The organism is Pseudomonas sp. OST1909 (assembly GCF_015277575.1).
Lineage (GTDB): Bacteria > Pseudomonadota > Gammaproteobacteria > Pseudomonadales > Pseudomonadaceae > Aquipseudomonas > Aquipseudomonas synxantha_A.
Genome location: NZ_CP063780.1, coordinates 230,005 through 460,690 on the forward strand (window position 1 = coordinate 230,005; position 230,686 = coordinate 460,690).

Sequence of the window (230,686 nt, forward strand, 5' to 3'; positions counted from 1 at the left end):
ATCTGAATGAGGCTTTGTGTCAGGTGGTTATCAGGGTCTGGCCAGGTCAATGTGGTCCAGATGGCGTCCAGCACTTGAGGGCTGAAAGGGCCCTTCTGGTAGGCCGATTTATAGCGCCCACGCTGGTTGTCCCCCGAACCGTTCAATGTCTGTTGGCACACCAGCCAGTCCAAGCGTTGAGAGGCTGCTCGGGCGGATGACACTGAGTCGATGGTGCGCCCGTTGGTAGTGCTGCGCGGCAGATGGATGACGTGAAATGGGACCAGGGACTCTGTAGCGGGCAGGCCAATGGCTGTGAGCATCTTGTCGACGAAGTCATCGAAGGGCGCCCGATCGTTCAGCTCGCCATCCTTGTCCACATAGTGAATACCCAGGGTCACATTGCCTGTGTGCTGGTGGCGCATCTCCAGCTTGGTCGCCAGGCCCCAAGTGTCCGTGTTGCTTTGATTGCTGGCGAACCATGACTGATAGGCCACCAGCAGGTTATCGAGTGCAGGCTTGGTCAGTACCGACCAGTCCCATTCCAGCACCAGCCACAGTACCTCTTTCGGTGCCGGTGGCAGGTCTTTGAAGTAATAGCTGGTGATGATGCCGAACTGTCCGCCACCGGCACCGCAACACGCGGCGAACAGGTCCAGTTCGTCCTGATTGGTGCTGTTGCGAGAAACGTGGCGCGGTTCGAGGCCTTTGCCAAGGCTGTCGGGCACCAGGATATCCACACCGCTGAGCCAGTCACATACCAGTCCATACTTGCGCGACAGCAGCCCATAGCCGCCTCCGCAAATATGCCCGCCCAAACCCACTGAATAACACGAGCCACCGGGCAGGGTTTTGTTGGCCAGCTTGTATAACGCGACATAGGCATCCCAGTTTTGTCCGCCGGCTTCCAGGCGAAAGCTGTGGCGTTCAGCAGCGCTGGGGTCCAGCTCGGAGCCGATTTGCCCATTGGCGTCGTAGACCACCTGGTTCAACGCACTGATATCCAGAATCGACAGTACCTCAAGTGGACTGTCGGGCATCTTGTTGGCGACAAAGCCTTCGTAGCAATGACCACCACTGCGTACGGTGATGCGTCCCTCGGGAAGGGCCAATGCCTGCGCGGCGGCGTCAATGATGTCTTGTGGGCTGCGGCAGAGGTAGATCAGGTTGGCGCCATTTTGCGAAGACTGACCCTGCACATTGCCCAACGGCCAGCGTAGGTTGAAGCCCTTTTGCAAGGTTGAGTGACGGGAGTCTGAAGAGGTAATGAGATCAAAGGCCATGATGTACTCCTGAGAGCCAGGGATGACTTCTGATGCAACTAACTTAACGACCGGGAAGCAAGAAATGCGGGGGGCTTGCGAGGGTGGTTAGACGGCAATAGGCATGGAAGTGCGTTGGGGTGACGTGGTGTCACCCCTCAGCGTAGCGCAAGTATCAAAACGCAGGTGCTTACTTGCGTGCGTTGCGCACACCTGCCGACAGCGCCGCGCAATGACTCAGCACGCCATCGATCGCTTGCTGGTCGCTGCCGGCATTGGCGATGTGATCGATCAGTGCCGAACCCACCACCACACCGTCGGCCAGGCGCGCAATGGCCGCAGCTTGTTCCGGTGTACGAATACCGAAACCGATGCTGATCGGCAGGTCGGTGTGGCGACGCAGACGCGTGACCGCTTCTTCGACGTGTTCCAGCGTGGCGGCGCCGGCACCGGTCACGCCTGCTACCGACACGTAATACACAAACCCGGAACTGCCGTTGAGCACCGTCGGCAGGCGCACGTCATCGGTGGTCGGCGTGGTCAGGCGGATAAAGTCGATGCCCGCGGCCTGAGCCGGGTCGCACAACTCGCCGTTGTGTTCAGGTGGCATGTCGACCACGATCAGGCCGTCGACGCCGGCTGCCTTCGCATCGGCAATAAACTGCGGCACACCGTATTTGTGAATTGGGTTGAAGTAGCCCATCAACACCAGGGGGGTGTCGCTGTCGTCGGTGCGGAACTCGCGGACCATTTGCAGGGTTTTCGCCAGGTTTTGCTTGGCGTCCAGCGCACGGATATTAGCCAGTTGAATCGCCGGGCCGTCTGCCATCGGATCGGTGAAGGGCATGCCCAGCTCGATCACGTCGGCGCCGGCGGCCGGCAAGCCCTTGAGGATCGCCAGCGAGGCGTCATAACCCGGGTCGCCAGCGGTGACGAAGGTCACCAGGGCGGCGCGGTTTTGTTCCTTGAGTTGCGCAAAGCGGGTTTGCAGGCGGCTCATTTAGTGTTTCTCCTGCTTGGACTGTTCCATGTGATGCATCACGGTCTGCATATCTTTGTCGCCACGGCCCGAGAGATTGACCACCATCAGATGATCCTTGGGCAGGGTCGGCGCGCGCTTGAACACCTCAGCCAGGGCGTGGGCGCTTTCCAGCGCAGGAATTATCCCTTCCAGGCGGCAGCATTTGTGGAATGCATCCAGGGCTTCGTCATCAGTTACCGAGGTGTACTGGACGCGGCCGATGTCATGCAACCAGGCGTGCTCAGGGCCGATGCCGGGGTAGTCGAGGCCGGCGGAAATCGAATGAGCGTCGATGATCTGGCCGTCGTCGTCCTGCAGCAGGAAGGTGCGGTTGCCGTGCAGCACGCCGGGTACGCCGCCGTTGAGGCTGGCGGCGTGCTTGCCGGTTTCGATGCCATGGCCCGCTGCTTCGACGCCGATGATTTCGACGCTGGTGTCATCCAGGAACGGGTGGAACAAGCCCATGGCGTTGGAGCCACCGCCGATGCACGCCACTAGGCTGTCCGGCAGGCGGCCTTCCTGGGCTTGCAGTTGGGTGCGGGTTTCCTTGCCGATCACGGCCTGGAAGTCGCGCACCATGGCCGGGTAAGGATGTGGGCCGGCCACGGTGCCGATCAGGTAGAAGGTGCTGTCGACGTTGGTCACCCAGTCACGCAGGGCTTCGTTCATGGCGTCTTTGAGGGTGCCGGTGCCGGCGACCACCGGGATCACTTCGGCACCCAGCAGCTTCATGCGAAACACGTTGGCCTGCTGGCGCTCGATATCGGTGGTGCCCATGTAGATCACGCATTGCAGGCCGAAGCGCGCGGCAACGGTAGCGGTGGCTACGCCGTGCATACCGGCACCGGTCTCGGCGATGATGCGCTTCTTGCCCATGCGTCGCGCCAGCAGGATCTGGCCGATGCAATTGTTGATCTTGTGCGCGCCGGTGTGGTTCAGCTCTTCGCGCTTGAGATAGATCTTGGCGCCGCCACAGAACTCGGTCAGGCGTTCGGCGAAGTACAGCGGGCTTGGGCGTCCGACGTAATCGCGCTGGAAGTAGGCCAATTCTTCATTGAACGCTGGATCCACCTTGGCCGCTTCGTATTCACGGGCCAGGTCGAGGATCAACGGCATCAGCGTTTCAGCCACGTAGCGGCCGCCGAACGCACCAAACAGGCCGTTGGCGTCAGGGCCGTTGCGTAGATCGGTCTGGGACTGGGTCATGGGACGCTCCAGGAAGAGATGTGTTTAAAGGCAATGACGGTCACTCTACTCGTGACGCCTTGGCCTGAAAACCGATAAGATCGCCATAACCTGTCAGGAAAACTCACAGATGAGCCGCGACCTTCCACCCCTCAATGCCCTGCGCGCGTTTGAAGCCACCGCCCGCCTCAGTAGCGTCAGCCAAGCCGCCGAGCAACTGCACGTGACCCACGGTGCGGTCAGCCGGCAGTTGAAAGTACTGGAAGAACATTTGGGTGTGAGCCTGTTCGTCAAGGATGGACGTGGCCTTAAACTCACAGATGCAGGCGTTCGGCTTCGGGATGCCAGCGTGGAGGCTTTCGAGCGGTTGCGGGACGCGTGCGCCGAACTTACCCAAAGCAGCGCCGACGCACCCTTTGTGCTCGGTTGTTCGGGTAGCTTGCTGGCGCGCTGGTTTATCCCCCGGCTGGGGCGCTTGAATGCCGACTTGCCCGATTTGCGCCTGCACCTGTCGGCGGGCGAAGGCGATCTGGACCCCCGGCGGCCTGGCCTGGACGCCTTACTGGTATTCGCCGAGCCGCCGTGGCCGGCCGATATGCAGGTGTATGAGCTGGCCAGCGAGCGAATCGGCCCGGTGTTGAGCCCTCGTTTCGCAGGTTTTGAACAGTTGCGTCAGGCTCCAGCAACGGCATTGCTAAGCGAAGCGTTGTTGCACACCACCTCACGACCCCAAGCCTGGCCCAGCTGGGCGCGGCAACACGGCATCGAGCCCGGCGCGTTGAAACTCGGCCAGGGGTTTGAGCACTTGTATTATTTGCTGGAAGCGGCAGTAGCAGGATTGGGAGTGGCGATTGCGCCAGAACCACTGGTGGCAGAGGACCTGCGAGCGGGTCGCCTGGTGGCGCCGTGGGGCTTCAGCGAAACCCCGGCGCACCTGGCTTTGTGGCTACCCAAGCGCGCCGCAGACGGGCGCGCCGGGCAGTTGGCGCAATGGCTCAAGGCTGAGCTGTTGCGTCAACCGGTGTAACCGGTCAATCAGTCACCGCGCTTGCACAGCAGGTAAGCCGCCAGCAGGCCCAGCGCGCCCACGGCGACGCCCGCGGTCGTCCATGGGTGCTCTTGTGCGTAGTCACGGGTGGCAGCGCTGGTTTCGCGGATTTTGACTTTGCTTTCTTCATAGGCGTCGCTGATCAGGTGGCGAGAGTGCTTGAGGGCGTTCTCGGCATTGCTTTTCAGGGCCTTCAGCGTTTTGCGCGACTCATCGGACGCGTCGTCCTTGAGGCTCTCCAGAGATTTGAGCAGGCTCGAAATCTCGGCTTCCATGCTTTCCAGCGACGCTTTGCGTAAAGAAGTGTTGGCCATGTGGACATCTCCTGAAGTGATTGAGTGGCGTGTGTAGATACCGACTGCGCCGGTTTCAGAAAGTGCAGTAATTCTGAACTTTCACCTCCAAGCGGTCGCCAGAAGCAGTAAGCACATTCGCTGCTAGTCTTGATTGACGACCTACAGGAGAAACGCCATGAGTGATCATCACACCTACAAGAAAGTCGAATTGGTGGGCTCTTCCACCACCAGCATCGAAGACGCAATCAACAATGCTCTGGCTGAAGCCAACAAAAGCATCAAGCACCTGGAGTGGTTCGAGGTGACTGAAACCCGTGGTCACATCAAGGATGGCAAGGCTGCGCACTTCCAGGTCACCCTTAAAGTGGGATTCCGAATTGCCAGTAGTTGACCGGGTGAATTGAACTTTGCCCGCTGGCCGATTGCCATAACCTGCGCTACAAACAACGGGTGCCGATGCGATGAGCGTCGGCACGCTCTTTTTTGATCAGCGCAAGGAAGGTAACGGATGAAGAAGTTTCTGTTGGCGGTGGGTTTGTTGAGCATTGCGGGTACGGCTCTGGCGGCCGGTAAGCCTTGTGAAGAGCTGAAAAGCGAAATTGCAGCGAAAATCGACGCCAAGGGCGCTTCGGGTTATTCGCTGGAAGTCGTGGATAAAGGCGCTTCGACCGACGCTAAAGTGGTCGGCACCTGCGAAGGTGGCACCAAGGAAATCGTCTACAAACGCGGTTAATCTCGTGTTGCAGACATAAAAACGACGCACAGGTGCGTCGTTTTTTTCGCCTGGGATTTAGCCCTTCATCACCTGTGCCAGCAGCTCGTAGGAATGAATCCGGTCGGCGTGCTCATAAAGGTCACTGGTAAAAATCAGCTCATCGGCGCCGGTCTGCTCGATCAACACCTCCAGCTTGGCGCGAATCTTCGCCGGGCTACCCACCATGGCCAGGCCAAGGAAGCTACCCACTGCGTCTTTTTCATGGGGCAGCCACAAGCCGTCCATGGTGTTTACCGGTGGGCGCTGCACCAGGCTCTGGCCGCGCATCAGCGCGAGGATGCGTTGGTACATCGAGGTGGCCAGGTAATCGGCCTGTTCATCGGTATCGGCTGCCACCAGTGGAATGCCGAGCATCACGTAGGGCTTGTCCAGTACCGCCGAAGGCTTGAAGTGATTGCGGTACACACGAATCGCCTCATGCATCAGGCGCGGTGCGAAGTGGGAGGCGAAGGCGTAGGGCAAGCCACGCTCACCGGCCAATTGCGCGCTGAACAGGCTCGAACCCAACAGCCACACTGGCACATTGGTGCCCGTGCCCGGTACAGCGATCACCCGTTGGTCGGGCGTACGCGGGCCCAGGTAGGCCATGAGTTCGGCTACGTCTTCGGGGAAGTCATCGGCACTGCCGGAGCGTTCACGGCGCAGGGCGCGAGCGGTCATCTGGTCAGAACCGGGCGCGCGGCCCAGGCCCAGGTCGATACGGCCTGGGTAGAGGCTTTCCAGAGTGCCGAACTGTTCGGCAATCACCAATGGCGCGTGGTTAGGCAGCATGACGCCGCCGGAACCGACACGAATGGTCGAGGTGCCGCCAGCCAGATAGCCGAGCAATACTGAAGTGGCCGAACTGGCGATGCCATCCATATTGTGGTGCTCAGCCACCCAGAAGCGGTTGTAGCCGAACTTTTCCACGTGTTGGGCCAAGTCCAGGGAATTGCGCAGCGATTGCGCCGGGCTGCCATTGGCACGCACGGGCACCAGGTCGAGGGTCGAAAACTTTACGTCGGACAGCGATTTCATCAGCCTGCTTCTCCAATAGGGCGTACAGGCTTTTTTAAACCAGCTAAAACCTGCCGCTGCATGTGCATACTTCATGCAATGAGGGCATATACCCGAGATTCAATAGGTGGCTCCGAAATTTCCTACTGTATCGATAGGTTTCTCCGACAAGGTGAACTTTGCCCACGGGTCTATCCTCAGAACCCTTACTGACGCAAAACCACCGTTCGAGGAGAAAGCTATGAGTATCGTTAAAAAGGCATCCGCGCATTGGGAAGGTGATCTGAAGACAGGCCTGGGCTCCATTTCCACTGAAACCGGCGTGCTGCGCGAAGCGCCCTACGGCTTCAAGGCCCGTTTCGAGGGCGGCAAGGGCACCAACCCTGAAGAGCTTATCGGCGCAGCTCACGCCGGCTGTTTCTCCATGGCGTTTTCCATGATTCTCGGCGATGCCGGGCTCAAGGCTGACAGCATTGATACCCAGGCCGAAGTGACCCTGGACCAGGTCGAGGGCGGATTCGCGATCACTGCCGTGCACCTGATCCTCAAAGCCAAGATCCCGGGCGCGAGCCAGGCGCAGTTCGATGAATTGAGCAAAAAGGCCAAGGAAGGGTGCCCGGTGTCCAAAGTGCTGAATGCAACCATCACCTTGGATGCCACGCTGGTCAACTGACACAGCAGTACTCATGTGTGGGAGCGAGCAAGCCCGCTCCCACATTTTCAGTTGTGCGTTAAATCAGAACTCGTGTTTGTAAAATGTGGTCGAATAGCCCATGCAGCCTAGGCGCACACTCGTGCGCAGCGCATTCAGGGAGCTACACACATGAAACGTTTTGCCTTGGCAATCATCTGCGGTGTATTGGCCACTTCGGCCGTGGCCGCGCCAAAAGATTGTGAAGAGCTCAGGAAAGAAATCGAAGTGAAGATCCAGGCCAAGGCGATTCCGTCCTACACCCTGGAAATAATCACTGCCGAAGAAGCCGAGAACCATGACAGCGCCATGATCGTCGGTTCGTGCGAAAACGGTACCAAGCGCATCATCTATCAGAAAAACAATGACTGACTCAGATGCAGTTGACGCTGCGTTCTTCGGCCAGCAACTGGCGCGCTGAGTCATACAGCCGGATGTTGGGCGTGAACGCCAGCGAGCGACCTTCGAGCACATAGCGTTGGCCGGCCTGGAAATGGTCGTACTGCAGGGTCATGAAACAGGTGCGATACATCATCTGGCTAAGGCCCCCCAAACCGCCGCCGGCGGGCACTTCAAAGTCAAAGCGCACCATCAGCTCGTGAGGGCCGGGAGGCATTTGGAAGAAGCGCCCGTCGTTGAGGTTTTTCCCGTCCAGGCGCTGAGCCATGACCAATTTGGAGCCCGGCGTCGGCGTGGTGAAATCCACCCAGGCCTGTTGCGGGTCGACAGGCGGGATGGGGGCCGAAGTGCAAGCGCTGAGCAGGAGGGCGGCAACGGGCAATGGAAACTGACGCATGGCAGGTACTCAACGCGAGAAGAGCCTTGAGTATAAACATGCCGCGCCATGGAAAAATTCCGTTCAAGCGCGATAGTCTGGCGAATAAATCACCCAGGAGCAGTCGGGGCATGATCAGGTGTTTTCTTCCAGGGTTGATGGTTGTGCTACTCAGCGGTTGTTCCAGCGTCAGTTATTACAGCCAGTTGGCGAGCGGTCAGTGGCAGTTATTGCGGGCCCGGGAGCCGGTTGCCGAAGTCATCGCCGACCAGACTCGCCCTCAACTATTGCGCGAGCATCTCGTGCAATCGCAAAAAGCTCGCACCTTTGCCAGTGAGCACTTGCATCTGCCTGATAATCAAAGCTACCGGTTATACGCCGATATCGGCCGGCCCTATGTGGTCTGGAATGTCTTCGCCACGCAGGAATTTTCTCTGGCTCCTGAAAACCACTGCTTTCCTATCGCCGGTTGCGTTGCCTATCGCGGCTACTACAACCAAGGCGCGGCGCGTGGCGAGGCGGCGCTGTTGCGGCAACAAGGCATGGACGTGTCGATCGGTGGCGTCGAAGCCTATTCCACCCTGGGGTGGTTCAACGACCCGATCATGAGTTCGATGATGAGTTGGGGTGATGAGCGCCTCGCGACTCTGATCTTCCACGAACTGGCCCACCAGCGTTTCTACGTGAAGGATGACACCGAGTTCAACGAGTCATTCGCCACGTTCGTCGAGCAGGAAGGCACCCGTCAGTGGCGGGCGGCACGGGGCCTGGCGCCTGTCAGCGATGCGGCGTTGAAGCAACGTGATCAATTCATCCGGCTGATTCTCGATACCCGCAAACGCCTGGAGGCATTGTATGCGCAGCCGTTGGCAGCGCAGGTGATGCGGCAGGCCAAGGCCGTGCAGTTCGAGCGCTTGCGCACTGAATACCGGCAGATGCGTGATAGCCAATGGGGTGGCGACAAGCGCTATGACGCTTGGATCAACCAGCCGATGAACAATGCGCGACTGCTGCCATTCGGGCTGTATGACCGGTGGGTGCCGGCGTTTGCGGCGTTGTTTGCGCAGGAGGGTGGGGATTGGGTGAGGTTTTATAAGGCGGTGGAAAGGTTGGGCGGGTTGCCGGTTGCGCAGCGTAAAGCAGCGTTGAGGCAGTTGGAGAGTGTTGGCCCTTAGGGCCTCATCGGGGGCAAGCCCCCTCCCACATTTTGATATGTGAACACATTCAAGTGTGGGAGCGGGCTTGCTCGCGAAAGCGGTTTCAAGAGCGCTGCAAAAATGCCTGGTGCATCTGTGCCAACGTCTCGAAGTGCCAGGTCGGCGCCTCGGCACTCAACTCTTCGAAACTGCCGAACCCATACCCTACTGCCGCCGAATCCAACCCATTGCTGCGTGCGCCGATCAGGTCATGCTTGCGATCACCGATCATCAAGGTAGTGGCCGGGTCCAGCCCTTCCTCACGGATCAAGTGGGCGATCAACTCGACCTTGTTGGTACGCGTGCCGTCCAGTTCGCTGCCGTAAATCACCTTGAAGTGCTTGGCAAAGTCGAAATGCCGCGCAATCTCGCGGGCAAATTCCCACGGTTTGGAGGTGGCCACGTACAGCCGGCGCCCTTGGCTGTTCAGGTCTTCCAGCAGCGGCAGGACGCCGTCGAATACGCGGTTTTCATACAGCCCGGTGACCTTGAAGCGCTCGCGGTAGAAATTCACCGCTTCCCAGGCCCTGGCCTCGTCGAAACTGTAGAACTGCATGAACGCTTGCAGCAGCGGCGGGCCGATGAAGTGTTCAAGCTTGGTCAGGTCAGGTTCGTCGATACCCAATTTGCCAAGGGCGTACTGGATCGAACGAGTGATGCCCTCACGCGGATCGGTGAGCGTGCCGTCCAGGTCGAAGAGGACCGTTGGGTGGTTGAGGGTCATTGATCGAATCCTTCTGCCAGGTGCAGGTCTTTGAGCTTCACGTAGTTCGCAGCGCTGTAGGTGAAAAAGGCGCGCTCCTTGTCAGTCAGCGCGCGGACCTGTTTAACCGGGCTGCCCACATACAAAAACCCACTGTCGAGTTTCTTGCCGGGTGGCACCAGGCTGCCGGCGCCGATGATCACGTCGTCCTCGACCACGGCACCGTCCATCACGATGCTGCTCATGCCGATCAAGACGCGGTTGCCCACCGTGCAACCATGCAGCATGACTTTGTGGGCGATGGTCACGTCGTCGCCGATCAGCAGCGGGAAACCATCAGGATTGAACGGCCCTGCATGGGTAATGTGCAACACGCAGCCGTCCTGCACACTGGTGCGTGCGCCGATGCGGATGCGGTGCATGTCGCCGCGAATCACCGTCAGCGGCCAAACCGAGCTGTCGGGGCCGATTTCGACATCGCCGATCACCACCGCCGAAATATCGACAAAAGCCCCGGCGCCCAGGGTTGGCGTGTGGTTCTGATAGGTGCGAAGGGTCACGATAGCCTCTCTCTCTTCTGCTGATAGCTGCGGTGGGTGTTGATTGTAATTAAGATGGCCCCATCTTTGTTCTTACATGTTTCTTCAGCCAAGGTGCCAACCGTGAGCGCGAACAACCCTCTTTTGCAGTCCTACGACCTGCCGCCGTTCTCGGCGATCCGTGCCGAGCACGTCCAGCCGGCCATCGAACAGATCCTCGCCGACAACCGTGTGGCTATCGCAGACATCCTGCAAAGCCAGGGCAAAAATCCGACATGGGCCGGTCTGGTCCTGGCCATGGATGAACTGAACGACCGCCTTGGCGCTGCCTGGAGCCCGGTCAGCCACCTCAATGCAGTGTGCAACAGCGCCGAGTTGCGTGAAGCCTACGAGGCTTGCCTGCCCGCCTTGAGCGCCTACTCCACCGAGATGGGCCAGAACCGTGAACTGTTCCAGGCTTTTGAAGCCCTGGCCAACAGCCCAGAGGCCGCTGGTTTCGACGTGGCGCAAAAAACCATTCTGGAACATTCCCTGCGCGATTTCCGCCTGTCGGGCATCGACCTGCCGCCGGAGCAGCAAAAGCGCTACGCCGAAGTGCAAAGCAAGCTGTCCGAGCTGGGCAGCAAATTCTCCAACCAGTTGCTGGACGCTACCCAGGCCTGGACCAAACACGTCACCGATGAAGCCACCCTCGCCGGCCTGACCGACTCGGCCAAGGCGCAAATGGCTGCCGCCGCCCAGGCCAAGGGCCTCGACGGCTGGCTGATCACCCTGGAATTCCCCAGCTATTACGCCGTGATGACCTATGCCCAGGACCGCGCCCTGCGTGAAGAGGTCTACGCGGCCTACTGCACCCGTGCGTCGGACCAGGGCCCGAATGCCGGTCAGAACGATAACGGCCCGGTGATGGAACAGATTCTCGACCTGCGTCAGGAACTGGCCCAATTGTTGGGTTACGCGTCCTTCGCCGAGCTGAGCCTGGCTACCAAGATGGCCGACTCCAGCGACCAGGTGCTGAGCTTCCTGCGGGATCTGGCCAAACGCAGCAAGCCGTTCGCCACCCAGGATCTGCAACAGCTCAAGGCTTACGCCGCCGAACAAGGCTGCGCCGACCTGCAAAGCTGGGACAGCGGTTTCTATGGCGAAAAATTGCGTGAGCAGCGTTACAGCGTGTCCCAGGAAGCCCTGCGTGCTTACTTCCCGATCGACAAAGTGCTGGGCGGCCTGTTTGCCATTGTGCAACGCCTGTACGGCATCGAGATTGCCGAACAGAAGGGCTTCGACACCTGGCACCCGGACGTTCGCCTGTTTGAAATCAAAGAAAATGGCGAGCATGTCGGGCGCTTCTTCTTCGACCTGTATGCCCGCGCCAACAAGCGTGGCGGTGCCTGGATGGACGGTGCCCGCGATCGTCGTCGCACCGTCGATGGTGTGCTGCAAAGCCCGGTCGCCAACCTGGTGTGCAACTTCACGCCAGCCGACAGCGGCAAGCCTGCGCTGCTGACCCACGATGAAGTCACCACCCTGTTCCACGAATTCGGCCACGGCCTGCATCACCTGCTGACTCGCGTCGAGCACGCCGGTGTATCCGGGATCAACGGCGTGGCGTGGGACGCGGTGGAATTGCCGAGCCAATTCATGGAGAACTGGTGCTGGGAGCCCGAGGGTCTGGCGCTGATCTCCGGCCACTACGAAACGGGCGAGCCATTGCCCCAGGACCTGCTGGAAAAAATGCTCGCGGCGAAGAATTTCCAGTCCGGCCTGATGATGGTGCGTCAGCTCGAGTTCTCGTTGTTCGACTTTGAGCTGCACGCCACTCATGGCGATGGCCGCAGCGTGGCGCAGGTGCTTGAAGGTGTACGCGATGAAGTCTCGGTGATGCGTCCGCCGGCCTACAACCGCTTCCCCAACAGCTTCGCGCACATCTTCGCCGGTGGTTATGCGGCGGGTTACTACAGCTACAAATGGGCCGAAGTGCTCTCGGCCGACGCCTTCTCCAAGTTCGAAGAAGACGGTGTGCTCAATGCCCAGACCGGGCGTGCGTTTCGCGAAGCGATCCTGGCGCGTGGCGGTTCCCAGGCGCCGATGGTGCTGTTCGTCGACTTCCGCGGACGGGCGCCGTCGATTGACGCACTCTTGCGCCACAGCGGCCTGAGTGAGGACGCGGCAGCATGAGTGAAGCGCCTGTGATTACCAAAAAGCAATTTATCGCCGGGGCTGTCTGCCCGGCGTGCAGTGAGCCGGACAAATTGAAGATGTGGACCGAAGACAACGTGCCGCACCGCGAATGCGTGGCCTGCGGGTATACCGATACGCTGAATGATCAAGGCTTGTCGGTGCCCAAGGAGCTGGGCACGCGGGTCAATACGTCTGCGTTGAAAGCGCCGGCGGATCCGAAAGTGCAGGCGGTGCAATTCTTTCCTAACCCGAAGCTCAAAAAAGACTAAAACCTGACTCACTGTAGGAGCAAGCTCGCTCCTACAGTTTTTTCTCTTCCTTACCCGTCGTGGTGACCCAGTCTTTCATTGAGCACAACGCGAACGCACTGGTGCTGCAATCGCCATTCGCCAAAGCTGTACGCAACTTGTCGACATCGGCTTTCATCATGTAGCGAACCACGTCCTTGAAGCCATTGCTGCTGCCGAAACCACCCAAGGTCATCTCGTTCAGCGCGTCCTCCTTGCTCCATCCCTGAACCACCACTCGATACATCGCTGCCATCAGGCCGGTCCGGTCGGCGCCGTGCTTGCAGTGCATCAACACCGGGCCATCTGCTTCTGCTGTCTGAATCGCTCTGATCGCCGCCAACACGTCGGAATCGTCGACATGGTTGGTGCGATAGCTCAACTGCACCTGTTTGATATCAGATGATTTAAGCCACTGCGCATCAGATTCCGGCAAAAAGTTGATGACGGTAGCGATTTTGAGTTTTTCCAAAATGGGCAGCGCATCACCGTCTGGCAATGCACTGCGATAGAGCGTGGGTGTCATTTGATGCAGGTTGTATTGGTCACCCACTGGTTGGGCCCATTCCGGTGAGCGGATCGAGACCGCGTCATCGGCCTGGGCTTGAAGTGTGTTGAACAGGGCCATGACCGCCAAGCCGAGGATAGGCAGTAATCGTGTGTTGAACATGGACAGTGTGACCGAATAAGGAAGTGGCTGATGGGCCGCAGAGTCACTTAAGGGCGGTCAATGTCGCGTGAGGTCTTCGTCAAAGAATTGTGATTCATCCGATCTGATCCGGTGTTTTTCTCGCTGAATCGACTCTTCTCAATTCTTAGCCTGCTATCATTTGTAACTATTGTTTGCCAATGTGTTCTATGTTTTTGGATCCCATTGCTTGGCAAGCCTTCACGCTGCTCCCAGAAGCGGCGGATAAACCCGTGACCACATGATGAGGTGTACCCATGTCTGATCAAGATCAAGACAACCCCCGGCGTGACTTTCTACGCAAATCCTTGACCTTGATCCCGGTGGTCACGGTTGCCAGCACCGGCCTGGGTGGTTCGATGCTGATGGCCACGCCGGAGCCTGCCCAAGCGGCGCCGGCCAAACCTGCGACGAGCGATAAAGCCTATGAGCCGAGCTATTTCACGGCCGAGGAATGGGCGTTCATCAACGCCGCCGTCGAGCGCTTGATTCCGGCTGATGCCCAAGGCCCTGGCGCACTGGAAGCTGGCGCGCCGGAATACATCGACCGTCAGATGAGCACGCCCTACGCCAGCGGCGCCCTGTGGTTCATGCAAGGTCCCTTCAACGCCGATGCGCCGCCGGAAATGGGCTGGCAGAGCAAATTGGTACCCAAGGAAATCTATCGCCTGGGTATCGCTGCAACGGACGCTTGGTCGAAAGCGTTCAACGGCAAGGCTTTTGCTGCGCAAGACAGCGCTACCCGAGACGATATGTTGCGCCGTCTGGAGGCTGGCGGCAGCGAAGTTGCCGCGCATTTCGACGCCGTGCCGCCAAAGATGTTCTTTAACCTGTTGCTGCAAAACACCAAGGAAGGTTTCTTCTGCGACCCGATCCATGGCGGCAATAAAGGCATGGTCGGCTGGACCATGATCGGCTTCCCCGGCGCCCGCGCCGACTTCATGGATTGGGTGGAACGCAACGAGCAATACCCCTTCCCGGCTGTTTCCATTCGCGGCGAGAGGGCATAAACGTGGCGACCATCATGAAGAAAGTGGATGCAGTGATTGTAGGCTTCGGCTGGACCGGCGCGATCATGGCCAAGGAGCTGACGGAAGCAGGCCTCAACGTGGTAGCGCTGGAGCGCGGCCCGATGCAGGACACTTATCCGGACGGCAACTATCCCCAGGTCATCGACGAATTGACCTACAGCGTGCGTAAGAAGCTGTTCCAGGACATTTCCAAAGAGACGGTAACCATTCGCCATAGCGTGAATGATGTGGCCTTGCCCAACCGTCAGCTCGGTGCATTCCTGCCCGGTAATGGCGTGGGCGGCGCGGGGCTGCACTGGTCGGGCGTGCATTTTCGTGTCGATCCGATCGAGTTGCGTATGCGCAGCCATTACGAGGAACGCTACGGGAAGAACTTCATTCCCAAGGACATGACCATCCAGGATTTCGGCGTCAGCTATGAAGAGCTGGAGCCGTTTTTCGACTATGCGGAAAAAGTCTTCGGTACCTCCGGGCAGGCCTGGACGGTCAAGGGCCAGTTGGTAGGCGAAGGCCGTGGGGGCAACCCTTACGCGCCGGATCGCTCCAACCCGTTCCCGTTGGAGGCGCAGAAGAATACGGTCTCCGCACAACTGTTTCAGAAAGCAGCGACGGAGGTGGGTTACAAGCCTTACAACCTGCCTTCGGCCAATACGTCGGGGCCATACACCAACCCCTACGGCGCGCAGATGGGGCCGTGCAATTTCTGCGGCTTTTGCAGTGGCTACGTGTGCTACATGTATTCCAAAGCGTCGCCGAACGTGAACATCCTGCCGGCCCTGCGCCAGGTACCCAACTTCGAGTTGCGGCCCAATTCCCACGTACTCAAGGTCAATCTCGACAGCACCAAGAAAAAAGCCACCGGCGTGACCTATATCGATGCCCAGGGCCGCGAATGCGAACAGCCGGCAGACCTGGTGATTCTCGGCGCGTTCCAGTTCCACAACGTGCGTCTGATGTTGTTGTCGGGCATCGGCAAACCCTACGACCCGATTACCAATGAGGGCGTGGTGGGCCGCAACTTCGCCTACCAGAACATGGGCACCATCAAGGCGTTCTTTGATAAGGACACCCACACCAACAACTTCATTGGCGCGGGCGGCAATGGCGTGGCCATCGACGACTTCAACGCCGACAACTTCGACCACGGCCCCCACGGCTTCGTGGGGGGCTCGCCGATGTGGGTCAACCAGGCGGGCAGCCGGCCGATTGCCGGTACTTCCAACCCGCCGGGCACGCCGGCCTGGGGCAGCGCCTGGAAGCGTGCCACCGCCGATTACTACACCCACCAGGTGTCGATGGATGCCCACGGTGCCCATCAATCCTACCGGAGTAACTACCTGGATCTGGATCCGGTTTACCGCGATGCCTACGGCCTGCCGCTGCTGCGCATGACGTTCGACTGGCAGGAAAACGACATCAAGATGAACCGCTTCATGGTCGAGAAAATGGGCAAGGTCGCACAGGCGATGAACCCCAAGGCCATCGCCGTGTTGGGTAAAAAAGTCGGTGATCACTTCAATACCGCCTCTTACCAGACCACCCACCTCAACGGTGGCGCCATCATGGGCACCGACCCGAAAACCAGTGCGTTGAACCGCTACCTGCAGTGTTGGGATGTGCACAACGTGTTCGTCCCGGGCGCGTCTGCTTTCCCACAGGGCTTGGGCTATAACCCTACCGGCCTGGTGGCAGCTTTGACCTATTGGTCAGCTCGAGCAATCCGCGAGCAGTACCTGAAAAACCCCGGCCCACTGGTTCAGGCATAAGGAGCGATGACCATGAAAGCACTCGTTATCGCCTCCCTGGCGCTCTTCAGCAGCTGCTCGGTGAGCGCTGCGGAATCTGACTTGATCAAGCAGGGTGAATACCTGGCACGTGCCGGCGACTGCGTGGCTTGCCACACCGCCAAAGGCGGCAAACCCTTCGCCGGTGGCCTGCCGATGGAAACGCCCATCGGCGTGATCTATTCCACCAACATCACCCCAGACAAGACCGGCCTGGGCGACTACAGCTTCGAAGACTTCGACAAGGCTGTGCGCCATGGCGTCGCCAAGAACGGCAGTACGCTTTACCCGGCGATGCCCTATCCGTCCTACGCGCGTGTCAGCGATAGCGATATGCAAGCGCTGTATGCGTACTTCATGAAGGGCGTCGAGCCGGTCGTCCAAGAGAACAAGGACAGCGATATCCCCTGGCCTTTGAGTATGCGTTGGCCGTTGGCCGCGTGGCGCTGGATGTTTGCGCCGGCGGTCGAGGCGCAACCGTCACCAGCCGCAGCGGATCCGGTGATCAGCCGTGGCGCGTATTTGGTGGAAGGCCTGGGACACTGCGGCGCCTGCCATACGCCGCGTGCCCTGACCATGCAGGAAAAAGCCCTGAGCGCCACTGACGGCAACGACTTCCTGTCCGGCAGCGCGCCGTTGGAGGGCTGGATTGCGAAAAGCCTGCGTGGCGACCACAAGGACGGCCTCGGCAGCTGGAGCGAAGAGCAACTGGTGCAGTTTCTCAAGACCGGTCGCAGTGACCGCAGTGCGGTGTTCGGTGGTATGAGCGATGTTGTCGTCCACAGCATGCAGTACATGTCAGAAGATGACTTGACCGCTATCGCCCGTTACCTCAAGAGCCTGCCGGCGGTGGACCCCAAGGATCAGCCGCACCAGTACGACAAGCAGGTGGCCGAGGCGCTTTGGAAAGGTGATGACAGCAAACCGGGCGCCTCGGTGTATATCGACAACTGCGCGGCCTGCCACCGCACCGATGGTCATGGCTATACGCGGGTGTTCCCGGCGCTGGCGGGTAACCCTGTAGTGCAGACGGCGGACGCCACGTCGTTGATCAACATTGTGTTGAACGGCGGTACCTTGCCGGCGACGCATACCGCGCCGTCCACCTTCACCATGCCGGCGTTCGCCTGGCGCCTGTCGGACCAGGAAGTAGCCGATGTGGTCAGTTTTATCCGTGGCAGCTGGGGTAACCAAGGTGCGCCGGTAAACGCCAGCGATGTGGCAGGCCTGCGCAAAAGCGATATGCGCACTACGTCGGGTGATGATCTGGGGCAGGTGACGCAAAAGCACTGATCCCACTCTAGCCGCCCAACGGCACTGGTCAGCAACCCCGCGCCTCGATACTGTATATAAAAACAGTATCGAGGCGTTTTCATGACTACTGCGCTGCCGCCCCGGGGTCGGGGTACGGCCACCAACCTGCACAACCGGTTTGCACCTACGCTCAGCGTGGCCGAGGACGATGGCTGGTACAAGGAAGTGCCGCCCACTCAAGGCACCGAAGTGCGTATCGAAACGGCCAAGACCATCATCACCCGCAACAACTCGCCGGACTTGCCGTTTGATCGCTCGATCAACCCTTACCGTGGTTGTGAGCATGGGTGCATCTATTGTTACGCGCGGCCCAGCCATGCCTATTGGGACATGTCCCCGGGGCTCGACTTCGAGACCCGGCTGATTGCCAAGAGCAATGCGGCCGATGTGCTGGAGCAGCAGCTGTCCAAGCCTGGCTATGTGTGCGCGCCGATCAACCTGGGCTCTAACACCGATCCGTACCAGCCTATCGAACGCGAATACAGGATCACGCGGCAAACCCTTGAAGTGCTGCTACGCTACCGTCACCCGGTGACGATCATCACCAAGGGCTCGCTGATCCTGCGTGATCTGGACCTGCTCACCGAGTTGGCCCGTCAGCGCCTGGTGGCGGTGATGATCAGCCTCACCAGCCTGGATGACGAGCTCAAACGCATCCTGGAGCCACGCGCGGCGGCGCCCAAGGCGCGGTTGCGGGCCATTCGGGTGATGCGCGACGCGGGTATTGCGGTGGGTGTGCTGTGCTCACCGATGATTCCGATGATCAACGACAGTGAGCTGGAAAACCTGCTGACCGAGGCTCATGCGGCTGGTGCGCAAAGCGCGGCGTACATGATGCTGCGCCTGCCGCTGGAAGTGGCGCCGCTGTTCGAGGAGTGGCTGGCGGCACACTACCCGCAGCGTGCGGCTCATGTGATGAGCCTGGTGCGTCAGGTACGCGGCGGTGAGGTGTATGACAGCCGCTTCGGTGTGCGCATGCCGGGTGAAGGGCCCTTTGCCGATTTGCTGGCTCAACGCTTCAGCAAGGCGATCAAGCGTTTGGGGCTGAATCGACGCGAAGGATTCAACCTGGATTGCACCGCATTCTGCCCACCGGGCAGACAGATGGCATTGTTGTAAACTGAAGAAGATGGCGGTGAATTTACCGTAGGAATAGTCGCCTTTTGACATCACTGAAACCCGCGATCTAGAGCGTTTCATTCAGTTTGAGTTAAGTTTCAGCGGTTACCTTGTTCAGCGAGTGACTGACGAGTCGGTGCCCTGGTCTGCGGTGGTTTTACAACTATTTCACTGCCCCGGCGTCGAACTGACCTGAACCCTCCCCTGCATTGATCAAGAGGATGAATCATGAGTGACAAGGATAAACAGCCGTTGGCTGCGTCGGCTTCAGCCCCTGTGGCGGAGTCCGCCGATGCAGCGCTGCAACACATCGTTGACGGTTTTTTGCATTTCCATCACGACGTCTTCCCCCAGCAGGAAGAACTCTTCAAGAAACTTGCCACGGCCCAAAGCCCGCGCGCAATGTTCATTACCTGCGCCGACTCGCGCATCGTGCCCGAGCTGATTACCCAAAGCTCCCCGGGCGACCTGTTCGTGACCCGTAACGTCGGTAACGTGGTGCCTCCCTACGGCCAAATGAACGGTGGTGTCTCCACGGCCATCGAGTATGCGGTGCTTGCCCTTGGCGTACAGCACATCATTGTGTGCGGGCACTCCGACTGCGGCGCGATGCGCGCGGTACTCAACCCAGACAGCCTGGAAAAGATGCCGACGGTCAAGGCATGGCTGCGTCACGCCGAGGTCGCCAAGACCATGGTCCATGACAACTGCGACTGCGCCAACGAAGGCGAGAGCATGGCGGTGCTGACCGAAGAAAACGTTATTGCCCAACTGCAACATTTGCGCACCCACCCTTCCGTGGCTTCGCGCATGGCCAATGGTCATTTGTTTATCCATGGCTGGATCTACAACATCGAGACCAGCGAAATTCGGGCCTACGATGCGGATAAAGCGGCGTTCAGACCGCTGAACGGCACCGAGCCGATCCCTTCAGCGACGCCTAAAGCGCGCTTCTAAAACACTTCCCTGCCGGGTAACGCGGTGGCTGCCATGGACGCAGCCAGGCTTTACCGCGCCCGGCGAATGCCTCGGGAGAGTCATCATGCGTGCTGCTCAATTGAAAGCTGTTTTGCCACGAGAGCTGCTCGCCTCGGTGGTTGTTTTTCTGGTTGCCCTGCCGCTGTGCATGGGCATTGCGATCGCATCCGGTATGCCGCCCGCCAAGGGGCTGATCACCGGGATCATCGGTGGCCTGGTGGTGGGCTGGTTGGCTGGGTCGCCGCTGCAAGTCAGCGGCCCGGCGGCTGGTTTGGCGGTACTGGTGTTCGAACTGGTGCGCCAACACGGCATGATGATGCTGGGGCCGATCCTGCTGCTGGCCGGCTTCCTGCAGCTGGTGGCCGGGCGCTTGCGCCTGGGTTGCTGGTTTCGTGTCACCGCGCCGGCGGTTGTCTACGGCATGTTGGCGGGGATCGGCGTGTTGATTGTGCTTTCGCAGATCCATGTGATGCTCGATGGGGCGCCCAAGCCATCCGGGCTGGATAACCTGGCAGGCTTCCCGGCGGCGGTGGCTGAAGCGCTTCCGACCCTGGGTGGCGGGCTCGGGTGGCAGGCCGGCCTGCTCGGTCTGTCGACCATGTTGGTCATGTACCTGTGGGACAAATTCCGCCCGCGGCAATTGCGTTTTGTGCCGGGCGCCCTGCTGGGGGTGGGGCTGGCGACCGTCACCAGCCTGGTACTGGCCCTGCAGGTCAAGCGCGTGGAGGTCCCGGAAAATCTCGCGGATGCCATTGACTGGCTGCGCCCCAGCGATCTGCTCAACCTAGCCGACCCACAGCTATTGATCGCAGCTTTCGCCGTAGCGTTTATCGCCAGCGCCGAAACCCTGCTGTCTGCCGCAGCGGTGGATCGTATGCACAGCGGCCAGCGTTCCGATTTCGATAAGGAATTGTCTGCCCAAGGTGTCGGCAACATGCTCTGCGGCCTGGTGGGTGCCCTGCCGATGACCGGCGTGATCGTGCGCAGCTCGGCCAACGTCCAGGCCGGGGCCACCACTCGGTTGTCGGCGATGTTCCATGGCCTGTGGTTGCTCGGTTTCGTGCTCTTGCTGTCGAGCGTGCTGCAAAGCATTCCGGTCGCGAGCCTGGCGGGTGTGCTGGTGTACACCGGGATCAAGCTGGTGGACGTCAAGGCGTTCAAGGCGCTGGGGCGTTACGGGCGGATGCCGATGTTCACCTATGCGGCCACGGCACTGGCGATCATCTTCACCGACTTGCTGACCGGTGTGCTGGTGGGCTTCGGACTTACGCTGCTCAAACTGGCCTTCAAGGCTTCGCGGCTGAAAGTCAGCTTGATCGACCTGCCTCAAGAGGGGGAGATGGAGCTGCGCTTGACGGGTGCGGCGACCTTTCTGAAAGTGCCGGCGCTGACTCAGGTGCTGTCGGCGGTGCCTGCGGGGACCACGTTGCATGTGCCGCTGAGTAACTTGAGTTACATCGACCACTCTTGTCTGGAATTGCTGGAGGAGTGGGGACGGGCCAATGCGGCCAAGGGCTCGACGCTGGTGATCGAGGCACGGGGATTGAAGCGCCGGCTGGAAGGCCGGGTGCGTACGACGGTGGGGATAGGATCAGCGCCTGTCTGAGCGCCAAAAAATTGTGGGAGCCGGGCTTGCCCGCGATGGCGTAGTGTCAGCCAACAAATTAGCTGACTGACCCACCACCATCGCGGGCAAGCCCGGCTCCCACATTGGATCTTTATCGGATCTGAAATTTACGCCATCTGATCCAGCGTCAGCTCAACCCCAAGCTGGCGCGACAGGCACGGCCAGCGTTTCCATGCCGCTTCTGTTTCCGGGCTTTTGAGCTGTTCGCGGTAGGCCTCGACTGACTCCAGCGCAAAACTGTCTTCGTTGAGCATTTCATCCACTGCGTGGTGTACGGCTTCATCCAATTGGTTGGCGAATGTTTCGCCGATCAATTGATGGGCAATCACGTTGGCCACGGTGGTATCCGCCGGAATCAACGGCTGGCCGAAATGCTTGATATACAGATCGTTGACCTCCTCCACCAAGCGATGGGCCAGGTAAGCTTCGTCCAGCAGGCCGTCCAGGCCTTCGTGGCCGGCCAGGATCGCGGGGGGTTGCAGGAAGAAGTGTTCGGCGATTTTCAGCACCGGCTTGATCTGGCTTTCAATTCCGGCCTCGCGGGCCACGTCATTGGCAGCGTCCAGCAAATCGGGAACCAGGTCGATGTAAGCGGTGACAAAGCGCGTCATAACGATGTTGCGATCACCGTCAGCCAGGGAAATGGCTGAGTGCAGGTGCGGCAATTGTTGTCCCAACTGAGTGGCAAGTTGGCCGGTGCTGGCTTCGTGTTGATGGGCACGGGAAATCTGCTCGCGCAATGCGGCGGTGTTCATGAAGGCTCCAGTGAAACAGGCGTAGGAAAAGGGAGAGGATAAGGTAGTTCGTTTATACGAACGCCTAAGACGCATTTGTCATAATTATTTCATGGTTATACGCAGGCGTTATATCGAAATGCCATCGTTCGTCGGATAAACGATTCCGCCGCCCATTTTACGGGGTCCGTCTGTCTGTTTCTATTCATTTGCCCCCACACATTGCGGGGTTGCTAGGGCTGTCTATACTCGATTTTGTACGCAATTAGCTGATGACGCCCAACTGCATGGCGCAGGCAAGGCTTGGCGGTTGTAAGCAGTATGGAAGCCGCTCCCTTGGCCGCAGGTGCAAACCGGCGGGATAACAAGAAACATAAAGGGGAACCCGCAATGACGCGACATCCACACGTATGGATGGGCCTCCTGTTGTGGTCGGTATTCGGCCAGGCGCACGCCGCCTGGACAACGAATATGGCGCCAGGGGCTACTGAAGTCAGTCACGCCGTGTTTGACCTGCACATGACCATTTTCTGGATCTGTGTGGTGATCGGCATCGTCGTGTTTGGCGCGATGTTCTGGTCGATGATTTTGCACCGGCGATCCACGGGCCAGGTCGCAGCCAAGTTCCACGAGAGCACCACGGTGGAAATTCTCTGGACGGTCGTGCCCCTGCTGATCCTGGTGGCCATGGCGATTCCGGCGACCAAGACCCTGATCAACATCTACGACAGCAGTGAGTCGGATATCGATATCCAGGTCACCGGCTACCAGTGGAAGTGGCACTACAAATACCTGGGCCAGGATGTGGAGTTCTTCAGCAACCTGGCCACGCCCGCCGAGCAGATTCATAACCAGGCCACCAAGGGCGAACATTACCTGTTGGAAGTCGACCAGCCGCTGGTGTTGCCGGTGGGTGCCAAGGTGCGCTTTCTGGTGACCGCCGCCGACGTGATCCACTCCTGGTGGGTGCCGGCCTTTGCGGTCAAGCGCGATGCCATCCCGGGCTTCGTCAACGAGGCCTGGACCCGTGTCGAGAAACCCGGCATCTACCGCGGCCAGTGCGCCGAGCTTTGCGGCAAGGACCACGGCTTCATGCCCATCGTGGTCGAGGTCAAGTCCAGGGCCGACTACGACACCTGGCTCGGCGAGCGCAAGGAAGAAGCGGCCAAGCTCAAGGAGTTGACCTCCAAAGAGTGGACGCTGGACGAACTGGTGGCCCGTGGCGACAAGGTCTATCACACCACCTGTGTTGCCTGTCACCAGGCTGAGGGCCAAGGTTTGCCGCCGATGTTCCCGGCGCTCAAGGGCTCGAAAATCGCTACCGGCCCCGCCGCCGATCACCTGGGCATCGTCTTCCACGGTAAGCCCGGCACCGCGATGGCAGCCTTCGGCAAACAACTCTCGGAAGTGGATATCGCCGCCGTGGTGACTTACGAGCGTAACGCCTGGGGCAATAACAAAGGCGACATGGTCACGCCCAAAGACGTGCTGGCTTTGAAACAGGCCGAAAGCAAATGACTACTTTCAACGCCAATACCCTGAATCGCCCCGCTCACTCGCTTGCAGGAGAACGGCCATGAGCACTGTGATTGACCACGGTCATGCCGACCATGCCCACGGCCCCGCCAAAGGCTTGATGCGCTGGGTGCTGACCACCAACCACAAAGACATCGGCACGATGTACCTGTGGTTTGCCTTCACCATGTTCCTGCTCGGTGGCTCGTTTGCCATGGTGATCCGCGCCGAGCTGTTTCAGCCGGGTCTGCAGATCGTGCAACCGGCGTTTTTCAACCAGATGACCACCATGCACGGCTTGATCATGGTGTTCGGCGCGGTGATGCCGGCCTTCGTCGGGCTGGCCAACTGGATGATCCCGCTGATGATCGGCGCGCCGGACATGGCCCTGCCGCGCATGAACAATTTCAGCTTCTGGCTGCTGCCGGCGGCGTTCCTGCTGCTGGTTTCCACCTTGTTCAGCCCCGGTGGCGGGCCGAACTTCGGTTGGACTTTCTATGCGCCGCTTTCCACCACCTATGCGCCGGAAAGCGTGACGTTCTTTATCTTTGCCATCCACCTGATGGGCATCAGTTCGATCATGGGCGCGATCAACGTGGTCGCCACCATCCTCAATCTGCGTGCCCCCGGCATGACCTTGATGAAAATGCCCTTGTTCGTGTGGACCTGGCTGATCACCGCGTTCCTGCTGATCGCGGTGATGCCGGTGCTGGCGGGCTGCGTGACCATGATGCTGATGGATATCCACTTCGGTACCAGCTTCTTCAGCGCGGCCGGTGGCGGTGATCCGGTGCTGTTCCAGCATGTGTTCTGGTTCTTTGGCCATCCCGAGGTGTACATCATGATTCTGCCGGCGTTTGGCGCCGTCAGCTCGATCATCCCGACCTTCTCGCGCAAGCCGCTGTTTGGCTACACCTCGATGGTCTACGCCACGGCGAGCATCGCGTTCCTGTCGTTCATCGTGTGGGCGCACCACATGTTTGTGGTGGGCATTCCGCTGGTGGGGGAATTGTTCTTCATGTACGCCACCCTGCTGATCGCCGTGCCTACGGGGGTGAAGGTATTCAACTGGGTCAGCACCATGTGGCAAGGCTCGCTGACGTTCGAGACACCGATGCTGTTTGCGGTGGCCTTCGTGATCCTGTTCACCATTGGCGGCTTCTCCGGGCTGATGCTGGCGATTGCCCCGGCGGACTTCCAGTACCACGACACCTACTTCGTGGTGGCGCACTTCCATTACGTACTGGTGCCCGGCGCGATCTTCGGGATCTTCGCTTCGGCCTACTACTGGCTGCCGAAATGGACTGGCCACATGTACGACGAAACCCTGGGCAAGTTGCATTTCTGGCTGTCTTTCGTGGGCATGAACATGGCGTTCTTCCCCATGCACTTTGTAGGGCTGGCGGGTATGCCGCGGCGGGTGCCGGACTACAACCTGCAATTCGCCGACTTCAACATGGTTTCGTCCATTGGTGCCTTTATGTTCGGCGCCACACAGATCTTCTTCCTGTTCATTGTCATCAAGTGCATCCGTGGGGGCACGCCGGCACCGGCCAAGCCCTGGGATGGCGCCGAGGGCCTGGAATGGAGCGTGCCCTCGCCTGCGCCGTATCACACCTTCACCACCCCGCCGGAGGTCAAATGAATACCTCTGTGTGTTGCGAACGCGCCCCTCCCACATTGACCGCGCCAGCCTTGGGTGGGTGTCATGTCTGACTCCGTGCCGATCAAACGCCTGGTCACCCGCCTGCTGATCCTGGTGCTGGCGATGTTCGCCTTCGGCTTCGCGCTGGTGCCGATCTACGACGTGATGTGCAAGGCCTTCGGCATCAACGGCAAGACCGCCGGGCAGTACGAGGGCGAGCAAATGGTCGACCCCTCACGTCAGGTTCGGGTGCAGTTTTTGTCCACCAACGCCATCGACATGGTCTGGGAATTTCATTCCAAGGCCGATGAGATTGTGGTCAACCCGGGGGCGGTCAACGAGATGCTGTTCGTGGCCTACAACCCCACCAATAAGCCGATGACCGCCCAGGCGATCCCGAGTATTTCCCCGGCCGAAGCGGCCATGTATTTCCACAAGACCGAATGCTTTTGCTTCACCCAGCAAGTGCTTCAGCCGGGTGAGCGTATCGAGATGCCGGTGCGTTTTATCGTCGACCGCGCGATGCCCAAGGATGTGAAGCATTTGACCCTGGCGTACACGCTGTTCGATATCACTGCGCGCCAACCGCCGGTGGCCGCGAGGACCGGGGGCTAGCTACTGTTTGCCCCCTCAATCAGGAGAGCGAATACATGTCGACTCATGATACGTACTACGTACCAGCGCAAAGCAAATGGCCGATAATTGCCACGATTGGCCTGCTGGTCACCGTGTACGGCCTGGCGGTGTGGTTCAACGACTTGAAGGCTGCGCGCCCCGAATCCCACGGGCCGTGGATCTTTTTCGTGGGCGGCCTGTTGTTGGCCTACATGCTGTTTGGCTGGTTCGGTGCGGTGATCAAGGAAAGTCGCGCCGGGCTGTACAGCGCGCAAATGGACCGCTCGTTTCGCTGGGGCATGACCTGGTTCATCTTTTCGGAGGTGATGTTCTTTATCGCGTTCTTCGGTGCACTGTTTTATGTGCGGCACATGTCGGCGCCGTGGCTGGCAGGTGAGGGCTCTAAAGGCGTTGCGCATATGCTGTGGCCGAACTTCGAGTTCGCCTGGCCCTTGCTCAATAACCCTGACCCCAAGCTCTATCCTGCGCCTGAAGGCACCATCAGCCCGTGGGGCCTGCCGTTGGTGAATACCATCCTGCTGGTGAGTTCCAGCGTGACCATCACCATCGCCCACCATGCCCTGCGTAAAGGCCATCGGGGTGCGCTGAAGATCTGGCTGGCGATCACCGTGCTGCTGGGCCTGGCGTTTCTCGGGTTCCAGGCCGAGGAGTACATCCACGCCTATAAAGAACTGGGCCTGACTCTGGGTTCAGGGGTATACGGCGCCACGTTCTTCATGCTGACGGGCTTTCACGGCGCCCACGTAACCATCGGCACCATCATTTTATTCGTGATGCTGATGCGCATCCTGCGTGGGCATTTCAACGCCGAGCACCAGTTCGGCTTCGAGGCGGCCAGTTGGTATTGGCACTTTGTGGACGTGGTGTGGATCGGGTTGTTTTTCTTTGTTTATGTGCTGTGAGGCGGATTACCAAGGCGCATGAGAGACCAGTTGGCCGCTGAAAAAGCCCCAGGCGATCAAGCCCACGGTGATCACGGCCAGTACCACACGCACGGTCAAGGCAGTGACGAGGCGGTTGGAGTTGCCCTCGTCCTTGACCAGGAAGAACAGGCCACTGAACAGGCTCACGACAGTCGCGATCAGCATCATGGCAATGGCTGCTTTGAGCATGGTCTGGCTCCAGGGCTACAGAGGGAGGGGCGATGAGATCCAGTATAGCCAGTGCCATGCAGCGCTTTCGTCCAGGTATCGCGCCGACGCTGGTGGTGCTGGTGTTGCTGCCGCTCATGGTGAGCCTGGGGTTCTGGCAACTGTCCCGTGGGCATGAAAAACAGCTGCTGGTGGAGCGTTATGCCGAGCGCCGCGCTGCCGAGCCGATCAGCAGCGCGCAGCTCAATGATATGGCCGACCCTGCCTTTCGCCGCGTCCATCTTCGCGGGCAATTAGACGCTGCGCACAGCGTATTGCTGGATAACCGTATGCGTGACGGCAAGGCGGGTGTCGAGCTGCTGCAACCCTTTCAGGACCAGGCTAGCGGCCTGTGGCTGTTGCTTAATCGCGGCTGGTTGCCGTGGCCGGACCGGCGCACGCCGCCGGCCTTCTCCACGCCTGAACAGGCATTGAATCTTGACGCCTGGGTGTACGTCGCCCCCGGCGAGACCTTCCAACTGCATGCCGACCCTGCCAGCGCGCAATGGCCACGTTTGCTCACCGCACTGCATCCCGCCGCGCTGTGGGACGAGCTGGGGCGCGGCGGCTTTGCCTACGAACTACGTGCCGAAGCGGGCCCCGGTACGTACGAAACCACCTGGCCAATCGTTGCCATGGGCCCGGAAAAACACTTGGCCTACGCCGTGCAGTGGTTCGCCATGGCACTGGCGTTGCTGGTGCTTTACCTCTACCTCGGATGGCACAACAAAAAGGAGAAGCCCCATGGGAGCGGCCATGAATCCACCCAGCACGTCTGAAACGCCGGACCGGCGCAAAGGGCGCTGGCAGCTGATTTTGATCCTCATGATGGTGATCGGTCCGATGGCGCTGGCCACCTTCATGTACAAGTTGCAGTTCTGGGTGCCGGACAGCCGCAGCTATCACGGTGAACTGATCGGCAACGGCCAGACCCGTGCCGATATCGGCGTGCAGGCCGCTGAAGGTCGTTGGCAACTGTTGGTCACCGCACCTACCGCCTGCGCCGGCGATTGCCAACAACTGGTGTACCTGGCGCGCCAACTGCAAATCAGCCTTGGCCGTGATGCGTCCCGCGCCAATCATGCCCTGGCGGCTGCGCAACCGCTGAGCACCGACTACGAGGCCAAGCTCAAGGCTGAATACCCACAACTGCAGCGCTACCCGCTGGATGTGTCGACCTTTGCCAGGAACGCCGCGGCGCCCGGCGAGGCTCAACTGTGGATCGTCGACCCCCACGGCAACCTGGTGCTGCGCTACGACGCCAAGGTCAAGGGCAAGGACTTGCTCAACGACCTGCGCCTGCTGCTGAAACTGTCGAACATCGGATAGGGGCACCGTCATGGCCAAGCCTGGATTTCGCCTCGCGCTGTTTGCCACCTTGCTGGCGCTGATCGTCGTGCTGCTCGGCGCCTATACCCGGCTGACCCACGCGGGGCTCGGCTGCCCGGACTGGCCCGGTTGCTACGGCTTTATCAGCGTGCCGCAAAGCGCAGCCCAGTTGGCCCACGCCGAACTGCATTTTCCGGATACGCCGGTAGAGGCCGATAAGGGCTGGGCAGAAATGACCCATCGCTACTTCGCCGGCACCCTGGGTCTGCTGATCGCGCTGCTGGCGGCGCGTGCGTGGAGCCATCGACGCGACCCGGGCCATCCGGTGAAGCTGCCATTGTTTGTATTGGTGGTGGTGTTCGCCCAGGCGGCCTTTGGCATGTGGACGGTGACCTTGAAGCTGTGGCCACAAGTCGTCACCGGGCACCTGTTGGGTGGTTTTGCGACCTTGAGCTTGCTGTTTTTGCTGACCCTGCGTTTATCCGGCGTGCTGCCGGCGCTGATCGTGCCCAGGCGCCTGCAATATTGGGCAACGGCGGGGCTGGTACTGGTAATCGGGCAGATCGCGCTGGGCGGTTGGGTCAGTTCCAACTACGCGGCCGTGGCCTGTGTCGACCTGCCGACCTGCCACGGCCAGTGGTGGCCGGCGGCGGATTTTGCCAATGGCTTTCACCTGACCCAGCATATCGGCCCCAATTACCTGGGCGGCCAACTTGATAGCGAGGCGCGCACGGCGATCCACCTGACCCATCGCATCGGCGCGGTACTGGTCACCTTGGTGCTATTGGGGTTGGCCTGGCAACTGCGTGCAGTGGGCATGACGCGGTTGGCGGGCTTGCTGCTGATCGCCCTGTCTGCGCAAATCTGCCTGGGTGTGAGCAATGTGGCGTTCGGCCTGCCGCTGCCGGTGGCGGTGGGTCACAACGCGGGTGGAGCGGCCTTGTTGCTGAGCCTGGTGCTGGTCAATTACCACGCCCGCACGAGCCTGGTCCGGGTTCGCGACCCACTGCCGCTGGGTTGGCGGTTTGTCCCGCGCAAACAGGTATCAGGCCTGATCACCCTTAAAGGAGAGATGCCATGGCGACCCTGATCGGCGCAGGTCACGATCGGGCAATCTGGCGTGACTATCTGGAGCTGACCAAGCCCAAAGTGGTGGTGCTGATGCTGATCACCTCGCTGGTGGGCATGTTCCTGGCCACTCGCGCTGGCGTGCCGTGGACGGTGCTGGTGTTCGGTAACCTGGGCATTGCCCTGTGTGCAGGCGGCGCGGCGGCGGTTAACCATGTGGTCGATCGGCGGATTGATGCGCTGATGGCGCGCACCCATAAGCGGCCACTGGCTGAGGGCCGTGTATCGCCCGCTGCAGCATTGGCCTTTGCGTTGTTGCTGGCGGTGGCGGGCCTGGCGCTGCTGCTGGCGTTCACCAACCCTCTGGCGGCCTGGCTGACATTGGCGTCGCTGCTCGGGTACGCGGTGATCTATACCGGCTTTCTCAAGCGAGCGACCCCGCAAAATATCGTCATCGGTGGCCTCGCCGGGGCAGCACCGCCGCTGCTGGGTTGGGTGGCCGTCACCGGGCATGTGAGTGCCGAGCCGCTGCTGTTGGTGCTGATTATCTTCGCCTGGACCCCGCCGCACTTCTGGGCCCTGGCCATTCACCGCAAAGAGGAATACGCCAAGGCCGACATCCCCATGTTGCCGGTCACCCATGGCGAGCACTACACCAAGGTGCATATCCTGCTATATACCTTCGCTTTGCTGGCGGTGAGCCTGATGCCCTATGTCATCCATATGAGTGGCGTGCTCTACCTGGCCTGCGCCCTGGTTTTGGGCGCACGCTTTCTGCAATGGGCCTGGGTGCTGTACCGTGGCACCCAGCCGCACGCGGCGATCAACACGTTCAAGTACTCTATCTGGTACTTGCTGTTGCTGTTTATCGCCCTGCTCGTAGACCACTACTTACTGTTGAACCTATGACTCGAACTCAAAAAACCGTCTTCATCCTCGTGGCCCTGGTGGCGTTGATCATGGGCCTGACCGTCAACAAAGTGCTCTCGGGCAAAGGCCAGGGTGACCCCACCGCGCTGATCGACGCCGGCATCATCCTGCTGCCGCAAAGCCGCCAGTTGCCCGCAGTGAGCATGACCAACCAGGACGGCCAGCCGGTGCTGGCCAATGAATTGAAAGGCAAGTGGAGCCTGTTGTTCTTCGGCTACACCTTCTGCCCGGATATCTGCCCGACCACCCTCGCCCAGCTGCGCCAGATCAAGAGCGAGCTGCCCAAAGAGGCTGTGGATAAGTTGCAGGTGATTTTGGTCAGCGTCGATCCGAACCGCGATACTCCGGCCCAGCTCAAGCAGTACCTGGGTTACTTCGACCCGCAATTCCAGGGCCTGACCGGCGCGAATGTTGAGGATGTGCAGAAGGTTTCGAATGCCGTGAGCATCCCCTTCATTCCGGCAGATACCAGCAAGCCGAACTACACCGTGGACCACAGCGGCAACCTGGCGCTGATCGGCCCGGACGGTACCCAGCGTGGGTTTATCCGTGCGCCGTTGAACAACCAGAAGCTGGTAGCGCAGTTACCAGGCTTGCTACAGCGCAAGTAGCAGGCAACACAAAGCAAATGTGGGAGGGGGCAAGCCCCCTCCCACATTTTGATCTCCGGTGTGTTGGAGATCGGGGCATCAGAACGCCGGCTTGATCGCGCCTTTGTACTTCTCTTCGATGAATTTTTTCACTTCAGGCGTGTGCAAAGCTGCAACCAGCTTCTTCACTGCGTCCGAATCCTTGTTGTCTTCGCGGGTCACCAGAATGTTCACATAAGGCGAGTCGCTGCCTTCGATGACCAGGGCGTCCTTGGATGGGTCCAGCTTGGCTTCCAGGGCGTAGTTGGTGTTGATCAGCGCCAGGTCGACCTGGGTCAGCACGCGTGGCAGGGTGGCGGCTTCCAGTTCGCGGAACTTAAGTTTTTTATCGTTGCCGGTGATGTCCTTGATGGTCGACAGGATGTTGGTCGGGTCCTTCAGGGTGATCAGACCGTTCTTGGCCAGCAGCAACAGCGCACGACCGCCGTTGGTGGCGTCGTTAGGGATCACCACGTTGGCGCCGTCAGGCAGGTCGGCCAGTTTCTTGTACTTGCTGGAGTAGGCACCCAGGGGTTCCAGGTGCACGCCGCCAACGCTCACCAGGTGAGTGCCCTTGGCCTTGTTGAACTCATCCAGGTACGGCTGGTGCTGGAAGAAGTTGGCGTCCAGGCGTTTTTCAGCCACTTGCACGTTTGGCTGCACGTAATCGGTGAAAACTTTGACCTGCAAATCCACACCTTCTTTGGCAAGGGCAGGCTTCACGAATTCGAGGATTTCCGCATGAGGCACCGGCGAGGCAGCGATCTTGATCGTCTCGGCATGGGCGGAAAACGCGGCAACGGCAGCGAAGGCAACCAGTAGTTTTTTCATCCAGCAAGCTCCTTGTTCGGGCATCTGCCGGCTGTTAGCCGGCAATGGCCGTTATTTTCGAGAAAAATGCACCACCAGCCTGTCGCCGACGGTTTGCAGAATTTGCACCAGGATCAACAGCATTACCACGGTGACTACCATCACATCGGTCTGGAAGCGCTGGTAACCAAAACGGATTGCCAGGTCACCCAGGCCACCAGCTCCGACTACACCGGCCATGGCCGTGTAGGAAACCAGTGTAATCGCCGTCACCGTAATCGCCGCGAAAATGCCGGGGCGCGCCTCGGGCAACAAGGCGTTGGTGATGATCTGGCGAGTGCTTGCACCCATGGATTGGGTGGCTTCGATGATGCCGCGGTCGACTTCGCGCAGGGCCGTTTCTACCAGCCGCGCAAAGAATGGCGTAGCACCTACGACCAGCGGCGGGATCGCGCCGGCAACGCCCAGCGATGTACCGGTGATCAGGACGGTGAACGGAATCATCACGATCAACAGGATGATGAACGGCAGCGAGCGCAGGATATTCACGATCAGCGACAGCAGCGCGTACAGGCCTTTTTGTTCGAACAGCTGGCGCGGGCTGGTCAGGAACAGCAGCACACCCAGAGGCAGGCCCAACAGCACGGTGAAGAACAGCGAGCCGAACAGCATGGTCATGGTGTCGCCGGTGGCGAGCCAGATTTCGGACCAGTCGATATTGGCAAAGAAGCTCAGGAAAACGTCCATCAGCGCAGGACCTCCATGTGAACGTCGGCGGCGGTGAAGCGCGCAAACGCGGCGTCCATGTCACCGCCGGTGACGGCGAGGGTCAGTTGCCCGTAAGGGATGTCTTTGATGCGGTCGATACGACCGGCCAGGATGCTGTAGTCCACGCCTGTTTCGCGAGCGACGGTACCTAGCAATGGCGCGTAGGTCGCATCGCCCTGGAACGTCAGGCGTACGATACGGCCCGGCACGTGGGCGAAGTCGTCGCGCTGCTCGCCTTCGTCAACCTGTTCGGCTTCCTGAACGAAACGCTTGGTGGTCGGATGCTTTGGGTGCAGGAACACATCGGCGACCGAACCTTGCTCGACGATCACGCCAGCGTCCATCACTGCAACTTGGTCACACACGCGGCGGATCACATCCATTTCATGGGTGATCAGCACGATGGTCAGGTTCAGTTCGCGGTTGATCTCGGCCAACAGTTGCAGGACTGACGCGGTGGTCTGTGGGTCGAGGGCGCTGGTGGCTTCGTCGCACAGCAGGATCTTTGGCTTGGTCGCCAGGGCGCGGGCAATACCGACGCGCTGTTTCTGACCGCCGGACAACTGCGCCGGGTACTTCCTGGCGTGGTCCGACAGGCCGACGCGAGCAAGCAGCTCAGCCACGCGCTGGTCGATCTCCTTGCGCGACAATTCACCGGCAAGCGTCAGTGGCAGAGCGACGTTGTCGGCCACGGTCTTGGACGCCAGCAGGTTGAAGTGCTGGAAGATCATCCCGACTTGCTGGCGCAAGCGGCGCAGGCCGTTGGCATCCAGGGCGGTGACTTCTTCACCGTCGACCGTGATCTGCCCACCGCTGGGTACTTCCAGGCGGTTGATCAGGCGCAGCAGTGTGCTTTTACCCGCACCCGAGTGGCCAATCAGGCCAAACACCTGGCCATTGGCGACGCGCAGGCTGGTGGGGTGCAGTGCGGGGATATCCTTACCGGCGACGCGGTAGGTTTTATGGACGTTTTGAAACTCGATCACGTAGCGAACCTTGTGGGGCGCATTGAAAAGGGATCAGCGGTTAGCCGGGCGCGCATTTTAGCCTGTCCATCTAGTGTTTCTTAGCATTTATTTCGTATCCATCCAGCGATTTGGCAATAACGAGACCAAAGGTCATAAAAAAGGAACGGCGCAAAACCCTGTCAGTCACTACTTAAGCAATTCGATCTCCCGGGTGCCGTGCCTGGGGTTTCGCTCAAACGAGCCGGGGACCGCTCTGGCCACTTTGACTAAGGAGTTTTGACTGATGAGTACCAAGAAGCCAGCCACCCCGCCCAAGAGTGAAGTCGCGGGCACTGATACCCTGGACCGAGGCAATACCAACGCCAAATTGCAGGCGTTGGAAGAATTCCGTTCCGATGCGACCGGCCAGGCCCTGCGCACCAACCAGGGCGTGAAGATTTCCGACAACCAGAACAGCCTGAAAGTCGGCGCCCGTGGCCCTTCGCTGCTGGAAGACTTCATCATGCGTGAAAAGATCACGCACTTTGACCATGAGCGTATCCCTGAGCGCATCGTGCATGCCCGTGGTACCGGCGCCCATGGTTATTTCCAGAGCTATGGTGACCATTCGGCGCTGACCAAGGCCGGTTTCCTGCGTACGCCCGAGCATAAAACGCCGGTATTCGCGCGTTTTTCCACGGTGCAGGGCCCGCGCGGTTCCGGCGACACCGTGCGCGATGTGCGCGGTTTTGCCGTGAAGTTCTTCACCGACGAAGGCAACTTCGACCTGGTGGGCAACAACATGCCGGTGTTTTTCATTCAGGATGCGATCAAGTTTCCTGACTTCGTACACGCGGTAAAACCTGAGCCGCACAACGAGATTCCTACCGGCGGCTCGGCACACGACACCTTCTGGGATTTCGTGTCGTTGCAGCCGGAGTCGGCGCACATGGTGATCTGGGCCATGTCTGACCGGGCGATTCCAAAAAGCCTGCGCGCCATGCAGGGTTTTGGTGTGCACACCTTCCGCTTGATCAACACCGAAGGTAAATCCAGCTTCGTGAAATTTCACTGGCGCCCAAAAGTAGGCACGTGCTCCCTGGTATGGGACGAGGCGCAAAAGCTGGCCGGTAAGGACACCGACTATCACCGCCGTGACCTGTGGGAATCGATTGAGAGCGGCGATTACCCCGAGTGGGAACTGGGTGTGCAGATCGTGGCGGAAGAAGACGAACACAAGTTCGATTTCGACTTGCTCGACCCGACCAAAATTATCCCTGAAGAGCTGGTGCCGATCACGCCGCTGGGCAAGATGGTGCTCAACCGTAACCCGGATAACTTCTTCGCTGAAGTCGAGCAGGTCGCGTTTTGCCCTGGCCATATTGTGCCGGGCATCGACTTTACCAACGACCCGCTGCTGCAAGGCCGCTTGTTTTCCTACACGGATACGCAGATCAGTCGATTGGGCGGCCCCAACTTCCATGAGATTCCGATCAACCGCCCGGTGGTGCCTTTCCATAACGGCCAGCGCGACGCTCAACATCGCACCGTGATCGATAAAGGGCGGGCCTCGTACGAGCCGAACTCGATTGATGGTGGCTGGCCGAAAGAAACGCCTGCCGGTCCTGCCGATGGAGGTTTCGAGTCCTACTACGAGCGCGTCGATGCCAATAAGGTGCGCGAGCGCAGCGAGTCGTTCGGCGACCATTTCTCCCAGGCCACGTTGTTCTACAACAGCATGAGCCACCACGAGAAAGAGCACATCATCGCGGCCTACAGCTTCGAGTTGGGCAAGGTTGAGCGCGAGTTTATCCGGGCGCGCCAAGTCAACGAGATCCTGGCCAACATTGACCTGGAACTGGCCAAGCGCGTGGCGCAGAACCTGGGCTTGCCGGCGCCGACCAAGGGCACAGTGCCTGCACGTGAAACATCGCTGAAGGAATCACCGGCATTGAGCCAGGTGAATTTGCTGTCTGGCGATATCAAGACGCGCAAAGTGGCGATTCTGGCGGCTAACGGCGTTGATGGTGCGGCAATTGATGCGCTAAAGGCAGCGCTGGAAGCTGAAGGCGCGCATGCCAAGTTGCTGGGGCCTACTTCGGCGCCTGTGACCACCGCGCAGGGCAAGACGCTGCCGGTCGACGCCTCGATGGAAGGTATGCCGTCCATTGCGTTCGACGCGGTGTTTATTCCGGGCGGCAAAGAGTCGGTGAAGGCGCTGAGCGGCGATGGCGTGGCGTTGCATTACGTACTGGAGGCGTACAAGCACCTCAAGGCGATTGCGGTGGCCAGTGATGTGAAACCGTTGCTGGACTTGTTGAAGCTGGAAGCGGATGCGGGGTTGATCGTGGGCGCGGATGCCAAGGCGTTCAAGGCCTTCTTTGCGGCGATTGCACAGCATCGGGTTTGGGAGCGGGAGCCGAAATCCAAGGCGATTCCGGCTTAAATTATCGGTTGTTTGTTAGATCGTCATCGCAGGCAAGCCAGCTCCCACACTTGAATGTGTTCACCCTTCAAATGTGGGAGCTGGTTTGCCTGCGATGCTTTTAGTCCGCCTTGCGCGGTATCAGCACAACCTGCGCCGGAATGTGTTTCAGAATCTGCCGGTGAATCTTCAGGTCATACCCCGAATCAATTCGCTTCACCCGTTTGGTCAGCAATGTGGCCAGCCACGGGTAATCCTGGGTGCGTGGCACCTGGATGCTGACATCGCACTGGTAATTCACCACGTCGGTGGCGATGGCATCCAACTGATGACGCATGTCTTCGACATCCGCGAGGTTCAGCGCCACGGTGGTGCTCGGCGCTGCGGGGTCGATGACCTTGGCCGCAGGCTTGGCTTCGGCGGCTTTCAACGCGGCTTCTGCCTGATCCAGCTCGGCCTTGCGCGCATGGCTGATAGCGCTGTTGACGCCACCGGTCAGTGCCGGGGCTTTTGGCATCAGTGCGCGGGCCCGGCTCAGGGCGGTGGCGGCGGCGTTGACATCGCCTTTTTGCAGCACGATCTGGCTGCGCTGCAGGTAGGCTTCGGCCAGTTGACGCTGATAGGCCTCAAGTGCGGGATCGTTGGGGGACTGGGCCTGCAACGCCGCAAGTTGGTCTTCGGCGGTTGCCAGCTCGCTGCTGGCCAGGTTTTGCTCCAGCTGCGCGATGGCCACAGCGCGTGCGTCCGGGGCCTCGGGGGCAGCGGGCGGCGTGCTTTGACAGGCACCCAGCAGCAGGGAAAATGCGGCAAGGAGCAGATAACGGGAGGTGAACGGCTTCATTCCTGCGACTCTCTATTTGCGCAAAAAGCGAGCAAGTCTACACCCCTCGACGGGGCAGGACAAAACTCAGCAGAAACAGGGCGGCCGCCGTAACCACAATCGACGGCCCGGCTGGCGTGTCCTTGAACCAGGACAGCGCCAGGCCCCCGCACACTGCACACATTCCCAAGAGGCTGGCGCCGATTGCCATCTGCTCCGGTGAGCGGGCATGACGCTGTGCGGCGGCGGCGGGAATGATCAGCAGCGACGTGATCAACAATACGCCGACTATCTTCATCGCGACAGCGATCACCACGGCGATGAGCAACATCAGAGCCATGCGCAGCCCCGCGACGGGCAAGCCTTCAACCCGGGCGAGTTCTTCATGCACGGTGATCGCCAGCATCGGGCGCCACAGGGCCACCAACAACACCAGTACGCCAGCGCTGCCGCCGAGGATCCAGGCCAGATCAGTCGGGCTGATCGCCAGCAGGTCGCCGAACAGGTAGGCCATCAGGTCGATGCGCACTTCATGCATGAAGCTCAATACCACCAGGCCCAGGGACAGGGTGCTTGGCGCGAGGATGCCCAGCAGGGTGTCGGAGGCCAGCGGCTGGCGTTGTTGCAAGGTCACCAGCAGTACCGCCAGCAGCAGGCAGCCCACGGTCACGGCGATGGTCGGGCTCACGTCCAGCAGAAAGCCCATGGCCACGCCCAGCAACGCTGCATGGGACAAGGTGTCACCGAAATAGGCCATGCGCCGCCAGACCACAAACGAGCCCAGCGGGCCCGCCACCAGTGCCAGAGCCAAGCCTGCCAGCAGGGCGTAGAGCAGAAAATCAGCCATGCTTGCAGCTATCTCCATGAACGTGGGGAGTATCGACAACGGCACCATGCAGGTCATGGGCGTGGTCGTGATGATGGTGGTAGATCGCCAGGCTCTGGGCGTTTTTGCCGAACAGTTCCACGAACGCCGGGTCGCCACTGACCTGTTCCGGGTGGCCGGAGCAGCACACGTGGCGGTTGAGGCAGACCACCTGGTCGGTGGTGCTCATCACCAGGTGCAGATCATGGGAGACCATCAGCACGCCGCAGCCATGGCGGTCGCGCAGGCGGGTGATCAGGCTGTACAACTCGGCCTGGCCGGCGACGTCGACACCTTGTACGGGCTCATCGAGCACCAGCAACTCTGGCTCGCGCAACAAGGCGCGGGCCAGCAGCACGCGCTGCATTTCGCCGCCGGAGATGCTTTGCACCGGGCTGTCGATCACCTGCTCGGCGCCGACTTCCTTGAGTGCGGCCTGTGCACGGGCGCGGTCGACACCGGGCACCAGGCGCAGGAAGCGCAATACGGACAGCGGCAGGGTCGGGTCCACATGCAGTTTTTGCGGCATATAGCCCACGCGCAGTTTGGGCTTGCGCCATACACTGCCGCTGTCGGGCTTGAGCAGGCCAAGCACGGCGCGCACCAGGGTGGTCTTGCCTGCGCCATTGGGGCCGATCAACGTGACGATTTGCCCCGGCTCCACGCTCAGCGCGATGTTTTCCAGCACGTTCTGCCCGGCGAACGTGACGCCGACCTGCTCCAGACGGATCAACGCGTTGCTCATCAAGCCCCCTGGCAGCCCGCGCACAGGCCGACCACTTCAACCGTTTGCCCCTCGACCTTGAAGCCGACGTCGGCAGAGCTTTGGATAATGGCGTCACTGATGCTTTTTTGTTCAAGCTCGATGGCCGCGTGGCACTCGCGACAGATCAGGAACTGGCCCTGATGCGCGTGCTCCGGGTGGTTGCAACCGACAAACGCGTTGAGCGAGGCGATACGGTGAACCAAGCCATTTTCCAGCAGGAAATCCAGTGCGCGGTACACGGTAGGTGGTGCAGCGCGGCGGCCGTCCTGTTCGCTGAGTACGCCAAGAATGTCGTACGCGCCCAGCGGTTTGTGGCTCTGCCACACCAACTCCAGCACCCGGCGACGCAAGGCGGTCAGGCGCAAGCCTTTTTGTGCGCACAGGGTATCGGCCTCTGACAATGCGGTGTGCACGCAGTGAGAGTGGTCGTGGGGACGGCTGGCAAGCGGTGTTTTAGGCATGAGCGGCGACAGATATTTGATAGAGACGTTATTATGTTACCCGTTCCTACGCCATTGAGTGGTCATCGTGTCCCGACTTTTTCCCGTTTTTGTCGTATTTGTCACCAGTTTGTTCGTTGCGGGCGCCGCTCAGGCCGATGTGAAGGTGCTGACCAGCATCAAGCCGTTGCAACTGATTGCCGCGGCGGTGCAGGACGGTGTGGCGGTTCCGGAGGTATTGCTGCCGCCGGGGGCGTCGCCGCATAACTTCGCATTGCGCCCATCCGACGTACGGCGCGTGCAGTCGGTGGACCTGTTGTATTGGATCGGACCGGACATGGAAACCTTTTTGCCGCGCGTGTTGAAAGGCCGTACGGCCAATACCGTGGCGGTGCAGGACCTGCCGGGCATGAAACTGCGCATTTTCGGCGAAGATAGCCACTCTCACGCTGACGAAGCCAGCGACCATGATCACGATCATCGCCCAGGCAGCGTCGATGCACACTTGTGGCTGTCGACAGTCAATGCACGAGTAATTGCCACGCGCATGGCTGCGGACCTCAGTGCGGCTGATCCAGTGAACGCCGAGCGTTATCAGAGCAACGCCAAAGCTTTTGGTGAGCGCCTGGACGCGCTGGATGCACGCTTGAAAAAGCGTTTGGCGGGTGTCGAAGGCAAGCCTTACTTCGTGTTCCACGAAGCCTTCGATTACTTCGAAGAGGCTTACGGCCTCAAGCACGCCGGCGTGTTCAGCGTGGCCGCCGAGGTGCAGCCAGGCGCCCAGCATGTGGCGGCGATGCGTACGCGCTTGCAGGAGGTGGGTAAGACCTGTGTGTTCAGCGAGCCGCCGCTGCGCCCGCGTTTGGCCGAGACATTGGTTGCTGGGTTGCCGGTGAAGCTGGCGGAGCTGGATGCGCTGGGTGGCTATACCCCGGCTACGGCGCAGGGCTATGAGCAGGTGCTGGAAAAGTTGGGCAATGACCTGGCCGGTTGCCTGGAATCGCTATAGCGCCGTACTGCCTCGCTCCTACAGGGGCAGGTTACAGGGCGAACGGCAGATGCACAGTGACCTGCTGGCGTTGCAGCAGGCGGTGCTCGAACTCAGCGGGATCGTGAATAAGAACATCCTGCCCGGCAAACGACTCCGCCGCGATCAACCGTGACAACCAGAACCGTACGCACGCCACGCGCAGCATGGTCGGCCATAGCTCGGCTTCCTTCGCAGTAAACGGTCGCAGCCCTGCATAAGCCCCCAGCAGCGCCCGGGCGCGTTGCCCGTCGATCGCGCCATCGGCGTCCGAACACCAGTCATTCAAGGCAATCGCCACGTCGTAGAGCATCGGCCCCGAGCAGGCGTTGTAGAAGTCGATCAAGCCCGTCAAGTGCGTGCCTTCGAACATCGCATTGTCGCGAAACAGATCGGCGTGAACGTTGGCCCGTGGCAGGCCGAGGATGTCAGCCTTGTGGGTTTCGATCTCGCTCAACGCGTCCTGCAACAGGCGCTGCTGCGCGTCGTTGAGGTGTGAAATCAGCTGCGCGCCCTCACTGAGCATCCAGTCCAGCCCGCGGTCGGTCTTGCGCTCCAGCACTTTTTCGCCCTGAGTCGCCAAGTGCAGGTGGCCGAGCAGGCCGCCGACCTGGGCGCAATGTTGGGCGTTGGCGTCCTTGATGTGCTTGCCGGCCAGGCGCGGTTGCAGCAAGGCGGGTTTGCCCTTGAGTTCGCGCAAAGCGATGCCGTCGGTGGTACGCAAGGCGTACGGCACCGGCAGGTCGGCGTCGTGGAGCACGTCGAGCAGTTCGATGAAGAACGGCATTTCTGCCACGGGGCCGCGCTCAACCAGGGTCAGGACAAACTCACCCTGCTCCAGGCTGATAAAGAAATTGGTGTTTTCGCTGCCAGCGGCAATCCCCTGGAAATCAAGCAGGCGGCCGAGCCCATAAGGGGCGAGAAAGGTTTCCAGCTCGGGCCGAGCCAGGGGGGTGAACACAGACATGGTTAAAACTGCCGTTACGGGCGCTGGCTTAGCAGCGCCGGTTAAAATTAAGAAATCATTTCCATTCGAAGATCTTCCATGACGGGATCAGCATATCCGGCTGGTCAGAGCGGATGAAGTTCGCATCGGTTCCGTCAGCGCGCACCAGGAAATAAGGTGGAGCGCCCTTCGGGGTAACCTTGATGGCGTACAGGAAGCCGTTCTGGCGATACTCCTGGATAGTCTTGTCGCCTTCCGTGCGAATGGTAACTTCCGGGTCTGCCGAAGGGGCATCGTCTGCCGCCATGGCAGCCATCGGAGCGAGTGCAATCAAACCGGTCAACAGCAGGCGATTGAATGTACGCATGATAACCTTGTCCCTTTGTTTTCATTGGTCCGGCTATTCTAGCGCCTGACCCGCCGAAAAGGTTGATCCTGCTCATGAGCCAAGCGCCCCTCGTCCTGGTGGACGGTTCTTCTTATCTGTACCGCGCCTTCCACGCGCTGCCACCGTTGACCACCTCCAAAGGCCTGCCGACCGGTGCGGTCAAGGGCGTGTTGAACATGCTCAAAAGCCTGCGCAAGCAGTACCCGGACAGCCCGTTCGCGGTGGTGTTCGACGCCAAGGGTGGGACCTTTCGCGATGAGATGTACGCCGAGTACAAGGCCAACCGCCCGAGTATGCCCGATGACATGCGCCTGCAAATCGAGCCGCTCCATCAAAGCGTGATCGCCCTGGGCTTCCCGTTGCTGTGCGTCGAAGGCGTCGAGGCTGACGACGTGATCGGCACCCTGGCCCGCAGCAGCGCGGCCGCCAGCCGCCCGGTGGTGATTTCGACCGGCGATAAAGACATGGCACAGCTGGTGGACGGGCACATTACCTTGGTCAACACCATGACCGGTAGCTCGATGGACGTTGAGGGCGTAAAGGAGAAATTCGGCGTCGCTCCCGAGCAGATCATCGACTATCTGGCGTTGATGGGCGATTCGTCCGACAACATCCCAGGCGTCCCGGGTATTGGGCCGAAGACCGCCTCGGGCTTGTTGGTGGGAGTGAATGGCGGCCTCAAAGAGCTTTATGAGCAGCTGGATATTGTGCCGACGCTGCCTATCCGCGGGGCCAAAACCCTGCCAGCCAAGCTTGAAGAGCACAAGGAGATGGCATTCCTGTCCTATCAGTTGGCGACGATCAAGATCGATGTGCCACTGGACGTGGGCCTGGATGACCTGCACCTGATCGAGCCGGATCGCGAAAAGCTGCTGGAGCTGTACACGCTGCTTGAGTTCAAGAGCTGGTACGACGAGATCCAGCGCGATGCCAAGCGTGTGGAGCTCAAGTCGGCGAGCGAGGTTGCACCTGCCGCCGAAACGCCGGTCGAGGCCGTTATATCGGTACCGGTAGAGGCGGTTTACACCACCGTCCTGGACCAGGCCACCTTCGACGTGTGGCTGAAAAAACTCAACGATGCGCCGTTGTTTGCCTTTGATACCGAAACCACCGGCATTGACGCTCAACAGGCGCAATTGGTTGGGGTCTCGTTTGCTGTGCAGCCCCATGAAGCCGCCTACATCCCGCTGACCCATTCCTATATCGGCGCGCCGGATCAATTGGATCGGGACACCGTGCTGCTGGCCTTGAAACCGCTGCTGGAAGACCCGACCAAACTCAAGGTTGGCCAGCACGCCAAGTTCGATATGAACATCCTCGCCAACTGCGCCATCGGTGGCGACCCTGCACAGGGCATCACTGTGCGTGGCATCGCCTTCGACACCATGCTCGAATCCTACGTGCTGAACTCCACGGCGACCCGCCATGACATGGACAGCCTGGCGAAAAAGTATCTGGACCACGACACGGTCAGCTTCCAGGACATTGCCGGCAAGGGCGCCAAGCAGCTGACATTCGACCAGATTGCCCTTGAACAGGCTGGCCCTTACGCGGCCGAAGATGCCGATGTGACCTTGCGCCTGCATCAGGAGCTGCACGCAAAGCTGGCCGCGATCCCGAGCCTGGCCAGTGTGCTGACGGATATCGAGATGCCGTTGGTGCCGGTACTGGCACGCATCGAGCGCCAGGGCGCATTGGTGGACAAGGAGCTGCTGGGCATCCAGAGCATCGAGCTGGGTAACAAGATGGTCGAGCTGGAGCGCCAGGCCTTCGAGATCGCCGGTGAAGAATTCAACCTTGGCTCACCCAAGCAGCTTGGGGCGATTCTCTACGAGAAGCTGGGGATGCCGGTGTTGAAAAAGACCGGCAAGGGGCAGGCTTCCACCGCCGAAGAAGTGCTGGCCAAACTGGCCGAAGATGATTTTCCGTTGCCCAAGGTGCTGATGCAGTACCGCAGCATGAGCAAGCTCAAAAGTACCTACACCGACCGCCTTCCGGAGCAGATCAACCCTCGCACCGGGCGCATTCATACGTCTTACCATCAGGCGGTAGCGGCAACCGGGCGCTTGTCCTCCAGCGACCCGAACCTGCAGAACATCCCGGTGCGCACCGCCGAAGGGCGGCGGATTCGCCAGGCGTTTGTCGCGCCCAAGGGCTACAAGCTGCTGGCGGCGGACTATTCCCAGATCGAGCTGCGGATCATGGCGCACCTGTCCAAGGACGAAGGGCTGATGAACGCCTTTCGAAACGATCTGGACGTGCACACCGCCACGGCTGCCGAGGTATTCAAGGTTGAGCTGGCTGAAGTCACGTCCAACCAGCGCCGCAGTGCCAAGGCGATCAACTTCGGCCTGATCTACGGCATGGGTGCCCAGAAGCTCGGCAAGGACATCGGCGTCGATACCAAGACCGCCAAGGCTTACATCGATGTGTACTTCGCCCGCTATCCAGGTGTTCGCGAATACATGGAGCGCACGCGTGCCCAGGCAGCGGACCAAGGCTATGTGGAAACCTTCTTCGGGCGGCGCCTGTACTTGCCGGATATCAACTCCAACAAGCCTCAGGAGCGCGCTGCGGCAGAGCGCACAGCCATTAACGCGCCCATGCAGGGCACGGCGGCGGACATCATCAAGAAAGCCATGGTGCAGGTGGATAACTGGCTGACCGAGTCGGGCCTGGATGCCAAGGTAATCCTGCAAGTGCACGATGAATTGGTGCTGGAGGTGCGTGAGGACCTGGTCCCACAAGTCAGCGAGAAGATTCGCGAACATATGAGTGCTGCAGCCCAACTGGACGTACCGTTGGTGGTGGATGTGGGCGTGGGCGATAACTGGGACGAAGCGCACTGATTGCAGAGCTGCGCCAACACCGAGGGTGCTGGCGCAGTGCTTTAGAGCGCAAATCGCCGTCAGTTATTTCCAATAGTTTTTTGGAGCTGCCGGAACTTAACCTGTGAACTGCCACTCAGAGTTACTGAATGGGTGGTGAAGCCCTTCAATGCTCCTATGTTGTGTTAAGTGTTGGCAGATATCTGGACCCCGCCCTAGCGGTCCGGAACTTGGACCCCGAACTTCCCTCCCCATACGAAGTCCGGGGTTTTTTTTGCCCGCAGAAAAGTTACTCGGTAGCTTCTGCGCCTTTGTCCGCCAATTCCATCCAGCCGGCCAGCACGGTGTAAGCCTCTTCCAGGCCCATGCGCTTCGGCGCCGAGAACAGCTGGATAGTGATCGTATCGCCCCAGCCCTTACGGATGTCGGACTGCACTTTGAGCAGCGTGTTCTTGGCTGCGCCGTAGGTGAGCTTGTCGGCCTTGGTCAGCAGGATGTGCATCGGCATGCCGCTGGCGACGGCCCAGTCGAGCATCAGCAGGTCGAAGTCAGTCATCGGATGGCGGATGTCCATCATCAGAATCAGACCCTTCAAACTCTCCCGGCCACCCAGGTAAGCCTCAAGGTGACGCTGCCAGTGCAGCTTCAGCGGGATAGGTACTTTTGCATAACCGTAGCCCGGCAGGTCGACCAGACGCCGATCATCGTCTAGCTTGAAGAAATTGAGCAGTTGCGTGCGACCCGGGGTTTTCGAGGTGCGCGCCAGGCTGGCGTGGGTCAAGGTGTTCAGTGCGCTGGATTTGCCAGCGTTGGAGCGGCCGGCAAAGGCGACTTCAAAGCCCTCGTCATCGGGGCATTGGTCCACTTTGGCGGCGCTGAGCATGAACGTGGACTGTTGGCACAGGCCGAGGATGGGATTCTTGAGTTGCATGAGATTTCCGATGTGGGCGGTGCCGAAAAAGGGTGCGGCAAGCGGTGTCGTTTCCGTTTCAGTAGCGCCAGTATATAATGCCGCAGATTTTGTGTGTGCTTTGTCCCAGCGAAGGATGAAGCTCACGGGAGCGAAAGACCTTTATTGCGCATTAGAACGCAAAACGCTCTCAAACCCTGAAAAGGTCGATGTATGGCCTCAATGGTTGCCGCTTTTGGTGTCCTGAACCCGCTTTATGGCGCTCAGGCTACACAGGATCCACAAGCGCTGTACAACCGTGTTTGTGTGGTCACGCTGATGCAGCGCGTGACCCAGGGTTTCAAGGCAATGCCGCCGCGTGGTTTGTGCATGGACTGCAGTACTGAGGATTACCAGGCCGTCATTGAGTTGGCGGTGAGTAAACCCGGTAGATAACTCTTAAACCCTTAGCCGTAGTTGGATTAGCTGATGAACAAACTGATCGTGAGTCTGCTGTTGACCTTGGGCATCACAGGCGCTGCCGTCGCTGCAGAGGGCCCCGTCAAAGGTGATGCCACTGCCGGTCAAGCGAAAGCCGCCGTATGTGGTGCCTGCCACGGGCCGGATGGCAACAGCCCGGCGCCGAACTTCCCCAAACTGGCCGGCCAGGGTGAACGTTACCTGAGCAAGCAGATGCACGACATCAAGGACGGCAAGCGCACAGTGCTGGAAATGACCGGCATGCTGACCAATCTCAACGATCAGGACCTGGCGGACCTCGCGGCGTATTTTGCCAGCCAGAAAGGCAGTGTGGGAGCTGCTGATCCTAAATTGGTCGCTCGCGGAGAAAAGCTGTTCCGTGGCGGTGACCTGGAAAAAGGCTTGCCAGCCTGCACCGGTTGCCACTCGCCAAATGGCGCAGGCAACGCCGCCGCTGGCTTCCCGCACCTGAGCGGCCAGCACGCCACCTACATCGCCAAGCAGTTGACTGACTTCCGTAAAGAAGAAGCCGGCCGGGCCAATGATGGCGATGCAATGACCATGCGCACCATCGCTCGCAAGCTGAGCGACGAAGACATCGCAGCCCTCTCCAGTTATATCCAGGGCCTGCACTGACCGGGCTCGACGTTAACGCTCGATTAATCCCGCGATGCAAGCATAAAAAGGGTGGCTCAGGCCGCCCTTTTTTGTGGCCGCTGCCGTTACACTAACGAACTCATGCCCGCGTAGACCTGTCACAACAAAGGTCGCGTGAGGCGACTTTATTTGTCCAGGAGTAAAGCATGCGTAATCTGATCCTCAGCGCCGCTCTCGTCACTGCCAGCCTCTTCGGCATGACCGCGCAAGCAGCCGATGTGCCGCTTGAAGCCGGTAAAACCTACGTTGAATTGGCTAACCCTGTACCGGTGTCGGTACCCGGCAAAATCGAAGTGGTGGAGCTGTTCTGGTATGGCTGCCCGCATTGCTACGCTTTTGAGCCGACCATCAACCCATGGGTTGAAAAACTGCCCAAGGACGTTAACTTCCGTCGCCTTCCCGCCATGTTCGGTGGCCCATGGGATGCCCACGGCCAACTGTTCCTGACCCTCGAAGCCATGGGCGTGGAACACAAAGTACACAACGCTGTTTTCGAAGCGATCCAGAAACAGGGCAAGCGCCTGACCAAGCCGGACGAAATGGCTGACTTCGTCGCCACCCAGGGCGTGGACAAGGACAAGTTCCTGGCAACGTTCAACTCCTTCGCCATCCAGGGCCAGATCAAGCAGGCCAAGGAACTCGCGCAGAAGTACGGTGTGCAAGGCGTTCCAACCCTGATCGTCAACGGCAAGTACCGTTTCGACCTGGGCACTGCCGGTGGTCCTGAAGCGGTCCTCAATGTTGCCGACCAACTGATCGCCAAAGAACGCGCAGCCAAGTAAGGGGCCCGCCATGCGCCGCTGGGGTACCGAACGCGTCGTTGGCTTGCACGAGCCGCAGGTCAACGAACACCACCTGCAAGCCACGGGCCTGCCGGCAGACAGCCGCTTGCGCCTGCTCAGCTTCAACATTCAGGTGGGCAACAGTACCGAGAAATACCGGCACTACCTCACCCGTGGCTGGCAGCACGTTCTACCGCACAAGGGGCGTACCGGTAACCTGCAAAAGATCGGCGACCTGCTCAGCGACTTCGACCTGGTCGCCTTGCAGGAGGCTGACGGCGGTAGCCTGCGCTCGGGCTACATCAATCAGGTGGAGCATCTTGCCCAGCTCGGCGCGTTCCCGTATTGGTATCAGCAGCTCAACCGCAACCTGGGGCGCCTGGCACAGCACAGTAATGGTGTGCTCAGCCGCTTGAAGCCGACCGCCATCGAGGATCACCCGTTGCCGGGGCCGAAAGGCCGCGGTGCGATCCTCGTGCGTTTCGGTGAAGGTCCTGAAGCCTTGGTGGTGGTGATGATGCACCTGGCACTCGGTGGGCGTACCCGCAACCTGCAGCTTGCCTATGTGCGTGACCTGATTGGTAACTACAAGCACCAGGTGTTGATGGGGGACATGAACACCCATGCCAACGACCTGTTGCAGAATTCCCCGCTGCGCGACCTGGGCCTGTTGGCCCCGCAAGTCGAAGCCACATTTCCCAGCTGGCGCCCGCAGCGCTGCCTTGACCACATCCTGCTCAGCCCGAGCCTTACACTGGAAAGTGTGCGAGTGCTGGCGCAGCCCATTTCCGATCACCTGCCCGTCGCGGTAGAGATTCGTCTGCCGGGTTCGCTTACCGCTGATGCATTACCCGCGTTGAGCCCAGGCCCTCGCGGACCTCTTGCATGAGCGACGACGCCCAGCGCTGGAAAGAGAAATACCTCAAGAGCATAGAGCAACAAGACAAGCTCGAACGCCGCTGGGCCGCCCGCCTCGACCTGCTGCGCCGCGGCCTGGTACGCAGCACGCTGGCGGCTGAAGGAACTGACCGCGCCGTTGATCAATGCATGAAAGAAATGCGTGATGTGGTGCGTACGGACGACATGGACGCAGCCCTCGCCGCGCTGTTGCCGCGCCTGGAAAAGGCTGTGCTGGATTCCGAGCAGCGCCGCGAAACCCGGGTTGACCAGATCAGCACCGCACTCACGGCCCTGGTTGCCCAGCTGCAAAAGCTTGCGTTGCCCCGCGAGGTGGCCCGCCCGCTGAAAGCCTTTGCCAAACAGCTCGATAGCCGCGTCGGCCAAGCGCGGGAGATACCGCTGTTGCTCAGTGAGCTAAGCAGCCTGCAAGGGCAAGCGCTGAATAATCTGGAGCCTGAAAGCGAAGCCTCGCGCGCAGGTCCTGGGCTGCTGCAGCGCCTGTTTGGCAGTAAGGAGGCATCAAGTGATGCGCCGCAGGTTGACGCTGCGCCACTGCCCACCGCACAGGTGGCGCCGTCAAAGCCCGCTGCGCCGCCACCTTCGCCCGAGCCGCAGGAGCCCGTACAGTCCGAAGAGTTGACCCAGGCCTTGCGTGCCTTTGCACCGCAACCACAAACGGCCATCGCTCCCGCATCGGAACCGGTAGCGCCGGCCCTGGTGGAAGCGGCCCGCGACACCTTCGCATTCGAGGCACCGCCTCCAGCGGCCCCGATTGTTTCACCTGCGCAGGCCCCTGAGCCGCCGTTAGAAGAGCCGGCCCCTGAAAGCGCGCTCGCCGCCTTTATTGAAGCGCCGCAGGTTGAAGTCGACGCGCCGGATCAAACCAGCATAGGTAGCCTGTCTCTCCCGCCGGTGCTGGAAATTCCCGAGCCCGACGAACTGCAGTCCGATGGGATATACGCCCTGCCCGACTCGCCTGAGCCGTCCTACAGCTCGGTGGCCAAGCACATTGAAGATACGTTACTGGGCTTGTTGGAAGACCTGTCCCTGCCTGAACGTCACCGGCCCCAGGCCGAAGCCATGCGCGAACGGCTTGCCCACGGCTTGAATTGGTACGAACTGATCCCGATCCTGGATGACCTGGCGGTGCTGATGCTGGCGATCACCGACAGTGGCCAGCATGAGTTCGAGGCTTATCTCAAGCAACTCAACGAGCGCCTTGAGGCATTTCAGGGCCACCTGCAGGTTGCCAGCGAGGGCCATGCCGATAGCAGCCTGGCCGCGCGAGAGCTGGATACGCAGATTCGTGAACAGGTCGACGGGTTGCAAAGCAGCGTGCAGGAAGCCGCCGATCTGAACAGCCTCAAGCAGGTACTCGAAAGCCATCTCGAAGGCTTGCTCGGTACCATGGACGAGCATCAGCAGCAGCGTGACCAACGTGAGCAGGAAGTGGCGGCGCGCCTCAAAACCCTGGCTGAGCGAGTGGCCAACATGGAGCAGGAAGCCCAGGGCTACCGTGAGCACCTGGAAGTACAGCGCCAGAAGGCCTTGCTCGATCCGCTGACCGGTCTGCCCAACCGGGCAGCGTGGAGCGAACGCCTTGATCACGAGGTCAACGCCTGGCATCAACGCGGCAACAGCTTGTCGCTGGCGATGCTCGACCTGGATCATTTCAAACGCATCAATGATGGCTACGGTCATCTGGCGGGCGACAAGGTGCTCAAGATCATCGCCAACGTGCTGAGCAAGCGCCTGCGGCCCACCGACTTCATCGCGCGTTTCGGCGGTGAGGAGTTTGTGCTGCTGATGCCCGACTCAGCCTTGGCGGATGCTTTGGCTGTCGCTCAAGGATTGCGCGCGGCCATCGAGGCATGCCCGTTCCACTTCAAGGGCGAGCCGGTGACGATCACGGTGTCCATGGGCGTAGCACAGTTTCAACCTGGCGAGCGCAGCGACTTGGCCCTAAAGCGAGCCGATGAAGCGCTTTACAGGGCCAAGGCAGCGGGACGCAATCAAGTGCAGGTGGCATAAAAGATGTTCCATTTTGTAATTTGACCGCCGGGCTAATTACGTTACGTTACACTGTTGCATTATCGTCTCTCAGTGTACTGCTCCTGCCATGAAATCCTTGTCTATCGCTTTTGTGTTTCTCCTGCTCGCCGGTTGCGCCAGCGGCCCGCGGCTGAATACCAGCCACCCTTCGGTGAACCACGACAACCGCGTGCAGTTCGTTGTCGTGCATTACACCTCTACCAACCTTGAGCGCTCGCTGGCGTTGCTGACCCATGGCCAGGTGAGCAGCCATTACCTGATCGGCGACGACGCCTCAGGCACCATCTACAAGCTGGTGGATGAAAGCCAGCGTGCCTGGCACGCGGGGGAAAGCGAGTGGATGGGGCGCACCTGGCTCAATTCCAGCTCCATCGGCATCGAAATCGTCAACCCTGGGTTCCGTGATACGCCCACAGGGCGTGTGTGGTACCCGTATTCCGAAGCGCAGGTGCAGTCGCTGATCGTGCTGCTCAAGGACATCAGCAAGCGTAACGGTATCGAACCCAAGAACATCATCGGGCATAGCGACATTGCCCCACTGCGCAAGCTGGACCCGGGGCCGCTGTTTCCCTGGAAGCGTCTGGCCGCAGAAGGTCTGGCCGTCTGGCCGGATGCACAGGCCGTGGCCCGGTTCCAGGTGCAGTACAGCGCTCAGCTGCCGAGCATCACCTGGTTCCAGGAAGAACTCGCTCGCCTGGGCTATCAGACGCCGCAGACCGGGGAGCTGGATGTGGCCACGCGGCACGTGATCGCCGCCTTCCAGATGCGCTTCCGCCCTTCATTGTTTGATGGCACTCCGGATGCTGAAAGTGCTGCGATCCTGCGGGCCTTGAACCAGCGCTGATTGTGTAGATGTAGGGGCGAGCAAGCTCGCTCCTACAACGGTAATGCCATATAGAACTGCGTACCCTGCCCCGGCCGTGAATACACGCCCATGCGGCCGCCGTGCAACTGCACGATCTCCTTGCACAGGGCCAGCCCCAGGCCCGCGCCGCCTTTCTTGCGACCCACCTGCACAAAGGGTTCGAAGATTCGCCCTTGCTGGCCATAGGCGATACCTTCGCCGTTGTCTTCAACACTGATAATCACCCGTTCGCCATGACGCCGTGCCTGCAGGCGAATCTGCCCGCCTTCGGCGGTGTGGCGCAACGCGTTGCCGAGCAAATTGTCGAGCACGCGCTCCAGTTGCACCTGGTCGGCATACAGTCGCGGCAACTCCGGCTGGGCTTCCACCAGCAACTCAATGTGCTGCGCATTGGCGGGTTCGGCAAATCGCGCCCGTGCGTGTTCCAGAAGGTCGGTGACATCGCAGGCCCCCAGGGTGAGTTTTTGCAGGCCGTTCTGGTAGCGCGAGAAGTTGAGCAAGTCGTTGATCAACTGCATCAGGCGCTGCATTTCTTCGTTGACCGTATCCAGCAGGTCCGCTTCACGGGAGTCTGCCGGGAACTTCGCGCGCTCGCGAAACAGGCCGAAGGCCATATGCATGCCGGTCACCGGCGTGCGCAGTTCATGAGAGGCGCGTAACACGAACTCGCTACGCACTCGTTCGAAGGCGCGCTGTTCGGTAACGTCATGCAGCACCATCACAGCCCCCAGAATATGACCCTGTGTATGGCTCACAGGGGTCAGGCTGTAGGTCAGCAGGCGCAGTTCGCCCTCGACTTCCACTTCCAGATCATCCGGCGCCCGCTCCAGGTTGCCGCCGCGCAGCACCAGTTGCAGTTGTTCATCCATCTCTGCACGACCCAGAGCTTCGCCCAGGCCCTGACCGAGGCGCTCTTCGTCCCAGCCCAGTTGGCGCTGTGCAACCGGGTTGAGGTGCTCCAGGCAGCCCTGCCGATCAATCATAAGCAGGCCGTCATCAATACTGTCGAGCACGGCTTGCAGACGCTGTTGGCCGGCCAGCAGTTCATCGACATTGGTGGCCTGATGCTGGCGCAATGCTTCGGCCATGATGCCGAAACGGCGGGTCAGCTGATTCATTTCCGCTGCTGAGGAGATAGGCAGCGTCACTTCAAAATCGCCCTGTCCGATCTTGTCGGCGGCTTTGGCCAGTGCCTCGATCGGTCCGCCAAAACGCCGCGCGATGCCATGGGCCGTGACAAAGCCAATGATCAACACTGCCAGTCCCACCAACCCGAGCAGCCCTGCAATCAATAACGCGCGCTCACGGGACTTGTGCTCGCTGGCGCTAATGTTCTCCAGTGCCTGCTTGTGATCGGCAATCAGTCCGTTGCGCAGTATGTTGAAGGTTTCAGTGATTTTTTCCTTGCTGCCCGGCGGCGGTGTTTCCTGCTGGGATTGGTCGAACGCTTCGAGCAGGTTCTGATAGTCGGAGCGGGCCTGGCCAAAGCCATGGCTTTTACCGATCGACTGCTCATGGGCGACGCCTTGGTCCAGCAGGTCGAAATAATGCTGCTTGGAGGCCCTCAGGGCCTCAGGGTCGGGTCGTTTCTCCAGCATCATGATCAGCTGGTCGCCCAGGCTCTGACGCAATTTGAGTCCCAGGTCCAGGGTGATGAAGTTACTGCGAATCAGCGATTCCTGGGTCTTGGCCATTTGCATGACGCTGACCAAGCCCAGGATCAATCCCAGCAAGGCCACGGTGATCAGCGCTGAAATGCTCAGAAATAATCGAGTGCGCAGTTTCATCGCGAGCTTCATAAGGTCCTGCTCACAGGTTGTACTGTTTGCGTTTGCGGTACAGGGTCGACGCGTCGATTCCGAGGGTGCGAGCTGCTTGATCCAGCGTGTCACTGGTGGCGAGGACGGCGCCGATATGGGCTTTTTCGAGCTCGTCCAGGCTCAACGCCGCGCCGATACGGGGCGCGTTGTTGGTCGGTTGCTCGGCCATCCCCAAATGGCTGATCTCTACCTTCTCCTGAGGGCAGATGATGCTGGCGCGCTCCACTACGTTACGCAGCTCGCGAATGTTGCCGGGCCAGCGATAGTTGAGCAGCGCTTCACGGGCCTGATCACTGAAGCCGCGCGCGGGGCGGGCGTATTCCTTGACGAAGCGTGCCAGGAAGCGGTCAGCCAGCGTAAGGATGTCTTCACTGCGTTCGCGCAGCGGCGGCAGGTGCAGGGTGATGACATTGAGGCGGTACAGCAAGTCTTCCCGGAAGCGGCCGTCGCGCACCATGTCTTCCAGGTTCAGGTTGGTGGCGGCGAGGATGCGCACGTCGGCGCGGCGGGTGACTGGGTCGCCCACACGCTCATATTCCTTATCCTGAATGAAGCGCAGCAGCTTTGGTTGTAACGTGAGGGGAAAATCGCCGATCTCGTCGAGAAACAACGTGCCGCCGTCAGCCTGGTTAACGCGTCCCAAGGTGCTTTCACTGGCGCCGGTGAACGCGCCGCGACTATGGCCGAACAGTTCGCTCTCCATCAGCTCGGCGGTCAGTGACGGGCAGTTGATGGTCACGCAAGACTTCTTGGCGCGTTTGCTCCAGCCGTGAATGGCACGGGCCAGCTCACCTTTACCGGTGCCGGACTCGCCAAGGATCAAGATGTTTGCATCGGTCCCGGCCACCTGGCGCGCAGTTTCCAGTACCACCATCATCGATGGGCTGTGAGAGTCGAGGCCATCCTTGGGCTGGCGCACTGCGCCTTCCAGGGCCTCCAGTCGCGCAGAGAGCTGGCGCACTTCCAGTTGCTTGGCGGTGGCCAGGCGCAATTGGTCCGGACTGCAGGGTTTGACCAGGTAGTCGGCGGCACCGGCCTGGATTGCGTCCACGGCGGTATCCACGGCGGAGTGGGCCGTGACGATCACCACACGCATCCACGGAGCCTGGATACGCATCTGCGCGAGTACATCCAGGCCGTTGTCCTCGCCCAGGCGCAAGTCCAGAAAGCACAGGTCGAACACCTGGCGCTGCATCAGGGCATCGGCCTGGGCGGCGCTGTTGGCGGTGGCAACGGTGTAGCCCTCGTCTTCCAGGCAATAACGGAACGTGCGGAGGATTGCGGATTCGTCATCCACTAAAAGAATGCGGCCTTGAAGCTCCTTGGCTGAATCCATCTGTCCCGCGCTCCTTAACTATTAAATAAGATGGTGTTTAGTCCCGGAATAATCGGGCAAGTTGCATGGTTTATTCTGATTCATAAAAGGCATCTTCGTGTAGGTATCTACACGCCTTCCTACAAAGCGCCGGCTGATGGCCTTCTTGTGCGTTATCGCGACTTAGGCAACTGAGCGTGCGCTTTCGATCCTCTGACCCGACCACTGGCCATCGTGCATTTCGCACGGCATCTAAAGAGGCATCGTGCAGGATGCTGGGTGCTACATCCTTGCGCGCCACATAACATATTGATTTTATTGTGTTTTATTTTGCAATAAAGCTGGCACGCAGTCTGCAATATCCCTCCCAAGAGTGTCATGAACGAATAATCAGAATGCGGGAGAACAGCAGCATGACTCGCCAAAGCCTCAGCCAATTGCGTGTATCGCCGCTGCGTATGCAGCAGGGCCTGTTTGCCAGCCTGGCCTTGATGGTCACGTTGATTGCCGGCCAGCAGATGCAGCACTGGCAGCAGAGTGAGCAGCCAGCCCCGCAATTTGAGCGTCCGGTGATGACCCAGAACCATTTCCGTTCCATTGGCAGCGCCAGCGCTAATGTAACTGCCCCGCAATTGAGCTTGGTCGATCAGGATTCCACTCTGGACGAACTGCCTGCTCAAGAGCGCTGGGTGTTCTAGGCAAGAACAAGTCGCTTGTGTTGAGCGACTGCACGGCACTACCGCTGTTACCCCTATAGAAGCATAAGGAGAATCACCATGTTGAGTTGGGCAATCACATTTCTGATCATCGCCATTGTCGCTGCAGTCCTGGGCTTCGGTGGTATCGCTGGCACCGCCACCGGCATCGCCAAGATCCTGTTTGTCGTCTTCCTGGTGATGTTCATTGCTTCGTTCTTCTTTGGTCGTAAAGGCCGAGGTTGAATATGACCACTCTGCCCTTTAAAGCCATTGCTGCCGCCCTGCTCTTGGGCGGCAGCAGCCTGGCGTCGGCCGCCAATGACGGTCAGTCCCGGGCTAACGAATTGCTCAGCGCGGACCCGCAGTACCGTGAGACTTGGCAAGACGTGGTGAAGAAAGAACAGCGCCTGCCGGAATGGGTCATGAACCTGTCGGGTACGGCCGAACAAATGAATGCTGTTGAAGAGGACGGTGACAAGTATCTGGTGGGCCCGCTTTGCGAAACTGCGGATACCTGCTTGAACAAGCGCCTCATTGTGGCCTTCAGTTTCGATAAGGAAGATGCCTACGCGATGTTGGTGGAAGTCCCAGCCGGTTTGCCGGCCGACAAGTCCCCGACACGGCATGCTGATTACCGTTTCCTCGGTAAGCCGGATGAAGGCATGCAAAAGCTGTTGATGGAACAACTGAAGAAAGATCCGAATTGGTACTAGGTTCCGTCTGAGACGGAGCCAGCGTCCATAGAAAGAAGCCCCTGCGCTTCTTTCTGTTTGCATCACTCGCCAAGGGTGGTGCATGACCAGGGGGCCGGGTTGCTCTGATCGATCAAGATCGGCGTGACCTACGGGTACAGGGAGTGCCTGCGAAAGGGCCGGGTCAGGCGAAAAGCTGCGACGCAAGTTCACAAGTCCTCAAGCTTGCTGAACTTGCGGCGGGCTTACGACTCTCATGCCCGCGCTTGGCTCTCGCTTCATGGCTCTCGCTTTATGCCTCTCATAGTCGCAATTTTGCTTTTTGCCTCTCGCCAACCATTACCGGGTATGTCGAGGCGACCATCTATCGAGAAATTTTCATACGCGCCATAGGACATTTCCGGTGCTAGGTGGTGGATTTCTCACGCATTTCTGCCAAACGTTGCAAGTCGTTCAGCATCACTGAGCGAGCCTGATTTGGCCGCCTCACGGCATATTCACCCGCCTGAATGGCGTATTCGAACTGACCGTTTGGACAATTATTTTCAAAAAAAGCCATGCCGATTCGGCATAGGGTAGGCGTTTACGGCATTAGACGTCGCTCCCTTGCATGGGAATAGTTGCGCCTTTTTTCGCCTACCAGTAAGCCATTTCGGCCACGCTGCGGTGACCTTCCATGGAGGCTGATGCACACACTTTTTCGCTTTCGAGCGTTGCAGCTGGCGCATTTGCCATAAGTCCACTTGAAGTAAGGGTAATGACATGAAGAAGGCAAAGCTAAGCCTCGCCTGGCAGATCCTCATCGGTTTGGTACTGGGGATCGCAATCGGTGCAGTGCTCAACCATTTCAGTGCTGAAAAGGCCTGGTGGATCAGCAATGTATTGCAGCCGGCAGGCGATATCTTTATCCGCCTGATCAAGATGATCGTGATCCCGATTGTGATTTCCTCGCTGATCGTCGGCATTGCCGGTGTGGGTGACGCGAAAAAGCTCGGTCGCATCGGCGTCAAAACCATCCTTTACTTCGAAGTGGTCACTACCATCGCCATCGTGGTTGGCCTGCTGCTGGCCAACCTGTTCCACCCGGGCGCCGGCATCGACATGAGTACCCTGGGTACCGTCGACATCTCCAAGTACCAGGCGACCGCCGCCGAGGTGCAGCACGAACATGCGTTCATCGAAACCATCCTCAACCTGATCCCGTCGAACATCTTCGCGGCGGTTGCCCGTGGTGAAATGCTGCCGATCATCTTCTTCTCGGTGCTGTTCGGCCTGGGCTTGTCGAGCCTCAAGCCTGAGCTGCGCGAGCCGCTGGTGACGATGTTCCAGGGCGTGTCCGAGAGCATGTTCAAAGTCACTCACATGATCATGAAGTACGCCCCTATCGGCGTGTTTGCCCTGATCGCGGTGACCGTCGCCAACTTCGGCTTTGCCTCCTTGCTGCCGCTGGCCAAGCTGGTGATCCTGGTTTATGTGGCCATCCTGTTCTTTGCCTTTGCGGTACTGGGTCTGATCGCCCGTCTGTTTGGCTTCTCGATCCTGAAAGTGATGCGCATCTTCAAGGATGAGCTGGTACTGGCTTACTCCACCGCCAGTTCCGAAACCGTGCTGCCCCGGGTGATCGAGAAGATGGAAGCCTACGGCGCGCCGAAGGCGATCTGCAGCTTCGTGGTGCCGACCGGTTATTCGTTCAACCTCGACGGTTCGACCCTGTACCAGAGCATCGCGGCAATCTTTATTGCCCAGCTGTATGGCATCGACCTGTCGATCGGCCAGCAACTGATGCTGGTCCTGACCCTGATGGTGACCTCCAAAGGTATCGCCGGCGTGCCGGGTGTGTCCTTTGTAGTGTTGCTGGCTACCCTGGGCAGCGTGGGCATCCCGCTGGAAGGCTTGGCATTTATCGCCGGTGTCGACCGTGTGATGGACATGGCGCGTACCGCACTGAACGTGATCGGCAATGCCTTGGCCGTATTGGTCATCTCCCGTTGGGAAGGCATGTACGACGACGCCAAGGGCGAGCGCTACTGGAACTCCCTGCCGCACTGGCGCAGCAAGGAAGCGTTGCCGGCCGGCGAGACCACTCGCGGCTGATAGCACGATTGCGCTGACACGAACCCCGGATAATTCCGGGGTTTGTCGTTTCTGTCAGCCCCGCTATCATTCGCCCCATCTTTCGGGGGATTCAACTGATGCTAAATGGCCTGTGGCTTGGCTTCTTTGTCGTGGCAATGGTGTCAGCACTGGCGCAATGGCTGGTGGGCGGTAACGCCGGGATTTTTGCGGCAATGGTCGAAAGCATTTTCGCCATGGCCAAATTGTCGGTGGAAGTCATGGTGCTGCTGTTCGGCACCCTGACCTTGTGGCTGGGCTTTTTGCGCATCGCTGAAAAAGCCGGGATCGTCGATTGGCTGGCCAAGGCGCTCGGCCCGCTGTTTCGAAGGCTGATGCCGGAAGTGCCTGCCGGTCACCCGGCCATCGGCCTGATCACCCTCAACTTCGCCGCCAACGGTTTGGGCCTGGACAACGCCGCCACGCCCATCGGCCTGAAAGCCATGAAGGCCTTGCAGGAACTCAACCCCATCCCCAACACGGCGAGCAACGCGCAGATCCTGTTCCTGGTGCTCAATGCGTCCTCGCTGACCCTGTTACCGGTGACCATCTTCATGTACCGCGCCCAGCAAGGCGCCGCCGACCCGACGCTGGTGTTCCTGCCGATCCTGCTGGCCACCAGCGCATCGACCCTGGTGGGCCTGCTGTCGGTGGCGGTGATGCAACGCCTGCGGTTGTGGGACCCGGTGGTGCTGGCTTATCTGATTCCTGGCGCGTTGGTGCTGGGCGGCTTCATGGCGCTGCTGGCGACACTCTCGGCCACGGCGCTGGCCGGTTTATCCTCGATCCTGGGCAACCTCACGTTGTTTGGCCTGATCATGCTGTTTCTGGTGATCGGCGCGTTGCGCAAGGTCAAGGTATACGAGGCCTTCGTCGAAGGGGCCAAGGAAGGCTTCGACGTGGCCAAGAACCTGTTGCCCTACCTTGTGGCGATGCTGTGTGCGGTGGGCGTGTTGCGGGCCTCGGGCGCGTTGGACTTCGGCCTGGAAGGGATTCGCCATGTGGTGGCCTGGACGGGCATGGATACACGGTTTGTCGACGCGCTGCCGACTGCGATGGTCAAGCCGTTCTCCGGCAGTGCGGCGCGGGCGATGCTGATCGAGACCATGCAGACCCAGGGCGTGGACAGCTTCCCGGCCTTGGTGGCGGCGACAATACAGGGCAGTACTGAGACCACCTTCTATGTGTTGGCGGTGTACTTTGGTTCGGTGGGCATCCAGCGCGCGCGACATGCGGTGGGCTGTGCGTTGCTGGCGGAGTTTGCCGGTGTCGTGGCGGCTATTGCGGTGTGCTACTGGTTCTTCGGTTAAGCCTTAGATTGCTATCGGGGGCAAGCCCCCTCCCACATTTTGATTTGTGAATACATTCAAAAGTGGGAGCTGGCTTGCCTGCGATGAGGCCCTCAGCGTCTAGGTGCTGTATTGCCCTGCGCCACTACCCAATCCACCACCTGCTTATTCAACTGATCCCCGGCCTGGCCAAAAGCAGCCACCACCGCTGGCACCTTGGCGTCACTCACCGGCTGCCTCACTTCAAACCGCCGGCTGGCAATAATCCGCTGATCGCTGCCGCGCACCAAACGCGCATCCAGGCGAATCACCACCTCCACCGCGTCACCCCGGTATTCACTTTGAAACGCTTGCAACTGCCCGCCCAACTCATAGTCGGCTTGCAGGTTGGTCTCGTCCGTACTCAGCAGCGTTACCCGTCCATCGCGTTGGAAGCCGTCCAGCAGGCGGTTGCGTAAGAGTACCGGCGCCGGGTCGCTCCAGCGTGAGTTCGCATAGCTGCTGATCAGGTTGCCGTCAGGCACCACGGCAATGCGTGGACTGTCGAGAAACTCGCTGGTCTGGGGTTTGGCTACGCGCAGCGACCAACTCACCGGCGTGCCTTGGGTCGTTGGTTGAGTGGAGGCCAGGCGGTACACGTCTGACGGGTCAGGCTTGGGCAGAATCGAGCAGGCGCTGAGCAATGCGAGGGCCACAGGGGCGATCATCAGGTAAGCACGCTTCATGGCGTGAACTCCTTGTTCTTGTCACTGCCCAGCAGGTAACCGCTGGGGTTGGCTTCCAGGCGACGGGAGATGGCGCGCAGCGAACCGAGGGTTTCACGCAGCTCACGCACCGCTGGCGCCAGTTCGTTGAGGCCCTGCATACCGCTGTTCACCGAGTCCTGGTTGTTGGTCAGCAAGCTGTTGATGGTGGCGGTGCTTTGTTCCAGGGATTTCATCGCCTGCTCGGCGCTGCCAAAGGCTTGCTTGCCTTGCTCGTTGAGCAGGCCATTGGCGCTGCGCATCAACACGGTGGTTTGCTCCAGCGCGGCACCCGCCTGTTTGCTCACCTGCATCAATTGCTGCATCACCACCTTGATGTCGCCGCGTTGCTCGGCGATGGCACCGGTGGTTTGTTGCAGGTTATCCAGGGTGTTGCTCAAGCGTTCGACGTTTTCCCGGGAGAACATGTGGTTGGCGTTGTGCAGCAGCAGGTTGACGCTGGTCATCAGGTCGTTGCTGTTATTGAGCAGGCGCGCGATGGGCGATGGGGACGCGATGATTTCCGGCAGGTTGCCGTTCTTGCCCTTGAGTTCCGGGCTCTGCGGGGTGCCGCCGCTGAGCTGGATGATCGAGGTGCCGGTGATGCCGGTCAGCGCCAGCTTGGCCTGGGTGTCTTCCTTGATCGGCGTCTGCCCGGCCAGGCGGATGCGGGCGAGGACGCGACGCGGGTCTTTGGGGTCCAGGCGCAGGCTGGTGACGTCGCCTACCTTGATCCCGCTGTACTGCACCGCACTGCCTTGGGACAGGCCGCTGACCGCTTCGTTGAAGATCACTTCGTAATCCTGGAAGGCGCTGTCGACGCTGGATTTGGCCAGCCACAGGCCGAAGAGCATAGCGCCGACCACCACAATTACGCTGAACAGTCCGATCATCACATGATGGGCTCGGGTTTCCATGTCATACCTCGTTGAACGATTGAGCGGCATCCAATGCCGCGCGGCCCCGGGGGCCGTGGAAATATTCGTGAATCCAGGCGTCGTCCGTTTCCGAGACAACATCGATGGCGTCGGCCACCAGCACTTTCTTCTGCGCCAGCACCGCCACGCGGTCGGTGATGGTGTACAGCGTGTCGAGGTCGTGGGTGACCAGGAACACGCTCAAGCCCAACGCATCGCGCAGGGTCAGGATCAGTTGGTCGAACTGCGCTGCGCCAATCGGATCGAGGCCAGCGGTGGGTTCATCGAGAAACAGGATGTCCGGGTCCAGTGCCAGCGCACGGGCCAGGGCCGCGCGCTTGATCATGCCGCCGGACAAGGAAGCCGGGTATTTGTCGGCCGCTGACAGGGGTAGCCCGGCCAGGGCCAGCTTGACTGCCGCCAAGTGCTCGGCGTCGGCGCGGCTGAGGCCGGCATGTTCGATCAATGGCAGGGCAACGTTCTCGGTAACGGTCAGCGAGGAAAACAGCGCGCCCTTCTGAAATAGCACGCCAAAGCGCCGCTCCACCAGCGAGCGTTCGTGCTCAGACAGGCTCGGCAGGTTCTTGCCGAACACCCGCACCTCACCTTCGCTGGGCCGACGCAGGCCGACGATGCTGCGCAGCAGCACCGACTTGCCGCTGCCGGAGCCGCCGACCACTGCCAGAATCTCGCCTTTGTATAAATCCAGGTCGAGGTTTTCATGCACGCTCTGGCTACCAAAGCGGTTGCACAGGCCGCGTACCTCAATAACCGCCTCAGTGGGCGTACGGTGTAGACGACTCACCAGCCCATCTCCATGAAGAACATCGCGGCGACCGCATCCAGCACGATCACCACAAAAATCGACTGCACCACACTGGATGTGGTGTGCGCGCCGACTGATTCGGCGCTGCCGCTGACCTTGAAGCCTTCCAGGCAACCAATGGCCGCGATCAGGAAAGCGAAGATCGGCGCCTTCACCATGCCCACCAAAAAGTGCTGCACGCCAATGTCCGATTGCAACAGCGAGAGGAACATCGCCGGTGAAATATCCAGGGCCACCGCACACACCACGCCACCGCCGACAATCCCCGAGAGCATCGCCAGGAAAGTCAGCATCGGCAGCGCCACCAGCAGCGCCAGAACCCGCGGCAATACCAGCAGCTCCATCGGGTCCAGGCCCAGGGTGCGGATGGCGTCGATTTCTTCGTTGGCCTTCATTGAGCCGATTTGCGCGGTGAACGCACTGGCGGTACGGCCGGCGATCAGGATCGCGGTGAGCAGCACGCCGAATTCGCGCAGGAAAGAGAACGCCACCAGGTCCACGGTAAATATCGTCGCGCCAAAACTCTTGAGCACGGTGGCGCCAAGAAACGCCACCACCGCGCCCACCAGAAAGGTCAGGAGGGCCACGATAGGTGCGGCATCGAGACCGGTCTGTTCGATATGGGCGACCATCGGCGTAAGGCGCCAGCGCTTGGGTCGAAACATCCCGCGGACGAAGGTCTCAAGGATCAGGCCAATAAAACCCAGGAGTTTCTTGGCGTCTTGCCAGACGGTGTCCACCGCGCGGCCGATACGGGCCAGCACCTGGATGCCGGCGCTTTCTTCCGGCTCTTTGAGCGGGACGCAAAAATCATTGAGGGAGCGGTAGACCGTCTTGAGCAGCGCCCGGTCGGCGGCCGACAGGCTGCAATCGGTCTGCTCGGCGCAGTGCTGGATGCGGTCGGGGCCCAGCAGCTCGACCAGCAGTGACGCGCCGGCGGTATCCAGCGCACCGAGGCCGTTAAGGTCGATGCGGGCGCCGCCGTCGTACTGGCCATCGAGTGTGTCCGACAGCTTTTTCAGGTTGGCGTAGTGGGCAAGCGTCCAGTCGCCAGTAATCCGCAGTGAGGGCGGGGTGCTGGACGTATCAAGATGGGCTGCGCCGGCGGTCGTGCGAGTGGTCATAAGCTCCGAGCTTGTTTGGCTATCCACAATGGCTACGTAATAGCACGATCTGACCTACTTTGGGTTGTCCGCTTGTGCTGTGTCGATCACCTTGAAGCGCAAGACGCCGATCACCTGGCCGTCCTCGGTGAGGACCTGCACTTGCCAGCGCCCCGCTGCGTCGCCCGGGAAATTCTGCTTGTGCGTCCAGGCGCGATAGCCCTCCTTGCGCCCACCGTGGATATCCAGAGCAATGCGGTCGACTTCCTTGCCGTTGAATTTCCACACATGGTAGATCCGCTCATCCAGCCCGCGTGGGGCGTTGATTGCGGTATAGGCGTAGAGGCCACCGCTGCGCAACTGGTCGGCGGTGACCTCCTTGAGGTCATCGCCCGGGGTGCGATCCTGCAGTTGGGTGCTGATGGCGACTTCGGTCATCCACAGGGTGGCCGGCGGCACCCAGCTACGCAGGAACCAGCCGGCGCAACCGATCGCCGCCGTGACCCCCAGCAGCATCGCCCAGCCTTTGAGGCTGCGCAGCGGCAGGCTGACCGCCAGGCTCGGGATCGACAGCGCCATGGCCACACCGAGTGCCAGCTTGTAACTCTGGGCAGTGGTCAGGTGCATGATGATGGGCAGCGCGGTGAGCAATGCGGCGAACAAGGTCAGGGTGTGCAGGGCCAGGAACAGCGAGCGCTTGGGCGCCAGCCACTTGTAGTACAACGGGTCGATGATCGACACCAGTGCCGCCGCGCCGAGCAGGCCGGTGAACAACGACTGGCCGCTGTTCCAGGCGGTGGTGACGAAAAAGAAGGGCAGGACAAAGAACAGGCTTTCCTGGTGGATCATCTGCGTGGCATAGCGCAGCAGCGGTTCCGGGATCTCGCGCTTGAAGAGCTTGGCAAACAGTTGGGTGAAGCTGTTTTCCAGCATCAGCCACAACCAACTGACCAGCATGATGACGGCGATCCAGCTGGCCATGCCTTGCTGGCGGTCCACCAGGATAAAGCTGCCCACACCCGAGATAAAACCGCCGAGTGCAATTACCCCTGGGTAGCGCTTGATCAGTTCGAGGATGCGCTGGATTAGATGGGTCAGGTTTGGCATTCGGCGGTTCGCAGTCTTTGTAGGAAAAAATCCCAGACAGAATAACGTCTTAGCGCTGGGCTCGGTGCTTCATTCCATGATCCGTTGGCGATAACGCCGAACGCCAATCAACACTATGGCGATGAGCCCAAGAACGCCCGCACCTATCCAGGTCAGGGCGTCATAGCTCAACAACGGCTTTTCGATGCGCCAGTAGCCCGGTTGCTTGAAGACCTCGCGCATCGCCTGGTTGGTTTGCGAAAGGCTCACTGCCTTGATGCGCTTGACCGGGTCGCTGAAGCGGCCGTCAGCGTAGTCGCCGGCGGCACTCCAGTAATAATCGGCCAGCGCACTGTTGCCCTGTACCGCCCAGGCTTGGCGAGCAATGGCAGCCTGCTGCAGGCGAGTGAACACCTTCGGGTCGATTCCGTCCTTGAGCAGTTGTGCCTTGAGGTCTTGCAAGACTTGCTCGGCTTCAGGGAGATTTTCCCGTTCGAGGTCGGCGTTCAGGCTCAGGAAGCCTACGCCGCCGAGCACTTCGCGTTCGCTCCAAGGGCCGTAGGACAAACCGTGCTTCAGACGCAGCTGTCGATACAGCGCCCAATCGAGATAATCCTTGAGCAGGTCGTAGGTTTCGTCATGCTGGTCGTCCAGCACCGGCTCGGGGAACAGCCAGTGCAGTTTGGCGCCATCGCCGACCCAGCCATGGACCAGGTCGCGCTGGGTGGCGGCGGTGTGCTGGATCTGCGGCAGCGGGCGATGCTCGCTTGGGTCTACCGGGTCGAGCTGGCCGTAGGTGCGTTCCAGGTAGGCTGGCAGCAGCTTGTCCAGATCGCCGACGACGATCAGGGTCATGTTGTTGGGCGCGTACCAGGCTTTGCGCAGTTTCTCCAACTGATCGCGGGTCAGGTGGCCGACCTGCGCGCGTTCGGCGCATTTGAGCCCCAACTCGACGGCCAATTGGTTGCTGGCGCTGTGGCCCAGGTCCTGGCGATCCAGCAAACGTTGCAGGTGCGAATAATGGCCGCCGTCTTCGCGCTCGACCACCTGCTTGGCGGCGTTGATATTGGCATCGGTCAACTGCGTGCGGGTCAGGATTGCCAGCAGCAGGTCCAGCACCTTGCGCTGGTTGTGCGCGGGGGCCTCGATGACGAATGTAGTGTCGGCGTTGCTGGTGTAGGCGTTCCATTCGCCGCCCAACGCTTGCATGCGGTCTTCGAGGTCGCCTTCGCCACCGCCGTCGATGCCGCTGAACAGCAGGTGTTCGAACAGGTGGGGAAGCTCTTTGTCTTCGCAACCGAAGTCATCCAGGCCCACGCCGACCACCAGGCGGATGGCCACGTGCCCGCGTTCGGTGCCCGGTTTGAGCAGCAGCTGCAGGCCGTTGGGCAAGGTGTAGCCCTCGACTTGCTGACGGTCGAAGGCAAAGGTGTGTGCCGATCCTAGAAGCAGGCAGGCGAGTAACAGGCGACGCATAACAAGCTTCCTGGCGAGTGAGGTCCATTGTTAACTGACTTCACTGGCCGTCGTACGTTCAGGGCGAATGGGTGATGTCGGCAATATCTTCGGTGGAGAGTGCGCCAGTGTCGGACGTTTCCAAGACTACATAAGCGCTGCTGCAAAACAACGAGTTCAAGCGTTTCATGTCGGCGATCAGCTCCAGGTGCAGGGAGCTGGTTTCCAGGCTCTGTACGATCTTGCGCTGCAGGCGGCTGACATGGGCGTGAGCCAGGCGACGTTCCTGGGCGCGGAAGCGGCGTTTTTCACGCAGCAATTGGCGAGCGCTCTCCGGGTCGCCGCTGAGAAACACCGACAGACCCAGGCGCAGGTTGGCGATCAACTGGCTGTGCAGACCGCTGAGTTCTTCCAGGCCCACTTCGGAAAACTGCCGTCGCTGCGAGGTTTTCTGCTGCTGGACCTTGCGCAACATGCGTTCGATCAAGTCACCTGCCAGTTTCAGGTTGATCGACAACTCGATGATCTCCGCCCAGCGGCGGTTGTCTTGTTCGCTCAGGTCTTCACGGGGCATTTGCGCCAGATAGAGCTTGATCGCGCTGTAGAGCGCCTCGACGTCATCGCTGAGGCTGCGCATTTGCTGGGTGATTGCGGTTTGATTACCGCGCAGCACCTCCTGCATGGAGGTGAGCATATTGTCGATCAGGTCACCCAGACGCAGGGTTTCTCGCGCGGCGTTGGCTAAGGCCAGGCTCGGCGTGGTGAGCGCGGCCAGGTCGAGGTGGCGTGGTTTGACCTTGCCATTGGTTTCTTCGCGCTCGGGCAACAGCCAGGCGCACAGCCGCGCCATAGGGCCAATGGTGGGCAGCAGAATCAAGCAGCGCGTGACGTTATAGAGCAGGTGAAAGGTGATGACCATGCCTTGGGCGCTGTAGTCCAGGCCGTCCATCCAGCCCACGAGCGGGTCAAGTACAGGAATGATCAGCAACAGGCCGATCAGTTTGTACAACAGGCTGCCCAGGGCCACTTGGCGGCCGGCGGTGTTTTGCATGCTGGTGCTTAGAAATGCCAGCACACCGCTGCCGATATTGGCGCCGATCACCAGGCCGATGGCCACGTGCAAACCGATCACGCCGGCGCCGGCCAGGGTGGCCGTAAGCAGCACGGCGGCGAGGCTGGAGTAGGAAATCATTGCGAACAGCGCGCCGACTAGGGCGTCGAGCAAGATATCGCCGGTCAGCGAGGCGAAGATCACCTTGACGCCCTGGGCATGGGTGATGGGTCCGGCGGCCTCGACGATCAATTGCAGCGCGAGGATGATCAGCCCAAGGCCGATCCCCACCCGGCCCAACTGCCCTGCCCGCGTCTGTTTGCGCGACAGGAAGAAAATCACCCCAAGGAAGATCAGCAGCGGCGACAGCCAGGACAAGTCGAAAGTCAGTACCCGCGCCATCAGCGCGGTACCGACGTCGGCACCAAGCATGGTGGCCAAGGCCGGTGTAAGGCTCATCAACCCCTGGCCGACAAAGGAAGTGACCAGCATCGCCGTGGCGTTGCTGCTTTGCACCATGGCGGTCACCAGGATCCCGGCGATAAAGGCCAGCCAGCGCTTGGACATGTTCTGCCCGATGACTTGGCGCAAGTTGGAGCCGTAGACCCGCAGGATGCCGGTACGGACGATGTGCGTGCCCCAGATAAGCAGGGTCACGGCGGAAAGCAGATTGAGCAGGGTCAGCATGCTCGGCCCCCCGTGTAGGTGCGCTCCAGGAGGAGCGAAGGAAAGTTACCGCGTGCCGTTCTACGTCTTGTACTTAAGCTGTAGTTGGCTAATGGGCTCTGCGCCAGCATCGCATAGCTAAACTCCGGATTGAAACAAAACTGTCATGAAATCAACTTTTTGGCAGACGAAAAAATGGGGCGCAAGCGCCCCATTTCAGCAGCGGGTCAGGTTTATTGACCCGGAATGTCTTTACGCAGTTTCACTGGATCCTGCTGCTTCTTCTTTTTGGCGATGGCGGTGCGCATCTTGATGTTCACCGCTTCCACTGCCAGCGAGAACGCCATGGCGAAGTAGACATAGCCTTTTGGCACATGCACGTCGAAGGATTCGGCGATCAGCACAGTACCCACCACCAGCAGGAACGACAGCGCCAGCATTTTCAGCGACGGGTGCTTGTCGATGAACTCGCTGATAGTGCCGGCAGCCAGCATCATCACCAGTACGGCCACGACGATTGCAGCCACCATCACCGGCACATGGGAAACCATGCCGACGGCGGTGATTACCGAGTCCAGGGAGAACACGATGTCGATGATGGCGATCTGGATGATGGTGTAGATGAACTTGCCACCGGCGCCTTTGGGCTCGTCGTTGGTTTCGTCTTCCCCTTCCAGGGCGTGGTACATCTCCTGGGAGCTTTTCCACAGCAGGAACAGGCCGCCGAAGAACAGGATCAGGTCACGGCCGGAAATGCCCTGGCCAAACACCACGAACAGGTCGGCGGTCAGTTGCATGACCCAGGTGATCGACAGCAGCAACAGGATGCGCGTGACCATGGCCAGTGCCAGGCCGAAGATCCGGGTACGCGCCTGCATATGCTTGGGCATGCGGCTGACCAGGATCGAAATCATGATGATGTTATCGATGCCCAGGACGATCTCGAGAGCCGTCAGGGTGAAGAAGGCAATCCAGATTTCCGGATTGGTCAGCCATTCCATGTGTATTCCTTTGAGCAAGTGTTAAACCGCGCAAGCTGTAGCGCCGCGCGGTGAGTCAGTACGATTATAGAGTGCTGAACAGCGGAAAAATCCCCATCAGCAATGCGGCGAACATTATGCACAGGCATACCAGCACTGCCCACTTCAAGGTGAAGCGTTGGTGGTCGCCGAACTCAATACCCGCCAGCGCCACCAGCAAGTAAGTCGAGGGTACCAGCGGGCTGAGCAGGTGCACGGGTTGCCCGACGATCGACGCACGGGCCATTTCGACCGCGGTGATGCCGTAGTGGCTGGCCGCTTCGGCCAATACTGGCAGTACGCCGTAATAGAACGCATCGTTGGACATGAAGAAGGTGAACGGCATGCTCACCAGCGCAGTGATCACTGCCAGGTACGGGCCCATGGCTTCCGGGATGACCGCCAGCAGGCTTTTTGACATGGCGTCGACCATGCCGGTACCCGACAGGATGCCTGTGAAGATCCCGGCGGCGAAGATCAGTCCGACGACCGCCAAGACGCTGCCGGCGTGGGCTGCGACGCGGTCTTTCTGCTGTTGCAGGCACGGGTAGTTGACGATCATCGCGATACTGAACGCCACCATGAACAGCACCGGCAGCGGCAACAGGCCGGCAATCAGGGTGCACATCAGGGCCAGGGTGAGGGCGCCGTTGAACCAGATCAGTTTCGGGCGGCGGGCGTCGGGGAATTGCGACACGCTGATTTCGCTGTGGTCGATCTCGTCGCCCTGCAGGTGCAGTTCACCCAGGCGTGCGCGCTCACGCTTGCCGTACATGTAGGCAATTACCAGGATCGCCACGACGCCAGCGGCCATGGCCGGAATCATCGGTACGAAGATGTCGGACGGATCCACATGCAACGCACTGGCCGCACGAGCCGTCGGGCCACCCCAGGGTGTCATGTTCATTACACCGCCGGCGAGAATGATCAGACCGGCCATGATCCGCGGGCTCATGCCGATGCGCTGGTACAGCGGCAGCATGGCGGCCACGCAGATCATGTAGGTGGTGGCGCCATCACCGTCCAGGGATACCACCAAAGCCAGCACGGCAGTGCCGACCGAGACTTTCAGCGGGTCGCCCTTGACCATCTTGAGGATCTTGCGCACGGCCGGGTCGAACAGGCCGGAGTCGATCATCAAGGCAAAGTAGAGGATGGCGAACATCAGCATCACGCCAGTTGGCGCGAGCTTGGTGATGCCTTCGAGCATCATCGGGCCGATCTTCGGCGCGAAACCGCCGAACAGTGCAAACAGGATGGGCACGATGATCAAGGCGATCAGCGCAGACAGGCGCTTGGTCATGATCAGGAACATGAACGTGATGACCATGGCAAAGCCAAGGAAAGTCAGCATAGGAATACTCCAGGCGTAGCGCGGCTAGGGAATGGCGAACCGGGTGAGGGTCAGCGCAGAACGAAAGGCACGAGGCGTACGGGGGGAGTGGGTGCGAACAGGCGGGTACGAGCGGACATCGGGAATCACCATTGTTGTTGTTTACAGCCGGTCTGTTGCCGGCAGTTGGGGCGATCCTAGACGGGTAAGCTTTCAGCCAGCTTTCGCCACTAAAACTGTTGATGAAGGGGCGACATCTGGTCTTGAGGCTCATGCAGAACAAAATGTGGGAGCTGGCTTGCCTGCGATGAGGGTGTATCAGCCGACATTTCCTATGGCTGTGACATCGTCATCGCAGGCAAGCCAGCTCCCACATTAGAACAGTGGTTGCTACGAAAATATCAGGGCAGTTCGAGGCCGCCGGCCGCTTTATGCAGCGCACGCAAATGCTCACCCAGCTGCTTGAGGTTGGCCTCACACGCCGCAATCTCGGCAGCACGGGCCGGATCGAGCAGCGCCCTTACCTCTTTATCCAGCTCGCCGGTCAATGATTGCAACTGCTTCTGACGTTCGGCGCTCTCCGACTCCAGGCGCTTGGCTTCCGAAGGTTGCGGCAGGCCATAGCCGCCACTGTCGAGCAACTCGGCCGGGCGACTGAGAAAGCCACTGTTGGCGAGGATCTGTTGCAGCGTGTTGTTGGCTTTCTCCATGCCGCCATTTTTCAGCTCGCGGGCATTGAGATAGCGCTGTTTGACTTCGTCCTGGGCGAGCATCAGTTGCTTGCGATAGCTGGCTTGTTCAAGCAACAACAACGCAGCGCTGGTACGCAGGTCGGCCTGGCTGAACCACTGGCGGCGCGCTTGCGCATCCAGGGCCAGCCAGTCTTCGACCTGGGTCTGCTTGATCGGCAGGCGCTTGCGCAGCACATCGAACATCGCCTGGTAACGCTCACGGAACGAGTCGAAGTGATACCCCAGGCGCAGTGCCTCGCGCTTGTCATTCAATACGCTGGTGTCGGCCAGGCCGCGCGCGCTGAGGACTTCGAGCAAACCGTTGGGGGTGATGTTGTCCAGGCCGGTCAATTGCGGGTTGGCACTGCCACTGCGTAACAGTTTCAGGCTTTCAACCGCACAGTTGTTGGAGATAAAGAAATAGTTGCCGTCATAGCTCCAGTGCATTTCAGCCGCATGCTCGACGGTGTCGTTGATTTCCTGGCGGTTGAGCTTCAGCGGTACCGACGCCAGGCCTCGCAATTCGGTCTTGGTGTATTCATCGATGACCTGGGCCAGCGGCAATACGAACAGTCGCGACGGGTACTTGCCCACCAGCCCATCCCAGCTCGACAGCTGTACGTCACCGACGAAGGCGCGGTAGGACAGCACCAGGTGGCGGTCCAGATCCAGCCGGCAATCGGGGCCACGCGGGCGACCTGGCGCGCAGATCACCAGGCGCAACATGCTATGGCCCCAGCGGCTCACCAGATTCTGGTTGGCTTCGGCGAGCAGGTAATCGATTTCATACACCCGTTCCGGGTCTATTTGCCCCAGTGGCGTCTTGGCGAAGTCATTGCCGGCGTTCAGGAAGGGGTATGTCTTGGCACAGGGTTGCTGTTCGGGCGGCGCCCAGCCGAAATGTTCCTTGTAATAGCGGAACAGCGCAGGGCGTCGGCAGGCGTAGCTGGGGTCGAGGAGGAAGTACTCCATGTTGACCGCCACGAACTCCAACGGGCTGGTGGTTTCGTAGATGTCCGGGCTGCGCACCACCTGATTGTTGTGCTGTTCACGTTCGCCGCGGCGGCCGACATATTGTGGCCAGCCGGCGAGGTCCAGCAGGCGTGGATCATCACTGAGAGTGAAGCGCCGGTCGTTCTGGCCACGGCATTGATCGGGCAGGCCGATCAAGCCGGTGATGTTGTTCTGGCGACTGCAACGCTGGATCAGTGCGCGCTCGTCTTTGGGCCACAGGCGTGCGCGGTCGTAGATGTGGGTCAGTTCATGCAGCACCGTGGCGAGCAATTCCTTGCGCACTGTGCCGTGGGGGCGATTGGTTTTGAGGGCGGCGGCGCTGCCGTCGGTCAGGCTGGCGAGCAGGTTTTGATTCAGGTCCAGCTCCGACACCAGGGACGCCTGGCCATAGGCATTTTCAGGCATCTTGTCGGTCCAGCCGACATCAATCCGCCGATCCAGTTGCTCGACAAAACGTGGCGGTAAGGCGTTCAGCGCTTCATCGAGCAATGCCTGGCTGGCCCGCTGTTCGGCCGCGCTCAAACCATCGGTTTTGAGCCGCAGTTGCAGGCTGGCCTGGGCTGTACTTGCACACAGCAGCACGGCCCCGGCCAGGAGCCAGGTTTTGATGCGCCTCACAGAGCGAGGATAGCTTCGGCGAGGGTCTGGTCGCTGGCATCACGGGCTTCTGGCACGCGGGTGCGAAGGGTATCGAACGCGGCTTCAAGCTGGGCGCCGCGGATCTCGCCATTCGTGGCGACGAAGCTGGCGGCGTCGTCGTGGGCTTCGCGCACGATTTTGGAGTCGCGGATGGACGTGGTGGTGTCCGAGGTGAAATCAATGGTGCGCGCCGATGCACGCACGATGATGTTGCTGGTGGCCTTCAAGGTTTGCGCCTGGGCGACATCGACCAAAAACAGCAGGCCGAGGGCGGCGACGATCAACGGGCTACGCATCGAGTGACTCCGAAATACAAAGATAACTATTGGACGAGAATTGCTTGCGCCAGTTCAAGGTCGCTCGCATGAAGTTTTGGCCGACTGTGGCGCAGATAATCCAGCGCGGACTCCAGGCGTGCGCCCCGCCATTGGCCGTCAGTGGCAATGAAAGCGGCAGCATCATCCTGAGCGGCCATCACCAACTTGTTGTCGAACGGAGCAGAGGTCACCTTGCCGCTGGCATACACGCTGACAACGGTGCTCTGGGTGGACACATCCATGGCCAAAGCCAAGGGTGACCAGCAGGCGCAAAACAGTACGGGAACAATCAACAGGCGGTATGAAAAAACCATGGGACTCGACAACTGAAAACGAGCGCCAAGGCTAGCGCAATGACCAGGCGAGGGCCAGCGCCGAGGCATTCGGGAGCGGCAGGCGCTCCCGTCTGTTGCCGCAGATCAGATCGCCAGGATTGCCTGTGCCAGCTGTGCATCGGTAGCGATGGCCAGTTGCGGCGCTTGCTGGCGGATGTGGGCCAGGGCGCTTTCCAGTTTCACGCCACGGATAGCGCCTTCGCTGGCGACGAAGCTGGCTGCGTCATCACGGGCGGCCTGTACGACCTTATTGTCGCGCAGGGAGGAGGTCGCATCGGAGGTGGCGTCGGAAGTGGCTTTCAGGGCGCCAACGATCGAGTCAGTGGTCATGATGAAGCTGCTCGCGTTAGCGTTGGCGGCCAGGGTGAGCACGGCGGCGGTGCACAGCAGGCGAAGGCGGGGCATGGGGTAACTCCTGTAGACGAAATAAGGTGGCGCGACGCGGCCACAGTGAGACGGACTGGGACTGTTGAGCATCAGACGCTCGCTCTACAGGGTTCGCCACGTGGTGAGTGGATATTAGGCTTGGACCGGTGCAACAGGAAGCCTGTAATTTAACTGTACTGGTTAATAATTATTTTATTAAAACTGTACCTGTAGGTGGAAATCCTACCGATTCAATGCCCTTTCGCAGAAACAACAAAGCCCGCCTCCGGTTACCCGGGGCGGGCTTTGCTTTAACAAATCAGAGTGCTGGCGGTGGACCCGGTGGGTCAGGGCCAGCGGGCGCTGCTTAGCGCCAGAACGGCTTGCTCAGCTCTTCGTAGCGTTGAGCTTCGCTGATACCGGCGTCAGCCAGCAGACGCGAATCCAGGCGAGCCAATTGGTGGCGGCTGGAGATGCGGCGCTGCCACAACATCAGGTTGGCGAGAACGCGCAAAGGCAGGGAAGCGTTGGTGTTTACAGCTTTCTCTTCGAAGAACAGTTCGGAACTGAGTGTACGTTCCATGATGACATCCTTCCGCTTGTGGCGGGATTAGGTAGTGGTTTAACTGATGCCAATGATCCTCCTCCGGCGCAAGACTCTCTAGATACAGTTCACCTGTATTGTGAGGGGCCAGTTAACTGTTTAATACGGCTGTACGGTACGGAAATGGGGCAACTGTACCTGTGCGCACCTAAAAGGTGCGAAATTGGTGTTTTCAAGATGAGTTGTGGGATATTTAAGTAGGAAATGAGCGGTACAGTAGTACAGTTTATTGCATAGACACTGGCTAGGCTGCCGAGCTGATGAAACTGTAGTTGCATCAGCTCGGATCTGTATTCATCAAGCCTTGAGCATATGCCCGGTTTCTTCCAGGTTGATGTGCCAACTCAGTGCCTGGCGCAGGATATGCGGCGTGTGCCCACCGATGGCACAGGCGGCTTCGAAGTAAGTATTGAGCGCGTCGCGGTAGGCCGGATGCACACAGTTGTCGATGATCACCCGCGCACGCTCCCGCGGTGCCAGGCCGCGCAGATCGGCCAAGCCCACTTCGGTGACGAGGATGTCCACGTCATGTTCGGTGTGGTCCACATGGCTGACCATCGGCACCACGCTGGAAATCGCGCCCCCCTTGGCAATCGATTTGGTGACAAAGATTGCCAGGTGCGCGTTGCGCGCGAAGTCCCCGGAGCCGCCAATGCCATTCATCATCCGCGTGCCGCAGACGTGGGTGGAGTTGACGTTGCCGTAGATATCGAACTCCAGCGCGGTGTTGATACCGATGATGCCCAGGCGGCGCACCACTTCAGGATGGTTGGAGATTTCCTGTGGGCGCAATATCAGCTTGTCCTTGTAGTGCTCCAGGTTGCCGAAAACGTCGGCATTGCGGCGCTCCGACAAGGTAATCGAGCTGCCGGAGGCGAAGCTCAGCTTCCCGGCGTCGATCAGGTCGAAGGTCGAATCCTGCAGCACTTCCGAGTACATCGTCAGATCTTCGAAGGGCGAATCGATCAAGCCACACATCACCGCGTTGGCAATGTTGCCGATCCCGGCTTGCAGCGGGCCGAGTTTGTTGGTCATGCGTCCGGCGTCAACTTCCTGCTTGAGGAAGTTGATCAGGTGGTTGGCGATGCCTTGAGTGTCATCGTCAGGCGGCGTCACGGTTGAGGCAGAGTCGGCCTGGTTAGTGACCACGATAGCGACGATTTTCTCTGGCGGGATCGGAATCGCAGTGCTGCCAATGCGGTCGTCGACCTTCACCAGCGGGATAGGCGTGCGCGTCGGCCGGTAGGTCGGGATATAGATGTCATGCAGCCCTTCCAGGTTCGGATTGTGCGCGAGGTTGATCTCGACGATCACGTGCTTGGCGAAAATTGCGAAGCTGGCTGAGTTGCCTACGGACGTGGTGGGCACGATGTGCCCTTGTTCAGTGATGGCGACCGCTTCGATTACCGCAATGTCCGGCAACTTGAGCTGGTTGTTGCGCAGTTGCTCGACGGTTTCCGATAGGTGCTGGTCGATAAACATCACCTCGCCAGCATTGATCGCCTTGCGCAGCGTGCTGTCGACTTGAAACGGCATACGTCGCGACAGTACGCCAGCTTCGGTCAGTTGCTTGTCCAGGTCATTGCCCAGGCTGGCGCCCGTCATCAGCGTGATTTTGAGGGGCGAAGTCTTGGCGCGTTCGGCCAGGGCGTGGGGGACGGCCTTGGCTTCACCGGCACGGGTGAAGCCGCTCATGCCGACGGTCATGCCGTCCTCGATCAGTGCAGCGGCGTCTGCCGCGCTCATGACCTTGTTCAACAACGAAGGCAAGCGGATACGATCACGGTACATGAATTGTTATCTCAGGCTACGGAAGCAAGGTGGGCAGTGTAGTGATTTCAAAAAGTTTCGGCCCGCTACCATGGTCGAATGCCAGGTGGCGATTTAGAGCCTTTGGTCGGGTTTCATCCGCTAATAAAAAACCCCAGCCTACGTGAGGCCAGGGTTTCGGGTATTGCGCTGGCGCAGTGTTATTCGACAGCTTTGACCATATCTTCGATGACCTTCTTGGCATCACCGAAGACCATCATGGTCTTGTCCAGGTAGAACAACTCGTTATCCAGGCCTGCATAGCCGCTGGCCATCGAGCGCTTGTTGACGATGATGGTCTTGGCCTTGAACGCCTCGAGGATCGGCATACCGGCAATCGGTGAGTTCGGATCGTTCTTGGCCGCCGGGTTGACCACGTCGTTGGCGCCCAACACCAGCACCACGTCAGCCTGGCCGAACTCAGAGTTGATGTCTTCCATCTCGAACACCTGGTCGTAAGGCACTTCGGCCTCGGCCAGCAGCACGTTCATATGCCCAGGCATACGGCCCGCCACCGGGTGGATCGCGTACTTCACGGTGACGCCGCGATGGGTGAGCTTTTCGGTCAACTCTTTAAGCGCGTGTTGTGCCCGCGCAACGGCCAAGCCATAGCCCGGCACGATGATGACCGTGTCGGCGTTGGTCAGCAGGAAGGTAGCGTCGTCGGCGGAGCCGGACTTCACCGGGCGAGCTTCTTTAGAGCCAGCTGCTGCACCGGCGTCTGGCGTATTGCCGAAACCGCCCAGCAGTACATTAAAGAAGGAGCGGTTCATCGCCTTGCACATGATGTAAGACAGGATCGCGCCGCTGGAGCCGACCAGGGAGCCGGCGATGATCAGCATCGAGTTGTTCAGCGAGAAGCCAATGCCCGCCGCTGCCCAGCCGGAATAACTGTTGAGCATCGATACCACTACCGGCATGTCGGCGCCGCCGATCGGGATGATGATCAGCACGCCCAGCACGAAGGCCAGGGCCAGCATCAGCGCGAACGCAGTGAGGTTGCCGGTGAACATGAACGCCAGGCCCAGACCCAGGGTTGCCAAACCGAGCACCAGGTTCAGCTTGTGTTGCCCACCAAACTGTACCGGTGCGCCTTGGAACAGGCGGAACTTGTACTTACCGGATAGCTTGCCGAATGCGATCACCGAGCCGGAGAAGGTGATAGCACCGATGGCGGCACCGAGGAACAGCTCCAGGCGGTTACCGGCCGGGATCGAATCGCCCAGGTGTTTGACGATACCCAGGGACTGTGGCTCGACGACCGCTGCAATCGCGATAAACACCGCTGCCAGGCCGATCATGCTATGCATGAACGCCACCAGCTCCGGCATCTTGGTCATCTCTACGCGTTTGGCCATGATCGAGCCGGCCGTGCCGCCGACCAGCAGGCCGACGATGACGTAGCCGATACCGGCGGTGGCCAGCTCCGCGCCGAGCTTATAGATCAGGCCTACGGTGGTCAGCACCGCCAGTGCCATGCCGAGCATGCCGAACAGGTTGCCGCGTCGGGAGGTGGTGGGGTGCGACAGGCCTTTGAGGGCCTGGATGAAGCAGATCGACGCGATCAGGTAGAGCGTCGTCACCAGATTCATGCTCATTACTTCTGCACCTCTTCTTTCACAGCTTTGGGCGCTTTCTTCTTGAACATCTCAAGCATCCTACGCGTAACCAGGAAACCGCCGAACACGTTAACCGCAGCCAAAGCTACCGCCAGGGTGCCCATCGTCTTGCCCAACGGCGTCACGGTGAGGGCGGCGGCCAGCATGGCGCCCACAATCACGATCGCGGAAATCGCGTTTGTCACTGCCATTAATGGCGTATGCAGCGCGGGGGTAACGTTCCAGACCACGTGGTAACCGACATAAATCGCCAGCACAAAGATGATCAGGTTGTAGATACCGGGGGAGATAAGCTCTTCCATCGTCTGAATCCCTGCTTAGGCGTTTTTGCGGATGACTTGGCCGTCGCGGCACATCAGGCACGCGGCGACGATGTCGTCTTCGAGGTTGATTTCAAACTGCCCTTCCTTGGTTAAGACCAGCTTCAGGAAGTCCAGCAGGTTGCGTGCGTACAAGGCCGAGGCATCCGCGGCGACAGCGCCTGCCAGGTTGGTCGGGCCGCAGATGATCACGCCGTTTTCCACCACGACTTGGTCAGCGACGGTCAACGGGCAGTTGCCGCCCTGAGCTGCGGCGAGGTCGATGACCACCGAGCCGGGTTTCATCTGCGCGACGGTATCGGCGCTAAGCAGGGTAGGCGCCTTGCGGCCTGGGATCAGTGCGGTGGTGATGACGATGTCGGCCTGCTTGGCACGTTCGTGCACGGCCAGGGCCTGGCGCTGCATCCAACTGGTGGGCATCGGGCGCGCGTAGCCGCCGACACCGACGGCGCATTCACGCTCTTCATCGGTTTCGTAGGGCACGTCGACGAACTTGGCGCCCAGGGATTCGATTTGCTCTTTTACCGCCGGACGGACGTCGGACGCTTCGATGACCGCGCCCAGGCGTTTTGCCGTGGCGATAGCTTGCAGGCCCGCGACACCGGCGCCGAGGATCAACACGCGCGCAGCTTTCACAGTGCCAGCGGCGGTCATCAGCATCGGCATGAAGCGCGGGTAGTGATGGGCGGCCAGCAACACAGCCTTGTAACCGGCGATGTTGGCTTGCGAAGACAGCACGTCGAGGCTTTGGGCCCGTGAAGTGCGCGGCGCGGCTTCGAGGGCGAAGGCGGTGATGCCGCATTCGGCAAGCTTGGCGATGGTTTCGTTGCTGAACGGATTGAGCATGCCCACCAATACGGTGCCGCTTTTGATCAGCGCCAGTTCGCTGTCGCTGGGGGCAACCACCTTGAGGATCAGCTCGGCGCCGAACGCATCGCTGGCACTGCCAATGGTTGCGCCTGCCGTTTCATAAGCACTGTCGACGATGCTGGCGTTAATGCCTGCACCGCTTTGTACAGTGACCTTATGGCCCTGGCCGATCAGCTTCTTGATGGTTTCCGGGGTGGCAGCCACCCGCGTTTCACCGGTCTGGGTTTCGAGAGGAACACCAATGTGCACGTCAAATCTCCTGCATGATCTTTTTGCTTTTGATCTTTTTGTAAAAAGGCCAGTGCACCGCGAGTGGCGCAACTGGGGCGACCGATCAGCACGATCCCGCTGAAATGACAGCGGGGCGCGGCATTTTGCAGGCGAACTTTACGGCCTTCAAGAGATTATGACGGGTGACGAAAAATTAACTACAAGTCACCCTGTGACTGATTGTCGCAACCGACTTAAATAACCTCTTTAAATACAAGTCTTTAAAGGGTCAAGGGCATTTATTCGATGTTTTCCAATCGCCGACGTGAATGGTCGCTTATAGGCTGGTATTAGTCGCTACAAGCCATGTAGATCATGGCCTTGAGCCTTGTTTTCGCTCGACCGGTACAGACTGTCTAAATGCGACATATACGTATATCTGTAGGATTAAAAATAACCTGACTACAGGGTCAGCAAGTTAGCTTTATCCTTTAAATGCCGGGGTTGTAGCGCTTTGATTGTTCAATCAGCCAGTCCTTGAATGCGTGTAGCGAGGCCGATTCGACTTTTTTATCGGGAATCATGAGGTAGTACGCCTTTTCGCTGCTTAGCGTTTCGGTGCTCGCAATCACCAGTCGCTGCTCCTTCAGCTCGCGCTGGATGAGGAAGGGAGGTATGAGTGCGATGCCCATGTCATGCATAGCCGCTTGGGACAACATCGAGAATAGCTCGTATCGAGGGCCTGTCATGTCGCGCGGCAGGCTCAGCTGTTGCGCGTTGAACCACTGACGCCAGGCATAGGGGCGTGTTGTCTGCTGTAGCAGCGGTAATTCGGCGATCTCTTGAGGAGTTAAGTGCGCGCGGCCTCCAAGTAAGTGTGGACTGCACACCGGGACAGGGTTTTCTCCCATCAGCCGGTGTGACTCTGTGCCGGACCAATCGGCATCGCCGAAGTAGATCGCGGCGTCGAACGCAGTGTCGGCGAACAGGAACGGGCGTGTCCGATTGGTCAGATTCACGGTCACCTCCGGGTGCCGGTCCTGAAAGTCCTTGAGGCGTGGAATCAGCCATTGCGTGCCGAAGGTCGGTACCACCGCCAACTCGATGGCGTTGGTGCCCTGCTGACCCATGACCGAGAGGGTGTCGCGCTCTACGGCGTCCAGCTGTGTAGCAACTCTGCGGCTGTAAGAGAGCCCTGCCTCTGTCAGCTTCACCCCTCGACGCGATCGGCGAAACAGTTCGACACTTAAAAACTCCTCAAGGCTGGCGATCTGTCGACAGATGGCGCCTTGGGTGATGGAAAGCTCCTGTGCCGCCTTGGTGAAGCTTTCGTGACGGGCTGCCGCTTCGAAGCTGATAAGCGCGGTGGTGCTAGGGATTTTTCTGCGCATGTACGTTGCCCTCACAGATAAGGCGCATTTATGGGCTTTTCGAGTATTACGGAGTGAGAAATTAGCACAACCCTATGCAGAAACCTCGTTTGCCCTCTGCGCGTGGCCGGCCTAGTCTGAATCACGACTTCCGTTTTTATCCGCGAGGACTTATTCATGGCTGGCAAGGCAAGCTTCAACTGGATCGATCCACTGCTGCTGGATCAACAGCTCACTGAAGAGGAGCGCATGGTGCGTGACAGTGCCGAGCAGTTTGCTCAGGACAAGTTGGCCCCTCGCGTGCTCGAAGCCTTCCGTCATGAAAAGACTGATCCCGCTATCTTCCGTGAGATGGGAGAAACCGGTTTGCTGGGCGCGATGATTCCGGAGCAATACGGTGGCAGCGGCTTGAACTACGTCAGCTACGGGCTGATTGCGCGTGAGGTGGAGCGTGTCGACTCCGGCTATCGTTCGATGATGAGTGTTCAGTCGTCACTGGTCATGGTGCCGATCAATGAGTTCGGCACCGAGGCGCAAAAACAAAAATACTTGCCGAAATTGGCGTCCGGCGAATGGATTGGCTGTTTCGGGCTCACCGAACCCAACCATGGTTCTGATCCGGGCGCGATGATTACCCGTGCGCGAAAGGTAGATGGCGGCTACAGCCTGACCGGCGCGAAGATGTGGATCACCAACAGCCCGATAGCCGACGTGTTTGTGGTGTGGGGCAAAGATGATGCAGGCGATATCCGTGGTTTCGTCCTGGAAAAAGGTTGGAAGGGCCTTAGCGCCCCGGCGATTCACGGCAAGGTCGGCTTGCGAGCGTCCATTACCGGCGAAATTGTCATGGATAACGTGTTTGTGCCGGACGAGAACATTTTTCCGGATGTACGTGGCTTGAAGGGGCCTTTTACTTGCCTGAATTCGGCGCGCTACGGTATCTCCTGGGGGGCGTTGGGGGCTGCTGAGTTCTGCTGGCATACCGCGCGTCAGTACACCCTGGATCGTCAGCAGTTTGGTCGGCCATTGGCCGCAACGCAGTTGATCCAGAAGAAGCTGGCCGATATGCAGACCGAGATCACCTTGGCTCTGCAAGGGTGCCTACGTCTGGGGCGGATGAAAGACGAGGGGACCGCAGCGGTCGAGATTACATCGATCATGAAGCGTAACTCGTGTGGCAAGTCCCTGGACATCGCCCGCATGGCCCGCGATATGTTGGGCGGCAACGGCATCTCCGACGAGTTCGGGGTGGCGCGCCACCTGGTCAACCTCGAAGTGGTCAATACCTATGAGGGAACCCACGACGTGCATGCCTTGATTCTTGGGCGCGCACAGACCGGTCTTCAGGCGTTCTATTAATAGGAGCACGGACATGGGCGCGCTTTCCCACCTGCGGGTACTGGATTTATCGCGTGTACTGGCGGGCCCTTGGTCCGGGCAGATTCTTGCGGACCTTGGGGCCGAGGTGATCAAGGTCGAAAGGCCAGGCAGCGGTGATGACACGCGCGCCTGGGGGCCGCCCTTCCTCAAGGACGCATACGGCGAAAATACCAGTGAGGCGGCGTACTATCTGTCCGCTAACCGAAATAAAGAATCGGTGACCATCGACTTCACTAAGCCTGAAGGGCAGAAACTGGTGCGTGATCTGGCGGCCAAGTCGGACATCCTGATCGAGAACTTCAAAGTCGGTGGTCTAGCGGCTTATGGGCTGGATTACGAGTCGCTCAAGGAGATAAATCCTGAGTTGATCTACTGCTCGATCACGGGCTTTGGGCAGACGGGGCCTTATGCAGCGCGTGCCGGCTACGACTTCATGATTCAAGGGCTGGGTGGGTTGATGAGCCTGACCGGCCGGCCTGAAGGTGATGAGGGCGCAGGACCGGTGAAAGTCGGTGTGGCATTGACCGATATTCTCACGGGGCTCTATTCGACCGTCGCGATCCTGGCAGCGTTGGCTCACCGCGATCATGATGGCGGTGGGCAACATATCGATATGGCGCTGCTGGATGTGCAGGTGGCTTGCCTGGCTAATCAGGCGATGAATTACCTGACCACCGGAGTGTCGCCAAAACGCCTGGGCAATGCGCATCCGAACATCGTGCCGTATCAGGATTTTCCTACGGCTGATGGTGATTTCATCCTGACGGTGGGTAATGACGGCCAGTTCCGCAAGTTCGCTGAAGTTGCTGGGCAGCCGCAATGGGGGGATGACCCGCGTTTCGCCACTAACCAGGCGCGAGTGGCCAACCGTGCTGCACTGATTCCGTTGATCCGCCAGGCGACTGTCTTCAAGACAACGGCTGAGTGGGTGTCGCAATTGGAGAGAGTGGGCGTGCCCTGTGGACCGATCAATGATCTGGCGCAAGTTTTCTCCGATCCTCAGGTCAAGGCGCGCGGCCTGGCGATGGAGCTTCCCCATGCGCTGGCGGGGATGGTGCCTCAGGTGGCCAGCCCGATACGCTTGTCCAAGACGCCAGTGGAATATCGAAATGCACCACCTCTCCTGGGGGAGCACACGCTTCAGGTGCTGCAGGGGATTTTGGGGCTAGGGGCAGCTAATGTGGCTGCGTTGAAGGAGGCGGGTATCGTCTGAATGATTTCCTTCTATATAGAGGGAAATCATGGCGTTCCTATAAGTGGTGGTGGTTTTCTAATCAATTCTAACTAATTGATAGAAAAGCGGAATTAAGAGTTGACGGCAGATTCTGGAAGCCTATAATTCGCCCCACTTCCGGCGCAGTCGAAACGGAAAACTCCTTGGTAAACAATGAGTTACGTAGTTTTCGGCAGTAGGTTGCTTCAGTTCATCGAAGCCAAAAGGAAGTTGAAAAAGAGGTGTTGACAGCAGCGTGTAACGCTGTAGAATTCGCCTCCCGCTTCGGAGAGATCTTAAGCGCAAGTGGTTGAAGTTGTTGAAGAAATCTTCGAAAGCTTCTGAAAATAATCACTTGACAGCAAATGAGGCTGCTGTAGAATGCGCGCCTCGGTTGAGACGAAAGATCTTAACCAACCGCTCTTTAACAACTGAATCAAGCAATTCGTGTGGGTGCTTGTGGAGTCAGACTGATAGTCAACAAGATTATCAGCATCACAAGTTGCTCCGCGAGAAATCAAAGATGTAACCAACGATTGCTGAGCCAAGTTTAGGGTTTCTTAAAAACCCAAAGATGTTTGTACTGAAGAGTTTGATCATGGCTCAGATTGAACGCTGGCGGCAGGCCTAACACATGCAAGTCGAGCGGTAGAGAGAAGCTTGCTTCTCTTGAGAGCGGCGGACGGGTGAGTAATGCCTAGGAATCTGCCTGGTAGTGGGGGATAACGTTCGGAAACGGACGCTAATACCGCATACGTCCTACGGGAGAAAGCAGGGGACCTTCGGGCCTTGCGCTATCAGATGAGCCTAGGTCGGATTAGCTAGTTGGTGGGGTAATGGCTCACCAAGGCGACGATCCGTAACTGGTCTGAGAGGATGATCAGTCACACTGGAACTGAGACACGGTCCAGACTCCTACGGGAGGCAGCAGTGGGGAATATTGGACAATGGGCGAAAGCCTGATCCAGCCATGCCGCGTGTGTGAAGAAGGTCTTCGGATTGTAAAGCACTTTAAGTTGGGAGGAAGGGTTGTAGATTAATACTCTGCAATTTTGACGTTACCGACAGAATAAGCACCGGCTAACTCTGTGCCAGCAGCCGCGGTAATACAGAGGGTGCAAGCGTTAATCGGAATTACTGGGCGTAAAGCGCGCGTAGGTGGTTTGTTAAGTTGGATGTGAAATCCCCGGGCTCAACCTGGGAACTGCATTCAAAACTGACTGACTAGAGTATGGTAGAGGGTGGTGGAATTTCCTGTGTAGCGGTGAAATGCGTAGATATAGGAAGGAACACCAGTGGCGAAGGCGACCACCTGGACTAATACTGACACTGAGGTGCGAAAGCGTGGGGAGCAAACAGGATTAGATACCCTGGTAGTCCACGCCGTAAACGATGTCAACTAGCCGTTGGAAGCCTTGAGCTTTTAGTGGCGCAGCTAACGCATTAAGTTGACCGCCTGGGGAGTACGGCCGCAAGGTTAAAACTCAAATGAATTGACGGGGGCCCGCACAAGCGGTGGAGCATGTGGTTTAATTCGAAGCAACGCGAAGAACCTTACCAGGCCTTGACATCCAATGAACTTTCTAGAGATAGATTGGTGCCTTCGGGAACATTGAGACAGGTGCTGCATGGCTGTCGTCAGCTCGTGTCGTGAGATGTTGGGTTAAGTCCCGTAACGAGCGCAACCCTTGTCCTTAGTTACCAGCACGTAATGGTGGGCACTCTAAGGAGACTGCCGGTGACAAACCGGAGGAAGGTGGGGATGACGTCAAGTCATCATGGCCCTTACGGCCTGGGCTACACACGTGCTACAATGGTCGGTACAGAGGGTTGCCAAGCCGCGAGGTGGAGCTAATCCCACAAAACCGATCGTAGTCCGGATCGCAGTCTGCAACTCGACTGCGTGAAGTCGGAATCGCTAGTAATCGCGAATCAGAATGTCGCGGTGAATACGTTCCCGGGCCTTGTACACACCGCCCGTCACACCATGGGAGTGGGTTGCACCAGAAGTAGCTAGTCTAACCTTCGGGAGGACGGTTACCACGGTGTGATTCATGACTGGGGTGAAGTCGTAACAAGGTAGCCGTAGGGGAACCTGCGGCTGGATCACCTCCTTAATCGACGACATCAGCTGCTCCATAAGTTCCCACACGAATTGCTTGATTCATTGAAGAAGACGATAGAAGCAGCTTTAAGCTCCAAGCTGATAGCTCTTAGCTAATCAGTTACGCGCTCGAAATTGGGTCTGTAGCTCAGTTGGTTAGAGCGCACCCCTGATAAGGGTGAGGTCGGCAGTTCGAATCTGCCCAGACCCACCAATTTTGTTATGGGGCCATAGCTCAGCTGGGAGAGCGCCTGCCTTGCACGCAGGAGGTCAACGGTTCGATCCCGTTTGGCTCCACCACTACTGCTTCTGTTTGTATAAAGCTTAGAAATGAGCATTCCATCGTTGTGATGGTGAATGTTGATTTCTAGTCTTTGACTAGTTCGTTCTTTAAAAATTTGGGTATGTGATAGAAAGATAGACTGAACGTTACTTTCACTGGTAACGGATCAGGCTAAGGTAAAATTTGTGAGTTCTCTTAATCGAGAAATTCGAATTTTCGGCGAATGTTGTCTTCACAGTATAACCAGATTGCTTGGGGTTATATGGTCAAGTGAAGAAGCGCATACGGTGGATGCCTTGGCAGTCAGAGGCGATGAAAGACGTGGTAGCCTGCGAAAAGCTTCGGGGAGTCGGCAAACAGACTTTGATCCGGAGATGTCTGAATGGGGGAACCCAGCCATCATAAGATGGTTATCTTGTACTGAATACATAGGTGCAAGAGGCGAACCAGGGGAACTGAAACATCTAAGTACCCTGAGGAAAAGAAATCAACCGAGATTCCCTTAGTAGTGGCGAGCGAACGGGGACTAGCCCTTAAGTGGCTTTGAGATTAGCGGAACGCTCTGGAAAGTGCGGCCATAGTGGGTGATAGCCCTGTACGCGAAAATCTCTTAGTCATGAAATCGAGTAGGACGGAGCACGAGAAACTTTGTCTGAATATGGGGGGACCATCCTCCAAGGCTAAATACTACTGACTGACCGATAGTGAACTAGTACCGTGAGGGAAAGGCGAAAAGAACCCCGGAGAGGGGAGTGAAATAGATCCTGAAACCGTATGCGTACAAGCAGTGGGAGCCCACTTTGTTGGGTGACTGCGTACCTTTTGTATAATGGGTCAGCGACTTATTTTCAGTGGCGAGCTTAACCGAATAGGGGAGGCGTAGCGAAAGCGAGTCTTAATAGGGCGTCTAGTCGCTGGGAATAGACCCGAAACCGGGCGATCTATCCATGGGCAGGTTGAAGGTTGGGTAACACTAACTGGAGGACCGAACCGACTACCGTTGAAAAGTTAGCGGATGACCTGTGGATCGGAGTGAAAGGCTAATCAAGCTCGGAGATAGCTGGTTCTCCTCGAAAGCTATTTAGGTAGCGCCTCATGTATCACTGTAGGGGGTAGAGCACTGTTTCGGCTAGGGGGTCATCCCGACTTACCAAACCGATGCAAACTCCGAATACCTACAAGTGCCGAGCATGGGAGACACACGGCGGGTGCTAACGTCCGTCGTGAAAAGGGAAACAACCCAGACCGTCAGCTAAGGTCCCAAAGTTATGGTTAAGTGGGAAACGATGTGGGAAGGCTTAGACAGCTAGGAGGTTGGCTTAGAAGCAGCCACCCTTTAAAGAAAGCGTAATAGCTCACTAGTCGAGTCGGCCTGCGCGGAAGATGTAACGGGGCTCAAACCATACACCGAAGCTACGGGTATCACGTAAGTGATGCGGTAGAGGAGCGTTCTGTAAGCCTGTGAAGGTGAGTTGAGAAGCTTGCTGGAGGTATCAGAAGTGCGAATGCTGACATGAGTAACGACAATGGGTGTGAAAAACACCCACGCCGAAAGACCAAGGTTTCCTGCGCAACGTTAATCGACGCAGGGTTAGTCGGTCCCTAAGGCGAGGCTGAAAAGCGTAGTCGATGGAAAACAGGTTAATATTCCTGTACTTCTGGTTATTGCGATGGAGGGACGGAGAAGGCTAGGCCAGCTTGGCGTTGGTTGTCCAAGTTTAAGGTGGTAGGCTGGAATCTTAGGTAAATCCGGGATTCTAAGGCCGAGAGCTGATGACGAGTTAACTTTTAGTTAACGAAGTGGTTGATGCCATGCTTCCAAGAAAAGCTTCTAAGCTTCAGGTAACCAGGAACCGTACCCCAAACCGACACAGGTGGTTGGGTAGAGAATACCAAGGCGCTTGAGAGAACTCGGGTGAAGGAACTAGGCAAAATGGCACCGTAACTTCGGGAGAAGGTGCGCCGGTGAGGGTGAAGGACTTGCTCCGTAAGCTCATGCCGGTCGAAGATACCAGGCCGCTGCGACTGTTTATTAAAAACACAGCACTCTGCAAACACGAAAGTGGACGTATAGGGTGTGACGCCTGCCCGGTGCCGGAAGGTTAATTGATGGGGTTAGCTAACGCGAAGCTCTTGATCGAAGCCCCGGTAAACGGCGGCCGTAACTATAACGGTCCTAAGGTAGCGAAATTCCTTGTCGGGTAAGTTCCGACCTGCACGAATGGCGTAACGATGGCGGCGCTGTCTCCACCCGAGACTCAGTGAAATTGAAATCGCTGTGAAGATGCAGTGTATCCGCGGCTAGACGGAAAGACCCCGTGAACCTTTACTATAGCTTTGCACTGGACTTTGAATTTGCTTGTGTAGGATAGGTGGGAGGCTTTGAAGCGTGGACGCCAGTCTGCGTGGAGCCAACCTTGAAATACCACCCTGGCAACTTTGAGGTTCTAACTCAGGTCCGTTATCCGGATCGAGGACAGTGTATGGTGGGTAGTTTGACTGGGGCGGTCTCCTCCTAAAGAGTAACGGAGGAGTACGAAGGTGCGCTCAGACCGGTCGGAAATCGGTCGTAGAGTATAAAGGCAAAAGCGCGCTTGACTGCGAGACAGACACGTCGAGCAGGTACGAAAGTAGGTCTTAGTGATCCGGTGGTTCTGTATGGAAGGGCCATCGCTCAACGGATAAAAGGTACTCCGGGGATAACAGGCTGATACCGCCCAAGAGTTCATATCGACGGCGGTGTTTGGCACCTCGATGTCGGCTCATCACATCCTGGGGCTGAAGCCGGTCCCAAGGGTATGGCTGTTCGCCATTTAAAGTGGTACGCGAGCTGGGTTTAGAACGTCGTGAGACAGTTCGGTCCCTATCTGCCGTGGACGTTTGAGATTTGAGAGGGGCTGCTCCTAGTACGAGAGGACCGGAGTGGACGAACCTCTGGTGTTCCGGTTGTCACGCCAGTGGCATTGCCGGGTAGCTATGTTCGGAATAGATAACCGCTGAAAGCATCTAAGCGGGAAACTAGCCTCAAGATGAGATCTCACTGGAACCTTGAGTTCCCTGAAGGGCCGTCGAAGACTACGACGTTGATAGGTTGGGTGTGTAAGCGCTGTGAGGCGTTGAGCTAACCAATACTAATTGCCCGTGAGGCTTGACCATATAACACCCAAGCAATTTGTTTCTCGAAAGAGCATCAGATTGCGGTGTGTGAAGACGAAGATGAACCGAAAGTTCGACGCTCACAAAACACCGAAAGCTGTCACATACCCAATTTGCTGAAGCGAGACCAACTGGTCGCGACTCAGTACCCGAATTTCTTGACGACCATAGAGCATTGGAACCACCTGATCCCATCCCGAACTCAGCAGTGAAACGATGCATCGCCGATGGTAGTGTGGGGTTTCCCCATGTGAGAGTAGGTCATCGTCAAGATTAAATTCCGAAACCCCTGTTTGCTAACGCAAACAGGGGTTTTGTTTATGTAGAAGCTCATGAATTTCACCGGCACGTTGCCAACGCAACGGTCTGGTACACAGAATTTCTTGACGACCATAGAGCATTGGAACCACCTGATCCCATCCCGAACTCAGCAGTGAAACGATGCATCGCCGATGGTAGTGTGGGGTTTCCCCATGTGAGAGTAGGTCATCGTCAAGATTGAATTCCGAAACCCCTGTCTGCTAACGCAGACAGGGGTTTTGTCGTTTAAGGCTCTATTTCACACCCTCCCGCCTTCAGCTACCGCCTGTCGGTTTCCTACGTAAAAAGAAGATGCTTCACACAAATTTCTAAGCTTTGCCGATGTTTGGCCGAAAGCCTGACGAGCCATGCGTGCACCGAAATAGAGCGACCGCAGAGTCCGCCTATCCCGTTACATGGAATGTTCTACTCGGCACGCTCACCCCCCTTTGGCAAAAAGAAGTCGATGAAATGAATCTCAAGTTCAGTCATAAAATTCTGTTGGCCGCGTCAGGCGTCGTGGTTTTAGCCTTCGCGTTATTCACCCTCTACAACGACTACCTGCAACGCAGCACGATCAGGCAAAACCTGGCCTCGTCTATCGAGCAATCCGGCGAGCTTACCGCCAGCAGTGTGCAGAACTGGCTCAGTGGTCGCATCCTGGTCCTCGAGAACCTGGCGCAGAACGTTGCCCATCAAGGCAGTGCCGTCGATCTTCCCGGGTTGGTGGATCAGCCAGCGTTTACCTCCAACTTCCAGTTCACCTACGTGGGCCAAACCAATGGCGTATTTACACAACGCCCTGACGCGAAGATGCCTGACGACTATGACCCTCGTCAGCGCCCTTGGTACAAGCAGGCAGTAGCTGCAGACAAAACAATGCTTACCCCGCCTTATATGGCGGCTGTAGGCGGTCAGATCGTGACAATTGCCATGCCGGTGAAGAAGAACGGCGAACTGTTGGGTGTTGTTGGGGGTGACCTTAGCCTGCAAACCCTGGTGAAGATCATCAACTCGGTAGACTTCGGCGGCATTGGCCATGCGTTTCTGGTCAGTGGCGATGGTCAGGTCATCGTGAGCCCTGACCAGGACCAGGTGATGAAAAATCTCAAGGACATCTACCCTGGCACCAACGTGCGCATCGAGAAGCTCAACCAGGACGTTGTTCTCAATGGCCAGGATCGTATTCTTTCGTTCACGCCTATCAGCGGTTTGCCCGGCGCCGACTGGTACATCGGTCTATCCATTGATAAAGAAAAAGCCTACGCCCCGCTGGGCAAGTTCCGTACCTCGGCTTTGATTGCAATGCTGATCGCCGTTGTGGCCATTGCCGTGCTCTTGAGCCTGTTGATTCAAGTGTTGCTGCGTCCGTTGACCACCATGGGCGTCGCCATGCAAGACATCGCCCAAGGCGAAGGCGATTTGACCCGACGACTCGCAGTGACCAGCAAAGACGAATTCGGCGAAGTCGGCAGTGCATTCAATCAATTCGTCGAACGCATCCACGCCTCGATTTCCGAGGTGTCTTCGGCAACGCGTCAGGTGCATGATTTGTCCCAGCGCGTGATGGCATCGTCCAATGCTTCGATCATCGGTTCCGACGAACAGAGTGCGCGTACCAACAGCGTAGCTGCGGCCATCAACGAACTGGGCGCTGCCACCCAGGAAATCGCCCGCAATGCAGCAGATGCTTCGCAGCATGCCAGCGGTGCCAGCGAACAGGCTGACGATGGCCGCAAGGTGGTTGAGCAAACCATCCTGGCGATGTCAGAGCTGTCGCAGAAGATCAGTCTGTCCTGCACTCAGATCGAAACCCTTAACGCCAGTACCGACAACATCGGGCATATTCTGGATGTGATCAAAGGCATTTCCCAGCAGACCAACTTGCTCGCCCTCAATGCGGCAATTGAAGCCGCCCGTGCTGGCGAAGCCGGGCGTGGGTTCGCCGTAGTGGCAGATGAAGTGCGCAACCTGGCACACCGTACCCAAGAGTCGGCAGAGGAGATCCACAAGATGATCACTTCGTTGCAGGTGGGCTCGCGTGAAGCGGTGACCACCATGAATGCCAGCCAGACTTCCAGCGAAGAAAGCGTTGAAGTGGCCAACCAGGCGGGTGAGCGCCTGATCAGCGTGACGCAGCGTATCGTTGAGATTGATGGAATGAACCAGTCGGTTGCAGCTGCCACCGAAGAGCAGACCGCTGTCGTTGAAACCCTCAACGTCGACATCAACCAGATCAACCTGTTGAACCAGCAGGGTGTGGCCAACCTCAACGAGACGCTCAAAGACTGCGATGCACTGTCCCAGCAGGCCAGTCGATTGAAGCAATTGGTCGATAGCTTCAAGATCTGATCCTGTCTGCATCGGAGCGAGGCCTCTCGCTCCGAATGCTGATTGACGCAGTAGTTTCGTCGGCGATTTCTGAAGCCGTTCAGAGGAAGCTGATGGCCCTGAGGTAATCACAGCCTTTGCGTAACAGCGCCGGGCTCTTTGACGGATAGTCCATACCCATTCTTTCCAGACCCCATCGGGCATTGTCGTAACGGATCATCGACGTATCGCCGATGTCTTCGTCCAGTTCGTCCAGGTAGAAACCCAGCACACCGAACAACGCGTTATCACGGCCAACCGTTCGCAGCGCCTGCTGCCAGTCTTCAACGCTTACCCGGTCGAAGGCGTGCCCGGCCTGGCTGAATGCGTCGAGGTACTTATCCCAGCTCAAGGGCTGTGGGTTGTGCAGGTTGAACACGTTTCGCCCAAAGGCAAATTGGGCGCTGTGGAAGGCTATGAAGCCAGCCAGGAAATCCACCGGCATCAGATCGAAGTTCACCTCCAACCGGGGGACCAGCCCCAATTGCAGAGACCCCTTGAGCATCAGCATCAGGCGGTTCTTCTGCGGTTGGCAGACGCCGCTCTGACTGTTGAAACTGATATTTCCCGGCCGATGAATATTGACCCAGGCCCCTTGTTCGACGGCCCTTCCCAGCAATCGCTCAGCTACCCATTTCGAGAGGTTGTAGCCATTTTTCACATACAGCGGCTGCGCGCGCCCGGCGGGCGATTCAAGGACGTGCCCATCGGCGTCCACGCTGCTGCAGGCCGACAGCGTCGAGATGAAGTTAAGGACCTTCTTACAGTGGGTCTCGCAGAGGCGCAGGCACTCAAACACCGGCTCGACGTTGTCTCTGGCGAGTGACGCATAATCCAGTACATGATTGACCTGTGCGGCGTTATGCACCAGCACACCATAATGACGGGCAAGATAGTCATACACATTGCCGGCCAAGCCCAGGCGGGGTTCGCGCATGTCAGCGGCATACACCCGCACTCGGCTCAGGTCCAAATGTTCCAGGCGGTATTCCCGCAGTGCCTGGGTGAATCGCGCCGCCGCTGAATGCCCGGGCAGTTCCCGCACCAGACACGCTACTTCCAGCGCCCCGCCGGCCAGTAGCGCTTGGACGATATGTACCCCGACAAAACTGTTCGCCCCGGTGACGATCGCTTTGCGTGGGTCACCCATGCGGGTATCAGGCAGCACCTCGATCCCCAGCATTCTTGCTGCATCTTTTTCCATCCGGTGGGTAGGGGTATCAGGCAGCGCCCCGCCGTCCATCAGTGCGGCCAACGTGCGGATGGTCGGTGTCTCGAAAAAGGGGCTCAGGCAGAAGCTACGACCAAACTGCTCACGCAGGCGCAACAATAGGCTCGACAACAGGATGGAGTGGCCGCCGAGGTTGAAGAAACTGTCATCGATCGAAATTTCGCCTGCGGATAAGGCCAACAACTCTGCCCATAAGTCCACCAACTGTTCCTGCAGAGGTGTTTGTACAGGGTTGCGAGTCGCCCCGGCCAGCGTGGATATTGGCAGGGCCAATAATGCCTTCCGATCGACCTTGCCGTTACTCGTACCGGGCATACAGGCCAACTCGCTCCAGGCGACCGGCTGCATATGTACAGGCAACCACTGCCGGGCATGTTCCTTCAGGCTCTGCAGCGTAGCGCCGGGTTCGGGCTGGGCGGCAAAACCTATGACTCTGTGCGTCGGATCGATCACCACTGCCACTTGGCGAAACAATCGACTGTCGCGCAGGCACTGCTCAATCTCCTGAGGCTCGACTCTAAAGCCACGGATCTTGACTTGATCATCCCGACGCCCGCCGAGCTCGATGCCATCTTGCGTCCATTTCGCCAAATCGCCGCTGCGGTAAGCCTTGAGAACCTGTCCATTCGGCAGCCTCAGCGTAACGAATGGACTGTCGGGTTGCGGCGGTGCATTCCAATAGCCGAGGCTGACGCCTGGACCGGCAATGTACAAATCGCCCGTGACCTGTTCATCCACCGGTTGCAGGTTTTCGTCGAGGATTAACACCTGGCTGTTGGCGATGGGGTAGCCGATGTTGCGATGGCTATCACCTTGTTGGAATACCCGGTGTGTTGCCAACACTGTGGTCTCGGTGGGCCCATAAAGGTTATGCAACTGGCATTGCCCCGCCAGTTGTTCGATCACATAGGGCTCGCAGAAATCGCCGCCGGTCAGCAAGTGAGTAAGGCCCAGTGGCTTATCCAGCGGCAGAATGCTGAGCAGCGCCGGTGGCAGAAATCCATGACTGATGCGTTGCTGGCGAATCAGCTCTACCAGTTGGTGAGGGTCGTGACGTTGATCTGCGCTGGGGACAATCAATTCAGCGCCGGCGATCAAGGCCGGGAAAATATCGATCAATGACGAGTCGAAGCCCAGTGGCGAAAACTGCAGGACGCGACTGTGTTGATCCAACCCCACACAGGTTGTGAGCCACGCGCTGAAATGCGCCAGATTGTAGTGGCTCAGGAGTACACACTTGGGCTGGCCGGTGGTCCCCGACGTGAACAAGGCCATGCAAGGCTCGTCGGCAAGGGGGTGATGGCGCATCAGCGGTTGTATCGCGTCGACGTCGTGCACAGCGATTTGGCTGACATCAAGGGACGCGAAGCCATCTCGCAAAGGATGATGACCGTTATCCAGCAGCACAAAGGCCTGGAGGCTTTCCAACATGCTGCGCTGACGCTGCACCGGGTGATCCGGGGCCAACGGCAAATACACACAGCCGCAACCCAGCACCGCAAGAATACTTGCATACAGCTCGGTGGATTTTTCCAGGCACACGCCGATCACCCGTGGTGCTTGCACGCCTCCCAGCAAGGGAAGCAGGCGTTGCTGGATCGCTATGGCATGGCGATGAAGTTGCTGATAAGTCAGCATGCCCCCCGCGATATTCAACGCTGTTCGATTCGCGAAGGTCTCAAGACTGGCCTGTAGCGCTTCAATCATGGGCATCTGGGCTGCCCGCAGTAAGGCCGGGTCTGTCGTGCGGTTGAACCGATGCATGAATGCCACTGCTTCCAGCCCTTGCAGGCCCTGTTCGGGCCAGTCGTTAGCGGTAGCGGCTATAGAGAAATAACCTGGATCCCTTGAAAAACCACAGACCAACCAAGCTGCCCACTCCACCAATGCGTGCGTTGCCTGCTGGTGTAATCGCTGGCCGTTGCCGCTGGGTTCCTCGGCGACGCCCTGCACAGCCAACAGGCGGCGCTCGCGGTCATAGCAGCGCAACTGCAGCGAGGGCAGCCCGTGCTCGGATAGCGGGCCGATACCCACGCGCAGGCTTATCCATGGCACGTCGGTTGGCAATGGCGGCAGCGGCTGCCCCCCATCTTCGATTATCAGGTCGACAGACCCTGCTCCTGCGATATGGCCGTATTGCTCCAGCACTTGCTTGAGCTCGTCCAGGGCTTTGCTGGAGGTACTCCACGCGATCTTTAAACGCCGCATGCCAACCTCCCTGGTACCGGCAGGTAGGCGCTCAATGCCTGGGCGACGCTGGGCGTTTGCAGTACACCGCTGTGGCGCAGCAACCCCATGATATTGGCCACCAGTGGATGTTGGTGGGTGATGGGAAAATCCAGCGCATGGATTTCATGACGTAGCGCAAGACGAGTATCGGCACTGATGTCCAGGTGTTCGATCAGTTGCAGGTCGAAGTCTTGTTGCAGATCGTTGGTCAGGTAGCGCGCCAGGAAAACAGGCAGCGCTTGAGCGATGCTGTCGCGATCTTGCGGGGTTGCCGACTGCCAGTAAATACGCACCAACTGAGCCCAGAACCGCGCATGACGGCCCTCATCGAACAGGTGATCGGCCATCAGGCCGCGCACAGACGATTTGACGCTGGCGTCTTTTGAGAACGCTGCCACATCATGGGTAACGGTATTTTCAGCAATGGCCACGACGATTAATTCAACGGCATCGTGCAAGTGCGCCGGCACCTTTGCCTGCGCTGCCGGTAGCGCGCGGCTCAATTCAATTTGCCCGGGTAGATTGAGCGGTTCGATCCCGGTCATTTCCACGGCTTGCTGAAGAAAATCCAGCGCGACCAACGCGTGGTAATCCTCGTCCACAACGACCGTCATCGCGTCGTAGCGGCAAGCGAGTGGGAAGGGCAGGGAGAAGCGGTTTTTCGCGATGCTGCGAGCGGTCTTGTCGACGATTTCGGTTTCGAAGATCACCACATCATTGACGAATTTATAGAAGCTTTGCGTCAGCACGAAGTTGCGCCACTGCGGGCAGTGTTCAAGGAAAGTTGCACTCAGCACCAGCGGTTGGCGGCACAGGGGAAAGATGAGTTTGCCGTCGTTTTCCAGTACGCGTCGGGGGCGTGTGCGGATGGTAGCGCGACGCTCCCAATCATCGGCAAAGGATTGGTAATTGACGGCGTTCATGGGCGAACCTCTTGCAGCGTAGCCAGCACACTGTCCCAGAACATAATACGGCGCTCCACGGCGCCAAGGGCGGTGTTATCGGCTTGTTTCTGGCGAAGCGGATCTGTGCCGATCAAACGCTGGAGCAACTGTTCTGCCGCTGGCCCATGGTCGTGGCTGTCCACTTCGATATGGCGGTTGAGGTAGTGGAAGAAGGTAGGTGTTTCACGCTCAATGAACGCGTTGCTGTGCATCAAGCCTTCAAACATCGAGGGAATGACACTCTCGCGTCCATGCAGGAAGGCCGCCGCCACACAGTGGGTGGGCGCACTGAGCGCGATTTGCAATGTGCTGTCGACAAATTGCACCACGCCACGGGGCGCATCGATCATCTGCAAAGCCGCGCTGGCTTCCACGCCCTGATGCTGCAGATCAATGAGGCGTGTGATGGCGGCGGTGTTGGCGCCTACCTCTGTCATGGCGTCCAGGTAAAGCTCGAAATGACTGCAATGGCCGCGTGTTGGATGCTCATCCGATTCCTCGCCCAGCACAATTTCATTGATCAAGCGGGCAGCGTGGGGGTCTGCGGGAGGGAGCCAGGGGATTTGAGTGCACGTCAGGTCTTGTTGCAGGCGCTTGGTCAGAGTCATGAAGTCCCAAACGGCGAATACATGGTGCTCCATAAAGTATCGCAACTTGGCGAGTGAGGTTATTTCTATAAATAACGGATGGCCGAAAAGTTTTTGTTTTCTTTGTTCGATAAAATGTTGATGCATGGTTGACGCCTATAAGTTGTTGCAAGTGCTCTAAAAGCAGTGTTGGGATTTTTTTAGTTGTGTTGGAAGTGTAACGTTTAGTCAAGGCCGCGCAGATAGCGCAACTCTTGATAGAGTTGTGCCCAGTGGATTGAAGGGGTGCGGTTGGTCGGGCGAAGATAATAAGCTGATTAAACGTTAGGGGCGGATTATAAAAGTATTAGATGTTTTGTCCGCAAGCTGTTGCAGGAGCAACGGGTTGTTTAAGTGTGGGAGAGTTCCTCGGTGTTAGTAGCCTTGTAAGTTTTACTGCCTGTCATTATGGTAACTTTCCTGATGGAAAGTTACCCCGCATAGTGTAATGATCAGCGAGTAATGAAGGCCCTATTGCGCGACTTTTTTGTCGGCGCTTTCGAGACCCTTGAGGTAGTTAGCGATCACTTCCATACCGCGCATCAAGTGATTACGCAGCGTCAGAATGCTCTCGTCGATCTTTTTCTGCGCCACCAGGCTCAACAGTTCACGGTGATCCTCCTGAGACGTTTCGCCCAATCCCATCGCTTCAAGATTGAAGCGCAGAAAGCGTTCCTCTTCATTCAGCCCGTGCTCCACCAGATCGAGCAGTCGCTGATTGGGGGCCTTGCCGTACAAGACCATGTGAAACAGGCGATTGAGGCGGCCAATCTCTCTGTAGTCTTTCTCACATTCCAGCGCATTGATACAGGCCTCGGCCTCGGCAAGGTCGGCGTCACTGAGCAACGGGATCGACAAGCGCAGGGCTTCAGATTCGAGCAACATGCGCAGTGCATAGGTCTCAGCCGAATTGTCCTCGATCAACGGCGCCACCACGGCCCCCTTGTGGGTCACCACATGCAGCAGGGATTGCGCCTCCAGTTGGCGCAAGGCTTCGCGCACGGGCATACGGCTGACGCCGAACAGACTCGCCAGTTCCTGCTGGCGCATCGCGGTGCCACAGGGTAATCGCCCATCGAGGATGGCGTTGCGCAACGTTTCTTCAATGACGGCGCGAGCAAGATGGGCGGGAATAGGCCCGCTTATTTTGATGCTGCTTAAAGGGTTCGGCTTCTGCGTCACGGTTACGCTATCCTCCTTTCTTGAATAATAGTGTGGTCAATTGGATCCAATGCACACTAAAGACGGCCCAAGCGCTTGTCAAACAGCCAAAGTTTCCGTTTGTAAGGGCTTACACAGCATACTTTGTGTCTCCCACAAGGGGCGGTTATAAACTCGGTCCTCCTATGAATGATTGCACTGTGCCATTGTTTTTTGTAGGGCCAGGCTTCACCATTCCTCGAAATTGCGTCTCTTTCATGGACAGAACGCCTTGGCGGTAAGTTTTATTCCCTATCGAGTTCTTTGCTGGCTGTTATCAGCAATTCTGTTGGCCGGCTTGATGCTTGGCGGGCTGCGTGCCGATTGGGATTTCTCTCAGATCAGCCGCAAGGCTACCGCCGTGTACGGGCCGCTCGGCGAAGGGCAGCAGCGTATCGACGCCTGGCAGCGGCTATTGGCGAGCCAAAAACAGGTCAGCGAGCCGGAGCAGCTCAAGGTCGTGAATTTGTTCTTCAACAAGCAAATGACCTACGTGGAAGACATCGACCTCTGGCACGCTGTCGATTATTGGGAGACGCCCGTCGAGGCCCTTTGGAAGGGGGCCGGTGACTGTGAAGACTACGCGATCGCAAAGTATTTCAGTTTGCGTCATCTGGGTGTGTCCAGCGACAAATTACGCATTACCTACGTCAAGGCTTTGCGGCAGAATCGCGCGCACATGGTTCTGACCTATTATTCGACGCCTGACGCTATCCCGCTGGTGCTCGACAGCCTGATGGACGAAATCCTGCCGGCTACCCGCCGCACCGATTTGGTCCCGGTGTATTCATTCAACGCCGAGGGCTTGTACTTGCCCGGCGCCAAGGGCAACAAGAAAATCGGTGATACCAAACGCTTGTCGCGCTGGCAGGATGTGTTGAAAAAAATGCGTGCGGAAGGCTTCCCAGCCGAGCCTGCCAACTAGGAGTAACTGATCGGATGTCTCTGTTCAAACAACTATTGATCGCAATCTGTCTGTTCCTGGTGGTCGCCTTCAGCGGCAGTTTCATGGTCAGCCTGGAAAGCTCGCGCACCCAATACGTCAACCAGCTGCGCTCCCATGCTCAGGATGCCGCGACGGCGTTGGCGCTGTCGTTGACCCCCAATATCGACGACCCAGCCATGGTGGAGCTGCTGGTCAGCTCGATCTTCGACAGCGGCTACTACGCCAGCATCCGTGTGGTGGACCTGGCGACGGATAAAACCATCGTCGAGCGCAGCGGCATTCCTGATAACAACGGCGTGCCCAACTGGTTCGTAAAGTTGATCGGCCTGGAGCCGGCAGGTGGTGATGCGCTGGTTAGCCGTGGCTGGGAGCAGGCGGCGCGAGTCGAAGTGGTCAGCCATCCAATGTTCGCCCTGGCCAAGCTCTGGCAAAGCGCCTTGGGTAGCCTGGGCTGGCTACTGCTGTGCGGTGCGGTCAGTGTGGTGCTCGGTGGGCTGTTACTGCGCCGGCAATTGAAGCCGTTGGACTACATGGTCAAACAGTCCCACGCGATTGCCCGCCGAGAATTCCTCAGCCTGCCCGACCTGCCTCGCACGCCGGAACTGCGGCGAGTGGTGCAAGCCATGAACCAGATGGTGGAAAAGCTCAAGGCGTTGTTCCAGGAACAGGCCGAACGCAGCGAAAAACTGCGCACCGAGTCCTATCAGGACAACCTCACCGGCCTCGCTAACCGGCGTTATTTCGAAATGCAGCTCAACGCCCGTGTCAGTAACCCGGAAGACACCAACTCCGGTTACTTGCTGCTACTGCGGGTCAAGGACCTTGCCGGCCTCAACCAACGCCTGGGCGGCCAGCGCACCGACCAATTGCTGCAAGCGGTCGGCCAACAACTGCTGCGTCAGTGCGAGCCGTACCCGGAAACCCATAACCTCGTTACCCGTATCCGCGGCGGCGAATTCGCTGTGCTGGCACCGGGACTGATGCGTGAAGAAGCGCTGCAATTGGCGCAGAACCTGGAAAGCACCTTGCTCAGCTTGCAGGCGACCGGCGCCAGCGATGTGATGCCGGTGGCCTATATCGGCCTGGCGCCGTTCAGCCATGGCGATGCGCCACAAGCACTGCTGACCCTCGCCGATCAGGCGCTGGCCCAGGCCGAAGCGCAGGGCGATACCAGTTGGGTGTGCCTGGACAGCAGCGCCGCCGCCAGCGTCGGTGACGATCACCATGCCTGGCACACATTATTGGACCAGGCCCTGACCCAGCAGCGCTTCCAGCTGTACTTCCAGCCGGTCGTCGCCAGCCAGGACCCACAATTGGTCTTGCATTACAAAGTACTGTCGCGCCTGCAGGACGAGGAAGGCCACACGATACCGGCCGGGCGCTTTCTGCCGTGGCTCGAGCGCTTCGGCTGGTCGGCCCGCCTGGACCGTTTGATGCTGGAACAAGTCCTCAAGCAGATGGCCAGCCACAACCATAACCTGGCGCTGAACCTCTCGGCCGCAACGTTCCAGGATACCCAGGCCCTGAATCGGATTTATGACCTGCTGCGCCAGCACAGCAACCTGGGCTCACGCCTCACCCTGGAGATTGGTGAAGAGCAACTCCCCGAGCAACCGGTGCTGGAACAGATGACCCACCGCCTGCGCGAGCTGGGTTTTTCCCTCAGCCTGCAGCGTTTTGGTGGGCGGTTCAGCATGATCGGCAACCTGGCACGCCTGGGCCTGGCCTACCTGAAAATCGATGGCAGCTACATTCGCGACATCGACCAGGAAAGTGACAAGCGTCTGTTTATCGAAGCCATCCAGCGCGCAGCCCACAGCATCGATCTGCCGTTGATTGCCGAACGTGTGGAGACCGAGGGCGAGCTGAAGGTCATTCGCGAGATGGGGATTTTTGGTGTGCAGGGCCAGCTGTTTGGCGAGCCTGCGCCCTGGAAATCACACTGACATCAGGACATTCAAATGTGGGAGGGGGCTTGCCCCCTCCCACATTTGAATAAAGGTTCGGCGTCAGGGCTCAGATCAGTCCTTTCTCGTCATCATCAATCAACTGGCTCAACCCACCCAACGCTTCCCGCGCGTGGTTACGGTCCATCAACTTGGCCTGTGCCGCCGGCGGCAGGTCGGTCACGCTGATGACGCCTTTGCGGGTCAGCACCTGGATCAAGTCATCCAGCACCCGGATCATCTCCAGGTCGCTCTGCTTGAGTTGGGCCAGGCTGGTTTCCACCACTTCGTTGGCGTACCAGGCCTGGATCTCATGGTGATCGGCCGGCAGGGTTTCGGTGGACTCGGTAAAGGCGGCCGCCTCTACGCGAATCAGCGCGCCCAGTGCATCACGTTGCACGTAAAACATAAGAACCCCTCGAATATGAGCCACATGCGTTCAACAGCATAGGTCAACGCTGCGTGTATGAGCGTGAGTATGCGACGCACCGCCCGCCAGGGCCAGCGGCCCATAAGGCAAAAAAATCGGCCGCCCGGGAAGGCGGCCGATCCATTGCATCTTAGCTATGGTCGATCTTGATGGTAGGGTCGGCGCCAGTGATCAGCGAGTTGATGCTGACATGGGACCAATCATTGCCTTCCAGCTTGATGGTCACATCGGCATTGGCCAGGCCACCGGCGGCGTTGAGCTTGCCTTCGCTGCTGACTTGCAGGGTCGACACGCCATCTACCGTGGTGATCTTCAGGTAGTTGTCGATGGTGCTGTCAGTCTCACCTTTCAACAAATCACGCAGATCAATGCGGTCGCCTTCCGAGGCCTTGAAGTCCTTGATCACATCGTTGCCGATGTCACCCGCCTTCCACACAAAGGTGTCGGCACCCGAACCACCAATCAGGATGTCGTTGCCCTGGCCGCCGATCAGCGTGTCGTTGCCGGTGCCGCCCAACAGGATGTCATTGCCTTTGCCGCCGTCCAGCAGGTCGTTGCCGCCCTGGCCGAACAGGATGTCATCGCCAGCGCCGCCCAGCAGCGTGTCGTTGGCGTCCTTGGCGCCGGAGACGTCGAAGTCCACGTAATGCTCGGTAACGTACTGGTGAACGTTAGAGGCGGTCACCGAAGAGACGGTCACGCCGGTCTTCTGCGCCACAAATGCCTGCAGTGCGTTGTAGCCCTCACCGTTGATCCCGCTGAAGCTCACCAGGTCGCCGAACAGGATGTCGTTGCCATCGCCCCCGATGACGGTGTCTGCGCCAGGCAACGTCGCCTCGGTGTGGCCGAGGATCGCGTTGGCCAGGTCCTTCGGATCGATGTTGGCTTGCGGCTTGCCATCGCTGTCGTACGGAGCCAGCTGGTTCAAGCTGACCCCGCTGTTGAGGCCGATGGCTTCTACACCACCTGTGGACAGGCCTTTGAGCAGTGCGAACGCGCTGTTGGAGTTGAGGGTGGTGGAGTAGTCGGTATCGTACCCGAGGCCGCCTTGTACGGATATTTCATAGGTGCCATCCCCTTGGGCATGGATTGTTCCAGGGTTGGACTGCGTCCAGCCCCACCAGTTGTTGGTCCACAGGGTTACCTTGCCAGCAGAGTCGATATCAATTAAATGACTCGAGTCGATGTTGATCCGGGTGGCGGTACCTATGGTGTAGTTGTTCATGGTGACGACATCATCAAGCCTGACGTTGCCGTACAAGTACGGGTTGGTCTGCTCGGCCGCCTGGTAAAACGTCGGTTGACCATCGGTGATGAAGTACGTTGTGTTGATTGCGTCTGTGTTGCCAGTCGCCTGGGCACTTTTGAAGAAGTTGGACGCGGCCTTGAACACGTCTTCGTAGTTGGTCCCGCCGGTAGATACCATGGAATCCAGGACTTTCTGCAGCGAATCCAACGCACCTGGGTCTTTCAGGTTGACTGTGACCGTGCGATTGACCTGGTCACTGAAGTCAGCCAGGAAGATGTTCACCGTGCCAGAGGTGCTGGAGCCGATACTGTTTTTCAGCGAGTTGAACGTGGTGGTCAGCGAGGCTTTCGCCGCCGCTATCGAGTTCGCGCCCATACTGCCCGACGTATCGATCATGAACGCGATGTTGTAGTTCTTGCCCTGCACCACGTTCAGGCCGGCGACGTCGGCCACGACGATGTCGTTGCCATCGCTGCCATTGATGGTGTCGCTGCCCGAAGTGCCGGTTACCGGGTTGTAGGTTGCCGGATGCACCGTGACTGGCAATTGCGCGGTGGTAGTTGCCGAACCACCAATGCTTTCGGTGGAGGTCGAGGTGACCGTCAGGTTGAACTGGCCGCTGTAGTAGGTCGGCGGCTTGATGCTCAGCGTGTTCAGGTCCCAGCCGGTGACGTTGACTTCACCCACGGTCTTACTTGCGGTAAAGGTGTGGCCCGACGCGTCGGTGAGTACCGAACCTGCCGGAATGCCACTGACCTTCACGCTCAAGGTTTCCGAGCCGTCGGTATCGGTCAGTGCGGTGGTGACCTTGGACAGTTTGACCGTGCCGTTTTCCTGGCCTTCGTTGAGCTTGTAACCCACGTAGTAACCGTCACCGTTGCTGCCATGCAGGTCGGACACGGTGACGCCGGCGTTGGTCAGGTCGGTAAGGCCGGTGTACAACGGCACGGTGCTGGTGCTCAGGTTCTGCACCGCCCCGCCGTTGATCGACAGGTTGACGTCAAAGCTGCCAGGCCCCGCTTGGTTGGCCTGGTAGATCTCAAGGCTGTAGTAACCGGTGGTGGTTGGCGTGAACGAGCCGCTGAACTTGCCGCTGTTGGTGCCCCACAAGCCGCTGGCCACGTCTTTACCGCCAACGTTGACCACCACGCTGTCATCGGCGATGCCGCTGAAGGTGTAGCTCTTGCCCGCTTCCATGTAGATCAGGCCGGAGATTTTTGAGCCAGAGCCGGCGGTGACGTTGTCGACAGACTCGACGTTGGTCACCACCGAGGTGTTGTTCGGCGTGCCCGCGTTATCGATGGCTTTTTTCAGCACGTCCGGTGCAGCGCCGTTGCCGTTGTTGCCGAGGCCGGCAATGCTGTTCCAGCCCTGTTTGACCAGGCCGGTGGAGGCAACGTTGTTGTCTGCCACGCTCAGGGTCGGCGCGTCGGCTACCGGCGTGATATCGACTTTCACCGTGGCGCTGGTGCCCAGGTCCTTGCCATCGGTTGGCTGGAACTTGAACTGTGCGTAGTCCGCTTGCTTGTTGCCCAAACCGGTGCCGCCGTAACCATCGGCGCCGGATTCGTTGGCGTTAGGCATAAAGCGCAACTGGCCGCCGTCGATCTGGGCCTTGGTGAAGGTCTGGCCGTTGGTCACGTTGGTCCAGGTACTGCCATCCGCTGCCAGGAACTGCAATTTGCCGGCGACTGGCAGCTCGGTGATTTTCACCCCCAGGCTGGCTTGCGGCGAGTCCACATCGGTCACGCCGAAGTTGGCCCAGGTCAGGGCCAGCGCGGTGTCTTCAGTGCCGGTTACGGCACCGCCAGTCGCCACCGGCGCATTATTGACCGCCACCACGTTGACGGTGGTGGTGGCAACGTTGGAGTAGTTGCCGCCATCGGTCACGCTCACGGTAATGGTGCGTGGCGTGGTGCTTGGGTCGTGGCTGTTGTTGGTGAACGTGATGTTCTTGATCTGCTGCATGTAGTCGGCCAGCGACGCCGTGCCGGTCAGGGTCAAGGTGATTTTACCGGTCACAGGGTCGGTGGTCGGGGTCACGTTGATGCCTGTCACGCCGCTGAAGTTCAGCGAGTCGCCTGGCTGGCTGTTGGTCAATACCACGGTGGCGCCGGTCAGTTGGGTGCTGTCCGGGTCGGTGATCTTGATGTCAGTGTCAGCAATTGACACACCGGTGCCGCCTTCGGTGAAGGTGGTCTTGAAGTCCGCACCGCTGGCGCCGCTGGAGTTGTTGGCATCCAGGTCGATGACCGGCGGCGCATCATTGTCGATGATGTTGGTGGTAACACTGCCATTGCCGACCACCAGGTTTTCGAAGTTGCCGCCAGTGGTCTTGTCGATGGTGATGACGATATTTTCCGTCGGCTCGGTGATCTTGTCGTCGAGCGTGCGGATATCAAACGGTACGCTGCTGGAGCCTGCCGGGATCTTCACGGTGTACACGCCATTGAAGTCCGAACCGTCGGTAGCGGTGCCGCTGTACTTGAGCGTCACGGTCACGTCGGTTTGCGGCGGGTTGCTCAGGGTCAGTGTGTAGTGCGCCGTACCGCCTTCAGTCACCGACGCATCGCCGGTAATGCTGATGGTGGTGTTGCTGACCACATCGGTCACTTTGGTGACCACGGTGCTGCCGTCGACGATCAAGTGTTCGTACTTGTCGCCACCGCTGACCACACCCGTGATTTTAGTGGTGACGTCATTGGCGCCGACATACGCATCGTTAGGTGCGGTGGCGGTGGTGAAGCTGGTGGACTTGCCATTGCCGATGGTAATGGTCGAGCCGTTATCCAGCTTGACGACCAGGTCTGAGCCAACGTTGTTCACCGCCACGCCGTTCTTGTCGACCAGGGACGCGGTGTACACGATCTGCCCGCCTTCGCTGACAGAACCAGTGGCTTTGAGCACCACAGTCACGTCGTCGATGGTGTCGTTGATGGTAGTCGTGGCGCCGCCCGGTGTGATGCTCACACCCTCGAAATTGCCGCCGGTAGTGCCGGTGATGTTGACGGTCTGGGTGCTCTTGTCGATGAACACATCATCAGTCGGCGCAGGGACGGTCACCGTGCCCACGGTCGCGCCTTGCTTGATGGTGATGCTCGAACCGTTATCGAGCTGGACCACCATGTCGCTGCCGGCCTTGTTGTTCAAGGTAGCGGTGTAAGTGATCTGGCCGCCTTCGTTGACAGCCGTCGGGGCGGTCAGGGTGACGGTGGTCAGGTCGGTGGTGCCCGGCGTGTCGGTGACGGTGGTATTTACTGCGGTAGTGCCAGGGACCAGGTTTTCGAAATGCTCGCCGCCGGTCACGCCTTTGATGGCGGTGGTGACGGTCTGGTCGCCTTTGTAGACGTCGTTAGGCGCTACGGTGGTAATGGAGCCGCTCGACTGATTCACGCCGATGGTGATGGTCTTGCCGTTATCGAGGGTGACGATCAATGGGTTGGTGATGTTGGTCACCGGCGCGCCGTTTTTATCCACAAGGCTGGCGGTATAGACGATGTTGCCGCCTTCACCGACGGTGGTAGTGGCGGTCAGGACTACATCGACTTTATCGATGGTGTCATTGATCGTGGTGGTTGCACCGTTGCCTGCAACTTCCAGTTTTTCGAAGTTGCCGCCCGTGGTTTCGGTGATCTGGACGGTCTGTGTGCTCTTGTCGATGAACACGTCATCGGTCGGTGCAGGGACGGTCACGGTGCCGACGGTGTCGCCAGCCTTGATGGTAATGCTTGAGCCGTTGTCGAGTTTCAGCGTGACGTCAGTACCGGCCTTGTTGCTCAAGGTAGCGGTGTAGGTGATCTGGCCACCTTCGTTAACGGCACTTGGCGCTGTCAGCGTAACGGTGGTGGTGTTATCAGTACCCGGTGTGTCCGTAACGGTGGTGTTCACCGCCGTCGTGCCAGGGACCAGGTTTTCGAAGTGCTCGCCACCTGTCACGCCTTTGATAGCGGTGGTGACGGTCTGATCGCCCTTGTACACATCATCAGGAGCAATAACCGAAACGCTACCGCTCGATTGGTTTACACCGATGGTGATGGTCTTGCCGTTATCGAGGGTGACGATCAATGGGTTGGTGATGTTGGTCACCGGGGCGCCGTTTTTATCCACCAGGCTGGCGGTGTAGACGATATTGCCGCCTTCGCCCACGGCAGTCGTGGCGGTCAGGACTACATCGACTTTATCGATGGTGTCGTTGATCGTGGTCGTTGCGCCGTTGCCTACGACTTCGAGTTTTTCGAAGTTGCCGCCAGTGGTCTCGGTGATCTTGACGGTCTGGGTGCTCTTATCGATGAACACGTCATCGGTAGGTGCAGGGACGGTCACGGTGCCGACGGTGTCGCCAGCCTTGATGGTAATGCTTGAGCCGTTGTCGAGTTTCAGCGTGACGTCAGTACCGGCCTTGTTGCTCAAGGTAGCGGTGTAGGTGATCTGGCCACCTTCGTTCACTGCATTCGGCGCAGTCAGCGTGACAGTAGTCGTGTTGTCGGTACTCGGTGTGTCCGTGACGGTGGTGTTCACTGCCGTAGTGCCAGGCACCAAGTTCTCGAAGTGCTCGCCGCCAGTGACGCCTTTGATGGCGGTGGTGACGGTTTGATCGCCTTTGTACACGTCATCAGGAGCAAGAACCGAAACAGTGCCGCTGGTTTCATTCACACCAATGGTGATGGTCTTGCCATTGTCCAAAGTCACGGTCAGCGGGTTGGTGATGTTGGTCACCGGCGCGCCGTTTTTATCCACAAGGCTGGCGGTGTAGACGATATTGCCGCCTTCGCCAACGGTGGTGGTGGCCGTCAGAACCACATCGACTTTGTCGATGGTGTCGTTGATCGCGGTCGTTGCACCGTTGCCTGCCACTTCGAGTTTTTCGAAGTTGCCGCCGGAAGCGTCAGTAATCTTGACGGTTTGAGTGCTCTTATCGATAAACACGTCATCGGTAGGAGCAGGCACAGTCACGGTGCCGACGGTGTCGCCCGCTTTGATGGTGATCGACGAGCCGTTATCCAACTTCAAGGTAACGTCAGTGCCCGCTTTGTTGGAAAGCGTGGCGGTGTACGTAATTTGACCACCTTCGTTGACAGCACTTGGTGCAGTCAGTGTGACAGTCGTGGTGTTGTCAGTGCCGGGGGTATCGGTGACGGTGGTGTTTACCGCCGCAGTGCCCGGTACCAGGTTTTCAAAATGCTCGCCGCCCGTCACACCCTTGATCGCGGTGGTGACAGTCTGGTCGCCTTTGTACACATCATCAGGAGCAATAACCGAAACGCTAGCGCTCGATTCGTTAACACCGATAGTGATGGTTTTGCCGTTATCCAATGTCACGGTGAGCGGGTTGGTGATGTTGGTCACCGGCGCACCGTTTTTATCCACCAGGCTGGCGGTGTAGACGATATTGCCGCCTTCGCCCACGGTAGTCGTGGCGGTCAGAACCACGTCGACTTTATCGATGGTGTCGTTGATGGTGGTGGTTGCGCCATTGCCTGCAACTTCCAGTTTTTCGAAGTTGCCGCCGGAAGCGTCGGTGATCTTGACCGTCTGCGTGCTCTTGTCGATGAACACGTCATCGCTCGGTGCGGGCACGGTCACGGTGCCGACCGTGTCGCCCGCTTTGATGGTGATCGACGAGCCGTTATCCAACTTCAAGGTGACGTCGGTGCCGGCCTTGTTGCTCAAAGTTGCGGTGTAGGTGATCTGGCCACCTTCGCTCACTGCGTTTGGCGCGGTCAACGTGACAGTCGTAGTGTTATCGGTACCCGGTGTGTCAGTCACAGTTGTAGTGACTTTATCGGTCCCTGGAATCAAATTCTCGAAGTGCTCGCCGCCAGTCACACCTTGGATGGCGGTAGTGACGGTCTGGTCGCCTTTGTACACATCATCCGGTGCAAGAACCGACACGCTAGCGCTGGATTCATTCACGCCAATGGTGATGGTTTGGCCGTTATCCAGAGTCACGGTCAGCGGGTTGGTGATGTTGGTCACCGGCGCACCGTTTTTATCCACCAGGCTGGCGGTGTAGACGATGTTGCCGCCTTCGCCCACGGTAGTCGTGGCGGTCAGTACAACATCTACCTTATCGATGGTGTCGTTGATGGTGGTGGTCGCACCGTTGCCTGCAACTTCCAGTTTTTCGAAGTTGCCGCCAGAAGCGTCAGTGATCTTGACGGTCTGGGAGCTCTTATCGATGAACACGTCATCGGTAGGTGCAGGGACGGTCACAGTGCCGACGGTGTCGCCCGCTTTGATGGTAATGCTTGAACCGTTATCCAGCTTCAACGTGACGTCAGTACCGGCCTTGTTGCTCAAGGTCGCGGTGTAGGTGATCTGGCCACCTTCATTAACGACACTTGGGGCAGTCAGCGTGACAGTCGTTGTGTTGTCGGTACCGGGGGTATCGGTGACAGTGGTGCTCACTGCCGTAGTGCCAGGCACCAAGTTCTCGAAGTGCTCGCCGCCAGTGACGCCTTTGATGGCGGTGGTGACGGTTTGATCGCCTTTGTACACATCATCAGGAGCAATAACCGAAACGCTAGCGCTCGATTCGTTCACGCCGATGGTGATGGTTTTACCGTTATCCAAGGTCACGGTCAGCGGGTTGGTGATGTTGGTCACCGGCGCGCCGTTTTTATCCACAAGGCTGGCGGTGTAGACGATGTTGCCGCCTTCACCGACGGTGGTGGTGGCGGTCAGAACTACGTCCACCTTGTCGATGGTGTCGTTGATCGTGGTGGTCGCACCATTGCCTGCAACTTCCAACTTCTCGAAGTTGCCGCCCGTGGTTTCGGTGATTTGAACGGTTTGCGTGCTCTTGTCGATGAACACGTCATCGGTAGGCGCAGGGACGGTCACGGTGCCGACGGTGTCGCCCGCTTTGATGGTGATCGACGAGCCGTTGTCGAGTTTCAACGTGACGTCGGTACCGGCCTTGTTGCTCAAGGTAGCGGTATAGGTGATTTGGCCACCTTCGTTGACAGCACTCGGCGCAGTCAACGTTACAGTCGTAGTGTTGTCGGTACCCGGTGTATCCGTAACGGTAGTGTTCACCGCCGTAGTGCCCGGGACCAGGTTCTCGAAGTGCTCGCCGCCAGTGACGCCTTTGATGGCGGTGGTGACGGTTTGATCGCCTTTGTAGACATCATCCGGTGCCAAGACGGAAACAGTGCCGCTCGACTGATTCACGCCGATGGTGATGGTTTCGCCATTGTCCAAAGTGACAGTCAATGGGTTAGTAATGTTGGTTACTGGCGCGCCGTTCTTATCCACAAGGCTTGCGGTGTAAACGATATTGCCGCCTTCACCGACGGTGGTGGTGGCGGTCAGGACCACATCGACTTTATCAATGGTGTCGTTGATCGTGGTGGTGGCGCCGCTGCCCGCGACTTCCAACTTCTCGAAGTTGCCACCCGTGGTCTCGGTGATTTGAACGGTTTGCGTGCTCTTATCGATGAACACGTCATCGGTAGGCGCAGGGACGGTCACGGTGCCGACGGTGTCGCCCGCTTTGATGGTGATCGACGAGCCGTTGTCGAGTTTCAACGTGACGTCGGTACCGGCCTTGTTGCTCAAGGTAGCGGTATAGGTGATTTGGCCACCTTCGTTGACAGCACTCGGCGCAGTCAACGTTACAGTCGTAGTGTTGTCGGTACCCGGTGTATCCGTAACGGTAGTGTTCACCGCCGTAGTGCCCGGGACCAGGTTCTCGAAGTGCTCGCCGCCAGTGACGCCTTTGATGGCGGTGGTGACGGTTTGATCGCCTTTGTAGACATCATCCGGTGCCAAGACGGAAACAGTGCCGCTCGACTGATTCACGCCGATGGTGATGGTTTCGCCATTGTCCAAAGTGACAGTCAATGGGTTAGTAATGTTGGTTACTGGCGCGCCGTTCTTATCCACAAGGCTTGCGGTGTAAACGATATTGCCGCCTTCACCGACGGTGGTGGTGGCGGTCAGGACCACATCGACTTTATCAATGGTGTCGTTGATCGTGGTGGTGGCGCCGCTGCCCGCGACTTCCAACTTCTCGAAGTTGCCACCCGTGGTCTCGGTGATTTGAACGGTTTGCGTGCTCTTATCGATGAACACGTCATCGGTAGGCGCAGGGACGGTCACGGTGCCGACGGTGTCGCCCGCTTTGATGGTGATCGACGAGCCGTTGTCGAGTTTCAACGTGACGTCGGTACCGGCCTTGTTGCTCAAGGTAGCGGTATAGGTGATTTGGCCACCTTCGTTGACAGCACTCGGCGCAGTCAACGTTACAGTCGTAGTGTTGTCGGTACCCGGTGTATCCGTAACGGTAGTGTTCACCGCCGTAGTGCCCGGGACCAGGTTCTCGAAGTGCTCGCCGCCAGTGACGCCTTTGATGGCGGTGGTGACGGTTTGATCGCCTTTGTAGACATCATCCGGTGCCAAGACGGAAACAGTGCCGCTCGACTGATTCACGCCGATGGTGATGGTTTCGCCATTGTCCAAAGTGACAGTCAATGGGTTAGTAATGTTGGTTACTGGCGCGCCGTTCTTATCCACAAGGCTTGCGGTGTAAACGATATTGCCGCCTTCACCGACGGTGGTGGTGGCGGTCAGGACCACATCGACCTTGTCGATGGTGTCGTTGATCGTGGTGGTTGCGCCGTTGCCTGCCACTTCGAGCTTTTCGAAGTTGCCGCCGGAAGCGTCGGTGATCTTGACCGTCTGGGTGCTCTTATCGATGAACACGTCATCGGTAGGTGCTGGAATGGTCACAGTGCCGACAGTGTCGCCAGCTTTGATGGTGATGCTTGAGCCGTTGTCGAGTTTCAACGTGACGTCAGTACCGGCCTTATTGCTCAAGGTCGCGGTGTAGGTGATCTGGCCACCTTCGTTCACTGCACTCGGCGCGGTCAGCGTGACAGTCGTAGTGTTGTCGGTGCCCGGTGTATCGGTGACAGTGGTGTTCACCGCCGTAGTGCCCGGCACCAAGTTCTCGAAGTGCTCACCGCCAGTGACACCAGTAATGGCGGTAGTGACGGTCTGGTCGCCCTTATACACGTCATCCGGTGCCAAAACCGAGATAGAACCGCTGCTTTGGTTCACACCAATAGTGATGCTCTGGCCGTTATCCAAAGTGACAGTCAGCGGATTGGTGATGTTAGTCACCGGTGCACCGTTCTTATCCACAAGGCTGGCGGTGTAGACGATATTGCCGCCTTCACCGACGGTGGTGGTAGCGGTCAGGACCACATCGACCTTGTCGATGGTGTCGTTGATCGTGGTGGTGGCGCCGTTGCCCGCAACTTCCAGTTTTTCGAAGTTGCCGCCGGTGGTTTCGGTGATTTGAACGGTCTGGGTGCTCTTGTCGATGAACACGTCATCGGTAGGCGCAGGCACAGTCACAGTGCCGACGGTGTCGCCCGCTTTAATGGTGATCGACGAACCGTTATCCAACTTCAAGGTGACGTCAGTGCCCGCTTTATTCGAAAGCGTAGCGGTGTACGTAATTTGACCACCTTCGTTCGCTTCGGACGGAGCTGTCAGCGTCACGGTAGTGGTGTTGTCGGTACCCGGTGTGTCCGTAACGGTGGTGTTTACTGACGTAGTACCTGGAACCAGATTTTCAAAGTGCTCGCCGCCGGTCACACCCTTGATAGCGGTGGTGACGGTCTGATCGCCTTTGTAGACGTCATCCGGTGCCAAGACCGAAACAGTGCCGCTCGACTGATTCACACCGATGGTGATGGTCTCGCCGTTGTCCAGGGTGACGGTCAGCGGGTTGGTGATGTTAGTCACCGGGGCGCCGTTCTTATCCACAAGGCTGGCGGTGTAGACGATGTTGCCGCCTTCACCCACAGTAGTCGTGGCGGTCAGGACCACATCGACCTTGTCGATGGTGTCGTTGATCGTGGTGGTTGCACCATTGCCTGCGACTTCTAACTTCTCGAAGTTACCGCCCGTGATTTCGGTGATTTGAACGGTCTGGGTGCTCTTGTCGATGAACACGTCATCGGTCGGTGCAGGCACGGTCACGGTGCCAACAGTGTCGCCCGATTTGATAGTGATCGACGAGCCGTTATCCAACTTCAAAGTGACGTCAGTACCCGCTTTATTGGAAAGCGTAGCGGTGTACGTGATCTGGCCGCCTTCGTTAACGGCGCTAGGCGCGGTCAGCGTAACAGTCGTGGTGTTGTCGGTACCCGGTGTATCCGTAACGGTGGTGTTCACCGCCGTAGTGCCCGGGACCAGGTTCTCGAAATGCTCGCCACCGGTCACACCCTTGATCGCGGTGGTGACGGTCTGATCGCCTTTGTAGACGTCATCCGGTGCCAAGATCGAAACAGTGCCGCTGGACTGATTCACACCGATGGTGATGGTCTCGCCGTTGTCCAGGGTGACGGTCAGCGGGTTGGTGATGTTAGTCACCGGGGCGCCGTTCTTATCCACAAGGCTGGCGGTGTAAACGATATTGCCGCCTTCACCGACGGTAGTGGTAGCGGTCAGGACCACATCGACCTTGTCGATGGTGTCGTTGATCGTGGTGGTTGCGCCGTTGCCCGCAACTTCCAACTTCTCGAAGTTGCCGCCAGAAGCGTCAGTGATCTGGACCGTCTGGGTGCTCTTATCGATAAACACGTCATCGGTAGGCGCCGGAACAGTCACGGTGCCGACAGTGTCGCCCGCTTTGATAGTGATCGACGAGCCGTTATCCAACTTCAACGTGACGTCAGTGCCCGCTTTATTCGAAAGCGTAGCGGTGTACGTGATCTGGCCGCCTTCGTTAACGGCGTTAGGCGCGGTCAGTGTCACGGTAGTGGTGTTATCGGTGCCTGGGGTATCCGTAACGGTGGTGTTCACCGCCGTAGTGCCCGGGACCAGGTTCTCGAAATGCTCGCCACCGGTCACACCTTTGATAGCGGTGGTGACGGTTTGGTCGCCCTTATACACATCATCAGGAGCTAGAACCGAAACGCTACCGCTCGACTGGTTTACGCCAATAGTGATGGTCTTGCCGTTATCGAGAGTGACGGTCAACGGGTTGGTGATGTTAGTCACCGGCGCACCGTTCTTATCCACAAGACTGGCGGTGTAGACGATGTTGCCGCCTTCACCGACGGTGGTAGTGGCGGTCAGGACTACATCGACTTTATCGATGGTGTCATTGATCGTGGTGGTTGCACCGTTGCCTGCAACTTCAAGTTTTTCGAAGTTGCCGCCCGTGGTTTCGGTGATCTGGACGGTCTGTGTGCTCTTGTCGATGAACACGTCATCGGTCGGTGCAGGGACGGTCACAGTGCCGACGGTGTCGCCAGCTTTGATAGTGATGCTTGAGCCGTTGTCGAGTTTCAGCGTGACGTCGGTACCGGCCTTATTGCTCAAGGTCGCTGTATAGGTGATCTGGCCACCTTCGTTCACTGTATTCGGCGCAGTCAACGTTACAGTCGTAGTGTTATCGGTTCCCGGAGTGTCAGTCACCGTCGTGGTGACTTTATCGGTCCCAGGTACCAAGTTCTCGAAGTGCTCCCCACCGGTCACACCCTTGATAGCAGTGGTGACGGTCTGGTCGCCCTTGTAGACGTCATCCGGTGCCAAGACCGAAACAGTGCCGCTCGACTGATTCACGCCAATGGTAATGGTCTCGCCATTGTCCAAAGTGACAGTCAATGGGTTAGTAATGTTGGTTACTGGTGCGCCGTTTTTATCCACAAGGCTGGCGGTGTAGACGATGTTGCCGCCTTCACCGACGGTGGTAGTGGCGGTCAGGACTACATCGACTTTATCGATGGTGTCATTGATCGTGGTGGTTGCGCCGTTGCCCGCAACTTCCAGTTTTTCGAAGTTGCCGCCAGTGGTCTCGGTGATCTTGACGGTCTGGGTGCTCTTATCGATGAACACGTCATCGGTAGGCGCAGGGACGGTCACAGTGCCAACGGTGTCGCCAGCTTTGATGGTAATGCTTGAGCCGTTGTCGAGTTTCAACGTGACGTCAGTACCGGCCTTGTTGCTCAAGGTAGCGGTATAGGTGATCTGGCCACCTTCATTTGCTTCAGACGGTGCAGTCAGCGTCACAGTGGTGGTGTTATCGGTGCCCGGAGTGTCAGTGACAGTCGTGGTGACTTTATCGGTACCTGGAATCAGATTTTCAAAGTGCTCGCCGCCGGTCACGCCGCTGATAGCAGTAGTGACGGTTTGGTCGCCTTTGTAAACATCATCCGGCGCTACGGTGGTAACGGTGCCGCTCGACTGATTCACACCAATGGTGATGGTCTCGCCGTTATCCAGCGTGACGGTCAGCGGATTGGTGATGTTAGTCACCGGCGCGCCGTTTTTATCCACAAGGCTGGCGGTGTAAACGATATTGCCGCCTTCTCCAACAGTGGTGGTGGCGGTCAGAACCACATCGACCTTGTCGATTGTGTCGTTGATCGTGGTGGTTGCGCCGTTGCCCGCAACTTCCAACTTCTCGAAGTTGCCGCCAGAAGCGTCAGTGATCTGGACCGTCTGGGTGCTCTTATCGATAAACACATCATCGGTAGGCGCCGGAACAGTCACGGTGCCGACAGTGTCGCCCGCTTTGATAGTGATCGACGAGCCGTTATCCAACTTCAAAGTGACGTCAGTACCCGCTTTATTGGAAAGCGTGGCGGTGTAAGTGATCTGGCCACCTTCATTCGCTTCGGACGGAGCTGTCAGCGTCACGGTCGTGGTGTTATCGGTGCCCGGAGTGTCAGTGACAGTCGTGGTGACTTTATCGGTCCCAGGTACCAAGTTCTCGAAGTGCTCGCCACCGGTCACGCCTTGGATGGCGGTGGTGACGGTTTGATCACCCTTGTAGACATCATCCGGTGCCAAGACGGAAACAGTACCGCTGGACTGATTCACACCGATGGTGATGGTTTGGCCGTTATCCAAGGTGACAGTCAGCGGATTGGTGATGTTGGTCACCGGCGCGCCGTTCTTATCCACAAGACTGGCGGTGTAAACGATATTGCCGCCTTCACCTACGGAGGTGGTGGCAGTCAGAACTACGTCCACCTTGTCGATGGTGTCGTTGATCGTGGTGGTTGCACCGTTGCCTGCAACTTCCAGTTTTTCGAAGCTGCCGCCCGTGGTTTCGGTGATTTGAACGGTCTGCGTGCTCTTGTCGATGAACACGTCATCGGTAGGCGCCGGCACAGTTACGGTGCCGACAGTGTCCCCAGCCTTGATGGTGATCGACGAACCGTTATCCAACTTCAACGTGACGTCAGTACCGGCCTTGTTGCTCAAGGTAGCGGTGTAGGTGATCTGGCCACCTTCGTTAACGGCACTCGGCGCAGTCAACGTAACAGTCGTGGGGTTATCGGTACCTGGGGTATCGGTAACGGTGGTGTTCACCGCCGTAGTGCCCGGCACCAGGTTTTCAAAGTGCTCGCCGCCCGTAACGCCGCTGATGGCGGTGGTAACGGTCTGATCGCCTTTGTAGACATCATCCGGCGCTACGGTAGTAACAGTACCGCTGGATTGATTCACACCAATGGTGATGGTCTGACCGTTATCCAGAGTGACAGTCAACGGATTGGTGATGTTAGTCACCGGCGCGCCGTTTTTATCCACAAGGCTGGCGGTGTAGACGATGTTGCCGCCTTCGCCGACGGTGGTGGTGGCGGTCAGAACTACGTCCACCTTGTCGATGGTGTCGTTGATCGTAGTAGTGGCGCCGTTGCCTGCAACTTCCAACTTCTCGAAGTTGCCGCCCGTGGCCTCGGTGATTTGAACGGTCTGCGTGCTCTTGTCGATGAACACGTCATCGGTCGGCGCAGGCACGGTCACAGTGCCGACGGTATCGCCAGCTTTGATGGTGATCAACGAGCCATTATCCAACTTCAACGTAACGTCAGTGCCCGCCTTGTTGGAAAGCGTAGCGGTGTACGTAATCTGCCCGCCCTCATTCGCCTCGGTCGGCGCAGTCAGCGTAACGGTAGTTGTGTCGATCGAATCGGTAATTGTGGTGACTGCCGCAGTTGTGCTCGGCACCAGGCTTTCAAAGTTGCCGCCAGTCGCGCTGGTAATGGTGGTGCTGACCGTGCTGCCGTTGACGTAGACATCATTGGGCGCGGTGTCCACGACCACGCTGCCGACAGACTCGCCAGCCTTGATGGTGATCACCGAGCCATTGCTCAAGGTAACGTTCACCGGGGTCTGCGCCGGGTTGGTCAGGGTAGCGGTGTAGGTGATCTGGCCGCCTTCGGTCACGTTGCTGTTGGCTGTGAGGGTAACGGTGGTGGTGTCGACCGAATCGGTAATGGTGGTGACCGCAGGCGTAGTGCTCGGTACCAGGCTTTCGAAGTTGCCGCCAGTCGCGCCGGTAATGGTGGTGCTGACGGTGGAGCCATTGTTGTAGACGTCGTTGGCCGCAGTATCGACCACAACGGTACCTGTCGACTCACCAGCCTTGATGGTGATCACCGAGCCATTGCTCAAGGTGACATTCACCGGGGTCTGAGCCGGGTTGGTCAAGGTGGCGGTGTAGGTGATCTGGCCGCCTTCGGTCACGTTGCTGTTGGCTGTGAGGGTAACGGTGGTGGTGTCGACCGAATCGGTAATGGTGGTGACCGCAGGCGTAGTGCTCGGTACCAGGCTTTCAAAGTTGCCGCCGGTTGCACCGGTAATGGTGGTGCTGACGGTCGAACCGTTGTTGTAGACGTCGTTAGCCGGAGTATCGACCACAACGGTGCCGGTCGACTCGCCAGCCTTGATGGTGATCACCGAGCCATTGCTCAAGGTGACATTCACCGGGGTTTGCGCCGGGTTGGTCAGGGTGGCGGTGTAAGTGATCTGGCCGCCTTCGGTCACGCTGCCGTCAGCTGTCAGGGTAACGGTGGTGGTGTCGACCGAATCGGTAATGGTGGTGACCGCAGGCGTAGTGCTCGGTACCAGGCTTTCAAAGTTGCCGCCGGTTGCACCGGTAATGGTGGTGCTGACGGTCGAACCGTTGTTATAGACGTCGTTAGCCGGGGTATCGACCACAACGGTACCTGTCGACTCGCCAGCCTTGATGGTGATCACCGAGCCATTGCTCAAGGTGACATTCACCGGGGTTTGCGCCGGGTTGGTCAGGGTGGCGGTGTAAGTGATCTGGCCGCCTTCTGTCACGGTATTGCTCGCCGTCAGCGTGACGGTGGTGGTGTCGATGGTGTCGGTGATCTGCGTTACGGCCGGGTTAGGGTCGATGGTCAATACCAAATTGCCGCCGCCGGTGGTACCGGTAACGCCGACGCTGATCTGGCCCGGGTCGATGTACGGGCTGTCATTAGGGGCCAGAGGCACATTGACGGTGCCGGTCAACTGGCCCGACGGGATGGTAATCACCGCGCCATTGGTCAAGGTGACGGTCAGGTCGCTGGTGGAGGGCCGCGTCACGGTGGCGGTGTAGGTCAGCACGCCGCCCGCTTCGGTGATGGTCGGCGTCGCGCTCAGGGTCAGGGTCGAAGGCTGCAGCACCTGGTTGCCCGAGTCCGCCGAGCCTGGCGCTCCGCTCAGGGCGTTGAGTGTCGAAGTGCTTTGGCCGATAGGTGCAGTCGGGAAGCCAATGGTCGGGTCGACACGGCCGGCGGTCGCGTCCAGCACCACAAAGCTGTGGCCACCCCCGGCGGCACCATTACCGGTAGCGTTGGCGCCTGCGGCGGTGGCTTCCAGGTCGGTGGTCGGGTCGGCGCCGGCGGCGATGGCTTGTTGCAGCTCGGCAACCGATGGCGCGGCTTGTTCGCTGGCCGCGGCCAGATCGGCAGTGGAGTCCGGCATATCGGCGCTCCACTGGGTGTCCCGGCCCAGGTCCAGAATGCGGCCGTCGGCCAGTTCCAGGCTGACTGCGCCCGACATGCCTGTGTCGATCTGGTCGCCTGCAAACAGGCGGTCACCTTCTACAAGGACGCGACGTGTTCCTTCCGGAGAAATAACGAAAACTTGACCAACAATGCTTTTGACGATGGCAACAACACTGCTCATTAAAATTTTCTCCGGCGATCCGTTTCGACAAATTCCATTTCGCAGCGCGCTATTAGCGCTGCCAATTGGGAGGGCGTAGTCTATATATGTATTGACGTCAAATATTTGGCTAGATTTTTTAGCGATCTAGTTTGTGCCAAAGTATTGACCTTATGGTCGCCATCCTAAACAATCGCCTCTGTAATGTCACATTGATATTTATGCGGCGAACCGTCCTACATGTGTGAAGCAGTTCCGCTTTTTGAACTTTCCGACGTACGGTCATTACGGTAGCCATTATCCGACGCAGCGGTACTCATCGCTGTGATTTGAGACAAGAAGTCCTGGGGAATTTTTTAATGCGTCTGCACCTGTTCAAGGCAATACCGTTCGTTCTCGCCGCCAGTTTCGTACAAGCCCAGACACTGCCCCAAGCCATGCAGCAGGCATTGGATGTACACCCGGAAATCCAGGCGGGTGTAAACAGCCGTATCGCCGCCGATTACCAATTGCGCGCTGCTCAAGGCGGTTATCTGCCGCGTGTCGACCTGAACGCCGGTTACGGTCGTCAAGGGACTGACAACGCCACTACCCGCGCCAACAACCCCAGCGGCAATCACTGGGACACGCTCAACCGCGGTGAATCCAGCCTGCGCCTGCAACAAATGATTTTTGACGGTTTCGCTACCTCCAGCGAAGTCGGGCGTCAACAAGCCAACGTTAATTCCCGCGCTTACTCCTTGCTCGGTACTTCCGAACGCACAGCGCTGACCGTTGCCCAGGTTTACCTGGAAGTATTGACCCGCCGTGAGTTCGTGCGTCTGGCCGAAGACAACCTGCGCAACCACGAGCGCATCTACGACCAGATCAAGTTGCGCACGGAGCGCGGCGTCGGCAACGGTGCCGACCAGGACCAGGCCGAAGCGCGCCTGGCCCAGGCCCGCAACAACTTGATCACCGAGCAAACCAACCTGGCCGACGCACAGGTCAACTACCTCAGCGCCGTAGGCCAGATGCCAGACCAACTCGAGCGCCCGGCCCCGTTCATGGCCATGCTGCCGGCGGACCTGAATGAAGCCCGTCGCCAGATGCTCGACAACAGCCCGGTCCTGCGCTCGGCTGAGTCGGATATCTCCGCCGCCGAGAAGCAGTACGAAGCCGCCAAGTCCACCTTCTACCCGCGCTTTGATGCTGAGCTTGGCACCAACGCCGACAACAACGTCTCCGGTGATCCCAACCACAGCAACGGCTGGGAAGCCATGGTGCGCATGCGCTTCAATCTGTTTGCCGGTGGCAGCAACAAGGCTGACCTGCAATCGAAGTCCTACCAGGCCAACCAGGCCCTGGATATTCGCAACAACGCCTTGCGCCAACTCAATGAAGAGCTAGGCTTGGCTTGGAACGCCTTGAACAACGCCAACGCGCAATTGCCGGTCGCCCAGCAGTATGTGGATCACAGCACCCGCGTACGCACGTCCTACCAGCAGCAGTTCAGCCTTGGCCAACGTACCCTGTTGGATTTGCTCGACAGCGAGAATGAATTGTTCACCGCTTCCCGCCGCCTGGAAGAAATCAAGAACATTCAGTTATTTACTCAGTACCGAATCAAGGCGACCATGGGCGAATTGCTCAAGAGCCAGGGAGTGGTCGCACCGATGGCCTCCGTCGTGCAGAACGACGTGAAACCTAAAGTCCAACTGCCTGGGATGAATTGAGCCATCCCAATAGCCCCATCTGTTAGTCGAGAGTGCACCGCGTGGAATCTGAAATCGGTCGAGTTCATCTCAGTCATGATCCACGCGCTTTGCACGACGACCCGTTGCTCGACGGGTTGCTGGCGCTCTGCGCACTGCACCAGAAGCCTGCCAGCGCGGCCATGCTCACCACCGGCCTGCCGCTGCCCTCGCAACGCCTGAGTGCTGAACTGCTGCCGCGTGCTGCTGCGCGGGCCGGGCTGCAAGGCCGGCTGTTGCAACGCAAGCTGGAACAGATCCCGACGATTGCATTGCCGGCCCTGCTGTTGCTCAAGGACGGGCGCAGCACCGTGCTGGTGGGTTGGCAGGGCGACGATGAGGCGCGGGTGCTGCTCAGCGAAAGTGACGGCGGCGAAGTGCTGATCAAGCGCGAAGCATTGGCCGACGACTACATCGGCAAGGTCTTCTTCGCCCAGCCGCAACACAAATTCGACGTCAACCACGGCAGCCTGATTCCACGGGCGCGTTCGTGGTTCCGTGACACCCTCATGCGTTCGCGCTGGCTCTACACCGACGCCATCGCCGCCAGCTTCCTGATCAACATCATCGCCATGGCCGCGCCGCTGTTCGTGATGAACGTGTACGACCGCGTCGTACCGAACCAGGCCACCGCCACCCTGTGGGTGTTGGCCGTGGGCATCTGTGGCGCATACCTGTTCGACCTGATCCTCAAAAGCCTGCGCAGCCTGTGCCTGGACCTGGCCGGTAAAAAAACCGACCTGATCATCTCGGCCACGCTGTTCGAACGCATCGTCGGCATGTCCATGAAGTACCGCCCGGCGCGGGTCGGCAGCTTTGCCCAGAACATCCATGAGTTTCAAAGCCTGCGCGATTTTCTCGCGTCGCTGACCCTCACCAGCCTGATCGACCTGCCGTTCACGCTGCTGATCTTTATGGTGATCGCCATCCTCGGCGGGCACCTGGTGTGGATCCCGGTGCTGGCGTTTCCGCTTGCCCTGGGCATCGGCTATGCCCTGCAAAAGCCCTTGGTAGCCACCATGGAACGCACCATGGCCCTGGCCGCTGAACGCCAGTCGAGCCTGATCGAAACCCTCGCCGGGCTCGATGCGGTCAAGGTCAACAATGCCGAGAGCGAGCGCCAGTATGGCTGGGAACAGACCATCGGCACCCTGAGCCGGCTTGAGCTGCGGGTGAAGTTGCTGTCGGGCCTGTCGATGAACATGACCCTGCTGATCCAGCAATTGGCCGGCGTGATCATGATCGTATTCGGCGTGTACCAGATCATCGACGGCAACCTCAGCATGGGCGGCCTGATTGCCTGCTACATGCTCAGTGGCCGCGCCTTGAGCCCGCTGGCTTCGCTGTCGGGCCTGCTCACGCGCTACCAGCAAGCCAAGGTCACCATGACCTCGGTGGACCAGATGATGGAGCTGCCTCAAGAGCGCAATTTCGAAGAGCGCCCCATGAGCCGCCGCACCCTGCAAGGCGCCATCGAATGCCGGGGCCTGAACTTCACCTACCCCAACCAGCAGAACCTGGCGCTGAAGAACATCAACCTGGTGATCAAGCCCGGGGAAAAAATCGGCATCATTGGTCGCAGCGGCTCGGGCAAAAGCTCCCTGGCCAAATTGATCGTTGGCCTGTACCAGCCCGACTCCGGCGCCCTGCTGGTGGACGGCGTGGACGTGCGCCAGATCGACGTCAGCGAGCTGCGCCACAACATTGGCTACGTCGCCCAGGATATCCAATTGCTCGCTGGCACCCTGCGCGACAACCTGGTCAGCGGTGCGCGCTACGTCGAGGACGAAATGGTCCTGCAAGCCGCCGAGCTGGCCGGTGTACATGAATTCGCCCGTCTGCACCCCCAGGGCTACGAGTTGCAAGTGGGCGAGCGTGGTCAGAACCTCTCCGGCGGCCAGCGTCAGAACGTCGCCCTGGCCCGCGCGCTGTTGCTCAACCCGCCCATCCTGCTGCTGGACGAACCCACCAGCGCCATGGACAACACCGGTGAAGAACGCTTGAAACAACGCCTGCAAGCCGTGGTGCAAAACAAGACCGTGGTGCTGGTCACGCACCGAGCCTCACTGCTCTCGCTGGTGGACCGCCTGCTGGTGGTCGACCGTGGGCAGATTCTCGCGGACGGCCCGAAAGCCGTGGTCATGGAAGCGTTGAAGAAGGGGCAGATCAGTGTTGCTTAAGTCCATCAAGAGTGCGGTCGGCCGCTATTTCAAAGGCACCGACTCGCTGCAGGGCCAGCCCCTGCCCGAGGTCAACAAAGCGCTGATCGAAGATGCCCCGCGCGTCATTCGCCTGACCATCTGGGCGATTATCGGGTTTTTCGTGTTCCTGGTGGTTTGGGCGGGTTTCTCCGAGATCGACGAAGTGACCCGTGGCGACGGCAAGGCAATTCCATCGTCCAAATTGCAGAAAATCCAGAACCTGGAAGGCGGTATCGTTGCCGAGCTGTACGTCAAGGAAGGCCAGATCGTAGAAGCCGGCGCGCCGCTGATTCGCCTCGACGACACTCGGTTCGTTTCCAACGCCGGAGAAACCGAAGCCTTGCGCCTGGCCATGCAACTGCGTGTCGAACGCTTGAGTGCGCAGGTGGATGATCGCCCACTGAACATCCCCGACGACGTACTCAAGGCCGCGCCGAGCCAGGCTGCCAACGAGCGCTCCTTGTATGAGAGCCGACGCCAGCAGCTGAAAGACGAAGTCGGCGGCCTGCAGGAGCAACTGGTACAGCGCCAGCAGGAACTGCGCGAGTTCACCTCCAAGCAGGGCCAGTACCGCAGCCAGTTGTCTCTGCAGCGCCAGGAAATCAACATGTCCGAGCCACTGGTGGCTCAGGGCGCGGTATCGCCGGTGGAAGTGTTGCGCCTCAAGCGTGCCGAAATGGAAACCCGTGGCCAACTGGACGCCACCACCCTGGCAATCCCCCGCGCCGAATCGGCGATCAAGGAAGTGCAGCGCAAGATCGACGAAACCCGTGGCAAGTTCCGCAGTGAAGCCCTGACCCAGCTCAACGAGGCTCGCACTGAACTGAACAAGGCCGAGTCCACGGGCCGCGCGTTGGACGACCGGGTCAGCCGTACCCTGGTCACCTCGCCGGTGCGCGGGATCGTCAAGCAACTATTGGTCAACACGGTCGGCGGCGTGATCCAGCCGGGCAGCGACATGGTCGAAATCGTACCGCTGAACGACACCCTGCTGGTGGAAGCCAAGATCCGCCCACAAGACATCGCTTTCCTGCACCCGGGGCAAGAAGCGGTGGTCAAGTTCACCGCCTATGACTACACCGTCTACGGCGGGCTGAAGGCCAAGCTCGAACGCATCGGTGCCGACACCATCACCGATGAAGACAAGAAGACCACTTACTACATGATCACCCTGCGTACCGACCGCAGCCACTTGGGCACCGATGAGAAGCCGTTGCTGATCATCCCGGGCATGGTTGCCTCGGTGGACATCATCACCGGCAAGAAAAGCATCCTCAGCTACCTGCTCAAGCCGATCATCAAGGCGCGGGCCGAGGCGTTGCACGAGCGTTGATCTTCAGCGCCTGTACCGACCTCATCGCAGGCAAGCCAGCTCCCACATTTGAATGTGTTCGCAAATCAAAATGTGGGGGGGCTTGCCCCCGATGAGGCCATCAGCATCCCCGAGCACCTCAAACCAAACGCCATATCGATATGCCCTAACAGTATTTAAACTTCCATTCTTATGCCTATAAATTCACTCCCCTGTCCGCCGGGAGTGAAACCAATGTCCGCCACCGCTGCTGCCCCCACCACCACCCAAACCTTCGACATCCGGCCCTTCCCTGGCAGCGTCGGCGCCGAGATCATTGGCCTGGACTTATCCCGCCCGGTCAATGACCAGGACTTCGCCCGTATCCATCGCGCACATCTGGACCACCACGTCGTGGTGTTCCGCGACCAACGCATCACCCCCGAACAACAGATCGCCTTCAGCCGCCGTTTCGGTGTGCTGCAGATCCACGTACTCAAACAATTCTTGCTGGCCAACCACCCGCAAATCCTGATCGTCTCCAACATCATCGAGAACGGCCAATCCATCGGCCTAGGGGACGCGGGCAAGTTTTGGCACTCGGACCTGTCGTACAAGGAACTGCCCAGCCTCGGCTCGATGCTGCACGCCCAGGAACTGCCTGCCGAAGGCGGTGACACCCTGTTCGCCGATATGCACAAAGCCTGGGAGCAATTGCCCGAGCACCTGCGCAAAGCCGTTGCAGGCCGCAGTGCTGCGCACTCCTACACGGCGCGCTACAGCGAAACCAAATTCGAAGGCAACTGGCGCCCGACCCTCACCCCTGAACAACTCGCCCAGGTCGCCGAAGTGGTGCACCCCGTCGTGCGCACCCACCCTGAAAACGGCCGCAAGGCGTTGTTCGTCAGCGAAGGCTTCACCACTCGTATCGTCGGCTTGCCCGATGACGAAAGCCGTGACTTGCTGGCCCAACTCTATGCCCATAGCGTGCTGCCGGAAAACATCTACCGCCACCAGTGGCAGCCTCACGACCTGGTGTTCTGGGACAACCGCTCGCTGATCCACCTGGCCGCCGGTTGCCCAAGCCACCTGCGCCGCAAGTTGTACCGCACCACCATCCAGGGCGATTCGCCTTTCTGATTCGGAGCATGAGCATGTCCAGAAGTCTTCCATTTGCACGCTTGGCTTTGACAATAGGCTTGGGCATCAGCCTATTGGCCGGCAGCCTGATCGCACCGACCGCCGCCCAGGCCGAAGGCAACATTCGCATCGCCGAGCAGTTTGGTATCGTTTACCTCTTGCTCAACGTGGTGCGCGACCAAAACCTGATCGAAAAATACGGCAAGCAAGAGGGCATCGACATCAAGGTCGACTGGACCCAGTTGTCTGGCGGCGCAGCCGTCAACGACGCTTTGTTGGCCGGCTCCATCGACATCGCCGGGGCCGGCGTCGGCCCTTTGCTGACCATCTGGGACCGTACTCACGGCAAGCAGAACGTAAAGGCTGTGGCCTCCCTGGGTAACTTCCCCTATTACCTGATCAGCAATAACCCCAAGGTCAAAACTATCGCCGACTTCACCGAAAAAGACCGTATTGCGGTGCCGGCTGTGGGGGTGTCGGTGCAGTCGCGCTTCCTGCAATACGCCGCAGCCAAACAGTGGGGTGACAAGGAATTCAATCGCCTCGACAAGTACACCGTCGCCGTCCCGCATCCTGACGCTACCGCAGCGTTGATCGCCGGCGGTACCGAGTTGACCGGGCATTTTTCCAACCCGCCGTTCCAGAACCAGGCCCTGAGCAACCCTAACGTGCATGTGGTGCTGAACACCTATGACTTGTTGGGCCCGAATTCTCCGACGGTGCTGTTCGCCACCGAAAAATTCCGCAAAGACAATCCGAAAACCTACGCGGCATTTGTCGAAGCGTTGACCGAAGCTGCGCAATTCGCCCAGAACGACAAAGGCGCGGCGGCTGACACCTACATTCGTGTCACCAAGGCCAAGATCGACCGTGCCGAACTGCTGAAAATCATCGACAACCCGCAGTTCGAATTCAGCGTCACCCCGAAAAACACCTACCCGCTGGCCGAATTCCTCTATCGCGTGGGCGCCATCAAGAACAAGCCTGAATCTTGGAAGGACTACTTCTTCCAGGACGCCAAGCCCTTGCAAGGAAGCTGATATGAACGCGCTTTTGCAAGGCCACACGGCCAGCAGCCTGAACACCGCCGAGCCACTCTTGGCCGTGGACCACGTCAGCCTTGAATACCGCACCCCTGAGCGCGTTGTGCGGGCCACCCATCAGGTCAGTTTCAAGATCGACCCGGCGGACCGCTACGTCTTGCTGGGTCCATCGGGCTGCGGCAAGTCCTCCTTGCTCAAGTCCATCGCCGGGTTTATCAAGCCTTGCGAGGGCGAGATTCGCTTGCTGGGGCAGAAGGTCGAACAACCCGGCCCGGATCGTATCGTGGTGTTCCAAGAGTTCGACCAGCTCCCGCCGTGGAAAACCGTCAAGCAGAACGTGATGTTCCCGCTGCTGGCTTCTAAAACCCTGAGGCGCCCTGAAGCCGAGGAACGTGCGCTGCACTATCTCGATAAAGTTGGCCTGAGTGCTTTCGCCGACGCCTACCCTCACACCCTTTCCGGCGGCATGAAGGCCCGTGTGGCGATAGCTCGCGCGTTGGCCATGCAACCGAAAATCCTGCTGATGGACGAACCCTTCGCCGCCCTCGACGCCCTGACCCGACGCAAGATGCAGGAGGAATTGCTGCTGCTCTGGGAGGAGGTGCGTTTCACCCTGTTGTTCGTCACCCACTCCATCGAGGAAGCACTGGTGGTGGGCAATCGCATCCTGTTGCTATCGCCTCACCCCGGGCGCGTGCGTGCCGAAATCCACAGCCATCAATACGACCTGCACAGCCTCGGCGGTGTGGAATTCCAGGCGTCGGCGCGGCGTATTCATCGCCTGCTGTTCGATGAAGCGGCCGAGGCCGAACGCGAGTTGGGCTTCGCTGATATTCGCATCGCTTATTGAAGGGGCCGACGTATGCGCCAGGAATTTGAAGTAACCCTCGAACCATTGCTCAGCGTCCCTGTGGAACGCGAGCTGCCGTTTCGCCAGCGTCTGTGGCAACAAGGCTGGCTGCGCAAGGGCCTGATCCTGATCGTGCTCGCCATCATTTGGGAAGTGGTCGCCCGCTACCAGAACAATGACCTGCTGCTGCCGAGCTTTTTGCAGACCTTCCAGGCGCTGTTCGATGGCCTGCTCAGCGGCGAGTTGCTCAGCAAAGTCAGTATCTCGCTGGCGGTGCTGCTCAAGGGCTACCTGATCGGCATCGTGCTGGCGTTTGCCTTGACCACACTGGCGGTGTCGACCCAGTTGGGTCGCGACTTGCTCAGTACGTTGACCTCGATGTTCAACCCGCTGCCGGCTATCGCGTTGCTGCCGTTGGCGCTGCTGTGGTTCGGGCTGGGGCAGAACAGCCTGATCTTTGTGCTGGTGCATTCGGTGTTGTGGGCTCTGGCGCTCAACACCTATTCGGGGTTCCTCGGCGTATCCGAAACCCTGCGCATGGCCGGTCGTAACTATGGCCTCAAGGGCATGCGCTTCGTACTGTTCATCCTGATCCCGGCGGCGCTGCCGTCGATCCTGGCCGGGCTCAAGATCGGTTGGGCATTTGCCTGGCGTACGCTGATCGCCGCGGAGCTGGTATTCGGCGCCACCAGCGGCAAGGGCGGGCTGGGGTGGTATATCTTCCAGAACCGTAATGAGCTGTACACCGACAAGGTCTTTGCCGGTTTGGCCGTGGTGATCCTGATTGGCTTGCTGGTAGAAAACCTGGTGTTCAACACCTTCGAACGGTTGACGGTGAAACGCTGGGGCATGCAGCGCTGAACCGTCGATCCCTGCTACGATTGCACCCAGTTCACTCCCCACAGATCACGAGTGCTTGGCATGCAATTACCAGACATGAACCTGTTGGTCGCCCTTGATGCGTTGCTCGACGAGGGCAGTGTGGTCGGCGCCGCACGGCGCATGAACCTCAGCCCGGCGGCCATGAGCCGTACCCTCACGCGTATCCGTGAAGCTGTCGGTGACCCGATCCTGGTACGTGCCGGCCGCGGCCTGGTGCCCACGCCCAAGGCGCTTGAGCTGCAAGGCCAGGTACGCAATGTGGTGGAGCAGGCGGCGTTGCTGTTTCGCTCGGCGGATCAAGTCGATTTGAGTACCTTGCGCCGCCGCTTCAGCGTACGCGCCAATGACTTTTTCATCGGCGTATATGGCGGTCGGTTGTTCGACACCATGGAGCGCGTGGCCCCGCTGTGCGAGCTGCGTTTTGTGCCTGAAGGCGACACCGACGACGAAGCCCTGCGCGAAGGGCGCCTGGATCTGCGTGTGAGCAACACCATGCCGGTCAGCCCCGAAGTGAAGGTGCAGAACCTGTTCTCCACCACCTTCGTCGGCCTGGCGCGACAAGATCACCCACTGTTCGACGAAGAGATCACCGCCGCACGCTTTGCCAGCTATTCCCATATCAGTATCTCGCGCCGCGGCATCGCCCGCGGGCCGATCGACACCGCGCTGAACGAGCAGGGCCTGGAGCGCCGCGTGGCGATGATCGCGCCGGGCTTCCACGGTGCCATGTTCATGTTGCCGGAATCCGACCTGATCATGCCGGTGCCCAAGGAAGCGCTCCTGAGCGCCAAACGCCTGAACCTGCCATTGCGTGCATTCCCGCTGCCGATCTCCTTGCCGACCCTGGTATTGGCCCAATCCTGGCACCCGCGTTTTGACAAAGACCCCGCGCACAAATGGCTGCGTGAAACCATGCGCGAGAGTTGCCACGCCACCTGGCTGGAAGCTCAACCGGTATAAAGCCAACGCGGTCAATGTGGGAGCTGGCTTGCCTGCGATAGCGGCCTGCCAGGTGAAAAATGTGTTGTCTGACCCACCGCGATCGCAGGCAAGCTAGCTCCCACAAGGTTAAGTGGTGATGCCCGAAGTTGCGTCTGGCGCACTTATAACCTACCAATAAGTCACTTTTTGTCATGCATGTGCCTGATTAAACTGCTCAGGTATTTCTCATTCCGAGTTACCTGTTCATGACATCCCTCGCTGCCCCCGCTTTTCAGGCCGCAGCCAAACCTGTTGCCCCGGCCCCGCCCGTGTTCGGCCCGCGCATCATCATCGGCCTGGTCGGCGTGTTGTTGGCGGTGCTGGTGTCCGGTCTCAACGAGATGGTCACCAAGGTGGCCCTCGCCGATATCCGCGGCGCGCTGTACATCGGCTTTGATGAAGGCACCTGGCTGGTCGCCGCCTACACGGCCACGTCCGTGGCGGCCATGGCCTTTGCGCCGTGGTGTTCGGTGACGTTTTCCCTGCGCCGTTTCACGCTGTGCGCCATCGGCTTGTTCACCGTACTGGGCATTCTTTGCCCGTTCGCACCCAACTACGAAAGCCTGCTGCTGCTGCGTACCGTGCAAGGCCTGGCCGGTGGCGCGCTGCCGCCGATGCTGATGACCGTGGCACTGCGTTTCCTGCCCGCCAACGTCAAGTTGTATGGCCTGGCCGGCTACGCCCTGACCGCCACCTTCGGCCCGAGCCTGGGTACCCCGCTGGCGGCGTTGTGGACCGAATACGTCGGCTGGCAGTGGGCGTTCTGGCAAATCGTCGCGCCGTGCCTGCTGGCGATGGTCGCCGTGGCCTATGGCATACCGCAGGACCCGCTGCGCCTGGAGCGTTTCAAACAGTTCAACTGGCGCGGCCTGCTGCTGGGCTTTCCGGCTATCTGCATGTTGGTGATCGGGCTGTTGCAGGGCAATCGCCTGGATTGGTTCGAGTCGGGCCTGATCACCTTCCTGTTGTGTGGCGGCACGCTCTTGCTGGTGTTGTTCATGCTCAACGAATGGTCGCAGCCAATACCCTTCTTCAAATTGCAGATGCTCGGCCTGCGCAACCTGGCCTTCGCCCTGATCGTGCTGGCAGGCGTGCTGATGGTGCTGACCTCGGTGATCATCATCCCCTCCAGTTTCCTTGCCCAGGTCCAGGGTTACCGGCCGCTGCAAACTGCGCCGGTGATGCTGCTGATGGCGTTGCCGCAATTGATCGCGTTGCCGTTGGTGGCGGCGTTGTGCAACCTGCGCTGGGTCGATTGTCGCTGGGTGCTGGGGATTGGCCTTGGCATGTTGGTGCTGTGCTGCATCGGCAGTTCACACCTGACCTCGGCGTGGATCCGCGACGATTTTTATGGCTGGTACCTGTTGCAGATTTTCGGCCAGCCGATGGCCGTGTTGCCACTGCTGATGTTGTCCACCGGCAGTATTCAACCCATCGAAGGGCCGTTCGCTTCGGCCTGGTTCAATACCGTCAAGGGCCTGGCCGCTGTGATCGCCACTGCGGTGCTGGATACATTGACCACCCAGCGCGGGCATTTCCATTCAACCATGTTGGTGGACCGCCTCGGCAATTCACCCCTGGCCGACACTGAGGCGCCAGGCCTCGCCCACCGCTTGCACGAGCAGACCGTGGTGCTGACCTCTTCGGATCTTTACGTCGTCATGGCCGGTGTCGCGGTGGCGTTGATCCTGCTGATTTTCTGGATGCCCACGCGGATCTATCCGCCTCGCGCTCCGGCCTGACCACAAGGACTTTCCATGAAACGCAAAGACAAAATTGCCGTCTCCGTTATTGCTGTATTTGCCGTCGGCGTGCTGGTTTACCTGGTTGCGCCGGGGGTACTGGGCAGCAAGCGCCAGACCACCAACGACGCCTTCGTCGCCGCCGACTTCACCCTGGTGGCGCCGCGGGTGGCGGGCTTCATCAAGGAAGTGCTGGTAGAAGACAACCAGCGCGTCAAGGCCGGCCAACTGTTGGCGTTGATCGACGACCGCGACTTTCGCGCCGCCGCCCAGGCCGCCGATGCCGACACCTTGGTCGCCCAGGCCCAGTTGAAAAACGCCAGCGCGACCCTGGAGCGCCAGAGCTCGGTGATCGCCCAGGCCCAAGCCACCGTCGCGGCGGATCGCGCCGAAGTCGCCTTCGCCGAACACGAACTGAACCGCTACAACCACCTCGCTGGCGTCGGCGCAGGTACCGTGCAGAACGCCCAACAAGCCAAGACCCGTATCGACCAGGCCACCGCACGCCTGGCTAAATCCACCGCAGTGCTGGCCGCCGAACGCAAGCAGGTGGAAATCCTCACCGCCCAGCGTGACGCCGCCGAAGGTGGGCTCAAGCGCGCCCAGGCGGCGTTGGAAATGGCCAGTTATCAGCTGTCCTACACGCGCATTGTCGCGCCGGTCGATGGCATGGTCGGCGAGCGAGCGGTGCGGGTCGGCGCCTATGTGACGCCGGGCAGCAAGATCCTCGCGGTCGTGCCGCTGGCCGAGGCCTATGTGGTGGCCAACTTCCAGGAGACGCAACTGTCGCATATGCACGCGGGGCAAGCGGTGCAGGTCAGCGTCGACAGCCTTGACGGCGAACTGCTCAAAGGCCATCTGGAAAGCCTGGCGCCGGCCACGGGGGTGACCTTTGCCTCGGTCAAACCGGACAACGCCACCGGCAACTTCACCAAGGTGGTGCAGCGTATTCCGGTGAAGATCGTGCTTGAGCCGAACCAGCCATTGACCGAGCGCCTGCGCGTCGGTATGTCGGTGGAAGCCAGCGTCGATACGCGGCCGGTCGCGCAACAGCGCGAGGTGGCCCAGCAATGAAACACGTCGCCTGGCTCACCTTGAGCCTGATCAGCCTGAGTGCCTGCACGGTCGGCCCCGACTTCCAGCGGCCCGAGAGCCCGCAGATCAATCAGTGGAGCGAACCCCAGGGCCGACAAGCTGCCAGCCGTGCCGTCAGCGATCCCTTGCAGGAGCGCTGGTGGGACGTGTTCCACGACGCGCAGCTTTCCGCCCTGACACGCCGCGCCCTCAGCGATAACCTCGACTTGAAACTGGCCAGCAGCCGCCTGCAACAGAGCCGCGCCGTACGCCAGGTGACCACCGCCGAGCGTTACCCCAATGTCGATGCGGGTGGCGGCTACCAGCGCAAACGTAACAGTGGCAAAGGCTTGAACGACCCTTCGGGCGAGAACGGCCGCGCGGCCTTCAACCAATGGGACATGGGCTTCTCGGCCTCTTGGGAGCTGGATTTCTGGGGCCGGGTCAAGCGTGAAACCGAAGCAGCCGACGCCACGCTGGAAGTCGCCGAAAACGACCGTCGTGCCGTGCTGTTGTCGGTGTTGGCCGAGACCGCCCAGGACTATATCCAACTGCGCGGCGTGCAGAACACCCGTGCCGTCACCGAGCAAAACCTCGACGTCGCCCGCCACAGCCTCAAGCTCTCGCAACTGCGTCTGGCCGATGGTGTTGCGACCGACCTGGACGTGGCCGAAGCCGCCGCCCAGGTCGCGGCCATCGAAGCGCGTCTGCCGGATTTGCAACAGCGCCAGGACCAACTGATCAACGCCCTCAGCCTGCTGATGGGCGAGCCACCCCAGGCCCTGCACACGCAGCTGTCCAAGGATGCACCCGTACCGCAAACCCAGCGCCAGGTCGCGATCGGCCTGCCTTCGGAGTTGGCTGAACGGCGCCCAGACATTCGCCAGGCGCAAGCGCGCCTGCACGCCGCCACCGCCAGCATCGGCGTCGCCAAGGGCGATTTCTACCCGCGTATCACCTTGACGGGCAGCCTCGGCTCCCAAGCCATGCAACTCTCGGATTTCGGCTCCTGGGGTTCCCGCGCCTTTGCCTTCGGCCCGCAATTGAGCCTGCCGCTGTTCAACGGCGGGCGCCTGCAAGGCATGGTGGATTTGCGCGAGGCCCAACAACAGGAAGCCGCTGTGGCCTACCAGCAAACCGTGCTGCGCGCCTGGCATGAAATCGACGATCAATTGTCCCGCTACAACGCCAGCCAACTGCGCCGCGACAGCCTGGCCGAAGCGGTGCGCCAGAATCAGATCGCGCTGACCACCGCGCAACATCAGTACGTCGAAGGCGTGGCGGATTTCGTCAACGTACTCACCGTGCAAAGCGCATTGCTGGCGACGCAGGAGCAGTGGGTGGAAAGCTCCACCGGCGTGTCACTGGCCATGGTCGGCTTGTACAAGGCGCTGGGAGGAGGGTGGGAGTCGGTGTATCCGTTGCAGACCGCCGGGCGCTGAGCGACAAAGAGTTTTTGTCAGCCGCCAAATAAGATGTAATGATAATTGCTCTCAATAACACTCTGAGCTTTTCATGGGCATCGCGACTGACGGCCAGCAACAGCTTCACATCTTGTACCGCGACCATCACGGCTGGCTGCAAGGCTGGTTGCGCAGGCGCCTGGGCGACCGCGAACACGCCGCCGATGTGGCGCAGGACACCTTCCTGCGCCTGTTGGTGTCCGGGCGTTTTCCGGGTGACAAGGAAAGCCGCAGTTACTTGGCACAAATCGCGCGCAACCTGGTGATCGATCAATGGCGGCGCCTGCGTATCGAGCGCGCCTACCTGGAAAGCATCGCGCACCTGCCCGAGCCCGAGTCGCCGTCCCTGGAAACCCGCGCACTGATCCTCGAAACCCTGATGCAGATCGACGCCATGCTCGACCACATGCCTGACAATGTGCGCCGCGCATTTTTGCTCGCGCAGTTCGAAGGCTTGAGTTATGCGCAGATCGCCGAGCGCCTGGGCGTCACCGTCAGCTCGGTACAGAAGTACATGACCCGCGCGATCGTCGCCTGTTACCAGGTGGTCTACGAAGAATGAATCACGATGCGCCCATCGCGCCGGCGATTGTCGAGCAAGCCAGCGAGTGGCTGATGCTGCAATGGGGCGGCGAACTGCAAGGGGAACAACGCCAGGCATTTGCCCAATGGCAGGCGGCCGATCCGGAACACCGCCGCGCCTGGCAGCGCTTGCAGCAGTTGCAACACACCCTTGGCGGCGTGCCCGCCGACAGCGCTCGCGCCGTGTTGCGCGACACCCCGGATACCCAGCGCCGCGCCGCGCTGAAGTTGCTCGGTTTGCTGTTGGTGGCCGGGGGCAGCAGTTATCTGGTCCAGCGCAGTGAACCCTGGCAGGCCGCCTTGGCCGAGCACCGCACGGCCACGGGCGAAATTCGCCACGTCACGTTGAGCGACGGCACGCTACTGGACCTCAACAGCGACAGCGCCGTGGACCTGCGTTTCAGCGCCACCGAACGGCGTATCCGCTTGATCCGTGGCGAAGTGCTGCTGACCAGCGGCCACGATCCCTCCCGCCCGTTGATCGTCGAAACGCCTGCCGGTGATGTGCAGGCCTTGGGCACACGCTTTGCCGTGCGCGAACTGCCCGACGGCAGTCGCGTCGACCTCTACGAAGGCCGCCTGCGGGTTACGCCGCTGCATGGCACGGCGATTCAAATGAATGCCGGTGACAGCCTGTGGTTCAACGCGCACCAAAGCGCTGCGCTGCCGGCGGTGGGCGCCAATGCCAGCAGTTGGACCGAACATCGTCTGGTTGCCGAGCGCCAGCCGCTGGGCGAGTTCGTGGCGCAGTTGAGCCGCTATCGCCCGGGCCTGTTGCGCTGTGACCAAGCGGTATCGAACCTGCTGTTGACCGGCGTGTTCCCGCTCAACGATACCGACGCGATCCTTTCGGCCCTGGAGCGCTCCTTGCCGGTGCGGGTGCAGGCTGTGACGCGCTACTGGGTGACGATCAAGGCGCGTGCCTGAAAAAAATTCTGCCGACGCTTGTCGGTTTCTGCGCGTCGTGCGGGATACCTCTTGAAAGCCAATCAAGAAGCGTTCTCACGGGGAGTCCTGCAATGTCGCATCACCCAATCCAACCCTTGGCCCGCGCTCTGCGTCGTGGCCTGTTTGCCGGCGTGCTGGCGACGATGCCTGTGCTGCCCAGCCTGGTCCAGGCTGCAGAAAGCACCGAAGCACTGCGCACCTATGACATTGCGGCGGGTAACCTCGACCAGGCGTTGAACCGTTTCGCCAGTGCCTCGGGCATCCTGCTGTCGGTCGATGCTGCGCTCACCGAAGGCAAGCACAGCGCCGGCTTGAAAGGGCGTTACGGCATAGGCTCAGGGTTGCAGCGCTTGTTGGCGGGCAGCGGTTTGGCGGCTGTGCAGTCCCAGGGGGGTTGGTCGTTGCAGGCTATCTCCGGCGACGGGGCGTTGCAGTTGGGCGCGACGCAGATCAGTGGCCGGCAGGAACAGGAAAGCGCCTGGGGCCCGGTGGACGGCATTGTCGCCAAGCGCAGCGCCTCCGGCAGCAAGACCGACTCGGCGCTGGTGGAAATCCCCCAGACGATCAACGTGATCACCGCAGCCGAGATAAAGGCCCGTGGCGCCCAGAGTGTCACTCAGGCGTTGCTTTACACACCCGGAATGAGTGCCGGCGGCTTTGCAGACCGGGTCAAGTTGTTCGACGAACCGACCTCCCGGGGTTTCGCGCCCACGCCGCTGTATCTGGACGGCTTGCACTTGCCCTACGGCGGAGGCAGCACCGGGGGCGCGTTGCAGATCGAGCCGTATTCCCTGGAGCGCATCGAAGTGCTCAAGGGCCCGGCGTCTGTGCTTTACGGCCAGAACCAGCCGGGCGGCATCGTCAATATGGTCAGCAAGCGCCCCAGCGAAACCCCGATACACCAAGTGGTGCTGGAGGCTGGCACCTACGAACACAAAAGCGCGGCCATCGACCTGAGCGGCCCGCTGGACGAGGAGGGGCAGTTGCTCTACCGCCTGACCGGGCTGGCCAACGACGCGCAAGACGAAATCAACTACGTCGAAAACAAGCGCCAGTTCATCGCCCCCAGCCTCACCTGGCGGCCCAACGACGACACCAGCCTGACCCTGTTCGCCCAGTACCAGAAAGACAAAGGCGTGCCCGAAGCCCAAGGCTTGCCGGCGTCTGGCACGCTGTGGGACAACCCCAACGGCAAGATCAAGCGCGATGTGTTTATCGGCGAGCCGGGCGTCAACCAATACAACCGCGAGCAATACGTGTTGGGCTACGAGCTTTCCCATCGCCTCAACGACGTCTGGACCCTCAAGCAAAACGCGCGCTACGCCGAGGTCGACGACCGCTACACCGCGCCGTTGCACGGCTACCGCTTTGTCGCCAACCCAAACACTGGGGTGCAGGACCAACGCTATCTGCAGCGCTTCGGCGTGGACTGGTCGCAGACCAATAAAGTGTTCGGCGTGGACAGCATCGCCCAGGCTGAATTCGACACGGGCGCGTTGTCCCATACCTTCATCGTTGGCCTGGACTACTACCATTCCAACTCGCAGTTTCATGGCTTGTATGACCGTAACCCACCGGTTATCGACCTGTTCAAACCGGTGTACGGCCAACGCCTGAATTTCGGCCAACCGTACCGCTGGGACCGCACCATCACCCAGACCGGCCTGTATCTGCAGGACCAGATCAAGCTGGATAAATGGGTGCTGGTACTCGGTGGCCGCTACGACTGGGCCAATGTGGTGAACAAAGAACCGATCCAGGACACGCGCTTCGCCAGTAAAGACCAGGCCTTCACTGGCCGTGCTGGCCTGGTGTATCTGTTCGATAACGGCGTATCGCCCTTCGTCAGCTATTCAGAGTCCTTCTTGCCGCTGGCCGGCACCGATGCGAATCGAAAACCGTTTGAGCCGTCCACCGGCAAACAATACGAAGTGGGCGTGAAGTACCAGCCACCTGGCCAAAAGAGTTTTATCCAAGCCTCTGTTTACCAACTGGACCAGGACAATGTGCTGACCACCAACCCGGTAGACACCACCTTCAGTACCCAAAGCGGTGCGATGCGCTCGCGGGGTGTTGAACTGGAAGCCAAGGCCGTCTTGAGTGACGCCTGGGAAGTGGTTGCCTCGGCGTCGCGCAATGACATCAAGTACACCAAGGACAACGACGGCCGCCAAGGTCGCCACCCGGCCGGCATTTCCCCGCTCACCGCCTCGATGTGGGTCAACTACACCGTGTTGGGTGACACACCGCTGGCTGGCCTGGGTGCGGGCCTCGGCGTGCGCTATGCCCGTCAAAGCCTGGGCGACTACTACGAGGGTGCCTTCAACGTACCGTCCTACAGCGTCTACGATGCGAGCCTGAGCTACGACCTGGGCGCCTCGCCGCTCAAGCTCAAAGGCGTGAAACTGGCGATGAACGTGCAGAACCTCACCAACAAGACCTACGTCTCGCAGTGCACCAGTGATCTGGATTGCTACTACGGGGAAGGGCGCACGGTGGTATCGAGCTTGACGTACGATTGGTAACTAAGCGTTTACGTGATATTTGCCGCGGCGCGCACCTGTCAAAGGTGCGCTCTGTTGCCGCCCGAGATCTTTGACCCTACACCAGGTCCGCTGCAAATCGTGTACACACATTGGAAAGCATGCGCACATCGGCACCGCTACAGCCTGCCGCTTCGAAAAAGCCGGAGGCTTCTCGCACGACGGCATACATATCCTTGACGATGGACCTTGCTTCCTCCGCGCCCAACCCAAAGCGTTCAGGCGTACTCAGCAAGTTGCTGACAGACGATACCCTGCCCTCATTCCCGATGATCAACGCCTGCAAGCCTAGTTGCGTGGGGTGAGGCAACACGTCAAATACTGGTGCAAGGGAATAGCCCGAAGCGCTGGTCAATAGCAGTCCGGTTTGTTTCAGGTGGTCGTCGCTATTGCCGATCAGCACATTACCTTCGTGAGCCAACTGTTAGCGTAGCGAAAAACGAATCCATTCCCATGCATGGCCACTTCGCCAACTGGAACCGGGTCACCGACGCAGTGAGCTGAAAAGACGAAGGTATTACCAATCGGCTTCCAGGACATCGGGTTCTCCTTCAGTGCGAATTCGCTCAGGCTCACGGGCCAGGCTCATGGTAATCCCAACCTGGTCAAGTTCTGGTGACGCAATGCTCGCCATACCTTCTTCCAGGTCCATCGCGCTAAGCACATTCATCAGCACGCCGAGGGATACGCCGGCCTCGCCCTGTCTCAGCCGCTGATACGTCTGTCGTGTAATGCCCGCCCGGCTGCATATGGTCGAGATTTTCAACCGGCGACGAATGCGGGCTATTTCGATACCGTTCCCGATACCTCTCATCAGTTCAGCGCTTCTCTCTGAGATATACCCTTTGTGGGGGTATGGCTTGCCTGTTTCATGCATGATATATCACCCCTTAAAGCAGTAAGGGCAACTTATATCATCCAAGCCGCTAAGGCCACACTCAAAAAAAACCGGTTTGATAGACGGTTTTTTCAATGTTTGGAAGATTCAAGGGTTCTGCAAAAACACCACATACCCCCGAAACCACTCATTCCCTTGCAAATACCCTGGCGCCTCCCACTCGCCGCCTTGAATCAAACCGATCTTGAACGGAACTCCCATTCGGTTCATCCGTGGCAGGTACGCCGCGTAATCCGGGATGCTGTGCCGCCCCTGATACGTCTGCACCACCACTTCGTCCACCACGCCTTTGAGCTGGGCGATGGCGGCCGGGTCGGCGTTGCTGCTCCAGTCCATCAGGCCGGTGATGCTTAACCGCAGGTCGGCAGGCAGACGCCGGCGCAGGTCGCGCAGAAAATCAGCGTATTCGTGCAGGTACTGGGTGCGGGCGTCAAAGTCGATCTGGATGCCGATCACAGGGTTACCCGCGTCGCGCCAGCGTTGCACCTGGCCGAGCAGTTGGGTGTAGACCTGTTCCGGCCAGTGCAAGGTGTGGGCGCGATAGACCACCCAGATTTCGCCTTGGGTCAGGCGCGGTACGCTGATGCCTTGGGCGATCAATTGCACGCCGCGCTGGGGCGCGCGGCGTGTGGAGTTGATCTGGCCTTGCAGGATGTACAGGGTTTTTGCCTGCTTGATCACAGGTTGAGGCGTGACACCACTCCACAGCCAGAAAGCGTCATAGTCGCGGGCGTCGACGGCGCCGAAAGCCGGGCTTGCCAGCAACAACAAGCCCAGCCACAGCGACTTCACCAGTAGTACTGCAGCGATTTGCCCCACTGGGTATCGGCAAAACCGGTCTTGAGCTGGCGGAACCAGGCTTTGCGCACCGCGGGCGCGACGTCTTCACCCCCGCAGCTGTTGTAACCGGCCGGCGCGTAGCAGTTGATGGCGCGGAACAACGCGTACGCCTTGTCGGTTTTCGGTGCTTTGGCGTTGGCGATCACCTGTTTGTAGCCGTCCAGGCGCGAGAAGGTTTCACCCTTGAACTGCGAGGCGGTGCTGCCCAGGCTGCCGGCGGCGCGGGGTTGCTCCAACGGCATACCGTCCAGGCCGTTGCGCAGGATGAATTCACCGAAGCAGTTCAAGGCGTGCGGGTTTTTTGCATCCTCCTGCAAGGTCGCGGCGGTTTGCGCGATGCTTGGGCAGGCGTAGCCGGATTCGGCTTTGTCACCGTTCCACTGGAACAGCTTCAGGGTTTGGCCACTGGTGTAGGTGTAGCCCAGGCTGGTACCGAGTTTTTCTTCGGAGAACGAGGCCTGCTTTAGGTCGTCGGCAAAGGTCGCGAATTGGCGGTGCAGCAGGTCTTTGTAGAGCAGCACGAATTGCGCGCTCTGGCGTTCGGTCGGGTCGCTGGCGTTGGCGATCTGCTGGCGCAGCAGGTCGGGCCCGGCGACGTTGCGCAGCAGGATGTAGCGCACTTGCTTGGCGCTGATCGGCGAGTCGGTTGCGAACACCTTGGCCAGTTGGCCGCTGCGCTCATAGTTCATCGCCAGGGCCAGCTCCAGTTGATCGCGTTGCAGCGGTTGCTTGGCCAGCGGTAGCATTTGCAGCCACAGGCTCTCGGCGCCCTTCCAATCCTGCTTGGCCTCCAGTGCCAAGGCGCGCAAGGTCTGCTGGCTGAAGGCAAAGTAGTCGAGGTTCGACGGCACGTCCGCAGGCAGATGCTTGAGGGCAGCATCAGGTTGATGCTCGACGTACAGGGCGTACGCCGCTTGCAGGTAGTCGAACAACGCCGGTTCGTTGGCGAATGTGCCCTTTTGCTTGTCGAGGTCTTCGCGGCTCAACAGCGGCGGCGTATGGGCGCGCATCGCCATCAGGTCGCTGACCACTTGCAGCATCGGGCTGTTCGCCGAGTTGTTGCCGACCATGAGCAACTTGAGGTCGGCTTCTTCAACCAACTCGTCGACGCTCACGTTACGCTGGCCGTCAGTGGCCTCGGTAAATTGCCAGGTGAAGTCTTCGGCGAGCTTGGCGTCGTCGTTCGCCAGCCAGTGCACGCGGCGCAACAGGCCACGGGCGGATGCAACGTAATCGCCTTGTGGATAATGTTTCAGGTAACCGAGAAAGCCTTCTTCGGCGTCGCTCAAGGCAGACTTATCCACATGCTCGCGTTGCGGCATACCGTACTCATCGAAGGCTTCGGCCTGGGCCCGGTTCAACGAGGTGCGTGCGGTCATGTACAGCGCGGTTTCTTTCAGCCAGGGCACCTCGCTGGTCGAGGCAGCGGCGAAACCGCGCTCGGCGTAAACGAAGCGACCGCCGTAGAAATCGGCGGCGGCCTGCAGATAAGTGCGAAACAGCTGGGCATTGGCCGAGGGCGTCAACTGCGCGTCCACCACCTGGCCTGTGAAGTCACAGGTGGTCAGCAACTGCAACCGCGCTTTCACCAGCACGTCGCGCTCGGCTGGCGGCATATCGGCTTTGATCACCTGACTGATAAACGCCGTGGCGCTGTCATCGCTGTTGCTGCGGCAGCGGCTGCCTTCGCCATTCAGGAACGCTTCACCGGCAGTCTTGTATTCCTCGCGCTTGATGCCCAGCGGTTGGAGCAGGGTGTCGAGTTCGGCCGTGCGTGAATCGTCCGCTTTGTTATCGGGCTCATCATTCGCGGCCGGCACCGGCACCAGGCGATACACCGGAAACGGCACCGGGCCGAAACCCTGGGCCAAATCGTCTTCGCCCAAGGCATTGGGCGTCAGCGGCGCGGCTTTTTTGTCGGCCAGCAACAGGCGCAGGTTGACCCGGCTGTCGTTGCCCGGGCTGAGAAAGGGCTGGTTGCTGCACGGTTCGAGGCTGTCACGCGAGACGCGCCAGTCGGGGTAGCATGAATCGTCGGAACTGGCCTGGGCCTGTAGGGAAATACCGGCCAGCAGGGCCAGTGCCAGAGGTGACAAAAAACCGATGCGCATGACGTGTCCTTGATCCTGAGTCCTTGGAGGGCCCCAATAATAGCCTGTTCTGAGCGGTGCTTCGGTGAGGTCCTACGCAAAATACCGATTTGTCCGATTCCAGCGGCGAAGCCTGGGCTTTTGTCCTAGAGTGGCGGTGTTTGCGCTCAGGCAAGCGAGCTAATGCCAGGGGTATTGAAGTGCGTCGGTCTGTGGTTGAGCAAAACGAAAAAGCCGGAGCGCTGCCAGCCTTGCAGCGCCTGACCTGGCAAGGTGCTGGTCGGCTCAGCCGTCTCTGGTGGGTACCGATCCTGGCGCTGGCCATGGCCCTGCGGTTTTACCACCTCACCTCGGCGGCAATCTGGGGCGATGAAGGGTCGAGCCTGCTGCTCAGTGAATACGCCATGGCCGACCTGTGGTTTCACGCGGCCCATGATGTGCATCCGCCGCTGTATTTCTTCCTGCTGCGCGGCTGGATCGAAGTGTTCGGCGACAGCATCGGGTCCATTCGCAGCATGAGCGCGCTGCCAGGCGTAGCCGTGGTTGGCTTGGGCATCTGGCTGACGCGGCAACTGTCCACCCGGCGCGCGGCGGTGCTGGCGGGCATCCTGCTGGCGCTGTTGCCGACGGCGGTGCGCTACAGCCAGGAAGTGCGCATGTATTCGCTGCTGGGCGTGTGGCTGCTGGGCGCCACGCTGGCGCTGGTGTACTGGATGCGTCAGCCCGAGCGCACGCGTTACCTGGCCGTCTATGTGCTGTTGATGAGTGCCGGTTTTTACACGCATTACTTCACCGCGCTGTGCGTGCTGGTGCATTGGGCTTATCTGGGAATGCAGGCGCCAGGCCAACGTTTGATAACGCGGCCTGCATGGTGGGCGGCCAACGTGGCGATCGTGTTGTTGTACCTGCCTTGGCTACCGAACCTGTTGGACCTGGTGCAGCATGTCGACCAGCTCAAGGTGGGCGGCGACATCGGCTGGGAAGAGCCGGTCAACCTGCTGTCTGTGCCCTCGATGATCTGGCAGTTCGTGTTGCAGGATGACGGCGCTGACTTGTGGGCGCCGCTGTTCTGGATATTTCCGCTGCTGCTGGTCGCGGTGGTGTGGATGACGGCCTGGCGCCACCCGGCAGCGCGTTTGCCGGCGTTGTTTTTCTTGTTGCCGTTGCTGTTGGTGTATGGCGTGTCGTTTATCTCGCCGGTCTTTATCGAGCGCTACCTCACGGTGTATGCCCTGGGTTTGCCGATCGTCCTGGCGCTTGCCATTGACCGCTTGCCGTCACGCTTGTCATGGCTGGGCGCAGCGCTGTGGGTGCTGTTTGTGGGCATGGAACTGCTGGGCCTGAAGAACAACTTCGAGGTAGATGAGCACGACCAATTCAACGTGCCGGTGGAGTTCGTCAATCGCAATTACCAGGAAGACGACCGCATCGTCCTCAGCGACATGATGTGGTATCTGAGCTACGTGTATTACGACCAGACCGACGCGCAACTTCAGCTCTACACCCCGCCAAAACCCGACGGCACCTCGACACGACCGAATGCCTATGGCTTCGGCACGCTGGTGGATCAGGATGGCGGGCGAATCTATCTCGACCGTCTATCGGCGTTGCCGGCCACCACCCGGCGCGTATGGCTGATCAGCAGCAACGAAGCCCCCGACGACTTTGCCCCGCTGCCGCAAGGCTGGCACGAACTCAGTCGCCAGGACGGCGGTGGCGCGCGGGCGCGTCTGTTCGTGCTGTGCAACGTGCCAGCACCGCAGCCCGAGGGTTGCCGCTAGACTCGGTTAACCCTTCACCCTCAGGAGTTCATCATGGAATCGCCAGTGCATAGCTTGCCGTCATTGTTCAAACAGCTTGGGTTGGAAGATGACCCGGTCAGCATTGATCAGTTTGTGGCCGCTCATTCGCCGCTCAAGCCGGAGTTGAAATTGGCGGAGGCGTTCTTCTGGACAGATAGCCAGAAGGCGTTTTTGCGTGAGGAAATTCTGGAGGATGCGGATTGGGCGGAGGTGGTGGATGAGTTGAACCTGATGTTGCGGGGTGGGCGAGGGGTGTAAAAAACTTAGCCGTTACGCTAAAACTTGAAAAAATCTGGGCTTTAATCGCTTCAGTGAGCTTTTTCTGAGGTTACGCGATGTCTTTGGTTGGTTATGCCCATCTCCATCAGTCCCTTGGGCTGAAAAATAGCCCGGGCATCCGACGCTGATCCAAATGTGGGAGGGGGCTTGCTCCCGATGAGGGCGTGTCAGTAAATGCATCTGTGGCTGGCCCATCGCAATCGGGAGCAAGCCCCTCCCACATTCGCCCGGCGGTGTGGCCGCTGAATCGCTCCATCCATCGAGAAATTGTTTCAAAACTTGACGAAGACTCGCCCCTCCACCATATTAATAGTTAGCAAACTAACTGTATGCGAACTATCCAGTGTCCCAATCCCTCGAACAACTTCAGATGAACCTGAGCAGCAGCATGGTGGTGGGCGCCCGTAACTGGCGCAAGATCTGCCAGACCACGCTGGTGAGCTATGGCATCTCCGAAGCCTGCGCCGTGCCGTTGTTGATGATCGGCCGCCTGGGTGACGGTGTGCACCAGGTCAAAGTAGCCCAGGCCTCCGGCATGGAGAGCCCGTCACTGGTGCGCCTGCTCGATCGGCTGTGCGGCGACGGCTACGTATGCCGCACCGAAGACATCCACGACCGTCGCGCCAAGGCCCTGAGCCTCACCGAGCGCGGCCGTGAACTGGTGCAGGCGGTAGAAGCCCAACTGGTTCGCCTGCGCAAGGAAGTCCTTGTGGATATCGCGCCCACCGACCTGGAAGCCGCACTGCGCGTGCTGCGCGCCTTCGAAGCGGCCGAGGCTGTGGCGCCTTGAACGGATTTTTTACCGGTTTCCCGCCCGCCCGCGACTGGTTCTACGGGGTCCGCACGTTCGCCGCGTCGATGATTGCGCTGTACATCGCCATGCTGATGCAAATGCCGCGTCCGTACTGGGCGATGGCTACCGTGTATATCGTCTCCAGCCCGTTTGTCGGGCCCACCAGTTCCAAGGCTTTGTACCGCGCCATTGGCACCTTTATGGGCGCAGCGGCGGCGGTGCTGTTTGTGCCGATGTTCGTGCAGTCGCCTTACCTGCTGGTGGTGGTGATCGCGTTATGGACGGGCACCTTGCTGTTCCTCTCCATGCACCTGCGCACGGCCAATAATTACGCCCTGATGCTGGCCGGCTATACCTTGCCGCTGATCGCCCTGCCAGTGGTGGATAACCCCCTGGCGGTGTGGGACGTGGCTGAAGCGCGTACCGAAGAAATCTTCCTTGGCATCGCGGTCGCAGCGGTGGTGGGCGCAATGTTCTGGCCACGGCGCCTGATGCCGGTGTTCGATGGCTCGGTGGCCAAGTGGTTCAGCGATGCTCAGGTCTATAGCCAACGCTTCCTCACCCGCCAGATTGAACCTGAAGCGGTCAGCAACCTGCGCGGCGGCATGGTTGCCACCTTCAACACCCTTGAGTTGATGATCGGCCAGTTGCCCCACGAAGGCGCGCGGCCGCAAACGGTGCGCAACACCAAAGAACTGCGCGGGCGCATGATTCATCTGCTGCCGGTAATCGACGCGCTGGATGACGCGGTGTACGCCATCGAGCATCGCGCACCGGAGTTTCTCGACCGGCTCAAACCGTTGCTGGAGGAAGCCAACGCCTGGCTGCAAAGCACCACTGAACAAGCGCCCCTGGAACGCTGGCGTGTGCTGCGTGACCAGATCGACGCCGCCCAACCCCAGGGCGAAGCGCTGGATGACCGCCACACGTTGCTGTTCTCCAACGCCCTGTACCGCCTCGGCGAATGGGTCGACTTGTGGCAAGACTGTCGCAGCCTGCAAGCCGCCATCCAGTGCGAAAGCCAGGACACCTGGCGCGCCGTCTACCGCCACTGGCGCCTGGGCCGGCTCACGCCATTTCTAGACCGTGGGCTGATGTTCTACTCGGCGTTTTCCACCGTGACCGCGATCATCGTCGCCTCGGTGCTGTGGATCCTGCTGGGCTGGACCGATGGCGGCAGCGCCGTGATCCTGGCCGCCGTCGCCTGCAGCTTCTTCGCTTCGATGGACGACCCGGCGCCGCAGATCTACCGGTTCTTTTTCTGGACCGCCATGTCGGTGCTGTTCGCCAGCCTGTATCTGTTTCTGGTGCTGCCCAACCTGCACGATTTCCCCATGCTGGTGCTGGCTTTTGCCGTGCCGTTTATCTGCATCGGCACCCTCACGGTACAGCCACGATTCTACCTGGGCATGTTGCTGACGCTGGTGAACACCTCGTCGTTCATCAGCATCCAGGGCGCCTATGACGCGGATTTTCTCAACTTCGCCAACGTCAACCTGGCCGGGCCCGTGGGCCTGCTGTTCGCATTTGTGTGGACCTTGATCGCCCGGCCCTTCGGCGCCGAACTGGCGGCCAAGCGCCTGACCCGTTTCAGCTGGCGTGACATCGTTGGCCTGACCGAGCCCGCAACCCTGAACGAACACCGGCACATGGCCGCGCAAATGCTCGACCGCCTGATGCAACACCTGCCGCGCCTGGCCCTTACCGGCCAAGACACCGGCAGCGCCCTGCGCGACCTGCGCGTGGCGCTGAACCTGCTCGACCTGCTGGCCTACTCGCCGCGCATCCTCGGTGTGCCACGGGTGTTGCTCAACCAGGTGGTGGAAGGGGTGGGCGGGTACTTCAAAGCGTGCCTCAAGGCCGGTGAACGCTTGCCCGCACCCAGCGGTCTGCTGATGACCCTGGACCGCACGCGTCGCGCCCTCAACGGCCAGGGCCTGCAAGACGAAGACGACACCCGCCTGCACCTGCTGCACGCCTTGGCCGGCCTGCGCCTGGCGTTGTTGCCCGGTGTGGAATTCATTGGCGGCACGGAAATGGAAGCGCCGCTACCCGATGGAGCGCCTTTATGATCGGTGATCTGGATATCAGCGGGGTGTTCCTGCCCACGCTGCTGGTGCTGATGGGCATTACCTATGTGTTGTTTCTGGTGGTGCACGGGCTGTTGACGCGCATGCACTTCTATCGCCTGGTCTGGCACCGGGCATTGTTCAATGTGGGGCTGTACGCGCTGTTGCTGGGCGCGGTGGACTCACTCAGTCGATATCTGATGACATGAAAAAACCTTTTTTGACTATCGGCCGTGTCGTCCTGACGTTGTTGATCGTGAGTTTCGCGGTCGTCGTTGTGTGGCGCATGGTCATGTACTACATGTTTGCCCCCTGGACTCGTGACGGCCACATCCGCGCCGACATCGTGCAGATCGCCCCGGACGTCTCCGGGCTGATCCAGCGGGTGGACGTGCGTGACAACCAGTTGGTGACCAAAGGCCAGGTGCTGTTTGCCGTCGATCAGGACCGCTTCAAGCTGGCCCTGCGCCAAGCCCAGGCCGCCGTGGCCGACCGCCAGGAAACCCTGGCCCAGGCCCAGCGCGAGTACAAGCGTAACCGTGGCCTCGGTAACCTGGTGCCCAGCGAGCAGTTGGAAGAAAGCCAGTCCCGCGTGGCTCGCGCCCAGTCCGCCCTGGCCGAAGCCCAAGTGACGGTGGACTCCGCCCAACTCAACCTCGACCGCTCGGTGATCCGCAGCCCCGTGGACGGCTACGTCAACGACCGCGCGCCGCGTACCCAGGAGTTCGTCACCGCCGGGCGCCCGGTACTGTCGGTGGTGGACAGCAATTCCTTCCACATCGACGGCTACTTCGAAGAGACCAAGCTCGACGGCATCCACGTCGGCATGGGCGTGGATATCCGCGTGATCGGCGACAACGCTCGCCTGCACGGGCATGTGCAGAGCATCGTCGCCGGTATCGAAGACCGCGACCGCAGCAGCGGCTCCAACCTGCTGCCCAACGTCAACCCGGCGTTCAGTTGGGTGCGCCTGGCCCAGCGGATCCCCGTGCGCATTGCCTTTGACGATGTGCCGGCGGACTTTCGCATGATCGCCGGGCGCACGGCGACGGTGTCGATCATCGACGACGAAGTTAAAGACGGGGACAAACCATGAAGCGGCTCCTGGCAACCGCTTCCCTGGGGTTGTTGCTGTCTGCCTGCCAAGTAGTAGGCCCGGATTACAAACTGCCGGAACAGGCCGCAGTCAACCGTGGCGACCTGCAAGGACCGATCATGGGCGAGGGCAGCAACGTGGTCTCGGCGCCGGTGCCGGCCGATTGGTGGAAGCTGTATAAAGACCCGCGCCTGGACCAGCTGGTGCAGCAGGCCATGGCCTCCAACACCGACCTGCGCGTGGCCGCCGCCAACTTGCAGCGTTCGCGTTACCAGGTGCAGCAAGCCGAATCCGCCGGCGGCTGGAGTGCCGGCGCCAAGGCCGAGGCCCAGCGCTTGCAGGAATCTGGCGAAGCATTTTTGCTGCCGGACAAAGTTCCGGTCGGCAACATCGGCAGCGTCGGCATCACCACGTCCTATCAGTTCGACCTGTTCGGCACCTTGCAGCGCGGCATCGAAAGCGCCAAGGCCAGCGCCGATGCAACCCAGGCGGCGGCGGATATCGCTCGCATCACCCTGGTGGCCGATGTGGTGCGTTCCTACACCCAGGTGTGCGCGGCCAACGAAGAGCTGGCGATTGCCAACGAATCCCTCGACCTGCAAGCGCAGAGCACCAAGCTGACCCAGCGCCTGCGGGATGCCGGGCGCGGCGACGAAACCCAGGTGACCCGCTCGCAAACCCAATACAAATCCCTGCGCGCCGACATTCCGCGCTATGAAGCCTCGCGCCAGGCCGCACTGTTCCGCCTGTCGATGCTGCTGGCCAAGCCCGTAGACCAACTGCCGGCCGGCACAGGCACCTGCGCCGAGCTGCCACACATCGCCCAGCTGCTGCCGGTGGGCGACGGTGCCACGCTGCTCAAACGCCGCCCTGATGTGCGCCAGGCTGAGCGCCAGTTGGCTGCCGCGACCGCACGTATCGGCGTGGCCACCGGCGCGCTGTATCCGGATATCAGCATCGGCGCCACGGTAGGCACCGTGGGCCTGCTGGAAAACCTCGGCACACCGGCCACCAACCGCTGGGGCTTTGGCCCGATGATCAGTTGGACCGTGCCGACCAACGGCGCCCGAGCGCGTATCCATGAAGCCGAAGCCGCGACCCAGGGCGCTTTGGCGCACTTCGACGGCGTGGTGCTCAATGCCATCCGCGAAACCCAGACTGGCCTGGCGCAATACACCGCGGTGCTGCAGCGCCGCGACGCCCTGGCCGAAGCCGAACAGTCGGCGCGAGAAGCCGCAGGCCAGACCCATCGTTTCTTCCAGGCCGGTCGCGAATCGTTCCTGGCCGACCTGCAAGCTACGCGCACCTACACCGATATGCGCGCGCAATTGGCGGCGGCCAACACCCAGGTTGCCATGAGCCAGATCGATCTGTTCCTGGCCCTGGGCGGCGGTTGGGAAAGCGGACGAACGCAAGGGGTAAAACCCGGCAAACCGTGAGGTGATTGCTATGCTTTGTCAGGTGAGGCGCCGTGACGCCTCACCCGACAAAGCTCGCGTTTGCTCATGGGGATTCCAATAATGAAAAACCCTTATGCTCCCGCTTTCTGGTGCGTGCTTTTCGCACTGGTATTGTTATCGGCCGCGTATTTCTACGGTGTCATGCTCGCCCATCAACTCGACAAGGCCATGGTGTTCCTGGACAGCGCCTGCCTGGTGATCGGTACCCTGTCCATCGGCGTAGTGGCCTGGGCGTCTTATCAAAACCAGCGAGTGAAGAAAAAGCTCCTCGAACAAGGCAAGACCCGCGTGGCGATCTGGGACACCAAGGTTGCCCTGCGCCGCGTCGAAACCGTATTCGACCGCTATTTCTGGGGTAGCTACTGGCAGCCGGGGCGCACCTTCCAGGAGGTCATGGGCGACCTTACCGGCACGCCGCTGGAAAAAAGCCTCGAAGTCCTGAAAAAACAATGCGTGCTGCTGGATCGACAGGTCGCAGACGGTAGGCACTGGCTCGATAACGCGCGGGAATTGTCCGATGTCGCCACGCAAATGGCCCGCGAGCGCTACCAACTGGATTTTTGCGACCCCAAGACCGACACCCCCGGCAATGCCGTGATCCACCGCGAGTTTGAGGTGTTGGTGTACACCTGGACCGCCCGCTTGAAGAGTTTTGATCACCAGCTGGACGAAATCGAGCTGGAGTACTCCTGAACTCCTGCTGAACTGATCCCTCTGAAAGGCTGGGCCGTTTGCGCTCGCCAGTGCTAATCTTCCCCCGTTTTCGGCGGGCTTGAGCCAACCCCTTCGGGGTTCAAGGAAGACAGCCCACTTCTCACAGGATTTGATCAGGTCACTTCATGAATAAGCCAGCAGTTGTTTTCTTGGGTTTTGTTGTCGCCATCGGCGCCGTCAGTGCGGGCGGCGCCTGGTACACCGGTAAACAACTGGAGCCGGTCCTGCAAACCGCCATCCAGAACGCCAACAAAGAGTTGCAGACCTCCATGGCCGGCGTCGACGGCAGCGTGGCTCTGGAGTTGGTGTCTCTGGACCGTGGCGTGTTCAGCAGCACAGCGCACTATCGCCTCAAGGGCCAGGGCAGCGTGTTCGGCGAAGACAACCCGAACCCTGAGTTGCTGTTCGTCGACCATATCGAGCACGGCCCGTTGCCGTTCTCGCGCCTGGTGACCCTCAAGTGGTTGCCGGTCATGGCCACCAGTCACTACGAACTGGAAAAGAACCCCACCACTGAAAAATGGTTTGCCGCCAGCAAAGACGTGTCGCCGCTCAAAGGCGTGGCGAACATCGGCTACAGCCGTTCGGTCAGCGGCAACATCGAATTGCTGCCGCTGGAGTTCAAGGACGACACCTCCTCGGTGAGCTTCTCTGGCGCCAACCTGGAATTCGACAGCAGCGCCGAAGGCCAGAAGGTCAAGGCTGATGGCTTCATGAACAGCCTCAAGGTCGCGGCAATCGATGCCAATGGCGCACCGTTCGAAGCGGAACTGGCCGGCCTGACTGTCGCCAGCAACCTGGAGAAATCCACCTTTGGCTTCTACACCGGCCAGAACACCGTGGAACTGACCGACACCAAGGTCACCTTCGGCCCGCAGAAAGCCGTGCTGACCCTCAAGGGCTTCGAGCAGAAAGACTCCACCCAAGCCAAGGACAACAACCTGGCTGGCCGCGTCGACTACAAGATCGACGAGATCGGTTATCAGGGCAAACCAGTCGGCTCGGCCGCCATGGCCGTGAGCATGAAGAACGTCGATATCCCGGCGATGCTGGTGCTGACCAAGCTCTACCAGGACAAGATGCAGCCGGTGCAAGCCGCGGCTGCCGCCGGCCAACCGGTGCCGGAGCTGCAATTGACCGAAGCCGAGCAGGCCCTGGCCGAAGCCAACGTCAACCAGGTACTGGCTGCCAAGCCGCAACTGGCGGTGGAAAACCTGTCGCTTAAAACCACCCACGGCGAAAGCAAGTTCAACCTGGTGGTGGACCTGGCCAAGCCAACGTCCATGGAGCTGCCGCCGGTTGAACTGGGCAAGCAGATGATTGCGCTGCTGGATGCCAACCTGACCCTGTCCAAGCCGATGGTCAGCGACGTAGCCGCCCTGCAAGCGCAGGTCGGTGGCGTGACTGACCCCAAAGCCATCGAGCAGCAATCGCAGATGGCGGCCGAGATGGTCAGCGGCATGGCAGTCGGCACCCAACTGGCAACCCTGGTGGGTACCGATGTGGTCTCCAAGCTGCACTACGCCAACAACGAAGTGACTTTCAACGGCCAGAAGATGACCGTTGAGCAGTTCATTGGCTTTGTGATGTCGAAAGTCGGTGCGGTGAGCGGCGCCCAGTAAGCGCTGAAAATGCAATAAAAAAATGTGGGAGCAGGCTTGTGTGGGAGCAGGCTTGCCTGCGATAGCATCGCCCCGGTCTGGCTGAACGACCGCGGTGCCTGCATCGCGGGCAAGCCCGGCTCCCACACAAACCCGGCTCCCACATTCGTTTTGTGTGAGGGCAAAAAATCGCGATCGCACAATTCTGAACAATTGTTCTGAATTGTACTTCCCCCTACGTCGCTAAGAGATAGTTCCTACAGGAAAGCTAGGTCGGGTCCCGAGACGCCGACACCCTGATGCGTTTCGCTCAGGACCATCTATCGTTAGGGCTTTCCGTGTGTAAGGAAGCTCACGATATGCTGCGAAACCTCCCCTACAGTGCTTCAGGCCGGTTGCGTCTGCTTATCGGGGCCGCCCTGTGCAGCCAATTGCTGGCCCCTGGCCTTGCGTTTGCCGATCCCGCCTACGATGCCCTGATCATCCAGGCCCGCAACGGTCACTTCACGCCGGCGTTGACGCAACTGCGCCAACTGTCTGCCGAACGCCAAACCCCAGGCCAGGTCAGCGACCACCTGGTGATTGCCGGTTGGGCCGGGCAAGACGACGAAGTGCTCAAGGTGTACGAAGCACAAGGTAAGCACCGCAACCTCACCACCCAGGCACTTGCCACGGTGGCGCGCACCTATCGCAATCAAAAACAAAGGGCTCAGGCCGAAGCGGTCTATCGCCAGGCGCTGCTGCGTGAACCGAATAACGTCGACCTGCAACTGGGCCAGGCCCTGACCCAGGCCGATGGCGGCAAGGCCAACGAAGCGGTGCAACGCTTGCGCACGATGGTGGCGGCGCAACCCAATGACCCGAACCGCCGCATGGCCCTGGGTTATGCGCTGACACGCGCCGGCTTGAATTACGACGCCTTGTTCGAGTTCGACCAAGCCTTTATCCGTGCCGGCGACAAGCCGGAAGTGGCCCGTGAATACATCGTCGCCCTGCAAAAGGCGCGCTTGCCCGAAGCCGCCCTGCGCCTGTCGGCCAAGCGCCCGGGCCTGGTGGACGCGGTCACCCAGCGCCGCCTGGAAGGCGACCTTGCCGCCGAGCGTGTGCGCATGGCCGAGTTCGCTACGCGTACCGAAAAAGAACGCTACGTCATCGCCGATCGCGCCTTGCAGGATTACGACAAGCTGATCAGCCGCTGGGCCCCGGACGCCACTGCCCACGACGACGTCGTGCGCTGGCGTATCGACCGGCTTGGGGCACTCAAGGCCCGTGCACGCACCGCTGAGGTGATTCGCGAATACGAAGTGCTCACCGCCCAAGGCGTGCAGTTGCCGACCTACGCCGTGCGCTGGGTCGCCGCATCCTACCTCGACCAGCGCCTGCCGGAAAAAGCCGCGCCGCTGTATCGCCAGGCGCTGACTGCGGCGGATGCCGACGTCGGTGATCATGTCAAAGACAGCACCGCCCTGTTCTACGCCTTGTTGGAAAACGATCAGGTGGATGAGGCGCGTGCGGTCGCCACGCAGCTGGCCAGCACCGAGAAACCTCGGGTTGAACTCAAGGGTTTGCCTATCGGCAACCCTAACGACGAATGGATGGACGCCCAGCAATTGGCGGCCCAGGCCGGTACCTATGGCGCCGACCTGAATGCCAGCGAACAGGCGCTGGAAGACCTGGGGAGCAAAGCTCCGGGCAGCATCGGTGTACGTTTGGCACAGGCAGAAATGTACCGTGCCCGTGAATGGCCCAGACGCGCTGAAGACTCCCTCAAAGAGACCGAAAACCAGAGCCCCCGTGACATCGGGGTGGAAATGTCCCAAGGCTTCACCGCGTTGGACCTGCAGGAATGGCGGCAACTGGACCTGCTCACCGATGACGTCGTTGCCCGCGCCCCGGACAACCGCCAGGTACAGCGCCTCAAACGCTTGCGCGACGTGCACGACATGGCCGAAGTGCGGGTGGAAGCCTACACCGGCAAAAGCTTCGGTGGCGGCAACAACCAAGCGGCCGGCGCGGTGTCGGGTAGCCGTGACTGGGGCATAGAAAGCGTGATCTACACCCCGCCCATCGACGAGGACTGGCGCCTGTTCGCCGGTGTCGGTTACGGCACTGCCGATTTCGCCGAAGGTACCGGCCATCACCGTTGGCAGCGTGTGGGCGTGGAGCGGCGCACCCGCGACATGACCATCGAAGCCGAAGTGTCCAACCATTCTTATGGCGATGGCGCCAAACAAGGCGCGAGCGTGTCGATCGCCCGCGACATCAACGACCACTGGCAGTACGGCGGCAGCCTTGGCTACCTGCTCAACACCACACCGTTGCGAGCGTTGAATGAAGGTGTCACGGCCAACGGCGGCAGCGGTTTTATCCGCTGGCGCGCCAACGAAAGCCGCGAGTGGAAACTGGCCGTCAGCCCGTCGCATTTCAGCGATGGCAACGACCGCGTCGAAGCCTTGCTCACCGGCCGCGAAGGCATCTACAGCTCGCCCAAAGTGCAAGTAGAGCTGGGCCTGGAAGTCGGTGCCAGCCGCAACAGCAAGGAAGACACGATCTACTTCAACCCCAAGTCCGACTTCAGCGTGTTGCCTACCGTCAACGTCAACCATGTGCTTTATCACCGCTACGAAACCCAGTGGAGTCAGCAGTTCCAGCTCGGTGCGGGTACCTATAGCCAAAAGGATTACTCCACCGGCGGCGTCGGCTTGATCGGGTACGGCCAACGCTTTCGCTGGAATGACGTGCTGGAAGCCGGCGCCAACCTGAGCCTGGTCAGCCGACCTTACGACGGCGAGCGCGAACGCGATCTGCGCCTGCTCCTGGACCTCACTTACCGTTTCTAGAAGAGCCTGACCATGACCCTCCTCAGTCGTTTTTTTCTGGTCCTGGGTGTAATGCTGGCCGCCGCATGCGCCCAGCAACCCGCGCCATTCGTTCCACCTGCCGAGCGGCCGACACTGGCCAGCGAAGCGCCGTGGCCGAAGAACCATTTCCTGGGCATTGCCTACCACGACGTCTCGGACAACGACCCTGACCAGGCCGTGGTGGCGGTGCGTACCGAGCGCTTGATCGAGCAATTGGCCTGGCTGCGCGAGAACGGTTACCAGGCGGTCAGCGTGGATCAAGTCCTTGCTGCGCGCCGGGGCGGGCCGACACTGCCGCCCAAGGCCGTGATGCTCAGCTTCGATGACGGCTATTCCAGCTTCTACACCCGTGTGATGCCGATCCTGCGGGCCTACAATTGGCCGGCCGTGCTGGCGCCAGTGGGCAGTTGGATCGACACGCCGCTGAACCAGCCGGTGGACTTCGCCGGTACACCGCGCCCACGGGGCGACTTCCTGACCTGGCAGCAGATTCGTGAAGTGTCCCGATCGGGCCTGGTGGAAATCGCCGCCCATACCGACGCCAATCACAAAGGCATACTCGCCAATCCCCAAGGCAACCTCGAACCGGCGGCCACCACGCGCCGCTATGACCCGGCGACCGGCCGCTATGAAACCGAAGCGCAGTTCCAGGCGCGGATGCGTACTGACGTAGCAGCCATCTCCAATAAAATCCGTACCGTCACTGGCAAGGCTCCACGGGTATGGGTGTGGCCGTATGGCGCGGCCGATGGCACCACCCTGGCCGTGGTCGGTGAGCACGGCTATGAGATGGCGCTTACGCTGGATGACGGTTTGGATGATTCCAACAAGCTGATGAACAGTCCGCGCTTTTTGGTGGCCTCCGACCCGGATGGTGAGCACTTCGCCAGCAGCATGGTTTCGGTTCAGGCCAAGGCACCGTTGCGCGTCGTGCATGTGGACCTGGATCACGTCTATGACCCCGACCCGGTTCAACAGGCGCACAACCTCGATGTGCTGGTGCAGCGCGTGGTGGACATGGGCGCCGTCACGGTGTTCCTGCAAGCCTACGCCGACCCCAAGGGTGATGGCCTGGTGCATTCGGTGTACTTCCCCAACCGCCACCTGCCGATGCGCGCCGACCTGTTCAACCGCGTTTCCTGGCAGTTGCATACCCGTGCCCACGCCAGTGTGTTTGCGTGGATGCCGGTGCTCAGCTTTGCCCTCGACGCCAAGCTGCCACGCGTGACCCGCTGGGACCCGCAGACCGGCAAGGTTGCTACCGATCCGGATCAATACAAGCGCCTGTCGCCCTTTGATCCGAAAGTGCGGCAGCTCATCGGCGAGATCTACGAAGACCTGGCGCGTACCAGCAACAGTGCCATCGACGGCGTGCTGTATCACGACGATGCGCTGCTAAGCGACTTTGAAGACGCTAGCCCCGCCGCACTCAAGGCCTATGCTGCCCAGGGCTTGCCGGACAATATCGCTGCGCTGCGTGCCGACCCTGCGGTGATGCAGCGTTGGACTCGCTTCAAGAGCCGCTACCTGACTGATTTCACCAACGAGCTGACCGTGAAGGTGCGCGCCATTCGCGGCCCGCAGATCCTCACCGCTCGCAATATCTTCGCCGAGCCGATGCTCAACCCCGGCAGCGAAGCCTGGTTTGCGCAGAACCTCGATGACTTCCTCAAGACCTACGACTGGACGGCGCCCATGGCCATGCCGCTGATGGAAGGCCAGTCGCTGAAAGACTCCAATGCCTGGCTGGAAAAGCTGGTGGCCACGGTCAAGGCACGCCCCGGCGCACTGGAAAAGACCGTCTTCGAACTGCAAGCCAAAGACTGGCGCACTCAAGCCGCGCCGGATATCAGCGCTGAGCAATTGGCAGAGTGGATGGGTGTACTCAAACGCCAGGGCGTCACCAGTTTCGGCTACTACCCGGACAACTTCCTGGAAAACTCCCCGGACTTGAAGACGATACGTCCGGCCCTCTCCAACCAATGGAATCCTTGATCATGTTCGACAGAATCCTGGCTCTATTCGTGTTGGCGCTGGTATTGGGCTTGCCTCTGGGCCTGATCTTCCTGATCACCGGGCAGTTTCTGATGGACTTCGTGTTCTTCTACCCGCTGTTCATGTCGGCGCTGTGGATCGCCGGCGGCTTGTACTTCTGGCTGCACTGGGAGCGCCATTGGTCGTGGGAGGAAGACACCCCGGCGCCGATCCTGGCCGGCGAGCCGCTGATTTCGATCATCATCCCTTGCTACAACGAAGGCGATAACGTCGCTGACACGATGGCGGCCGCGTTGGCCCAGGTGTACCCAAACATCGAAGTGATCGCGGTCAACGACGGCTCCAGCGACAACACCGCAGCGGTACTCGATGCCCTGGCACTGCAACACCCACGCCTGCGCGTGCTGCACCTGGCGCAGAACCAGGGCAAGGCCGTGGCCCTGCGCATGGGTGCGGTGGCCGCCCGCAGCGAATACCTGGTGTGCATCGACGGCGATGCGTTACTCGACAAGAACGCGGCGGCCTACATGGTCGCGCCGATGCTCGACAACCCGCGCCTGGGCGCCGTCACCGGCAACCCGCGCATCCGTACCCGTTCCACCCTGATCGGCCGGGTGCAGGTCGGCGAGTTCTCCTCGATCATCGGCTTGATCAAGCGCACCCAGCGGGTGTTCGGACGGATCTTCACGGTCTCGGGTGTGGTGGTGGCGTTTCGCAAGAAGGCGCTGGACCGCATCGACTACTGGAGCACCGACATGATCACCGAAGACATCGATGTCAGTTGGAAGCTGCAACTGGATCATTGGTCGATCTTCTACGAGCCGCGTGCCCTGTGCTGGATCCTCATGCCCGAGACCGTCGGCGGCCTGTGGAAACAGCGCCTGCGCTGGGCCCAGGGTGGCGCCGAAGTGCTGTTCAAGAATATTCGCGGCATCTGGCAATGGCGCCATCGCTACCTGTGGCCGCTGCTGTTCGAATACTGCCTGTCCACCGGTTGGGCCTTCACCTTCCTGCTGTCGGTGATCTTCTGGGCCGTGGGTAAATTCGTCACGCTGCCGGCGGCGATTACCGTGGACTCGTTGGTGCCACCCGCGTTTACCGGCCTGGTGCTGGCGATGGTGTGCCTGCTGCAGTTTGCGGTCAGCATCCTGATCGACCGGCGCTACGAAAAAGACCTGTGGAAAACCCTGTTCTGGACCGTGTGGTACCCGATGGTGTTCTGGCTGGTGAGCCTGTTCACCACGCTGGTGAGCTTTCCCAAGGTGTTGTTCAACCAGCATCAAAAACGCGCACGCTGGGTCAGCCCGGACCGTGGCATCAAACCTGCCCAAGAGGAGGCGTGAGCATGAAACTGGTCAGAACTCGCCAGAGCCCTGTGATGTGGATCATCGATGTGTTGCTGACCCTGCTGGCCTGGGGCGGGCTGGTCTGGCTGCTGGCACGTGGCATCGGCGCCATGCTCGAGACCCATGGCGGCCCACGCATCGAGGCGCCGATCTTTGCCGCGCTCAACACCTTGCAGATCTACCTGTGGATCGCCTTGTTCAACGCGTTGATCCTGATCGGCTGGGCGCGCTATCAACAGCGCCGCGGCCGCCAGTTTGCCCAGCGCCGCGCAGAGGCCAATGCCCTGAGCGACAAGCACCTGAGTGAAAGCTTCAACCTGGGCGATGGCGACCTGGAACAACTGCGCCGCCCTGGCGTGCTGGTGATCCACAACGATGAAGAGGGCGGCGTCGAAGAGGTGAAGTCCCACGTCTCCCGCGACGTCGAACGCCCTGGACTGACCCTGGTACCCGGCGCCGACAAAGACAAAGGCATTGGCTGACATCCTCAATGCTGCGACTACCCAATGTGGGAGGGGGCTTGCTCCCACATTGGTTATTTCCCACCCTTTAGATTGCAGTGGTTCAACCCTCTCCTTGGAATTCCGATAAATGGGATCCAATTCACAAAACCCCCGCGAACTTTTCTCCTTTTCTCGGTACTAACCTAACTCGACGAAACTTGATGGCTAAATAATGGCAATCAAAAAACCCTTCGTCGAATTGCCATCAAAATCGCTGCCACTTGTCGGAATAATCACTTCCGTTGAAAAGGCTCAGCCCTTTTGATGAAAATTTATATTTATTAATCAATAGCTTGAAGACTATTTCAGCGAACGGCCCAACTTCGCCCGTTTCTAGGCTAGCTGGAAGTTCGATGTTAGTTTCGCGGCCCTTGATTTTCGATGGATCGAACATGTCTTCGTTATTGCCACGGACTCGGTTTCTTCTCTGCACGTTCCTGCTCACCTGCCTGAGCCTGAACAGTGCATCCGCCGCCCCCACGCCTGGCGATCAGGACTTGATCCGTGACCGGCAGAATCGCCTGCTCGAAGAGCAGCAGCGGCGCCTCCAGGAGCTTCAGGACCTGCCCGGCAAAGCGGAAAAGCCCCAAGCCCCGGCAAGCCCTGCCGACACTCGGTGCTTCCCGATCAAAACCATCGAACTCAAAGGTGCCGACAGCCTGCCGGCGCCCGAGCGCGAGCGCCTGCTCAAGCCCTACATCGGCCAATGCCTGGGCGTGTCGCAGCTTAACGATTTGCTCAAAACCATCACCGACTACTACCTCGGCAAAGGCCGCGTCACCAGCCGTGCCTACCTGCCGCAACAGGACCTTTCCACCGGCCACCTGCAAGTGCTTGTGGTCGAAGGCAAGCTCGAAGCCTTGCGCAGCGCCGAAGGCAGCACAGTGACCGACCGCGAACTGGCCATGGCCTTTCCCGGCAAGGTCGGCGAAGCGCTGAACCTGCGTGAGATCGAGCAATTGGTGGACCAGCTCAACCGCCTGCCGTCCAAACAAGCACAGATGGAGCTCACCCCCGGCAAGCAGATCGGCGGCAGCGATGTGGTGGTCAAGAACACCGCGCAAAAGCCCTGGCGCGCCAGCCTGTCGCGCAACAACGACGGGCAGAAAAGCACCGGCGAACAGCAATGGGGCGCCGGCCTGGAGTGGGACAGCCCACTCGGCCTTGGCGACCAACTGATGCTGCGCGGCGGCCACGACGCCATCAGCGATCACCAGAAAACCTCGAAAAACACCATGCTCTACTACAACGTGCCCTGGGGCTGGTGGAACTTCAGCTACACCTACAGCGAAAGCGACTACCGCACCTACGGCATCGCCGACGGCTTCAAATACAAGCAGGACGGCGACAACCAGAACCACCAACTGCGCGCCGAGCGGGTGATCCATCGCGACGACGTCAGCAAGACCTCGGTCAACGTCGGCCTGGCGCACCTGCGTACCAACAACTACATCCTCGACGTGCGCACCGCGCCCAGCAGCAACCGCCTCAGCGAACTGCAACTGGGCGTCAACCACGGGCGGCGCATCGGCAGTGCCTTCGTCAACCTGGACCTGGGCATGCAAAGCGGCATCGGCCTGCTCGACGCCCAGGCGCAAGACGAGCGTGACCCAGCAGGCCGTCGCCAGCCGAACTCGCGCTACCGCAAATACACCGCCACGGTCAGCTACCTGCAACCGTTCAGCCTGTGGGGCGAGTCGTTCAGCTTCAGCAGCCTGGCCACCGGGCAGCGCAGTGAAGACCCGCTGTTTTCGCCGCAACGCATGAGCCTCGGCGGCTCGGCCTCGGTGCGCGGTTTCAAGGACCAATTGCTGACCGGCGACAGCGGCGGCTACTGGCGCAACGAAGTGCGCTGGGCACGCCCGGTGACCCTCGATTGGATGCGCCCGGCCTTCTTCGAATACGGCGCCAGCGTCGGTTACGACCAAGGCGTGATCCGCAACGACCGCTATAACGACAACGTTCATGGCCGGGTGTCCAGCAACTCCCTGGAGCTGTTCGCCCGTGGCAAACACGTGAGCACCAGCGTGACCTTTGCTCATTCGTTAGAAAGACCCGGTGTAGTCACCGAGCGCGAAGCGCCGATCTACTTCCGCATGGATTTTTTCCTGTAATTCAACGCCCCGCTGCATGAGAGCCTGACAATGGATGTTCGCCAATTCGCCTTCCTGGCCCGCCAACCTTCTGCCGCCCTGAAGCGCCGGGACGCGTTCTTCGGCCTGCCCAAGCGCGGGCTGGCGTTGATCCTCGCCAACGCATTGTTCTGGCAGCCGCTGCTGGCCCAGGCCGAGGGCATTGTGGTCAGTGCGCCGGGCACCACCGTGGGCGCGGCGGGCAATGGCGTGCCGGTGGTGAACATCGCCACCCCCAATGGCGCGGGCTTGTCCCATAACCAGTTCAAGGACTACAACGTCGGCCCCAACGGCGTGATCCTCAACAATGGCAACGGTGCCATGGTCAACACCCAACTGGGCGGGATCATTGTCGGCAACCCCAACCTCAAGGGCAGCGCGGCGAACGTCATCCTCAATGAAGTCAACGGCGGCAGCCCCAGCCAGTTGCGCGGCTACACCGAAGTGGCGGGGCAGTCGGCCAAGGTCATCGTGGCCAACCCGTACGGCGTGACGTGCAGCGGTTGCGGCTTTATCAACACCCCCAACGTCACCCTCACCACCGGTAAACCGGTGCTCGACGCAAGCGGCCAGTTGCAGCGCTATGAAGTGGACGGCGGCGCCGTGACCATCGACGGCCAGGGCTTGAACGCCAGCAACGTCGAACGCTTCGACATCATCACCCGCTCGGCCAAGATCAATGCACAAATCAACGCCCGCGAACTCAACGTGATCGCCGGGCGCAACGACGTCGATGCACAAAGCCTGAAAACCACCGCCCGCGCCGACGACGGCAGCGCCAAGCCGGAGCTGGCGATCGACTCCTCGGCCCTGGGCGGCATGTATGCCGGCGCGATCAAACTGGTAGGCACCGAAGCCGGTGTGGGCGTGAAACTCGACGGCACCCTGGCCGCCAGTGGTGGCGATATTCAGCTCGACGCCAATGGTCGCTTGAGCATGGCGCAAACGGTGGCGACCGGTAACGTCAACGTCACCGCGCAAAACATCGACCTCACCGACAAGGTCTACGCCAACGGCAATGTGCAGGTCACCAGCGCCCAGGCCCTGGTCAACCGCAAGAGCATCGCCGCCGGCCAGCGCATCGAGATCAACGCGGCCAGCGTGAACAACCCGGGCATCATCGAAGCCGGCGTCGCCGCCGACAACAGCCGCAACACCACCGGCGATCTGGTGGTGAACGCGCAAACCGTCACCACCAGCGGCAACCTGCTGGCCAGCCGCGCCCTGGCGATTACCGCCGCGCAAGCGCTGACCAACCAGGGCGCGATCATCCAGGCCAAGACCGTCGAGGTCAGCAGCGCCAAACTCACCAACCAGGGCGCCAGCGCTCGCCTGTTTGGCGAGCAGAGCCTGGCGATCAACTCGCCGGCCATCGTCAACCTCGGCGGCTTGATCCGCTTCGGCGAAGGCCAGGCCGCCACGCTCAACAGCGCATCGCTGGACAACCGCCAGGGCCGTATCGAAATGGCCGGCGGCAGCCTGGTGCTCACCAGTGCCGAATTGAACAACAGCGGCGGGCAAGTTATCGCCAACGACCTGACCGTCAACGCCGGCAGCCTGAACAACCAGAACGGCGTACTGGTGGCCAAAACCGCGACCGTCACTGCCAGCAACCTCGACAACAGCCTCAAGGGCTTGATCCAGGCCGACGGTGGCGCGCTCAACCTCGCCGTTTCCAACACCTTCAACAACAACCAGGGTTTCGCCCAGGCCAGCACCGATCTGAACGTTACTGCCGGTACCCTCAGCAGCAACGCAGGCGGCGTACTGAGCGCCGACACCGGCAAGCTCACCCTCACCGCCGCGCAACAGCTCAACAACGCCCAGGGCCGCTTGCAGGCCGGGCAGGGCGATATCGAACTGCACGCCGCGAACCTGGATAACCAGAGCGGCACAATCGTCGGCAAGCAACTGCTGCTCGACGTGGCTGGCGGCGATATCGACAACCGCGCCGGGCGCGTGTTGGGCGACCACCTCGACGTACGCGCCTCGGGCCTCGACAACCGCAACGCCGGCCTGCTGGCCGGTGGCGCCCAGGGCGTAAGCCTGCTGCTCAAGGGCCCGGGTCAGTTGCTCAACGCCCAGGGCCGCATCCAGAGCGAGGGCCTGCTGCAATTGCAAGGCGAGCGCTTCGACAACAGCGCCGGCATCCTGCTGGGCCAGACCGTCGACGTCACCGCACAGACCTTCAACAACAGCAACAAAGGCGCGCTGGTCAGCGATGGCGGTGACGTTGTGCTCAAGGTCAGCGACCTGCTCACCAACGTCGGTGGCCAGATCGACGCGGGCGAACGCAGCGTGCTGGTCAAGCAACTCACCACTCTCAACAACGACGGCGGCACCCTGCGCGGCAAGCGCCTGGACATCGCCGCCCAGCACCTGAACAACGACAACGGCCAACTGCTGGCCGGCGCCGAAGGCCTGAGCTACAGCGGCCAGGATGTGAGCAACCGCAAGGGCCTGATCCTCAGCGGCGGCGCCCTCACCGAGTTGAATACCACCCGCCTGGATAACCAGGGCGGCACCGTGCAAGGCGACAGCCTGACCGTCACCGCCAACAGCGTCGACAACGGCAGCGGCGGCCTGATGGCAAGCCTGGTCGGCAACCTGCAACTGACCGTCGAAGCCCTGGCCAACCGTGGCGGCAAACTGTTCGGCAAAGAACAAGTGACCGTCAGCGGCGCCACCCTCGACAATAGCGCGGGCGGCCAGGTCAGCGGCAATCAGATCAACCTGACCTCACGCGACACGCTCACCAACCAGGGCGGTTTGGTCGAAGCTAACCAGGGCCTGACCCTCACTGGCGGCAACCTCGATAACAGCGCCAACGGCCAACTGCGTGCCCTGGGCGGCGCCAGCAGCCGCGTCAACCTCAGCGGTGCGTTGAACAACCAGAACGGCACCCTCGAATTCGGCAGCCAGGCCTTCAGCCTTGACGCGGCCAGCTTCAACAACCAGAACGGGATGCTGCAACACGCCGGCACCGGCCTGTTCCACCTCAACACCGCCAGCCTCTCCGGCAGCCAGGGCAATATCCAGGGCATGGGCAGCGCCGACTGGGCCTTCGGCAACGTCGATGGCCTGGGCCGTGTGCAACTCAACGACGTGCTCACCTACAAGAGCGACCAGGGGCTTGCCCTCAAGGCCGGCGACCGTATGGCCAGCGCCAAGGGCTTGATCCTCAACGTGGCCAGCCTGGACAACGGCGGCGAACTGCTCAGCGACGGTGACATCAGCATCACCACCGGCGATATCACCAACAGCGGCCGCGTCTCGGCCCTGCAAACACTCACCGTCGCCGCCAACAACCTCAGCCAGAACGGCGGCCGCCTGGCCGCAACCAATGCCCGCCTGACCCTGGGCGGCACCCTGGACAACCTCGGTTTCCTCACCGCCCGCCAGCAACTGGATATCGCCGCCGCGCAAATCAACAACCGCGGCACCCTCGGTGCCCAGGGCGCAGTGAACCTCACGGCGGTCAACGGCATCACCAACGCCGCCGACACGCTGCTGTTCAGCGGCGGCGACATGACCCTGCGCAGCAATGGCTTCAGCAACAGCTATGGCGATGTCTACAGCAAAGGCAACCTGAGTTTCGCCGCCCGCGATGGCGGGCGTGCCGTGCTGTTCAGCAACCGCTCCGGCACCGTGGAAAGCGAAGGCTCAATTGGCATCAATGCAGGCTTTATCGAAAACGCCAAAGACGAATTCGAACTCGGGCAGACACTGACCACCGGCAGCTTGAGCTGGATCTGTGGCCAGCACTGCGGCGAGAGCGACAACTGGGAACGTGGCGAGATCACCATCTACGAGACGTACCTTGAGGCGGCGACCAAGGACTCGGTAGCGGCGCGCCTGGTGGCTGGCAAAAACATGTTGCTGCAAGGCGACAATGTGCAGAACCGCTACAGCCTGATGGCCGCCAATGGCGACCTGAGCATTACTGCCGGTGACCTGCTCAATCAGGGCGCCGCCACGCGCACGGGCCAGCGCAAGCTTGTCATCGGCACCCCAGGTCACGTCTCCGACGATTTGTTTGAACGCATGCAATATGTCGACGTGCCCGCGTTCAATGCGGCCACGGCGGCCGGGAATTTCGACAAGGCGCGCTTCGAAGAACTCAAAAGCCGCTCACCCAATAGCCTGCCGTTCGCCTACGCAAGTGACGTCACCACCTGGACCAACAACAGCGGCCCCGGCTACGACGCCACCCTGCAAGCCGGCGGCACGGTCAACCTCAACGTCGCCCGCACCCTGCAAAACGGCACGCTGCACAACAACACCCTGGCCCAGTTGACCGGCACCCTCGGCGACGACCAGACCGGCATCCCCGTCGGCGGTATCAACATCAACCTGAGCAAACACGCCAACGACCCGAGCGCCCAGGCGCCCGGCAGCGTATTGCCCGTGGTGGGCGTGGCCCCCGGTGGCGGCTTCGTACCGGTGGACTACACCGGCACCGCCTTCGCGCCGGTCGACCCCACCAGCTCGCCGACCTTCCAACTGCCCAAGGGCGAGTACGGCCTGTTCGTCAAAAACGCCGACCCCACCAGCCACTACCTGATCGAGACCAACCCCGAATTCACCTCGGCGTCGGGCTTCTTCAGCTCCGACTACATGCTCGGCAAACTCGGTTTCAATGCCGACAATGCCTGGCGCCGCCTCGGTGACGGCCAGTACGAAACCCGCCTGATCCGCGACGCCGTCCTCGCGCAAACCGGCCAACGCTTCCTCGCCGGCGGCCTGTACAGCGACGCCGACCAGTTCCGCTACCTGATGGACAACGGCCTTGCCAGCAAAGACGCGCTGCGCCTGAGCCTGGGCGTGGCCCTCACCGACCAGCAAGTCGGCGCCCTGACCCACGACATCGTGTGGATGGAAAACCGCGTCATCGACGGCCAGACCGTGCTCGTACCGGTGCTGTACCTGGCCCAGGCCGACTCGCGCAACGTGCGCGGCAACAGCCTTATCCAGGGCCGCGACCTCAACCTGGTCACCGGCGGCGACCTGATCAACGTCGGCACCTTGCGCGCCAGCAACAACCTCTCCGCCATCAGCAGCGGCAGTATCTACACCGGCGGCCTGGTTGAAGCCGGCAACAACCTCAACCTGCTGGCCCAGGACAGCATCCGCAACGCCATGGCCGGCGAAATCCGCGGCAAACAAGTCAACCTCACGGCGCTCAAAGGCGACATCACCAACGAAACCACCGCCATCCAGGTGCGTGACGGCGCCGGTATGCGCACCCTCACCGACACCAGCGCCGGCACCATCGTCGCCCGCGAAAACCTCGCCATCGACGCCGGGCGCGACCTCACCAACCGAGGCGCACTCACCGCTGGTAACGACGCCAACTTAACCGCCGGCCGAGACCTCAACCTCATCGCCGCCAGCGACACCAGCGTCAAACACGAGTCCCGCGACGGCGGCGAGAAATCCAGCATCACCACCGACGTCAAAAACCTCGCCGCCAGCGTCACGGCGGGCGGCAACCTCAACATGCAGGCCGGACAAGACGTCAACATCATCGGCAGCACCGCCACCGCCGGCAAAGACCTCAACATCGCTGCCGGCCGCGACCTCAACGTCGCCTCGGTCAGCGACATGCACAACGTCGAGGGCAAGGAAAAGGACGGCAAAAAACGCATCAAGACCGCGGACGACCAGACCACTCAAGTGGCAAGCGTGCTGACGGCGGGTGGGGATTTTGTCAGCCAGGCTGGGCGTGATACCACGATTGTGGCGAGCAGGATCAGTGCGGGGAATGAGGCTTATCTGTATAGCGGGGATAAGTTGAGTTTGTTGGCGGCGCAGAACAGCACCTACAGCCTTTACGACATGAAGGAGAAGGGTGGCTGGGGCGCCAAGAAGACCAAGCGTGATGAGGTGACCCACGTCACGAATGTGGGGACTGAGATCAAGACTGGTGGTGATCTGTCGCTGGTCAGTGGCGGTGATCAGTTGTATCAGCGGGCCAAGCTTGAAAGTGGTAACGACCTGGCCATCACCAGTGGCGGTGCGGTGACGTTCGAGGCGGTCAAGGACCTGCATCAAGAGAGCCACGAGAAGAGCAAGGGTGACCTGGCGTGGACCAGCGCCAAGGGTAAGGGGAATACCGACGAGACATTGCGTCAGAGTGAGTTGGTGGCGCAGGGCGAGTTGGCAATCAAGGCTGTGGACGGCTTGAAGATTGATGTAAGGCAGGTTAACCAGAACACGGTAAGCCAGACCATCGACGCGATGGTCCAGGCGGACCCAAGCCTCGCCTGGATCAAGCAAATGGAGCAGCGTGGCGATGTTGACTGGCGCGAGGTCAAAGAGCTGCACGACAGCTTCAAATACAGTAATTCCGGCCTGGGCGCCGGCGCGCAAATTGTCATAGCGATCATTGTTACCTACTTCACGATGGGGGCAGCAAGCGGCGCAATTGCCGCCGCTGGGACGGGTACCTCGATGGCTGGTGCGACGGCTGCTGCCACTGCCACATCTGCCGCAGGCTGGGCCAATGCTGCGGGCAGCGTTGTGCTTGCCGGTATGGCGAGTAATGGTGCGATCAGCACGATCAATAATCGTGGCAATTTAGGCGCAGTGGTCAAGGACGTAACCTCCAGCGATGCGATGCGGGGCTATGTTGTCTCGGGTGTTACCGCGGGGCTGACCGCAGGGTTCTACGACGACTGGACCAGCACGCAGACAGGCACTACTACTGCGCTGCCTAACTCGGGCGCAGTGACATCTGCGAGCCCATTGAGTACCTGGCAAGGTGTTGGTCAATTTACTGCGAATCAGGTTCTGCAAAACGGCACATCGGCCATCCTGACTAAAGCGCTGGGAGGAGAAGCCAGCTTCGGGGATGCATTGCAAAGCAGCCTTGCCAATGCATTTGCTGCCTATGGCTTCAACATGATTGGTGATGTCTCCAAGAATCGGTTCGCCGACGGCGGTATCACCAAGATTGGACTGCATGCGTTGATGGGCGGGCTGGCAGCTGAAGCTGCTGGCGGCGATTTCCGTACTGGTGCGTTGGCAGCAGGTGTGAACGAAGCCCTGGTAGACAGCCTCGCCAAACAGTACGCCAGCATGCCGGAGGATAAGAGAAAGAGCTTGCTGGTGATGAGCTCGCAGTTGATTGGTGTGCTTGCGGCGTCGGTGGACAGTGATGCTGACGGTGAGAGTTTGCAAACTGGAGCATGGGTGGCGGGCAGTTCGACACAGTACAACTACCTCAACCATGAAGAAAACCAAGAGCGCTGGGCTGCCAAGAAGAAATGCCAGGGAGGAGATAGTGCTGCGTGTGGGCGTGCTGACGCTCTGGATGCTCTAGATAAAAGTCGAGATTTGGCGCTAACCACAGCCTGCAGTGCGAATGGTGCAGGTGCTACCTGTCGTTCTTTACGGCGAGAAGCTTCGGAGGCTGCTCGAAGCCTTGTGGTTGCGAGATTTGGCCCTGAGGCTAAAGAGCAGGCTAAGCAAGTTGAGCAGAATAAAGAGCTTGCGGCGTATTCCATTGAGGCGGAGCTTCGAAGCATTAAGCAAGTAGATAGCCCGATTGCGCTTGCTCAGACAAAGCGCCTGGCTGAGCAGCTCGCTGAATTTGGTTCAGACTTCATTCCGGTTTACGGCGATGCAAAGGGCTTCTATGAGGCTGAGGATCCGTTTGACTATGCCATGGCGAGTATTGGACTCATCCCGGGCGCCGGGGATGCGGCACAAAAAGTTTTAGGTAAGGCTAAAAAGCTGTATTTGGAAGGAAAGGTTGCTGAGTCTGCGGATTTGGTAGAAGAGCTAGCAAAGAGCTTACCTTCAGGAGCAGGTCCTAAAAATCCACTTCTTGGTGATTCGCTACCCCGAAGCGGTGATCGTTTAGTTGTGAATCAAGGGCCCGTACCTACATGTGGTCACAACTCATGTGGCATGGTTTTGGATACCATGGGACATAAAGTAGACATAGGAAATCTGATTGAAAAGCTTCCACCCGGAAAAGACGGGATTTTCCCTCAGGACGTTGCGAATTTGATGAAGTCTGAGGGCGTCAACACGGCAGTTTATGCAAGCCGTAACGTTGCTGATTTGGCAAGATACACAGCAAACGGAACGCCTGTTATTGTCCAAGTGGTGGATAAAGCAGCGGGTACCGGATTTTCCCATTTTGTTGTGGTCGACGGCATTACGACCAGAAATGGCATTTCTGTCGTAGCAATTCGTGATCCTCATGGTAAGCAGTATTTTAGCCCCGCGACTACTTTTGAAAAGAATTTTTCAGGTTATGTTGTTGTTCCAAAGGATGCTCTGAAATGAAATTAAGCATTAAGTTTCCCGAGAATTTGTTAACCCACAGCCTGCTCGAGCAAAGGCTGATTCCTTGCATTTGCAAAATTGCAACGGAGTTTGAAATTGAATTTTTGGACCCTTTGCCAGAAGCTGCAGGAACCGTTCTGGAGTGGGATCGTGCAGAACTTGAAAAAAGAGCGATAGGTGGGGTAGGTGGGCAATACTCTCACTATGCACACGGTCGGGTGTCGTTAAAAAAAGTTGATATTGATATCTACCAAATATTGGATCTTGAAATGTTTTATAGGCTTTTTGGATGGTGCAGCATCTTGGAAGATGGCAACTATGCGCCGCCGGGGCAGTTTTGGGATGATGAATAAGTTGAAGAAAAGGGGACTGAAGAAAAGGGACAAGAAAAGAGGGCAGATTTATCTAGACTAGAGTTTAAAGGCTGTTTAGTCCTGAAGCAGGTGTAAACCTATTTCAGGACTAGACAGTCCCCTTTTTTCGTTGATTCGTGACAAAAATATTGGAAGGGATTAAGTCAGAAGCAGTAATCGTGGGTAGTGAAGTTGATAAATGGCTTACGAGGGACTGAAATGAGATATTACTTAATGCGACAAGATGTAACTGTCTGCGATAGGTGGGTGCTCGGAGATGTACATCATGTAGATAACTGGCATTTCAGTGATCCTGCAGTTAATTTTACGGAGCCAGGCACATATACCCTCGATGTAAGGTTCGACGGTAAAGAAGTTGATTATTCCCTCGCTGGATACGCCAGTGTTCCTGTTTTAAGCGAGAGGGCAAAAAATTCGCTCGCCGGTTTGCCAGAGATAGACGAACTTTATCAGCATGTCGTTTTTGAGCCGGTTAAGATAAACAATAAAGTGGTTTGCCAGAGCTATTTTTTGATGATTATAGAAACGCAAATCGATTGCGTGGATGAAAAGCGCTCTCGCTATAAAAAGTTTGAGGTAGATGATCCTGTTAGGCCAGATATGGCCGGCAACTATCGTGCTTTCTACAATTTGGTGGTTGACCCGGGTAGGGTCGGATCAAGTCATATATTTAGACTTAAAAAATATTTGGGTGCGATCATAGTAAGTGAAGAAGTGAAACGGCGACTTGTGGCAGCTGGTGTTGTCGGCGTACTGTTTGAATCTGTTAATGGTGATCAAGAAACCGTTACCTAGTTAGTCAGGTAGTTGGGGGAAGGCGGCGAATTTGCTTAATTCGTGGTGGTAGTGCAAAGGCCATTGATTAAATCTGCCCCCCTTTTGTTGTGTTTAATTACATGGGGGGCGATTTGTGTCGGACAAACAAGTATATGAGCTAACGATTGATGATCTTGATCGCTACAGCGTTTGGTTTTTTCCGATGGACGATACCGTGGAGGATGAGTTAACTGTACGCCCCCTCGCCGAGCAGGAAACGTGCTCAGACTTTCAGATTATCGTTCGAGCTGATTTTTTTGGTGAAAGACACTCTGTGTATCGCGGCTATTTGTATTGGAACTCCAATTCCGCAATTGAATGCTTAAAGCCTGTTGTATTGTCTGATAAGGGAGCCGTCGTAAATTTTTGGAGCGGTATAGTAACTCCCGCGTGGGAAAGTTCAGAGTTTGCCGGTTCGATTAGATCCGAGCTGCCTATTTCTTATGCCTCGGAATCGGTTTTCGATCTTCCTTCCATTTGCGGAAAGCTGGAGGGACTTTATTATCTTTCTGATGATCAGGTGTGCTGCGTTAAATGACGCGAGAAAAGGGGGGTGATTTATTTAAATTTGCGCTTGGATCTATTAAATAAATCTGTCCCCTTTGTTCTGCTGTTTGTCACGGTACTCCAGTCAGCAATATATTAAACCAAATTACAGGGTTTAATGGGTTTGCTACATTGCACGATGGTTGGATGATTAACTTGGAAGCTCACAAACAAGCTGATATGTCGTTTTTTGAAAATTTGGGCAGCATGCCGCCTGCTCTGCTTGTAAATTATGGAGCACTGTACGATAAGTACCGCCCAACAATTGAGTCGCAGAAAAAGCGTGAAAATTAATAAATGGCTTTTGGTAGTATTATTGTCGGCCTTGGCTGGCTGCGCACCTTCCCATTCCAATTGGGAAAATGGAATGAATCTATGGGTAGGTACTCATTTCGATTCCCACCTTTACAAAGACTGCACTCGAGGATGTGGCGACTCATATTGGTCGCCTGTAAATAAAAATAAGACCTTTGATAAGGTTGTTGATGAAAACGGAGGCAGGCGGTATTACATAACTTGGATTAGAGATTGCCGATATTCGGTTTTTGTCGCTGCGGATCGGCTAATAAAGTCATGGAGATACGAAACTTCTAACGTAAAAGGATGTTATGTCTTTTAACTGTTGTTTTAAGGGAAAAGAAAAGAGAGAAAAGGGGGCGAGAGAAAAGGAAGAGAAAAGGGGGCGGATTTATTTAAATGGCTAAGTAAAAAATAAGTCTGTTTCGAATGGAGCTGCGATCGAAGGGGACAGATCTATTTGCATGGAGCCGTTTCGGTGAAGAGTCGAATATAGGATATATTTTTGTTTTTAGAGCAGAAAAGGGGGCAGATTTATTTAAATTAGAGTTGAAGAGCATATTAAATAAATCTGTCCCCTTTTGTTCCTTTTGTTCTTTTGTTCGCAACGGCCCGTGAGAACTCTTGTCCAGGACGAATCAGGCCGGTATTGGTTGCAAGGGCAAGGTGGGGGAAAATTACCCCTTCAGGTTCTTACGATTTTGTCACATTGCCGGATGGGACTATCAAGGTAAGCCGCCCAAATGTGAATGAGCAATTTTCAACCCATCTGGGGTAGCGTGGGGGGGAAGTTAAATATGCCGGCTCTATACGCTTTGGTAATAATGACGGTCCAGAGCGAGGAAAAATAACAAGATGGGATAATAGTTCCGGTCATTATCAGCCACCTGCTACCCTAAAGGCTAACTCTGGGTTACCGGAAAACTCATTTAATCCAAGGAAATAGTTTGGTATGGATTCAAGATTGATATCACTCTGTAAAGAGTTGGCGAAAATGACTTCTGATCAGGCGGCAGCTTGGATATTGAGCCGGTACCCGCTTACTTCAGATAATTGGGGTGAAGCTTTATTACTCCTTCCTCATAGATCTTGGAAAAAACCAGAGCAGAAACGTTTAGCGGATTATTATTTTAAGAAAATTCCGTTCTCTAGCGCTAGAGGATATGAAACCTTCGCGTCAATTATGCCAGTTAAGTTAATGGTTGCATGCATTAACGATGCATTGCCCAAAGATCCTAGCAGGCTCGAGTTATTGTTTTATCATCTTGTCCCAGTGCTTAAGCGTTTTGCGAAGAATGATGCAGATCGAAAAATTATTGAGACTTTACTTTCGGCTTTTTCGATAAATTTTCCAAAAGATAATTGAGAACAAAAGGAGGCGGTTTGTTTGATCTTGCTAGAGAAGTGAAAAAAGGGAGCGGAAAAAAGGGAGCAGATTTATTTGAATTAGGGTTGAAAAATCTATTAAAAAAATCTGTCCCCCTTTTCTGATTTCCGGATCAGCATCAGGGTGGAATACATCGTGCTGGAGGTGTGCCCAGAGAGATTTTTTCAGATAAAAAGTAGGGGGTGAAGGTGGATATTAAAACTTTTTTGAAGAGTAAGAAAGAAGAGCATTTGCTTGATGGCTTGGCTGCTGTAGATGATGTCAGTCTTAATGCAATAAAGGTAGGGCAGAAAAATGCTCCTGATGATTACTTGGAGTTTTTGCAGGAGTTCGGAAGTGGGGAAATTGAAACAGCCGGATTTATGCTTTATAACGGCCTCCTAGAGGCAAGTGATATTTTTGATGATGAGACTGCGGCGCAATTCGAAAGTGTTATGATTTTTGGTGATGATATGCAGGGGCGATGCGTCGGTTTTGATAAAAATGATAAATGGGCTGTAGTGAAAATAGACTCTGCAGATATGAGTGTTAAGAAGTTATGTGAAACATTTTCTTTGTTTGTTTATAGTTTGTTGAGGTGACTCTGGGAGAAAAGGGAAGGAAATGGGAAGGGAAAGTGATTAAGCCTAGATCAAGGTGGCAGGCGTTTTTGTTATTGTTGATTTATCTGTTTTTATTGTTTTTGTTGGTGGGGGTTATCGCAAAGCTCATGGGGGCGCTGGTTAATTATTCAAAGATTGGTGTATGGGACTTTAGTTGGGCTGAAATCGTAGATATGTTACCCGGTGTTTTTGCCTATGCAATACCTACTGGGGTAGGCGTTTGGATACAGTCCTGGTTGAAAAATCGTAAAGAGAGTGGCCAAGGGAATTGAGCGCAAAGCGGGCGACACAAAGGCCGCCCGATTTTCACTCAGGACGGATCGGCATTCAGCCTGCGACTGATGACATCCAGCAAATCACACCCATCGCGCAGCGGAATGGCCAGCAAGTGGGCGAAGTCTGAAAGCACTACGGCATCGCTGCTGAGTTGTTCGCGGAAGGCCAGGTTTTCCAGCAGTTGGGTGACGGCCCGAATGCGATGCACAGCCGCGTCGTGAAGGACGTCGAGAGGTGCCTGGGTGTCGATGATCAGCGCTGGGACGGTGCAGTCGTGGCCGGTTAGGGGCATGTATCGATTCATCATTAAGCTCTCTGGATTATTGAGGGCTCGTTCTTCGGGTCGCCAAACCCGGTCACCTTTTGGGTGACGGCCGGACTATAAGCCGCACCACCAAGCCCGCGCAAGGCATCAAAATGCCGCCGCTTCGGAGCGTGTACGCAGCTACTAACGTCTTGCCACCCATTGCCGACATACTGCTCACGAACAAACGCACTACGACTATGCAAATCTGAAAGCCTCACCCCAAACATTAAAGGACCAATGTGAAAAACCTCCTCCTCATTCTCTTCGCCACCCTCATTCTCGGCGGTTGCGTCAGCCACCCCCTCACCCCCGAAAACCGCGCTCAGATCAAAACCGTCAAAGTCCTGCCCGTGAAGTGGGAAAAGAACATGGTGTACTTCGGCCGCGAACAGGCCTGGGGCGCGGCCCTGGGTGCCGGGGTTGGCGCCGGTGTTGGCATGGCCAGCGGGGCGTCCAAGCTGGGTACGGCGGCGTTGAGTGGCGCCGGGTTTGCCGCGGGCATGAGGCTCGGGCAGTTGGCCGAGATGCCGACGCCGGTGGCCATCCTGACGGTGATGGAGGCGGAAAAACTCGATGTAGGCGTGTTGCTCAAGCAGGGCTTTGTCGATGAGTTGGGCAAGACTTCGACGCTCAAGGTGGTCGGCGACGATGAGCCCGCCGATGCGCAGATTCAGCTGACCGTGTCCGAGTGGGGCTTTCGCCTGACCCAGGGTTTCAGCAGTGTGATTTATCCGACCCTTAACGTGATGGCGCAGATGGATCGCGGCGATGAGATGATCTGGCGCACCTTTGAAGCGGTCACGCCGTTTAATGGCCAGAACGTCTATGGCTACACGCCGCTCACTTACCGCACTGACCCTGAAGCCTTGCGCCGGGCGTTGACCGGGATTACGCAGATTTCTGCGCAGTATCTGGTGAAGGAGCTCAAGTAGGTCTGTGCGAAGGCTGGCGGCTGTTGGTGGGCGGGCTTGGACTAATGCCAGTCAGGGTTAAGCGCAGTTCCCCTGTGGGAGCGGGCTTGCCCGCGAAGGCGGTGGGTCAGTCGCTGCATCTGTTGCTGCACTGCCGCTTTCGCAGGCAAGCCAGCTCCCACATTTGATCTTCGTTGCTTTGGGCATTGCGTTCGTTTAATTGATCGGCATTGGGCTTGCCCGCGAAGGCGGTGGGTTAGTCGCTGCATCTGTTGCTGCACTACCGCTTTCGCAGGCAAGCCAGCTCCCACATTTGATCTTCGTTGCTTTGAGTATTGCGGTCGGCAGTAGGGTAAGCCCCCCACCTATGGCCGAAACAACTTGAGAACCGCTCTCAACCCCGTAAAATGCAGCAGCCGTTGCATCACCGTCTTTCAGGGAAGAATCCAGGCCAGCGCGCTTTCAGGCTGCCTATCTCCTTGGAAAACCCGGCAACGCTGTTTTCCTCACCCAAGGAGCACCCTGTGAAGACACTGTCCAAAATCCTGCTGTCGGGCCTCACCGCCGCGGCGCTCTTGACCGTGGCCGGTTGCGCCACCGAGAGCAACCGCGCGATGCCGGTGGAGCAAGTCGCCAGCGCCCACGTAGCCTATTCCGGCGTGCGTGTGCCGATTGCCGTGGGCAAGTTCGACAACCGCTCCAGCTACATGCGCGGCATCTTCTCCGATGGTGTCGACCGTCTCGGCGGCCAGGCCAAGACCATCCTCATCACCCATTTGCAGCAGACCAACCGCTTCAGCGTGCTGGACCGCGACAACATGGGCGAGATCTCCCAGGAAGCCAAAATCAAAGGCACCGTGCAGAAGCTCAAGGGCGCTGACTACGTGGTGACCGGCGATGTGACCGAGTTCGGCCGCAAAGAAACCGGCGACCGCCAGCTGTTCGGCATCCTCGGCCGTGGCAAGACCCAAGTGGCCTACGCCAAAGTCGCGTTGAATATCGTCAACATCAACACCTCCGAAGTGGTGTATTCCACCCAGGGCGCCGGTGAGTACGCGCTGTCCAACCGTGAAGTGATCGGCTTCGGCGGCACCGCCAGCTATGACTCCACCCTCAATGGCAAGGTGCTGGACCTGGCCATGCGCGAAGCGATCAACCGCCTGGTCGACGGCATCAACGCCGGCGCCTGGAACCCGCGTAACTGATCAGCCACACCACAAGGAGCAGTACACGGATGAGCAAGGCAGTGAGGTTAGCGCTGACGCTGGCGGCAATCGCAACGGTAACCGGGTGCCAGACGGCGCCCCAGCCCCTGTATCAATGGGAGAGCTACCAGCCGCAGGTTTACGAGTACTTCAAGGGCGAGCCCAAGGAAGCGCAGGTGGAAGCACTGGAGCGCGATCTGCAGAAGATCAACGCCAGTGGCCGCAAGGCACCGCCGGGTTACCACGCGCACCTGGGCATGCTGTACATGAACATGGGCAAGGATGACCAGATGGTGCAGGAGTTTCGCACCGAGAAGGCGCTGTTCCCTGAGTCCGCTGCATACATGGACTTTCTGTTGAAAAACGCCAAAGCCGGAGTCGCCACCAAATGAGCCTGTTAAAACTCACCGGCGCCTTGCTGGCCCTGGCGTTGCTCGGCGGTTGCGCCGCGCCCAAGACGGTTGATTATTCGGCGTACAAACAGGCGCGGCCCAAGTCGATCCTGGTACTGCCGCCGATCAATGAATCGCCGGAAGTGCAGGCGTCCTACAGCCTGGTGTCGCAAGTCACCTACCCACTGGCCGAAGCCGGCTACTACGTGTTGCCGATTGCCCTGGTGGACGAAACCTTCCGCCAGAACGGCCTCACCACCGCCAACGATATCCAGGCCGTACAGCCGGCCAAACTGCATGACATCTTTGGTGCGGACGCGGCGCTGTACATCACCATCAGCGAGTACGGCACCCAGTACATGCTGATCTCCAGCGACACTTCGGTGACGGCCTCGGCCAAACTGGTGGACCTGCGCACCGGCACCACCTTGTGGACCGGTTCGGCGCGTGCGTCGAGCGAGGAGGGCAATAACAACGGTGGCGGCCTGGTGGGCATGTTGATCACGGCCGCGGTCAAGCAGGTGATCAACAGCTCCACCGATGCGGCGCATCCGATTGCCGGTATCACCAGTGCGCGCCTGCTGTCGGCGGGGCAACGCACCGGGCTTCTGTACGGTCCGCGTAATCCCAAGTACGGCACGGACTGAACCGCGTCACCTCTGACGACGGTGCTGTTGGATCAAGTCGATGCGGGTGGCCGTGCCCATTGAGTCGCGCTGCCCGTTTACGCTGGCGCCGATGGAACCGTTGTGCAAGGCAACGATTTCGCCCGTATCGACGCTGATCAGCGGTGAGCCGGAAGTGCCGGGCTTCTTGAAGGCATCATGGTAGACCGTGCCCTGATTACGGCTGTGCTGGTCGTATCCCTTGAGTGTGGTGGGTTGGCCCTTGGTATTTAGAAATGAAATGCCGAGGGCCTCTTGCCCATGGTTGGGCATAAAGACTCTCTGCCCAGGCGATGCTTGGGGGCCGGAGGCCAACTTGAGCGGCCGGAACTGCTCGGCCAAGGCTTTTTTCTCGCCGACGGGCAAGTCGACACGCAGCTCGGCGTAGTCCAACCGTGCATCGCCACTGAGCGGGTTGGGGTCCAGCGGCACTTTGCGCTCTACCTTCATTCGGCCGGTGCTGTCTTGTTCATACCCCAGCCAAAGTTCGAGCTTGCTGCCTTTGGCCAACGCGTCGCGCACATGTTGGTTGGTCAGTACGCTGTTGCCATCGTTGATCAGCGAGCCGGTACCCAACGAACGGGTATGCACGCGTTCGTAGCCCCATGAGTCCCGCGTGACGCTCACTTCGCGAATCGTGCCCACGGCCCTGGCCGCGGTATGCATCGGCGTGCCCTTAAGGGATGCGTTGGCGTAGTTCTGCAAGGAGAACGGCGCTTGTTGTGGCACGGCCATTTGTTCGGGGCGGGGCGTGTACGGTGCTACTTGCCCTGGCGTCGGCGGTTGAGGCCTGACCTGGGCGGGCCAGGTTGGCGCATTGCTTGCGCGTGCCAGTGCGCTGGCATAACTGGCTCGTTGGCCGACTGCGGGATGCTCATAGCGGTGTGTGAGGTTGTTGCTTACGAAGGTCATCGTGGTTTCTCTGATGTGAAAAGCCTCCAGGAAGCTCAAGAAACAGACGGTTCTGACTGGGAGGCGAGCTCTCGATATGTGGTTGCTGGTGACGGCCGGTTCAGTCGGTTGTGTCTCCAAGTGTGAGGCAGCGATCGGAGCGGATAAAGTGTTTAACCCGTATGAGTGCCGCCTCACGTCTGATCTGTTGAACGGCTCATTCACTCACGAGGTTCAGCCCATGTCCCGCCCTTTGCTCTTGCTGCGTCCTGCTGCCCAAGGCTTTGCCGTCACCCTGCTGGTGGCGCTGGCCGGGTGTGGGCTGTCATCGTCTCCCGAAGTCGCCAAACCGATTGAATCGGCGCCTCTCGCCGAACTTCACAGCGCGCCGATCCAGAATGCAGTGGTCAAGCGAATGGCGATGCCGGCATCGATGGCGGTGCGAGAAATGGCGACGATGGACTACCGCAGCGAACCCCGCGAGCAATACGCCAACCTGCCGGATAACCCGGTGCATAGCGTCGCCGAAACCCCGGTTTCCACCTTCAGTATCGACGTCGATACCGGCAGCTACGCCAACGTAAGACGCTTCCTCAACCAAGGTCGCCTGCCACCCGAAGGTGCGGTACGACTGGAGGAAATGGTCAACTACTTCCCCTACAACTACGCACTGCCCACCGATGGCTCCCCATTTGGCATAACCACCGAGCTGGCCGCCACGCCGTGGAACCCGCGTACAAAACTGCTGCGCATCGGTATCAAGGCCTCCGATCAAGCCGTGGCAGAACTGGCGCCCGCCAACCTGGTCTTCCTGGTGGATGTGTCCGGCTCCATGGACCGTCGCGAAGGCTTGCCGCTGGTCAAAAGCACGCTGAAATTACTGGTCGATCAACTGCGTGATCAGGACCGTGTGTCACTGGTGGTGTACGCCGGTGAATCCCGCGTGGTGCTCAAGCCCACCTCGGGCGCTGAAAAAGCCAAGATCCGCAACGCCATCGACCAACTTACCGCCGGCGGCTCCACCGCAGGCGCGTCCGGCATCGAACTGGCCTACCAGATGGCCCGCGAAGGTTTTATCGACAAGGGTATCAACCGCATCCTGCTGGCCACCGATGGCGACTTCAACGTGGGCATCAGCGACTTCGACAGCCTCAAGCAAATGGCGGTGACCCAGCGCAAAAGCGGCGTGTCCCTGACCACCCTTGGCCTCGGTGTGGATAACTACAACGAACACCTGATGGAACAACTGGCCGACGCGGGCGATGGCAACTACGCCTACATCGACAACCTGCGTGAAGCGCGCAAGGTGCTGGTGGAGCAACTCAGCTCGACCCTGGCCGTGGTCGCACGGGATGTGAAATTGCAGGTGGAATTCAACCCCGCCCAGGTCAGCGAATACCGCCTGCTGGGCTATGAAAACCGCGCCTTGAAGCGTGAGGATTTCAACAACGACAAGGTCGATGCCGGCGAAATTGGCGCAGGGCACACAGTGACGGCGCTGTATGAAATTGTGCCCAAGGGTGAGAAGGGCTGGTTGGAGCCTTTACGCTATGCCGCCGCGCCTACGACCGAAGGCAAATCCGCCGAGCTGGCGATGCTACGGGTGCGCTACAAGCCCGCTGCGGGCGGCAAGAGCCAATTGATCGAGCGGCCTATCGCCAACCAGGCCACCCCGGCCAGCGACGACCTGCGCTTCTCCTCTGCCGTTGCCGCGTTCGCCCAACAGCTCAAGGGTGATGGCCGCTACACTGGCAACATGAGTTTGCAAGACACCGCCACACTGGCCCGCTCGGCCCGCGGCGATGACCCGTTCGGGCTGCGCAACGAATTCGTGCAACTGGTGGAACTGGCCCAAAGCCTCAAACCCTGATCTGGCCCACAACGATGTTCAAATGTGGGAGGGGGCTTGCTCCCGATGGCGGTGTGTCAGTATCCGATGTGCTGTATGACCCACTGCTATCGGGAGCAAGCCCCCTCCCACAGTAATCCTGCTTCGGCTGACAAAAAGGAGTTCGCCCATTACATGGCCGTCCCAGACGATCCACCCAGCGACGAATCGCTGCTGGCCCGCTACCGAACCGGCGACGCTGGCGCGTTTGAAGCCCTCTACACGCGCCACCGTCAGGGCCTGTACCGCTTCCTCGTGTCCCTGTGCAACAAAGCCGAACTGGCCGAGGAAATCTACCAGGACACCTGGCTCAGCCTGATCCGCAGCACCACCCAGCCACAAGGCCGGGCGAGTTTTCGTACCTGGCTGTTCCAGATCGCCCGCAACCGCCTGATCGACCACTGGCGCAGGCACGGCATCCACAACCCCCTGCACGACAGCTACGACGAACAGTTGCACGCCCAACCCGACGACAGCGCCGGCCCCGAGCAACAACTGAGCCTGAGCCGCGACCAGGCGCGCCTCGACGCCGCCCTGCAAGAACTGCCCGAAGACCAGCGCGAGGTGTTTTTGTTACGCCTGCATGGCGACCTCGAAGTGCCGCAAATCGCCACCCTCACCGGCGCCCCGCTGGAAACCGTAAAAAGCCGCTTGCGCTACGCCCTACAAAAATTGCGGCGCCTGCTGGCCGAGGAGGTACCTGTATGACTGACGCCCGACACACCCCTGACGACGCGCTGCTCCAGCACTACCGTCAACACAGCAAGGGCGAACCGCCCGCGTCCCTCGACGCCTTCATCCTCAACGCCGCCCGCCGCGAAGCCCCGCAGCCGCAACCCAGCTTGTGGCAACGCTGGCTGCAAGCCTGCCAACGCCCGCGCTGGCAAATGGCATTCGCCACCGTCGCCGGGTTGGCGCTGATGATCGGCGTGGTCATGCGCTCCCCCGTGCCGCAACCCGAGATATCCACCGCGACATTCTCCGCGCTGCGCCACGAAGATGCCGCCCACCCAGCGCCGCAAGCGTTTTCCGCCCCCGCGCCAATGGCCCGCATGGCGATGGCGCCACGGGTTGAAAGTGCTCCAGCCCAGGCTGAAATCGCTGACGTAATGGCGGCCCCGCCAGCGGAAAGACTCAGCAAGGCGGCGCCGAATGCATTGCCATCTTTGGAGCAGGAGTTACAGGCCATCGTGAAGCTGCGTGAGGCCGGGGAGAGCAAGGCGGCTGATGAAAAGCTGTTGGCGCTGCATAAGCGCTTTCCGAAGGAGGATCTGCCGGCGCGGTTGGAGGTGTTGCAGAAGCGCTGAATCAGCACGCACAAAAAAGCCCTGGGCCTCACGACCTGGGGCTTTTCCATTTCATATCTGGTGCCCCGGCGTCGTTTGAACTGGGCGTTAAGGATGCCGTATTTACTGGATCTCGCAGGGGTTGTGCCGGTTGGGCATACACGTGGGCATACATGGCCCTTTCTGCTGTGCTTGGATTTACGCCTGTGGTGGGTGCTTTTCTATCTCGGGAGGACGTTGTTTCAGCTCCGTCTCACGGATTACGCGGCCAGTCGTACCATCAAGCTTAAATAGGGTTCTGCCCACGAGTAGAAACGTACTTTTACTGTCCGCCAGGATCAAATGGCCTACCAGGCGTTCGCCCTTGTCGGTTACCACGGTATCCACCGCTTCGAGGTCCCCGGCAGTTTCTAATTGGGTATACCTTTTAAAATCTGCAAGCCCAGCCCCCCTACCTTGTTGAACTCCTGCGCCAGGAGCGAAGAACGCCATAAACATGGCAATCCCTATCCATGCTGCAAGTCCAATCACTACGTTGGCCTTGGGCTTCCTCGTTATAACCGCAACAAAGAGCGCAGCAATCGCCACAAATGCGAAAGCCAGAAGGCCGGGTCCTACGATGGGCCATTGTTCCGCAGCGTCCAATGCACCAGAGAATAGACTGGTGTACCCATGCAGAAGCAGTGTAGGTGTGCTCAGTGATAGCTCGTTCTGGTCGATACCGAACTGCTGAAATCTGCCGGATAGGAGCGAGTACCCGTAGATCACCAGCGCGGCCTGCGATGCTAGCGCTCCAAATGTAATCAGTTTGAAAGCCAGGTCTGTATTGGTTTTCGCCTCCTTGGCAGCTGGGTCATCTAACTTCTCGTGATGTGCAGGGGCTGAGGAAGCAGTGACGTGGATGGGTGTAAGCAGCTCTACCCTCAGCGGTTTGTCTCTGCGCCAGAACATGGTGTTTCCTACTCCAGTGGGTGACCGGAGAAAATACCCCCGAATCTGGTGCGAGGGTAGGTCTGACATGTCGCTAGGGGCCTTGGAGCATTCTAACCGCAGGGGGATCGATCTCTGTAAGAGCGGGACCGACGTATGGGGACGAGAACGTATCGACGGACGCATGGAATGGGTTTATTTACCCTCAGTGTTTCTGGCGCCCGATGCACCGCACCGGGCGCGAACTACTTACTGCGGGTGCGGCCCACCAGGCTGCATGGCTAGGAGCAGGTCATCGACGATTGCTTTACCCATTTCACACAGGTAGTGCGAGGCAAACGCGAACTTCTCCGCCTTGGGGTCCATGGCGGCTTCAAGCGAGAGCATTTTTGCGTAGTAGAGAACGTGCGCTGCGTGTTCAAGGGCTTCCAGAATAGGAACCCCGGCATTGACTCGAAACAATTTCAGATGGCTTTTTCCCTCGCCACAATCTGCGAAGGTCTGAGCGCCAATGGTTTTGGCTTCTGCGGGTGGGGTACTCATCGCTGACCTCCCACTTACATGGGGGTGGTATTGGTACGGACGGCATTACGGTAATCAAGCATGGTGTGAAACCTCTCTGAATGACCAACTGAGACGGCCACACATCGTTTCCAGGCGATGGGTGGCAGCCGTGCGCAGGCTGGAAACCGAGACAGAGACTACTCGGCAGACACGAATGTCTCCCGCACACGGCCGCCATAAAGCACAAACGACAGACATAAAAAAAGCGCCCGCTGATTGTTTGACGACGCTACGTGCGTCTCGGTGACGGGTTTCCAGGCCCGGTCGCTGATGAGCAGCGACCGGCGAAGACTAACGCGAAGAGCTAAGGGCTGCAACGTGAAGATGAGGTAGGATGCGTTTGGTGATGCAATGATAATAAATGAGGTGGTCTTCACGTCTAGTTTAAATACGGTATGCAGCAGTAACTATATTTCTAGTTGGATTGTTGGGGGCTAGGAGTCCTGAGCTTTGCCGAGAGTTTTTATTTCTAAATAATATGCTTCGTATTTTTTAAACCTCTGTGTGCGAATTTCGTTGAGTTTACTTTCTTTAGAGATTTTTTGAATTGCTTCGTACGTGCATAAAAATATATGTTGAGCACATTCGTTTGAGAAGTTGTCACTAAATGTTGTGTTGGAGATTTCTAAGCAGTTTTCTGCGTGTTGTTGCACGTGCTCGTTGGTAGAGGATGTAAAATAGTTATAGAAGTCGTTTGTGGATTTTTTATGAAGGCCACTCATGACTTTACGGCCAAAACCGCCGTAACCGTAAGCCATATCCATCATTGACGCCATCGTCATATCATCTTCTTGGTTGTTTATGAAGCTTTTAAGTCTGGCCAATAATTGTGGGTGTTCTGGATCTAATCTGAAATGGCTACTGTCTCGATACAAACAATTTGCTTTTGCAGTTTCAAAGTGAGCTTCGATAATTTCGTTCACTCTTTCATGCATGCCTAGTTCTGAGAAAAGCCAGCAAACCGAGTCAACTTCACGAATTTTCATTTTGTGCAAACAAATACTCAGCGCACGTTCGAATATGTCTACTATCTCGTCTTGATTGTTGACAAATGAGCTTTGGTATTCACTCCACGCTGCTTGTAATAGTGACATATCTTTGTTGTGTTGAATCGTGTCAGCTAGGGTTTTTAGTACTATTTGTATCTGTTCTTTATCTGCATATCCTTTTTCAATTAGGGATATAATTGCTATATCTAGATCATTCGCTCCACTAAAGCCATAGTCGTTCAAATACTCGACTTTTGCTAGGTCGTTTTTTTGTTGCTCTGTAATTTCGTTTCTGTTTTGGAATAGTGGGGTCTTAGGTAGCGGGTTTCGAAGAAATTCTAAGTCAATATCGAATGTGTTTTTCCCATATGCTGAAAGAACTGCAAGAGGTAAAATAATCATTGATCTATTGTATAGTTCAATAGGGGCGGATGAAAGAATAGGAGACAGGGTGTCGTGAAATAGTGCTATTTTTTTTAATAGTCTTATGTTGTTTATTTTTAATTTTTCTATATGTTGGGTTAAGGTCTGCGGGTGTCCAATGCCAGGTGGGAAAATAATGTTTATACTGTCAATTATTTCTGGTGAGTAGGTGACCTCATAGTCAAAAACTTTTTCGCTGAAGTCGAAAAATTCATCATTTGATTTAAGGAAGTTTTGATTCAAGATTAGTATGATCGAGCAATTTCTTGACTCTATTAAATTGGAAATCAGTCCAAAAAGATCTCTGGTGGACAATGCGGTGCTCTTGCGTTCGAAGTCATCGATGCAAATTAATGTGTCGGAAATCGTAGAGAATTGTATCGAGTCTACTATTCCTCCAATTCCTCCTAAGTATGGTATTTTAATTTCATTTGCGTAGCCTGTTAATTTCCTTAGAATTGATGGGGTTGAACTGCTTTCAAGTTTTTTGAAGTTTTCTGTAATGCTTTCTTTTGTTGCGATCTTTCCCGCGTGCTCTCTTTTGACGCTATTTGTAAAGATCGCGCGCTTTAATTCGGCTAGATTTGATAATCCGAATAGTGAGATGTAAGCATAGTTGGCGCGAGCAAATTCATTTCGATGTTGTTTTACTGTTTGATCCCATATAAACGTTTTTCCCGTGCCCCATTCACCTTTCAGAGTTATAGATCTGCTTTCTTTGGTTGTGACGAAGTGTTGGAGTGCATTTTTAACATTTGTAGTCGTCATGGTCTTCCCTGACATTCATTGAGTCATAATGGATTCTAACTCAGTCAGAATTCTAGGGAGAGATGTAGTTTAGGACGAAAAAAGGGACAGATTTATTTTCACGGCGAAAAGAGGGCGGAAATCCCGGACCGCCCAAACCGAAACCCCGCTCGACTCCCTCCCAACACCGCCCCCTACAATCCCTACACAACTCAACCCCTCCCTCACCACCCCCCAACCCCAAAAACCAAAAAAGCCCCAGATCTCTCGACCTGAGGCTTTTTCATTTCATATCTGGTGCACCCGGCGGGATTCGAACCCACGACCCCTGCCTTCGGAGTCCTAAAAGTCGACGTTTAGAATCAATACGTTAGCGGGGATTAGCTGAGGAATCAATGGGTTGTGTTAGCTGGAGTTAGCCTATTTGCGCCCCGGTTAGCAGGGGGACTGTGGCAAATTTGTGGCATTTTCACGCTATCATCGGCACGCAGCAAACAAGGCATTGCTCGCCGCACAGTGCCTTGTTGTGCCAACTGGGTGAGTCGCTTTGCGGTTCAAGCTAAGAGTGGCAAGCCCAACTCTTTTAGGAACGTATTGTGTTTATCCCGTGCCTGCTGAATTGCTTTTTCAAGCTCAACCAGTTCGTCATGTACATTCTCTAACTCAATCTCGGTCTCGGCACTCGCCGTGCTGATGTAGCGAGAAATATTCAGGTTATAGTCGTTCTTTTCGATCTCCCCCATCCCCACACGACGAGCATAGCGTGGCTCCTCTTTGCGGAACTGATAGGTCTCAATGATATTGGCGATGTTTTCGTCGGTCAGTTGGCTCTGACGCTTACCTTTGATGAAGTGTTCAGCCGCGTTGATAAACAGCACATCGTCTGGTTGCTTGCACTTCTTAAGCACGAGAATGCACACCGGGATGCCTGTTGAGTAAAACAGGTTGGATGGCAAGCCGATCACGGTGTCGATGTGGCCGTCTTTTAGAAGCTTGGTACGGATGCGCTCCTCGGCACCGCCACGGAACAGCACGCCGTGGGGCAGGATGATGGCCATCACGCCCTCATCTTTTAAAAAGTGAAAGCCGTGCAAGAGAAAGGCAAAGTCTGCAGCCGATTTCGGGGCCAAGCCGTGGTTTTTGAAACGCACGTCATCGGCTATGGCTTCTGTCGGGTCCCATCGATAGCTGAAGGGCGGGTTTGCGACGACAGCATCGAACGTGGGCTTTTTAGCAGGGTTTAGCTCGCGCAGAATGTCCCAATCGTTATTCAAGGTGTCGCCGTGGTAAATCTCGAACTCGGTGTCCTTCACCCCGTGTAGCAGCATGTTCATGCGGGCCAGGTTATAGGTGGTGATGTTCTTTTCTTGGCCGTAAATCTTGCCAATACCGTATGGCCCCATGCGCTTACGCACATTTAGTAGCAGCGAGCCCGAGCCACAGGCGAAGTCCAGTACACTTTCTAGGCGCTTCTTGGTGCCGGTTTTTGGGTCTTGGCCGTCTAGGGTGACGATGGCAGATAGGATGTCGGAGATCTGCTGGGGCGTGTAGAACTCACCCGCCTTCTTGCCCGAGCCAGCGGCAAATTGACCGATCAGATATTCATAGGCATCGCCCAGAGCATCACTATCTGTAGAGAAGTCGGCTAGACCTTCGGCGATCTTTTGGATAATCACACAGAGCTTGGTATTGCGCTCCGTATAGCTCCTGCCCAGCTTGGGGGAACCCAGATCGATTTCCGAGAAAAGGCCCTGGAAGGTACTCTCAAAGGACTCGGTCTCGATGTATTTAAAGCCAGCTTGCAGCGTTGTGAGCAGTTCCTCGTCCTGGGTGCGGGCCATATTGGCGATGCTGTTCCACAGGTGTACTGGCTCAATGACGTAATGCACCTTGCGGCGCATCTGCTTCTCAAAAGCCGGGATATCAGCTTTATTATCCTCGTACCAGACTTGCAGAGGAGTCGATGCTCCCGTTTTTAGCAAAACGTCAGCGAGCAACTCTGGATAGTCTTTTCCAAGTTCCTTCTTGGCCGCTATCTCGTAGTTGTCCGAGAGGTAGCGCAAGAAGAGGAAGGACAGCATGTAGTCGCGGAAGTCGTCCGCATCCATAGCTCCGCGCAGTTGATCAGCAATGGTCCAAAGGGTTTGGCCAAGTTGTTTTCTGTTGGTGTCATTCATGTGCTGGTTTCGCTTGTGGGCCTGAGGTGGGGGCGACGGCCGCTATAGCTGCAGCTGGCTTCGCACCCAATAGGTCAGGCAGGGCAAATTTAAAGGTGCTGATGAAGTCTCTGAGAATGCGGCGGAACAAGTCTTTGTTGTCCTCACCCATTTCGGTGGGCTCATGGATGGCGTATTTGCCATGGCTCAGCAGCTGGAGGGCACGGTTGTAGAGTGCTGAGTCTTCCTCACTCGCGAGCGCTTTAAGGCAGAAGGAAATATCGGCATGACCAAAGAACGAGGCCGTTTTTTCCATGATGCTGCGCAGCGCATTGAAGTGAAAGGTGTAGAGCTTGCCGGAGTTGTGATCGGCAGCCACCTGCAGTTCGGCTAGTGCCGCAACGTGATGGAAAAAAGGCGTGTCCTCGGTGGCCCGAAGGGTAAAGGCCCCCTCACCATTCGCGCGGTGCAGGTAGTAGCGCTTGTGAGACACCTTCGGTTCCCCTTCCTTCGCCCGCCCAATTTCATTGCACATCACATTGAAAAAGAGTGCGTGGTGGGAGGAGAAAATGATTTTCACAGGAGCCGCCGCACCATTCTGTCCTGTCCTGCTCGCTGCTCGACGAAGGAGTTTGGCGAGGTCGCAGGCGACGGAGATGGCGTTGTTATCGTCCAGTGATGAAATCGGGTCGTCAATATAGGCGTGCTTCACCGCCGGATAAGCGTCGGGATATTTCAAAAGCTGTTCACAGATGGCCATGAAGACGCACCATATGAAGATATTCTGCTCACCACGGGAGACTTTGATGTGCGAATGCTCGCCTTTGCGGAAGCTAACGAACACAGGTCTGTAGAATGACTCGTTGCCCTGTTGCACTTGTTGGTACTTGAAATCGAAGTCAAAGTCGGCGTAACGCTGCAAGTACTCATCAATAGCCGGCTCCAGAGGCTCGTTCTTGAACCCGTCAAAGAACCGCGATGCCTGGTTTATTTCCAAGCCGCGAGCCGTGTCGTTTTCAATGTCATTGTCCCAAGTAAACAGATCTTCAGTGTAGGCATTGAAGTAAAGGGTATCTGCGATGCCATCAGGATTCTTTTTCGTCTTACGCTTTCCGATGTCCTTGAACTCCATCGAGAGCCGCGTCTTGCCGGTGCGATTGTAGGCATAGACAAGGATGAGATCTGCACCACCTAAATCATCACGCAACTTTCTTGCGAGTGTATTGTGGCTGGCATATCTGTTGATCTTTGGCTTGTTGCTCATGCCTCAACGACCTCTATGGACGGAAAAAGTTGTTGTATCAGCCCTTTCTTGTGAGTTTTGAGGGCTTCGAGCTTTTTGGTTTGCGCGGTGATGAGGTCGTCAAGGGTGGTGAGGCAACCGACGATGCGTTGTTGCTCAAGCAACGAGTTGGGAAAGTGGAAGACTACTTCGCCAATCTTTGTCGGCGATGTATGTCGCACCTTTGCACCGGCTGCGCTGGCGTGAATCGCCTTCCGAACGGGCAGGGTGTTGAAGACATGAAAGAAGAACTCGGTCATCCAAGCGACTCCGGGCCTTTTCCTAACAAGACCTAGCCGCTGGTTGTGCAGGAACTTATCGGACTCTGGAACGAGTATCGGGCTGCCAAGCAAACCAGCGGCTTGCTCGGTCATAGCTAATAGCAAGTCTCCGCAATTGAGTATGTAGTCTTGGGGGATTTCGCCGCTGTAGTATTTCTGTTTATCGCCTCGGTCGCGGTAGCCGCCGTCCTCGTAAAAGTTACCGGGTGTAAGGAGTACATACTCGCCTTCGTTGCTGAAAAACTCTCCATCGAAGGCAAAGCCATGTTTGATGCTGCAGAGATTGGAGAACGGTTTCTCCTCCCACCCACCGACGCTCTTGAATTCAGGGAAGCGGAGGCGAGGTTGGGTTTCACGTTCGCGGGGGAAAAGCTGCTGCATTAGTCCTTTTTTATGGGTCTTGAGTGTGTCCACTTTGCGGCTTTGGGCGGCGATCAGTTCGTCCAGCGAGCTCAGGCAGTCGGCGATTTTTTGTTGTTCGGGGAGCGAAGGTACCGGAATGAGTAGCGCCGAAAACTGCGTATAGCTGATCATTTTGCCGTCGCGCAAGCCTTCAAGGTTCTTGGTGAGGAGGCGAATGAACCTCTCTGTCTTAAAGTAGTGCTTGAAGTATTCGGAGACACCGTTATGGCTACGCCTGAGGATGACATAAGCGGGGCTACAGATACCGTGGTAATGCGAATACTCGATGCCTCCTTGGAACGACCTGAGGCTAATAATAAAGTCGCCTACCCGGACGACTTTGTAGCTTTCGATGCTCTTCTCTGAGACCGAAACATGGTAGTCGATCAGGTGTCGAGGTATTGCCCCGTGCTCCTGAGTAATGGCTAGCACAGGAAGGCCGGGTTCCGGTTTTCGATTATTGATTTGATTAAATAAGGCATCACCGGCCAGCTCCTTCCACCCCTCGGCCTCCCGAAACTCGGGAAACCGAAGTTTCGGTGCCCGTGTTGGCTTGTTATCGTCCATTGCGTTGCTTGCTTCTTGATTACTGCTCATACGCGCTCAGTCCTGAAATCTCACGGCCTTGGGCACGTTTGCTAAGGAGGGGGTGCAGGTCTTTCATCAGCGCCAGTTCAGCATGGGCGCGGGCTTTCCAACCGAGATCAAGCGGGGCCATCAGGTCGCTGAGCTGTTCGCCGTCGAAGATCATGCGTTGCAGAATGCCCTCCACGAACTCTTGCAAGACGGCTGGGGCGAGCTCGTGTTTGCCTGCGATGGCGGCGAGTTCGGCGGCGTCCTTGTATTGCTTGAAGCGGCGATAGCCGTCACGGATCGCGGTTTCGCTTAGGCCCTCGCCGGCCTTGAGTGTGGCGATATAGGCGGCAATGTCGTCGCGCTCGTTCATAAACTTGGCATCTGCCTGGATCAAGCCAATCAGCTGATCGCGGCTCATCCTCTGCTTGCTGGGCTCTTGCTGCGAGAAACGCGACATCAAGCCCACGATGTAGTCGTAGTCAATCACGGCAGAGGCGAATAGCACGAACTCGAAATCGAGCTGGTTCACTGCGTCGTTTTTGCCATCTGTGTCTTTGCCGCTTTTATCTTGCTGGGCCTTGAGGCGTTGGGCTGTTTCCAGATAGGCACCGCGAAAGCCCAGCATGCTTTCCTTGGGCAGAATCTGTTCGATGGCGGCGGCGTTGTCGGCGGTGAGATCAGTGTATTGGTCGAGCTGGGTCTTCAGGCGCTGCACGTCTTTAAAGTGGCCGATAAACGCGGCGCGGGCGTCGTCGCCTCTCAGATTGGGCACTGCTTCCGGTGCGCAGGCCACACCCTGGGATTGCATAAAGTCATCCAGCTTTTGCACGGCGGCTTGGAATTTTTCAATCACCACTGGAGCCTTGTCCACCAGCCAAATTTCGCGAGCCTGTTGGCCGGTTTGTTCGCCAGAGAAGCGGGTAATGGCGGTATCGACCGCGTCTTGCTGCTGGCGGAAATCCAGAATATTGCCGTAGGGCTTGGTGCTGTTCAGTACGCGGTTGGTACGCGAGAAGGCCTGGATCAAACCGTGGTACTTGAGGTTTTTATCCACGTAGAGGGTGTTTAGGTATTTGGAGTCAAAACCGGTGAGCAGCATGTCGACCACAATGGTGATGTCGATTTTCTGCGCATGCGGATGGTCGGCATTGGGCCACTGTTGATCTTTGATGCGTTTTTGCACGTCCTGGTAGTAGAGGTCGAACTCACCGATGCTGTGGTTGCTGCCGTAACGGTTGTTGTAATCTACCAGAATAGCTTTGAGCGCGGCTTTTTTGCCTTCTGGGTCTTTTTCGTTGTCCTGCTTTTCTTGCGGCAGGTCTTCCTGAATTTGTTTGACGTCCGCATTGCCTTCGGCCGGTGGCGAGAACACGCAGCCAATATTCAGCGGCGGGTAGTCCGGGTCGGCTAGTTGTTTGGCGTGTTGCAGTTCGGCAAACAGGCGGTGGTATTCAATGGCGTCGTTGATGCTGGCAGTCGCCAAAATGGCATTAAAACGACGCTGGGCGGTGGCCATGTCGTGTTTGGCGAGGATGGCGTCGACCACGGCGCGCTTGGCCAAACCTTCCCCAGGTTTGGGCGTTTTTTTGCCTTCTGGTTTGAAGTAGTCGATATGGAAGCGCAGTACGTTGGCGTCTTCAATCGCGTGGGTAATGGTGTAAGCGTGTAGCTGCTTCTCAAACAGCTCATCGGTGGTTTGGTAAGACGCCTGCTGGTCTTCCACTTTTACCCGTGAGGCGTTCTCTTCAAAGATGGGCGTGCCGGTAAAGCCAAAGAGCTGGGCTTTGGGGAAAAACTCTTTGATGGCTTTGTGGTTTTCGCCAAACTGGGAGCGGTGGCATTCATCGAAGATGAAGACAATGCGTTTGTCGCGCAGTGGGGCCAGCAGCTCTTTGTAGGTGGGCTGGTCGTTGCGTTTGCGTTGTTTATTGCGTCTGCTGGTTTCATCCAGAGCGAGGCCGAGCTTTTGGATGGTGGTGACGATTACTTTGTCGGCGTAGTCCTCGGACAGAAGTCGGCGCACCAGCGCAGCTGTGTTGGTGTTTTCTTCGACGCAGCCCTCCTGGAATTTGTTGAATTCCTCGCGGGTCTGGCGGTCGAGGTCTTTGCGATCGACCACAAAGAGGCATTTCTCGATTTCTGGGTTGTCCTTGAGCAAGGTGGACGCTTTGAAGGACGTAAGTGTTTTGCCGCTGCCGGTAGTGTGCCAGATATAGCCGTTGCCGCAGTTTTGCTCGATACAGTCGACAATGGCTTTGACGGCATAGACCTGATAAGGGCGCATCATCATGAGCTTCTGCTCGCTGGCGATCAGCACCATGTAGCGGCTGATGGTCTGGCCAAGCGTACATTTGACCAGGAAGGTCTCAGCGAATCGGTCGAGGTAGGTAATCTTTTTGTTCGTTTCGTCAGCAAACTGATAGATGGGCAGGAAGCGCTCATCGGCGTTGAACGAGAAGTGACGGGCATTATTGTTGGCGAAGTAATAAGTGTTGTCGCGGTTGCTGACGATAAATACCTGCAAAAAGCACAGTAGGGTTTTGGTGTAGCCGTTGCCGGGGTCGTTCTTGTATTCGACGACTTGCTCCATGGCGCGGCGCGGGTTGACGCCCAGGGTTTTTAGCTCAACTTGAACGCACGGCACGCCATTAATGAGGATGAGCACATCGAAGCGGTGGTGGCTGTTGTCAGTGTTGATGCGTAGCTGATTGACTACCTCGAAGGTGTTTTTGCACCAATCTTTAATGTTCACCAGTGTGTAGTTCAGCGGGGTGCCGTCTTCGCGGGTGAATGCATTCCGCTCGCGCAGGGTACGCGCCGCCGAAAATACATCAGGGGTGACGATCTCGTCGAGCAGGCGGGCGAATTCACCATCAGTAAGGTGAACGCGGTTGAGGGCCTCGAATCTCTCACGAAAATTACGCTCTAGCGAGGCGCGGTCGGTGATGTCGGGCCGGTAGGTGTATTTGAGCTCAACGAGCTTGTCGATAAAGCCCTGTTCGATTTTTTGCTCACTCATTGAGGTGCTCTGCGATCTTCATATGGCCCTTAGTAAACATGACGGCATTGAATCGCCACGTGTTGGTTAGAAAGGGCTAGGTTGTAGTCATTGGACCAGCTGACCTGCACGATACCCATCCTACGGCGCGCATTGAGCCCTAGAACAGGCAAATTGCGGCTTCGGCATTGGTTAAGTATGACCCCGTCACGGACGACGACCGTCCGCTCCTGGCCCCTAGCCGTCGTTGAGGAGCGCCTAAACGTGGACGAAACGCTGTTTCATGCCTGCACATTATCATGGCTGAGAGCGTGCTCGAAGGACTTGGTAAAGCTGATAAGATCATTGTTCAAGACCTGACACAAATCCCGCAACTGCACTGTATCCAGCCGCCTTACCCCCCTTTCCACATCGCTAATGAACGATTGCGGTCTCCCCAATGCGGCAGAACATTGCGCTTGGGTCATACCTGACTCAACACGCATGCGTTTCAGCACCTGTAGAAAGATCACATGCTCACGTCGATATATAGCCTTTGTCATAGCCGTGTCCGGGCAAGGTTCGGCTGATCACGCTATATCTGCTTTTGGGATATCTGATTTTCAGTTATTTTGTCTGTATTTGGATGGTTTAGGAGGCTGCATGAGACTGGTCTGGGAGTTGTTTCGCGTGGCATGGGCTGTCGGGTGTTTGCCGGTCGGTGCGCTTTTGCTTGTGGTTTTGGTTTTTTCTGGCTTCAACCTGCCATTTTTTCTGGGTTTGGCCAACGGCGAAGACCCGGCAATTCGTTGGCTGTTCTGGGTCTTGGTTCTCTACTTCGTCGGGGGCAGATGGCTGTTCTCCCGAATCAACCAGCGCTATGCCGAAAAACTGAGGAGAATGGTCGCTGGCTATCAGGCTGAAGGGTTCCACCCGCAGGCAGAAGTGTTCGCGAAGATTAATGACGCCTACGTTGGTATCGACCTGCAATCGAAAAGGCTGCTGGCCTACCCCGTAGGTCAGGACGGTCATCTCTTCCGTTTGGATGAGATTCGATCCTGGCGCATTCTTCCAGTCGGCAAGAGCAACCATCGATTGGAGCTGTTGACCAGCGATTTGGCTATCCCGACGTTCAGCCTAGCGCTTAAAACGGCCGACGTGACCGATACGGAGGCGCGGCTGCATGCAATCTTCAGCACTTAACAAGTTCATGGAGCCTTCACTTATCCATTCGGAGTAGCCAGATGACCGACGTAGCCTCAGGCAGTTTTTGGCAGGTAGATATCGCTCCTGAAGCTAGCTAACGCCACCATGCGTTTGGCCAATCAAGCACTGGCTTCTGAAAATGTTTCCGTCCTACCCGCTCTCGGGTTTTCGCTCGTTCACATTCGAGAGCTAAGGCGCAAAGGCGGCTTCAGACCGTCTTCCATTGCGCAGAACAAACGAATGATCAGTTGCCTACAACGAAGAGAACCTGCCCATGCTCATTGACCACATTCCATTGAGAATTGCGTCCGGCGTCCTGGCGGCTAAGACCATCGAGTCTGTCCGCCGATCCACTTCGTATCAGGCATGCGGCTGGCAGATTCTTGACCGCTGGGCGTTCAATTGTCCCGAACAGCTTCGCGCACTCGAAGCGCAGGGAGAGCTGCTGCTTTTAGGGCGGTTGCTTGAACAGCAAGTCGTCGAGCATGAGGCGCTCATTTCGCCCCTCGGGTTGGCTCTGCGGGGAGACGGTTTGGCAGAGCATGAGGTTCTTGCGCTGTGGGGCATCTCTACCGAGTTGTGAGCCATCGACGGCAGCGGGGTCTACCAAAACTTTCCGGCCAGTGGCCGTGGTGGGGTCTCGGGGCTTGCCCTGAGCAGGGACGGTAGGCAAAGCAAGGGAGTGAAACGACTGAAGCGTTGCCGGTTGTGCGCACGCCATTCATGGCGGTAGTACAAACCCTACCCTGTCCCAGTCCTTATCCTCCAAATGGTTGCAGCCTTTGTGGACGATGTTGGTGACTAAAAGTTGTCTGTACGTTGGTCCTGGTTTTCTTAGCCCTCGATGAATAAAAGCGTCGTTGGGGAGGGTGCAGAGGGAATCGTCTAATGACTTGATAGACACAAGAATCAGACGCCATCGGCCTAACAAAATTGATCATCAAAATATTCTGCGAAGTGAGCGCGGTAATTTTCAGAAAACACCGCAACACGACGCTGTACGAAGCAGGGCGTTGCCTGTGACGGTGTCAGTATTTTGAAATGCGCGCGTTTGCCGTTTGTGACTGTGCGTGCATCGCTCGGGTAAGAAGAGAAAAACATCTGGGAGCACAGGGAAAGGTAGATCTGGTGATGCTGAGGGAGGCATTCGGTAGGCAAATCTGGGTACGTCATCCATATCTTGAGTAAACGCTATGAGTGAAAGCTGGCTGAAGAAGATGTGGTCGCTTGCACTGCGACGGAAATCTGTAGACGCGATGAACGGTGGTAAACCGTTTACCAGGTGCGGAACACTCATGGTCTATGCGGGAGAGCTCAAGCTGATGCCTGAGCTCATTCCCGAGTCAGAACCTGCCAGACGCGCCACGCTGGCGGATTCAGATTGAGTGCAGCATCTAGATTGGCTGAACGCATGTGAGTCAAAGTGGAGCGTGTGAACTGATACGCACCTTGCGTGGGCGGAGCTCAGGGCTAGCTGCTTAGACTACTTTCCTGAATCAAACAGAGCTCTGGCATAGGGGCCATAAGTCGCGATGACATTTTCGATGTTATCCCGATCGTTACAGCTCAAACTACGGGTCAGATCAAAGAAGCTGTTTCGCTCGGCTTTCCACAAGCTGATGATTTCAGCATTCGGCTCGGCTTTCTTTCGCTCGTAGAATATTGACTCGGAGCGTAGCGCTATCAAGCAGCCCAAGACGTCCTGGGCAATTTCTAGTCTATGAGCATCTGATGGTTGGATCATCGTTGAGAACTCCTGCTGATCATGATCAGTACGTCATGTGAGAGTTTCTGAATTTTGAATGGTTTCGTAATCGATGGTCATCATGACTGTAGCTCGGCTGCTGTGGACTGCATCGATTGGTAGCTGGGAAACATCCCGCGATCTAGGACACGTTTTGACAGACGCTGTTGTTAGCTGAAGAATGGCTGCATGCACAAAACAGAATCAGAAACTTTGGGTATTGAGGAGTATGAAGCATTCGAGCTTGTGGCTCGGGAGCTTCATACCCATTTTTCAAGCGGGCGGAAAAATTTTGCGGTGCGAGTGCCCTTAAATTTAGTGAGCTATTTGTTCATTGGGATTTTGCGGAAATCTCGGTTGCCGAAAATTCAGCTTGAAGAGGCCATATCGAAATTAGAGCTTGCTGTCGAGGCTAGGACGTTACGGCGGTACGTCAGCGGGCATGCCCGGATGACATGGTGGGTGTTTCAACGATTGGTTTTCTGGGCGCGGGAACAGAAGTGGATTAGCACGTGGACGTGCTGCGACTTGATATCGAAAGCCCATCTCTGCGAGGTTGCTCAAATCAGTGCGCGCGAGCTTTTGAACGAGCGTAAGCGCCTTGTTTCAGCGACTGAAATACGAAGAGAGGAAATGGTCACGCGCTTTTATGAAAACATCGCACTCAAGGACTTAGAGCAAGAGAAAAAAGCAGTCCCATCTATTCGAAGATACGATGAAGTCAGAGAGCTCGCGCGCTCCCTGGGATTAGATACAGCTGATTAGCCTCAGGCCAGCTTGGCCACCAACGCTTCAGCATGTTTACCTCGCGATGCTCGGTGACACTGACATTCGCTGCCACTTGTGAAGGGAATCCTGATGTCCGTTCCGACATACGACAAATTCATTGAACCGATTTTGCGCTACTTGGCAGCTAATCCCGAAGGCGCCACAGCACGCGACACCCATGAGGCTGCGGCCAGGGCTTTAGATTTATCCGAGTCACAACTTCAAGAGCTAATCGCGAGTGGGCAGGCGACTTATAAAAACCGTGCCGGTTGGGCTCATGACCGCCTCAAACGTGCCGGTTTATCTTCCAGCGCCAAGCGAGGCTACTGGAAGCTTACCGAAGCTGGGACGGATTATTCCGTCCAGCATCCGTCACCGCTAACAGCCGATCAGGTGGAAAAACTTGCCATAGGTTTTATGGACGTGAGGCTGAAGAGCCCTACCGATGCCGTCCCGCTTGACGGGGTAGAGCAAGGCGAAGACACGCCAGTATCAGCAACAGTTAGCCCTGACGATCGGTTGGATCAGGCTTTGCGCGAGCTACGTGATGCAACCGCAAGAGACCTACTCGATAGCCTACTTCAAGTCAGTCCAAACCGTTTTGAAGTTATTGTGCTCGACGTATTGCACAGCCTCGGCTATGGAGCTAGCCGAACAGATTTGCAGCGTGTGGGAGGTAGCGGAGATGGCGGAATTGATGGAGTAATTTCCCTCGATAAGCTCGGTCTGGAAAAAGTGTATGTCCAGGCCAAGCGCTGGCAAGGCACTGTCGGTCGGCCTGAGTTGCAAGCATTCTATGGTGCTCTTGCTGGTCAAAAGGCCAAACGAGGGGTATTTATCACCACCTCCGGATTCACCAAGCAAGCTATAGACTTTGCCAGCTCTGTGGAGGGCATGGTGCTCGTGGACGGGATCCGCCTAGTTAACCTGATGATGGACCACGAGGTGGGCGTAACGTCCAGGCTTCTCAAGCTTCCGAAACTGGATAGCGATTACTTTGACGAAGAAAGAGGGTTTTGATCGCGCTTAACTTACATTTGGCAAAGCCGTCGCGATTAAAGGTAATGCCGTTACCAATCAGGCTCTAGCTCTGTGCTGAGGTGGATGCCCATGATCCTTGCTTTGCGGTACCTCAACGGCTCTGCATTGATCTCCAAGGCAACGAGGCGGCTTGCAGCGTTCACTAGGCTGTTGAAGCGGTCGTCATGAATAGCTACATACACGACTAACTTCTTGTCAGACGCCTGCATTGAGCCGATGCAGAGAGGTGCTGACTTGCCCTGTAGAAGTAGCGGGTCAGCGTATAGGTAGCATTCTATTGTTGGATATTTGAATGCTTCGGGATGTCGCACGGAACCGTAGAGCCTAAGCGCAGCATGCTCGAAGTAATAGTCACCGATTGGCTTGGTATCCGTAGCGGTGGCCATGCTAAAGGACCATGACATATCCCACCTCCATATCCGGGCTTGGACGATTATCCGCTCAATAGTTCTACGATTTCTTCCTGCCATAGCATCCTTCCTCTCGCAGGGGGCAGACCTTTATCACGTCCTGGCACCTGCGTTTCACCGCGGAACAGATCCACTCAAATTTTCAGCTAGATACAAGGTCAAGGCCATAGCGTTCTGCGGTTTACCTGATGCAGATCGGTAGCTCTCTGCCATCGCATTGACTACGAGCTGAGGTCGAAATCGAAGTTTTCCGCTGGTCATAGCCTTTACAATTGCCCTGTGAACATCAGTCTGATGCTCTGCAGGAATTCCGGACATATCCAGCTTGTTGGAAGCAAGATACGACGTTTGCGTTTCAGTTAATGGTTTAGGTTGAAGTTTAGTGTTATGCCGAATCTGGTCCGATACGGTATCGATACCGCATCCGTGGGGTATCGATATCTCTTCCAAGCCTGGGTCTGAGGGCGGACGGAGGGCATCATTGATCCATCGCCGCTGATCCACAGTCAGCCTTTCTTTAAAGTCGCGGAGGAAATCGTCAAGCCACTCGTCAGGAATGCGGCGAATTTCTTCAAGCGTTCTCGCTCTCAGCTTTGGCCCCGTAACCTGAGTAGCAGTGTGGTGATCCCACCAGATACGTACCCAAACGACGTATCTGACATGATCGTATCTAGCCAAGCCCTCATCTTGTAGTCGATGAATGACCTGTAGCCATTGATCTGCCGTCCAGCCAATCTCGGCTCCTGCGATGCGTGGCACAAGTGGGTACACGCCTGTGATGTTGCTGTCAGGAGCTGTTAGAAGGTGCAGCAACGCAACTTTGTCTTCAGTGGTGCAATTCAGCAGGCGTGGGGAGCGCCAAAAATTCTGATCCCTAATGGTTCGTTGTCTGCCCATGCTCACGGCTCCTGGTGCAAACGTACGGGGATGACGTAAAGGACGATCATTGTCGCGCCTCCACCTGCACTTTCTTGGTTGGCCTCCCTATGTGTTTTGGTTTTGATGAGGCGTTTGTCATGGAGGGGCGATGAGGGGGTTCGGCATTGCCTGTGCGCATCCACGCTCTTAAGTCACCTAGCCTCCATCGCAGTCTTGAGAGTCCTGGTACAGGCTCAAGCCCTGGCAACTTACGCTGACGTACCGTAAGCACGCTGAATCCCGTCAACGCAGCAACTTCAGACACGCCGATCAGGACGTCGTCGCCAAGCTTCTGTATTTTTTGGATGGTTTCGTAATCTACTGGCATCGGGTTATCGCTCGATTGATCTGGTCGACATAGATTTCGCCAGTAGAGCGGCTAACAGCTAGGACATCTTTTTAACAGATGGGTTGTGGGGAGCGGGGGCGTGGGCTTTAGCCTGCTGTGGAGACCGACCGTTCGCGATGGATTGATATCGGCCGACTCTGCTGAAAAAGTCGGTCATCGTTTCCACGGCAGAAGAGTACGCGTCCGATATTGAAGTCTTTACTTTTCGCAGAGGTTTCCATATGCGGAGTTCAGGCAGCAGCGTGCAAAAATGGCATTCTCACTGTCAATGGCCAGACAGTTTTGGATGACCTACTTTTTCAACAAAATCGGCTAGAAGCGGGCGTTCGACTTGGTACGCTTTTAACTCAAAGTGGTATCGCCATTGATCTATCCAGCATCGGCTGCAGATAATCGCTCCACTCGATAACTGCTATTAAAGCACTGCGCCAATGCTGCTGCGGAGACGGTTCAGGTTCGCAGCAGTGTAAGCGGGCATGACAAGATCCACATCACCCACTCCGACACGGTAGGGGCGCGGAAGCAGAGTCGGACTTGCCCTCCGGAGTAAGGGCCGGATTGATCATTACGGCGAGCTACACTTGGCTCTCCACACCGGATCGCATGAGGGTAACGACATCTACTAGGTGTGAAGGCTCTGTCCTAGATAGTCCCGGACTTGGAACAGATTTAACGAGAACCTCGACGCGTCTTCAGGACGCACAACGATAATCAACTTGTTGGAAAACGCTCGCTGGTTGCAGGCATCCGCGAACGACTGAGCGATGCGCTCAATCATCTTCTTTCTAGGATATGCGACACGTCCACGCCCCGTACCCATCAACGGCATTACGATGTCGCCGACCTCGGCCTTAGACGACAGGTTAACCCAGAGCTTGTCGAGTGCCTCGTCAATCATCTTTAAGTCTGACGAAGCATTCCCGGTTTCGTCCATGTGCGACATTGCCACGAGGTAAAAATTCTTGCTATGTGCGCTCACGCGCGCGACGGTACCAATTGGGTACTCTTGCTTCTTGCCTGGGCGTCTGTCATTGGTGGTGAACTGCTCCCCCGAAAGCGACACTTCGATTTGACGATCAATCTCTGTCGTTTGACCATTGAAGTAGTTCGTGGCTAATTGACCCTGTAAGCTCGTCACAGCAATGAGCCCCGACGACATATCCGTATCGAACGTTGAACTGGTACTGATGATGACTTCGCCAGGAATTTTGAACAGGTCGCCAATCATGACTTCGACAGCAAAGTCCTTCTGTGGAATTTTATAACTGACGCGTGAAAGGGGCCTGCGCGTAGAAAGCACATACAGCAATGCAAGCACGACCAAAAAAATTAGGCCGTAGTAACTGTGCTGATCCTTCTTGTAGATGTTGAAGGCATCAGCCAAGTCGACGCAAAGGTACAAGATACCCACGACAGCAAAAAACTTCCCGATCGCTTCGCCGGAGAATAGTGCGTAGCGCCAATAAGCCCGCGTTCTAATAGACTCGAAGAAATATCTCATAGCCCGAGCCCCCTATACACATCATCGGAGTAGTAACGGTCTCCAGTCGTGCCCGCGCTGCGCAGCCGGTGAAATTCGTCGGGCCAGTGGTACATCGCGTGTTCGATAATGTTGTGATTAAACGAGGTGTAAAGCACGAGTCGATCCCGAATTGTTGACGGGCAACGGTCATCCATCTGTCGACTTCCATTCAAATTCACGGCGATGATGGGTAGGTCAAGCCGCAACGCCACTTCAAGTTCCCACTTTACGAACTTTGTCAAAAATCTAGTGTTCTCGCCGATTAGCACCACAAGCAGCTTTGAGTTAGCGAATCGCTCCCGAAGCTGGCGCTTAATGCTTTCTTCCTGGCTCGAATCCCGCGCGGTGTTTAGGTCATGCGCATTGTGGAAATTGAGCGAGAAGCCGTCATGCGCCTTCCACGCAGCCATAAGACGGTAGTAGTGCATGTCTTTGTCGCCGTCAAAGGCGATGTAGGTCTGGTTTCTGTACGCCATTAGACTTCCCTTTGATTTATTTTATTGATTTTTAGGCGTGTAGACCGGTGGTCATTAGAGAAGAAAATAGGACCTTCTGGTAAGCTTAACTCAGGTCGGAGGATTCACCCAAAACACACGCCCAGTTCGGCGTCCTTGCTTGCAAACATTTTCTTGCACCCCGCAGCAAAGCCGTCGCCGCGAAGCTAGCTATCAGCGACTGCTTGGGTCGGTTTCTGGAATGCAAATGGGCCCCGTCTGAGCAATAGTCACAGCCGGGTGTGGTCCGATCAGGCAAGTTTTGCTGCAAGCTCTTCCGCGGTAATGTTGTAGTAACGCTTCAGCATGTTGACCTCCCTATGTCCCGTCACGCTGGCAAGCTCGATCAAGTTCGGCAGCTTGGTTGCCAGCCGACAGGTCGCTTCATGCCGTAGATCGTGAAAGCGCAGATTGATCAGAAAGTCTTCTTGAGGTGTTACCTGCGCAGCCCCGCAATCTGCCAAGTATTTCAGCCTTGCACGTTCAAGGCCTCGTACAAAGGCCTTCTTAAGAGCGTCGGCGGTAGTGGGGAAGACTCGACCGCACAGCGAACGCGGCAAGTCCTTCAGCAATTGAATAGCCTTTGGTGAAAGCGGTACGGTTCTGGGCAGTCCGTTCTTCGTTGCTGGGAGATGTGCGGTTCTACGATCTAGGTTCACATGCTTCCAGCGCAACTCGAAAATCTCGCCTCGGCGCATTGCTGTCTCAATCGCCAGTTGGACGATGGGCCGTATCCAGGGGTTGTGTGAGGCATCTGCATAAGTTCCGTCAGCGCGGCGCTCTCGAAGCTCCAAAGCGCTGAGAATATATTGCTCCTCAATTGGATCGAGCCGTCGCGAGCGTTCGTCGTTGTAGCTGGGACGGCTGACCATCCTGACGGGATTCTCTGCCATATGAATTCCCCACTCACGTCGAGCGACCTCGATCACGCATTGAAACAAAGCCAGCTCACGCTTGACCGTGTTGCCCTTACGGATCTTCAGGCGCTCGTCACGGTAGCGCGCAAAATCTGAAGAGGTGAGGGTGGCAACGATGCGCGTTGCCAGTGGATGACGCTTGAGCGCTTCCAGGCGTTTGATTTCCGAATACGCGCCCTTGTGCTTCGGAGCAATCTCGGAGATGTAGCGATCAATGAGTTGATGAAAGGCGGTGCGTTCAGCCTCGACGCGAGAGACAAAGATGCCCCGGTCGATTTCGCTTTCGATCAAGCGCGCCCAGGCTTGGGCGTCTGATTTGGTTTCGAAGGTTTTGCGCTGGGCTGGATAGCCCTTACGGCGGATTTGCGCTTCCCACTGATACTCGCCGCGATTCCTGATTGTTGCCATTTCGACCATTCCCGCCACTTTTGAGTGTGGCAAATTTGTGGCAAAAACGACTTTCAGGACTAGGACAGGTTTCTGTCAGGAGCGCTATCCCCTTGTAATACAAGGGAAAGAAGATGGTGCACCCGGCGGGATTCGAACCCACGACCCCTGCCTTCGGAGGGCAGTACTCTATCCAGCTGAGCTACGGATGCTTGTGCGGGCGACATCATACCCATGTCGACCTGATGCGTCCATTCCGGCATTTCCCCCGCTGCCTGTCGTCCATTTCCGACAAAAAATGGCTAATCGCCACCCTCATTCACAACTCCCCGCGCCGCACGTCCCTTTGTTTGCTTTGCTCTTGTGGCTTTAACCCGCTTCCACGCCGCAATTCCCCAGGTGAACGCATGCATTCCAAAGGAACCGTGATGCTCGATCTCCCGCTCAGACAAACCCTGCTGGCTCGCTCCGATTTGTTTCGAGGTATGCCGGAGCACCTCTTGCGCTACGTCGCCACCCATATGGTGGAGCGCACGCTGGATGATCGTGAGCTGTTGTATTTCAAGGACGACACCCTCGAATTCATTGCGCTGGTGGTGGAGGGCCGGATTTATTCGGTGGTGCATGGGCCCGATGGTCGGGAGCAGATCATTGGCAGTACCGGGGCCGGGCAGGTGGTGGGGGAGACGGCGTTGATCAAGGATCATGGGCGCGAGTCTTCTACCTTTGCCAGCGGGCCCACGCGGTTGTTGCAGTTGGGTAGCCGGCATTTTGCTGTGTTGTTTGAGGAGCCGGTGTTTCTGCGGCGTTTGTTGATGTTGATGATGCTGCGTTTGCTGCACGCCATCGAGTTGCTGGAGTTGGTGTGCCTGCATCGGCTGGAGTCACGGTTGGCGCGGTTTCTGTTGGCCAACCTGGGCGAGATCGACCTGGCGCTGGCCTTGCCCAGTGTGTCGCTGCCCGCCAGCCAGGGGGTGTTGGCGTCGATGCTGAATACCAGTCGCCCCAAGCTTAATGTGCAGCTGCAAGTGTGGCGTCGCAATGGCGTGATCAGCGGCAATCTGGAGCGCATGGTGATCAACGATGTTGAGCAGTTGCGGCGCAAGGCTTTTGCGCTGAATTAGTTGCCGCAGTGTTCCCCAGGTAACAGCGTACCCCCGTCGAGCCCTCGCAGACTGGCCCTTCATCAAGGATGCACAGGAGTGCTGGCGATGGGGATGACTGTTGAGTTCAAGGATCAATGGGCTGCCGATGACCGTTTGTTCGAAGCGAGTTGGCGCGCCGTGCAGGGCGAGCTGAAGCGCCGTGCGCTGCGACGGGCCAAGGGCAATCTGGATCAGGGCCAGGAGTGGCTGTCGGCCACGGCGATCAAGGCCCTGCTGTTTTTTCGGCGTTCGCCGGAGCGCATTCGTGACCCTGAGGGGTTTCTGTTTCTGGTGCTCGACCATGTGTTTCTCGACAGCTTGCGGCGCAGCAAGCGCGAGGGGCGGTTGTTCGATGATTCGGTGGATCTTGAACACGATCACCTGGCCGCGCTCGCCGCGCCCTGCGCCTCGGTGCTGGAGCGGGTGGAATGTTATGAGCGCCTGGAGCAGATCGAGGCGCACGTCGCACGGTTACCGCTGTTGCAGCAGCGCTTGTTCGAGATGCGTTTTGTCGACGACCTGCCTTACCCGCAAATCGCCGCCGAGCTGCACGTCAAGCTGCCGCTGGTGCGCAAGCGCGTGCAACTGCTGCGTAGTGCCTTGCGCTGAATGTGATTCACACAGGTTGGCGTGGGGCGTTCTAGAGGTATGAGCGCAGCACGCCGCCGCTATCCACACCCAAACCTGGGTGAATGCCATCAAGGAGAGATGTATGACAGAGGTCAACAGCCAGATCACCGACGCGGTCACCCAAACCAACGTCAAGGTGGTGGCCGAGGCGCCGGCCCAGGCCATCGCGTCGCTGTACCAGGTGGCCAGCAGCGCGGCGGGCCTGTCGTTGCAGAACGCGGTCAACAGCCAGCAGGCGATGAACCAGATTTCCAACGCGGTGATTTCCAAAGCCGTGGCGCTGATCATGCAGATTGGCGAGAAGGGCTGAGGCCTCGGGAGATCGATTATGTCGTGGTTCAGTCGCAAAAAACCCGCCGCCTCCCAAGTAACGCCCGCTGCCGACCCTCCGGCGCCAGCGCCCCCTGCACCGGCTTCGCGCTCGATCATGGCACGCATGAACGAGCACCTGCTCAACCAGGTGAGCACGCCGTCGCCCGACAGCACGGCGGCGCTCAATAGCCAGATCGTGCAGGCGGTGCAGTTCACCAACTCGCAGAACTTTGCCTATGCCCCGGCGCAGATCGCGGTGCCGGCCGACATGATGATCAGTCAGGCGGCCGGGTTGGTAGCGCAGGCGGCGGCGGGGTACTTCGACGGGGTCAGCAAGATCGCCCTGGCGGCCCAGGCCGTGCTGCTTCAGCAAATGACCGAGAACATCGTCAACGACAACCTGCCAGGCGCTGCCGAAGACGCCTTGGGCGCCTTGGCCACCGACCTGCTGGTGGGCGCCGCTGCCGCCGTGGCTGCCGCCGCCGGAGCCATGGAGGCCGAAGCCGCCAGCGTGGCCATCGACAAGATCGACCAGAGCATCGCCAAGTACGCGAGCACCCTGGCCAACCGGGCCGCGCCAGCGGCCTGAACCCAGCACAGCGCTCCAGCGTTCGGCTGGAGCGGTGCAACAGCAACTTGAAAGCAACTTTTCTTGAGTGAGGAGCGACATCATGCAGCCTGGAGATATTATTTTTTCTGTCAAACAAGATGACGACAGCGCTACGCGGGCGTTTATCAAAGCCGGTCAACTGGTCAAGGCCAAGGTTTTCTCGCAGGACACGACCTACCTGAATGTGGTTCACCCGGCGATTGCGGTAAGCGACACGATGGTGATCGAAAGTGTCGGCAGTGGCTTGGCCCTGACCGACCTGAGCCTGGAAAAACCGCCGCGCTCGGCGATGGTGTTTTCCTGCGTGGATACCGAACTGGGCGAGGCGGCGACGGTGGCTGCCAAGCAGTTCTACTTCGACAAGATCGGCGGTGATATTCGGGGCCGCTACAGCGTGTGGAACGCGATGATTTCAGCGTTCCGGCGCTGGACTTCCGATACCAGCCTGGTGACGCGGATCAACGAGTCCATCGACATCGGCAGCGGGTCCTTTTGTTCGCAGTTCGCGGCCAACTGCTATGAAGTCGGCAACCTCTACAACGAGGCCAATCTGCTGCCGCCTCCGCCTGCCATTTTCCCCAACCAGCCTAGCGCCATAACGCCTGCGGAGTTGGCGACCTTCTGTGATTCCTCGCCGCACTTTTACTTTGCAGGGTTCTGGCAGGACAACGTTGAGGTGCGGCTTTAGCGGCGCTGTTGCCGTCCAGCCAGTGCCGCAGGAGGTTCACATGCAGCCACCGGTTCTATCCAGCGCTGATCGCCAGCGGCTTGAGGCGATGCTGCGCAGCCCGCAAATGTTCGACGGTGCGCCGCGAGCCATCGTTGACGAAAGCCTCAAGCGCGCGGTGCAGGTGCTTGAACAATCGAAGACCAACGAGCAGGCCATTCGCCAGGCGGCCCAGCAGAGCGAGGCGGCGGTACGCCAAGCGCTGAGTGGCGCGCCCGATCAAAGCGTCGAGCAGTTGGATCTCAAGCGTGAAGTGAACAAGGAGATCCAGCAGTTGATCGCACGGATCGAGGCCGCCCTGGCCGGACCTGCGAAATCCTGAAGCCACAGGTTTCACAGCCCTTGTTTGGCAACGTTCATTGATGAACACGGAATGCACCGTGTACTAAATAAGGAAATTGATCATGGCATTTGTTAACGAGCAAATTACCGACGCGGTCACCCAGACCAACGTCAAAGTGGTGGCCGAATCGCCAGCGATGGCGATGAGCACCATCTATCAATCCATGGCGCAGGCCACGGCGATTCTGTTCCAGAACGCCGTGTCGGCCCAACAGCAGCAAAACACCCTGGCTCAGGCGGCCACCAACCAGGGCGTGATGCAGATCTACAGCGTCGATACCACCGCAGGTGCGGCGGCCACCGAGAAAGTCGCCCAGGGCGGCGTGTCGGATAACCTCACCAGCCTGTTGACCGTGCTCAAGTCTTTCCAGCCTTAAGCACTGAGCGATAACGGATGTTGTTCTTTCTCAACCCAGGAGTTTCAACCATGAGTACAGTCAGCCCGCAAATCACCGATGCCGTCACCCAGACCAACGTCAAGGTGGTTGCCGAATCACCCGCGATGGCCATGAGCACCATCTACCAATCCATGGGCCAGGCCACGGCGATCCTGTTCCAGAACTCGGTCTCGGCCCAACAGCAACAAAACACCCTGGCCCAGGCCGCCACCAACCAGGGCGTGATGCAGATCTACAGTGTCGACACCACCGCTGGCGCCGCGGCCACCGAAAAAGTCGCCCAGGGCGGCGTGGCCGACAACTTGACCAGCCTGCTGGCTGTGCTCAAGTCGTTCCAACCTTAAGCTGCGAGGTCCCCAGCAGCCCCGGCGCCCACAAGGCTCCGGGGCTGTTGTCGTGTGCGCTTGATCTGAAAGATGAGCCGGATGCGCCATATTCGTTCTTTTTTTCGAACATCCTATTGCCCTGTACCCCCATTGATCCTAGGATTCGTTTGAGATTTCAAACGCTCTGTCTCCCGTGCGCACTTTTATTTCTTCCGCGCGCTGGGGCTGATTTCCCTGACGGCAGCCCACAAGGCGCCTTTCAACAACTCTAATTCGCTCCGCGTGCGCGCGGTGCTGTTAAGGAAAGCCGACATGCAGCTCAAAGATACCCAATTGTTCCGCCAGCAAGCCTTTATCGATGGCGCTTGGGTCGATGCGGACAACGGTCAGACCATCAAGGTCAACAACCCGGCCACGGGCGAGATTCTCGGCAGCGTGCCGAAGATGGGCGCCGCGGAAACCCGCCGTGCCATCGAAGCCGCCGACAAGGCGCTGCCGGCCTGGCGTGCACTCACCGCCAAGGAGCGCGCCAACAAGCTGCGCCGCTGGTTCGAACTGTTGATCGAAAACCAGGACGACCTCGGCCGCCTGATGACCCTCGAACAAGGCAAGCCGCTGGCCGAAGCCAAGGGCGAAATCGTCTACGCCGCCTCCTTTATCGAGTGGTTCGCCGAAGAAGCCAAGCGCATCTACGGTGACGTGATCCCCGGCCACCAGCCCGACAAGCGCCTGATCGTGATCAAGCAGCCTATCGGCGTGACCGCAGCCATCACCCCGTGGAACTTCCCTGCGGCGATGATCACCCGCAAAGCCGGCCCGGCCCTGGCCGCCGGTTGCACCATGGTGATCAAACCGGCCTCGCAAACGCCGTTCTCGGCCCTGGCCCTGGTTGAGCTGGCGCACCGCGCCGGTATCCCCAAAGGCGTGCTCAGCGTGGTCACCGGCAGCGCCGGCGACATCGGCGGCGAACTGACCAGCAACCCGATCGTGCGTAAATTGTCCTTCACCGGTTCGACCGAAATCGGTCGCCAGTTGATGGCCGAATGCGCCAAAGACATCAAGAAAGTCTCCCTGGAGCTGGGCGGTAACGCACCGTTCATCGTGTTCGACGACGCCGACCTGGATAAGGCCGTCGAAGGCGCGATCATCTCCAAGTACCGCAACAACGGCCAGACCTGCGTGTGCGCCAACCGCCTGTACATTCAGGATTCGGTGTACGACGCCTTCGCTGAAAAGCTCAAGGTCGCGGTGACCAAATTGAAGATCGGTAACGGTCTGGAAGAAGGCACCACCACGGGCCCGTTGATCGACGAAAAGGCCGTGGCCAAGGTTCAGGAACATATCGCGGATGCCCTGAGCAAAGGCGCCACGCTGCTGGCCGGTGGCAAGGCGATGGAAGGCAATTTCTTTGAGCCGACCATCCTCACCAACGTCTCCAAAGACTCCGCCGTGGCCAAGGAAGAAACCTTCGGCCCTCTGGCGCCGCTGTTCCGCTTCAAAGACGAAGCCGATGTGATCGCCATGGCCAACGACACCGAGTTCGGCCTGGCGTCGTATTTCTATGCGCGTGACCTGGGCCGTGTGTTCCGTGTGGCCGAGGCCCTGGAATACGGTATGGTCGGCGTCAACACCGGGTTGATCTCCAACGAAGTGGCACCGTTCGGCGGTATCAAGGCCTCGGGCCTGGGCCGTGAAGGCTCCAAGTACGGGATCGAGGATTACCTGGAAATCAAATACCTCTGCCTGGGTATCTAAGGCGCGGGATTGCAGTAAACGCAGAGGGCACGAGAGCGCTGTCCCTTTGCGTGCTTCACATCGTTATTCGTAGTGGCCGGGAAAGCTGGGGCAGTCGATCATCGAATGCTGCCGTAGTTGCCTCCCCGCCACGTATGCCTTGGACCACGCCACCCGATGAGTGGCGAATGAGGACTTTATGAGCAAGACCAACGCTTCCCTGATGAAACGCCGCGAAGCCGCTGTACCGCGCGGTGTTGGCCAGATTCACCCGATCTTCGCCGACTCTGCGAAGAACGCCACCGTGACCGACGTTGAAGGTCGCGAGTTCATCGACTTCGCCGGCGGTATCGCCGTGCTGAACACCGGCCACGTGCACCCGAAAATCATCGCGGCCGTGACCGAGCAGTTGAACAAGCTGACCCACACCTGCTTCCAGGTATTGGCCTACGAGCCCTACGTAGAAGTGTGCGAAAAAGTCGCCGCCAAGGTGCCGGGTGATTTCGCCAAGAAAACCCTGCTGGTCACCACCGGTTCCGAAGCGGTCGAAAACGCCGTGAAGATCGCCCGCGCCGCCACGGGCCGCGCCGGCGTGATCGCCTTCACTGGCGCTTACCACGGCCGCACCATGATGACCCTCGGCCTGACCGGTAAGGTCGTGCCTTACTCGGCCGGCATGGGCCTGATGCCAGGTGGCGTGTTCCGTGCGCTGTACCCGAACGAACTGCACGGCGTGAGCGTCGATGACTCGATCGCCAGCATCGAGCGCATCTTCAAGAACGATGCCGAGCCGCGTGATATCGCCGCCATCATCATCGAACCGGTGCAGGGCGAGGGCGGTTTCTACGTCGCGCCGAAAGCCTTCATGCAGCGCCTGCGCGAACTGTGCGACAAGCACGGCATCCTGCTGATTGCCGACGAAGTGCAAACCGGTGCCGGGCGTACCGGTACCTTCTTCGCCATGGAACAGATGGGCGTTGCCGCCGACCTGACCACCTTCGCCAAATCCATCGCTGGCGGCTTCCCGCTGGCCGGTGTGTGTGGCAAGGCCGAATACATGGATGCCATCGCCCCAGGCGGCCTGGGCGGCACCTATGCCGGTAGCCCGATTGCCTGTGCGGCAGCCCTTGCGGTGATGGAAGTGTTCGAAGAAGAGCACCTGCTGGACCGCTGCAAGGCTGTCGGCGAGCGCCTGGTGACCGGCCTCAAGGCCATCCAGGCCAAGTACCCGGTGATCGGCGAAGTGCGTGCCCTGGGCGCGATGATCGCGGTCGAGCTGTTCGAAGACGGCGACACCCACAAGCCAAACGCTGCCGCCGTTGCCTCCGTGGTGGCCAAGGCGCGTGACAAGGGCTTGATCCTGCTGTCTTGTGGTACTTACGGCAACGTGTTGCGCGTACTGGTGCCGCTGACCTCGCCGGACGAGCAGTTGGACAAGGGCCTGGCGATTATCGAAGAGTGTTTCTCTGAACTCTGAGACGCCCCGCTCCTACGAAAAGCAAAAAAACCGCTTCGGCGGTTTTTTTGTGCCTGCTTCATTGTACGCACGCGGCGGCATTGTCTAAGGTGCAAGCATTGCCGATGGAGCGTGCTGGATGACTGCTGTTGATTTACCTGCTGTACCCCGAGTGTTGATTGCCGAGGCGGACCCCTGGTCGCGGGACCTGCTCAAGCAAGTGTTGTTGAATGTGCGTTGTGATGCGCGGCTGGATGTGTGCGCAGATGGTGACCACGCTGCTGCGCTGTTGCGTGAGAAAAGCTATGACCTGATCCTGGCGGATTGGGAGCTTGCAGGCGTCGATGGCCTGAGCCTGCTGCGCAGTGTGCGCCAGCAGCGCCGCTCCCCCGCATTGCCATTTATTCTGCTGAGCAGTCGCAACGACAGCGCCAGCGTACGCGAAGCCTTGCCCCTGGCGCCCACGGCCTACCTGACCCGCCCGCTGAACATGGAGAGCCTGACCCAGCGCCTGCAAGACCTGCTGCTTAACGAAGGCGAAAGCGTGTATTGCGAGATCCCGGCGCTGGCACCGGGAATGACCTTGCCAGCATTCCTGGAGCAGCGCCGAGAGGTCTGCGATGGCGCACCGTTGCGCGTGGACGTGAAAGCGGCGGTGCATCGCAGCCTGGGCCCCGAGGGCGTGGACCTGCAGCAGCTTGAAGATCAGGTGCGCATGGACCCGCAAATCACCGCTGTGCTGATCGCTGCCGCCAACAGTGCGGGGTATCACGGCACGCCGGTGCAGACGCTGCACGCGGCCCTGAACAAGCTGGTCCCCGGGCAAAGCATGAACCTCATCCTGGGCCTTGCGCTCAAGCACAACGTGGTGCTGGGTGACCCCGGCCTGGTGGCCTACGCCGAGCGGCACTGGCAGTTGTCCGAGGACAGCGCCGAGTACGCCCGGCGCCTGGCACGCATGTTGGAACTGGATCACCAGCGCTGCTACAGCGCCTGCATCCTGCATCGGTTGGGCGACCTGGCCTTGTTGCGCTGCCTGGAAGACTGGCGTCAGGGTGGCGGCGCCCTGGATGACGAAGCGATCGGCGAATCCCTCGACAACTTCGGCGCCGCCTACGGTTCGGCGTTGCGCACGCGTTGGCGCTTGCCGCTGGAGTTGCGGCAGTTGATCGCAGGGATCTATTCACTTGAAGGCGGGGTGTATTCGCGCGAAGCCCTGGTGGTGAACCTCGCAGTGCAAATGGCGCGGCTGACTGAGCACGAAGGGCTGGAAGAACTGGCGGGCAGCAAGACCGCGCGGCTGCTCAAGGTCGGCTTGCCGGAACTGACCCGAGTGCGCAAAACCTGAAACACACACCGATCAATTGTGGGAGCTGGCTTGCCTGCGATAGCGGTGGGTCAGCCAAGACGCCATCGCAGGCAAGCCAGCTCCCACAGTTGATCGGTATTAACCGGCTATAACGCGGTTCTTGCCTTGGCGTTTTGCCTCGTACATCGCCGCATCCGCTCGCGCAAACAGGCTGTCGAGGGTGGAGTCGTCTTCGCGCAGGCCGGCCAGGCCCTGGCTGACAGTCACATTGAATTCATGCCCTTCGTAGCTGAACACCAACGCCTGGATTTCCTTGCCCAACCGCTCGGCAACCTGCAGGGCCATCTCCGGTGGGCAACCCGGCAGGACGGCGGCAAACTCTTCGCCGCCAATGCGCCCGAACAGGTCGCCACGGCGCAATACCCCCCGACCACTCTCAGCGATGCGCCGCAGCACCTGGTCGCCCTCCAGGTGGCCGTAGGTGTCGTTGACGTCCTTGAAGTCATCGATGTCCAGCAACAGGAACGCCAGCGGCGTGCCCTGAACGCAGGCGTTGTCGAACGCCTGGTTGGCGCATTCGAAAAAATACCGGCGGTTGCTGCTTTGGGTCAGCACGTCGGTGGTGGCCAGACGTTGCAGTTCCAGCTCCAGCAGCTTCTTTTCGGTGATGTCTTCGGCCATGCCAACCACAATCAGCGGTTCACCGGGCACCACCTGCTGGTTGATGTAGCACTTGTCACTCAGCCAGCGGATTTGCCCGTCGGCGGTGATGATGCGGTACTCGCGGTCTTCCACGGCGCCTTGTTCCAGCACGCGGGCCAGGCTGTGTTCGGCGTAATCGAGGTCTTCGGGGTGAACGCTGTTGCGCCATTCGCGGTGGTCGGCCAACAGCAAGCCGGCCGAACGGCCGAATATGCGCTCGTAGGCTGGGCTCACATACAGCACGCGACGGGTAGCCCAATCGATGGCCCAGAGCACGGCGTTCACGCTCACCAACAGCGAACTGAGCAATTGCTCGCGCTCACTCAGCCGCTCCACTTCGCCCTGGGCATGCATCAGCGCCAACAGGGTCGCCGCCGCGGCCGGACGCGGCGGCTCGGCAGTGGGCACATCGGGCAGGCAGGGCTTTTCGTGAACCATCGGTACAACTCTCTCTGGGCGCGCCGCAGGATGGAGCAGCGGTCACTACAAGGGGTCACCATGATGGCGAAGTGTTCTTTGAGAGAGGGGATTTGCAGTGAAGTTCCGTGATCGGCATGGATTGACGGTGCCCGGAAAATGGCGCCAAAAAGCCAGTGTGTGGGAGGGCAAGCCCTCCCAAAGTACCGTCAGACCGCCGCAGGGCGCAGCGAGTAGGTCTTCAACTGGTGGGCAAAGTCGCGCAGGGATTGAATGCCACTGGCCTCGGCTTCGTGCACCCATTCCTTGATCGCGGCCAGCATATCGTGGCCATTGGTGCTGGTCTTGAGCCAGATCTGCTGGAGCGCCAGACGCTTTTCATAGATCACGGTCAGCGCATGGCTGTGCTCCAACATGCTTTGGATGCGCAAGTGGTGACGGTCATCCAGCAAGCTGGTTTCCCGTGACAACAGGCGCTTGGCACGATGGAACTGGTGACGTACCGAGTGATCGACCTTCTCCAGCTCCTGCTTGACCAGCGGGCCGATTACCAACTTGCGGTATTGGGCCATGATCTGGAAACGGTTGTTGAGGATCGCCATGGCGGTGTCCATGTCCAGGCTGCCCTTGCCTTCGACGCGGTGGGCGATGGGGGCAACACGCTGCACCTTGGCCAGGCGCAGGAAGCTGAACACCTTGATCCAGGCCCAGCCCAGGTCGAACTCCCACTTCTTCACCGACAGCTTGGCCGAGTTGGGGTAGGTGTGGTGGTTGTTATGCAGCTCTTCGCCGCCGACGATGATGCCCCACGGCACCAGGTTGGTGGCGGCGTCACGGCATTCGAAGTTGCGATAGCCCACGGCATGGCCCAGGCCATTGATCACGCCGGCGGCCCAGAACGGAATCCACATCATCTGGATCGCCCAGATGGTGATACCGATGGTGCCGAACAGCAGCAGGTCGATCACGCCCATGAGCGCCACGCCCAACAGCGGGTAGCGCGTGTAGAGCTTGCGTTCGATCCAGTCGTCCGGGCAGTTCTTGCCGTAGATGCGCAGGGTCTCTGGGTTCTCCGCCTCGGCACGGTACAGCTCGGCGCCTTTGCGCAGCACCGTGGACAGGCCCTTGATCACCGGGCTGTGCGGGTCATCGACGGTTTCGCATTTGGCGTGGTGCTTGCGGTGGATGGCGGTCCACTCGCGGGTGTTCTGCGCCGTGGTCAGCCACAGCCAGAAGCGGAAGAAGTGTTTCAGGCCGGCATTGAGCTCAAGGGAGCGATGGGCCGAATAACGGTGCAGATAGACAGTGACCCCAATAATGGTCACGTGGGTCATCAACAGCGTGACTGCCACCAGTTGCCAGGCTGACAGGTCAAGAAAACCGTTGTACCACATAGGCTGTATGGCCCTCAGATAAAGAAAAGAACAGCTCACGCATTATCACTAAGCCTACAGAGAAAACCAGCCGCTCTTTCAGATAGGAGTGACTGGATGTTTCTTATTCTATAATCCCCAGCCTTCGTAGGGCGATTCTGTTTTTTTGGTAAGGATTACTGACCATATGCTGTTTTCATACCGAGGAGCCCTACGTGCGGGGCTGGTATACCTGCTGATTTCCGTTGTATGGCTCAGACTCAGCCACCAATTATTGATCAACTTTATTGATGAACCGGGGGCGCTGGCGCATTGGCTGCAACTTCGCGGCTACGTGTGGGTAGCCCTGAGTGCGCTGGCCATATACCTGATGGGCGTACGTTTCGCCCGCGCCCACCAACTGCAGCTACCCCTGCAAGAAAACCGCGTACGCCTGCAACAGGCGGCAGCCGTGTTCGATTGCACCCGCGAAGGTGTATTGGTCACCGATGCCCAGGGCCTGATCGTGCACGTCAACCGGGCATTCATGGAGATTACCGGCTACCGCCGCGAAGACGTCATGGGCCGACCACCCAGCCTGTTCAAGTCCGGGCGCCATTCGTCGGCTTTCTATCAACAGATGTTTCAGACCCTGGAACGCGAAGGCGAATGGAGCGGCGAAATCTGGAACCGCCGCAAAAGCGGCGAGGTGTATCCACAGTGGCAAACCATCCGTGTGATTCGCGATGAGCGGAGCCATATCAGCCATTACGTCGCGGTGTTCTCGGACATCAGCGCCATCAAGGACTCCGAACACGAACTGGCGCACCTGGCCCATCACGACCCGCTCACCGACCTGCCCAACCGCCTTTTATTCACCGATCGTACCGAGCAGGCCCTGGCCTCGGCGCAAGTGCACAAGCGTGGCTGTGCCCTGCTGTTGATGGACCTGGACCACTTCAAGATCATCAATGACAGCCTGGGCCACAATGTTGGAGACCAGTTGCTCAAGCTGGTGGCTGACCGTCTCAAGGGCCTGTTCGGGCCTGGGGTCACACTCGCGCGGCTGGGCGGCGACGAGTTCGCGGTGCTGGCGGAAAGTTGTCCACAGGTGATCCAGGCCGCTGCCTTGGCGCAGCGCATGCTCAATGCCATGAAAGACCCGTTTGTTTTTGACGGTAATCAATTGTTTATCAGCGCCAGTATTGGCATCAGCCTGTTCCCCAGCGATGCCTTGAGCGCCGAGCAATTACTGCGCAATGCCGACTCCGCGTTGTTCAAGGCCAAAAGCGCCGGCCGCGAGGGCTATGCCCTGTACACCGAAGAGCTGACCGCTCACGCGCAAAATCGCGTGGAGATCGCCAGCGAACTGCGCCGGGCCCTCGACCAGCAGGAACTGCGCGTCTACTACCAGCCGGTGCATAACCTGCCCGACAGCCGTTTGGTGGGCGTTGAAGCGCTGGTGCGCTGGCAGCATCCGGAGCGCGGCCTGGTGCCCCCTGGCGAATTCATCCCCATCGCCGAACGCACCGGGTTGATTGCCGATATCGACGCGTGGGTGATGGACCAGGCGTGCCGGCAGATGTGCCAATGGCTGGCGGACGGCGCGCCGTTGGGCTTTATCGCCGTCAACGTCTCCAGCCGCCTGTTTGCCCGGCGTGAACTCTATGAACAAGTGGCTCAGGTGCTGCACGACACGGGCCTGGACCCGGCGTTTCTTGAGCTGGAAGTCACCGAAAGCGCTGTGATGGACGACCCGGAGGTGGCCCTTGAGCAACTGCACCGTCTGCGCGAACTGGGCTTGCGCCTGGCCATCGACGATTTCGGCACCGGCTACTCGTCGCTGTTGCGCCTCAAGCGCCTGCCGGTGCAGAAGCTGAAGATCGACCAAGGCTTCGTCGCCGGTCTGCCGTGGGACGAAGACGACGCCGCGATCGTGCGTGTGGTCATCGCCCTGGCCAAAAGCATGGGGATGCAGGTACATGCCGAAGGAATCGAGCAGGTGGAACAGGCGCGGTTCCTGTTGGATCAGGAGTGCGATATGGGCCAGGGATACTGGTTTGGACGGCCGATGCCGGCCGACGCTATCGACTGGACCCGAGCACCCCAAATCCAGACTTGAAATGCGCTCAAAATGTGGGAGGGGGCTTGCTCCCACATTTGGATCACATCAGGCCTTAACTTCAGCATCTGAGCAGAAAATCCACCCGCAACCCTGCGCCCTATCAGAAAATTCTTTCTGGTTATATAAACATTCTTAAATAGTATTTTTAAGAATATCCACGCTTATCTACTATCGCCCTCACGCCGCAAGCAGTGTCGTCACTGCCAGGCACTATTCATTTCAGGAGCGAGACCATGAGCGCATCTCTACGTAGCGTCGACGGCCAGGACGAAGCAGCCATTTTGCGTGAGATCCAGAGCGCCTTGCGCGATCTGCGCTTTGGCGCGGTGGAAATCACTGTGCACAACGCCCAAGTGGTACAGATCGAGCGCAAGGAAAAATTCCGTCTGCAGAACCCGGGTAACAAACCGAGCTGAGCAAGAACGGCGATAGACCCGCAACTATAAGAAAAGCCAACACTCAAGAATTTCAGGAGCTTCTATGTCGTCGATTCGCCGTTATGCCTTGGCCGCGCTGGCCAGTGCCGTGTTTGCCGGTTCCGCTGTTGCCAAGGACTACGAGTTGCTCAATGTCTCGTACGACCCGACCCGTGAGCTGTACCAGGACTACAACGCAGAGTTCACCAACTTCTGGAAGCAGTCTCACCCCGGCGACAACGTCAAGATCCAGCAGTCCCACGGCGGCTCGGGCAAGCAGGCACGAGCAGTGATCGACGGCCTGCGCGCCGACGTGGTGACCCTGGCCCTGGCCGGTGACATCGATGAAGTCGCCAAGCTGGGCAAGACCCTGCCGGAAAACTGGCAGACGCGTCTGCCGGACGCCAGCACCCCGTACACCTCGACCATCGTGTTCCTGGTGCGCAAGGGCAACCCTAAAGGCATCAAGGATTGGGGCGACCTGATCAAGAAAGACGTGTCGGTGATCACGCCCAACCCGAAAACCTCCGGCGGGGCGCGCTGGAACTTCCTTGCTGCCTGGGCCTATGGCCTCAAGGCCGGAGGCAGCGAAGCCAAGGCTCAGGAATACGTGAAAGAGCTGTTCAAGCACGTCCCGGTACTGGACACCGGCGCCCGGGGTTCTACCATTACCTTCGTCAACAACGGTCAGGGTGACGTATTGCTGGCCTGGGAAAACGAGGCGTTCCTGGCCTTGAAAGAAGACGGCGGCGCCGACAAGTTCGACATTGTCGTGCCGTCCCTGTCGATCCTGGCGGAGCCGCCGGTGGCTGTGGTCGACAAGAACGCCGAGAAAAAAGGCAATACCGAGATCGCCACCGAATACCTCAAACACCTGTACAGCCCGGCCGGCCAGGAGATTGCGGCGAAAAACTTCTACCGCCCACGCGATGCAAAAGTAGCCGCCAAATACGCCCAGCAGTTCCCGAAACTGGACCTGGTGACTATCGACAAAGATTTCGGCGGCTGGAAAACTGCCCAACCGAAATTCTTTAACGACGGTGGCGTGTTCGACCAGATCTACACGGCGCAGTAAGCCAAAGTAACTGTAGGGGCCTGACTTTCTGTAGGAACTGGGCTTGTGTGGGAGCTGGCTTGCCTGCGATAGCATCACCGTGGTGTGGCTGATACACCGAGGTGCCTGCATCGCGGGCAAGCCCGGCTCCCACAGAAAAGCCAGCTGCCACAAAAAGTGCGCTCCTACAGTGGTTTCTACCCTTTAACCAAGGACTCTTATGTCGCGTCGTATTTCCCCCGTCATACCCGGCTTCGGGCTGACGCTGGGCTACACCGTCGTGTACCTCAGCCTGATCGTGCTCATCCCGCTGGCGGCGATGTTTGTACACGCCGCTCAACTCACCTGGGATCAGTTCTGGAACATCATCTCCGCACCTCGCGTGCTGGCGGCGTTGAAGCTGAGCTTCAGCACCGCGCTGTACGCCGCGCTGATCAACGGCGTGATCGGCACGCTGCTGGCCTGGGTGTTGGTGCGCTACACCTTCCCTGGCCGCAAGATCATCGATGCGATGATCGACCTGCCGTTCGCCTTACCCACTGCCGTCGCCGGTATTGCCTTGACCGCGCTGTATGCGCCTAACGGCCTGGTCGGCCAGTTCGCAACCGACCTGGGCTTCAAAATCGCCTATACCCCCTTGGGCATCACCCTGGCGCTGACCTTCGTGACCTTGCCCTTCGTGGTGCGCACGGTGCAGCCGGTACTCGCCGACATCCCCCGGGAAGTCGAAGAGGCCGCCGCTTGCCTGGGCGCCAAGCCACTGCAGGTGTTCCGCCATATCCTCGTGCCGGCATTGTTGCCTGCCTGGCTGACCGGGTTCGCGTTGGCCTTCGCCCGTGGCGTGGGTGAGTACGGTTCGGTGATCTTCATCGCCGGTAACATGCCGATGAAGACCGAAATCCTGCCGTTGCTGATCATGGTCAAGCTGGACCAATACGACTACCGCGGCGCCACCTCCATTGGCGTGCTGATGCTGGTGGTTTCCTTTGTCTTGCTGCTGCTGATCAACTTGTTGCAGCGGCGCATCGAACGTCCATAAGGAGGCGCGGAACATGTCCCAATCGTCTATTTCCGCCGCGTCCTCGGCCAACGCTGCCCGCCGTGGCAGCGCGACGTCGCGACGTATCCTGATCGGCCTTGGCTGGCTGGTGTTCGCCCTGTTCCTGCTGTTGCCGCTGGTGATCGTGGTGTCCCAGGGCCTGAAGAATGGCCTCGGTTCGTTCTTCACTGCGATCCTTGAGCCGGACGCGCTGTCGGCGCTGAAACTCACGGTGATCGCCGTGTTGATTTCGGTGCCGCTCAACCTGGTGTTCGGCGTCAGCGCGGCCTGGTGCGTAAGCAAGTATTCGTTCCGTGGCAAAAGCATCCTGGTCACGCTGATCGACCTGCCGTTCTCGGTTTCACCGGTGATTGCGGGCCTGGTCTACGTGCTGATGTTCGGCGCCCAGGGCTTCTTCGGGCCGTGGTTGCAGGAGCATGACATCCAGATCGTGTTCGCCTTGCCCGGCATCGTGCTGGCGACCATCTTCGTTACTGTGCCGTTCGTGGCCCGGGAATTGATCCCGCTGATGCAGGAGCAAGGCACCCAGGAAGAAGAGGCCGCGCGCCTGCTGGGCGCCAATGGCTGGCAGATGTTCTGGCATGTCACCGTGCCGAACATCAAGTGGGGCCTGATCTACGGCGTGGTGCTGTGCACGGCGCGGGCTATGGGCGAGTTCGGCGCGGTGTCGGTGGTGTCCGGGCACATTCGCGGCGTCACCAACACCCTGCCGCTGCACGTCGAGATCCTCTACAACGAATACAACCATGTTGCCGCGTTTGCGGTGGCCAGCCTGTTGCTGATCCTGGCGCTCTTCATCCTGCTGCTCAAGCAGTGGAGCGAGAACCGAATCAACCGCCTGCGCAACAGCGCCGGTGAGGAATAAGTCATGTCGATCGAAGTCCGTAATGTCAGCAAGAACTTCAACGCCTTCAAGGCCCTGGACAGCATCAACCTGGATATCCAGAGTGGCGAGCTGGTGGCGTTGCTGGGCCCGTCCGGCTGCGGCAAGACCACCTTGCTGCGCATCATCGCCGGCCTGGAAACCCCGGATGCCGGCAGCATCGTGTTCCACGGCGAAGACGTGTCCGGCCACGATGTGCGTGATCGCAATGTCGGCTTCGTGTTCCAGCACTACGCCTTGTTCCGCCATATGACCGTGTTCGATAACGTCGCCTTCGGCCTGCGCATGAAACCAAAAAACCAGCGCCCGAATGAAAGCCAGATCGCGGCCAAGGTCCATGAGCTGCTGAACATGGTGCAACTCGATTGGTTGTCCGACCGCTACCCGGAACAACTCTCCGGTGGTCAGCGCCAACGTATCGCCCTGGCCCGCGCCCTGGCAGTAGAGCCGAAAGTGTTGCTGCTGGACGAGCCCTTCGGCGCCCTTGATGCCAAGGTGCGTAAAGAGCTGCGCCGCTGGCTGGCGCGCCTGCACGAAGACATCAACCTGACCTCGGTCTTCGTGACCCACGACCAGGAAGAGGCCATGGAAGTCGCCGACCGCATCGTGGTGATGAACAAGGGCGTGATCGAGCAGATCGGCTCACCGGGGGATGTTTACGAAAACCCGGCAAGCGATTTTGTTTATCACTTCCTGGGTGATTCGAACCGCCTGCATTTGGGCGAAGACAAGCACCTGCTGTTCCGACCCCACGAAGTGTCGTTGTCGCGGCATGAACTGGAAGATCACCATGCGGCCGAGGTACGCGATATTCGTCCGTTGGGTGCAACGACTCGCGTGACCTTGAAGGTGGAAGGGCAAAGCGAGTTGATCGAGGCCGAGGTGGTGAAAGACCACGACAGCCTCACCGGGCTGGCGCGTGGCGAGACCCTGTTCTTCAAACCCAAGGTCTGGCAAAAAGCTTAAGCTCAATACAGAACCCAATGTGGGAGGGGGCAAGTCGAATCGTCGCACCGCCCCTCCCACATTTAGACTTCACTTGGCTTGAGATCGCGGCGTCCCACCGGGCCTGAACGTTGTTCAATCTGCTTTTGCAGGTCCTGCCGCAACCCCAGCAAAAACGCCAACTCCGCCACCACAAACAACGGCCCCACGATCAGCCCCGACACATCGTCCACAAACGCGGGTTTCTTGCCTTCGTAGTAATGCCCGACAAACTGAATCACCCAGCCCACCACAAACATACCCACGCCACTGCTCAGCCATACCATCGTGCTCTGTGCCGCCAATACATGCCCAGCCCATACCGACAGACCCATCAACACCGTCATCAGCGCGCCCAGGGCCAGTTCCAGGCGCAGGTAGAACCACGCCGAGAACAACGCCAGGATCACCGCTGGCGAGACCCACAGGCCACCCACCGCCCACTCGGGGCGTGACAGCAGCACGGCCACGGCAACCACGATCAATGGGATACCGATAAAGTGGCTGGCAATATTGCGCGGGTCGCGGTGGTAGGCGGCGTATTGACTGAGGTGGTCGACGAGGCTTTTCATTGTTGTTCCTCCTGTAGGATGTTTGATCATGCCCTGTCAGTCGGTGCCTAACTGTCAATTGGGCGACAATCTTCGGAGTTCCCATGGACACAGGCAAATGGCACGCGCAGTTGGTTCGCGGTCAGTGGTTCAGCCACTTGCCGCCAGACTTTCAGCGTAGCCTGCTGGGCGCAGCGCGGTTGCGCGTGCTGACAGCAGGGCAGTTTCTGTTCAAGCGCGGCGACCCGCCGTGTGGCCTGTATGCGGTGCTGGAAGGGGCGGTGCGCATCAGTGCTGTCAGCGCCCAAGGCAAGGAAGCGGTGTTGAGCCTGGTGGAAACCCCTCACTGGTTCGGCGAGATCTGCCTGTTCGACAACCTGCCACGCACCCACGATGCCCTCGCCACGGGAGCCTGCACGCTGTTGCAGATACCGCAGGCGGCGATACTCAAGATTCTTGAACAACAACCGGTGTTCTGGCGCGATATGGCGCTGTTGATGAGCCATAAACTGCGCCTGTCTTTGATCAATATTGAGCAGATAAGCCTGATGCCCGCCTCAAAGCGTCTGGCCCATCGGTTGCTGATGATCGCCCAGGGTTACGGCGAAATAGAGCAGGCGCGCCGCGTGTTGCAACTGCCTCAGGAGGATCTGGCTGCGATGCTGGGCCTGTCGCGCCAGACCATCAACAGTCTGCTCAAGGCGCTGGAGCAACAGGGCACCATTGGTTTGAGCTACGGCGCCATCGAGATACTGGACCTCGCCGGGCTGCGCCTGGCCGCGGGCCTATGAACCGCGATAGGTGGAGAAGCCGTAAGGGCTGAGCAACAGCGGGATGTGGTAGTGCTGGTCGACCTGCTTGACCTGGAAAATCACCGGCACCTCGGGGAAGAACGTCTCGCGGTTGGCCTTCTTGTAGTAATCGCCGGTCTTGAACACCACACGGTACTCGCCCGGCTTCATGCTCTGGTCGGCGGGGAACAGTTCGGCGATGCGTCCCTGTTGATTGGTCACGCCCTGGGACAGTGATTGCCACTGATCGCCCACATGCTGTTCCAGGGTGACGCTGACACCGGCCGATGGCAGGCCGTTTTCCAGGTTGAGCACGTGTACGCTCAGCGGGTTGCCGGCGGCCAGGGCCAGGTTGCACAGGCTACTCAGGCTGAGGGCGGCAAGGGTCATGTTTAGGGTTTTCATCGGGAAGTCCTTTTGGAAGGGGTCAAGTCAGGGGGTGATTTTCAAGCCCAGTTGCTCGGCAGCCTGTACGGCGCAGGCTTCGTCCTGCGCAGCGCCGCCGGCACCGGCGATGCCCAGCGCGCCGACCAGTTCAGCATCAGCGAACAGCGGCACGCCGCCGCCGAGCAACAGCAACTCGGGCAAGCTGTTAAGGTTGGCAGCCTCGGGGTTGGTGCGGGCTCGCTCGGCGAATAGCCGGGTTGGGGTTTTGCTCGACAGCGCCGTGTACGCCTTGCGCTGGCTGGCGAGGCTGTTGTGCGGGCCGACACCGTCAGCCCGCAGGCCCAGCAGCAGGTTGCCGCCGCGATCAAGTACCGTCAGCGCAGCCGTGCAATGGGCCAGGCTGGCGTCGGCCAGTTGGCGTGCGGTGCGCAAATCCAGCTCGGCGTGGCGCGGCAGTTGTGGCGTGGCCTGGGCAGTGGTGGTCACAGCGAGGCTCAAGAACAAAGCGGTGCGATACATGTTTGTGGCTCCAGGAGGCAGGTGCTCACGGTAGCCAGTGGACGCGGACAAAAGCCGCACAATTGGATGACAGGTTTGTAATCAAACCCAGAGGAAAGACATGCAGGTGTTGTTAGTGGAAGACCAGCCGCAACTGGCGCAGCTTATGGCCCAGGGTCTGAGCGAGGCCGGCTTCTCTGTGGAAGTTGCGGCCAACGGCATGGCGGCGCAGCGGTTTGTGGAAAGCTCTGTGTACGAGCTGGTGATTCTGGATGTGATGCTGCCGGGCTTGAACGCCTGGAAATTGCAGCAGGCGATTCGCCAACGCGGCAAAACGCCGATTTTGTTTTTGACCACGCCGGGCGGCATTGAGGACCGATTGCGGGGGTTGGAGCTGCACGAGGATGATTACCTGCTCAAGCCGTTTGACGCCAAGGTGTTGGTGGCACGGGTGAGGAAAGTATTGCGCCGGGATCGTGGGCGCTGATTGCCTGGCGACCGCTATCGGGAGCAAGCCCCCTCCCACATTTGACCGCGTTCACAGTTCAGTGTGGGAGGGGGCTTGCCCCCGATGAGGCCATCACAGCCACTGAAAAATCCTCCTACCGCAACCCCTCCCGAAATTGCCCGGGCGTCATCCCTGTCCAGCGTTTGAACGCCCGGTTGAAACTGCTGGTATCGGCAAACCCGAGCAAATGGCTGATCTCGGCCAACGAACACTGCGGATCCCTCAGGTGCAGCAACGCCAGGTTCTGCCGGCACTCATTGAGCAGCGCATCAAACCGACAGCCTTCATCCGCCAGGTGGCGCTGCAAGCTGCGCAAGCTCAGGTGCAAGGCCTGGGCAACGCGTTCGGCACTCGGCTCGCCATCGGGCAATTGCGCCTCGATGACGGCGCGCACCTTGCGCTCCCAGGTCAGTGGTTGCAGATGGGCGAGGGTGCGCTTGAGCACGGTTTCATTGTGTTCGGCCAATTCCGGATTGGCGTCGTCGAGATGGCTGTCGAAGTCGTGCGCAGCGAACTCCAGGCGGTCTTCGTCGGCGGCAAAAAACACCGGCGAGCGCAAGACCGTATGCCACGGCGTGGGGTCGGCGGGTTCCGGGCGCCTTAGATAAACGGCCAACGGCGCGTAGTCACGCCCCAGGCGGTTGCGGCAAGTGCGCACATAGATCGCCACGAAGGCGTCGATGGCCTCCGGCGCCGGCGCGGGGCTGCCTTGGGGTTGGAGCAGGCGAAAGTGGTACGCGTCGCCATGGCGGGTCAGCTCCAGGCTCAGGGCGTCACTGACCACCTGGTGATAGCGCACGATGCGCTCGAACACCTCGCGCAAGCTGCCGCTGGCCACCAAGGCATAACCGAGGGCGTGAAAGGTGGTGGGGCTGACGAACCGCGACACCCGCAAGCCAATCGCCGGATCACCGCTGGCCTGCACCGCCAGTTGCCAGAGGCGCGTGGTGGCCGACAACGGATAGCGTGCGTTGGGGTCGTCCATCTGCTGCGGGTCGAGCCCAGCCTCGGCGCACAGCGCTGCGCTGTTCAGGCCCAGGGCGTCGAGCTGCTTGCGCAGGGCGCGGGTCCAACTGGCGAGGGAAGTGGGTTCGGTCATGGCGATTGGCGCTTGCGGTCAACAGGTTGGCGTCCGAGGCTAGCATCCTGCCCGATCGCTTAGGGCAGGATGGACACATCAATGTACAAGAGGATGGAAGCATGGACGGTACTTCTGCAAGCCCCCAACAGATGAACGCACAACAACGTTCAGCGCATATCCGTGAGGTGGTGCTGGCCGAGGGCGCGCGATTGCGCCAGCGCCATCCCTGGCTGCTGCATCAGGACGCCCTGGGCGCGGGCATCCTGGCGTTTGCCTTGTTGGGCATGCTCGGCTCGGCGGCGCTCTATATCAGCGGTCACCTGGCCTGGTGGGCGTGCCTGCTGCTCAATGCGTTCTTTGCTTCACTGACCCACGAGTTGGAGCACGACCTGATTCACAGCATGTACTTTCGCAAGCAGCGCCTGCCCCACAACCTGATGATGGGCCTGGTATGGCTGGCACGGCCAAGCACGATCAACCCGTGGATACGCCGGCATTTGCACCTCAACCATCACAAGGTCTCCGGCACGGAGGCCGATATGGAAGAGCGCGCCATTACCAACGGCGAGCCCTGGGGGGTTGCGCGCTTGCTGATGGTGGGCGACAACATGATGTCGGCCTTGATCCGAATGCTGCGGGCCAAGACCTGGGCACACAAGCTCAGCATCCTCAAGCGCGTGGTGCTGGTGTATGCCCCGCTGGCACTGCTGCATTGGGGCGCCTGGTACGTCTTCCTGGGCTTTCATGCCGCCAACGGCATCGCCAGCCTGTTGGGCGCGCCGATCATGTGGTCGGCCGGCACCTTGCAGATGATGCAGGTGATCGACATCGCTGCAGTGGTGATCATCGGCCCCAACGTATTGCGTACGTTCTGCCTGCACTTTGTCAGCTCCAACATGCACTACTACGGCGATGTGGAACTGGGCAACGTGATCCAGCAGACCCAGGTATTGAACCCCTGGTGGCTGTGGCCGTTGCAGGCGTTCTGCTTCAACTTCGGCAGCACCCATGGCATCCATCACTTTGTGGTGAAGGAGCCCTTCTACATTCGCCAGATGACCGTCAAGGTGGCGCATAAGGTCATGGCCCAGATGGGCGTGCGCTTCAATGATTTCGGCACCTTCGCCCGGGCCAATCGGTTTGAGCGCCAGGAGCAGCCGGCCGTCAAACTCGCTTTCAGCAAGCGATGAACGCCAGGGGCAGGTCGCGGATCTGCTCGCGCACCGGCGGCTGGTAGTGGTCATCACTGATCAATTCATGCAGCAGCTCTTCGCGCAGTTGGTGGAATTCAAAGCTGCTGCGCTGGCGCGGGTGGGGCAGGGTGATGTCCACCACCTGCTTGATGCGCCCCGGCCGGGGCTCCATCACCACCACGCGATCGGCGAGGAAAATCGCCTCTTCCACATCATGGGTGACCAGCACCGTAGTGATCCTGGCGCGGGCGCGAATGGCCAGGAGTTCGTCCTGCATCTGCTGGCGAGTCAGTGCATCCAGGGCGCCGAACGGTTCGTCCAGCAACAGGATGCGTGGGCTGGCCACCAGGCCACGGGCAATTGCCACTCGTTGGGCCATGCCGCCGGAGAGTTGGTGGGGGTAGGCGCGGGTGAAATCAGTCAGGCCCACCAGCTCGATAAAATCGCTGATGCGTCGGTTGCGCTCGGCCTCATTCAGCGGCTCGTTGACCAGGCCCAGGCCGATGTTCTGCGCCACGGTCAGCCAGGGAAACAGGCGATGCTCCTGGAACACGATGCCGCGCTCGCCACCGATACCGCTGACGGCCTTGCCATCAACCTGGATCTCACCGCGATATTGTGTGTCGAGCCCCACCAGCAGACGCAGCAGGGTGGACTTGCCGCAACCGCTGGCGCCGACAATCGCGACGAATTCCCCTTCGGCAATCTGCAGGTTGAATTCGCGGATGGCTTCCAGTTCGAAGCCGTCGACGTCGAAGCTTTTGCCCACATGGTTAAAGCTGACAATTGGTGCGTTCATGCGTGTCTCCAGCGGGTGGCACGGGTTTCGATGCGTTGGCCGATCAGGTTGAGGGCGGCGCCGGTGAGGCCGACCAGGAGCATACCGCTCATGATCAGGTCCATGCGCAGCAACTGTTGGGCGCCGATCATCAGGCTGCCGATGCCGCCGTCCGAGGGCATGAAATATTCCGCGCCGATGGTGCCCATCCAGGCGTAGATCAGGCTCAGGCGCAGGCCGGCAAAAATCCCCGCCGCGGCCCCCGGCAGTACCAGACGACGCAGGCGTTGCCACAGGCTCAGGCGCAGCACTTGCGCCGCCTCACGCAGTTGCGGCGACAGGTTGAGCACGCTGCGCTGGGTGGCGATAAACAGCGGGAAGAACGCCGCGAGGGCGATAAACACCCACTTGGCCAGTTCCCCCAGGCCGAACCAGGCAGTGAGCAGCGGCACCCAGGCGAAAATCGCGATCTGGCGCAGCGCGGCCAGGGTCGGGCCGAGTACCCGCTCACTGCGCCGCGACAGCCCCAGCCACAAGCCCACGGCAAAGCCCAGGCTGCCGCCGAGCAGCAAGCCGCCCACGGCCCGCCCAAGGCTTTTGCCCAACGCCGTGGTCAGGCTGCCATCCAGCACGCCCGCCACGGTGGTTTGCAGCACCGCTTGGGGGCTGACCAGAATGTTCGGGTCGACCCAACCCTGTTGCGTCGCCACTTGCCACAACGCCAGCAATAGCAGCGGCAACAGCCACGGTTGCAAGCGTTGCCAGCCTTCATAGCGTGGCCCGCGGCGGATCTGCGCTGTAGCCGGATGGGGCCAGTGCACCCACTTGCGATCCAGCCAACCGATGCCGCGGTCCATCACCACACCCAGCACGCCGATGACCACGATGCACACAAAGACAATATCGAGCATGAACAACTGGCGCGCCCACACCATCAGGTAGCCGATGCCTTCGCTGGAGGCCAGCAACTCCACGGCCAGCAACGACGTCCAGCCCGCCGCCAGGGCCAGGCGTACCCCGGCCATGAACGCCGGTAGCGCAGCGGGCAGGATCAGGCGGCGGATCAGCAAGTGGGTGGGCAGGCGCAACACGCGGGCGGCTTCGCGCAGGTTGGGCTGGGCATCGCGCACGCCCACCAGGGTGTGCAGGGTTACGGGCACCACAATGGCCTTGACCAGCACCACCAGTTTCAAGGTTTCGCCAATGCCGAAAAACACCATGAACAGCGGAATCCACGCCAGGGTCGGGACCTGCGACAGCGCGCTGAACGTGGGGAATACCAAACGCTCGGCGCGGGCGCTGAAACCCAGGATTGCGCCGAGTATCGCGCCCACGCCGATACCGGCCAGCAGGCCCCAGAACAGGCGCTGCAAGCTGATCGCAAGATGGCTCCATAACTCGCCACCGGCCAGCTCCACTGCACTGCTCCACACCAGGGCGGGGGCGGGCAGAATCTGTTCGCTCATCCAGTGATTGCGACTGGCCAACCACCATAGGGCAAACAACGTGAGCGGCAGCAGCCACGGCAACAGGCGCTGACCCAACTGCGGCCAACGCGGCATTCTGCCGTTGGACGGGGCCGGCAGAGGTAGGCTCAAAAGTGAAATCCGGGCCATGGAAGACCTCCGTGTCGCCAAATGCATTATGTGATTTCGATCTTATAAAAACGTAATCAAGATGATTGCGAGATAAGAGAAATCATTTAAAGCCTCAGCTCTCCACGCATCCAATGCATTCGAAGAATATTTTCGATGCTATTCATGCATACCGCTCTGGAGCCTGTGTATTCGCTCGCATAGTCCAAAAAGATATTAAATTGTGCATTTATAGTATTTAAAGTTTTGTTCATGCTGTGCCTATTTTTTGCTCCCCAGGCGACCGTCGCCCACCAGGAGCTGCGCTTATGAAACTGCCCTTCAAACGTCTGATCAGCCTGTTCGCCGGTACCGCCCTGGCCGGGCTGGTGCATGCCGCTGACCTCAAGGAAATTCGCATTGCTGTGCCAGACCTCAGTGCCGGTAGCCAGCACAGTGGCGGCGGCATCACCGACGTTTTGCGTGAACAGCAAATCTATGAAAAAGCCTTTGCCGACCAAGGCATCAAGATCCAGTGGAATTACTTCAAGGGCGCGGGCCCTGTGATCAATGAAGCCTTCGCCAATGGCCAGGTGGACCTTGCCTATCTGGGTGACCTGGCGGCGATCATCGGCCGCTCCAATGGCCTGGATACTCGCCTGCTTAGCGCCACCGCGCGTGGTGTGAAGCACTACCTCGGCGTGGTGCCGGGCTCTGGCATCAAGACGCTGCAAGACCTCAAGGGCAAACGTGTCGCAGTGTTCCGCGGCACGGCCAGCCAGTTGTCGTTCGACAGTGCATTGGCCAGCCAGGGCTTGAGTGAAAAGGATTTGAAGGTCATCAACCTGGACTTCAATGCCGCCAGCGCTGCGCTGGCCGCCAAGCAGATTGACGCAACCTGGGGCGGTTCCACTCTCACGGCGTTGCAGGCCAAAGGCTTGGCAGAAATACCGCTGACCACCAAGGACCTGGGCGATGCCGGCAGCATCCAGGCCGTGCTGGTGGGCAGCGCCAAGTTTGTCGACGAACACCCAGATGCTGTGGCCAAGCTGCTCAAGGCCCAGCAGCAGGCGGTGCAGTGGTTGACCGATGACAACAACAAGCAAGCCTACATCGCGTTGGTTTCCGGGCTGGCCAGCTACCCGCCGGTGATCCTGACCAATGATTTGAAAGACCAGAAACTCAGTGAGATTTTCCCCTCGACCCTGGACCCGGTGTTTCTGGGCAAATTGCAGGACGCGGTGAATTTGGCCTCGAAGGAGAAGTTGATTCGCAAGTCGTTTCAGGTGAGTGATTGGGTGGCGCCGGGGTTGGTGGCGGCGGGGCTCTGAGTTTTTCGGTGCTTGGGCTATCGCTATCGCAGGAAAGCCAGCTCCCACACTTGAATGTGTTCACCGCTCAAATGTGGGAGCTGGCTTGCCTGCGATGAGGCCCTTCAAACCGCCACACTTACCTGCTGGCTATCCACTTCCACCAACACCTCAATCATCGCCTTCGCCGCCGGCGACAACCGCGACCCAGTGCGACTGACAATCCCGCAACGCGCACTCATGGTCTCCATGTTCTGTGGCAGGTTGCGCCAGTGCAGCAGCACCAGCGAACCGCTGGCCACATCCTCGGCGAACGCTTCCTCGGTGCCCACGCCGATGGCGTTGGATTGCAGCACAATCTTCACCAGCGCCGGGAAGTGCTCGGTCTGGATGCTCGGGGAAAAATCCATGCGCCCACTCAGGTTCGCCAGCAGTTTGCGAATGCCCTGGGAGATCAGCGGCGCGGCCAGCGGATAGTCGAACATATCGTTGGTCGACAGGCTGTCCTTGGCCAGCAACGGGTGCCCGGGGCGGCAGAAAAAGACGCCGCGCTTGGGTGTCAGTGCGCGGGTCTGGAAATTCGGGTCGGCTTCGAACTGGCGGATGTCGGCGATAAAGAATTCGATCTCTTCACGGCTCAGGCTGCGGCTGAGGGTTTCCCAGTTGTCCACCTGGAAACTCGTGCGGATTTTCGGGTGGGCGTTGATAAATCGCGCCACCGCATCCGGCACCAGTTTCGCGGCGGGCGCCGGGCCGCAGCCGAAGCGCAGGTCGCCGGCGTCGAGCTTGGTCATGCGCGTCACTTCACTGCTCAGCAGCGCTGCGCCATGCACCAGGCTCAGGGCATGTTGCAGCACCACCTGGCCTTCCGGTGTAGGGCGCAGGTCCTTGTGGCCACGGTCCACCAGCACGCAGCCAAACTCCTGTTCCAGCCCCTGGATGCTGCGGCTGAACGCCGGCTGAGTGATGCCCATGGCGTCTGCGGCACGCACGAAACTGCGGTGTTCGTTGAGGGCGATGAAGTAGCGCAGTTGGCGAAGATCCATATGCTTTCCCGGCATTTTAAAAATAGGTCGAAGGCATTTGCGACTAAGCAAGCTGAGGTTTTAAATGCAAGCTCTTATTCCGTCAACGAAGCATTGATTCATTTGCTAGATCTAAAATGCATATGGATAGAGCGTTGCTGGAAAGCATCTCCACCATCAGCAGGCACATGAGGGTCATCACAATGAGCAACGCCGCATTAGCTGTTCAACCCATCGCCCACGCGCTCGACATCCACCCGGTGGCCGGTCGTATCGGCGCCGAGATCCGTGGCATCAAACTATCCGGTGACCTGGATGCCGCCACCGTCGAGGCCATCCAGCAGGCACTGGTGCAGTACAAGGTCATTTTCTTCCGCGAGCAAACCCATCTCGATGACCAGAGCCAGGAAGCCTTCGCCCACCTGCTTGGTGAGCCGATTGCACACCCTACGGTGCCGGTGCGCGACGGTACGCGCTTTCTGATGGAGTTGGATGGCACCCGTGGCCAGCGCGCCAACTCTTGGCATACCGACGTGACCTTCGTCGACGCCTACCCAAAGGCCTCGATCCTGCGTTCGGTGCTGGCGCCAGCGTCCGGTGGCGACACCGTCTGGGCCAACACAGCTGCCGCATACAACGACCTCAGCGTCGAGCTGCGTGCATTGGCTGATCACCTATGGGCAGTGCACAGCAACGAATACGACTACGCCGCACGCAAGCCGGATGTGGCGGTGGAGAAGCTGGAGGAATACCGCAAGGTCTTCACTTCCACGGTGTACGAAACCGAACACCCGGTAGTGCGGGTGCACCCGGTCAGCGGTGAGAAAACCTTGCTGCTGGGGCACTTCGTCAAGCGCCTGAAAGGCTATTCCCAGGCGGAGTCGGCACAGTTGTTCAACCTGTTGCAAGGTCACGTCACCCGCCTGGAAAACACCGTACGCTGGCGCTGGAATACCGGGGACGTGGCGATCTGGGATAACCGCGCCACCCAGCATTACGCGGTGGACGACTATGGCACCCAAGAGCGCATCGTGCGCCGGGTCACGCTCAAGGGTGATGTGCCGGTGGGTGTGCAGGGGCAGCGCAGTCAGACCACCAAAGGACTCTAAGCCAGTTGGAGATCAAAATGTGGGAGGGAGCAAGCCCCCTCCCACATTTAAACCTGTGTCGTTCTACCAGACCCCGATTTGCACGACTTTTTCCGCCTCCGGCTCCCCATAGCGAAACCATTGCCCGCGCACTTCGATCTCGGTGTGGCTGATGGTGGTACGCCGCTTCAACCCGCGCAGCCATTCGAACAGATAACCCAAGTGAGTCTCGCGCACCTGTGCATAGGCGGGATCGCTGCCCAGGTCGTGGATTTCCTGCGGGTCGTTTTCCAGGTCGAACAGCTGCGGGCGAAAGCCGTCATAGGCCAGGTACTTCCAGCGCTCACTGCGCACCATGGTCATGCGGCAACGGTCGATGGGCTGCGCCAGGCGTTCCCGGGCCGGGGCCTGGAAGGCGTAGTCGTATTCGGCAATGGCGTAGTGGCGCCAGGTGGGTTGCTCGCCGTGCAGCAGTGGGATCAGCGAGCGGCCTTCGAGGCGATGGTCGGCGGCGGGCAGGCCCAGAGCGTCGAGGAAGGTGGGCAGGGCGTCGATGGTTTCCACCAGGCGTGCGTCCACGCTGCCACGGCTGACATCGGCACTGGCCCGTGGGTCGCGCACGATCAAGGGAACACCCACCGCAGGCTCCAGCAAAAACTCTTTTTCACCGAGGTAATGATCGCCGAGGAAGTCGCCATGATCGCTGGTGAACACGATCAGCGTGTCGTCCCAGCGGCCAGTGCTTTGCATGAAATCAAACAGCCGCCCGAGTTGATCGTCGATTTGTTTGATCAGGCCCATGTACGTGGGAATCACCGTGAGGCGTACTTCATCCCGGGAAAAATTCAGGCTCTCCTGGTGTTGTCGAAACGCTTGGTACACCGGGTGATCGCTGGTGTGTTCAGGTTGAATCGGCGCCTGGATATGCTCGGCGCCGTACAACGCGTGATAGGGCGCCGGGGCGATGTAGGGCCAGTGCGGCTTGATGTACGACAGGTGCAGGCACCATGGCTGCTGCCCCTGCTCGCCGATAAAGTCGATGGCGCGCTCGGTGGTGTAGACGGTCTCCGAATGTTGTTCGGCCACCCGTGCAGGCTTGCCCGCGTTGCGCATGTGCCAGCCGCTGAGGATCTCACCGTCTTCGTCTTGGGCGGCGTTGGCCCATTCATGCCAGGGGTTGCGACCACCGTAGCCTTGCTCGCGCAGGTAGTGGGTGTAGGGCGCCGACTCGCGTTTGTCGTCGAACAGCGGGCTGTCGGGGTAGATGCCGTCGTGGCGCAGGTACGCGTCAAAGCCCACCTCATTGAGCGGCTCGGCCTGGGCACTGTCGGGGTCTATATGCAGGCGTTGTAACGCCTCCACGTTCGGCGTGGCGTGGGTCTTGCCCACCAGCGCGGTGCGGATGCCGTGGGGGCGCAGGTAATCACCGATCGTCAGTTCTTCCAGCGGCAGCGGCACGGCGTTCCACGCCACCTGGTGGCTACTGACGTAACGCCCGGTATAGGCCGACATGCGCGACGGCCCGCAGATGGTGCCTTGTGTATAGGCCCGACTGAAACGCACACCGGCAGCGGCCAGGCGGTCGATATTGGGGGTGTGCAGATGGGCATGGCCGTAGCACGACAGGTAATCGCGGCGCAGTTGGTCGCACATGATGTAGAGCACATTGCGCACGGGTTTGGGGTCAGACATGGAGGTTTACCGGACGAAGGACAGGAGCGTTTTTTCGCCGTTCGCAGGGTGTGCTGGCAAGTGCATTTGAGGTCTGGATTTTATGCAGGGAATGCATGGGTGTGGCTGCTGGCGCCATCGCAGGCAAGCCAGCTCCCACAGGGGAATGCATTTCAAATGGGGAAGCCGGCCCGCCAGCCGACGCCCATCTACCTGACACTCCGCGATCAAATTGTGGGAGCGGGCTTACTCGGCGAAGGACCTGATGTGAGCAGCCAGCTCTGCCAGCTCTTTATCGTCTTCCCCGGTCCCGTGCATCGGGAATAATTTGGCGTGCAGATGATCGACGCCGTAACCCTCCAGAATCATGCCCGTTCTAGCCACACCTTTTAGCGCTTCGTCCAAAAGCTGCGCCGTCTTCTTGGCTGCGATGACCAAGTCACACAGCACGGTGTCCGGTTCGGCAAACGCGTAGCTGCCGTGATGGGTTTTGGGGATAACGACACTGAACCCCGGCGTGTTGGGAAATATGGAGAGAAAGGCTATGTGGGTCTGGTCTTCCCATAGGAGGTGGCGGGCCTCCGTTCACCACTGACTCAGACCGCAATATTTTCCAACGCATAAGCATCCTCGTCCCTCTCATCAATCTCCTTGATCTGCTCAATCATCGCCTCCGCCAACGGCGACAAACGATACCCCGCACGGCTGACAATCCCGTAGCGGGTGTAACGCTCCTCCAGGTTTTCATCCAGGCCATCGATTTTCAAACACACCAGCTCGCCCCGCGCCATGTGCAGCACATCGCTGTTGGCGCTGACGATGCCAATGGCGTCCGAGCGCAGCACCACACCCATCAGGCTATAGCCGTTTTCGCACTCCACATTGGGTTGGTAATCGGGCCGGCCGCTGAGGTCGACGATGACCTTGCGCAGGTTCGGCGGGCGAATGGTGACCGCCAGCGGATAACTCATCAGTTCATCGGCGCGGATGCTTTCGCGGCCGGCCAGGGGGTGGCCGGCGCGGCAGCAGAAATACCAGCGGCGTGGGCGCAGGCGGTGGGTGTGGTAGTCGGGGTTGGCTTCGAAGTGGCGAGTGTCGGCGACGAAGAATTCGAACTCTTCGCTGAGCAGGCGTTTGCCCAGGCTTTGCCAGTCATCCACCTGGAACTGCACGCGGGCCTTGGGGTAGCGCCCGATGAAACTGCCGATGGCGCGCGGGATCAACCCACCTGCCGGGGCCGGGCCGCAGCCGAAGCGCAGTTCGCCGGCTTCCAGGCCGTTGAACTGGCTGATCTCGTTGGCCAATTGTTGGGCGCCGCTGACCAGGCGCCGGGCATGTTCAAGCAGTACCTGACCTTGCTTGGTGGGCGCCAGGTCCTTGCGGCCACGGTCTACCAGCTGGCAGCCGGCACTGTGTTCAAGGGCCTGGATGCTGCGACTGAACGCCGACTGCGACAGGTTCACGGCC

At 58.8% G+C, this 230,686-nt stretch carries 190 protein-coding genes, 3 tRNA genes, 4 rRNA genes and 1 pseudogene (2 of these 198 running past the window's edge); 117 read left to right on the plus strand and 81 right to left on the minus strand.

Annotated features, from left to right (window positions below):
* From IH404_RS01040 to trpB, 3 genes are all read right to left on the minus strand, one after another.
* On the minus strand, positions 1-1,262 hold the 5' portion of the coding sequence (locus IH404_RS01040; protein ID WP_005783402.1) for a BBE domain-containing protein. Its footprint begins 397 nt before the window's first position; the window shows 1,262 of its 1,659 coding nt (coding positions 1-1,262); the start codon lies at positions 1,260-1,262; its stop codon lies beyond the left edge, outside the window.
* 169 nt (positions 1,263-1,431) lie between these two features.
* Positions 1,432-2,241 carry a tryptophan synthase subunit alpha gene (trpA, locus tag IH404_RS01045; protein ID WP_005783403.1) on the minus strand — a complete coding sequence of 270 codons (810 nt, stop codon included), beginning with the start codon at positions 2,239-2,241 and terminating at the stop codon, positions 1,432-1,434.
* The gene (gene trpB / locus IH404_RS01050; RefSeq protein WP_005783404.1) at positions 2,242-3,468 is read right to left on the minus strand and encodes a tryptophan synthase subunit beta; all 1,227 of its coding nucleotides are present in this window, start codon (positions 3,466-3,468) and stop codon (positions 2,242-2,244) included.
* 109 nt (positions 3,469-3,577) lie between these two features.
* Between trpB and IH404_RS01055 the strand changes: the two genes are divergently transcribed.
* Entirely contained in the window at positions 3,578-4,474 is an 897-nt protein-coding gene (locus tag IH404_RS01055) for a LysR family transcriptional regulator (RefSeq protein ID WP_005783405.1), read from the plus strand.
* A gap of 8 nt (positions 4,475-4,482) precedes the next feature.
* Here the strand turns inward: IH404_RS01055 and IH404_RS01060 are convergent, their stop codons facing one another.
* A complete protein-coding gene (locus IH404_RS01060) occupies positions 4,483-4,809 on the minus strand; it encodes a DUF883 family protein (RefSeq protein ID WP_003187304.1) in 327 nt (108 codons plus the stop codon).
* A 157-nt stretch (positions 4,810-4,966) separates the two neighbouring features.
* Between IH404_RS01060 and IH404_RS01065 the strand changes: the two genes are divergently transcribed.
* Together IH404_RS01065 and IH404_RS01070 are read left to right on the plus strand one after the other, a co-directional pair.
* Positions 4,967-5,182 (plus strand): dodecin, encoded by a 216-nt coding sequence (locus IH404_RS01065; RefSeq protein ID WP_005783406.1) that lies wholly within the window; start codon positions 4,967-4,969, stop codon positions 5,180-5,182.
* A gap of 117 nt (positions 5,183-5,299) precedes the next feature.
* The gene (locus tag IH404_RS01070; RefSeq protein WP_005783407.1) at positions 5,300-5,524 is read left to right on the plus strand and encodes a DUF1161 domain-containing protein; all 225 of its coding nucleotides are present in this window, start codon (positions 5,300-5,302) and stop codon (positions 5,522-5,524) included.
* A gap of 57 nt (positions 5,525-5,581) precedes the next feature.
* Here IH404_RS01070 and IH404_RS01075 read toward each other — a convergent pair whose 3' ends face one another.
* Positions 5,582-6,583 carry an LLM class flavin-dependent oxidoreductase gene (locus tag IH404_RS01075; RefSeq protein ID WP_005783408.1) on the minus strand — a complete coding sequence of 334 codons (1,002 nt, stop codon included), beginning with the start codon at positions 6,581-6,583 and terminating at the stop codon, positions 5,582-5,584.
* 220 nt (positions 6,584-6,803) lie between these two features.
* On the opposite strand from IH404_RS01075, the gene IH404_RS01080 reads away from it, so the two are divergent.
* Positions 6,804-7,235 (plus strand): OsmC family protein, encoded by a 432-nt coding sequence (locus IH404_RS01080; protein ID WP_003187311.1) that lies wholly within the window; start codon positions 6,804-6,806, stop codon positions 7,233-7,235.
* A 150-nt stretch (positions 7,236-7,385) separates the two neighbouring features.
* Positions 7,386-7,625 (plus strand): DUF1161 domain-containing protein, encoded by a 240-nt coding sequence (locus tag IH404_RS01085; protein WP_005783409.1) that lies wholly within the window; start codon positions 7,386-7,388, stop codon positions 7,623-7,625.
* Between the two features lies 1 nt (position 7,626).
* On the opposite strand, the gene IH404_RS01090 is transcribed toward IH404_RS01085, so the two are convergent.
* Positions 7,627-8,049, minus strand: a complete 423-nt coding sequence (locus tag IH404_RS01090; RefSeq protein ID WP_005783410.1) for a hypothetical protein — start codon at positions 8,047-8,049, stop codon at positions 7,627-7,629.
* Between the two features lie 110 nt (positions 8,050-8,159).
* On the opposite strand from IH404_RS01090, the gene IH404_RS01095 reads away from it, so the two are divergent.
* The gene (locus IH404_RS01095; protein ID WP_005783411.1) at positions 8,160-9,203 is read left to right on the plus strand and encodes an aminopeptidase; all 1,044 of its coding nucleotides are present in this window, start codon (positions 8,160-8,162) and stop codon (positions 9,201-9,203) included.
* An 85-nt stretch (positions 9,204-9,288) separates the two neighbouring features.
* Here the strand turns inward: IH404_RS01095 and IH404_RS01100 are convergent, their stop codons facing one another.
* Together IH404_RS01100 and IH404_RS01105 are read right to left on the minus strand one after the other, a co-directional pair.
* Entirely contained in the window at positions 9,289-9,948 is a 660-nt protein-coding gene (locus IH404_RS01100; RefSeq protein ID WP_005783412.1) for an HAD family hydrolase, read from the minus strand.
* The gene (locus IH404_RS01105) at positions 9,945-10,487 is read right to left on the minus strand and encodes a gamma carbonic anhydrase family protein (RefSeq protein ID WP_005783413.1); all 543 of its coding nucleotides are present in this window, start codon (positions 10,485-10,487) and stop codon (positions 9,945-9,947) included. Before IH404_RS01105 ends, IH404_RS01100 begins: the two co-directional genes overlap by 4 nt.
* A 54-nt stretch (positions 10,488-10,541) precedes the next feature.
* On the opposite strand from IH404_RS01105, the gene prlC reads away from it, so the two are divergent.
* Together prlC and IH404_RS01115 are read left to right on the plus strand one after the other, a co-directional pair.
* Entirely contained in the window at positions 10,542-12,641 is a 2,100-nt protein-coding gene (gene prlC, locus IH404_RS01110) for an oligopeptidase A (protein WP_194439675.1), read from the plus strand.
* Positions 12,638-12,913: a YheV family putative zinc ribbon protein gene (locus IH404_RS01115; RefSeq protein ID WP_005783415.1), complete on the plus strand. Its 276-nt coding sequence runs from the start codon at positions 12,638-12,640 to the stop codon at positions 12,911-12,913. The genes prlC and IH404_RS01115 overlap by 4 nt, the downstream gene beginning before the upstream one ends.
* Positions 12,914-12,944: 31 nt before the next feature.
* On the opposite strand, the gene IH404_RS01120 is transcribed toward IH404_RS01115, so the two are convergent.
* Positions 12,945-13,601, minus strand: a complete 657-nt coding sequence (locus IH404_RS01120) for a dual specificity protein phosphatase family protein (protein WP_005783416.1) — start codon at positions 13,599-13,601, stop codon at positions 12,945-12,947.
* Between the two features lie 275 nt (positions 13,602-13,876).
* Here IH404_RS01120 and IH404_RS01125 point away from each other — a divergent pair, with 275 nt between their 5' ends.
* From IH404_RS01125 to IH404_RS01150, 6 genes are all read left to right on the plus strand, one after another.
* Positions 13,877-14,629, plus strand: a complete 753-nt coding sequence (locus tag IH404_RS01125) for a gluconate 2-dehydrogenase subunit 3 family protein (protein WP_005783417.1) — start codon at positions 13,877-13,879, stop codon at positions 14,627-14,629.
* A 2-nt stretch (positions 14,630-14,631) separates the two neighbouring features.
* Positions 14,632-16,416: a GMC family oxidoreductase gene (locus IH404_RS01130; protein WP_005783418.1), complete on the plus strand. Its 1,785-nt coding sequence runs from the start codon at positions 14,632-14,634 to the stop codon at positions 16,414-16,416.
* 12 nt (positions 16,417-16,428) lie between these two features.
* Positions 16,429-17,727 carry a cytochrome c gene (locus IH404_RS01135; RefSeq protein WP_005783419.1) on the plus strand — a complete coding sequence of 433 codons (1,299 nt, stop codon included), beginning with the start codon at positions 16,429-16,431 and terminating at the stop codon, positions 17,725-17,727.
* Between the two features lie 81 nt (positions 17,728-17,808).
* Positions 17,809-18,867, plus strand: coding sequence for a PA0069 family radical SAM protein (locus IH404_RS01140; protein ID WP_194439676.1), 1,059 nt, complete (start codon positions 17,809-17,811; stop codon positions 18,865-18,867).
* Between the two features lie 228 nt (positions 18,868-19,095).
* Positions 19,096-19,824, plus strand: a complete 729-nt coding sequence (locus IH404_RS01145; protein WP_005783421.1) for a carbonic anhydrase — start codon at positions 19,096-19,098, stop codon at positions 19,822-19,824.
* Positions 19,825-19,909: 85 nt separating this feature from the next.
* Positions 19,910-21,451 (plus strand): SulP family inorganic anion transporter, encoded by a 1,542-nt coding sequence (locus IH404_RS01150; protein WP_005783422.1) that lies wholly within the window; start codon positions 19,910-19,912, stop codon positions 21,449-21,451.
* A 128-nt stretch (positions 21,452-21,579) separates the two neighbouring features.
* Here IH404_RS01150 and IH404_RS01155 read toward each other — a convergent pair whose 3' ends face one another.
* A complete protein-coding gene (locus IH404_RS01155; RefSeq protein ID WP_005783423.1) occupies positions 21,580-22,227 on the minus strand; it encodes a hypothetical protein in 648 nt (215 codons plus the stop codon).
* A gap of 369 nt (positions 22,228-22,596) precedes the next feature.
* Here IH404_RS01155 and coxB point away from each other — a divergent pair, with 369 nt between their 5' ends.
* From coxB to IH404_RS01175, 4 genes are all read left to right on the plus strand, one after another.
* Complete coding sequence (gene coxB / locus IH404_RS01160; RefSeq protein WP_005783424.1) at positions 22,597-23,724, plus strand: cytochrome c oxidase subunit II; 1,128 nt, start codon at positions 22,597-22,599, stop codon at positions 23,722-23,724.
* Positions 23,725-23,782: 58 nt separating this feature from the next.
* The gene (ctaD, locus tag IH404_RS01165; protein WP_005783425.1) at positions 23,783-25,366 is read left to right on the plus strand and encodes a cytochrome c oxidase subunit I; all 1,584 of its coding nucleotides are present in this window, start codon (positions 23,783-23,785) and stop codon (positions 25,364-25,366) included.
* Positions 25,367-25,429: 63 nt separating this feature from the next.
* Complete coding sequence (locus IH404_RS01170) at positions 25,430-25,981, plus strand: cytochrome c oxidase assembly protein (RefSeq protein WP_078822713.1); 552 nt, start codon at positions 25,430-25,432, stop codon at positions 25,979-25,981.
* Between the two features lie 35 nt (positions 25,982-26,016).
* Positions 26,017-26,904 carry a cytochrome c oxidase subunit 3 gene (locus IH404_RS01175; RefSeq protein ID WP_194439677.1) on the plus strand — a complete coding sequence of 296 codons (888 nt, stop codon included), beginning with the start codon at positions 26,017-26,019 and terminating at the stop codon, positions 26,902-26,904.
* 6 nt (positions 26,905-26,910) lie between these two features.
* Here the strand turns inward: IH404_RS01175 and IH404_RS01180 are convergent, their stop codons facing one another.
* Positions 26,911-27,114: a twin transmembrane helix small protein gene (locus IH404_RS01180; RefSeq protein ID WP_005783428.1), complete on the minus strand. Its 204-nt coding sequence runs from the start codon at positions 27,112-27,114 to the stop codon at positions 26,911-26,913.
* Positions 27,115-27,146: 32 nt separating this feature from the next.
* Between IH404_RS01180 and IH404_RS01185 the strand changes: the two genes are divergently transcribed.
* Genes IH404_RS01185 through IH404_RS01205 form a run of 5 tightly spaced genes read left to right on the plus strand, consistent with a single transcriptional unit; the run spans position 27,147 to position 31,070 of the window.
* Positions 27,147-27,911: an SURF1 family protein gene (locus tag IH404_RS01185; protein ID WP_194439678.1), complete on the plus strand. Its 765-nt coding sequence runs from the start codon at positions 27,147-27,149 to the stop codon at positions 27,909-27,911.
* Positions 27,877-28,461: a hypothetical protein gene (locus IH404_RS01190; protein WP_122732793.1), complete on the plus strand. Its 585-nt coding sequence runs from the start codon at positions 27,877-27,879 to the stop codon at positions 28,459-28,461. The genes IH404_RS01185 and IH404_RS01190 overlap by 35 nt, the downstream gene beginning before the upstream one ends.
* Positions 28,462-28,471: 10 nt before the next feature.
* A complete protein-coding gene (locus IH404_RS01195) occupies positions 28,472-29,551 on the plus strand; it encodes a COX15/CtaA family protein (protein WP_005783431.1) in 1,080 nt (359 codons plus the stop codon).
* Positions 29,539-30,438, plus strand: a complete 900-nt coding sequence (cyoE, locus tag IH404_RS01200; RefSeq protein WP_005783432.1) for a heme o synthase — start codon at positions 29,539-29,541, stop codon at positions 30,436-30,438. The genes IH404_RS01195 and cyoE overlap by 13 nt, the downstream gene beginning before the upstream one ends.
* On the plus strand, positions 30,435-31,070 hold the full coding sequence (locus tag IH404_RS01205; protein ID WP_005783433.1) for an SCO family protein: 636 nt from the start codon (positions 30,435-30,437) through the stop codon (positions 31,068-31,070). Before cyoE ends, IH404_RS01205 begins: the two co-directional genes overlap by 4 nt.
* Positions 31,071-31,148: 78 nt before the next feature.
* On the opposite strand, the gene IH404_RS01210 is transcribed toward IH404_RS01205, so the two are convergent.
* The 3 genes from IH404_RS01210 to IH404_RS01220 are packed head-to-tail and all read right to left on the minus strand — an operon-like array spanning position 31,149 to position 33,652.
* Positions 31,149-31,919: a MetQ/NlpA family ABC transporter substrate-binding protein gene (locus IH404_RS01210; protein WP_194439680.1), complete on the minus strand. Its 771-nt coding sequence runs from the start codon at positions 31,917-31,919 to the stop codon at positions 31,149-31,151.
* Between the two features lie 51 nt (positions 31,920-31,970).
* On the minus strand, positions 31,971-32,645 hold the full coding sequence (locus IH404_RS01215) for a methionine ABC transporter permease (RefSeq protein WP_005783435.1): 675 nt from the start codon (positions 32,643-32,645) through the stop codon (positions 31,971-31,973).
* A complete protein-coding gene (locus IH404_RS01220) occupies positions 32,645-33,652 on the minus strand; it encodes a methionine ABC transporter ATP-binding protein (RefSeq protein WP_194439682.1) in 1,008 nt (335 codons plus the stop codon). The genes IH404_RS01215 and IH404_RS01220 overlap by 1 nt, the downstream gene beginning before the upstream one ends.
* A 265-nt stretch (positions 33,653-33,917) precedes the next feature.
* Between IH404_RS01220 and katE the strand changes: the two genes are divergently transcribed.
* The gene (katE, locus tag IH404_RS01225) at positions 33,918-36,059 is read left to right on the plus strand and encodes a catalase HPII (protein ID WP_122732770.1); all 2,142 of its coding nucleotides are present in this window, start codon (positions 33,918-33,920) and stop codon (positions 36,057-36,059) included.
* Between the two features lie 100 nt (positions 36,060-36,159).
* On the opposite strand, the gene IH404_RS01230 is transcribed toward katE, so the two are convergent.
* From IH404_RS01230 to IH404_RS01245, 4 genes are read right to left on the minus strand one after another with little or no spacing between them, the layout of a single operon-like run.
* Positions 36,160-36,879, minus strand: a complete 720-nt coding sequence (locus tag IH404_RS01230; protein ID WP_005783438.1) for a PA5502 family lipoprotein — start codon at positions 36,877-36,879, stop codon at positions 36,160-36,162.
* A gap of 37 nt (positions 36,880-36,916) precedes the next feature.
* A complete protein-coding gene (znuB, locus tag IH404_RS01235; RefSeq protein ID WP_032878556.1) occupies positions 36,917-37,705 on the minus strand; it encodes a zinc ABC transporter permease subunit ZnuB in 789 nt (262 codons plus the stop codon).
* Positions 37,698-38,468, minus strand: a complete 771-nt coding sequence (gene znuC / locus IH404_RS01240) for a zinc ABC transporter ATP-binding protein ZnuC (RefSeq protein ID WP_005783440.1) — start codon at positions 38,466-38,468, stop codon at positions 37,698-37,700. The genes znuB and znuC overlap by 8 nt, the downstream gene beginning before the upstream one ends.
* Entirely contained in the window at positions 38,468-38,962 is a 495-nt protein-coding gene (locus tag IH404_RS01245) for a Fur family transcriptional regulator (protein ID WP_177327430.1), read from the minus strand. The genes znuC and IH404_RS01245 overlap by 1 nt, the downstream gene beginning before the upstream one ends.
* 46 nt (positions 38,963-39,008) lie before the next feature.
* Between IH404_RS01245 and IH404_RS01250 the strand changes: the two genes are divergently transcribed.
* The gene (locus tag IH404_RS01250) at positions 39,009-39,938 is read left to right on the plus strand and encodes a zinc ABC transporter substrate-binding protein (RefSeq protein WP_005783444.1); all 930 of its coding nucleotides are present in this window, start codon (positions 39,009-39,011) and stop codon (positions 39,936-39,938) included.
* 31 nt (positions 39,939-39,969) lie between these two features.
* Here IH404_RS01250 and IH404_RS01255 read toward each other — a convergent pair whose 3' ends face one another.
* Both IH404_RS01255 and IH404_RS01260 read right to left on the minus strand, forming a co-directional pair.
* A complete protein-coding gene (locus IH404_RS01255) occupies positions 39,970-40,923 on the minus strand; it encodes a homoserine kinase (RefSeq protein ID WP_194439684.1) in 954 nt (317 codons plus the stop codon).
* A gap of 55 nt (positions 40,924-40,978) precedes the next feature.
* Positions 40,979-41,269: a DUF2782 domain-containing protein gene (locus IH404_RS01260; RefSeq protein WP_003187366.1), complete on the minus strand. Its 291-nt coding sequence runs from the start codon at positions 41,267-41,269 to the stop codon at positions 40,979-40,981.
* Between the two features lie 74 nt (positions 41,270-41,343).
* Between IH404_RS01260 and polA the strand changes: the two genes are divergently transcribed.
* Positions 41,344-44,139: a DNA polymerase I gene (gene polA, locus IH404_RS01265; protein WP_005783450.1), complete on the plus strand. Its 2,796-nt coding sequence runs from the start codon at positions 41,344-41,346 to the stop codon at positions 44,137-44,139.
* A 268-nt stretch (positions 44,140-44,407) separates the two neighbouring features.
* Here polA and yihA read toward each other — a convergent pair whose 3' ends face one another.
* Entirely contained in the window at positions 44,408-45,049 is a 642-nt protein-coding gene (gene yihA, locus IH404_RS01270; RefSeq protein ID WP_005783451.1) for a ribosome biogenesis GTP-binding protein YihA/YsxC, read from the minus strand.
* Between the two features lie 192 nt (positions 45,050-45,241).
* Here yihA and IH404_RS01275 point away from each other — a divergent pair, with 192 nt between their 5' ends.
* The 6 genes from IH404_RS01275 to IH404_RS01300 all read left to right on the plus strand — a co-directional run bounded on the left by IH404_RS01275 (position 45,242) and on the right by IH404_RS01300 (position 50,722).
* The gene (locus tag IH404_RS01275) at positions 45,242-45,463 is read left to right on the plus strand and encodes a hypothetical protein (RefSeq protein ID WP_005783453.1); all 222 of its coding nucleotides are present in this window, start codon (positions 45,242-45,244) and stop codon (positions 45,461-45,463) included.
* 33 nt (positions 45,464-45,496) lie between these two features.
* Positions 45,497-46,123 (plus strand): cytochrome c4, encoded by a 627-nt coding sequence (locus tag IH404_RS01280; protein WP_005783455.1) that lies wholly within the window; start codon positions 45,497-45,499, stop codon positions 46,121-46,123.
* A gap of 167 nt (positions 46,124-46,290) precedes the next feature.
* Entirely contained in the window at positions 46,291-46,926 is a 636-nt protein-coding gene (gene dsbA, locus IH404_RS01285; protein WP_005783457.1) for a thiol:disulfide interchange protein DsbA, read from the plus strand.
* 10 nt (positions 46,927-46,936) lie between these two features.
* Positions 46,937-47,815, plus strand: a complete 879-nt coding sequence (locus IH404_RS01290) for an endonuclease/exonuclease/phosphatase family protein (RefSeq protein WP_005783460.1) — start codon at positions 46,937-46,939, stop codon at positions 47,813-47,815.
* A complete protein-coding gene (locus IH404_RS01295) occupies positions 47,812-49,857 on the plus strand; it encodes a GGDEF domain-containing protein (protein ID WP_194439686.1) in 2,046 nt (681 codons plus the stop codon). The genes IH404_RS01290 and IH404_RS01295 overlap by 4 nt, the downstream gene beginning before the upstream one ends.
* Before the next feature lie 88 nt (positions 49,858-49,945).
* Positions 49,946-50,722 carry an N-acetylmuramoyl-L-alanine amidase gene (locus IH404_RS01300; protein ID WP_194439687.1) on the plus strand — a complete coding sequence of 259 codons (777 nt, stop codon included), beginning with the start codon at positions 49,946-49,948 and terminating at the stop codon, positions 50,720-50,722.
* Positions 50,723-50,754: 32 nt separating this feature from the next.
* Here the strand turns inward: IH404_RS01300 and IH404_RS01305 are convergent, their stop codons facing one another.
* Both IH404_RS01305 and algB read right to left on the minus strand, forming a co-directional pair.
* Positions 50,755-52,542 (minus strand): ATP-binding protein, encoded by a 1,788-nt coding sequence (locus tag IH404_RS01305; RefSeq protein ID WP_005783466.1) that lies wholly within the window; start codon positions 52,540-52,542, stop codon positions 50,755-50,757.
* 10 nt (positions 52,543-52,552) lie between these two features.
* Positions 52,553-53,899 (minus strand): sigma-54-dependent response regulator transcription factor AlgB, encoded by a 1,347-nt coding sequence (gene algB / locus IH404_RS01310; protein ID WP_005783468.1) that lies wholly within the window; start codon positions 53,897-53,899, stop codon positions 52,553-52,555.
* 392 nt (positions 53,900-54,291) lie between these two features.
* Between algB and IH404_RS01315 the strand changes: the two genes are divergently transcribed.
* From IH404_RS01315 to IH404_RS01335, 5 genes are all read left to right on the plus strand, one after another.
* A complete protein-coding gene (locus IH404_RS01315; RefSeq protein WP_032881167.1) occupies positions 54,292-54,576 on the plus strand; it encodes a hypothetical protein in 285 nt (94 codons plus the stop codon).
* Between the two features lie 78 nt (positions 54,577-54,654).
* A complete protein-coding gene (locus IH404_RS01320) occupies positions 54,655-54,819 on the plus strand; it encodes a DUF1328 domain-containing protein (RefSeq protein ID WP_003187386.1) in 165 nt (54 codons plus the stop codon).
* Positions 54,820-54,821: 2 nt separating this feature from the next.
* Positions 54,822-55,289: an inhibitor of vertebrate lysozyme family protein gene (locus IH404_RS01325; protein WP_005783473.1), complete on the plus strand. Its 468-nt coding sequence runs from the start codon at positions 54,822-54,824 to the stop codon at positions 55,287-55,289.
* A gap of 741 nt (positions 55,290-56,030) precedes the next feature.
* Positions 56,031-57,362, plus strand: a complete 1,332-nt coding sequence (gene gltP / locus IH404_RS01330) for a glutamate/aspartate:proton symporter GltP (protein WP_005783475.1) — start codon at positions 56,031-56,033, stop codon at positions 57,360-57,362.
* Between the two features lie 98 nt (positions 57,363-57,460).
* Positions 57,461-58,690: a spore maturation protein gene (locus IH404_RS01335; RefSeq protein ID WP_005783476.1), complete on the plus strand. Its 1,230-nt coding sequence runs from the start codon at positions 57,461-57,463 to the stop codon at positions 58,688-58,690.
* A gap of 92 nt (positions 58,691-58,782) precedes the next feature.
* Here the strand turns inward: IH404_RS01335 and IH404_RS01340 are convergent, their stop codons facing one another.
* The 19 genes from IH404_RS01340 to IH404_RS01430 all read right to left on the minus strand — a co-directional run bounded on the left by IH404_RS01340 (position 58,783) and on the right by IH404_RS01430 (position 79,093).
* Positions 58,783-59,394, minus strand: coding sequence for an ABC-type transport auxiliary lipoprotein family protein (locus IH404_RS01340; RefSeq protein ID WP_194439688.1), 612 nt, complete (start codon positions 59,392-59,394; stop codon positions 58,783-58,785).
* A complete protein-coding gene (locus IH404_RS01345; RefSeq protein WP_005783479.1) occupies positions 59,391-60,329 on the minus strand; it encodes an MlaD family protein in 939 nt (312 codons plus the stop codon). The genes IH404_RS01340 and IH404_RS01345 overlap by 4 nt, the downstream gene beginning before the upstream one ends.
* A gap of 1 nt (position 60,330) precedes the next feature.
* Positions 60,331-61,134, minus strand: coding sequence for an ABC transporter ATP-binding protein (locus IH404_RS01350; RefSeq protein WP_005783482.1), 804 nt, complete (start codon positions 61,132-61,134; stop codon positions 60,331-60,333).
* A complete protein-coding gene (locus IH404_RS01355) occupies positions 61,131-62,279 on the minus strand; it encodes an ABC transporter permease (protein ID WP_005783484.1) in 1,149 nt (382 codons plus the stop codon). Before IH404_RS01355 ends, IH404_RS01350 begins: the two co-directional genes overlap by 4 nt.
* Before the next feature lie 54 nt (positions 62,280-62,333).
* Positions 62,334-63,365, minus strand: a complete 1,032-nt coding sequence (locus tag IH404_RS01360) for a DUF5924 family protein (protein WP_005783485.1) — start codon at positions 63,363-63,365, stop codon at positions 62,334-62,336.
* Between the two features lie 69 nt (positions 63,366-63,434).
* Positions 63,435-64,820 carry a pitrilysin family protein gene (locus tag IH404_RS01365; protein ID WP_194439689.1) on the minus strand — a complete coding sequence of 462 codons (1,386 nt, stop codon included), beginning with the start codon at positions 64,818-64,820 and terminating at the stop codon, positions 63,435-63,437.
* Positions 64,821-64,878: 58 nt separating this feature from the next.
* The gene (locus IH404_RS01370; protein WP_194439690.1) at positions 64,879-66,537 is read right to left on the minus strand and encodes a Na/Pi cotransporter family protein; all 1,659 of its coding nucleotides are present in this window, start codon (positions 66,535-66,537) and stop codon (positions 64,879-64,881) included.
* Between the two features lie 212 nt (positions 66,538-66,749).
* Positions 66,750-67,517, minus strand: coding sequence for a TerC family protein (locus IH404_RS01375; RefSeq protein ID WP_005783489.1), 768 nt, complete (start codon positions 67,515-67,517; stop codon positions 66,750-66,752).
* 64 nt (positions 67,518-67,581) lie between these two features.
* A complete protein-coding gene (locus IH404_RS01380) occupies positions 67,582-68,889 on the minus strand; it encodes a CitMHS family transporter (protein WP_003187405.1) in 1,308 nt (435 codons plus the stop codon).
* 380 nt (positions 68,890-69,269) lie between these two features.
* On the minus strand, positions 69,270-71,231 hold the full coding sequence (locus IH404_RS01385; RefSeq protein ID WP_194439691.1) for a DUF4105 domain-containing protein: 1,962 nt from the start codon (positions 71,229-71,231) through the stop codon (positions 69,270-69,272).
* Positions 71,228-71,548 (minus strand): DUF2388 domain-containing protein, encoded by a 321-nt coding sequence (locus tag IH404_RS01390; RefSeq protein WP_005783494.1) that lies wholly within the window; start codon positions 71,546-71,548, stop codon positions 71,228-71,230. Before IH404_RS01390 ends, IH404_RS01385 begins: the two co-directional genes overlap by 4 nt.
* Positions 71,549-71,574: 26 nt before the next feature.
* Positions 71,575-71,823: a DUF2388 domain-containing protein gene (locus IH404_RS01395; protein ID WP_277953095.1), complete on the minus strand. Its 249-nt coding sequence runs from the start codon at positions 71,821-71,823 to the stop codon at positions 71,575-71,577.
* 165 nt (positions 71,824-71,988) lie between these two features.
* Complete coding sequence (locus IH404_RS01400; RefSeq protein ID WP_005783498.1) at positions 71,989-72,309, minus strand: DUF2388 domain-containing protein; 321 nt, start codon at positions 72,307-72,309, stop codon at positions 71,989-71,991.
* A gap of 328 nt (positions 72,310-72,637) precedes the next feature.
* Positions 72,638-72,853: a DUF1127 domain-containing protein gene (locus tag IH404_RS01405; protein WP_005783500.1), complete on the minus strand. Its 216-nt coding sequence runs from the start codon at positions 72,851-72,853 to the stop codon at positions 72,638-72,640.
* A 318-nt stretch (positions 72,854-73,171) separates the two neighbouring features.
* The gene (locus IH404_RS01410; protein WP_005783502.1) at positions 73,172-74,665 is read right to left on the minus strand and encodes an acetyl-CoA hydrolase/transferase family protein; all 1,494 of its coding nucleotides are present in this window, start codon (positions 74,663-74,665) and stop codon (positions 73,172-73,174) included.
* Between the two features lie 179 nt (positions 74,666-74,844).
* Positions 74,845-76,281, minus strand: a complete 1,437-nt coding sequence (locus IH404_RS01415; RefSeq protein WP_005783504.1) for an NAD(P)(+) transhydrogenase (Re/Si-specific) subunit beta — start codon at positions 76,279-76,281, stop codon at positions 74,845-74,847.
* The gene (locus tag IH404_RS01420) at positions 76,281-76,604 is read right to left on the minus strand and encodes an NAD(P) transhydrogenase subunit alpha (protein WP_005783507.1); all 324 of its coding nucleotides are present in this window, start codon (positions 76,602-76,604) and stop codon (positions 76,281-76,283) included. The genes IH404_RS01415 and IH404_RS01420 overlap by 1 nt, the downstream gene beginning before the upstream one ends.
* Positions 76,605-76,619: 15 nt before the next feature.
* Positions 76,620-77,741 (minus strand): Re/Si-specific NAD(P)(+) transhydrogenase subunit alpha, encoded by a 1,122-nt coding sequence (locus IH404_RS01425; protein WP_194439693.1) that lies wholly within the window; start codon positions 77,739-77,741, stop codon positions 76,620-76,622.
* A 452-nt stretch (positions 77,742-78,193) separates the two neighbouring features.
* Entirely contained in the window at positions 78,194-79,093 is a 900-nt protein-coding gene (locus IH404_RS01430; RefSeq protein WP_005783510.1) for a LysR family transcriptional regulator, read from the minus strand.
* A gap of 156 nt (positions 79,094-79,249) precedes the next feature.
* Here IH404_RS01430 and IH404_RS01435 point away from each other — a divergent pair, with 156 nt between their 5' ends.
* The 9 genes from IH404_RS01435 to IH404_RS01475 all read left to right on the plus strand — a co-directional run bounded on the left by IH404_RS01435 (position 79,250) and on the right by IH404_RS01475 (position 89,860).
* On the plus strand, positions 79,250-80,431 hold the full coding sequence (locus IH404_RS01435; RefSeq protein WP_005783512.1) for an acyl-CoA dehydrogenase: 1,182 nt from the start codon (positions 79,250-79,252) through the stop codon (positions 80,429-80,431).
* A gap of 13 nt (positions 80,432-80,444) precedes the next feature.
* Positions 80,445-81,665: a CaiB/BaiF CoA-transferase family protein gene (locus IH404_RS01440; RefSeq protein WP_194439695.1), complete on the plus strand. Its 1,221-nt coding sequence runs from the start codon at positions 80,445-80,447 to the stop codon at positions 81,663-81,665.
* A gap of 580 nt (positions 81,666-82,245) precedes the next feature.
* Positions 82,246-83,782: ribosomal RNA gene (locus IH404_RS01445) — 16S ribosomal RNA — on the plus strand.
* A 124-nt stretch (positions 83,783-83,906) separates the two neighbouring features.
* A tRNA-Ile gene (locus tag IH404_RS01450) sits at positions 83,907-83,983 on the plus strand.
* A gap of 10 nt (positions 83,984-83,993) precedes the next feature.
* A tRNA-Ala gene (locus IH404_RS01455) sits at positions 83,994-84,069 on the plus strand.
* A gap of 247 nt (positions 84,070-84,316) precedes the next feature.
* A 23S ribosomal RNA gene (locus IH404_RS01460) occupies positions 84,317-87,208 on the plus strand.
* A gap of 157 nt (positions 87,209-87,365) precedes the next feature.
* Positions 87,366-87,481, plus strand: a 5S ribosomal RNA gene (gene rrf, locus IH404_RS01465).
* A gap of 109 nt (positions 87,482-87,590) precedes the next feature.
* Positions 87,591-87,706: ribosomal RNA gene (gene rrf / locus IH404_RS01470) — 5S ribosomal RNA — on the plus strand.
* The 16S, 23S and 5S rRNA genes sit together here with 2 tRNA genes alongside, the layout of an rRNA operon.
* Positions 87,707-87,979: 273 nt before the next feature.
* Entirely contained in the window at positions 87,980-89,860 is a 1,881-nt protein-coding gene (locus IH404_RS01475; RefSeq protein WP_005783516.1) for a methyl-accepting chemotaxis protein, read from the plus strand.
* Positions 89,861-89,939: 79 nt separating this feature from the next.
* Here IH404_RS01475 and IH404_RS01480 read toward each other — a convergent pair whose 3' ends face one another.
* The 4 genes from IH404_RS01480 to IH404_RS01495 all read right to left on the minus strand — a co-directional run bounded on the left by IH404_RS01480 (position 89,940) and on the right by IH404_RS01495 (position 96,090).
* On the minus strand, positions 89,940-93,317 hold the full coding sequence (locus tag IH404_RS01480) for an amino acid adenylation domain-containing protein (RefSeq protein WP_194439697.1): 3,378 nt from the start codon (positions 93,315-93,317) through the stop codon (positions 89,940-89,942).
* Complete coding sequence (locus IH404_RS01485; protein ID WP_005783519.1) at positions 93,305-94,261, minus strand: diiron oxygenase; 957 nt, start codon at positions 94,259-94,261, stop codon at positions 93,305-93,307. Before IH404_RS01485 ends, IH404_RS01480 begins: the two co-directional genes overlap by 13 nt.
* Positions 94,258-95,016, minus strand: coding sequence for a DUF3050 domain-containing protein (locus tag IH404_RS01490; RefSeq protein ID WP_005783521.1), 759 nt, complete (start codon positions 95,014-95,016; stop codon positions 94,258-94,260). The genes IH404_RS01485 and IH404_RS01490 overlap by 4 nt, the downstream gene beginning before the upstream one ends.
* Positions 95,017-95,379: 363 nt before the next feature.
* The gene (locus IH404_RS01495) at positions 95,380-96,090 is read right to left on the minus strand and encodes a GntR family transcriptional regulator (RefSeq protein WP_005783523.1); all 711 of its coding nucleotides are present in this window, start codon (positions 96,088-96,090) and stop codon (positions 95,380-95,382) included.
* A gap of 250 nt (positions 96,091-96,340) precedes the next feature.
* Here IH404_RS01495 and lapG point away from each other — a divergent pair, with 250 nt between their 5' ends.
* On the plus strand, positions 96,341-97,033 hold the full coding sequence (gene lapG / locus IH404_RS01500) for a cysteine protease LapG (RefSeq protein WP_005783525.1): 693 nt from the start codon (positions 96,341-96,343) through the stop codon (positions 97,031-97,033).
* Between the two features lie 14 nt (positions 97,034-97,047).
* Positions 97,048-99,000 carry a cyclic di-GMP receptor LapD gene (gene lapD, locus IH404_RS01505; protein ID WP_194439699.1) on the plus strand — a complete coding sequence of 651 codons (1,953 nt, stop codon included), beginning with the start codon at positions 97,048-97,050 and terminating at the stop codon, positions 98,998-99,000.
* A gap of 70 nt (positions 99,001-99,070) precedes the next feature.
* On the opposite strand, the gene IH404_RS01510 is transcribed toward lapD, so the two are convergent.
* Positions 99,071-99,409, minus strand: a complete 339-nt coding sequence (locus tag IH404_RS01510) for a hypothetical protein (RefSeq protein WP_005783528.1) — start codon at positions 99,407-99,409, stop codon at positions 99,071-99,073.
* A gap of 151 nt (positions 99,410-99,560) precedes the next feature.
* Positions 99,561-116,627: a retention module-containing protein gene (locus IH404_RS01515; RefSeq protein ID WP_194439701.1), complete on the minus strand. Its 17,067-nt coding sequence runs from the start codon at positions 116,625-116,627 to the stop codon at positions 99,561-99,563.
* A gap of 338 nt (positions 116,628-116,965) precedes the next feature.
* Here IH404_RS01515 and IH404_RS01520 point away from each other — a divergent pair, with 338 nt between their 5' ends.
* The 14 genes from IH404_RS01520 (at position 116,966) to IH404_RS01585 (ending at position 135,061) form a co-directional block, all read left to right on the plus strand.
* Positions 116,966-118,321, plus strand: coding sequence for a TolC family outer membrane protein (locus IH404_RS01520; protein WP_005783536.1), 1,356 nt, complete (start codon positions 116,966-116,968; stop codon positions 118,319-118,321).
* Positions 118,322-118,362: 41 nt separating this feature from the next.
* Positions 118,363-120,519, plus strand: coding sequence for a type I secretion system permease/ATPase (locus IH404_RS01525; RefSeq protein WP_005783538.1), 2,157 nt, complete (start codon positions 118,363-118,365; stop codon positions 120,517-120,519).
* On the plus strand, positions 120,509-121,873 hold the full coding sequence (locus IH404_RS01530; RefSeq protein WP_005783540.1) for an HlyD family type I secretion periplasmic adaptor subunit: 1,365 nt from the start codon (positions 120,509-120,511) through the stop codon (positions 121,871-121,873). The genes IH404_RS01525 and IH404_RS01530 overlap by 11 nt, the downstream gene beginning before the upstream one ends.
* 213 nt (positions 121,874-122,086) lie before the next feature.
* On the plus strand, positions 122,087-122,971 hold the full coding sequence (locus IH404_RS01535; protein WP_194439703.1) for a TauD/TfdA family dioxygenase: 885 nt from the start codon (positions 122,087-122,089) through the stop codon (positions 122,969-122,971).
* 14 nt (positions 122,972-122,985) lie between these two features.
* Positions 122,986-124,011: an ABC transporter substrate-binding protein gene (locus IH404_RS01540; protein WP_005783544.1), complete on the plus strand. Its 1,026-nt coding sequence runs from the start codon at positions 122,986-122,988 to the stop codon at positions 124,009-124,011.
* A 1-nt stretch (position 124,012) separates the two neighbouring features.
* Complete coding sequence (locus IH404_RS01545; protein ID WP_005783546.1) at positions 124,013-124,864, plus strand: ABC transporter ATP-binding protein; 852 nt, start codon at positions 124,013-124,015, stop codon at positions 124,862-124,864.
* A gap of 12 nt (positions 124,865-124,876) precedes the next feature.
* Complete coding sequence (locus tag IH404_RS01550) at positions 124,877-125,725, plus strand: ABC transporter permease (protein ID WP_005783548.1); 849 nt, start codon at positions 124,877-124,879, stop codon at positions 125,723-125,725.
* Positions 125,726-125,785: 60 nt separating this feature from the next.
* Positions 125,786-126,706, plus strand: a complete 921-nt coding sequence (locus IH404_RS01555) for a LysR family transcriptional regulator (RefSeq protein ID WP_005783552.1) — start codon at positions 125,786-125,788, stop codon at positions 126,704-126,706.
* Positions 126,707-126,933: 227 nt separating this feature from the next.
* Complete coding sequence (locus IH404_RS01560; protein ID WP_032878512.1) at positions 126,934-128,469, plus strand: MFS transporter; 1,536 nt, start codon at positions 126,934-126,936, stop codon at positions 128,467-128,469.
* Positions 128,470-128,484: 15 nt separating this feature from the next.
* Complete coding sequence (locus IH404_RS01565; RefSeq protein ID WP_005783556.1) at positions 128,485-129,543, plus strand: HlyD family secretion protein; 1,059 nt, start codon at positions 128,485-128,487, stop codon at positions 129,541-129,543.
* Complete coding sequence (locus tag IH404_RS01570; protein WP_194439706.1) at positions 129,540-130,985, plus strand: efflux transporter outer membrane subunit; 1,446 nt, start codon at positions 129,540-129,542, stop codon at positions 130,983-130,985. The genes IH404_RS01565 and IH404_RS01570 overlap by 4 nt, the downstream gene beginning before the upstream one ends.
* 73 nt (positions 130,986-131,058) lie before the next feature.
* Positions 131,059-131,568: a sigma-70 family RNA polymerase sigma factor gene (locus IH404_RS01575; RefSeq protein ID WP_005783563.1), complete on the plus strand. Its 510-nt coding sequence runs from the start codon at positions 131,059-131,061 to the stop codon at positions 131,566-131,568.
* Positions 131,565-132,515, plus strand: coding sequence for a FecR domain-containing protein (locus tag IH404_RS01580; protein ID WP_194439708.1), 951 nt, complete (start codon positions 131,565-131,567; stop codon positions 132,513-132,515). The genes IH404_RS01575 and IH404_RS01580 overlap by 4 nt, the downstream gene beginning before the upstream one ends.
* Before the next feature lie 92 nt (positions 132,516-132,607).
* Entirely contained in the window at positions 132,608-135,061 is a 2,454-nt protein-coding gene (locus tag IH404_RS01585; protein ID WP_194439710.1) for a TonB-dependent siderophore receptor, read from the plus strand.
* Positions 135,062-135,137: 76 nt separating this feature from the next.
* Here IH404_RS01585 and IH404_RS01590 read toward each other — a convergent pair whose 3' ends face one another.
* The 4 genes from IH404_RS01590 to IH404_RS01605 all read right to left on the minus strand — a co-directional run bounded on the left by IH404_RS01590 (position 135,138) and on the right by IH404_RS01605 (position 138,928).
* On the minus strand, positions 135,138-135,482 hold the full coding sequence (locus tag IH404_RS01590; RefSeq protein ID WP_232289400.1) for a HipA domain-containing protein: 345 nt from the start codon (positions 135,480-135,482) through the stop codon (positions 135,138-135,140).
* Between the two features lie 114 nt (positions 135,483-135,596).
* A complete protein-coding gene (locus IH404_RS01595) occupies positions 135,597-135,956 on the minus strand; it encodes a helix-turn-helix transcriptional regulator (protein WP_005783571.1) in 360 nt (119 codons plus the stop codon).
* Between the two features lie 108 nt (positions 135,957-136,064).
* Positions 136,065-136,769 carry a DUF3142 domain-containing protein gene (locus IH404_RS01600; RefSeq protein WP_005783572.1) on the minus strand — a complete coding sequence of 235 codons (705 nt, stop codon included), beginning with the start codon at positions 136,767-136,769 and terminating at the stop codon, positions 136,065-136,067.
* The gene (locus IH404_RS01605; protein WP_194439712.1) at positions 136,766-138,928 is read right to left on the minus strand and encodes an outer membrane assembly lipoprotein YfiO; all 2,163 of its coding nucleotides are present in this window, start codon (positions 138,926-138,928) and stop codon (positions 136,766-136,768) included. Before IH404_RS01605 ends, IH404_RS01600 begins: the two co-directional genes overlap by 4 nt.
* Before the next feature lie 179 nt (positions 138,929-139,107).
* Here IH404_RS01605 and IH404_RS01610 point away from each other — a divergent pair, with 179 nt between their 5' ends.
* From IH404_RS01610 to IH404_RS01710, 21 genes are all read left to right on the plus strand, one after another.
* Positions 139,108-140,688, plus strand: a complete 1,581-nt coding sequence (locus IH404_RS01610) for a glycosyltransferase family 39 protein (RefSeq protein WP_005783576.1) — start codon at positions 139,108-139,110, stop codon at positions 140,686-140,688.
* A 33-nt stretch (positions 140,689-140,721) separates the two neighbouring features.
* A complete protein-coding gene (locus IH404_RS01615; RefSeq protein ID WP_005783577.1) occupies positions 140,722-140,967 on the plus strand; it encodes a DUF2789 domain-containing protein in 246 nt (81 codons plus the stop codon).
* A 391-nt stretch (positions 140,968-141,358) separates the two neighbouring features.
* Positions 141,359-141,778: a MarR family transcriptional regulator gene (locus IH404_RS01620; protein WP_005783580.1), complete on the plus strand. Its 420-nt coding sequence runs from the start codon at positions 141,359-141,361 to the stop codon at positions 141,776-141,778.
* The gene (locus IH404_RS01625) at positions 141,775-143,853 is read left to right on the plus strand and encodes an FUSC family protein (protein ID WP_194439714.1); all 2,079 of its coding nucleotides are present in this window, start codon (positions 141,775-141,777) and stop codon (positions 143,851-143,853) included. Before IH404_RS01620 ends, IH404_RS01625 begins: the two co-directional genes overlap by 4 nt.
* Positions 143,850-144,059 carry a DUF1656 domain-containing protein gene (locus IH404_RS01630; protein ID WP_003187469.1) on the plus strand — a complete coding sequence of 70 codons (210 nt, stop codon included), beginning with the start codon at positions 143,850-143,852 and terminating at the stop codon, positions 144,057-144,059. The genes IH404_RS01625 and IH404_RS01630 overlap by 4 nt, the downstream gene beginning before the upstream one ends.
* Positions 144,056-144,946 carry an efflux RND transporter periplasmic adaptor subunit gene (locus IH404_RS01635; RefSeq protein WP_005783585.1) on the plus strand — a complete coding sequence of 297 codons (891 nt, stop codon included), beginning with the start codon at positions 144,056-144,058 and terminating at the stop codon, positions 144,944-144,946. Before IH404_RS01630 ends, IH404_RS01635 begins: the two co-directional genes overlap by 4 nt.
* On the plus strand, positions 144,943-146,385 hold the full coding sequence (locus IH404_RS01640; RefSeq protein WP_005783587.1) for an efflux transporter outer membrane subunit: 1,443 nt from the start codon (positions 144,943-144,945) through the stop codon (positions 146,383-146,385). The genes IH404_RS01635 and IH404_RS01640 overlap by 4 nt, the downstream gene beginning before the upstream one ends.
* An 81-nt stretch (positions 146,386-146,466) precedes the next feature.
* Positions 146,467-147,099: a hypothetical protein gene (locus IH404_RS01645; RefSeq protein WP_032803208.1), complete on the plus strand. Its 633-nt coding sequence runs from the start codon at positions 146,467-146,469 to the stop codon at positions 147,097-147,099.
* A gap of 146 nt (positions 147,100-147,245) precedes the next feature.
* Entirely contained in the window at positions 147,246-148,742 is a 1,497-nt protein-coding gene (locus IH404_RS01650; protein WP_005783590.1) for a YdgA family protein, read from the plus strand.
* Positions 148,743-149,080: 338 nt separating this feature from the next.
* Entirely contained in the window at positions 149,081-151,561 is a 2,481-nt protein-coding gene (gene pgaA, locus IH404_RS01655; RefSeq protein ID WP_194439716.1) for a poly-beta-1,6 N-acetyl-D-glucosamine export porin PgaA, read from the plus strand.
* Positions 151,562-151,573: 12 nt separating this feature from the next.
* Positions 151,574-153,577 (plus strand): poly-beta-1,6-N-acetyl-D-glucosamine N-deacetylase PgaB, encoded by a 2,004-nt coding sequence (pgaB, locus tag IH404_RS01660; protein ID WP_032878493.1) that lies wholly within the window; start codon positions 151,574-151,576, stop codon positions 153,575-153,577.
* 2 nt (positions 153,578-153,579) lie between these two features.
* Complete coding sequence (gene pgaC / locus IH404_RS01665; protein WP_194439718.1) at positions 153,580-154,920, plus strand: poly-beta-1,6-N-acetyl-D-glucosamine synthase; 1,341 nt, start codon at positions 153,580-153,582, stop codon at positions 154,918-154,920.
* Positions 154,921-154,922: 2 nt separating this feature from the next.
* Positions 154,923-155,405, plus strand: a complete 483-nt coding sequence (gene pgaD, locus IH404_RS01670; RefSeq protein WP_005783596.1) for a poly-beta-1,6-N-acetyl-D-glucosamine biosynthesis protein PgaD — start codon at positions 154,923-154,925, stop codon at positions 155,403-155,405.
* A 413-nt stretch (positions 155,406-155,818) separates the two neighbouring features.
* Entirely contained in the window at positions 155,819-157,540 is a 1,722-nt protein-coding gene (locus IH404_RS01675; RefSeq protein ID WP_005783598.1) for a ShlB/FhaC/HecB family hemolysin secretion/activation protein, read from the plus strand.
* 30 nt (positions 157,541-157,570) lie between these two features.
* The gene (locus IH404_RS01680; RefSeq protein WP_194439719.1) at positions 157,571-165,856 is read left to right on the plus strand and encodes a DUF637 domain-containing protein; all 8,286 of its coding nucleotides are present in this window, start codon (positions 157,571-157,573) and stop codon (positions 165,854-165,856) included.
* Positions 165,853-166,209 (plus strand): hypothetical protein, encoded by a 357-nt coding sequence (locus IH404_RS01685; protein WP_003187492.1) that lies wholly within the window; start codon positions 165,853-165,855, stop codon positions 166,207-166,209. Before IH404_RS01680 ends, IH404_RS01685 begins: the two co-directional genes overlap by 4 nt.
* A gap of 234 nt (positions 166,210-166,443) precedes the next feature.
* Positions 166,444-167,025, plus strand: coding sequence for a DUF1629 domain-containing protein (locus IH404_RS01690; protein WP_242462635.1), 582 nt, complete (start codon positions 166,444-166,446; stop codon positions 167,023-167,025).
* Positions 167,026-167,140: 115 nt separating this feature from the next.
* Positions 167,141-167,584, plus strand: a complete 444-nt coding sequence (locus IH404_RS01695; protein WP_005783605.1) for a hypothetical protein — start codon at positions 167,141-167,143, stop codon at positions 167,582-167,584.
* Between the two features lie 1,299 nt (positions 167,585-168,883).
* Complete coding sequence (locus IH404_RS01700; RefSeq protein WP_232289401.1) at positions 168,884-169,255, plus strand: hypothetical protein; 372 nt, start codon at positions 168,884-168,886, stop codon at positions 169,253-169,255.
* Between the two features lie 209 nt (positions 169,256-169,464).
* A complete protein-coding gene (locus IH404_RS01705; protein ID WP_106117644.1) occupies positions 169,465-169,857 on the plus strand; it encodes an SMI1/KNR4 family protein in 393 nt (130 codons plus the stop codon).
* Between the two features lie 68 nt (positions 169,858-169,925).
* Positions 169,926-170,150, plus strand: a complete 225-nt coding sequence (locus IH404_RS01710; protein ID WP_133634227.1) for a hypothetical protein — start codon at positions 169,926-169,928, stop codon at positions 170,148-170,150.
* 38 nt (positions 170,151-170,188) lie between these two features.
* Here the strand turns inward: IH404_RS01710 and IH404_RS01715 are convergent, their stop codons facing one another.
* Entirely contained in the window at positions 170,189-170,446 is a 258-nt protein-coding gene (locus tag IH404_RS01715; RefSeq protein WP_005783616.1) for a hypothetical protein, read from the minus strand.
* A gap of 254 nt (positions 170,447-170,700) precedes the next feature.
* Between IH404_RS01715 and IH404_RS01720 the strand changes: the two genes are divergently transcribed.
* From IH404_RS01720 to IH404_RS01735, 4 genes are all read left to right on the plus strand, one after another.
* The gene (locus tag IH404_RS01720) at positions 170,701-171,393 is read left to right on the plus strand and encodes a hypothetical protein (RefSeq protein ID WP_122734871.1); all 693 of its coding nucleotides are present in this window, start codon (positions 170,701-170,703) and stop codon (positions 171,391-171,393) included.
* Between the two features lie 503 nt (positions 171,394-171,896).
* The gene (locus IH404_RS01725; protein WP_005783620.1) at positions 171,897-172,577 is read left to right on the plus strand and encodes a CsgG/HfaB family protein; all 681 of its coding nucleotides are present in this window, start codon (positions 171,897-171,899) and stop codon (positions 172,575-172,577) included.
* A gap of 29 nt (positions 172,578-172,606) precedes the next feature.
* Positions 172,607-172,969 (plus strand): DUF4810 domain-containing protein, encoded by a 363-nt coding sequence (locus tag IH404_RS01730; protein WP_103734040.1) that lies wholly within the window; start codon positions 172,607-172,609, stop codon positions 172,967-172,969.
* Positions 172,966-173,616: a DUF799 domain-containing protein gene (locus tag IH404_RS01735; protein ID WP_043049149.1), complete on the plus strand. Its 651-nt coding sequence runs from the start codon at positions 172,966-172,968 to the stop codon at positions 173,614-173,616. The genes IH404_RS01730 and IH404_RS01735 overlap by 4 nt, the downstream gene beginning before the upstream one ends.
* A 6-nt stretch (positions 173,617-173,622) precedes the next feature.
* Here the strand turns inward: IH404_RS01735 and IH404_RS01740 are convergent, their stop codons facing one another.
* Positions 173,623-174,546 carry a serine protease gene (locus IH404_RS01740; RefSeq protein ID WP_194439721.1) on the minus strand — a complete coding sequence of 308 codons (924 nt, stop codon included), beginning with the start codon at positions 174,544-174,546 and terminating at the stop codon, positions 173,623-173,625.
* Positions 174,547-174,766: 220 nt separating this feature from the next.
* Here IH404_RS01740 and IH404_RS01745 point away from each other — a divergent pair, with 220 nt between their 5' ends.
* From IH404_RS01745 to IH404_RS01755, 3 genes are all read left to right on the plus strand, one after another.
* Positions 174,767-176,395 (plus strand): VWA domain-containing protein, encoded by a 1,629-nt coding sequence (locus tag IH404_RS01745; RefSeq protein ID WP_194439722.1) that lies wholly within the window; start codon positions 174,767-174,769, stop codon positions 176,393-176,395.
* Positions 176,396-176,548: 153 nt separating this feature from the next.
* Positions 176,549-177,121 carry an RNA polymerase sigma factor gene (locus IH404_RS01750; protein ID WP_194439724.1) on the plus strand — a complete coding sequence of 191 codons (573 nt, stop codon included), beginning with the start codon at positions 176,549-176,551 and terminating at the stop codon, positions 177,119-177,121.
* On the plus strand, positions 177,118-177,720 hold the full coding sequence (locus IH404_RS01755) for a hypothetical protein (protein ID WP_194439725.1): 603 nt from the start codon (positions 177,118-177,120) through the stop codon (positions 177,718-177,720). The genes IH404_RS01750 and IH404_RS01755 overlap by 4 nt, the downstream gene beginning before the upstream one ends.
* 177 nt (positions 177,721-177,897) lie before the next feature.
* Here IH404_RS01755 and IH404_RS01760 read toward each other — a convergent pair whose 3' ends face one another.
* From IH404_RS01760 to IH404_RS01795, 8 genes are all read right to left on the minus strand, one after another.
* Entirely contained in the window at positions 177,898-178,650 is a 753-nt protein-coding gene (locus IH404_RS01760) for a hypothetical protein (RefSeq protein ID WP_194439727.1), read from the minus strand.
* A 228-nt stretch (positions 178,651-178,878) separates the two neighbouring features.
* Complete coding sequence (locus IH404_RS01765; RefSeq protein ID WP_194439729.1) at positions 178,879-179,172, minus strand: DUF3077 domain-containing protein; 294 nt, start codon at positions 179,170-179,172, stop codon at positions 178,879-178,881.
* 455 nt (positions 179,173-179,627) lie between these two features.
* On the minus strand, positions 179,628-181,373 hold the full coding sequence (locus IH404_RS01770) for a hypothetical protein (RefSeq protein ID WP_194439731.1): 1,746 nt from the start codon (positions 181,371-181,373) through the stop codon (positions 179,628-179,630).
* Between the two features lie 533 nt (positions 181,374-181,906).
* Positions 181,907-183,529: a type I restriction-modification system subunit M gene (locus tag IH404_RS01775; protein WP_194439733.1), complete on the minus strand. Its 1,623-nt coding sequence runs from the start codon at positions 183,527-183,529 to the stop codon at positions 181,907-181,909.
* Positions 183,522-184,772, minus strand: coding sequence for an anticodon nuclease (locus IH404_RS01780; RefSeq protein ID WP_194439734.1), 1,251 nt, complete (start codon positions 184,770-184,772; stop codon positions 183,522-183,524). The genes IH404_RS01775 and IH404_RS01780 overlap by 8 nt, the downstream gene beginning before the upstream one ends.
* Complete coding sequence (locus IH404_RS01785) at positions 184,769-186,070, minus strand: restriction endonuclease subunit S (protein ID WP_194439736.1); 1,302 nt, start codon at positions 186,068-186,070, stop codon at positions 184,769-184,771. Before IH404_RS01785 ends, IH404_RS01780 begins: the two co-directional genes overlap by 4 nt.
* Positions 186,060-189,068 (minus strand): type I restriction endonuclease subunit R, encoded by a 3,009-nt coding sequence (locus tag IH404_RS01790; protein ID WP_194439738.1) that lies wholly within the window; start codon positions 189,066-189,068, stop codon positions 186,060-186,062. The genes IH404_RS01785 and IH404_RS01790 overlap by 11 nt, the downstream gene beginning before the upstream one ends.
* 260 nt (positions 189,069-189,328) lie before the next feature.
* Positions 189,329-189,589, minus strand: coding sequence for a helix-turn-helix transcriptional regulator (locus IH404_RS01795; protein WP_194439740.1), 261 nt, complete (start codon positions 189,587-189,589; stop codon positions 189,329-189,331).
* A gap of 100 nt (positions 189,590-189,689) precedes the next feature.
* On the opposite strand from IH404_RS01795, the gene IH404_RS01800 reads away from it, so the two are divergent.
* The 3 genes from IH404_RS01800 (at position 189,690) to IH404_RS01810 (ending at position 191,617) form a co-directional block, all read left to right on the plus strand.
* Positions 189,690-190,229, plus strand: coding sequence for a hypothetical protein (locus tag IH404_RS01800; RefSeq protein ID WP_194439741.1), 540 nt, complete (start codon positions 189,690-189,692; stop codon positions 190,227-190,229).
* Between the two features lie 277 nt (positions 190,230-190,506).
* Positions 190,507-190,815, plus strand: a complete 309-nt coding sequence (locus IH404_RS01805) for a hypothetical protein (RefSeq protein ID WP_194439743.1) — start codon at positions 190,507-190,509, stop codon at positions 190,813-190,815.
* Between the two features lie 610 nt (positions 190,816-191,425).
* Positions 191,426-191,617, plus strand: coding sequence for a hypothetical protein (locus IH404_RS01810; RefSeq protein ID WP_194439744.1), 192 nt, complete (start codon positions 191,426-191,428; stop codon positions 191,615-191,617).
* A 98-nt stretch (positions 191,618-191,715) separates the two neighbouring features.
* Here IH404_RS01810 and IH404_RS01815 read toward each other — a convergent pair whose 3' ends face one another.
* Entirely contained in the window at positions 191,716-191,976 is a 261-nt protein-coding gene (locus IH404_RS01815; protein ID WP_194439746.1) for a hypothetical protein, read from the minus strand.
* 189 nt (positions 191,977-192,165) lie between these two features.
* Between IH404_RS01815 and IH404_RS01820 the strand changes: the two genes are divergently transcribed.
* Together IH404_RS01820 and IH404_RS01825 are read left to right on the plus strand one after the other, a co-directional pair.
* Positions 192,166-192,741 carry a hypothetical protein gene (locus IH404_RS01820; protein WP_194439748.1) on the plus strand — a complete coding sequence of 192 codons (576 nt, stop codon included), beginning with the start codon at positions 192,166-192,168 and terminating at the stop codon, positions 192,739-192,741.
* Between the two features lie 93 nt (positions 192,742-192,834).
* Positions 192,835-193,764 (plus strand): restriction endonuclease, encoded by a 930-nt coding sequence (locus IH404_RS01825; RefSeq protein WP_194439750.1) that lies wholly within the window; start codon positions 192,835-192,837, stop codon positions 193,762-193,764.
* A 50-nt stretch (positions 193,765-193,814) separates the two neighbouring features.
* On the opposite strand, the gene IH404_RS01830 is transcribed toward IH404_RS01825, so the two are convergent.
* The 6 genes from IH404_RS01830 to IH404_RS01855 form a co-directional block, all read right to left on the minus strand.
* The gene (locus tag IH404_RS01830; protein WP_242462636.1) at positions 193,815-194,171 is read right to left on the minus strand and encodes a hypothetical protein; all 357 of its coding nucleotides are present in this window, start codon (positions 194,169-194,171) and stop codon (positions 193,815-193,817) included.
* A 138-nt stretch (positions 194,172-194,309) separates the two neighbouring features.
* Positions 194,310-195,092, minus strand: coding sequence for a hypothetical protein (locus IH404_RS01835; RefSeq protein WP_194439754.1), 783 nt, complete (start codon positions 195,090-195,092; stop codon positions 194,310-194,312).
* A gap of 992 nt (positions 195,093-196,084) precedes the next feature.
* A complete protein-coding gene (locus IH404_RS01840) occupies positions 196,085-196,963 on the minus strand; it encodes a macro domain-containing protein (RefSeq protein ID WP_194439756.1) in 879 nt (292 codons plus the stop codon).
* Complete coding sequence (locus tag IH404_RS01845; protein ID WP_194439758.1) at positions 196,960-197,460, minus strand: TIR domain-containing protein; 501 nt, start codon at positions 197,458-197,460, stop codon at positions 196,960-196,962. Before IH404_RS01845 ends, IH404_RS01840 begins: the two co-directional genes overlap by 4 nt.
* A gap of 269 nt (positions 197,461-197,729) precedes the next feature.
* A complete protein-coding gene (locus IH404_RS01850; RefSeq protein ID WP_242462637.1) occupies positions 197,730-198,812 on the minus strand; it encodes a site-specific integrase in 1,083 nt (360 codons plus the stop codon).
* A gap of 105 nt (positions 198,813-198,917) precedes the next feature.
* Positions 198,918-198,994 (minus strand) — tRNA-Arg (locus IH404_RS01855).
* A 216-nt stretch (positions 198,995-199,210) separates the two neighbouring features.
* On the opposite strand from IH404_RS01855, the gene IH404_RS01860 reads away from it, so the two are divergent.
* The 11 genes from IH404_RS01860 to IH404_RS01910 all read left to right on the plus strand — a co-directional run bounded on the left by IH404_RS01860 (position 199,211) and on the right by IH404_RS01910 (position 207,810).
* Positions 199,211-199,906, plus strand: coding sequence for a Crp/Fnr family transcriptional regulator (locus tag IH404_RS01860; protein WP_194439760.1), 696 nt, complete (start codon positions 199,211-199,213; stop codon positions 199,904-199,906).
* 87 nt (positions 199,907-199,993) lie between these two features.
* On the plus strand, positions 199,994-200,536 hold the full coding sequence (locus IH404_RS01865) for a sigma factor-like helix-turn-helix DNA-binding protein (protein WP_050989018.1): 543 nt from the start codon (positions 199,994-199,996) through the stop codon (positions 200,534-200,536).
* A 103-nt stretch (positions 200,537-200,639) separates the two neighbouring features.
* Positions 200,640-200,867 carry a RebB family R body protein gene (locus IH404_RS01870; RefSeq protein ID WP_003187543.1) on the plus strand — a complete coding sequence of 76 codons (228 nt, stop codon included), beginning with the start codon at positions 200,640-200,642 and terminating at the stop codon, positions 200,865-200,867.
* An 18-nt stretch (positions 200,868-200,885) separates the two neighbouring features.
* Positions 200,886-201,458 carry a hypothetical protein gene (locus IH404_RS01875; protein WP_194439762.1) on the plus strand — a complete coding sequence of 191 codons (573 nt, stop codon included), beginning with the start codon at positions 200,886-200,888 and terminating at the stop codon, positions 201,456-201,458.
* Positions 201,459-201,540: 82 nt separating this feature from the next.
* On the plus strand, positions 201,541-202,167 hold the full coding sequence (locus IH404_RS01880; protein WP_003187547.1) for a hypothetical protein: 627 nt from the start codon (positions 201,541-201,543) through the stop codon (positions 202,165-202,167).
* Positions 202,168-202,207: 40 nt separating this feature from the next.
* The gene (locus IH404_RS01885) at positions 202,208-202,528 is read left to right on the plus strand and encodes a hypothetical protein (RefSeq protein WP_194439764.1); all 321 of its coding nucleotides are present in this window, start codon (positions 202,208-202,210) and stop codon (positions 202,526-202,528) included.
* Between the two features lie 82 nt (positions 202,529-202,610).
* A complete protein-coding gene (locus IH404_RS01890; RefSeq protein ID WP_005783676.1) occupies positions 202,611-202,925 on the plus strand; it encodes a RebB family R body protein in 315 nt (104 codons plus the stop codon).
* Positions 202,926-202,975: 50 nt separating this feature from the next.
* Positions 202,976-203,290, plus strand: a complete 315-nt coding sequence (locus IH404_RS01895; RefSeq protein ID WP_003187551.1) for a RebB family R body protein — start codon at positions 202,976-202,978, stop codon at positions 203,288-203,290.
* Between the two features lie 294 nt (positions 203,291-203,584).
* Complete coding sequence (gene gabD, locus IH404_RS01900; RefSeq protein WP_005783679.1) at positions 203,585-205,027, plus strand: NADP-dependent succinate-semialdehyde dehydrogenase; 1,443 nt, start codon at positions 203,585-203,587, stop codon at positions 205,025-205,027.
* 178 nt (positions 205,028-205,205) lie between these two features.
* Positions 205,206-206,483 (plus strand): 4-aminobutyrate--2-oxoglutarate transaminase, encoded by a 1,278-nt coding sequence (gene gabT, locus IH404_RS01905; protein ID WP_005783681.1) that lies wholly within the window; start codon positions 205,206-205,208, stop codon positions 206,481-206,483.
* 118 nt (positions 206,484-206,601) lie between these two features.
* A complete protein-coding gene (locus IH404_RS01910) occupies positions 206,602-207,810 on the plus strand; it encodes an HDOD domain-containing protein (protein ID WP_005783684.1) in 1,209 nt (402 codons plus the stop codon).
* Positions 207,811-207,909: 99 nt separating this feature from the next.
* Here the strand turns inward: IH404_RS01910 and IH404_RS01915 are convergent, their stop codons facing one another.
* Together IH404_RS01915 and desA are read right to left on the minus strand one after the other, a co-directional pair.
* Complete coding sequence (locus IH404_RS01915) at positions 207,910-208,911, minus strand: sensor domain-containing diguanylate cyclase (RefSeq protein ID WP_005783693.1); 1,002 nt, start codon at positions 208,909-208,911, stop codon at positions 207,910-207,912.
* 188 nt (positions 208,912-209,099) lie between these two features.
* On the minus strand, positions 209,100-210,284 hold the full coding sequence (desA, locus tag IH404_RS01920; RefSeq protein ID WP_005783697.1) for a delta-9 fatty acid desaturase DesA: 1,185 nt from the start codon (positions 210,282-210,284) through the stop codon (positions 209,100-209,102).
* A gap of 166 nt (positions 210,285-210,450) precedes the next feature.
* On the opposite strand from desA, the gene dibA reads away from it, so the two are divergent.
* From dibA to IH404_RS01950, 6 genes are all read left to right on the plus strand, one after another.
* The gene (gene dibA / locus IH404_RS01925) at positions 210,451-212,364 is read left to right on the plus strand and encodes a phosphodiesterase DibA (protein ID WP_194439766.1); all 1,914 of its coding nucleotides are present in this window, start codon (positions 210,451-210,453) and stop codon (positions 212,362-212,364) included.
* A gap of 236 nt (positions 212,365-212,600) precedes the next feature.
* Positions 212,601-212,783: a sulfur starvation response protein OscA gene (gene oscA / locus IH404_RS01930; protein WP_003170956.1), complete on the plus strand. Its 183-nt coding sequence runs from the start codon at positions 212,601-212,603 to the stop codon at positions 212,781-212,783.
* Between the two features lie 64 nt (positions 212,784-212,847).
* Positions 212,848-213,858: a sulfate ABC transporter substrate-binding protein gene (locus tag IH404_RS01935; RefSeq protein ID WP_005783707.1), complete on the plus strand. Its 1,011-nt coding sequence runs from the start codon at positions 212,848-212,850 to the stop codon at positions 213,856-213,858.
* Positions 213,859-214,057: 199 nt separating this feature from the next.
* Entirely contained in the window at positions 214,058-214,876 is an 819-nt protein-coding gene (gene cysT / locus IH404_RS01940) for a sulfate ABC transporter permease subunit CysT (protein WP_005783708.1), read from the plus strand.
* A 13-nt stretch (positions 214,877-214,889) separates the two neighbouring features.
* Positions 214,890-215,762: a sulfate ABC transporter permease subunit CysW gene (gene cysW / locus IH404_RS01945; protein ID WP_005783709.1), complete on the plus strand. Its 873-nt coding sequence runs from the start codon at positions 214,890-214,892 to the stop codon at positions 215,760-215,762.
* Between the two features lie 3 nt (positions 215,763-215,765).
* Complete coding sequence (locus tag IH404_RS01950) at positions 215,766-216,746, plus strand: sulfate ABC transporter ATP-binding protein (protein WP_005783710.1); 981 nt, start codon at positions 215,766-215,768, stop codon at positions 216,744-216,746.
* Positions 216,747-216,808: 62 nt separating this feature from the next.
* Here the strand turns inward: IH404_RS01950 and IH404_RS01955 are convergent, their stop codons facing one another.
* Positions 216,809-217,336, minus strand: a complete 528-nt coding sequence (locus IH404_RS01955) for an Mpo1-like protein (protein ID WP_194439768.1) — start codon at positions 217,334-217,336, stop codon at positions 216,809-216,811.
* 83 nt (positions 217,337-217,419) lie between these two features.
* Between IH404_RS01955 and IH404_RS01960 the strand changes: the two genes are divergently transcribed.
* Positions 217,420-218,106: a Crp/Fnr family transcriptional regulator gene (locus tag IH404_RS01960; RefSeq protein WP_005783713.1), complete on the plus strand. Its 687-nt coding sequence runs from the start codon at positions 217,420-217,422 to the stop codon at positions 218,104-218,106.
* Here IH404_RS01960 and uraH read toward each other — a convergent pair.
* Positions 218,101-218,511, minus strand: coding sequence for a hydroxyisourate hydrolase (uraH, locus tag IH404_RS01965; RefSeq protein ID WP_005783714.1), 411 nt, complete (start codon positions 218,509-218,511; stop codon positions 218,101-218,103). The two genes, IH404_RS01960 and uraH, sit on opposite strands and share 6 nt — an antisense overlap.
* Positions 218,512-218,538: 27 nt before the next feature.
* A complete protein-coding gene (locus tag IH404_RS01970; RefSeq protein WP_194439770.1) occupies positions 218,539-219,012 on the minus strand; it encodes a heme-binding protein in 474 nt (157 codons plus the stop codon).
* Positions 219,013-219,112: 100 nt separating this feature from the next.
* On the opposite strand from IH404_RS01970, the gene IH404_RS01975 reads away from it, so the two are divergent.
* Complete coding sequence (locus tag IH404_RS01975; RefSeq protein WP_005783719.1) at positions 219,113-219,478, plus strand: response regulator; 366 nt, start codon at positions 219,113-219,115, stop codon at positions 219,476-219,478.
* Positions 219,479-219,593: 115 nt separating this feature from the next.
* Here IH404_RS01975 and IH404_RS01980 read toward each other — a convergent pair whose 3' ends face one another.
* Complete coding sequence (locus IH404_RS01980; protein WP_005783721.1) at positions 219,594-220,598, minus strand: AraC family transcriptional regulator; 1,005 nt, start codon at positions 220,596-220,598, stop codon at positions 219,594-219,596.
* 101 nt (positions 220,599-220,699) lie between these two features.
* On the opposite strand from IH404_RS01980, the gene IH404_RS01985 reads away from it, so the two are divergent.
* Positions 220,700-221,770 carry a fatty acid desaturase gene (locus IH404_RS01985; RefSeq protein WP_194439772.1) on the plus strand — a complete coding sequence of 357 codons (1,071 nt, stop codon included), beginning with the start codon at positions 220,700-220,702 and terminating at the stop codon, positions 221,768-221,770.
* Here the strand turns inward: IH404_RS01985 and IH404_RS01990 are convergent.
* Both IH404_RS01990 and IH404_RS01995 read right to left on the minus strand, forming a co-directional pair.
* Positions 221,757-222,572 (minus strand): ABC transporter ATP-binding protein, encoded by an 816-nt coding sequence (locus tag IH404_RS01990; RefSeq protein WP_194439774.1) that lies wholly within the window; start codon positions 222,570-222,572, stop codon positions 221,757-221,759. The two genes, IH404_RS01985 and IH404_RS01990, sit on opposite strands and share 14 nt — an antisense overlap.
* Positions 222,569-224,167 (minus strand): ABC transporter permease, encoded by a 1,599-nt coding sequence (locus tag IH404_RS01995; RefSeq protein ID WP_194439776.1) that lies wholly within the window; start codon positions 224,165-224,167, stop codon positions 222,569-222,571. Before IH404_RS01995 ends, IH404_RS01990 begins: the two co-directional genes overlap by 4 nt.
* A gap of 287 nt (positions 224,168-224,454) precedes the next feature.
* Here IH404_RS01995 and IH404_RS02000 point away from each other — a divergent pair, with 287 nt between their 5' ends.
* A complete protein-coding gene (locus IH404_RS02000; protein ID WP_005783727.1) occupies positions 224,455-225,456 on the plus strand; it encodes an ABC transporter substrate-binding protein in 1,002 nt (333 codons plus the stop codon).
* A gap of 104 nt (positions 225,457-225,560) precedes the next feature.
* On the opposite strand, the gene IH404_RS02005 is transcribed toward IH404_RS02000, so the two are convergent.
* Positions 225,561-226,481 (minus strand): LysR family transcriptional regulator, encoded by a 921-nt coding sequence (locus IH404_RS02005; RefSeq protein WP_005783730.1) that lies wholly within the window; start codon positions 226,479-226,481, stop codon positions 225,561-225,563.
* Positions 226,482-226,663: 182 nt separating this feature from the next.
* On the opposite strand from IH404_RS02005, the gene IH404_RS02010 reads away from it, so the two are divergent.
* Positions 226,664-227,569: a TauD/TfdA family dioxygenase gene (locus IH404_RS02010; protein ID WP_057010511.1), complete on the plus strand. Its 906-nt coding sequence runs from the start codon at positions 226,664-226,666 to the stop codon at positions 227,567-227,569.
* Positions 227,570-227,632: 63 nt separating this feature from the next.
* On the opposite strand, the gene IH404_RS02015 is transcribed toward IH404_RS02010, so the two are convergent.
* The 3 genes and pseudogenes from IH404_RS02015 to IH404_RS02025 all read right to left on the minus strand — a co-directional run.
* The gene (locus tag IH404_RS02015; protein WP_122734804.1) at positions 227,633-229,240 is read right to left on the minus strand and encodes an alkaline phosphatase family protein; all 1,608 of its coding nucleotides are present in this window, start codon (positions 229,238-229,240) and stop codon (positions 227,633-227,635) included.
* A gap of 225 nt (positions 229,241-229,465) precedes the next feature.
* Positions 229,466-229,792: pseudogene (locus IH404_RS02020) on the minus strand (HIT domain-containing protein); the annotation flags it as partial.
* 23 nt (positions 229,793-229,815) lie between these two features.
* A protein-coding gene (locus tag IH404_RS02025; protein ID WP_122734802.1) for a LysR family transcriptional regulator crosses the window boundary here: on the minus strand, positions 229,816-230,686 show its 3' portion. 74 nt of this gene lie beyond the right edge of the window; only the last 871 of its 945 coding nucleotides appear in the window; its start codon lies off the right edge, out of view; its stop codon occupies positions 229,816-229,818.

Excerpts from the sequence above, each read along its gene's own strand:
- IH404_RS01410 (WP_005783502.1), bottom strand. The coding sequence starts at position 74,665 with ATGTACCGTGATCGTATCCGCTTGCCTTCGTTGTTGAACAAGGTCATG.
- IH404_RS01985 (WP_194439772.1), top strand. The coding sequence starts at position 220,700 with ATGGACGGTACTTCTGCAAGCCCCCAACAGATGAACGCACAACAACGT.
- IH404_RS01075 (WP_005783408.1), bottom strand. The coding sequence starts at position 6,583 with ATGAAATCGCTGTCCGACGTAAAGTTTTCGACCCTCGACCTGGTGCCC.
- IH404_RS01180 (WP_005783428.1), bottom strand. The coding sequence starts at position 27,114 with ATGCTCAAAGCAGCCATTGCCATGATGCTGATCGCGACTGTCGTGAGC.
- IH404_RS01690 (WP_242462635.1), top strand. The coding sequence starts at position 166,444 with ATGCGACAAGATGTAACTGTCTGCGATAGGTGGGTGCTCGGAGATGTA.
- IH404_RS01885 (WP_194439764.1), top strand. The coding sequence starts at position 202,208 with ATGCAGCCACCGGTTCTATCCAGCGCTGATCGCCAGCGGCTTGAGGCG.
- IH404_RS01430 (WP_005783510.1), bottom strand. The coding sequence starts at position 79,093 with ATGCGCAGAAAAATCCCTAGCACCACCGCGCTTATCAGCTTCGAAGCG.
- ctaD (WP_005783425.1), top strand. The coding sequence starts at position 23,783 with ATGAGCACTGTGATTGACCACGGTCATGCCGACCATGCCCACGGCCCC.
- IH404_RS01760 (WP_194439727.1), bottom strand. The coding sequence starts at position 178,650 with ATGTTCTGGCGCAGAGACAAACCGCTGAGGGTAGAGCTGCTTACACCC.
- pgaA (WP_194439716.1), top strand. The coding sequence starts at position 149,081 with ATGCTGCGAAACCTCCCCTACAGTGCTTCAGGCCGGTTGCGTCTGCTT.
- IH404_RS01365 (WP_194439689.1), bottom strand. The coding sequence starts at position 64,820 with ATGCGTCGCCTGTTACTCGCCTGCCTGCTTCTAGGATCGGCACACACC.
- IH404_RS01085 (WP_005783409.1), top strand. The coding sequence starts at position 7,386 with ATGAAACGTTTTGCCTTGGCAATCATCTGCGGTGTATTGGCCACTTCG.
- IH404_RS01520 (WP_005783536.1), top strand. The coding sequence starts at position 116,966 with ATGCGTCTGCACCTGTTCAAGGCAATACCGTTCGTTCTCGCCGCCAGT.
- IH404_RS01880 (WP_003187547.1), top strand. The coding sequence starts at position 201,541 with ATGCAGCCTGGAGATATTATTTTTTCTGTCAAACAAGATGACGACAGC.
- IH404_RS01870 (WP_003187543.1), top strand. The coding sequence starts at position 200,640 with ATGACAGAGGTCAACAGCCAGATCACCGACGCGGTCACCCAAACCAAC.
- IH404_RS01545 (WP_005783546.1), top strand. The coding sequence starts at position 124,013 with ATGAACGCGCTTTTGCAAGGCCACACGGCCAGCAGCCTGAACACCGCC.
- desA (WP_005783697.1), bottom strand. The coding sequence starts at position 210,284 with ATGTGGTACAACGGTTTTCTTGACCTGTCAGCCTGGCAACTGGTGGCA.
- IH404_RS01280 (WP_005783455.1), top strand. The coding sequence starts at position 45,497 with ATGAACAAACTGATCGTGAGTCTGCTGTTGACCTTGGGCATCACAGGC.
- IH404_RS01190 (WP_122732793.1), top strand. The coding sequence starts at position 27,877 with ATGGGAGCGGCCATGAATCCACCCAGCACGTCTGAAACGCCGGACCGG.
- IH404_RS01375 (WP_005783489.1), bottom strand. The coding sequence starts at position 67,517 with ATGGAATGGCTGACCAATCCGGAAATCTGGATTGCCTTCTTCACCCTG.
- IH404_RS01680 (WP_194439719.1), top strand. The coding sequence starts at position 157,571 with ATGGATGTTCGCCAATTCGCCTTCCTGGCCCGCCAACCTTCTGCCGCC.
- IH404_RS01640 (WP_005783587.1), top strand. The coding sequence starts at position 144,943 with ATGAAGCGGCTCCTGGCAACCGCTTCCCTGGGGTTGTTGCTGTCTGCC.
- IH404_RS01975 (WP_005783719.1), top strand. The coding sequence starts at position 219,113 with ATGCAGGTGTTGTTAGTGGAAGACCAGCCGCAACTGGCGCAGCTTATG.
- IH404_RS01420 (WP_005783507.1), bottom strand. The coding sequence starts at position 76,604 with ATGGAAGAGCTTATCTCCCCCGGTATCTACAACCTGATCATCTTTGTG.
- prlC (WP_194439675.1), top strand. The coding sequence starts at position 10,542 with ATGGCCCCATCTTTGTTCTTACATGTTTCTTCAGCCAAGGTGCCAACC.
- IH404_RS01215 (WP_005783435.1), bottom strand. The coding sequence starts at position 32,645 with ATGGACGTTTTCCTGAGCTTCTTTGCCAATATCGACTGGTCCGAAATC.
- IH404_RS01480 (WP_194439697.1), bottom strand. The coding sequence starts at position 93,317 with ATGCGGCGTTTAAAGATCGCGTGGAGTACCTCCAGCAAAGCCCTGGAC.
- IH404_RS01320 (WP_003187386.1), top strand. The coding sequence starts at position 54,655 with ATGTTGAGTTGGGCAATCACATTTCTGATCATCGCCATTGTCGCTGCA.
- IH404_RS01230 (WP_005783438.1), bottom strand. The coding sequence starts at position 36,879 with ATGAAGCCGTTCACCTCCCGTTATCTGCTCCTTGCCGCATTTTCCCTG.
- IH404_RS01795 (WP_194439740.1), bottom strand. The coding sequence starts at position 189,589 with ATGACAAAGGCTATATATCGACGTGAGCATGTGATCTTTCTACAGGTG.
- IH404_RS01805 (WP_194439743.1), top strand. The coding sequence starts at position 190,507 with ATGCTCATTGACCACATTCCATTGAGAATTGCGTCCGGCGTCCTGGCG.
- IH404_RS01195 (WP_005783431.1), top strand. The coding sequence starts at position 28,472 with ATGGCCAAGCCTGGATTTCGCCTCGCGCTGTTTGCCACCTTGCTGGCG.
- IH404_RS01440 (WP_194439695.1), top strand. The coding sequence starts at position 80,445 with ATGGGCGCGCTTTCCCACCTGCGGGTACTGGATTTATCGCGTGTACTG.
- IH404_RS01770 (WP_194439731.1), bottom strand. The coding sequence starts at position 181,373 with ATGACGACTACAAATGTTAAAAATGCACTCCAACACTTCGTCACAACC.
- IH404_RS01535 (WP_194439703.1), top strand. The coding sequence starts at position 122,087 with ATGTCCGCCACCGCTGCTGCCCCCACCACCACCCAAACCTTCGACATC.
- IH404_RS01135 (WP_005783419.1), top strand. The coding sequence starts at position 16,429 with ATGAAAGCACTCGTTATCGCCTCCCTGGCGCTCTTCAGCAGCTGCTCG.
- IH404_RS01815 (WP_194439746.1), bottom strand. The coding sequence starts at position 191,976 with ATGATCCAACCATCAGATGCTCATAGACTAGAAATTGCCCAGGACGTC.
- IH404_RS01645 (WP_032803208.1), top strand. The coding sequence starts at position 146,467 with ATGAAAAACCCTTATGCTCCCGCTTTCTGGTGCGTGCTTTTCGCACTG.
- IH404_RS01875 (WP_194439762.1), top strand. The coding sequence starts at position 200,886 with ATGTCGTGGTTCAGTCGCAAAAAACCCGCCGCCTCCCAAGTAACGCCC.
- IH404_RS01750 (WP_194439724.1), top strand. The coding sequence starts at position 176,549 with ATGGCCGTCCCAGACGATCCACCCAGCGACGAATCGCTGCTGGCCCGC.
- IH404_RS01475 (WP_005783516.1), top strand. The coding sequence starts at position 87,980 with ATGAATCTCAAGTTCAGTCATAAAATTCTGTTGGCCGCGTCAGGCGTC.
- IH404_RS01305 (WP_005783466.1), bottom strand. The coding sequence starts at position 52,542 with ATGAAGCTCGCGATGAAACTGCGCACTCGATTATTTCTGAGCATTTCA.
- IH404_RS01565 (WP_005783556.1), top strand. The coding sequence starts at position 128,485 with ATGAAACGCAAAGACAAAATTGCCGTCTCCGTTATTGCTGTATTTGCC.
- IH404_RS01490 (WP_005783521.1), bottom strand. The coding sequence starts at position 95,016 with ATGCATCAACATTTTATCGAACAAAGAAAACAAAAACTTTTCGGCCAT.
- IH404_RS01585 (WP_194439710.1), top strand. The coding sequence starts at position 132,608 with ATGTCGCATCACCCAATCCAACCCTTGGCCCGCGCTCTGCGTCGTGGC.
- IH404_RS01575 (WP_005783563.1), top strand. The coding sequence starts at position 131,059 with ATGGGCATCGCGACTGACGGCCAGCAACAGCTTCACATCTTGTACCGC.
- IH404_RS01850 (WP_242462637.1), bottom strand. The coding sequence starts at position 198,812 with ATGGTCGAAATGGCAACAATCAGGAATCGCGGCGAGTATCAGTGGGAA.
- IH404_RS01435 (WP_005783512.1), top strand. The coding sequence starts at position 79,250 with ATGGCTGGCAAGGCAAGCTTCAACTGGATCGATCCACTGCTGCTGGAT.
- IH404_RS01120 (WP_005783416.1), bottom strand. The coding sequence starts at position 13,601 with ATGTTCAACACACGATTACTGCCTATCCTCGGCTTGGCGGTCATGGCC.
- IH404_RS01260 (WP_003187366.1), bottom strand. The coding sequence starts at position 41,269 with ATGCGTACATTCAATCGCCTGCTGTTGACCGGTTTGATTGCACTCGCT.
- algB (WP_005783468.1), bottom strand. The coding sequence starts at position 53,899 with ATGGATTCAGCCAAGGAGCTTCAAGGCCGCATTCTTTTAGTGGATGAC.
- gabT (WP_005783681.1), top strand. The coding sequence starts at position 205,206 with ATGAGCAAGACCAACGCTTCCCTGATGAAACGCCGCGAAGCCGCTGTA.
- IH404_RS01080 (WP_003187311.1), top strand. The coding sequence starts at position 6,804 with ATGAGTATCGTTAAAAAGGCATCCGCGCATTGGGAAGGTGATCTGAAG.
- yihA (WP_005783451.1), bottom strand. The coding sequence starts at position 45,049 with ATGCAACTCAAGAATCCCATCCTCGGCCTGTGCCAACAGTCCACGTTC.
- IH404_RS02015 (WP_122734804.1), bottom strand. The coding sequence starts at position 229,240 with ATGTCTGACCCCAAACCCGTGCGCAATGTGCTCTACATCATGTGCGAC.
- IH404_RS02000 (WP_005783727.1), top strand. The coding sequence starts at position 224,455 with ATGAAACTGCCCTTCAAACGTCTGATCAGCCTGTTCGCCGGTACCGCC.
- pgaB (WP_032878493.1), top strand. The coding sequence starts at position 151,574 with ATGACCCTCCTCAGTCGTTTTTTTCTGGTCCTGGGTGTAATGCTGGCC.
- IH404_RS01405 (WP_005783500.1), bottom strand. The coding sequence starts at position 72,853 with ATGGAACGTACACTCAGTTCCGAACTGTTCTTCGAAGAGAAAGCTGTA.
- IH404_RS01735 (WP_043049149.1), top strand. The coding sequence starts at position 172,966 with ATGAGCCTGTTAAAACTCACCGGCGCCTTGCTGGCCCTGGCGTTGCTC.
- dibA (WP_194439766.1), top strand. The coding sequence starts at position 210,451 with ATGCTGTTTTCATACCGAGGAGCCCTACGTGCGGGGCTGGTATACCTG.
- znuB (WP_032878556.1), bottom strand. The coding sequence starts at position 37,705 with ATGGCTGATTTTCTGCTCTACGCCCTGCTGGCAGGCTTGGCTCTGGCA.
- IH404_RS01620 (WP_005783580.1), top strand. The coding sequence starts at position 141,359 with ATGAACCTGAGCAGCAGCATGGTGGTGGGCGCCCGTAACTGGCGCAAG.
- IH404_RS01415 (WP_005783504.1), bottom strand. The coding sequence starts at position 76,281 with ATGAGCATGAATCTGGTGACGACGCTCTACCTGATCGCGTCGATCTGC.
- IH404_RS01890 (WP_005783676.1), top strand. The coding sequence starts at position 202,611 with ATGGCATTTGTTAACGAGCAAATTACCGACGCGGTCACCCAGACCAAC.
- IH404_RS01570 (WP_194439706.1), top strand. The coding sequence starts at position 129,540 with ATGAAACACGTCGCCTGGCTCACCTTGAGCCTGATCAGCCTGAGTGCC.
- IH404_RS01635 (WP_005783585.1), top strand. The coding sequence starts at position 144,056 with ATGAAAAAACCTTTTTTGACTATCGGCCGTGTCGTCCTGACGTTGTTG.
- IH404_RS01865 (WP_050989018.1), top strand. The coding sequence starts at position 199,994 with ATGGGGATGACTGTTGAGTTCAAGGATCAATGGGCTGCCGATGACCGT.
- IH404_RS01555 (WP_005783552.1), top strand. The coding sequence starts at position 125,786 with ATGCAATTACCAGACATGAACCTGTTGGTCGCCCTTGATGCGTTGCTC.
- IH404_RS01515 (WP_194439701.1), bottom strand. The coding sequence starts at position 116,627 with ATGAGCAGTGTTGTTGCCATCGTCAAAAGCATTGTTGGTCAAGTTTTC.
- IH404_RS01935 (WP_005783707.1), top strand. The coding sequence starts at position 212,848 with ATGTCGTCGATTCGCCGTTATGCCTTGGCCGCGCTGGCCAGTGCCGTG.
- IH404_RS01100 (WP_005783412.1), bottom strand. The coding sequence starts at position 9,948 with ATGACCCTCAACCACCCAACGGTCCTCTTCGACCTGGACGGCACGCTC.
- IH404_RS01370 (WP_194439690.1), bottom strand. The coding sequence starts at position 66,537 with ATGCTGACCCTGCTCAATCTGCTTTCCGCCGTGACCCTGCTTATCTGG.
- IH404_RS01360 (WP_005783485.1), bottom strand. The coding sequence starts at position 63,365 with ATGCCAAACCTGACCCATCTAATCCAGCGCATCCTCGAACTGATCAAG.
- IH404_RS01825 (WP_194439750.1), top strand. The coding sequence starts at position 192,835 with ATGTCCGTTCCGACATACGACAAATTCATTGAACCGATTTTGCGCTAC.
- IH404_RS01580 (WP_194439708.1), top strand. The coding sequence starts at position 131,565 with ATGAATCACGATGCGCCCATCGCGCCGGCGATTGTCGAGCAAGCCAGC.
- IH404_RS01065 (WP_005783406.1), top strand. The coding sequence starts at position 4,967 with ATGAGTGATCATCACACCTACAAGAAAGTCGAATTGGTGGGCTCTTCC.
- IH404_RS01355 (WP_005783484.1), bottom strand. The coding sequence starts at position 62,279 with ATGACCACTCGCACGACCGCCGGCGCAGCCCATCTTGATACGTCCAGC.
- IH404_RS01820 (WP_194439748.1), top strand. The coding sequence starts at position 192,166 with ATGCACAAAACAGAATCAGAAACTTTGGGTATTGAGGAGTATGAAGCA.
- IH404_RS01300 (WP_194439687.1), top strand. The coding sequence starts at position 49,946 with ATGAAATCCTTGTCTATCGCTTTTGTGTTTCTCCTGCTCGCCGGTTGC.
- IH404_RS01615 (WP_005783577.1), top strand. The coding sequence starts at position 140,722 with ATGGAATCGCCAGTGCATAGCTTGCCGTCATTGTTCAAACAGCTTGGG.
- IH404_RS01335 (WP_005783476.1), top strand. The coding sequence starts at position 57,461 with ATGCTAAATGGCCTGTGGCTTGGCTTCTTTGTCGTGGCAATGGTGTCA.
- IH404_RS01755 (WP_194439725.1), top strand. The coding sequence starts at position 177,118 with ATGACTGACGCCCGACACACCCCTGACGACGCGCTGCTCCAGCACTAC.
- trpB (WP_005783404.1), bottom strand. The coding sequence starts at position 3,468 with ATGACCCAGTCCCAGACCGATCTACGCAACGGCCCTGACGCCAACGGC.
- IH404_RS01380 (WP_003187405.1), bottom strand. The coding sequence starts at position 68,889 with ATGCTGACTTTCCTTGGCTTTGCCATGGTCATCACGTTCATGTTCCTG.
- IH404_RS02005 (WP_005783730.1), bottom strand. The coding sequence starts at position 226,481 with ATGGATCTTCGCCAACTGCGCTACTTCATCGCCCTCAACGAACACCGC.
- IH404_RS01910 (WP_005783684.1), top strand. The coding sequence starts at position 206,602 with ATGACTGCTGTTGATTTACCTGCTGTACCCCGAGTGTTGATTGCCGAG.
- IH404_RS01995 (WP_194439776.1), bottom strand. The coding sequence starts at position 224,167 with ATGGCCCGGATTTCACTTTTGAGCCTACCTCTGCCGGCCCCGTCCAAC.
- IH404_RS01210 (WP_194439680.1), bottom strand. The coding sequence starts at position 31,919 with ATGAAAAAACTACTGGTTGCCTTCGCTGCCGTTGCCGCGTTTTCCGCC.
- IH404_RS01845 (WP_194439758.1), bottom strand. The coding sequence starts at position 197,460 with ATGGCGTACAGAAACCAGACCTACATCGCCTTTGACGGCGACAAAGAC.
- IH404_RS01800 (WP_194439741.1), top strand. The coding sequence starts at position 189,690 with ATGAGACTGGTCTGGGAGTTGTTTCGCGTGGCATGGGCTGTCGGGTGT.
- IH404_RS01155 (WP_005783423.1), bottom strand. The coding sequence starts at position 22,227 with ATGAACACCGCCGCATTGCGCGAGCAGATTTCCCGTGCCCATCAACAC.
- IH404_RS01275 (WP_005783453.1), top strand. The coding sequence starts at position 45,242 with ATGGCCTCAATGGTTGCCGCTTTTGGTGTCCTGAACCCGCTTTATGGC.
- gabD (WP_005783679.1), top strand. The coding sequence starts at position 203,585 with ATGCAGCTCAAAGATACCCAATTGTTCCGCCAGCAAGCCTTTATCGAT.
- polA (WP_005783450.1), top strand. The coding sequence starts at position 41,344 with ATGAGCCAAGCGCCCCTCGTCCTGGTGGACGGTTCTTCTTATCTGTAC.
- coxB (WP_005783424.1), top strand. The coding sequence starts at position 22,597 with ATGACGCGACATCCACACGTATGGATGGGCCTCCTGTTGTGGTCGGTA.
- IH404_RS01685 (WP_003187492.1), top strand. The coding sequence starts at position 165,853 with ATGAAATTAAGCATTAAGTTTCCCGAGAATTTGTTAACCCACAGCCTG.
- IH404_RS01785 (WP_194439736.1), bottom strand. The coding sequence starts at position 186,070 with ATGAGCAGTAATCAAGAAGCAAGCAACGCAATGGACGATAACAAGCCA.
- cysW (WP_005783709.1), top strand. The coding sequence starts at position 214,890 with ATGTCCCAATCGTCTATTTCCGCCGCGTCCTCGGCCAACGCTGCCCGC.
- IH404_RS01740 (WP_194439721.1), bottom strand. The coding sequence starts at position 174,546 with ATGACCTTCGTAAGCAACAACCTCACACACCGCTATGAGCATCCCGCA.
- IH404_RS01765 (WP_194439729.1), bottom strand. The coding sequence starts at position 179,172 with ATGAGTACCCCACCCGCAGAAGCCAAAACCATTGGCGCTCAGACCTTC.
- IH404_RS01090 (WP_005783410.1), bottom strand. The coding sequence starts at position 8,049 with ATGCGTCAGTTTCCATTGCCCGTTGCCGCCCTCCTGCTCAGCGCTTGC.
- IH404_RS01915 (WP_005783693.1), bottom strand. The coding sequence starts at position 208,911 with ATGGTTCACGAAAAGCCCTGCCTGCCCGATGTGCCCACTGCCGAGCCG.
- IH404_RS01540 (WP_005783544.1), top strand. The coding sequence starts at position 122,986 with ATGTCCAGAAGTCTTCCATTTGCACGCTTGGCTTTGACAATAGGCTTG.
- IH404_RS01325 (WP_005783473.1), top strand. The coding sequence starts at position 54,822 with ATGACCACTCTGCCCTTTAAAGCCATTGCTGCCGCCCTGCTCTTGGGC.
- IH404_RS01730 (WP_103734040.1), top strand. The coding sequence starts at position 172,607 with ATGAGCAAGGCAGTGAGGTTAGCGCTGACGCTGGCGGCAATCGCAACG.
- IH404_RS01115 (WP_005783415.1), top strand. The coding sequence starts at position 12,638 with ATGAGTGAAGCGCCTGTGATTACCAAAAAGCAATTTATCGCCGGGGCT.
- IH404_RS01295 (WP_194439686.1), top strand. The coding sequence starts at position 47,812 with ATGAGCGACGACGCCCAGCGCTGGAAAGAGAAATACCTCAAGAGCATA.
- IH404_RS01970 (WP_194439770.1), bottom strand. The coding sequence starts at position 219,012 with ATGTATCGCACCGCTTTGTTCTTGAGCCTCGCTGTGACCACCACTGCC.
- IH404_RS01950 (WP_005783710.1), top strand. The coding sequence starts at position 215,766 with ATGTCGATCGAAGTCCGTAATGTCAGCAAGAACTTCAACGCCTTCAAG.
- IH404_RS01840 (WP_194439756.1), bottom strand. The coding sequence starts at position 196,963 with ATGAGATATTTCTTCGAGTCTATTAGAACGCGGGCTTATTGGCGCTAC.
- katE (WP_122732770.1), top strand. The coding sequence starts at position 33,918 with ATGAGTACCAAGAAGCCAGCCACCCCGCCCAAGAGTGAAGTCGCGGGC.
- IH404_RS01955 (WP_194439768.1), bottom strand. The coding sequence starts at position 217,336 with ATGAAAAGCCTCGTCGACCACCTCAGTCAATACGCCGCCTACCACCGC.
- uraH (WP_005783714.1), bottom strand. The coding sequence starts at position 218,511 with ATGAAAACCCTAAACATGACCCTTGCCGCCCTCAGCCTGAGTAGCCTG.
- znuC (WP_005783440.1), bottom strand. The coding sequence starts at position 38,468 with ATGAGCAACGCGTTGATCCGTCTGGAGCAGGTCGGCGTCACGTTCGCC.
- IH404_RS01345 (WP_005783479.1), bottom strand. The coding sequence starts at position 60,329 with ATGGAAACCCGAGCCCATCATGTGATGATCGGACTGTTCAGCGTAATT.
- IH404_RS01140 (WP_194439676.1), top strand. The coding sequence starts at position 17,809 with ATGACTACTGCGCTGCCGCCCCGGGGTCGGGGTACGGCCACCAACCTG.
- IH404_RS01780 (WP_194439734.1), bottom strand. The coding sequence starts at position 184,772 with ATGAGCAACAAGCCAAAGATCAACAGATATGCCAGCCACAATACACTC.
- IH404_RS01835 (WP_194439754.1), bottom strand. The coding sequence starts at position 195,092 with ATGGGCAGACAACGAACCATTAGGGATCAGAATTTTTGGCGCTCCCCA.
- IH404_RS01650 (WP_005783590.1), top strand. The coding sequence starts at position 147,246 with ATGAATAAGCCAGCAGTTGTTTTCTTGGGTTTTGTTGTCGCCATCGGC.
- IH404_RS01510 (WP_005783528.1), bottom strand. The coding sequence starts at position 99,409 with ATGTTTTACGTGCAACGTGATGCACTGGGCGCGCTGATTCGCGTAGAG.
- IH404_RS01630 (WP_003187469.1), top strand. The coding sequence starts at position 143,850 with ATGATCGGTGATCTGGATATCAGCGGGGTGTTCCTGCCCACGCTGCTG.
- IH404_RS01860 (WP_194439760.1), top strand. The coding sequence starts at position 199,211 with ATGCTCGATCTCCCGCTCAGACAAACCCTGCTGGCTCGCTCCGATTTG.
- IH404_RS01550 (WP_005783548.1), top strand. The coding sequence starts at position 124,877 with ATGCGCCAGGAATTTGAAGTAACCCTCGAACCATTGCTCAGCGTCCCT.
- IH404_RS01960 (WP_005783713.1), top strand. The coding sequence starts at position 217,420 with ATGGACACAGGCAAATGGCACGCGCAGTTGGTTCGCGGTCAGTGGTTC.
- IH404_RS01605 (WP_194439712.1), bottom strand. The coding sequence starts at position 138,928 with ATGCGCATCGGTTTTTTGTCACCTCTGGCACTGGCCCTGCTGGCCGGT.
- cysT (WP_005783708.1), top strand. The coding sequence starts at position 214,058 with ATGTCGCGTCGTATTTCCCCCGTCATACCCGGCTTCGGGCTGACGCTG.
- IH404_RS01560 (WP_032878512.1), top strand. The coding sequence starts at position 126,934 with ATGACATCCCTCGCTGCCCCCGCTTTTCAGGCCGCAGCCAAACCTGTT.
- gltP (WP_005783475.1), top strand. The coding sequence starts at position 56,031 with ATGAAGAAGGCAAAGCTAAGCCTCGCCTGGCAGATCCTCATCGGTTTG.
- IH404_RS01485 (WP_005783519.1), bottom strand. The coding sequence starts at position 94,261 with ATGAACGCCGTCAATTACCAATCCTTTGCCGATGATTGGGAGCGTCGC.
- pgaD (WP_005783596.1), top strand. The coding sequence starts at position 154,923 with ATGAAACTGGTCAGAACTCGCCAGAGCCCTGTGATGTGGATCATCGAT.
- IH404_RS01185 (WP_194439678.1), top strand. The coding sequence starts at position 27,147 with ATGAGATCCAGTATAGCCAGTGCCATGCAGCGCTTTCGTCCAGGTATC.
- IH404_RS01095 (WP_005783411.1), top strand. The coding sequence starts at position 8,160 with ATGATCAGGTGTTTTCTTCCAGGGTTGATGGTTGTGCTACTCAGCGGT.
- IH404_RS01675 (WP_005783598.1), top strand. The coding sequence starts at position 155,819 with ATGTCTTCGTTATTGCCACGGACTCGGTTTCTTCTCTGCACGTTCCTG.
- IH404_RS01810 (WP_194439744.1), top strand. The coding sequence starts at position 191,426 with ATGAGTGAAAGCTGGCTGAAGAAGATGTGGTCGCTTGCACTGCGACGG.
- IH404_RS01070 (WP_005783407.1), top strand. The coding sequence starts at position 5,300 with ATGAAGAAGTTTCTGTTGGCGGTGGGTTTGTTGAGCATTGCGGGTACG.
- IH404_RS01895 (WP_003187551.1), top strand. The coding sequence starts at position 202,976 with ATGAGTACAGTCAGCCCGCAAATCACCGATGCCGTCACCCAGACCAAC.
- IH404_RS01990 (WP_194439774.1), bottom strand. The coding sequence starts at position 222,572 with ATGAACGCACCAATTGTCAGCTTTAACCATGTGGGCAAAAGCTTCGAC.
- IH404_RS01595 (WP_005783571.1), bottom strand. The coding sequence starts at position 135,956 with ATGCATGAAACAGGCAAGCCATACCCCCACAAAGGGTATATCTCAGAG.
- pgaC (WP_194439718.1), top strand. The coding sequence starts at position 153,580 with ATGTTCGACAGAATCCTGGCTCTATTCGTGTTGGCGCTGGTATTGGGC.
- IH404_RS01315 (WP_032881167.1), top strand. The coding sequence starts at position 54,292 with ATGACTCGCCAAAGCCTCAGCCAATTGCGTGTATCGCCGCTGCGTATG.
- IH404_RS01700 (WP_232289401.1), top strand. The coding sequence starts at position 168,884 with ATGACTTCTGATCAGGCGGCAGCTTGGATATTGAGCCGGTACCCGCTT.
- dsbA (WP_005783457.1), top strand. The coding sequence starts at position 46,291 with ATGCGTAATCTGATCCTCAGCGCCGCTCTCGTCACTGCCAGCCTCTTC.
- IH404_RS01340 (WP_194439688.1), bottom strand. The coding sequence starts at position 59,394 with ATGAAGCGTGCTTACCTGATGATCGCCCCTGTGGCCCTCGCATTGCTC.
- IH404_RS01170 (WP_078822713.1), top strand. The coding sequence starts at position 25,430 with ATGTCTGACTCCGTGCCGATCAAACGCCTGGTCACCCGCCTGCTGATC.
- IH404_RS01060 (WP_003187304.1), bottom strand. The coding sequence starts at position 4,809 with ATGGCCAACACTTCTTTACGCAAAGCGTCGCTGGAAAGCATGGAAGCC.
- IH404_RS01980 (WP_005783721.1), bottom strand. The coding sequence starts at position 220,598 with ATGACCGAACCCACTTCCCTCGCCAGTTGGACCCGCGCCCTGCGCAAG.
- IH404_RS01175 (WP_194439677.1), top strand. The coding sequence starts at position 26,017 with ATGTCGACTCATGATACGTACTACGTACCAGCGCAAAGCAAATGGCCG.
- IH404_RS01390 (WP_005783494.1), bottom strand. The coding sequence starts at position 71,548 with ATGCGTAGCCCGTTGATCGTCGCCGCCCTCGGCCTGCTGTTTTTGGTC.
- IH404_RS01790 (WP_194439738.1), bottom strand. The coding sequence starts at position 189,068 with ATGAGTGAGCAAAAAATCGAACAGGGCTTTATCGACAAGCTCGTTGAG.
- IH404_RS01745 (WP_194439722.1), top strand. The coding sequence starts at position 174,767 with ATGTCCCGCCCTTTGCTCTTGCTGCGTCCTGCTGCCCAAGGCTTTGCC.
- IH404_RS01205 (WP_005783433.1), top strand. The coding sequence starts at position 30,435 with ATGACTCGAACTCAAAAAACCGTCTTCATCCTCGTGGCCCTGGTGGCG.
- IH404_RS01290 (WP_005783460.1), top strand. The coding sequence starts at position 46,937 with ATGCGCCGCTGGGGTACCGAACGCGTCGTTGGCTTGCACGAGCCGCAG.
- IH404_RS02010 (WP_057010511.1), top strand. The coding sequence starts at position 226,664 with ATGAGCAACGCCGCATTAGCTGTTCAACCCATCGCCCACGCGCTCGAC.
- IH404_RS01715 (WP_005783616.1), bottom strand. The coding sequence starts at position 170,446 with ATGCCCCTAACCGGCCACGACTGCACCGTCCCAGCGCTGATCATCGAC.
- IH404_RS01255 (WP_194439684.1), bottom strand. The coding sequence starts at position 40,923 with ATGTCTGTGTTCACCCCCCTGGCTCGGCCCGAGCTGGAAACCTTTCTC.
- IH404_RS01150 (WP_005783422.1), top strand. The coding sequence starts at position 19,910 with ATGCGTGCTGCTCAATTGAAAGCTGTTTTGCCACGAGAGCTGCTCGCC.
- IH404_RS01055 (WP_005783405.1), top strand. The coding sequence starts at position 3,578 with ATGAGCCGCGACCTTCCACCCCTCAATGCCCTGCGCGCGTTTGAAGCC.
- lapD (WP_194439699.1), top strand. The coding sequence starts at position 97,048 with ATGTCTCTGTTCAAACAACTATTGATCGCAATCTGTCTGTTCCTGGTG.
- cyoE (WP_005783432.1), top strand. The coding sequence starts at position 29,539 with ATGGCGACCCTGATCGGCGCAGGTCACGATCGGGCAATCTGGCGTGAC.
- IH404_RS01145 (WP_005783421.1), top strand. The coding sequence starts at position 19,096 with ATGAGTGACAAGGATAAACAGCCGTTGGCTGCGTCGGCTTCAGCCCCT.
- trpA (WP_005783403.1), bottom strand. The coding sequence starts at position 2,241 with ATGAGCCGCCTGCAAACCCGCTTTGCGCAACTCAAGGAACAAAACCGC.
- oscA (WP_003170956.1), top strand. The coding sequence starts at position 212,601 with ATGAGCGCATCTCTACGTAGCGTCGACGGCCAGGACGAAGCAGCCATT.
- IH404_RS01830 (WP_242462636.1), bottom strand. The coding sequence starts at position 194,171 with ATGGCCACCGCTACGGATACCAAGCCAATCGGTGACTATTACTTCGAG.
- IH404_RS01400 (WP_005783498.1), bottom strand. The coding sequence starts at position 72,309 with ATGCCCCGCCTTCGCCTGCTGTGCACCGCCGCCGTGCTCACCCTGGCC.
- IH404_RS01775 (WP_194439733.1), bottom strand. The coding sequence starts at position 183,529 with ATGAATGACACCAACAGAAAACAACTTGGCCAAACCCTTTGGACCATT.
- IH404_RS01125 (WP_005783417.1), top strand. The coding sequence starts at position 13,877 with ATGTCTGATCAAGATCAAGACAACCCCCGGCGTGACTTTCTACGCAAA.